We start from the raw sequence: 228886 nt of genomic DNA, 5'->3' as shown, positions 1-228886 counted from the left end.
CGCCGATTGACCAAGGGTTCCTGGGTCAAGCTGATCTGCCCAGGGTAAGTCGGGACCTAAGGCGAGGCCGACAGGCGTAGTCGATGGACAACGGGTTGATATTCCCGTACCCGCTTTGAAGCGCCAACGTCGAACCAGGTGATGCTAAGGCCGTGAAGCCGGCCCGGAGTCTTCGGACGATGGGACGTGGTGGAGCCGCCGGTCCGAGCCTGTAGTAGGTGAGCGATGGGGTGACGCAGGAAGGTAGTCCAGCCCGGGCGGTGGTAGTCCCGGGGTAAGGGTGTAGGACGTTGCGTAGGCAAATCCGCGCAGCACATAGTCTGAGACCTGATGCCGAGCCGATTGTGGTGAAGTGGATGATCCTATGCTGTCGAGAAAAGCCTCTAGCGAGTTTCATGGCGGCCCGTACCCCAAACCGACTCAGGTGGTCAGGTAGAGAATACCGAGGCGTTCGGGTGAACTGTGGTTAAGGAACTCGGCAAAATGCCCCCGTAACTTCGGGAGAAGGGGGGCCATTGCTGGTGACGGGATTTTCTCCCCGAGCTGGTGGTGGCCGCAGAGACCAGCGAGAAGCGACTGTTTACTAAAAACACAGGTCCGTGCGAAGCCGTAAGGCGATGTATACGGACTGACGCCTGCCCGGTGCTGGAACGTTAAGGGGACCGGTTAGTCCGACTTCGGTCGGGCGAAGCTGAGAACTTAAGCGCCAGTAAACGGCGGTGGTAACTATAACCATCCTAAGGTAGCGAAATTCCTTGTCGGGTAAGTTCCGACCTGCACGAATGGCGTAACGACTTCTCGACTGTCTCAACCACAGGCCCGGTGAAATTGCATTACGAGTAAAGATGCTCGTTTCGCGCAGCAGGACGGAAAGACCCCGGGACCTTTACTATAGCTTGATATTGGTGTTCGGTTCGGCTTGTGTAGGATAGGTGGGAGACTGTGAGACCCGGACGCCAGTTCGGGTGGAGTCGACGTTGAAATACCACTCTGGTCGTGCTGGATGTCTAACCTGGGTCCGTGATCCGGATCAGGGACAGTGTCTGGTGGGTAGTTTAACTGGGGCGGTTGCCTCCTAAAGGGTAACGGAGGCGCCCAAAGGTTCCCTCAGCCTGGTTGGCAATCAGGTGTTGAGTGTAAGTGCACAAGGGAGCTTGACTGTGAGACTGACGGGTCGAGCAGGTACGAAAGTAGGGACTAGTGATCCGGCGGTGGCTTGTGGAAGCGCCGTCGCTCAACGGATAAAAGGTACCCCGGGGATAACAGGCTGATCTTCCCCAAGAGTCCATATCGACGGGATGGTTTGGCACCTCGATGTCGGCTCGTCGCATCCTGGGGCTGGAGTAGGTCCCAAGGGTTGGGCTGTTCGCCCATTAAAGCGGTACGCGAGCTGGGTTTAGAACGTCGTGAGACAGTTCGGTCCCTATCCGCTGTGCGCGTAGGAGTGTTGAGAAGGGCTGTCCCTAGTACGAGAGGACCGGGACGGACGAACCTCTGGTGTGCCAGTTGTCCTGCCAAGGGCATGGCTGGTTGGCTACGTTCGGGAGGGATAACCGCTGAAAGCATCTAAGCGGGAAGCCTGCTTCGAGATGAGCACTCCCACCTCCTTGAGAGGGTAAGGCTCCCAGTAGACGACTGGGTTGATAGGCCGGATATGGAAGCCCTGTGAGGGGTGGAGTTGACCGGTACTAATAGGCCGAGGGCTTGTCCTCAGTTGCTCGCGTCCACTGTGTTGTTCTGAAACAACGACCCCCACCCCCGCTCCGGCGGGCGGGTGGGCGGCGACACGTTTCACCGTGTTTCGGTGGTCATAGCGTGAGGGAAACGCCCGGTTACATTCCGAACCCGGAAGCTAAGCCTCACAGCGCCGATGGTACTGCAGGGGGGACCCTGTGGGAGAGTAGGACGCCGCCGAACAATCATTGGGAGAAAGCCCCCTGACGGGAAGTCAGGGGGCTTTCTTGTTGTAGGGTCGGTCCCGCACATGTCGGTGGTTAGTACAGGAGGCTCCGCACCGTGGAGGTCCAGGAGACGCGCGTTCAGACTGACCGGGTCCTCACGATCCCGAACCTGCTGAGCATGGCTCGGCTGGTGGGCGTGCCGATCTTCCTGTGGTTGGTGCTGTGGCCGGTCTTCGGGGGGCCGACGCACGACGGGTGGGCGATCGTCGTGCTGATGCTGAGCGGGGTCAGCGACTACCTGGACGGGAAGCTGGCCCGGCGGTGGGGGCAGATCAGCCGGCTGGGGCAGTTGCTGGACCCGGCGGCGGACCGGCTGTACATCGTGTCGACGCTGGTGGGGCTGACCTGGCGGGAGATCCTGCCGTGGTGGCTGACGGCGCTGCTGGTGGCGCGGGAGGCGTTCGTCGGGGTGGTGCTGCTGCGGCTCAACCGGGCGGGTTACGGGCCGTTGAACGTGAGTTTCCTGGGGAAGGCGGCGACGTTCAATCTGATGTACGCGTTTCCGCTCCTGCTGCTGGGGGTGGGCAAGGGGTGGGTGCACCAGGTTGCGGGAGTGGTGAGTTGGGCGTTCATCTGGTGGGGGACGACGCTGTACTGGTGGGCCGGTGCCCTGTATGCGGTGCAGGCCCGGCAGATCCTCCAGGCGGAGCGTTCGGCTGCCGTTTGAGACCAGCATGAGATGTTTTACACGCCCTCCACGGTGAGTCGGACGTTTTCTTCCGGGTAGGGATGCGTCGGACCGGTTTGATGGACCCGCAGGGGTTCACCACCGCGAAGGAGGACGCACCCGTAATGAAAGCCGTTGTGATGGCGGGCGGGGAGGGCACTCGACTCCGCCCCATGACTTCCAGCATGCCCAAGCCGCTGCTGCCGGTGGCCAATAGGCCGATCATGGAGCACGTGCTGAGGTTGCTGAGGCGGCACGGCCTCAATGACACCGTGGTGACCGTGCAGTTCCTGGCCTCCCTGGTCAAGAACTACTTCGGTGACGGTGAGGAACTCGGCATGCACCTCACCTATGCCAACGAGGAAACCCCACTGGGGACGGCCGGCAGCGTGAAGAACGCCGAGGACGCACTCCGGGACGATTCGTTTCTGGTGATCTCCGGCGACGCGCTGACGGACTTCGACCTTTCCGATCTGATTGCCTTTCACCGGGAGAAGGGCGCACTGGTGACGGTGTGCCTGACCCGGGTACCGAACCCACTGGAATTCGGTATCACCATCACGGACGACGAGGGGAAGGTCGAGCGCTTCCTGGAGAAGCCGACCTGGGGGCAGGTGTTCTCGGACACCGTGAACACCGGCATCTACGTGATGGAGCCGGAGGTCTTCGACTACGTGGCGGCCGGCGAGTCGGTCGACTGGTCGAGCGACGTGTTCCCGCAGTTGCTCAAGGAGGGCAAGCCGGTGTTCGGCTACGTCGCCGAGGGCTACTGGGAGGACGTGGGCACGCACGAGAGCTACCTGAAGGCCCAGGCGGACGTCCTGGAGGGCAAGGTCCAGGTCGAGCTGGACGGGTTCGAGATCTCGCCCGGCGTGTGGGTGGCCGAGGGTGCGGAGGTGGACCCGGAGGCAGTGCTGCGGGGCCCCCTGTACATCGGTGACTACGCCAAGGTCGAGGCCGGCGTGGAGCTGCGCGAGCACACCGTGCTGGGGTCGAACGTGGTCGTGAAGAGCGGGGCGTTCCTGCACAAGGCCGTGGTGCACGACAACGTGTACGTGGGGTCGCAGAGCAACCTGCGCGGCTGCGTGGTCGGGAAGAACACCGACGTGATGCGGGCCGCCCGGATCGACGAGGGGGCGGTGATCGGTGACGAGTGCCTGATCGGCGAGGAGTCGATCATCGCGGGCAACGTCCGGGTCTACCCGTTCAAGACGATCGAGGCCGGCGCGTTCGTCAACACCTCGGTGATCTGGGAGTCCCGCGGCCAGGAGCACCTGTTCGGGGTGCGCGGCGTGTCGGGCATCCTGAACGTGGAGATCACGCCGGAGCTGGCCGTGCGGCTGGCCGGGGCGTACGCGACCACGTTGAAGAAGGGCGCGACGGTCACCATCGCGCGTGACCACTCGCGTGGTGCGCGGGCGCTGAAGCGGGCGATGATCTCGGCGCTGCAGACCAGCGCGATCGACGTCCGGGACCTGGAGAACGTGCCGATGCCGGTGGCCCGGCAGGCCACGGCGCGGGGGAGCGCGGGCGGGATCTTCCTGCGGACCACGCCGGGCGTGCCGGACTCGCTGGACATCCTGTTCTTCGACGAGCGCGGGGCCGACCTGTCGCAGGCCGGGCAGCGGAAGCTGGACCGGGTGTACTCGCGGCAGGAGTTCCGGCGGGCGTTCCCGGGCGAGATCGGCGACCTGCTGCACCCGGCGAGCGTGTTCGACTCGTACGCGACGAACCTGTTGCGGGCGGTGGACACCTCGGGGGTGCGGGAGGCCGGGCTGAAGGTCGTGGTGGACGCGGCGCACGGCAGTGCCGGGCTGGTGCTGCCGAGCATCCTGGGGCGGCTCGGGGTGGAGGCGCTGACGGTGGCCGGCGGCCTGGACGAGTCCCGGCCGACCGAGGGCGCGGACGAGCGGAAGGCGGCGCTGGCCAGGCTGGGCGAGCTGGTGGCGTCCTCGCAGGCCGCGTTCGGCGTGCGGTTCGACCCGGTGGGCGAGCGGGTGTCCTTCGTGGACGAGCTCGGCCGGGTGATCCAGGACGACCGGGCGCTGCTGGTGCTGCTGGACCTGGTGGCGGCCGAGCGCCGTTCCGGGCAGGTGGCGCTGCCGGTGACGACCACGCGGATCGCCGAGCAGGTGGCGGCGTACCACGGCACCCAGGTGACCTGGACGACGACCTCGCCGGACGACCTGGCGAAGGCCGCGGCCGCGGACGGCACGGTCTTCGGCGGCGACGGGCGCGGCGGCTTCGTGGTGCCCGAGTTCTCCGGGGTGCTGGACGGGGCGGCGGCGTTCGTGCGGCTGGTCGGCCTGGTGGCGCGGACGCAGCTGACGCTGAGCCAGATCGACGCGCGGATCCCGCAGGCGCACATCCAGAAGCGGGACATCGCGACGCCATGGGCCGCCAAGGGCATGGTGATGCGCTCGGTGGTGGAGGCGGCCGGCAACCGGAAGCTGGACACCACGGACGGCGTGCGGGTGGTCGAGCCGGACGGCCGGTGGACGCTGGTCCTGCCGGACCCGGCGGAGGCCGTCACGCACCTGTGGGCCGAGGGCCCGGACGACGAGGCGACCGAGCGGCTGCTCGACGAGTGGGCCGCGGTCGTGGACAGCGCCGGGAGGTAGTGCGGGGGAAATGAGGTGGGGGCGGGCCCGCGGGCCCGCCCCCACCCGGGTTTGTCACGATCCTGTGCCGAAACCGTCCTACGGGGCCCGGAGCTGGTCGTGGGGCACCTCGCGATCGTGAAACGATATCCCGCATGCCAGCAACGCCGACGCCGAGCGACCCGGAGGGGCGCTTCCGCCGCCCGGACGCCTCGATGTCCCTGCTGACCACCGTGATGGAGCACTCGCTCGACGACGGGTACGCGGAAGCGGCCCGGGCGCGCGGGGCGGAGGGCAGCTCGCGGCTGCCGGGGACGGCCAAGGGGCGGCTGGTGCTGGCCCTGGGGCTGGCGCTGGCGACCGTCGTGCTGACGGTCGGGGCGGTGAACACGCACGCCGCGGCGCCCGTCCTGGCGAAGGAGCGGGACGCCCTGGTCACCCGGGTCAACGACGCCAACGCGGCGGTGGACGCCCTGCAGCGGAAGGTCGAGGAGGACCGCGACCGGGTCGAGCAGGCCCAGGAAGCGGCGCTCCAGGCCGGGGACGACGGCGGGGCGGCGCTGCTGGCGGCGCGGACCGGGACCGGCGAGATGACCGGCCCCGGCGTGAAGCTGGTGATCGACGACGCGTCGGGGAGCGGTTCGGGCGGCAACGTCAGCGACCCGCGCAACGGCGGCGCCCACGGCAAGAACGGCCGGGTCAAGGACCACGACCTCCAGTACGCGGTGAACGGCCTGTGGCTGGCCGGCGCCGAGGGGGTGTCGGTGAACGGGCAGCGGCTGACCGCGCTGTCGGCGATCCGGGCGGCCGGTGACGCGATCCTGGTCGACAACCGGCCGCTGGTGCCGCCGTACACGGTGCTGGCGATCGGGGACGGGCCCCGGCTGTCGCAGGCCTTCCAGGACAACGAGGGCGGCCACTACCTGAAGATCATCGAGGACAGCTACGGCATCCGCTCGACGCTGTCGACGCAGAAGTCGCTGACGCTGCCGGCCGCGGTGGGCGTGACGCTCCGGGTGGCCGGGCCGGAGGCGTCCCCGGAGGCGTCTCCCGAGCCGCCCGCCGAGTCGAGCCCGTCGCCCTCGCCCTCGTCGTCCGGACCGCCGTCCGGTTCCCCGTCCGGATCGCCGTCCGTTTCGCCGAGCGCGGCGCGCGGCGGGGCCCCGTCGAAGTCCGCGCGGGCGACCGCGAAGTCCACTTCCACCACCTCCACCGGAACAGGAGCTGCTACACCGTGATTGCCGTACTGGGTCTGGTGATCGGCGTGATCGTCGGCGTGTTCGTGCAGCCCGAGGTGCCGAACGCGGTGGTGCCGTACCTGCCGATCGCGGTGGTGGCGGCGCTGGACGCGGTGTTCGGCGGGGTGCGGGCCATGCTGGACGGGATCTTCGACGACAAGGTCTTCGTGGTGTCGTTCCTGTCGAACGTCGTGGTGGCGGCGCTGATCGTCTTCCTCGGCGACCAGCTGGGCGTGGGGTCGCAGCTGTCCACCGGCGTGGTCGTGGTGCTGGGCATCCGGATCTTCTCGAACGCGGCGGCGATCCGCCGGCACGTGTTCAGGGCGTAGGGAGCGGCTGTGAGCGAGGAGAAGGAGCCGCGGGAGCGGGAAGAGGAGCCGGCCGTGCAGCCCCCGACCGCGGGGGAGCCCGTGGTCGAGCCCGGGCCCGCTGCGGAGCCGGAGGCCGCGGCCGCGGCGTCGGCCGGGCCGGAGGGGGCGGACGGCGGGGCCGCGGGGGCCGTCGCGTCGCGGGTGCCGGTGCCGGTGCCGCTGCCGTCGGACGGGCGGACGCGGCTGAAGGCGGCGCTGTGGCCGCCGCGGGTGTCGCGGGGCCAGCTGGTGGTGGCGCTGCTGCTGTTCGCGCTGGGGCTGGCGCTGGCGATCCAGGTGCGCTCGACCAACGACCACAGCGAGCTGCGCGGGGCCCGGCAGGAGGACCTGGTCCGCATCCTCGACGAACTGGACGGCAAGCAGCAGCGTCTCCAGTCGGAGAAGACGCAGCTGGAGCAGTCCCTGGCCCAGTTGGAGAACTCCTCCAACCAGGCCAAGGAGGCCCAGGAGCAGACCCGGAAGAAGGCGGCCGAGCTCGGCGTGCTGGCCGGGACGGAGAAGGCGACCGGCCCGGGGATCGTGCTGACGATCGATGATCCCCAAGGGCAGGTGAAGGCGGATATGCTGCTGGACACCCTGCAGGAACTCCGAGCGGCGGGGGCGGAGGCGATTCAGATCAACGACGTGCGCGTGGTGGCCGGTACCTACTTCACCGACAACTCGTCGGGCGGCGGCGTGCGGATCGACGGGAAGGACGTCTTGCAGCCGTTCCGCTTCACCGTGGTCGGCAACCCGCAGGACCTGACTCCGGCGCTGAACATCCCCGGCGGTGTGGTGCGCAGCCTGGAGAACCACCAGGCCCGGGCGACCATCGTCCAGCAGCAGAAGGTCCTGGTGGACGCGCTGGCCGCGCCGAAGCCGCTGCAGTACGGCAAGCCGGCGGCGAAGTGACGGGGCGCGCTCCGTACGGTTCGTCAGCCGCGGACGACCCCCGGTGGTGGGTTTGCGCGGCGGGTCGGCGACACTGGGTCTTACCGTTCGTCAGTCTCCGGTCCGATGCCGGTCCCACCGCCACACCGAGCCTTGAACCCTGCCCCGCGGGCGGTTCTGTCACACGCAAGGGGATTCGCCCGTGAGTTTTTTCTCGAAGCTTTTCGGCCGTAACAAGAAGGCGGTCGAGGCGCCGACCGCGCGCTACCGGCAGGAGGACGCCGGGGTGCCGTCGATGCGTCCGGCGCCGGAGGGGCAGCGTCCGATGTACCGGGACGACGTGACCCAGGGCGCGGGCATCCCGACCGGGCAGTTCGACGCGGCGTACGGCGCGTCGGTTGATTCGTCGGGCGGGCCGCGCATAGGTTTCGCGTCAGGACCCTCAACCTCCGGTGGAGGGTTTGCCCCGGACCCCTATGCCGGGCACGTCCAGTCGGGTGTGCCGCGCCAGGAGGCTGTGAACATGGCTGGCACCAGCCCGTGCCCGCGGTGCGGGAACCAGAACCCGGCACAGGCCCGTTTCTGCTCGAACTGCGGCACCCAGCTGCGTGGCGGCGGTGGCTTCCCGGAGGGCGCGGTGGAGACCACCTCGACCATCTCGATCTCCGGCATCGAGTCGTACGACCCGACCGCGACCTCGACGGGCGCCACGCCGGCGCTGTCGGCCGAGGTGATGGCGGCGATCGACGCGCTGCCGCCGGGCTCGGCGCTGCTGATCGTGCAGCGCGGCCCGAACTCGGGCAGCCGGTTCCTGCTGGACTCGGACGTGACCACGGCGGGGCGGCACCCGCAGGGTGACATCTTCCTGGACGACGTGACGGTGTCGCGTCGGCACGTGGAGTTCCGTCGGCAGCACGACGGCGGCTTCTCGGTCGCGGACGTGGGCAGCCTGAACGGCACCTACGTGAACCGGGAGCGGATCGACGAGGTGCTGCTCGGCAACGGCGACGAGGTGCAGATCGGGAAGTACCGGCTGGTGTTCTTCGCCAGCCACCACCGGGGGTACTGACCACTTCTCCGTTTGGAGCCCGAGTGACCCCACAGATTCCTACCCCGTCCCTCGGGTCCTCGCCCGTGCCGGCCTCGCGCCGCACGGGCGAGGCGCGCCGGCGGGGTGACGAGCTGCTGTCGATCGGCGCGGTGCTGGCCTTCCTGCGGGACGACTTCCCGGAGGTGACGATCTCCAAGATCCGCTTCCTGGAGGCGGAGGGCCTGGTCGAGCCGCAGCGCACCCCGTCCGGCTACCGGAAGTTCTCGGCGGCGGACGTGGAGCGCCTGGCGTACGTGCTGCGGATGCAGCGCGACCACTACCTGCCGCTGCGGGTGATCCGCGAGCACCTGGACGCGATCGAGCGCGGCGAGCAGCCCCCGGCGCTGCCGGGGGCGGAGTCCCGTCCGGGGCCGCTGGAGGAGGCGGACCGGGAGCTGGCGGCCGCGGCCGCGGCGCCCGGCGGGGTGCGGCTGGGCCGGGCCGAGCTGATCGCGGCGGCCGAGGCGCAGGAGCGCGAGCTCGTCGAGTGGGAGTCGTACGGCCTGGTGCAGCCGGGGCCGGACGGCGGGTACGACGGCGAGGCGCTGCAGATCGCGCGGCTGGTGGCGGAGTTGGGCCGGTTCGGCCTGGAGCCGCGGCACCTGCGGGCGATGAAGGCGGCGGCCGAGCGCGAGGTGGCTCTGGTGGAGCAGGTGGTGGCGCCGCTGCGGCGGCACCGCAACCCGCAGACCCGGGCGCACGCCGAGGCGACGGCACGGGAACTGGCCACCTTGTCGGTGCGGCTGCACGCGGCGATGGTGCAGGCGGGGCTGCGGGCCCGGTCCTGAACGGCCGGTGGCGGGCGGGCCGGCGGCGGTCCTGATCACGGCGGCCGCTGCCTGCTGCGCTTTCCTATCGGGGGCGCGCGCCATAGGGTTGCTGGTGTGAATGAGCTCGACGTCGTGGGTGTCCGGGTGGAGATGCCCTCAAACCAGCCGATCGTGCTGCTGCGGGAGGTCGGCGGTGACCGCTACCTGCCGATCTGGATCGGGCCGGGTGAGGCCACCGCGATCGCCTTCGCCCAGCAGGGCATGACCCCGGTGCGCCCGCTGACGCACGACCTGTTCAAGGACGTGCTCGGGGCGCTGGGGCAGCAGCTGACCGAGGTGCGCATCAACGACCTGCGGGACGGGGTGTTCTACGCGGACCTGGTGTTCGCCGGTGGTGTCGAGGTGAGCGCGCGCCCCTCGGACGCGATAGCGCTGGCGCTGCGCACCGGCACGCCCATCTACGGGAGCGAGGAGGTGCTGGCGGAGGCCGGCATCTCGATCCCGGACGAGCAGGAGGACGAGGTCGAGAAGTTCCGGGAGTTCCTGGACCAGGTCTCGCCGGAGGACTTCGGGGGCGGCCAGCAGTAGTCGCGGCGCGGTGCCGGGGCCGTCGGGGCCGGTGGCCCGCGGTGGCCGGACGGCCGGTCCGCCCGCTAGCCCGGTCGGCGGCGGGTCGCAACTCCGTTAAGCCGGGAATACCTCCGGCTACCCACACATGGGGCACGAATAACCACTCGATGGGGTGAAGTTTGTGGAAGCCCCCGGCGTGGCGATCGTTGACGGTGCTTTGGCGACTGCCTACCGTCAGGTGATGGCCCGCCGGACGGGCCACCCGCAGCCCGGGTCCCGGCGGGGCCCCTGCGGGGACCCGGGGGGCCTCGGGCGCAACGGACGGAGGTTGGCGATGAGCGGCACCGGCGACGAGACGCGTTCCGGAGCGCTGTGCGCGGTGCACGTGCCGCGGGCCGGCCGTGCGCTGATCGGGCGGCCCTGGCGGCCCGAACCCGAGGCCGAGGAACTGCCCCGGCTCGGCCGCTTCCCGGCCGTCCAGCCCGGGCAGCCCGCGATCGAGCGGCTCGCCCCGACGTCCGCGCTGGTCGGCTACCGCGGCCCGACGGCCTGCGCCGCCGCCGGCATCACCTACCGGCAGCTGGACTACTGGGCGCGCACCGGCCTGCTGGAGCCCTCGGTGCGCTCCGCGTACCCGGCCGGCGCGCAGCGGCTGTACAGCTTCCGGGACATCCTCCTGCTGAAGATCGTCAAGCGGCTGCTGGACGCCGGCGTGTCGCTGCAGAACATCCGGGTGGCCGTCACCCACCTGCAGTCCGCCGACCAGGAGGGCCTGACCGGGCTGACCCTGATGTGCGACGGCGCGACGGTCTACGAGTGCACCTCGCCGCAGCAGGTGGTCGACCTGCTCAACGGCGGCCAGGGCGTGTTCGGCATCGCGGTCGGCGCGGTCTGGCAGGAGCTGGAGACCGCGCTGGGCCGGCTGCACGGCGAGCGCACCGACACCGGCGAGACGCTGGTCGGCCACGACCCGGGCGACGAACTGGCGCAGCGCCGCAACCGCGCGGTCTGACCGCGGGGGCCCCGCGGGCCGCGCGGGGAACCGGCGGGCCCGTTCCGTTCGTCCTGGTCGGTGTGTCGACGATCTTGAGGTGCGCGGGACTGCGGGCGCGGTCGGTGTGGCGCGCGGTGCGGCCGGTGGACCGGCGGCGGCAGCGGCGCTGGTTCCAGGCGGTGGTGCTGTGCTCCGCGCTGGGGCTGGCGCCGATCACCTGGCTGTACCTGGCCGAGTCGGCGGAGGTCGGCACGGTGGCCAGCGCGCCCGAGGCCCCGGTCGCCGTGGTGTTCGGCGCCGGGCTGGTGGACGGCGAGCCCTCCCCGTACCTGGCGCACCGGCTGGACGCGGCGCTGGAGCTGTACCGGGCGCACAAGGTGCGGGTGATCCTGGTGACCGGCGACAACGGCACCGTCCAGTACGACGAGACCGACGCGATGCGCGCGTACCTGATCGCGCGCGGGGTGCCCTCGGTGCGGGTGGTGGGCGACTACGCGGGCTTCGACACCTGGGACTCGTGCAGCCGGGCGCACCGGCTCTTCGGCGTCGACCGGGCGGTGCTGGTCAGCCAGACCTTCCACGTCCGGCGGGCGCTGGCGCTGTGCGAGGCGGCCGGGATCGACGCGTACGCGGTCGGGGTGGACGAGCTGCACGACACCACCTGGAAGTACGGCGGGGTGCGGGAGATCGGCGGCGCGGTGAAGGCCGCGGCGAACGTGCTGCTGCGGCCGGACCCGACGCTGCTGGGGCCGCGCGAGGACGGGGTGGCGCGGGGGCTCGCGGACGCGGCGGCGCAGGAGGGCGCCGGGGGCTGAGCCGGATTGTCGGTGCCGCGCGGGATGATCGAGCCGTGCGGACCGTGCCGAGCATCATCCACCTCGACATGGACGCCTTCTTCGCCGCGGTGGAGCAGGCGTCCAAGCCGAGCCTGCGCGGCAAGCCCGTCATCGTCGGCGGCCTCGGCGGGCGCGGCGTGGTCTCCACCGCCTCCTACGAGGCCCGGAAGTTCGGCGTCCACTCGGCGATGCCGATGGCGCAGGCCCGCCGGCTGTGCCCGAACGCGGCGTTCCTGACCGGCCGCTTCGACGCGTACCGGGCCAACAGCGAGATCGTCATGGCCCTGCTGCGGGAGCGCTCCCCGCTGGTCGAGCCGCTCAGCCTGGACGAGGCGTTCGTCGACCTGGCGGCCGGGCCGTACGGGCCCGCGCTGGCCGCGGCGGCCACGCCCGCGGCGGGGGCGCAGCTGGTGCTGGCGCTGGCCGAGGACCTGCGGGCCGACATCGTGCAGCACACCGGGCTGACCGCGTCCGTCGGCGCGGCCGGCTCCAAGCTGATGGCCAAGATCGCCTCCGAGCGGGCCAAGCCGGACGGGCTGGTGCTGATCGAGCCCGGCTCCGAGCGGTCGGTGCTCGCCCCGATGCCGGTGCGCGCGCTGCCCGGGATCGGCCCCGCCACCGAACAGGCGCTGCGCCGGGCCGGGTTGACCACGGTGGCGGACCTGGCGGAGGCCGGGTTCGAGGAGCTGGTCGGGCTGCTCGGCAAGGCGCACGGCGCGGGCGTGTTCCAGATGGCGATCGGCTGGGACGAGCGGCCGGTGGTGCCGGACCGGGACGCCAAGTCGGTGTCGGTGGAGGACACCTTCGAGGTCGACCTCGCCGACCGGGACCGCATCCTGCGCGAGATCGAGCAGCTCGCCGCGCGGTGCGTGCGCCGGCTGCGGGCGGCCGGGCGCTCCGGGCGGACGGTGGTGCTGAAGGTCCGCCGCTTCGACTTCTCGACGCTGACCCGCTCCGAGACGCTGCGCGGCCCGACGGACGACGAGGAGGTGGTCGCGGCGACGGCCCGGCGGCTGGCGATGCAGGTCGACGTCACGGGCGGGGTGCGGCTGCTGGGCGTGGGCGTGGCCCAGCTCGCGGACTACACCCAGGAGGACCTGTTCGCCCAACTGGAGCGGGAGGAGCGCGAGTCGGGGACGGCGGCGGTGGCCGAGGAGCTGGTGGCGGAGGAGGTGGAGAGCGACCCGGCGGTCCGCCGGTGGTGGCCCGGGCAGGACGTGACGCACCGTGAGTTCGGGCCCGGCTGGGTGCAGGGCAGCGGGGTCGGCCGGGTCACGGTGCGCTTCGAGACGCCGTACTCGGCGGTCGGGCGGGTGCGGACGTTCGCGGTGGGGGACGGGGAGCTGGAGCCCTCGGGGGCGCTGCCGCTCAGGCCCCCGGCCGGGTGAGCGCGGGGGAGCCGGGCGGGCCGGGTGTACGTGGGAGCGCGGGGGAGCCGGGGAGCGCGGGGGAGGAACGGGAGCACCCCCCGCCGATGCCCTTGGCGGGGGGTGCTGCCGCTGCTCGCGTGTGTCCAGGACGCGAGGGTGACGCCGTCAGGCGTCGGTCTTGGTGAGCGCCGGGGCGGTCTGCTCGGCGGGGGTGGCGGCGGACTTGGCGGTGCGGATGGCGAACGGGACGGCCGCGGCGACCAGGCACATCGCACCGGCCACCCAGAAGGCGTTCTGGTAGGCGTTCTCGGTGGGGAGCTGCACGGGCACCGGCAGCTTGAGGGTGTCGCCGGTCAGGATCGCGCTCATCACGGCGGTGCCGACCGCGCCGCCGACGGTGCGCAGCACGGCGTTCATGCCGTTGGCGATGCCGGACTGCTCGGCCGGGACGGCGCCGTTGATGTAGGCGGGCATCGCGGCGTAGGCGAGGCCGACGCCGAGGCCGAAGACCGCGGAGGAGAAGTAGAGGTCGAACTCGGCGCCGTGGCGCAGCGCCAGGTAGGCCATCGAGACCGCGCCGAGGAAGCCGCCGAGGACCAGCGGGAGGCGGGGGCCGCGGCGGGCGATCAGCAGGGCGCCGAGCGGGGCGGCGACCATCGAGCCGATCGCGGAGGGCAGCAGCATGATGCCGGCGTGCAGGACGGTCGCGGTGAAGCCGTAGTGGGTGAGCTTCTCCGGGGTCTGCGCGAAGTTGCTGATCACCATGAACGAGCCGTACATGCCGAAGCCGATCAGCAGGCCGGAGAGGTTGGTGAAGGCGACGGCGGGGCGGGCCATCATCGACAGGTCGACCAGCGGGTGGGCGACCTTGGACTCGACCAGGAGCCAGAGCAGGGCGACCACGGCGGCGACGGCGAACAGGCCGAGGGTGCGGGTGGACGTCCAGCCCCAGTGGTTGCCCTGGCTGACGGCGATCAGCAGGGCGGAGAGCCAGCCGGCCAGGGTGAGCGCACCGAGTGGGTCGGCGCCGCCCTCCTTCTCGGTGACCGGGTCGGCGGGCACCCGCAGGACCACCAGCGCGACCGCGATCAGGCCGAAGACCAGGCCCATCCAGAAGATCGACTTGTAGCTCCAGTGCTCCAGCAGCAGGCCGGTGGCGACCAGGCCGAGGCCGGAGCCGACGCCCATCGAGGCGGAGATCGCGGCGACGCCGCCGGTGACCTTGTGCCGGGGCAGCTCGTCGCGGACGATGCTGATCGCCAGCGGCAGCACGCCGCCGCCCGCGCCCTGCAGCACCCGGGCCACCACCAGCCAGGTGAAGGAGTGGGTGGCCACCGCGAGGCCGGAGCCGAGCACCAGGCCGGCCAGCGAGACCAGCAGCATGGGCTTGCGTCCGCGCAGGTCGCCGAAGCGGCCCAGCAGCGGGGTGAGGACCGCCGCGGAGAGCAGGTTCGCGGTCATCAGCCAGGTGATGTTGGAGCCCGAGACGTTCAGCTCGCGGGCCAGGCCCGGCAGGATCGGGACGACCGCGGTCTGCACCACGCTGAACGCCAGCATGGCCAGGATCAGGGCGGGCAGGACCCGGGCACTGGTGGGCTGGGCGGCCGTGGGGGTGGGCTGTGGTGCCTCACGCACGGGGGACTCCTCCGTCATGTTGCTTCAGGCAGGCGATAGTGCAGGAACTGAAGCAACGATGTCGGGAGATGCTTCACTCTGTCAAATATCGATTGGTGAAGCTTTGGCAAAGCGCCGGCCCCGGACCGCCTGGGCGGACCGGGGCCGGACGGGCCGACGCGGCGTCAGGAGCGCAGCGGCTCCGGACGGGCGTGCTCCGGGCCGCCGTTCGCGCCCGACTGGGGCTTCGCCGCCGTCGGCGACTGCGGCTGCGCGTTCCACGGCTGGCGCTGCTGCCGCGCCTCGCCGTCCCCGCCGCCGCTGCCGGTGGTCGCGTCGTGCACCTCCACCTGCTCGCGGCGCAGCTCCTCGCGGACCACCTCCTCCTCGGTGTACCGCTCGACCACCAGGCGCACCCGCTCGATCGGCGCCAGGTACTTGCGCACCACCGGGCGCTCCTCGCGCAGGGTGACCTCCTCGACCGCCTCGGCGATCTCCTGCTCGCTCAGCGCCGCCCGCTCCGCGTCCGACACCGGGATGCGCTCCACCCGCACCCGCTCGCGGACCACCGGCACCCGGCGCTCCACCTGCTCGGTGGTCACGTACTTGCGCAGCCGGGTGGTGCCCACCTCGTGCCACTCGGTGCTGATGTCGATCCGCTCCTCGCGGCAGGTGATCTCCACCGGCGCGGTCGGGGCCGCCTGGCCCGGGGCCTGCCGGCCCTGGCTCTGCTGGTCCTGGCCCTGGCCCTGGCCCTGACTCTGTGCCTGCGTCTGGGCCTGGGGCTGCGCCTGGGCGTGCTGCTGGGGCGACGCGGGCCCGGACTTCGCCGCCGTGAAGGCGGCCGGGGCGGCGGCCGCGGCCTCGGCGGTGGGCGCGGGGGCGGGGGTCGGGGCGGGCGCGGGGTAGGGGGAGGAGGCGACGGTGCCGAAGTCGCGGTCCGCCGGGGGCTCCTGGCGTGGGTGCTCCTTCGCTCCCGCCTCGGCGGCCCCGGCCGTTCCGGCCGTTCCGGCCGCCGCCGTCTTCGCCGTCGGGCCCGAGCCGGTGTCGCCGCCGGTGTCCAGCCCGTAGTAGCGGTACAGCTGCAGCTCCTGGGCCGGCGAGAGGTGCTGGCCCACGCCGAAGTCCGGGGACTCCTTGATCAGCGACTTGTCGTACGGGACGCGCAGTTCGTCGCCCGAGAACTCGCTGGTGGTCAGCGGGACGAAGGCGTCCCGGCCGAAGATCCCGGTGCGGACGGCCGCCCACTCCGGTTCGCCGGTGGCGTCGTCCAGGTACACCTCGTCGACCGTGCCGATCTTGTCACCGTTCCGGTCGACCGCCTTGTGTCCGATCAGGTCGCGCGGATCGATATCGGTCTGCACGCTGTCCTCCAGTCCTGCTGCTCCTCAGGGACGTCCGGGCGGCGGCCGGAGGAGCGTGCCGGGCCGCCACTTCACACCAAACGGCACGTAACGGACGGCGGCACTCCGGACACCGCCGTCCGGGGCAGATCACAGGGCCGCACCGGTGATCCGAAGGGCCCGCGCTGGTAACCTCGGAGGCGACCGCCGAGCCCGCTCGGGAGAGTCCCGATCCCGCCGAACGGGGGATGCGGGACGCCGAAGGAGCAACCCCTCCCCGGAATCTCTCAGGCATCCGTACCGAGCGAGAACAGGTCACTCTGGAAAGCAGGGCAGGACCGTCGGCACCGGAGCCGGCCGGCCCCGCCCTCGCCGACGGTGCAAGCCGTCCGGGCCCGTGCGGTCCGGACGTGCGAAGCTCTCAGGTACCGATGACAGAGGGGGAGGCTGACGGGTTCGTACGCCCAGGCGCTCCCACGGCCGCCGACCGCGTGCGTACCACCGCCGGTCCGCGACCAGGAGGCCCGACCCCCATGAACGCCCAGCCGACGCTCAGCGACCTTGAGCAGGCCAGCCCCTTCGAGCACCGCCACATCGGCCCCGACAGCGACGCCCAGCAGAAGATGCTGGCCCAGGTCGGGTACGCCTCCCTGGACGAGCTGTCCGAGGCCGCCGTCCCCGACGCCATCCGCAGCCTCACCGCGCTCGGCCTGCCGGCCGGCCGCAGCGAGGCCCAGGTGCTCGCCGAGCTGCGCGAGCTGGCCGGCCGCAACCAGGTCCTCACCTCGATGATCGGCCTCGGCTACTACGGGACCTTCACCCCGCCGGTGATCCTGCGCAACGTGCTGGAGAACCCGGCCTGGTACACCGCCTACACCCCGTACCAGCCGGAGATCTCGCAGGGCCGGCTGGAGGCGCTGCTCAACTTCCAGACCGTGGTCGCCGACCTGACCGGCCTGGACACCTCCGGCTCCTCGCTGCTCGACGAGGGCACCGCCGCCGCCGAGGCGATGGCCCTGGCCCGGCGCGTCACCAAGAACAAGGCCGGCGTCTTCCTGGTCGACGCGGACACCCTGCCGCAGACCGTCGCCGTGATCGAGACCCGCGCCGAGCCGACCGGCGTCGAGGTCGTCACCGCCGACCTGTCCGCGGGCATCCCCGCCGAGGTCGCCGAGCGCGGCGTCTTCGGCGTGCTGCTCCAGTACCCGGGCGCCTCCGGGGCCGTCCGCGACATCAAGCCGGTCATCGACCGGGCCCACGAGCTCGGCGCGGTCGTCGCGGTCGCCGCCGACCTGCTCGCCCTCACCCTGCTGCGCTCGCCCGGCGAGCTCGGCGCCGACATCGCCTGCGGCACCTCGCAGCGCTTCGGCGTCCCGATGGGCTTCGGCGGCCCGCACGCCGGTTACCTGGCCGTGCGCGCCGAGTACGCCCGCAACCTGCCCGGCCGCCTGGTCGGCGTCTCCGTCGACGCCGACGGCAACCGCGCCTACCGGCTGGCCCTGCAGACCCGCGAGCAGCACATCCGCCGCGAGAAGGCCACCTCCAACATCTGCACCGCCCAGGTGCTGCTCGCCGTGATGGCCTCGATGTACGCCGTCTACCACGGCCCCGACGGCCTGGCCGACATCGCCCGCCGCACCCACCGCTACGCCGCCGCGCTCGCCGCCGGCCTGCGCGCGGGCGGCGTCGAGCTCGCCCACGAGGCCTTCTTCGACACCGTGACCGCCGTCGTCCCGGGCCGGGCCGACGCGGTCGTCGCCGCGGCGCTGGCCGGCGGCGTCAACGTGCACCGGGTCGACGGCGACCGGGTCTCGGTGTCCTGCGACGAGACCACCACCCGCGAGCACCTGGCGGCCGTGTTCGCCGCGTTCGGCGTCCCCGCGGAGATCGCCGAGGACGCGGACGCGCTGCCCGCCGGGCTGCTGCGCGAGGACGAGTACCTCACCCACCCGGTCTTCCACAGCCACCGCTCCGAGACCGCCATGCTGCGCTACCTGCGCCGGCTCTCCGACCGCGACTACGCGCTCGACCGCGGCATGATCCCGCTGGGCTCGTGCACCATGAAGCTCAACGCGACCACCGAGATGGAGCCGGTCACCTGGCCCGAGTTCGGGCAGCTGCACCCGTTCGCTCCGGTCGACCAGGCAGCGGGCTACCTGACCCTGATCCGCGGGCTGGAGCAGCAGCTGGTCGAGGTCACCGGCTACGACGCGGTGTCGATCCAGCCGAACGCGGGCTCGCAGGGCGAGCTGGCGGGCCTGCTCGCGGTGCGGGCGTACCACCGGGCGAACGGCGACACCCAGCGCGACGTCTGCCTGATCCCCTCCTCCGCGCACGGCACCAACGCGGCCTCGGCGGCGATGGCCGGCATGCGGGTCGTCGTGGTCAAGACGCTCACCGACGGCGACGTGGACGTCGAGGACCTCAAGGCCAAGATCGAGCAGCACCGCGAGCAGCTCTCCGTGCTGATGGTCACCTACCCCTCCACCCACGGCGTGTTCGAGACCGAGATCACCCGGATCTGCGCGCTCGTCCACGAGGCCGGCGGCCAGGTGTACGTCGACGGCGCCAACCTGAACGCGCTGGTCGGCCTGGCCAAGCCCGGCAAGTTCGGCGCGGACGTCTCGCACCTGAACCTGCACAAGACCTTCTGCATCCCGCACGGCGGCGGCGGCCCCGGCGTCGGCCCGGTCGCGGTGCGCGCGCACCTCGCGCCGTACCTGCCCAACCACCCGCTGCAGGCCGAGGCGGGCCCCGCGACCGGGGTCGGGCCGATCTCGGCCGCGCCCTGGGGCTCGGCGGCGATCCTGCCGATCTCCTGGTCGTACGTCCGCCTGATGGGCGGCGAGGGCCTCAAGCGCGCCACCCAGGTGGCCGTGCTCAACGCCAACTACATCGCCAAGCGGCTCGCCCCGCACTACCCCGTGCTCTACACCGGCCCCGGCGGGCTGGTCGCGCACGAGTGCATCATCGACCTGCGGCCGCTCAGCAAGGAGACCGGCGTCAGCGTCGACGACATCGCCAAGCGGCTCATCGACTACGGCTTCCACGCGCCGACCATGTCGTTCCCGGTCGCCGGGACGCTGATGATCGAGCCGACCGAGTCCGAGGACCTGCACGAGATCGACCGGTTCTGCGAGGCGATGATCGCCATCCGCGGCGAGATCGAGAAGGTCGGCGCGGGCGAGTGGGCGGCGGACGACAACCCGCTGCGCAACGCCCCGCACACCGCGTCGATGCTGGCCGGCGAGTGGGCGCACCCGTACACCCGCGAGGAGGCGGTCTTCCCGGCGGGCGTCAACCCGGCGGACAAGTACTGGCCGGCGGTGCGGCGGATCGACGGCGCGTACGGCGACCGGAACCTGGTGTGCTCGTGCCCGCCGCTGGAGGAGTACGACGCGTAGCGCACGACGGGAGCGGCCCGCCGGAAGGAGTCCTCCTTCCGGCGGGCCGCTCCCGTCGTGCGGGGGGTCAGGAGTACACGGGGCCGGTGAACTTCTCGCCGGGGCCGGAGCCGGGGGCGTCGGGGACGAGGGAGGCCTCGCGGAAGGCGAGCTGGAGGGAGCGCAGGCCGTCGCGGAGGGGGGCGGCGTGGAAGTTGGAGATCTCGGGGGCTCCGGCGGTGACCAGGCCGGCCAGGGCGGTGATGAGCTTGCGGGCCTCGTCGAGGTCCTTGTCGGCCTCGCCGCCCTCGGCCAGGCCGCACTTGACGGCGGCGGCGCTCATCAGGTGGACGGCGACGGTGGTGATCACCTCGACGGCGGGGACCTCGGCGATGTCGCGGGTCAGGTCGTCGAAGCCGAGGGCCTGCTCGGACTCGGACTCGTGCGCGTGGTCGGGCTGGCTGGTCAAGGTGTCACTCCGAGGGGTGCTGGTGCGAAAGCGCAGTACGGAGGGAGCGTACAAGGCGGGCGGCGGAGGGTCGGAATACCGGTCGGTGCCGGAACGCTGGTATGATTCGAGACTGACCGGCCAGGCGGCTGCCCAAGGCTGCCCGGCCAGCAAGTGGAGGCTCCACTCCAGGAGGCCCGAGAGGGCAACCGCGAAAGTCTCCCACCTGATCGGCCGAAGGGCCGACGGGTCCGGTCCGCCACGAGCGCCCGCGAGGGACTTGTTCGTCGGCAGTGGTGCCCGTCAGGGCGTCCCGGAACGTGTGGAGCCCCGCCTGTACCGTGCGGGGCTTTTTTCGTGCGCTCGGTGCCCTCGACGGGCAGCGGAGCATGAATGAAGCCCCGCCCAGTGGTCGAAACCACTACGTGCGACCGCCGCCCGACGGCCGCATCGGAAAAGGTGCAACCGAGGAGGCCCCATCAGCACCGAGCCCCGCATCAACGACCGGATTCGCGTCCCCGAGGTGCGACTCGTCGGTCCCAGCGGCGAGCAGGTCGGCATCGTCCCGCTCGCGAAGGCGCTGGAGCTTGCCCAGGAGTACGACCTGGATCTGGTCGAGGTCGCCGCCACGGCGCGCCCGCCGGTGTGCAAGCTCATGGACTACGGCAAGTTCAAGTACGAGTCGGCCATGAAGGCCCGTGAGGCGCGCAAGAACCAGGCGCACACGGTCATCAAGGAGATGAAGCTCCGGCCGAAGATCGACCCGCACGACTATGACACCAAGAAGGGTCACGTCGTCCGGTTCCTCAAGCAGGGTGACAAGGTCAAGATCACGATCATGTTCCGCGGTCGTGAGCAGTCCCGCCCCGAGCTGGGCTTCCGACTGCTGCAGCGGCTCGCGGACGACGTCCAGGACCTGGGCTTCGTGGAGTCCGCTCCGAAGCAGGACGGCCGAAACATGATCATGGTTCTCGGCCCGCACAAGAAGAAGACCGAGGCCATGGCCGAGGCCCGCGCCGCCGCCGACGCCCGCAAGGCGGAGCGGCTGGGCCGCGGACCGGCCGCCGACCAGGCGGACGACGCCGACGACGTCGACGGTGTCGAGGACGAGGTGGCCGAGGTCGAGGAGACCGAGGCCGACGACGTCGCCACCGAGGCGGCCGAGGTCGAGCAGCCCGCCGAGGCCGCCCAGGACGCCTGAGCCCCAGGGCTCGGGTGACCGGGAGGCCGAGGCACCCGGTTCCGGGGCGTCCCGCCCCGGAGACGAGATCCATCCAGTTCCGGCCCGCGCCGCACGGTGCGGGCCGGAACGGACCGACGAGGAGAAACGGCGACATGCCGAAGCAGAAGACGCACAGCGGCGCCAGCAAGCGCTTCAAGATCACTGGCTCCGGGAAGGTGCTGCGCGAGCGTGCCGGCCGTCGCCACCTGCTCGAGCACAAGCCCTCGACGCTGACCCGCAAGCTGGCCGGCAACGCCGAGATGGCCCCGGGCGACGCGAAGAAGATCAAGAAGCTTCTCGGCAAGTGATCGCCCGCCCGCGGCCGCGCCGCGGGCACCAGCTGATCCTTCCCGACCGAATCGAATAACGGACCGCCGGCACGACCCGAGGTCCGGAACCAAGGAGTAATGAAGTGGCACGCGTCAAGCGGGCAGTGAACGCCCACAAGAAGCGCCGGGTCATCCTCGAGCGGGCCTCCGGCTACCGCGGTCAGCGCTCGCGCCTGTACCGCAAGGCCAAGGAGCAGGTCACCCACTCGCTCGTCTACAACTTCAACGACCGCAAGAAGCGCAAGGGCGACTTCCGCCAGCTCTGGATCCAGCGCATCAACGCCGCTGCCCGTGCCAACGGCATCACCTACAACCGCTTCGTCCAGGGCCTCAAGGCCGCGGGCGTCGAGATCGACCGCAAGATGCTGGCCGACCTCGCGGTGAACGACTCCGTGGCGTTCCACGCCCTGGTCGAGGTCGCCCAGAAGGCGCTCCCGGCGGACGTCAACGCCCCCAAGGTCGCCGCCTGATCCAGGCCGTCGCCCTGAGAGCGTTCCCCGGACCCGCAGGCCGCCCGGCCTGCGGGTCCGTCGCGTACCGCGCCCCTGCCCTTCCGTGACGAAGATCGTGAGCATGAGCACCGAGACCCCCCTGCTGACCTCCCTGCGCTCCCCGCGCGTCGTCGCCGCCCGCCGCCTGGCCAAGCGCAACCAGCGCGGCAAGGAGCGGCGCTTCCTGGCCGAGGGCCCGCAGGCCGTGCGGGAGGCGGTGGCGTTCGGGCGGCTGCCGGACGGCGAGCACGCCGTGGTCGAGGTGTACGTGACGCCGGAGGCCGCCGGGCGGCACGCCGGGATCGTGGCCGCCGCGCGGGAGGCCGGGCTGCCGGTGCTGGGCGCCACCGAGGAGGTCGTCGCCGACATCTGCGACACCGTCACCCCGCAGGGCATCGTGGCGCTGTGCCGGTTCATCGACACCCCGTTCGACCAGGTGCTGGCGGCCCGGCCGAAGCTGGTCGCGGTGCTCGCGCACGTCCGCGACCCCGGGAACGCGGGCACCGTGCTGCGCACCGCCGACGCGGCCGGGGCGGACGCGGTGGTGCTGACCGACGCCTCGGTGGACCCGTACAACCCGAAGGCGGTGCGGGCGTCCGTCGGCAGCCTGTTCCACCTGCCGGTGGCGACCGGGGTGCCGGTCGAGGAGGCGGTGGCGCGGCTGCGGGAGGCCGGGGTGCGGGTGCTGGCCGCGGACGGGGCCGGGCAGCGCGACCTCGACCAGGAGCTGGACGAGGGCACCCTGCAGGGCCCGTGCGCCTGGGTGTTCGGCAACGAGGCCTGGGGCCTGCCGGAGGAGACCCGCGCACTGGCGGACGAGGTGGTGCGGGTGCCCATCCACGGGCACGCGGAGAGCCTGAACCTCGCGACGGCGGCCGCCGTGTGCCTGTACGCCTCCGCGCGCGCCCAGCGCTCCCACGGCGGGTGTCGCGCCGAGGCCCGCTCGCGCTAGGGTCGGTTCCTGGGCCTGCGAGGGGGCGGGCGGGGGAGGACACCCATGGGCGGCGTCAACTGGGCACCGGTCGAACCTGACGACCTGCCGGACGGACTGGTGGTCGCGGACGGGCAGGGCCGGGTGGTGGTCTTCAACCGGGCCGCGGAACGGATCACCGGGCGCTCCGCGCACTACGCGATCGGCGTCGAGCTGGAACGGGCGCTGCCGCTGGAGGACCTGGACGGCCGCCGCTGGTGGCGGCTGACCGACCCGTACGGCGGGCTCGCGGTGCGCACCGGGCAGCCCGAGCGGAACCTGCTGCTGGACGGGCGCGAGGTGCTGGTCTGCGCCAGGTACGTGCGCGACGCGCCCGGCGGGCCGGTGCGGCAGGTGGTGGTGACGCTGCGCGGCACCGAGGCGCGGCGGCGCACCGAGCGCTCGCACGCCGAGCTGATCGCCACCGTCGCGCACGAGCTGCGCTCCCCGCTGACCAGCGTCAAGGGCTTCACGGCGACGCTGCTGGCCAAGTGGGAGCGGTTCAACGACGGCCAGAAGCGGGTGATGCTGGAGACCGTCGACGCGGACGCCGACCGGGTGGTGCGGCTGATCGCCGAACTGCTGGACATCTCCCGGATCGACGCGGGCCGGCTGGAGATCCGCCGGCAGCGGATCGACCTGGCGGCGGCGGTGCACCGGCACGTGGCCGGGAAGGTCGCGGCCGGCATCCCCGCCGAGCGCTTCGACATCCGGGTGGCCGGGCCGCCGGCCGAGCAGTGGGGCGACCCGGACAAGATCGACCAGGTGCTGGGGAACCTGCTGGAGAACGCGGTCCGGCACGGCGAGGGCACCGTGACCATCGAGGTCGGCCCGGCCGAGGAGCTGGTGGAGGTGCCGGGCACCGAGCCGCGGGTGGTCCAGGGCACCGCGGTCACCGTCAGCGACCAGGGCGCGGGCATCCCCGAGGAGGCGATGCCGCGGGTGTTCACCCGGTTCTGGCGGGGCTCCAAGCGGGGCGGCACCGGCCTGGGCCTGTACATCGTCAAGGGCATCGTGGAGGCGCACGGCGGGGTGGTCCGGATCAGCCGGGCCGACGGCGGCGGCGCCAGGTTCCGGTTCGTGCTGCCCGCGGGCGTCCCCGACTTCATGCTCTGACCCGGCCCGCGGCGCGGTCCGCCGCCGTGGGGGGTCGCGGCCTGCGACTACACTCGACCCTTGGCGTTCCTGGACGCCCGGCGACGCAGCAGACCTGATCACGAGCAGGAGCACGGGAAAGATAGAGATGTCGGCACCCAACAAGTCGTACGACCCGGTCGAGGTCGAGGCCCTCAAGCCCGAGGTGGTGGAACAGGCCCGGGACGAGGCGATCGCCGCCTTCGCCGCCGCCGCCGACCTCGACGAGCTCAAGCAGGCGAAGGTCGCGCACACCGGCGACCGCTCCCCGCTGTCGCTCGCCAACCGCGAGATCGGAGCCCTGCCCCCGCAGGCCAAGGCCGCCGCGGGCAAGCTGATCGGCCAGGCCCGCGGAGCCGTCAACAAGGCCCTGGCCGAGCGCCAGGTCGAGCTGGAGGCGGAGCGCGACGCCCGGGTGCTGGTCGAGGAGGCGGTGGACGTCACCCTGCCGTACGGCCGGGTGCCGCGCGGCGCCCGGCACCCGCTGACCACGCTCGCCGAGCGCATCGAGGACACCTTCGTCGCGATGGGCTACCAGGTGGCGTCCGGCCCCGAGGTCGAGGCGGAGTGGCTGAACTTCGACGCCCTCAACCTGCACGCCGACCACCCGGCCCGCTCGATGCAGGACACCTTCTTCGTCGAGGCCCCCGACGGCACCGCCGACTCCGGCATGGTGCTGCGCACCCAGACCTCCCCGGTGCAGATCCGCGCGATGCTGGCCGGCGAGCCGCCGCTGTACGCGGTCAGCCCCGGCCGGGTCTACCGCACCGACGAGCTGGACGCCACGCACACCCCGGTGTTCCGCCAGGTCGAGGCGATCGCGGTGGACGAGGGCCTCACCTTCGGCCACCTCAAGGGCACCATCGAGGTGCTGGTGGAGAAGCTGATCGGCGGCGGCCTCGAACTGCGCTGGCGGCCCTCGTACTTCCCGTTCACCGAGCCCAGCGCCGAGATCGACCTGCAGTGCTTCGTGTGCCGCGGCGCCTCGGTGGGCAACCCCGACCGCCCGTGCCGCACCTGCTCCTCGGAGGGCTGGATCGAGCTGGGCGGCTGCGGCGTGGTCAACCCGCGGGTGCTGGTCGCCGCGGGCATCGACCCGAGCCGCTACAGCGGATTCGCCTTCGGCCTGGGCCTGGAGCGGATCCTGATGAACCGTCACAACGTCGCCGACATGCGCGACATGGTCGAGGGTGACGTCCGCTTCACCCTCCCGTTCGGGATGGAGATCTGATGCGCGTCCCGCTTTCCTGGCTGCGCGAGTACGTCGACCTGCCGGCGGGCGAGACCGGCCGCGACGTCGCGGCCCGGCTGGTCCGCGCGGGTCTCGAGGTGGAGACGGTCGAGCAGCTCGGCACCGACATCAAGGGCCCGCTGGTCGTCGGCGAGGTGCTCTCGATCGAGGAGCTGACCGGCTTCAAGAAGCCGATCCGGCACTGCTTCCTGAACGTCGGCAACGCCAACGGCACCGGCGAGCCGCAGGAGATCGTCTGCGGCGCCACCAACTTCCAGGTCGGCGACAAGGTCGTGGTGATCCTGCCCGGCGGCGTGCTGCCCGGCCCGTTCCCGATCTCCGCCCGGCAGACCTACGGCCACACCTCGGCCGGCATGATCTGCTCCGCCCGCGAGCTGGGCATGGGCGACGACCACAACGGCATCATCGTGCTGCCGCCCGAGTTCGAGGCCGGCACCGACGCCCTGGAACTGCTCCAGCTGGTCGACGAGGTGCTCGACATCGCGGTCACCCCCGACCGCGGCTACTGCCTGTCGATGCGCGGCGTGGCCCGCGAGGCCGCCGCCGCGTACGGCCTGCCGCTGGCCGACCCGGCGCTGCTGGACGTGCCGCCGGCCAACGCCTACGGCCACCCGGTGAAGGTCGCCGACCCGGTCGGCTGCGACCGCTTCGTGGCGCGCACCGTCACCGGCGTCGACCCGGGCGCGAAGTCGCCGATCTGGCTGCAGCGCCGCCTGCAGAAGGCCGGCATCCGCCCGATCTCGCTGGCCGTCGACATCACCAACTACGTGATGCTGGAGGTCGGCCAGCCGCTGCACGCCTACGACCGGAACAGGCTGGACGGGCCGTTCCAGGTCCGCCGGGCGGCGGCGGGCGAGGAGCTCACCACGCTGGACGGCGTCAAGCGCAAGCTGTCCGCCGAGGACCTGCTGATCTGCGACGACTCCGGCCCGATCGGCCTGGCCGGCGTCATGGGCGGCGCCACCACCGAGATCCTCGACCCGGTCGTCGACGCCGAGACCGGCCTGGTCACCGGCACCACCGACATCGTCATCGAGGCCGCGCACTTCGAGCCGGTCGCCATCGCCCGCGCCGCCAAGCGCCACAAGCTGCCCTCCGAGGCGTCCAAGCGCTTCGAGCGCGGCGTCGACCCGGAGGCCGCCCGGGCCGCCGCGCAGCGCGCCGTCGACCTGCTGGTGCTGATCGCCGGGGGCACCGCCGAGGCCGGTGTCACCGACATCGCCGCCCCGCACCCGGTGCGCACCATCCCGATCGACGCCGACCTGCCCGACCGGGTGGCCGGCGCCGAGTACGGCCGCGAGACGGTCACCCGCCGCCTGCAGGAGGTCGGCTGCGCGGTCGTCGGCACCGACGTCCTGGAGGTCACCCCGCCGTCCTGGCGGCCCGACCTGACCGACCCGTACGACCTCGCCGAGGAGGTCATCCGGCTGGAGGGCTACGACAACGTCCCGGCCCGGATGCCGGTCACCCCGCCCGGGCGCGGCCTGTCCGAGGCGCAGCGCTTCCACCGGCGGGTCGGCGTGGCGCTGGCCGGCGCGGGCTACGTGGAGATCAACGCGTACCCGTTCGTCGGCGAGGCCTCCTTCGACGGCCTCGGGCTGGACGCGGACGACGCCCGCCGGCGCACCGTCAAGCTGGTCAACCCGCTGAACGACGCCGAGCCGGCGCTGCGCACCACCCTGCTGCCGGGCCTGCTGGGCGCGCTGCGGCGCAACGTGGGGCGCGGCAACACCGACCTGGCGCTGTTCGAGACCGGCACGGTGTTCCTGCCCAAGGCCGAGCCGAAGGTCGCGCCGCGGCTGCCGGTGGACCGCCGCCCGACCGAGGAGCAGCTCGCCGAGCTGAACGCCGCCCTCCCGGACCAGCCGCGCCGGGTCGCCGTCGCGCTGACCGGCGAGCGGCTGCCGTCCGGCTGGTGGGGCAAGGGCGCGCCGTCCGGCTGGGCGGACGCGGTCGAGGCGGCCCGGGTGGTCGCCGCCGCCGCGGGCGTCGAGCTGACGGTCCGCCAGGCGCAGTACGCGCCGTGGCACCCGGGGCGCTGCGCCGAGCTGCTGGTGGGCGAGGAGGTCGTCGGCCACGCCGGCGAGCTGCACCCGCGGGTCGTCAAGGCGCTGCACCTGCCGGAGCGCACCAGCGCGATGGAGCTCGACCTGGACCTGCTGTTCGAGGACGGCCGCCGGGTCTCCGGCCCGCCGGTCTCCGCCTACCCGGTGGCGACCCAGGACGTGGCGCTGATCGTGGACGCGGGCGTGCACGCCGCGGACGTGGCGGCGGCGCTGCGCGAGGGCGCGGGCGAACTGCTGGAGTCGCTGCGGCTGTTCGACGTGTTCACCGGCGAGCAGGCGGGCGCGGGCAAGAAGTCGCTGGCGTACACGCTGCGCTTCCGCGCCGCGGACCGGACGCTGACGGCCGACGAGGCGTCGGCGGCCCGCGCGTCGGCGGTCGCGGTGGCCGGTGAGCGCACCGGCGCGGTGCTGCGCGGGGCCTGACGGCCCGGGCGGCCGGGCGGTTCCCGGCGTGACGGAGCCCCGTCGCACCCCCTCGGCGGGGGAGCGGCGGGGCTCCGCCGTGCGCGGGCGCGGCGCCGTTCGGGTGCGGTTCGGGGGTGTTGGGGTGTTCGGGGGCGCTCGGGGCGGCGGAAACCCGGGCGGGGGCGGGGCGTTGAGTGGTAGGTTCTCGTGGTCGGCCTTCGAACGCGCCCCCGCGGCAGCGTCGGAGGCTTTTTTCATGACTGATCACGGGTATCTGGCGCTGCTGCGGCAGCGGGAGTTCGCGGGGCTGTACGCAGGTTTCACGCTGCTGGCGGGGGCCGGGACGCTGTCCGGGTTCGCGCTGGGCACGCTGGTGCAGGCGCGCACGGGGTCGCCGTTCCTGACGGCGGTGAGCATGTACGGGTCGTCGTTCGCGGCGGTGCTGGGCGCGCTGACGCTGATGTCGGTCGCGGACGGGGCACGGCCGCGCCGGACGCTGGTGGCGCTGCACCTGCTGGCGCTGGCCGCGACGGCGGCGCAGGCGGTGCCGGGGCTGCCGCTGGCGGCGCGGTTCGGGCTGCTGCTGCTGGTCGGGTTCTTCCAGTCGCTGGGGACGGGGACGCGGATGGGCCTGCTGGCGGAGATCGTGCCGCCGGAGGGCTACGCGCGGGCCCGGTCGCTGATGAACGTCACCTCGGGCGGGGCGGCGGTGCTCGGCTTCGCGCTGGGCGGGGCGCTGCTGACGGTGCTGTCGCCGTACCGGCTGCTGGGCGCGGCGGCGGGGCTGACGGCGCTGGCGGCGGTGGTGGCGGCGACGGTGCGGGAGCGGTCGGTGCGGCCGCCGCGCCGGCCGGGGCTGCGCGAGACCTGGCGGGGCAACGTCGAGCTGCTGGGCCGGCCCGGGCGGCGGGCGCTGCTGCTGAACCTGTGGGTGCCCAACGGGCTGGTGGTGGGCTGCGAGGCGCTGTTCCTGCCGTACGCGCCGGGGGCCGCCGGGACGCTGCTGGCGGCCGGTTCGGCCGGGATGCTGGCGGGCGACCTGCTGGTGGGCCGGCTGCTGGACGAGGCGCGGCGGGCCCGGCTGGCGTACGGGCTGCGGCTGCTGCTGGCGGCCCCGTTCCTGCTGCTGGCGGCCGGGCCGCCGGTGTGGGCGGCGGCAGCGGCGGTGGGCGCGGCGGGCGTCGGGTTCGCGGCGACGCTGCCGTTGCAGGAGCGGCTGCTGGCGCTGACGCCGGCCGCCGGGCGCGGCCAGGTGCAGGGCGTGGAGTCGGCGGGCCGGATCGCCTGGCAGGGCGTCGGTGCGGCGCTGGCGGGCGGGTTGGCGCAGCTGGTGGAGGTGCGCTGGGCGATCGGCGCGCTGGCCGGGGCGTCGCTGCTGGTGACCGTCCTCTCCCGGCCGGCGGTGGTGCGGGAGGGGCGGGCGGCCGGTCGGTGGGCGGCTACAGGGGCCGGTGCATGACGTACAGGTCGACGTAGCCGAGGCGCGGGTGGCGGAAGCCCTCGGGGACGGTGCCGACCACCGCGAAGCCGAGCGAGCGGTACAGGCCGACGGCCGGGGCGTTCGCGGCCACCACGGCGTTGAACTGCATGGCGCGGAAGCCCCGGGCGCGGGCCCAGCGCAGCGCCTCCTCGGCCAGGGCGCGGCCGGTGCCGCGGCCCGCGTGGTCCGGGTCGACCATGAAGCTGGCGCTGGCGACGTGGGCGCCGTTGCCCGCCTGGTTGCGGTTCATCTTGGCGGTGCCGAGGACGGTGCCGCCGGCCTCGTCGACGGCGACCACGGTGCGGTCGGGGGCGGGCAGCATCCACCAGCCGCGGGCGGTGTCCGACGTCAGGTCGGCCGGGTAGGTGAACGTCTCGCCGGCGGCGACGATGCGGTGGAAGAACGGCCAGACGGCGGCCCAGTCCCCGGCGGTGGCTTCGCGGATCTCCATCCGGCCCAGCATGGCCGCCGCCCGGCCCGGCGGCCAGTCGTTTTCCCGGTGCGGTGCGGTGCGGTGCGGTGCGGTGCGGTGCGGTGCGGTGCGGGACGGTGCGGGACGGTGGCGGGGAAGTGGAGGTGCGGTGGCGGGGGAGTGACGGGGCGTCGGGTCGGATGGGCGGGTTGGGCCGGATGCCGTCGCATCCCTTGCGGAGGGCCGCCGCGGGGCGCTTCAATCTTGGTTAGGAAAGTTTCCTAACCCTCTCCTGCGGGCACCCCCATGTCCGCAGCCGGCAGACGGAGCGTCAATGCACCCCACTGAGCACCGCACCGCTCGCACCGCCCGCACCACCCGGGCCGCCCTCGCGATCCTGGTCGGCGCCCTCCCGCTGACCCTGGCCGCGGCCGGGACCGGACACGCCGCCGCCCCCGCGGCGAGCAGCACCAGTGCCGTCGCGGTGGCGGCCGTCGGGCTGGACGACCCGGCGAAGAAGGAGATCGCCATGGAGCTGGTCTCCTCGGCGGAGAACTCCTCGCTCGACTGGAAGGCCCAGTACAAGTACATCGAGGACATCGGCGACGGCCGCGGCTACACCGCGGGCATCATCGGCTTCTGCTCCGGCACCGGCGACATGCTGGAGCTCGTCCAGCACTACACCGACCTCAAGCCCGGCAACGTCCTGGCCAAGTACCTGCCCGCGCTGAAGAAGGTCAACGGCACCGAGTCGCACTCCGGCCTCGGCAGCGCCTTCGTCAACGACTGGAAGACCGCCGCCAAGGACACCGTCTTCCAGCAGGCCCAGAACGACGAGCGCGACCGGGTGTACTTCAACCCCTCGGTCCAGCAGGGCAAGGCCGACGGGCTGCGCGCGCTCGGGCAGTTCATCTACTACGACGCCATCGTGATGCACGGCCCCGGCAACAGCTCCGACAGCTTCGGCGGGATCCGCGCCGCCGCGATGAAGAAGGCCAAGACCCCGGCCCAGGGCGGCGACGAGACGGCCTACCTGAACGCCTTCATGGACGCCCGGAAGGTGATCATGAAGCAGGAGGAGGCGCACGCCGACACCAGCCGGGTCGACACCGAGCAGAAGGTGTTCCTGAACGCCAAGAACTTCGACCTCAACCCGCCGCTCAAGTGGAAGGTCTACGGCGACTCGTACCAGATCAACGGCTGACCCCTCCCCCCTCCGACCCGAACGGCCCGGCGCCCGCACGCGCCGGGCCGTTCGCCGTGCTGCCCGCCGCGCTGTCCGCCGGTCCGCTCACCGGGGCGGGGTTCCTTCGCTGACGCACCGTCAACACACTTGCTCCGCACGGTTATTACGGATCGGACACATTCCGGGCGGGCGGCTCGGGCGGCTCGTAGCGTCGGTCCCGACCCGTGTCCGGCCCGAGGGGAAACCATGCGCATCCGAGCGATCGTCACCGCCTGCCTGGTCGCCGCGCTGGCACTGTCGGCGACGGGCTGCGACCCGGACGAGGACGACCGGGCCCGGAACGCGCAGGACGCCGGCCCGGCCGCGGTCGGCGACGTCGAGGTGACCTCCTGCAAGGTGGACGACGAGCTGCAGTGGCCCTCCGCCACCGTCCGGATCACCAACCACACCGCCACCACCAGCAACTACGTGGTGCAGATCGCCTTCGAGGACCACGCCGGCCGCCAGGTCACCGAGGGCGTCGCCGCCGCCGGCCCGCTCCCGCCCGGCCAGGACGCGCTGGAGCACGCCCAGGGCACCGCCGACCCGCACGGCCCGGTCAGCTGCCGGGTCACCGACGTCGCCCGCTACGCCAGCCCCTGACGCCAGCCCCTGCCGCCCGGCCGTCGGTGCCGCCCGCCGACTGACGCCCGGTCAGGGCGCGTTGCCGGTGTGCGGGGTCGCGAGGGCGAGCATCCGGCGCATCACGGCCGCCGGGACCGCCGGGTTGCGGACGGCGTCCTCGGCCGCGGTGCGGTCCAGCAGCAGCGCCACCAGTTCCGGCACCGGCAGCGCGGGGTTGGCCCGGGCGCGGCGCCGCACGCCGGGGTCGGGGTCGGCGGTCAGCGCGGACACCGTCGCGGGGGAGAGGCGGCCGTCCGCGGCGGCGGCCCGGCGGACGGCCGGGTCCGGGTCGGCGGCGAGCCGCTCGGCGTGCGCGCCGGTGGCCTCCGGGTCGTCGAGCACCAGGGCGCGCAGCAGCGGGTTCGGGTCCGCGGCGAAGCGCAGCAGGCCCGCGCGCGGGAAGTTCGGGTGGGAGCGCGGGCAGTCGGGGAAGGAGAAGCTCCCGCTCCACCAGGAGGCGATCTCCAGCAGCATCCCGGCCGGGGCGTCCGCGCAGGACTCGGCCAGGAAGAGCCGCACCGCCCGGTCCTCGTCGCGGGCCAGCAGCGCCGCCACGTCCGCGGGCAGCCGTGGCGCCCGGGCCACGCTGCGGCGCACCAGCAGCTTGGGCGAGGCCGCCAGCAGGCGCATGGCCGCGCCGTCGCCGTGCAGGGCGCCCACCCACCACAGGGCGACCGTGCGGTCCGCCGGGCCGACGTCGGGCACCTCGGCGGCCATCGCCGCGATCCCGGCGGCGGTGGCGGGCGGTCGGGCGTCCGGGCCGGGCGGTGCCCCGACGCCGCGGCCCCGCCGCCGCGCCGCCACGCGGTGCGCGGCGAGTTCGGCGAACCGGTCGCGCAGCCCGGGCTCGGGGGTGGCCGCGATCAGCCGCTCCCACTGCTCCGGGGAGAGGCGGCCGACCTCTGCCGCCTCCCGCCGGACCCGGTGGTCCGGGTGGACGACGGCGGCGTCCGGCACGGCCGCGGGCAGGTCCCCGCGGTACAGGAAGCCGGTCTCGGCGAGGTCCAGCAGGGCGAGCAGCACGTCCACGGGCGCCGCCCGGTTGAAGCCGAGCCAGGACAGCCAGATCAGGCCGGTCCGGCGCTCGACCCCGGCAGTCGAGGCCAGCGCGTCCCAGCCGGGGGCGGGGGCGGGGGGTGTTCCGGTCACCGGGCGAGACTACGGCCCGCAGGAGCAGGCGGGACGGGTGGGCCGGTGGCTGGGCGGGCCGGTGCGCGTCCGGGCCCGGTGCCGACCGCTCGCGTCACGAAGTCGGAGCGGTCGGCGGGCCGGTGGAGGGACGCGGGTCAGGAAGCGGTGTAGTCGTAGAAGCCGCGGCCGGACTTGCGGCCGAGCAGGCCCGCGTCGACCATCCGGGACAGCAGCGGCGGGGCCGCGTACAGGGGCTCCTTGTACTCGTCGTACATGGATTCGGCGATCGAGACGATGGTGTCCAGGCCGATCAGGTCGCACAGGCGCAGCGGGCCCATCGGGTGGGCGCAGCCGGCCTCCATGCCCTTGTCGATGTCGGCGGCGGTGGCGACCCCGGACTCGAACATCCGGACGGCGGAGAGCAGGTAGGGGACCAGCAGGGCGTTGACCACGAAGCCGGCCCGGTCGCGGGCGCGGATCGGCTCCTTGCCGAGCACCTCGACGGTGAACTGCTCGGCGCGGGTGGTGGTCTCGGCGGAGGTGGTCAGGGTCGGGATGACCTCGACCAGCTTCTGCACCGGCGCCGGGTTGAAGAAGTGCAGGCCGATCACCTGCTCGGGGCGGCCGGTCGCGGCGGCGAGCTTCACGATCGGGATGGAGGAGGTGTTGGAGGCCAGGATGGCGTCCCGCCGGGTCACCGCCTGGTCGAGGGTCTGGAAGATCTTGACCTTGACGTCCTCGCGCTCGGCGACCGCCTCGACCACCAGGTCCCGGTCGTGGAAGTCGGCGAGGTCGGTGGTGAACGACAGCCGGGCCAGCGCCGCGTCCCGGTCCTCCTCGGAGAGCTTGCCGCGCCGCACCGCGGTCTCCAGCGAGTTGGTCAGCCGGGTGCGCCCCAGCTCCAGGGCCTCGCCGCTGGCCTCCGAGACCAGCACCTCCAGGCCGGAACGGGCGAAGACCTCGGCGATGCCGGATCCCATGAGGCCGCAGCCGACTACTCCGACGCGCGCGATATCGCTCACTCAAATGCCCTTCGGGACGGAGCCGGGGGTCACCCGGCCGGGGGTTTCGCGGGCGCCGTGGCCCGCCCGGACGACGGTACTACCTGCCTTAACGCCCGTTCACATCGGTGCGTGCCGTCGGCGGCGGCGCGCCGGGTGCTGGGCCGAACGGGTGGGCGTCGGCGGTGCGCTGCGCGCGCTCCCCCGTGCGCCCCCGGGCGGGGACCACAATGCGGAGGTCCAGCCGGAGGAGGGAGCAGGCAGATGGGGACGGGATCACTCACCGGGCAGGTCGGACTGGTCACCGGGGCGGGACGCGGCATCGGCCGGGAGATCGCCGTCGGGCTCGCCGCCGAGGGCATGGCCGTCGGCCTGATCGGCCGCACCCAGGACCGGCTGATCGCGACCCTGAAGGAGTGCGTGCGGCACGGCGCCCGCGGCGTCGCCGTCACCGCCGACGTCACCCGCCCCGGCGCCGTCCGGGAGGCCGTCCGGTCGATCGAGCGCGACCTCGGCCCCGTCGACCTGCTGGTCAACAACGCCGGGCAGGTCGACCGCGCCGAGGTGCCGATCTGGGAGACCGACCCCGCCCAGTGGTGGCAGGTCGTCGAGACCAACCTGCGCGGCCCCTACAACCTGCTGCGCAACGTCCTGCCCGGCATGGTGCAGCGCCGCAGCGGCCGGGTGATCAACCTGAACAGCGGCTTCGCCCTGCGCCCCGACGGCCACTACACCGCCTACGCCACCTCCAAGGGCGCGCTGCTCCAGCTCTCCGACAACATCGCCGACTCGGCCGGCCGGCACGGCGTCGTGGTGCTCGACATCAGCCCCGGCGCGGTCGACACCGAGATGACCGCCGGCATGGCGATGTTCCGGGACATGAAGGCCTGGGGCTCCATCCCGTACATGGTCGCCGTCACCGTCGACGCCGCCCGCGGCCGCTTCGACGGGCTGCACGGGCGCTTCCTGCACGCCGGACGGGACAACCTGGAGACCCTGGTCGCCTCCGCCCCGGCCATCCGCTCCGCCGACGCCCGCACGCTGCGGCTGCGCCCCTACGGGCCGGACGACCCGCTGGCGTGAGCGGCCCCGCCGGCGTGGAGTGGCCCCGCCGGCGTGGAGCGGCTCCGCCCGCAGGAGCGGGCGGCTCAGAGCTCCAGCAGGGCGGCCAGTTCGGCGTCGGGGAGGGAGCCGGCCGCCCGGCCCTCGCGGGCGAAGGCGGCGGCCAACCGCCCCAGGGCCGCGTTGAGCGGCGTCGGCACCCCGTGCAGGCGGCCCAGCAGGACGACCTCGCCGTTCAGGTGGTCGGCCTCGATGTCGCCGGTGCCGCGCACCAGCGACTGCCAGGATGAACCGCCGCCGCGCACCGCGCTCGCCAGCGGCACCGGCGTCACCCGGTCGCCGCGCCGGACCCGCTGCTCCTCCTCGGACGGGTGGGCGATCCCGGCGGCCGCCAGCACCGCCTCCCCCTCGGCCCGGGCCCGCCGCCACACCCGCATCCGCAGCTCGCCGTCGACCGGACCGGCCACCGCCTCCAGCGCGTTGCCCAGGTTGCTCAGCAGCTTCGCGTACTTCCAGGCCATCACGTCCCCGACGGCGTACGCGTCGAAGTGCGAATCCGCCAGGTCGGCGGCGATCCGGGCGGCCGCCTCGTCCGTGCCGTCCGGGTAGCGGCCCAGGTGCAGCACGCCCGAGCGGGGCGAGCCCGCCGCCGAGACCGCGCCCGGCTCCAGGTGGCTGGAGGGCAGCCACACGCACATGCCGTACACCCGGGCGAAGCGGCGCAGCGCCAGCCGCTCGTTCTCCACGCCGTTCTGCGCGCACACCAGCGGCAGCCGCTCGCCCGCCGTCCCGCCGCCCGCGACCGGGCGCGGCGCCCACTGGTCGAGCAGGGCCGCCGAGTGCTGGGTCTTCACCGCCAGCACCAGCACGTCGTCCGGGGTCAGCTCGACCTCCTCCGGGCCGCCGACCGCCGGGACCGGCAGCCGGTGGGTGCCGTCCGGGACGGTCAGACGCAGGCCGTCGGCGCGCAGCGCCGCCAGGTGCGGGCCGCGGGCGACCAGCAGGACGTCGCGGCCGCTCTGGTGCAGGCGTCCGCCGATGGTGCCGCCGACCGCGCCGGCGCCCAGGATGAGGTAGCGCATGGGACGAGCATGCCACGGCGGCGGCGGGGCTCAGGCGCAGAGCTCGGAAGCCGTCACCGCGTGCAGGCCCTGCTCCGCGAGGCCGTCCAGGATGGCCGGCAGCGCCGTCACCGTGCCCGGGTGGCCCATGTGCAGGGCGACCACCGAACCGGCCCTCGCCGACTTCAGCACCCGGCGGGTCACCGCGTCCGCGCCCGGGTCCGCGTAGTCGCGCGGATCGACGTCGAAGGACAGCACGTGCGCGTAACCCACCTGCTGCGCCTGCTCCTTGACCGTCCGGGTGGCGTACTGCGCGGCGGACGGCCGGAACCAGCGGCCGATCGAGCCGGTCAGGCGCTCCAGCCGCTGCGCGCACTGCGCTATCTCCTCGCGCGCCTGGTCGGCCGACATCGAGCAGATGTCCAGGTGGTTCTGGGTGTGGTTGCCCAACTCGTGGCCGCCGGACAGGATCCGCTGCGCGATCTGCGGCTGCTCGTCGAGCCAGCTGCCCACCGCCAGCACGGTCAGCCGGGCGCCGCGCTGCTCGGCGGTCTCCAGCAGCGCGGTGGCGATCGCCGGATCGCCCTGGCCGTGGAAGGTCAGCGCCAACTGCGGCCTGCTGTGCGGCCCGGTCACCACCTCCTGCGGGGTGTCCGGGGCGAGCGGGGGCAGCGCGAACGGGGTGGCGGTGGGGGACGGCGACGGCGACGGGGAGGCGCTCGGTGCGGGCGACTCGGTCAGGTGCACGGGCTGCGGACGGGCCGCCACCGAGGCGCCGTTCGCACCGCGGCCGTCGGAGGGGGCGCCGCACGCGGCGGCGAGGCCGCCGGCGGCGCTCAACGCGGCCAGGCGGGAGGCGGAACGCAGAACACTGCGGCGGTCGACTGTCATCGCGGCCAGCCTAAGCGGACGTTTCGGCGCGGCGGCAACGGTTGCCGCCCGGACGAGTGGCCGATCGGTGAAAGGGTGACGGTGCGTGAGGATTTCGCGGGTGCCGGGCGGTTTTCGGTCGGGTGCGGAGTGCGGGTACGGGGTGGTGGTGCTCGGGTGGTGGTGGCCGGGGGTGGGGTGGTGGCCGGGCGTCAGGGAGTGGTGGCGCCGAAGACGAGGGCGGCGGTGACCAGGGCCGCGCCGAGCAGTTGCGGCGCGGTCGGGGCGGTGCCGGTCAGGAGTGCGCCGGAGAACGTCGCGGTGAGCGGGACCAGGCCGCCGAACAGGCCCGCCCGGTCGGGCGGGAGCACCGTCAGCGCCGAGTACCAGAGCAGGAACGCGCCGCAGGTCAGCACCGGGCCCAGGTAGAGCAGCGCCAGCAGCTCGCCGCCGGTCGGCATCCGCAGCGCGGCCGGGGAGAACGCGGCCGTCACCGCGAACAGCGGCACCGCCAGCACCGTGGTGTACGCCGACACCCGGACCGGGCCGAGCCGCGGCAGCAGCGGGACGGCCAGCAGCGAGAAGGCCGCCTCGCACAGCAGGGTGCCGGTCGCCAGCAGCAGGCCGAGCCCGTCGCCGTGGCCGAAGCCCTGGGTGAGCGCCGCACCGCCCACCACCAGGGCCGCCGCCGCGAGCAGCCGGGCGGCCGGGCGGCGGCGGGCCAGCAGCGGGCCCGCGACGCCCAGCAGCAGCGGGGTGCAGCCGACCACGCTGCCGACCACCGCCGGGTCGGTGTGCCGCAGCGCGGCGACCAGCAGCAGGTTGAACCCGAACAGGCCGGTGCCCGACAGGGCCAGCAGCAGAACGAGTTCGCGCCCCGTCAGCCGGTGCGCCAGCCGCGGCCCGCGCCGGGCCAGCGGCAGCAGCACCGCCGCGGCCAGGGTGTAGCGCACGGCCTGGCCGCCGGCCAACGGGTACGCGGAGAAGGCGGCGGTCACGCCGGTGGAGGCGCCGAGCAGGGACATCGCCGCGGCGGCCCGCGAGGAGCCCGCCCGCAGGGAGCCGGGCGGCCCGGCGGGGGCGGTGGTGGAGGTGCTGGAGGTGGTGGTGGCCATGGCTGCCACGCTAGGAGCGGGGTGGTTCGGTTCCCAGGGCCACTTGGGGGGTGGGGGAGAGGACCAATCGAGGCGGGTAGGTTGGCGGGGGCTCGCTGTCACGGCACGCAGCGGCTCGGACGTGGCGACCCGCCGTCCCCCGGGCCCCTGGCGGAGCCTGCGGGCCGGTTCTGCGGGCGGGTGCTTTCGGGTGGGCGCTTTCGGCGAGCGGGAGGTGGGCGGGGTGCGGGAGTTGCTGGTCACGCGGGGGGGGGGCGGCGGCGAGCTGGCCGGGCGGCTGACCCGGGAGCTGCGGGCGGCGGTGCGGGACGGGCGGCTGGCGGCGGGCGAGCGGCTGCCCGCGAGCCGGGCGCTGGCCGCGCAGTTGGGCGTCTCGCGCGGGGTGGTGGTCGAGGCGTACGAGCAACTCGCCGCCGAGGGCTACCTGGTGGGGCGGCAGGGGTCGGGCACCCGGGTCGCGGAGGGGGTGGCCGCCGAGCAGCCCGCGGCGGGCGTCCGGGCATCGGCGGCGGAGCCGCGCTACGACCTGAAGCCGGGCTCGCCGGACCTGGGTGCGTTCCCGCGGGCGGCCTGGGCGGCGGCGGTGCGGCGGGCGTTGCAGGGGGCCGCCAACCGGGAGCTGGGGTACGGCGATCCGGCCGGACTGCCGCGGCTGCGCGGGGAGTTGGCCGCGTACCTGGGCCGGGTGCGGGCGGTGGCGGCCCGGCCGGAACGAGTGGCGGTGGTCAGCGGGGTCGGGCAGGGGCTGGCGCTGCTGACCGGGGTGCTGGCCGGGTACGGGCGGCGGCGGATCGCGCTGGAGGACCCGGGGTCGCCCGGCACGCTGGAGCTGCTGCGCTCCCACGGCGTCGACCCGGTCGGCGTCCCCGTCGACCAGGAGGGCCTGGTGGTACGGGAGTTGGCGGCGAGCGGGGCCGACACGGTGCTGGTCACGCCCGCCCACCAGTACCCGACCGGCGTCGCGCTGTCGGCCCGCCGCCGCGGTGAACTCGCCGCCTGGGCACGGGCCGGCGGGCTGGTGGTGGAGGACGACTACGACGCCGAGTTCCGCTACGACCGCGAACCGCTGGGCGCCGTCCAGGGGTTGGCGCCCGAGCGGACGGTCTACCTGGGCTCGCTCAGCAAGACCCTGGCGCCCGGGCTGCGGCTCGGCTGGGCGGTGCTGCCCTCCTGGCTGGCCGAGGACTTCCGGGAGGCCAAGCGGTACGCCGACCTCGGCACCGGCGCGGTGGACCAACTCGCCTTCGCAGCCCTGCTGGAGGGCGGCGGCTACGACCGCCACCTGCGCGCCGTCCGCCCCCGCTACCGGGCCCGCCGCGACGCGCTGGCCGACGCGCTGCGCACGCACCTCCCGCGGGCCGGGCTGCACGGCGTCGCCGCCGGACTGCACCTGTACGCCGAACTGCCCCCGGGCGTCGACGAGTCGGAGCTGGTGGCGGCGGCGCTGCGGCACGGGGTGCGGGTCGCGCCGGTCGCGCCCGGGCGGCTGGCGCCCGGCCCGGCGGCCGTCACGCTCGGCTACGCCGGGACGGCCGAGCAGCGGCTGCGCGAGGCGGCTGCGCTGCTCGGCGCGGCGTACCGGGAAGTTGCCTGACGGATCGTCAACCGGAGTACGGGGCCTGATCGGTGGCTATCGCGATCACTACGGCCACCACCGCGAGCACGGCCACCAGGTTGATGGACTGGACGAGTCCGCGCTGCTGCTTCGGCGCGTAGCCGAGGGCGGCCCCGGCGGCCAGGCCGGTGAGCAGGCCGCCCAGGTGGCCCTGCCAGGAGGCGAAGCCCGCCGAGAGCACCATCCACAGCACCAGGGTGACCATCATCTGGTTGCCGCCCAGCGGGTCGTAGCCCTGGCGGCGGCTGAGCACCCAGTACCCGCCGGCCAGGCCGAAGATCGCGCCGGAGGCGCCCACGGCCAGCGCGTGCGGGTCGATCCAGTAGATCATCGCGGAGGAGCCCAGCGCGGACAGCAGGTACAGCGCGAGGAAGCGCAGCACGCCGAGCCGGTCCTCGACCACCCGGCCCAGGTTCCACAGCCAGTACATGTTGAACACGATGTGCAGGATGCCCATCGGCCACTGGTCCGGCCCCAGGTGCAGGAACGCGCCGGTGATCAGCCGCTCCCACTCGCCGTGCGCGATGCCCGACAGGTGCGGCACGTACGTGTACGGGTCGGCGTCCGCGGGCGGCGGCAGGACGCCCGAGCCGAGCACCGCGAACCGGTCCACCGTCTCCGGCCGGACCAGCTCCACCAGGTACGCGGCCACGTTCAGCGCGAGCAGCACGATCGTCGCGTACGGGCGGCGGGTGATCCGGCCGCCGAACGCCGTCCGGGCCCGGCGGACGCTCTGGTGGCCGGACTTGACGCACTCCACGCACTGGTAGCCGACCGACGCCTCGCGCCGGCAGTCCGGGCAGACGTGGCGGTCGCAGCGGGTGCAGCGGACGTACGACTCCCGGTCGGCGTGCCGGAAACAGGTCGGTGACGGCGCCTCGGGAGCCGGAGCCCCCGAGGCGGACTGGGCGGTGTCCATGCGGTGCCTCCCCTGGGCGGTGGTGCTCGGCCGCGGAGGCGTCCACGGCGATGGTCCACAGCGAAACGGCGCTCACCCTAGAGCACGGCCCGGACGGTGCGCGCACCAGGGAGGGGAGGGCTCACCAGCGAGGGGAGGGGTGCGGCCCGGGCCGGAACTTCAGCGGCGGACGGCGCTCAGCACCGTGAACTTCGGACTGCCCGCCACGGTGCGGCAGTTGCCGAACAGGCGGCGCAGCTTCACGTGGTAGCCGAGGTGCCGGTTGCCGACCACGTGGAGTTCGCCGCCCGGGCGCAGGACGCGGCGGGCGCCGGTGAACATGCGGTGGGCGATGGTGTCGGTGGTGGCCTGGTGGGAGTGGAACGGGGGGTTCAGCAGGACCAGGTCGGCGGAGGCGGTCGGGACGTCGGCCAGGGCGTCGCCGACCAGGAACTCGGCACCGCGCCCGGGGCCGAGGTTGGTGCGGAAGGTCTCCTCGGCGGAGGCCACCGCCTGGAAGGACTCATCGACGAAGAGCAGCTCGGCGTGCGGGTCGGCGAGCGCGGCCGCGGTGCCCAGGACGCCGTTGCCGCAGCCCAGGTCGACGATCCGGCGCGGGGCGCCGGTCGGCCCGGGCAGGTGCTGGAGGAAGAACCGGGTGCCGATGTCGAGGCGGTCCGCGCAGAACACGCCCGCCTGGTTGGTGACCTGGCGGCCCGACAGGACGCCGATGCCCTCCGGGAGCCGGTAGCGCAGCGGCCACGGGTCGGCCGGGCGGACCAGGTCCGGCGCCGGGGCGGTGTGGATCAGGCGGGCCTTGCGGACGGCCAGCGAGGTGCGGGTCGGGCCGAGGATCCGCTCGAACAGCTCCAGGGTGGAGGTGTGGATCTCGGTGACCATGCCGGTGCCCGCGACGACGGTGCCCCCGTGCACGGCCGGGGCCAGGCGGTGCAGCTGGTCCTCCAGCAGCGCCAGGCTCTTCGGGACGCGCACCAGCAGCACGTCGATCCGCTCCGGCGGGGCGTCCTGGGTGCTGCGGACCTCCACGGCGGACGGCTCCAGGCCGTTGCGGGCCAGGTTCGCGGCGACCGCCCGGGAGGAGAGGTAGGAGTCGGTGACCGCGGTCGGCGCGGCCCCCCGCGCCGCCAGCGTGGTGGACAGCGCCCCCCAGCGGTCGCCCAGGACGGTCACCGCCCCGTCCAGCGGCACCGCCGCCTCGTGCAGGTGCCGCAGCAGGTACTCGTCGGCGGCGTCCCAGGCCCGCAACTGCTCGCGCGGGTGCTCCGGGAACCGGGCGAGTTCGTACTCGCCCCAGGCGGTGGTGAAACAGTTCATCGTGCCACCAGGCTATCCGAGGACGAAGAGGCCACCGGCCCCGGTGGCGGAAGGCGGGCGGACGCGGTGGAACGACGGGAACGGGTGGTCGGGGCGGTCCTCGGCTCGGCGGTGGGGGACGCGCTCGGCGCCCCCTTCGAGTTCGGGGCGGCCGGGACGTTCGGTGCGCGCTTCCCCGGCGCGGCCGCGATGTGCGGCGGCGGGGGCTGGGAGGTCGGCGAGGCCACCGACGACACCCAGATGGCCGTCCACCTCGGCGAATCGCTGCTCGCGGCGGGCGGACTCGACCTGCCCGACATGTTCGAGCGGTTCCGCGGCTGGGCGGCGGGCGACCCCAAGGACATCGGCATCCAGACCGAGACCGTGCTCGGCAGCGGACTGCCCTGGGACCTCGCCGCCGCCGTGCACTTCCAGAACGAGGGCCGGGCCGCCGGGAACGGCGCGCTGATGCGGGCCGTCACCGGGGCGGTCCGGTTCGCCCCGCAGGGACGCGGAGCGACGATGGACGCGGCGCGGCGGATCACCGCGCTCACCCACGGCGACGGCGCCGCCTGGGAGGGCACCGCGATCCTCCACGAGCTGCTCCGCGTCGCCCTGGACGGGGACGATCCGCTGCCGGCGGTGCCGCGCACGCTGGAGGCGGTGCGGGCGGAGCACCGCGACCGGTGGGCGCGCGTCCTGGACGGGCGGTGGCGGCCGGAACACGCGACGGAGAGCAACGGCGCGGTGTGGGCCTGCCTCGGCTCGGCCCTGTGGGCGCTCCGCACCACCGACGGCTTCCCGCAGGCGCTGCGGGCGGTCATCGACCTCGGCGGCGACACCGACACGACGGCCGCCGTCACCGGAGCCCTGGCGGGCGCGGTCCACGGGGCGGACGCGATCCCGGACGCCTGGCTGGAGCCGCTGCACGTCCCGCTGCCGCCGACCGGGCGGGTGCTGCGGGCGGCGGAACTGGCGGAGCTCGCCGTGCGGCTGGACGAGGGCGGGCGGGCGCGGGGCCGGGCGCGCTCCTAGGTTCTGTCCGGCCGTTCCCGGGCTGTGGGAGGATGCCGTCCATGACTTGTATCCGAAGGGGCCGTGCCTCGTAGAACACCAGCTTCGCTTCGGCCGCGGGAACGCGGCTGGGGTGCGCCCTGGGTGCGGTATCGCGATGTCCCAGGTCTGTCGGGAGCGGCGAACGCCGCTGTCCGCGTGCTCGAACGGGAGCGATTGTCCCCGGGCATCGTGGCGGTGGCGCTGAGCGTGTGGTCCGTGCGCGTCCACGGCACCAGGCGCCGGTGGAGGCAGTGGGAAGCTGAGTTCACCTGCCCCTGCTGCGGCGGGGGTTGGGCCCGGGACAAGCTGCAAGAGGCTCTGTTCATGCTTCCGCCGAGGGCCGCCGACGAACTCCGGGTGCAGGTCGAGCGCCTGGACGCGGTACTCCTCGGGCGAACGCATCACGAGCCGGCGGAAGACCCGGAGTTGGCGTGGTGGCATCGCAGATGCTGACCGTGCCCGTGCCGCCCGCCGGTTCGCCGGCTCTTGCGTGACCGGTCGGTGGGATCCGGCCGTCAGCAGCACGGACCCGCCGTTCCCCGGGCCACTGGGGGCGGGGCTCGCGGGGGTCAGGCCAGGGTGGTGAGGCAGAACGGGTGGCCGGCGGGGTCGAGGAGGACGCGCCAGCGGGTGGGGGCGGGCTGGGCGGCGGGTTCGGTGGCGCCGAGCTTGAGCATGCGGGTGGTGGCGGCGTCCAGGTCGTCGACGCCCAGTTCCAGGTGGGCGCGCTTCTCGTGGGCCGGGTCGGGCCAGGTGGGGGGACGGTGGCCGGCGAGGCGGGAGAAGGCGAGGCCGGGGGCGCCCTCGCGGCCGAGCAGGACGAAGTCCTCGCTGGAGTAGAGGGCGGGCAGGTCGAGCGCCTCGCCGTAGAAGCGGGCCAGTTCGGCCGGGTCGGGGCAGTCGAAGGTGACGGCGACGTAGCGGATCGCGGGCGTGGATTCCGTGGTGTTGTCCATGGCCACGATGCTAGGAGCCGACCAGGACGGGTTCGGTCCTGGTCGTGGGGGAGAATTCCGGGCGTGCTCACCACCTCCGCCCGCCTGCTGCGCCTGGTGTCCCTGCTGTCCTCGCGGCCGTCGTGGACCTGCGGCGAGCTCGCGGAGCGGATGGAGGTCACCGAGCGCACCGTGCGCCGGGACGTCGCGCGGCTGCGGGAGCTCGGCTACGGCGTCGAGTCGGAGCCCGGGCCCTGGGGCGGGTACCGGCTGGGCGGCGGGGTGCAGGCGCTGCCGCTGGTGCTGGACGACGAGGAGGCGCTGGCGGTGGCGGTGGCGCTGCGGGCGGCCGCGTTCAGCGGGGTGCTGGGCAGTGACCAGGCGGCGGTGTCGGCGCTGCTGAAGCTGCGGCAGTCCCTGCCGCGCCGGGTCGCCGAACGGCTCGCCGGGATGGACGACGCCTTCGTGCACACGCACCGTCCCGGCGAGCCGCAGATCGCCCCCGGTCTGCTGCTGGAGCTGGCGGGGGCGTGCCGGCGGGGCGGGCGGGTCCGGCTGTCGTACCGCGACGGCGAGGGCCGGGACAGCGTCCGGGAGGTCGACCCGTACCGGCTGGTGCACAACGGGCGGCGCTGGTACTTCGTCGCCCTGGACGTGGCGCGGGGCGAGTGGCGCACCTTCCGGGCGGACCGGGTGGGGCAGGTCCGGCCAACCGGGCAGCCGGTGGCGGCGCGGTTCGATCCGCCCGACCCGGCGCTGCTGGTCGCGCACAACACCGGGACCGGCCGGTACCCGGTGTACGCGTCGGTGCGCCTGCCGGTGCCGCTGGAGCAGGCGCTGCGGCTGGTCCCGGCCAGTGTCGGCACCCACCGCCCGGACGGGCCCGCGGCCTGCGTCGTCGAGATCGGCGGGCCCGACGCGGAGGGGCTCGCCCGGTACCTGCTGGGGCTGGGCACCCCGCTGCGGGTGTTGGGCCCGCCGGAGGTGCGGCGGGCGCTGCTGGGCCTGCTGCGCGGCCTGGCGGAGGAGAACGCGGGGGAGGGAACGGAGGAGAACGCGGAGTGAGCCCGTCGGCGGGGGTCAGGCGCGGGTGAGCACCAGGCTCGCGTTGTGGCCGCCGAAGCCGAAGGAGTTGGTGAGCGCGGCGGCGGCGGGGAGCGGGCCGGAGACGGTGACCAGGTCGAGCGGGACGGCCGGGTCGGGGTCGGTGAGGTTGCGGACGGCCGGGGCGTGCTGGTGGTGCAGCGAGTAGGCGGTGGCGAGGGCGGAGAGCGCCCCGGCGGCGCCGAAGAGGTGGCCGGTCATCGACTTGGTGGCGGTGACGGCGGGGCGGTGGGCGCCGAAGACGCGGGTGAGCGTCTCGGCCTCGGTCCGGTCGCCCAGCGGGGTGGAGGTGGCGTGGGCGTGGACCAGGCCGATCGCCCCGGGGGCCAGGCCGGCGTCGGCGAGGGCGCGCCGGACGGCGCGGGTCTGGCCGTCCGGGTGGCCGGCGGTGATGTGGTGGGCGTCCGAGGTGACGGCGGCGCCGGCCAGGGTGGCGTAGCGGCGGGCGTGCGGGCGCAGTGAGGCGCGTTCGAGGACGAGCATCGCGGCGCCCTCGGCGATGACGAAGCCGTCGCGTCCGGTGTCGAAGGGGCGGGAGGCGCCGGCGGGGTCGTCGTTGCGCAGGGAGTGGGCGCGGGCCTGGGCGAAGCCGGCCAGCGGGAGGGGGTGCAGGCAGGCCTCGGTGCCGCCGGCGAGGACGACGTCGGCCCGGCCGAGGCGGATCAGGTCGAGGCCGAGCGCGACGGCCTCGGCGCCGGAGGCGCACGCGCTGACGGGGGTGTGGGCACCGGCCCGGGCGCCGAGGTCGATGGAGACCCAGGCGGCGGGCCCGTTGGCCATCAGCATCGGGACGGTGTGCGGGGAGACCTTGCGGACGCCGGAGCGCTCCAGCACGTCGTCCTGGTCGAGCATGGTGACCGCGCCGCCGGTGCCGGTGCCGACGACCACGGCGAGCCGCTCGCCGTCGACGCCCGGGCGTCCGGCGTCGGCCCACGCCTCGCGGGCGGCGATCAGGGCGAGCTGCTCGCTGCGGTCGAGGCGGCGGGCCTCGATCCGGTCGAGGACCTCGGAGGGCTCGACGGCGAGCTGCCCGGCGATCCGGATCGGCAGGTCGGCGGCCCAGGGGCGGTCGAGCGGACGGATGCCGTTGTGCCCTTCGCACAGGGCCCGCCAGGTGTCGGGCGCGGTTCCGCCGAGCGGGGTGGTGGCCCCGAGGCCGGTGATGACGACGGTGTCGTGGGCGGTGCGCATGGGCGATACTCCCGTTGTGAAGGCAGCACAATGATCGGGCTCTCCGACGTTCGGCCGGTTGATCCGATGGGCCCCACTCTGCCAAGGGAAACGGGCGTGGAAGGCTGCCGGGCGTGACTGAGTCGCACCCGTCTGGTTTGTGGGTTCCCTATAGGTTTGGCTGACGGGTGGTCAGGGCAGCAGGGTGCGCGCCCGGGTCAGCAGGGCGGTGAGCGCGAGGTCGAACGCTGCCTCGCTGCGCCCCGGCCCGGCGGCGCGCAGCGCCTCGGCGAGGCGGGGGGTGTCGGCGTTCGGGTCCCAGACCGTCTCGGGGGCGGCGAGGTCGAGCACGGAGCCCAGCACCACGTTCTCCACGGCGGTCAGCAGCGGCATCACGGCGGGCGGCGGGAAGCCGCTGTCGAGCAGCAGGGCGACGGCCCGCTCGTACTGGTCGAGCACCTCGGGGGCGACCACCTGACTGGTGGTCAGCAGCAGGACGGTGCGCGGGTGGGCGGCGAACGCGGCCCGGTAGGAGCGGGCCCAGGCCTCCAGGGCGGCGTCCCAGGGGCGCAGGTCGAGCGTGTCGAGGTCGATCGCGGCGGAGACCTGGACGCGCAGCAGTTCGACGATCCCGGCCCGCCCGTCCACGTGGTGGTAGACGGAGGCGGTCTGCACGCCGAGCCGGCGGGCGATCTGCGGGACGCTGAAGTCGCCGACCTCGTCGACCAGGGCGAGCGCCGTGGCGCCGATCCGCTCGCGGTCGAGCAGGGCCTTGCTGGGCCGTCCCATCGCTGCCGTCCCCGTCGCGTGCTGTGCGGATGCCGCCGTGACCTCGGATCTCGGGTCTTCCCAGAGGGTAGTGCGCCGGGCTAGGGTGCCAAAACCATCAACCTTTAGGTTTATGGTCGTCCGCAGTCGGGACCACCAGCCGGACTCCCCACCCGGCCGCCAGAAGGGCACCCCCATGACCGGAACCCCCCACCCCGCCGCGGGCGGCGCCCCCACGCTGCGCCGCGGCAGCCTCGGCACCGCCGACATCGCCTTCTTCGTGGTCTCCGCCGCCGCCCCGCTCACCGTGATGGCCGGCGTCGCCCCGCTCGCCCTGCTGATCGGCGGCATCGGCGCCCCCGCCGGCTACCTCGCCGCCGGCATCACGCTGGCCGTCTTCGCGGTCGGCTTCACCACCATGAGCCGCCACGTCCGCAACGCCGGCGGCTTCTACGCGTACATCACCCAGGGCCTCGGCCGCCCCGCCGGGTTCGGCGCCGCGCTGCTCGCCCTGCTCGGCTACCTCGGCATGAACATCGGCGTCTTCGGCCTGCTCGGCTCCGCCACCAGCGACACCGTCCAGGCGCTCACCGGCCACCGGATCCCCTGGCTGCCGCCCGCCCTGATCGGCCTGGCGGTGATCTGGTACGGCGGCTTCCGTTCCATCGACTTCGGCGCCAAGCTGCTCGGCGTCCTGCTGCTCGCCGAGACCGGCATCCTGGTGCTGCTCGCCGCCGCCGTGCTGCTCAAGGGCGGCGCGCACGGCCTGAGCCTGCACTCCTTCGCCCCCGGCAACGTCCTCACCGGCGGCATGCCCGGCGTCCTGGCGATGGCCTTCGCCGCGTTCACCGGCTTCGAGTCCACCGTCATCTACCGCCGCGAGGCCCGCGACCCCGACCGCACCGTCCCGCGCGCCACCTACCTGGCCGTCGCCTTCCTCGGCCTGTTCTACGCCTTCGTGGTGTGGACGGTCATCCAGGCGTACGGCGACACCGAGGTCGTCGCGGCCGCCGCCCAGGACCCGGGCGGGCTGTTCTTCACCGCCATCGACCGGTACGTCGGCGGCTGGGCCGCCGACCTGATGCACGTCCTGATCGTCACCAGCATCCTGGCCTCGCTGCTCGCCTTCCACAACGCCACCAGCCGCTACGGACTCGCCCTCGCCGAGGAGGGCCTGCTGCCCCGCGCGCTCGGCCGCATCCACCCCCGGCACCGCTCCCCGTACGTCTCCGGGCTCGCCCAGAGCCTGCTCGCCCTGGCCGTGGTGGCGGTGTTCGCCGCCGCCGGGGCCGACCCGTACACCCAGCTGCTGCTGTGGGTGAACACCCCCGGCATGCTCGCCCTGGTCGCGCTGCAACTGCTCGCCGCCGTCGCCGTGCCCTGCTGGTTCCGCCGCCGCAGCCACGGCGAGGGGGTGCTGCGCACCGTCGTGGCGCCCGCCGTCGCCGCCGTGCTGCTCACCGGCGCGCTCTGGCTGGTGGTCGACCACATCGACCTGCTGACCGGCGCCTCCGCGACCGTCAACCGCGTCCTGGTCCTGATCGTCCCCGCCGTCTTCGCCGTCGGCGTGCTGTACGCGCTGCGCACCCGGGCCCGTCGGCCCGGGGTGTACGCCGCGTTCGGCGCCGAGCCTGCCGAGCCGGGCGCGTTGGGCGCGTCGGGCGGGCCGGGCGGGGGCGCGCCGTCGGAGGCCGGGTCCCCGGCGGTCGGCGCGGTCTGATCCACACTCGGCCCCACCGGGCCGCTCCGGCCTCCGAACCACCCCCGTACCACCAGGAGTTCACCGTGTCGCCCGACACCATCGTCCTCGCCCGCACCGTCCGCACCCTCGACGACGCCACCCCCGGCGCCACCGCCGTCACCGCCGTCGCCGTCACGGACGGGCTGATCACCGCCGTCGGCAGCGCCGCCGACGCCCGCGACTGGCGCGGCCCCGGCACCGAACTGATCGACCTCGGCGACGCCACCCTGGTGCCCGGGCTGGTCGACGGCCACAGTCACCCCGCGCTCGGCCTCGAACTCTCCACCGGCGCCGACCTGTCCGCCGTCCGGGACCTCGACGGCCTGCGCGCCGCCCTCGCCGGGGCCGCACGGCTCGACGGCTGGGTGCTCGCCTGGAACCTCGACCACAACGCGTTCGGCGACCACCCCGTCCACCGCTCGGTGATCGAGGACGTGCTCGGCCCCGACACCCCCGCCTTCGTCCGGCTCTACGACGGCCACTCCGCGCTCGCCACCGGCCCCGCCCTGCGCGCCGCAGGCGTCACCGGCCCGCGCACCTTCGCCCAGCGCGCCACCGTGGTCTGCGACCCCGACGGCACCCCCACCGGCCACCTGATCGAGCACGCCGCGATGGACCTGGTCACCGCCGTCATGCCCAGCCTCCCGCTGGCCCGGCGCCGGGACGCGCTGGACGACCTGCTGCGGCGGATGGCCGCCGGCGGCCTCGCCGGGGCGCACGTGATGGACGCCGGCGGCGACATCCTGGACCTCGTCCGCGCCATCGAGGACACCCGCCACCTGCCGCTGCGCCTGCGCATCGCCCCCTGGTGCATGCCCGGCACCGGCGCCGAGGGCCTGCGCGAACTCGCCTCCCTCCAGGGCGAGTCCGGGCGCAACTGGCTGGTCGGCGGCGTCAAGCTGTTCGTCGACGGCACCGTCGAGGGCGGCTCCGCCTGGCTGGAACGCCCCGACTGCCACGGCGAGGGCACCGCCGCGCTCTGGCTCGACCCCGCCGAATACACCGACGTGGTACGCCAGTTGGACGCGTACGGGGTGCGCACCGCCACCCACGCGATCGGCGACGCGGGCGTCCGGCACGTCCTGGACACCGTCGCCGCGCTGCCCGGCCGGGGCCGCGGCCGGCACCGGATCGAGCACATCGAGACGCTCGGCGACGAACAGGCCCGCCGCTTCGCCGAGTTGGGCGTCCCCGCGTCCATGCAGCCCACCCACTCCGCGTACACCCGGGCCGACCACACCGACGCCTGGTCCACCCGCCTCGGCATCGAACGCGCCGAACGCGCCTGGATCTGCCGCACCCTGCGCGACACCGGCGCCACCCTCGCCCTCGGCTCCGACTGGCCGATCGCCCACCACGACCCGCGCGGCGTCCTCGCCTACGCCCGGCTGCGCCGCCACGCCGGCACCGACACCGCACCCGTCAACCCCGGCCAGGCCCTCACCGCGCTGATGGCCCTGGAGGGCTACACCACCCACGCGGCCCGCGCCGCGGGCGAGTCCGAGCACACCGGACGGATCGCCCCCGGGCTGCGCGCCGACCTCACCGCCTTCGCCCTCGACCCGCTCACCGCCGACCCGGACGCCTTCGCCACCGCTGCGGTGCCGCTCACCATGTCCAACGGCGTGGTCACCAACCGGGGCGCCGCCTGAGGGAGTTCACCGGTCGGCGGCATCGGTCCGGCGGATCCCCACCGCCGGCCCGGGCGGATCGGACCGGCCCGCGCCCTTCCGGAGCGCCCGGTCGGCTCCGCGGTCAGGCCGGGTGGTCCAGGTAGGCGTGCAGGGCGGCCGAGCCGGCGAGCAGGGCGCGGCCGCGGGTGGTCAGGCGGTCCTGCCAGGCGGTCAGGGTCGGGCGGAGGGCCTCCGGCGAGCCGGCCGTGCGCAGGCGGTCCAGGATTTCGGCGGTGCGGGCCAACCCGTGTCCGCCGCGCCGGAGTTGTTCGGCGAGCAACAGTTCGCGGACCTGGGCGGGCGGGTACACCCGGTACCCGGTGCGGGTGTCCCGGGGCGGGGTGACCAGGCCCGCGCGCTCCCAGGTGCGGAGGGTGGCCGGGCGCAGGCCCAGGCGGTGGGCGAGCGGACCGATGTGGGTTCCGGCGGCCGGTTCCGCGGCCGTCCCGGCGGGCAGGTGGTCGAGCGCGGTGCGGACCGCCTCCAGGGTGCGGCGGTCCTCCGCGAGCAGGGCGTGGCCCTCGTCGACCAGGCGCAGCGCCTCCGGCAGGTCGCCCGCGTTGACGGCGCGCAGGATCGCGGCGGCGGCCGGGTGGCCGTGCCCCGGGAGCAGCGCGAGGAAGGCGCGCAGCGCGGCCGCGTGGCGCTCGCCGTAGTGCCGGTACCCGTGCGCGGAACGGGCGGCGGGCGGCAGGATGCCCGCCTCCTCGTAGTTGCGCACCGCCTGGGCGGACAGGCCGTGCGGGCGGGCCAGGTCGATCGGACGCAGTGGCATGGGTTTGAAGGTTTTCTGCTCGAATCCCGGGCTGAGAGCAGAAAAGCCTACACCGAGACTTCAACGATACGTTGGAAGCCATGACCGCAGCCTCGCTCGGGGACGCCGCCCGTCCCTTCTCCGCCGCCGCCCTCGCCGCCCTCGTCCCCGCCGGCACCCGGCTGCTGGCCCTCGGCGAACCCACCCACGGCGCCGAGGAGTTCCTCGACCTCCGCAACGAGCTCTTCCGCCACCTGGTCACCGCGCACGGCTACCGCTCGATCGCGGTCGAGAGCGACTGCCTGGCCGCCCGCACCGTCGACGCGTACGTGCGCGGCGCGGACGGCGAGCTGGACGCCGTGCTCCGGGAGGGGTTCGGCCACGGCTTCGGGGAGTACGCCGGGAACCGCGAACTCGTGCGCTGGATCAGGGAGTTCAACGCAGGCGCGGCGCCGGGCGAGCAGGTCGGCTTCTACGGGGCGGACGGCCCGCTGGAGTACACCGGGGCCGCCGCGCCCGGCCCCGCGCTGCTCCGGCTGCACGCCTTCCTGGCCGACCGGCTCCCCGCCGAACTGCTCCCCGAACGAAGCGAGTTGCTCCGCCTGCACGGGCCGGACGACCGCTGGACCGAACCCGCCGCCGCCCTCGACCCCACCCGCTCGATCGGCCGCACCGAGGACGCCGTCCGACTGCGGCTGCTCGCCGACGGGTTGGGCCTCCTGCTGGCCGCGCACCGGCCGCAGTTCCACGAGGAGGAGGACGCGCTCTGGCAGGCCGAACTCGACGCCCGCACCGCCACCGGGCTGCTCCGCTACCACGCGGCGACCGCCGGGGGCGGGCCCGACCGGCTCAACTCCCTGATGCGGCAACGGGATCTGATGATGGCCGACAACGTCGAGGCGATCCTGCACCGCGAGGCCCGCCGCGGCCCGACCCTGCTCTTCGCCCACAACCGGCACCTCCAGCGCGAGGCCGCCCGCATCCCGCTCGGCGCCCACCTGCTCCAGTGGTGGAGCGCCGGATCCCTCCTCGCCTCCCGCCTCGGCGACGGCTACGCCTTCCTCGCCACCACCTTCGGCCACCGCGCCCCCGACGACCACCCCGCCCCCGACACCCTCGAAGGACTCCTCGCCACCCTCCCGTCCCCGCGCAGCGTCCTCGACCCGAAGCAACTCGCCGCGGCGGTAAGGGAACCGGGCCGGGTGAAGGCGCGGGTGCCGGCCGACCACACCTACTTCGGGCTGGACCCGGAGGAACTCGGGCAGCTGGACGGGGTGGTGTTCATCCGGGAGATCGCCCGCCAGCAGGGGCTGTTCGGCGGCAGGAGCGGGAAGGAGGACGCGTGAGCGGGCTCAGCAGAACGTCTCGACGAAGAGCAGCACCCGGCCGTCCTCCGCCGTGAACTCGTACGCCAGGTAGGACGGCAGGCCGTCGACGGCGTACCCCGCCCGGGCTTCGAGCCAGGCGCCCGGACGCTCGGCCTCCGGCAGGAAGCGGGGGATCCACCGGTCGGCCGACTCGTCGTAGTGGACGCCCATCGACATCACGTCCGCCTCGACGGCCAGCCGCTTGGCCCGGCGCGGATCCAGCGGGCCGCGGGCGAGCCGCCAGCGGCGGCCGTCGACATCGGCGAACCCGCGGGCGGCCACGGGCGGCAGGACGTACGAGCCGCGGTCGGCCTCCAACGGTTCGGCGGGCAGCTTGGCGGGCTTCCGGCGCTTCGGCATCCGCCCAGCATGCCGGACACCGAGCACCGGGCGCCGGACACCGGGCACCGGCGGGGGCATCGAGCGGCGGTCGGACGAGGGCCACCGGAAATTCCGGGCGCGGGGCGGGGCGGGCGGGAGAGGATGCCCGGATGCATCGGGTGTGGGAAGGGCTGGCCGGGAACCCCGCGCTGCCCGCGGAGGCGGTCGAGCGGCTGGTCCGGCTGACGGAACCGGACCTCTCGCTGGAACTGGTCCAGCGGACCGACCTGACCGACCGGCAGGTCGAGGTGCTGGCGGAACGCGGGATCGCGGCGGCCGGGCACCTGGTGGAGACCGGCCGGGTGACGCCGGACGGGGTCGACCCCCGGCGGCGGCCGTTCGCCGCGCTGGCGCTGCTGCGGGTCGGGCGGGCACCCGCCGGATGGGCCGAACTGCTGGCCGAACAGCGGGAGCTGTGGCCGGAGTTGGCGTCCAGCGCGCGGCTGCCCACCGGGGTCGCCCGGCGGCTGCTCGCCGAGGCCGACGCGCACGTGCTGATCGAACTCGCCGAGGCGCAGCCCGCCCCGGACGTCCTCGCCGCCCTCGCCGCGCACCCCTCGGAGCACGTCCGCGAGGCCGTCGCACGGAACCCGGCCGCGCCGCCCGGCATCCTCGCCGACCTGCTCGCCGACCGTCCACCACTGCCGGGCTGCGACGTCTGCCGCCGCCACCCCGTCCCCTGGACGCACCCGCCGGACTGCCCCGACCCGGACTGCCGCCTGCCCGGCGGGGCCGCCTGCGACGGCAGCCACCAGTACGCCCGGCACAGCATCGTGCAGGCCGCCCTCGCCCACCCCGCCGCGCCCGCCGCCGACGCCCTGCGCCACCTGCACGACGCCTCCGCGTTCCTGCGCGCCCGACTCGCCGAACGCACCGACCTCGGCCCGGACGCGTACCGGCGACTCGCCACCGACCCGCTGCCGATGGTGCTCGCCCCGCTCGCCGAGAACCCGGCGATCGGCGAGCGGCTGATCCGCCAACTCGCCACCGTCCCCAGCGAGATGGTGCGCCGGGCCGTCGTCTGCAACCCCGCCGTGCCGCTGGACGTCCTCGACCGGGCCTGGGAGGGCGTCGCCCTCAAGTTCGGTACGACGCTGCCGCCCCGGATCGCCGCCGCCGACCCCGCCGAGACCGAACGGCTCGCGGCCTGCGCCACCCCCGAACTGCGCCGCCTGCTCGCCCTGCGGCACGACCTGCCCCCGCACGTCCGCGACCGCCTCGCCGAAGACCCGGACGCCAGGGTCGTCAATGCCGTCGCCGCCCACCCCGGCCTGGAAGAGCGGCAGTTGACCGCCCTGCACCGGCGCCACGGCCGCCTCGTCGGCCCCGGCATCGCCGCCAACCCCGACACCCCCACCGCCCTGCTGCGCGCCCTCGTCAGCGGCGAGCACAACGTGGCCACCCTGCGTGCCCTCGCCCGCCACCCCGCCGCCGACGGCCCCGCCCTCACCGCCTGCCTGCGCGACCGGCGGGCCCGCAAGGACGCCGCCGCGCACCCGGCCCTGCCGCTCGACCGGATCCGCGAGCTGCTCGCCGACCCCGAGACCGCCCCCCACGCCGCCGCGAACCCGTCCCTCCCGGTCGCGGACCTGCTGCGCCTGCTGCCGCCGGAGCAGTAGCGGGCCCGCGACCGGGGCGACGGCTCAGCGGTCGTGCCGGTGCACGGGCGGGGTGAGCAGCCGGGCGGTCAGCGCGCGGGCGGCGGCACTGCCGTCGGCCCGGGGGAACGGGCCGCGCGGGCCGCGCAGGTGGCGCTCGGTGAAGGAACCGGACCGGACGTCGGTCCAGTCGGCGCGGTGCAGCACGGCGGTGTGGGCCGCGGTGTGCGCGGCCTCGTCCCCGTCGTCGTCGGGCGGGGCGAGGTGCAGTTGCAGCCGGTGCCGGTCCAGCCAGCGGAGGGCGAGCACCTGGCGGTCGGTGCGCGCGGCGAACAGCCCGCGCGGGCGCCGGGCGGGGCGACGAGGTCGGAGGCGGACAAGGGAGCGGTCCTTTCGCGGAGGCAGGTTGCGAAGGCGGGTCGCGGGGTCGGGTCGCAGGTCAGGTGGCGCAGTCGAGGACCCGGCCGTCGGCGGTGCCGACCAGCAGCCGTCCGCGCCCGAGGGTGAGCGGGGCGCGGTGGCGGACGGTGCGGAGCGAGCCGTTCACGGGTGTGATCGTCGCAGACCGCGGGCGAGCCGGTCGCCGGCCCTCCGCCCTCCGCCCGGACGCGCCGGTGCGGGCCGCCCCGGGGGAGGGCGGCCCGCACCGGCGGGCGTTCAGCGGGTGGTCTCCTCGCGGCTCTCGACCAGGACGGCCGGCTCCAGCGGCGAGGCGATCTCCTGCGGCTTGCTGCGCGAGGCCCAGTCCCGGATGCCGAGCACCACCATGACGAAGAAGATCGAGTACACGATGCCGGAGAAGTACAGCTCCGAGTGCACCGCCAGCGGCACGCCGACCAGGTCGACCGCCAGCCAGACGAACCAGAACTCGATGTAGCGGCGGGCCTGGCTGTACATCGCGAGGATCGAGCCGACGAAGATCCAGGCGTCCGCGCTCACCATCCACATCGGCGCGCCCGGGTAGAACGAGGCGTCCTGCCACCGCAGCACCGCGGCGAACGCGATCGTGCCGAACACCATCGCGGCGATCAGCACCGCGCGCTCGCTCCAGTTCGCCCAGCGGACGTTGATGGTGCCCTCCTGCTCGCGGTTGCGCTTCCAGGTCGCCCAGCCCCAGGACGCCGAGACGATGATCACGACCTGCCGGGCGGCGTTGCCGCCGAGGTCCACGTTCAGGCTGGCGACCAGCAGGAAGACCGAGCCGAGGATCTGCACCGGCCAGGCCACCAGCGAGCGGCGCAGGGCCAGCCAGACGGTGGCGAGCGCCAGGACGTTGCCCAGGAAGTCGGACCAGTAGACGGGGAGGCCGAAGAAGCTGAACTGCTCGTTCAACCAGTGGAACGCGCTCATGACTCACACCTTTGTTCGTACGGAGCGAGGTGGTGGGGGAAGAGGGTCGACCCCCGCAGGGGGAGGGGAGGCCGGCCGGGCACGCGGGCATCGGGCGCAGCGACGGGCGGTGGGGGCGGGGGTGCGTGCCGGAAGGGGGGGGTGGGGGACGGTCGGCCCCGCCGGGAAGCGGGGGAGAGACGGGGCCGACCGGGCTCAGGGGGTGGGGGTGCTGGGGACGCCGGGCCGGGGCGCGGCGGCCAGCAGGGCGTCCGAGCGGCGGACGTCCTCCCGGGCGGCGGCCAGCAGTTCGTCGACGCCGGCGAACTTCTCGGTGTCGCGCAGCCGGGCGACGAACCACAGCTCGACCCGTTCGCCGTACAGGTCGTCCGAGGTGTCGTGGCAGTGCACCTCGACGTGCACCTCGGCGCAGTCGCCGAACGTCGGATTGGTCCCGATGCTGACGGTCGCCCGGTGCACGCCCCCGGTCGCCGGGCGGGCCAGCCAGCCGCTGTAGATCGCGGGTGGCGGGACGGCCGTGCCGGGTACGGGGGAGAGGTTGGCGGTGGGGAAGCCGAGTCCCTTCCCCCGGCCGGCGCCGTGGACGACCGTGCCGACCAGGGGAGTTGGCGGGAACTCAGGCATGCGGGCTGAGCTCGCGGAACTGGCTGGTGTGGAAGACCAGCGGCTCCACGCCCGGGAACAGCTCCGCGGAGCGCAGTTCCAGCAGGACGATCTCGTGGTCCCCGCCGTCGTACACCGGGCCGACCCGGGCGGTCAGCCACAGCGCCGCGTCGTGGATCAGCACCGCGCCGTCGGTGGTGGCCTGCCAGGGCGTGCCGTCGAACCGGTCGCCCGCCCGGGAGGCGAGCCGGCGGCACAGCGCGCCCTGCCCGTGGCTGAGCACGCTCAGGCCGAGCACCGGGGCCTCGGCCAGCCGGGGCCAGGTGGTGGAGGTGCGGGCCACGCTGACCGCGACCATCGGCGGCTCCAGCGAGATCGACACGAAGGAGCTGGCCGCGAACCCGACCGGCTCGCCGTCGCGCAGCGCGCCGATCGCGACCACGCCGGTGGGGTAGGCGCCGAACGCCCGCCGCAGCGCGCCCGCGTCCAGTGCTGAGGGGTGGTGAACGGGAGTGGCCATGGCCGGTGCCGTCCTCTCGTGGTGCCGGAAGTGGGTACGGGTGGGGCGGGTCAGTGCCGGTGCCGCGCGGCCGGGTGGCTGGCGGGCAGCGCCCGGTCGCCCGAGCCGGTCAGCCGCTCGCGCAGCGACTCGCCGTCCGCGTACTCGCCGCGGAACACGCCGCGCTCGCGCAGGATCGGCAGCACCGACTCGACGAACTCGACCGTGGAGGCGGGCTGCACGGTCGGCGAGAGCAGGAAGCCGTCCAGGTCGGCGCCCTCCGCCAGGGCGCAGATCTCGTCGGCGATCTCCTCGGCGGTGCCGACCACCGGACGGGCGCCCACGCCGTGGGTGTGCCAGTCGGCCAGCACGTCGCCGACCGTCTTCCCGGCGAACCGGGCGACCTGGGTCTGCGACATCTCGGTGGACAGCTCGGTCATCGGGGTGTCCGGCGCGTACGAGGACAGGTCCAGGCCGGTGAACATCGCGTACGAGGCGACGGTGACCTCCGGGCGCTGCGCGTCCAGGACCCGCTGCCAGCGGCGCTCGGCGTCCGAGGTGGTCGCGCCGACCACGCAGGAGAACGCCGACATCACCTTGACCTCGTCGGCCTTCCGCCCGGCGTTCACGGCCTCCGCGCGGATCGCCCCGGTGTGGCCGGCCAGCTGCTCGACGCTGCCGCTGCCGACGAACATGCACTCGCCGTGCCGCCCGCCGACCCGGCGGCCCGCCGGGGACGCGCCGGCCTGGAACAGCACCGGGGTGCCCTGCGGGGAGCGGGCGGTGTTGCCGTAGCCGTGCGAGCGGAAGTACGGGCCCTCGTGCGCGACCTGGTGCACCTTCGCCGGGTCGGCGAACCGGCCGGCCTTGTCCTTCTCCAGCGCGTCCTGCTCCCAGGCGCCCTCCCAGTACTTGTAGACCAGGTCGAGGAAGTCCTCGGCCATCGCGTACCGGTCGTCGTGCGCGACCATGTCCATCCCGAACGCCTTCACCGCGGTGTCGGCGGTGCCGGTGGTGACCACGTTCCAGCCCAGGCGGCCGCCGGAGAGCTGGTCCAGGGTGGCCAGGCGGCGGGCGAACGCGTACGGCGGCTCGACCAGCACCGAGCCGGTCACCACCAGGCCCAGGTCGGTGGTGGAGGCCAGCAGCGCGGAGGCGATCACGAACGGGTCCAGCCGCGGCAGGTCGAGGGTCTCCTCGGTGGCGATCGGCGGGCGCACCCCGTCGATCTCCGACCAGCCCCAGGCGTCGGCCAGGAACAGGAAGTCCAGCTTGGCGTCCTCGCACAGCCGGGCCACCTCCTGCCAGTAGCCGAGCGTGTCGAACAGGTGGCGGCGGCTGTCGGGGTGCCGCCAGGTGGCGGTGCCGCTGGCGTTGGTCTGGGCGTTCTCGAACAGGCCGAGCTTGAGGCTGCGCATGGGTGTTCTCCGTTGAACAGGCGGTGCGGGGGAGCGGGTGGTGCGGGGGAACCGGCGGTGCGGGGGGAACCGGCGGTGTGTGGGGCGGGGGACGGGTGGTGCGGGGGACGGGCTGGTCGGTCAGGGGGCGGGGTCGAGCTGCGCCGCGTACGGCATCGAGGACTGGGCGCCGAGCCCGGTGACGGCCAGCGCGGCCGCCCGGACGGCGCGGGCCGCGGCCGCGGGCAGGTCGGCGCCGCGGGCGAGCGCGTCGGCGAGGGCGCCGCAGAAGGTGTCGCCGGCGCCGACGGTGTCGACGGCGTCCACCACCGGGGCGGGCAGGTGGACGCCCGGGCGGCCCGGCTGCTTGATCAGCGCCCCGTCCGCGCCGAGCGTGACCACCACGGCCCCGCACGGCAGTTCGGCGCGCTCCAGCAGTTCGCCCGCGGCGGCCGGGCCGGAGACCGGCTCGGTGCCGAGCAGCGCGGCCAGCTCGCCCAGGTTGGGCACCAGGACGTCGACGGCGGCCAGCACCTCGGCGGCGAGCGGACGGGCCGGGGCCGGGTTGAGGACGACCGTGCCGCCCTGCTCCCGGGCCCGCAGCACCGCGGCCGCCACCACCTCGGCGGCCACCTCGTGCTGGACCAGCACCACCTCGCCGGGCGTGCGGGCCAGCCACTGCGGCAGGTCCTCGACCGAGAGGACGGCGTTGGCGCCGGGGTTGACCACGATGGTGTTCTCGCCCGCCCGGTCGACCACCACCGAGGCGATCCCGGTACCGGCGTCCGGCGCGGTCAGCACCGCGTCGAGGTCGATGCCCTCGGCGGCCAGCACCCGCCGGATCGGCGCGGCGTCCGCCCCGACCCGGGCCACCAGGCGCACCCGCGAGCCCAGCCGGGCGGCGGCGACGGCCTGGTTGGCGCCCTTGCCGCCGACGCCCTCGACGAAGCCCCGGGCGAGCACGGTCTCGCCGGGCCGCGGCAGGTCCTCGACGGTCAGGACGAGGTCGCGGTTGACCGAACCGACGACGGTGATGGACGGCATCCGGCACTCCTCGAGAGCCTTGGGAGATCGATCTCCCACACTCTGGACCAGCACTCACGAAGCGTCAAGTACCCTCGTGCTGCGCATTGCGCCAGCTCAGACCCGCCAGGGCGCCGACCGCCGGAACGAGGCCCGGCCGTCACTGCTCCGAGACCGGGAACGCGCCGCGCAGCCCGCGCACCGTTTCCGAGACCGCCGCCCAGACCGCGCCCGCAACCGCTCCGACCGGGGAGGACCCCACGTGACAGCGCCCCGACTCCTCGACGTGGCCGCCGCCGCCGGCGTCTCCCGGGCCACCGCCTCGCGCGTCCTGGCCGGCACCCCGCGCAACGTCGACCCCGACCTCGCCCGGCGCGTCGAGGAGGCCGCCCAGCGGCTCGGCTACCGCACCAACCACTCCGCGCGGGCGCTGCGCACCGGCACCACCGGCACCGTCGGCGTGGTCGTCCCCTCGCTCGCCAACCCCTACTTCGTCCAGCTCGCCGACGCCATCGCCCAGCAGGTCCGGGCGGCCGGCGGACAGCTGGTCGTCTCCGACGCGGCGAACTCGCCCGCCATCGAGGCCGAGCAGATCGAGACCCTGCTCGGCGGACGGGTGGACGGGCTGCTGGTCGTCCCGGTCTCCGCCGCCGCCTCCGGAGCCGCGGTCCGGGCCGCCGCCGGACGCGCCCCCGTGGTGCTGTTCGACCGCTGGGCGCACGGCTCCGGCACCGTCGCCGTCACGCTCGACAACGCCGCCGCGATGGGCCTGCTCCTCGACCACCTGGACGGCCTCGGCCGCCGCCGGATCGCCCTGGTCGCCGCCGACCAGGGCTCCTCCTCCGGCGCCGAACGACTCGCCGCGTTCACCGCCGCCCGCGGCGCCGACGCCGCCACCGTCCTGCTGCCCAGCTTCACCACCGACGCCGGCCGCACCGCCGGCCGCCGGATCGCCGAACGCCGCGCCGAGGTCGACGCCGTCGTCTGCGGCGCGGACGTCCTCGCCGTCGGCCTGGTGAGCACCCTGCAGCGCTCGGCGGTCTCCGTCCCCGGCGAGATCGCGGTCACCGGCTTCGACGACACCGAGCTGCTCGAACTCCTCGACCCCCCGATCACCTCCATCCGCCACCCGCTCACCGACATGGCCGAACGCGCCCTCACCCTGCTCCAGGGCCCGGCCGCCGACCGCGCCGAGAACGTCGAACGCTTCGCCCCGCAACTCGTCGTCCGCGCCTCCACGGACGCGGACGCGGGCGCCTGACGGGACGCCGACTCACCAGTGCGGGTCGGGACTCCAGCCCTCGAATCCCTCCTCGTCCTCCCCCGGCGCGGCCTGCGCGGGTCGGAAGCGGACCGGCGGCGGCCCCCCGGCGTACGCGCTCGGGCGGCGGCCGGTGAACAGCCGGAACAGGTACTGGCCGGCCGGGCCACCCGGCCGCCGGTACGGCCAGTTGCGCCGCGTTCCGCTCCAGGTCCAGCAGCGGGTCCGGCGCCTCCGGCACCAGCAGCGCGAGGTCCTCGAACGACCCTGCCCCGAAGCGCTCCACCAGCAGCCGGTAGCCGTGCGGCAGCCGCGTCCCCAGCCGGGCCTCCGCCCCCGCCCAGTCGACCTCGACGCCCTCGGCCCCGGCACCGACCGCTACCGCCGCCTCGCGCTGCCCACCACCCTGCTGGAGGGCGCCACCAGCCCCCGGCACCTCCGGCACACCCTCGCCGCCCCCGCCACCGCCCTCCCCGGCCAGGGCCGCACCGCCCACGTCACCGGCCCCCGCCTGCTCGCCGCCGCGATCCGCGCCGCCGCGCCTTCATCCGACTTTGCGTCAACTCGCCTTCACCGCAGGGCAGTCGGCTCACACCACCGACGGGCGGCGCGGGTCCAGCGGGTCGATCCCGGGTTCGTCGAAGAGCCGCTCCAGCGCCTCGTGGCCGTGCGTGCGCCGGAACGCCGCTTCGGCGGCCGTGATGGGGAGCAGCCACAGGACGCGGGCGTGCCCGCCGTCCGGCAGCGGGCAGTGTTCCAGCTCCGGGCCGTGCAGGTAGGGCAGGCTGACCAGCAGGTGGTCGCAGGCGGAGCCGGGCAGCCACGGTTCGCCGATCGGCAAACTGTGCTCGACGTCCAGGCGGTGGGTGGCGTGGTAGCCCGCCACCGCGCCGAGGAGTTCGGCGAACCGCGGGTCGTCCGCCGTCCCGCACAGCACGAACTCCACCGCCCCGCACCCGGCCGTCACGTACGACCACCCCGCGCCGCGCGGCCCCGGTCCGGCGGTGAGGATCCGGAGTCCGGAGCCAGGGACGGGGGTGGTGGAGCGGACGGGGTGGCCGGCGAAGAAGGCGCGGACGTGCGACTCCACGGCCGCGGCGGAGGTGCTGGCAGGCATGCCCGCGATGTTCGCACACGGCCGGGCCGGGGGCCGTCCGGGTGCTCGTCAGTCGGCGTGCTGCGCGGAGAACCGGTTCATGTGGGCTTGGAGTCGGAGCCAGGTGGGGTCGGCGGGGGAGGCGTCGGTGACCTCGGCCAGTTTCGCCCGGTCCCAGTCGTGCGTGCCGTCGGTGAAGTCCAGGTGGCCGTCGAGCTCGCCGTCGGCGGGGACGTCCCCGGTGCCGGCCAGGAACGCCGCCGCGTCCGCGTCCGCCGTGGCGGCCGGGGCCGAGGGCTCGTTCCCGGTGGGCACGGTCAGCAGGGCGAGGGTGCCGCCCGCCCGGGCGACCAGCAGTTCGCCGCCGGCGGTCGCGGTCAGCGCGGTGACCGCCGCCCCGCTCGGGTCCCCGTGCTCGACGGCTTCCCGGGCCTCCAGGTCCAGTTCGACCAGGGTGCCGCCGGGGGTGCCGATCCACAGCACGCCGGGTTGCGGGCCGAAGGCGAGGTTGTGGCGGGGCCACTGCTCGTCGCGGGCGAGGACGGTGTGCAGGACCTCGCGCAGGGAGGGGAAGGCGAAGACGTCCAGCGTCTCGACGTAGGCGTTGCCGCGCAGGACGAGGTGGCGCCCGTCGGGGCTGAACAGCGGGGCGCCGTAGCCGTCGACGTCGAGGATCAGGGCGCGCCGCTGCTGCCGCATCGCCCCGTCCGGGCCGCCGGGGCGGGCGAACAGGACGAAGGTGGCGCCCTGGTCGCTGCACAGGGTGGCGACCAGCTCGCCGGAGGGGTGCGTGCCGACGCCGGTGTCCCACCAGCGGGCGGGGGCGGTGGCGCCGGTGGCGGGGTCGAGGACCGTCGAGGTGTCGTCGCCGTCGCTCGTCGCGGCCCACAGGTGGCGGCCGTCCGGGCTGTGGGCGAGCGCCTCGCACCAGCCGGGGGCGGGCAGCGGCGCGGCCGGGCCGTCCGGGGTCCAGCGGCGCAGCAGGGCTTCGTCGGCGACGGTCAGCACGGGTTCGTGCGGGTGCCAGACGGCCGGTGGCAGCTGGCGGTCGCCCATGTTGCCGGAGAAGATCGCGACGTCGAAGGCGTCGAGTGCGCGCAGCCGCCCGCCGGAGTAGTCCCAGACCCGGACGAGCGAGCGGTCGGCCTCCTCGTCGGTGCTGATCCCGGCGGCCAGCGGGAGGCGGGGGTGGCAGGTCGGCAGTTCCACCGGGAGGCCGTCCCCGGTCAACAGGTGCGCCACGACGGCGAGATCGGTCACGGCGGCACTCTAGGAGGCAGGAGCGACAGCGTCCGGGCCGACCGCATCCTTGCATGATTTTGCTAGCCTGCGTATATTCATGCTGGGCTCCAGGAGGGAATGCCATGGTATTGCGAGTTGCCGTCGCCGGAGCGAGCGGGTACGCGGGCGGTGAGGTGCTGCGGCTGCTGCAGGCGCACCCGGAGGTGGAGATCGGGGCGCTGACCGGCGGTTCCAACGCGGGGCAGCGCTTCGGCGCGCTGCAGCCGCACCTGATCGGTCTGGCCGACCGGGTGCTGGAGCCGACCAACCCCCAGACGCTGGCGGGGCACGACATCGTCTTCCTCGGCCTGCCGCACGGCCAGTCCGCGGAGGTCGCCGCCCAGCTCGGCGAGGACGTCCTGGTGGTCGACCTGGGCGCCGACCACCGGCTGAAGTCGTCGGCCGACTGGGAGCAGTTCTACGGCTCCCCGCACGCCGGGACGTGGCCCTACGGCCTGCCCGAACTGCCCGGCCACCGCGAGGCGCTGCGCGGCAGCAAGCGGATCGCCGTGCCCGGCTGCTACCCGACCGCCGTCACGCTCGCCATGTACCCGGTGTTCGCCGCGGGCCTGGCCGAGCCGGAGGCGGTGATCACCGCCGCGTCCGGCACCTCCGGCGCGGGCAAGGCCGCCAAGGCGCACCTGCTGGGCAGCGAGGTGATGGGCTCGATGAGCCCGTACGGCGTCGGCGGCGGCCACCGGCACACCCCGGAGATGGCGCAGAACCTGACCCCGCTCGCGGGCGAGCCGGTCACCGTCTCCTTCACGCCCACCCTGGCGCCGATGCCGCGCGGCATCCTCGCCACCTGCTCGGCCAAGGCGAAGCCCGGCACCACCGGCGCCGAGCTGCGCGCCGCGTACGAGAAGGCGTACGCCGACGAGCCGTTCGTCCACCTGCTGCCCGAGGGCCAGTGGCCGCACACCTCGTCGGTGTACGGCTCGAACGCGGCCGTGCTCCAGGTCGTGCTGGACGAGCACGCCGGGCGGATCATCGCGATCAGCGCGATCGACAACCTGGTGAAGGGCACCGCCGGCGGCGCGGTGCAGAGCATGAACATCGCCCTCGGCCTCCCCGAGGAGCTCGGCCTCCCGCTGAACGGAGTCGCACCGTGACCACCCAGGACCAGAACACCGGCAGCACCGGCGGCACCGGCAACGTCGGCGTCACCGCGGCCAAGGGCTTCCGCGCGGCGGGCGTCACCGCGGGCCTCAAGGCGTCCGGCAACCCGGACCTCGCGCTGGTCGTCAACGACGGCCCGCAGCACGCCGCCGCCGGCGTGTTCACCTCCAACCGGGTGCACGCCGCGCCGGTCAAGTGGTCGCGCCAGGTGCTGAACGACGGCGAACTGGCCGCCGTGATCCTCAACTCCGGCGGCGCCAACGCCTGCACCGGCCCCGAGGGCTTCCAGGACACCCACGCCACCGCCGAGAAGGTCGCCGCCGAACTCGGCATCGGCGCCATCGAGGTCGCGGTCTGCTCCACCGGCCTGATCGGCGTCCGGCTGCCGATGGACAAGCTGCTGCCCGGCGTCGAACTGGCCGTCGGGGCGCTCAGCGACACCGGCGGCGAGAGCGCCGCGATCGCCATCAAGACCACCGACACCGTGCACAAGACCGCCCAGGTCACCGCCCCCGCGGGCTGGACGGTCGGCGGCATGGCCAAGGGCGCGGGCATGCTCGCCCCCGGCCTGGCCACCATGCTGGTCGTGGTCACCACCGACGCCGCGGTCGACTCCGCCGGCCTGGACGCCGCGCTGCGCGAGGCCACCCGCACCACCTTCGACCGGGTCGACTCCGACGGCTGCATGTCCACCAACGACACCGTGCTGCTGCTCGCCTCCGGCGCCTCCGAAGTCACCCCGGAGCAGGCCGAGTTCGCCGAGGCCGTGCGCACCGTCTGCGCCGACCTGGCCCGCCAGCTGATCGGCGACGCCGAGGGCGCCTCCAAGGACATCCGGATCGAGGTGGTCAACGCGGCCACCGAGGACGAGGCCGTCGAGGTCGCCCGCACCGTCTCCCGCAGCAACCTGCTCAAGTGCGCCATCCACGGCGAGGACCCCAACTGGGGCCGGGTGCTGTCCGCGATCGGCACCACCTCCGCCGCCTTCGACCCGGACCGGCTGGACGTCGCCATCAACGGCGTCTGGGTCTGCCGGGACGGCGGCGTCGGCGAGGACCGCGACCTGGTCTCGATGAAGGACCGCGAGGTCGTCATCACCGCCGACCTGAAGGCCGGTCGGGCCACGGCCACGGTCTGGACCAACGACCTGACCGCCGAGTACGTGCACGAGAACAGCGCCTACTCCAGCTGACCCGAGGGGGGTCGTCCCACCGCCATGCAGATCGCACCCAAGGGCGAACAGGCCCGCAGCAACGCCGCCCTGCCCAAGGCCCGCACCCTGATCGAGGCGCTGCCCTGGCTGGAGCGCTTCCACGGCAAGACCGTGGTCATCAAGTTCGGCGGCAACGCCATGGTCGACGAGGACCTCAAGGCCGCGTTCGCCCAGGACGTCGTCTTCCTCCGGTTCGCCGGCCTGCACCCCGTCGTCGTGCACGGCGGCGGCCCGCAGATCAGCGCCCAGCTCGACCGGCTCGGCCTGGAGTCCTCCTTCACCGCCGGCCTGCGCGTCACCACCCCCGAGACCATGGACGTGGTCCGGATGGTGCTCGCCGGGCAGGTCCAGCGCGAACTGGTCGGCCTGCTCAACACGCACGGCCCGTTCGCCGTCGGCATGACCGGCGAGGACGCCCACACCATGACCGCCGCCAAGCGCTACGCCGTGGTCGACGGCGAGCAGGTCGACATCGGCCTGGTCGGCGACATCGTCAACATCGAGGCCGGCGCCGTGAAGGCGCTGATCGCCGACGGCCGCATCCCGGTGATCTCCTCGATCGCCCGCGGCACCGACGGCCACGTCTACAACATCAACGCCGACACCGCCGCCGCCGCGATGGCGGTCGCGCTCGGCGCCGAGATGCTGGTCGTGCTCACCGACGTCGAGGGCCTCTACAAGGACTGGCCGGACTCCGACGACGTGATCAGCCAGCTGAACGCCAGCGAGCTGGAGGAGATGCTCCCCACCCTGGCCTCCGGCATGCTCCCCAAGATGGAGGGCTGCCTGCGCGCCGTCCGCTCCGGCGTGGGCACCGCCCGCGTCCTGGACGGCCGCGTCCAGCACAGCCTGCTGCTGGAGATCTTCACCGACGAGGGCATCGGCACCATGGTCGTGCCGGACGACGAGAGCACCGTACTGGGGGGCCTGGCATGAGCAACGACGCCATCATCGAGCGGTACAAGCACAGCCTGATGAACAACTACGGCACCCCGCGGATCCCGCTGGTGCGCGGTGAGGGCTCGCTGCTGTGGGACGCCGACGGCAAGCAGTACCTCGACCTGGTCGGCGGCATCGCGGTCAACGCGCTGGGCACCGCCCACCCCGCGATCGTCGCGGCGGTCACGGAGCAGCTCACCACCCTGGGCCACGTCTCCAACCTGTTCACGGCCGAGCCGACGATCGAACTCGCTGAGAAGCTGATCGAGCTGGCCGGCCGCCCGGGCAAGGTCTTCTTCTGCAACTCCGGCACCGAGGCCAACGAGGCCGCCTTCAAGATCTCCCGGCTGACCGGCCGCACCCACCTGGTCTCGCTCCAGGGCGCCTTCCACGGCCGGACCATGGGCGCCCTCGCGCTCACCGCCCAGCCCGGCAAGCAGGAACCGTTCAAGCCGCTGCCCGGCGACGTCAGCTACGTCCCGTTCGGCGACGTCGAGGCCCTGCGCGCCGCCGTCACCACCGACACCGCCGCCGTCTTCCTGGAGCCGATCCAGGGCGAGAACGGCGCGATCCCGCTCCCCGACGGCTACCTGCGGGCCGCCCGCGAGATCACCCGGGCCACCGGCACCCTGCTGGTCCTGGACGAGATCCAGACCGGCACCGGCCGCACCGGCCACTGGTTCGCCCACCAGGCGTACGAGGGCGTCGACCCCGACGTCGTCACCCTCGCCAAGGGCCTCGGCGGCGGCCTGCCGATCGGCGCCGTGCTCGCCTTCGGCCCGGCCGCCGACCTGCTCGGCCCCGGCCACCACGGCACCACCTTCGGCGGCAACCCGGTGGTCGCCTCGGCCGGCCTCGCCGTGCTGCGCACCATCGAGGAGCAGGGCCTGCTGGAGCACGCCGCCAAGCTCGGCGAGCGGCTGCGCACCGGCATCGAGGCGATCGGCGACCCGCTGGTCGACCACGTCCGGGGCAAGGGCCTGCTGCTGGGCATCGTGCTCACCGAGCCGGTCGCCGGGCAGGTCCAGGCCGCCGCGCAGGAGGCGGGCTTCCTGGTCAACGCCGCCGTCGCGGACGCCGTCCGGCTGGTCCCGCCGCTGGTGCTGACCGAGGAGCAGGCCGACGGCTTCCTCGCCGCACTGCCCGAGATCCTCCGGACGGTCCGCGAAGCCGCCCCCGGCGCGACCAGCTGAGCGTCCTTCAGGAGAATCATCAGTTATGACCGAACGCCCCGAGCCCACGACCCCCGCCACCGGCCCCACGCCGCAGGTCCCGCAGACCCGCACCGCGCGCCACCGGCGGATCGTGGACCTGCTGACCCGTCAGCCCGTCCGCTCGCAGAGCCAGCTCGCCAAGCTGCTCGCCGACGACGGACTCGTGGTCACCCAGGCCACCCTCTCCCGGGACCTGGACGAGCTCGGAGCGGTGAAGATCCGCAACCGGGACGGCGCGCTCATCTACGCCGTCCCGGCCGAGGGCGGCGACCGCACCCCCCGGGCGCCCATGGGCGAGTCCGCCAGCGAGGCCCGGATGGCCCGGCTGGCGGGCGAGCTGATGGTCTCCGCCACCGCCTCCGGCAACCTGGTGGTGCTGCGCACCCCGCCGGGCGCGGCCCAGTTCCTGGCCTCGGCGATCGACACCGCCGAGGTGTTCGAGATCCTCGGCACCATCGCGGGCGACGACACCGTGCTGCTGATCAGCCGCGACGCGGCCGGCGGGCAGGCGCTCGCCGACCACCTGATGCAACTCGCCCAGGCCAAGTCGCAGTAGTTCCCGGCCGTTCTAAACCCGCCGTGCGGTACTGGTTTGTGAACTCATACGCGGTGGTGCATACTTATGCCTAACGCCGCATGGAACCTGTGTTTGTGAATGGAGATAGCCGTGACTGAGCGCGTCGTACTCGCCTACTCGGGCGGTCTGGACACGTCCGTCTGCATCGGCTGGATCGCCGAGGAGACCGGCGCCGAGGTCATCGCCGTCGCCGTCGACGTCGGCCAGGGCGGCGAGGACCTGGAGGTCATCCGCCAGCGCGCGCTCGACTGCGGCGCCGTCGAGGCCGAGGTCGCCGACGCCCGCGACGAGTTCGCCGACGAGTACTGCCTGCCGGCCCTCAAGGCCAACGCCCTGTACCAGGGCCAGTACCCGCTGGTCTCCGCGCTCTCCCGCCCGGTGATCGTCAAGCACCTGGTCGCCGCCGCCCAGAAGCACGGCGCCACCACCGTCGCCCACGGCTGCACCGGCAAGGGCAACGACCAGGTCCGCTTCGAGGTCGGCATCCAGTCGCTGGCCCCGAGCCTGAAGTGCATCGCCCCGGTCCGCGACTACGCGATGACCCGCGACAAGGCGATCGCCTTCGCCGAGGCCAAGAACCTCCCGATCGTCACCACCAAGAAGAACCCGTACTCGATCGACCAGAACGTCTTCGGCCGCGCCGTCGAGACCGGCTTCCTGGAAGACATCTGGAACGCCCCGATCGAGGACGTCTACGAGTACACCCAGGACCCGGCCGCCGCGCGCGAGGCCGACGAGGTCGTCATCACCTTCGAGGCCGGCGTCCCGGTCGCGATCGACGGCCGCAAGGTCACCGTGCTCCAGGCCATCGAGGAGCTGAACAAGCGGGCCGGCGCCCAGGGCATCGGCCGCCTCGACATGGTCGAGGACCGCCTGGTCGGCATCAAGTCCCGCGAGATCTACGAGGCCCCCGGCGCGATCGCCCTGATCACCGCCCACCAGGCCCTGGAGAACGTCACCGTCGAGCGCGAACTCGCCCGCTACAAGCGGCAGGTCGAGCAGCGCTGGGCCGAGCTGGTCTACGACGGCCTGTGGTTCTCCCCGCTCAAGCGCGCCCTGGACGGCTTCGTCAACGAGGCCAACCAGCACGTCTCCGGCGAGATCCGGATGGTCCTGCACGGCGGCCGCGCGGTGGTCAACGGCCGCAAGTCGGACCGGTCGCTGTACGACTTCAACCTCGCCACCTACGACACCGGCGACACCTTCGACCAGTCCATGTCCAAGGGCTTCATCGAGATCTTCGGCATGTCCTCGAAGATCGCCGCCCGCCGCGACCTGGCCTGATCCACCGTCAGTACCGCTGCCCCGGCACCCCGTCGACGTACGGGTGGCCGGGGCGGCGCCGCACCCAGACCCGCCTCCGAAGGAGCCCACGCGATGACCGCCGACCAGCCCGCAGACGTCCGCCTCTGGGGCGCGCGCTTCGCCGACGGCCCCTCCGAGGCCCTGGCCAAGCTCTCCGCCTCCGTCCACTTCGACTGGCGGCTCGCCCCCTACGACATCGCCGGCTCCAAGGCGCACGCCCGCGTCCTGCACAAGGCCGGGCTGCTCAGCGCCGCCGAGCTCGACGGCATGCTGGCCGGCCTCGACCAGCTGCTCGCCGACGTCGAGTCCGGCGCCTTCACCGGCACCGTCGCCGACGAGGACGTGCACACCGCCCTGGAGCGCGGCCTGCTGGAGCGCCTGGGCCCCGACCTCGGGGGCAAGCTCCGCGCCGGGCGCTCGCGCAACGACCAGATCGCCACCCTGTTCCGGATGTACCTGCGCGACCACGGCAAGGCCATCGGCGCCCTGCTGCTCGACCTCCAGCACGCCCTGGTCGGCCTCGCCGAGGCCCACCCGGACACCGCGATGCCCGGCCGCACCCACCTCCAGCACGCCCAGCCGGTGCTCTTCGCCCACCACGTCCTCGCCCACGTCCAGGCCCTCGGCCGGGACGCCGAGCGGCTGCGCCAGTGGGACACCCGCACCGCCGTCTCCCCGTACGGCTCCGGCGCGCTGGCCGGCTCCTCGCTCGGCCTCGACCCGCAGGCCGTCGCCGCGGACCTCGGCTTCGAGCGCGGCTCGGTGGGCAACTCGATCGACGGCACCGCCTCGCGCGACTTCGTCGCCGAGTTCGCCTTCGTCACCGCGATGATCGGCATCAACCTCTCGCGGATCGCGGAGGAGATCATCATCTGGAACACCAAGGAGTTCGGCTTCATCACGCTGCACGACGCCTTCTCCACCGGATCGTCGATCATGCCGCAGAAGAAGAACCCCGACATCGCGGAGCTGGCCCGCGGCAAGTCCGGCCGCCTGATCGGCAACCTGACCGGCCTGCTCGCCACCCTCAAGGCGCTGCCGCTCGCCTACAACCGCGACCTCCAGGAGGACAAGGAGCCGGTCTTCGACTCCTGCGACACCCTGGAGGTCCTGCTCCCCGCCTTCACCGGCATGATCGCCACCCTGACGGTGCACCGCGAGCGCCTGGAGGAGCTGGCCCCGGCCGGCTTCTCGCTGGCCACCGACATCGCCGAGTGGCTGGTCAAGCAGGGCGTCCCGTTCCGGGTCGCGCACGAGGTGGCCGGCGCCTGCGTCAAGGTCTGCGAGGCCGAGGGCATCGAGCTCTCCGACCTGACGGACGCCCAGTTCGCCGGGATCTCCCCGCACCTCACCCCCGAGGTCCGCTCCGTCCTGTCGGTCCACGGCGCGATCGCCTCCCGCGACGGCCGCGGCGGCACCGCCCCCTCGGCGGTCGCCGTCCAGCTCGCCGAGATCAAGGAGGACCTCGCGGCCCAGCAGTCCTGGCTGGCCTGAGCAGAGCCCCGTCAGGGGCTCGGCTGAGAACGGCGAAGAGAGAGCACCGCCAGGGGCTCGGGGAACGGCGAGCCCGGGTCTGCTGACGGTGCACTGCCGTGGCGCGCATCTGCTTCTGGTTCCTGTTACGGCACGCAGCAGCACGGACACTCCGATGGGCTCCGGCCACCAGCAGCACGGCCCCGCCGTTCCCCGGGCCCCTAGTGGTGCATGCCCGTCCGCCGACAGTTCCCCGGCCCCCTGGTGGTGCATGCCCGTCCGCCGACAGTTCCCCGGGCCCCCTGGTGGTGCATGCCCGTCCGCCGGCAGTTCCCCGGGCCCCCGCCCGCCTTCCGGCCTACGCTGGATCCATGTCCAAAGCAGCCGCCGCGCTGGCCGAGGGGTTCCGGGGCGAGGTCGTGGTGCCCGGGGACGAGGAGTACGACGCGGCCCGGGCGGTGTGGAACGGCGCGGTGGACCGGCGCCCCGAGGTGATCGCCCGGTGCACCGGCGTCGCCGACGTGCTGCAGGCCGTCGCGGTGGCCCGGGAGCACGGCCTGTTCGCGGGGGTCCGCGGCGCGGGCCACGGCCTGGCCGGGCTCGGCACCTGCGACGGCGGCCTGCTGATCGACCTGTCCCGGCTGCGCGGCGTCCGGGTGGACCCGGCCCGCCGGCTCGCGCGGGCGCAGCCGGGGGTGACCTGGGGGGCGTTCGACCACGAGACGCAGGCGTTCGACCTGGCGACGCCGGGCGCGCCGTACTCGGGGGCGGGCATCGCGGGCGTGACGCTCGGTGGGGGAGTGGGCTGGCTGGCCCGGGCGTACGGGCTGACCTGCGACAATCTGCTGGAGGCGGACGTGGTGACCGCCGAGGGGCGGTTGCTGACGGCGAGCGCGGCCGCGCACCCGGAGCTGTTCGCGGGGCTGCGCGGCGGCGGCGGCAACTTCGGGGTGGTGACCTCGTTCACCTACCGGCTGCACCGGGTGGGCCCGCACGTGCTGTGCGGGGCGCTGTACCTGCCGGTGGAGCTGCTGGCGCAGACCCTCGCCGAGGTGCGGGACTTCATGGCGGCGGCGCCGGACGGCCTGACGGTGGGGGTGGAGTTCGGCCGCCCGCACGGGGTGCCGCAGCTGCCCGACCGGACGGTGCTGCGGATCGGCCTGTGCTGGTCCGGCCGGGCCGACCGGGGCCGGGAGGCGGTGGCGCCGCTGCGCGCCCTGCCGGGGGTGCTGGTGGACACCGTGCAGACCCGGCCGTACGCGCTGTGGCAGAAGGCGCTGGACGCGGGCCGGGGGCCGGGGGCGGCGAACTTCGGCCGTTCGGAGTTCCTGTCGGTGCTGGACGGGGCGGCGATCGGCCGGCTGGCCGAGCAGGTCGAGGCGATGCCGGGCCCGGGCGCGCACGTGCAACTGGCGTTCCTGGGCGGGGCGGTGGCCCGGGTGGGGCCGGAGGACACCGCGTACACCCACCGGGCGGCGCCGTACCTGCTGAACGCGGCGAGCCGGTGGACCGAGGGCCCGGCGGAGCCGCACACGGCGTGGGTGCGGGGGTGCTGGGAGGCGATGCGCCCGTTCTCCTCGGGCGGGGCGTACGTGAACCTGATGGGCCGGGAGGGGCAGGCCCGGGTGGTGGAGGCGTACGGGCTGGCGAAGTACGAGCGGCTGGTGGCGCTGAAGGACCGGTACGACCCGGCGAACCTGTTCCGGGTCAACCAGAACATCCGGCCGAGCGGGTGACGGCGCGGCCCGCGGGGGCGTGACGCTCGCCACGTCGGGCGTCGGGGAGGTTGAGAACGGCTGGCGTCTGGGTAGAGCGGTGGCGAACGTCTCTCTTGACGGTCGCCCGACTGCCCGGATACTGAGCGTGAGCGCGTCAGTCCCGGCTGTCCGGACCACCGTCCGGCGGGGCGCGTCGCGCTTTTCCCGGGCCGGGCCGATCCCCGTCCGGGCACACCTCGGACAGGAACCGGTGCAGGACCCTCACTCGCACGCGCCGGGCACTTAACGATGGAGGCCCCCGCACATGGGCATGAGTGTGATCATCGCAGCGGCACGACCGGAAGAGGCGGAGCAGATCCTCAAGCTCCAGTACCTCGGTTACCAGAGCGAAGCAGAACTGTACGGCGACTGGACGCTGGAACCGCTGACCCAGAGCCTGGAGAGCCTGAAGGCCGAGATGTCCGAGCACCGGGTGCTGGTGGCCCGGCTCGGCGACGAGGTCGTGGGCAGCGTCCGCGGCTGGGTGGACGGCAACGGCGTGGGCCAGATCGGCCGGCTGGTGGTGCACCCGCGGATGCAGCGGCACGGCCTGGGCCGCCGCCTGCTGGAGGCGCTGGAGACGCAGCTGGCCGCCGACGGCGCGGTGGGCGGCTTCGAGCTGTTCACCGGCCACCGCAGCCTGGGCAACCTGCGGCTGTACCGCAGGCTCGGCTACCGGGAGACCGAGGTGCGCGAGGTGTCCCGCCGGCTGTCGATCGTGACGCTGTCCAAGCCGGTCGCGACCACGCTGGCGGCCTGAAGACCGAGCGCCCGAGAGCCGCAGCGCGGCGCCCGACCCGCACGAGGGGTCGGGCGCCGCGGTGTTCCCGGCGCCGCATCCCTTGCGCGGCAAGGGTCGTGTCCGCATTGCGGACGGCATGTCCCGAGAATTGGGACGTGGACCAATTGTCTGATTTACTGGGTTCCATGACCACGACGACGACATGCATCCCCACCGGCGCGACGCCGGCAGGTGAGTCGCGCATGTGCGGCCGTCGAATGTGTCGCAGCTGAGGGCCTCCGCCCGGCGCCCGCCGACGCCCCGCCGCCGATGACTCGTTAGGGCCACGCCCACGGGCGGCCCGCCCGACCGGCGGCCATGATCGAAACGACGTCGGCACCCACCTTCCCAGGCACCCGCGTGCCCATCCCGCCATTGGCGCGGACGCCCCCGCGGCCGTCCGCTGACGAACAACGGAAGCAGCTGTGATCACCACCAAGGGCCTGACCAAGGTGTACCGCTCCCAGGGCCGCGAGGTCCGGGCGCTGGACGACGTCGACCTGCACGTGCGGCAGGGCGAGGTGTTCGGGGTCGTCGGCACCAGCGGCGCCGGCAAGTCCACCCTGATCCGGTGCGTCAACCTGCTGGAGCGGCCCACCTCCGGCACCGTCACCGTCGACGGCGTGGAACTGACCGCGCTGTCCGGCAGCGAGCGGCGGGCCGGACGCGAGCTGCGCGAAGCCCGCCGCCGGATCGGCATGGTGTTCCAGCACTTCAACCTGCTGTCCTCGCGCACCGTCCAGCAGAACGTCGAACTGCCGCTGGAGATCACCGGCCTGGACCGGCGCGAACGCCGCCGCAAGGCCGCCGAACTGCTCGACCTGGTCGGCCTCGCCGACAAGGCCCGCAGCTACCCCGGCCAGCTGTCCGGCGGCCAGAAGCAGCGCGTCGGCATCGCCCGCGCCCTGGCCGGCGACCCCAAGGTGCTGCTCTCCGACGAGGCCACCAGCGCGCTCGACCCGGAGACCACCCGCTCGATCCTCCAGCTGCTGCGCGAGCTCAACCAGCGGCTCGGCCTGACCGTCCTGCTGATCACCCACGAGATGGACGTCATCAAGTCGGTCTGCGACTCGGCGGCCCTGATGCGCGGCGGCAAGGTCGTCGAGACCGGACGGCTCACCGACCTGCTCGCCGACGGCCACTCGCGGATCGCCCGGGACCTCTTCCCGCTCGGCGACTTCGGCACCGGGGGGCCGGAACGCACCGTCCTGGAGATCACCTTCCAGGGCGACGCGCCCGCCCAGCCGTTCGTCTCCCAGCTGGCCCGCACCTACCAGATCGACATCAACATCCTCGGCGCGGCCGTCGAGACCATCGCCGGCCGCCTGGTCGGCCGGATGCGGGTCGAACTGCCCGGCAGCCACACCGACAACGTGGTGCCGATCGGCTACCTGCGCCAACAGGGCCTCCAGGTGGACGTCCTCGACCTGTCGAACGGAGCGGCGGCATGACCTGGGACCAGATGCAGGAACTGATGTGGCCCGCCACCTGGGAGACCTTCGGCATGGTCGGCATCTCCGGCCTCGCCAGCCTGCTGATCGGCCTGCCGATCGGGCTGCTGCTGGTGCTCACCGACAAGGGCGGCCTGCTGCAGAACCTGGCGGTCAGCCGGGTGCTCGGCGCTGTCGTCAACGTCGGGCGCTCCATCCCGTTCGTCATCCTGATCGTCGCGGTGATCCCGCTCACCCGGGCGATCGCGGGCACCACGCTCGGCTGGCAGGCCGCCAGCGTCCCGCTCGCGATCGGCGCGATCCCGTTCTTCGCCCGCCTGGTGGAGACCTCGATCCGCGAGGTCGACGGCGGCCTGGTCGAGGCGCTCAAGTCGATGGGCGCCGGCACCGGCGCCATCGTCCGCAAGACCCTGCTGCCCGAGGCGCTGCCCTCGCTGGTCGCCTCCGCCACCACCACGGTGATCGCCCTGATCGGCTACTCCGCGATGGCCGGCGCGGTCGGCGGCGGCGGCCTCGGCGACCTCGCCATCCGCTACGGCTACCAGCGCTTCGAGACCGGCTTCATGTGGGTCATCGTCGCCGAACTGGTCGTCATCGTCACCGTGGTCCAGCTGCTCGGCGACTTCGCCGCCCGCCGGCTCTCGCACCGCGGCGACTACCGCAGCCCGCTCGGCTTCTTCCGCTCCGCCACGGCGAAGCCGGACGACACCGAGGAAGACCTGCTCTCCTCCCCCTGACTCCCCGTCCCGCACCACCGGACGGGCACCCCGGCCCCACCAGGGCCGTTCGCATCCCGCAGAAAGGCACTTTTCGTGCGTAACGTCCTGAAGACCACCGCCCTCACCGCCACCGCCGCCGGCCTCGCGCTCACCCTCGCGGCCTGCTCCTCGGGCTCCTCCGACTCCGGCGCCTCCGCCGACCCGAACAAGGCCCTGGTGGTCGCCGCCAGCCCCACCCCGCACGCGCAGATCCTCAAGTTCGTGCAGGACAACCTGGCGGCCAAGGCCGGCCTCAAGCTGGACATCAAGGAGGTCAGCGACTACGTGACCCCCAACACCTCGGTCCAGGACGGCTCCGCGGACGCGAACTACTTCCAGCACCAGCCCTACCTGGACGACTTCAACAAGAAGAACGGCACGAACATCGTGTCGGTCGAGACCGTCCACCTGGAGCCGCTCGGCGTCTACTCCAAGAAGGTCAAGAGCGTCGGCGAGCTCAAGGACGGCGCCCAGGTCGCCGTCCCCAGCGACGCCACCAACGAGGGCCGGGCGCTCAAGCTGCTCTCCGACAACGGCGTGATCACCCTCAAGGACGGCGCCGGCACCACCGCCACCGTCCAGGACATCACCGCCAACCCGAAGAACCTCAAGTTCAAGGAGCTGGAGGCGGCCCAGCTGCCGCGCTCCCTCGACGACGTCGACGCCGCCGTCATCAACGGCAACTACGCCCTGGGCGCCAACCTCAAGCCGTCCACCGACGCCCTGGTGCTGGAGAAGGCGGAGGGCAACCCCTACGCCAACATCCTCGCCGTCAAGAAGGGCCACGAGAACGACCCGCGGGTCCAGAAGCTCGCCGAGCTGCTGCACTCCGACGAGGTGAAGAAGTACATCGACGACAACTTCCAGGGCGCCGTCATCCCGGCGTTCTGACCCGACCGTCGCCCCCTCGGTGCCCCCGGCCTCCCCGCCGGGGGCACCGTGCTGACGAGCCGTGAGGTGCGGAGCGGGTACGCTGGCACGCCCGACGAAGGGCGGGGCGTACGGTGTGTCCACGACCCGGCGAGGAGAGACGGCATGGTTGCGAACTTCCCCGAGACAGCCATCAGCACCGAACGGCTGCTGCTGCGCGCCCTTGAGGAGCAGGACGCCCCCGGGCTGGCCGCCATGCTCGGCGACGAACTCGTCCAGACCTGGACCGGCCACCCCCGCCCCTACCGCCAGGACGACGCCCACGAGCTGATCGCCCGGCACGCCCCCGAACGGCGCGCCCGGGGGCGCGGAATCGTTTTCGCCGTCACCGAGCACCTCACCCAGCGGCTGGTCGGCCTGCTCGAACTCGACCGCACCGACTGGCACCTGCGCGCCACCGAGGTCCGCTTCGTCACCGCCCCCTGGGCCCGCGGCGAGGGCTACGCGCCCGAGGCCGTCCTCGGCACCGCCCAGTGGCTGTTCGAGGACCGCGGCTTCCAGCGCCTCGAACTGCGCACCGCCGCCGGCAACACCGCCGCCCAGCAGGTCGCCCAGAAGACCGGTGCGATCAGCGAGGGCGTGCTGCGCAACGCCGGCATAGTCCGCGGCGGCGAGTGGGGGCCGGGCCCCGAGGAGCACACCGACCTGATCGTGTGGAGCCTGCTCCCCGAGGACCTCGACCCGCCCGAACCCGTCCACCCCGACGACCGCTACCACGCCCTGCCGCGCTGAGCCCGGGCCCGCCACCGCACCTTTTCCCGGCCGCGCCCCCGCCGCGCCCCCGCCGCGCCCCGGCCGTGCCCCGGTTGTTCACGCCCCCGGCGCGCGCCACGGGCCCGCACCACCCCGGCCAGGCGGTAGCCTCTGCCCAGGGAGCGTCCACGACGCACCCCACCAGGGGCGGAACGACGGCGTAGGGAGAACAGCCGCAGATGGCTGACCGGATCACGGTCATCGGGTGGGACGGCACCCCTCTGACCCAGGCCGCCGTCGGCGCGCTCGCCGGAGCCACCCTGGTCGCCGGAGCGGCCTACCAACTCGCCGCGCTCCCCGTTCCCGACCGCGCCGAACGCATCGGCCTCGCCGACCTGCGGGCCGCCGCCCGGAAGATCGCCGACCACCGCGGCGCCGCCGTCGTCGTCGCCGAGGGCGACCCCGGCTTCTTCGGCGTCGTGCGCACCCTGCGCCGCCCCGAGTACGGCCTCGAACTCGAAGTCCTGCCCGCCGTCTCCTCGGTGGCCACCGCCTTCGCCCGGGCCGGCATGGCCTGGGAGGACGCCCAGGTGGTCTCCGCCCACGGCGGCCGCCTGCGCCGCGCCGCCAACGTCTGCCGGGCCCACCCCAAGGTCGCGGTCCTCACCACCGGCGGCGCCGGGCCCAGCGAACTCGCCCTGATGCTCCGCGGCGTCCCCCGCACCTTCGTGGTCTGCGAGGGGCTCGGCACCCCCGACGAGGACGTCACCGTCCTCACCTCCGAGCGCGTGCCCGACCACGACTGGCGCGACCCCTCGATCGTCCTGGTCATCGGCAACGTCCCGCCCGCCGAGGCCGCCTCCGGCTGGCTGGCCGGCAAACCGCTCGACCACCCCGGCGCCCAGCGCGGCTGGGCGCTCCCCGGCCGGGCGTACGCCGGAGCGGACGCCGAGGGCAGGCGCCCCCGCGCACTCCCGCCGCACGTCCGCGCGCTGGCCCTGGCCCGGCTCGCGCCCGCCCCCGGCGACCTGCTGTGGACCGTCGGCGCCGGGGACGGCGCGCTCGCCGTCGAAGCCGCCCGGTTCGGTGCCGCCGTGGTCGCCGTCGAGGCCGAACCCGCCGACTGCGCCCGGATCTCGGCCAACGCCCGCCGGTGCGGCGTCGAGGTCGAGACCGCCGCGGGCTCCGGCCCCGAGGTCCTCGGCGCCCTCCCCGAACCCGACGCCGTCGCCGTCGAACAGGGCGGCCCCGCCATGGTCCGCGCCGTCGCCGCCCGCAAACCCGAACGCGTCGTCGCCGTCGCCGGCAGCCTCGCCGAAGCCACCGAGACCCGCCGCATCCTGGACGGCGCCGGCTACCGCACCGACGGCCTGCTGCTCCAGTCCGCACCCCTGCGCGCCGAGGCCGACGGGGGCGCCGGCCCCTCCTTCGGACGGGGCGACTACACCCTGCTGATCTGGGGAGAACCGTACGACTGATCTCCGTTTGCGACCCCGCCGGACCGTCCGACCCGGGCGGTACGGTGATCCCCGTCGCATCCGGACACGGTTTCGAGATCGGCCCGGCCGCGGCCGGTAGGGTTTCCCCGGGGGACCATCCCGTCGATGCAGCACCGTGTCCGATCCGGCACGGTTGCCACCCATTTGACGCGTTGCAACCCGAACGGCCCGCTTCGCGGGCATTCGACGTGGTGCGCACCCGCCCGGAAGAATGCCGTGAGGGTCCGGAGCGGCCGCGCCGTCGTGCCGGTTGCCCGGGGCCGTCGTTGTTTCTGATGGCACGCCACCCGTGCGGGTGACGGCCGATGGAGTAAGGGACGGGTCGGTGCGGTTCCGTTCCGGCGAAGTGGGCGGGGCCTTCGGGGACCTCGCCGAGGACGCGCAAGCGGCCTGGAAGGAGCATTGACATGACCGACGGCGGCCACGCCCCCAGTGCCGGTCCCCTCGCGCCCGAACCCGGGCCCGGCGGACCCGTCCCGGAGCCCCACCTCGGCGCGCCCCTCCAGCCCGCCGCGCCCGCCGGGCCCTGGCACGGCGACCAGCGGCCCGCGTACACCTTCCTCGACCAGCCCGACGGCGAGGAGGAGGACGACGTCCTGCTGATGCCCGGCCCGCAGACCGCCTGGGGCGACGCCGCGCAGGGCACCGAGGCCGTCGCCGGTGAACAGCCGCCCGGCACGCCCGTCGCGCCGTCCTGGCCGCCGCTCGCACCCCCCGTCCTCACCGTCGCCGTGCCCGCCGAGCCCGTGCCGCTGGTGCCCGCCGCGGCCGCCCCGGCGGAAGGCGCTCCGGCCGAGGCCGCCCCGGTGGCCGCCCCGGTGGAGGCCGTTCCGGTCGAGGCCGCGCCGGGCGCGCCCGCCGACGGCGCGGAGGTCGGCGGCACCCTGCACCTCGGTGCCTCGCAGGCGCAGCCCGCCCCCGCCGCCGTCCAGCAGCCCGTACCGGCCCAGCCGCGCCGCCCGCTGCACGCCGGACCGCCGATCCCCGACCCGTCCCTGATGACCGGTCACGTCCCCGTCCGCTCCCTCGCCGACCGCGGCCCGTCCGCCCCCGGCGGCACGCCCGCGTACGGGGTGCCGGTGCCGACCGCCGAGACGGTGCAGCAGGCGCAGCCGCTCCAGGCCCCGGCGCAGCAGGTGCCGGCGCCGGTCGCGGTGCAGACCCCGGTCGTCCAGGTGCCCGCGCCGGTGCAGCCGCAGGTGGTCGAGGCCGCCGCGGCCGCGGCCGTCGCCGAGGCGGTGGCGGCGGAGCCCGTCGTCGAACCGGTCGTCGAGCCGGTCGCCGCGCCCGTGGTGGAGCCGGTGGCGGAGGCCGTGGCGGCTCCGGCGATCGTGGCCGAGGCCGTGGCCGCCGCCGTGGCCGAACCGGTCGCCGTGCCCGCCGCGAACCTGGCCCCGGTGTTCGTCGAGCCGGCCGGGCCCGCCGAGCCGGTCGCGCAGCAGGCCGCCGCTCCGGTGGTCGAGGCCGTCGCCGTCGAGGTGCCGGCGGCCGTCGAGGCCCCGGCTGCCGTCGAGGTGCCGGTGGCCGAGCAGGCCGCGCCCGCCGAGGCGGAGGCCGTTCAGCCCGAGGCCGAGGCCGCTCAGGTCCAGCCCGAGGCCGTGGACGCGGAGACGGTGAGCGGCGAGGCCGCCGCGGAGCCGATCCCCGCGCAGGCCGCCAAGCCGTCCGGCCGGGGCGCGCACCGGCGCATCTCCGCCTTCCTGGCCGCCCCCGCCGGCCTGCCGCTGCTGGAGCCCGCTGCGGAGAACCCCGAGGCTGCCGTCGAGGCCCCGGCGGCCGTCGAGGTGCCGGTGGTCGAGCAGGCCGCGCCCGCCGAGGCGGAGGCCGTTCAGCCCGAGGCCGAGGCCGCTCAGGTCCAGCCCGAAGCGGTCGCCGTCGAGCCCGCCGAGGCTCCGGCCGCCGAGCCCGCGGAGGAGACCCCGGCCGTCGAGGTCGAGGCCGTGGCCGAGCCGGTCACCGAGTCGAAGCCGGAGCCGGAGCCGGAGCCGGAGGCGACCGAGCAGCCCGAGGCCGTCGCCGTCGAGCCCGCCGAGGCCCCGGCGGCCGCCGAGACCGCGGCCGAAGCCACCGAGACCGAAGCCCTCGAGGCCGAAGCCGAGCCCGAGCCCGCCGTCGAGCCCCAGCCCGAGGCCGCCCCCGCCGCCGAAGCCCCGGTGGCCGCCGCCGAGACCGAGCCCGCCGTCGAGGCCGACGACCCCGCCGCCGAGCCCGTCGCCGAGGAGGAGCGCCCGCCCGCCGCGCCCGGCTACGACGAGGCCGGCCGGGAGGCCGTCCACCAGGTGATCCGCGAGCGCCGCGACGTCCGCAACGGCTTCCGGCCGGACGCGATCCCGCACGAGGTGCTGATCCGGGTGCTGGAAGCGGCGCACACCGCGCCGAGCGTCGGCTACTCGCAGCCGTGGGACTTCGTGGTGATCCGCTCCGCGAAGACCCGCCGGAAGATGCACGAACTGGCCGAGCGCCAGCGCGAGGCGTACGCGGACTCGCTGCCCAAGGGCCGGGCCAAGCAGTTCAAGGAAATCAAGATCGAGGCGATCCTGGAGACGCCGGTCAACATCGTGGTGACCGCCGACCGCACCCGCGGCGGCCGGCACACCCTGGGTCGGCACACCCAGCCGCAGATGGCCCCGTACTCGGCCGCGCTCGCGGTGGAGAACCTGTGGCTGGCGGCCCGCGCCGAGGGCCTGGGCGTCGGCTGGGTGAGCTTCTTCGACGAGGAGGAGCTGGTCCGCGAACTCGGCCTGCCCGAGCACCTGGAGGTCGTCGCCTACCTGTGCGTCGGCTACGTGGACGCGTTCCCGGACGAGCCGGAGCTGCAGCAGCAGGGCTGGGCGAAGAAGCGCCCGCTGTCCTGGGTGGTGCACGAGGAGCAGTACGGCAACCGCGCGCTGCCCGGCGAGGAGCCGCACGACCTGCTGTCCGACACCCTGCGCGGCATCCGCCCGCTGGACGCCAAGGCGCTCGGCGAGGCGTGGGACCGGCAGAAGCGGATGACCAAGCCGGCCGGCTCGCTCGGCGTGCTGGAGGTGATCGCGGCCCAGCTGTCCGGCCTGGCCCGGCAGTGCCCGCCGCCGATCCCGGAGCCCGGCTGCGTGGCGATCTTCGCCGGTGACCACGGCGTGCACGCCCAGGGCGTCACCCCGTGGCCGCAGGAGGTCACCGCCCAGATGGTCGGCAACTTCCTGGCCGGCGGCGCGGTGGTCAACGCGTTCGCCGCGCAGGTCGGCACCGAGGTGTGCGTGGTCGACGTCGGCGTGGCCGCCGAACTGCCGGACGCGATCCAGCAGGGCCGCACCACCGGCCTGCTGCCGCGCAAGGTCAAGCCCGGCACCGACGACATGACGCAGGGCCCGGCGATGAGCCGGGACGAGGCGCTGCGCGCGATCGAGGTCGGCATCGAGACCGCCCGGGACCTGGTCGCGGCCGGCAACAAGGTGCTGATCACCGGCGACATGGGCATCGCCAACACCACCGCCTCCGCCGCGCTGATCTCGGTGTTCACCGAGACCGACCCGGCCGAGGTCACCGGCCGCGGCACCGGCATCGACGACGAGACCCACGCCCGCAAGGTCGAGGTCGTCCGGCAGGCCCTCGACCTGCACAAGCCGGACCCGGCCGACCCGATCGGCGTGCTGTCGGCCGTCGGCGGCCTGGAGCACGCGGCGATCGCCGGCTTCCTGCTCGGCGCGGCCTCGCTGCGCGTCCCGGTGATCCTGGACGGCGTGATCGCCGGTTCGGCCGCCCTGGTCGCCAAGGCGATCGCCCCCGAGGTGCTGGCGGCCTGCATCGCGGGCCACCGCTCCGCCGAGCCCGGCCACCAGACCGCGCTGGCCAAGCTCGGCCTGCGCCCGCTGATCGACCTCGACCTGCGGCTCGGCGAGGGCACCGGTGCCCTGCTGGCCCTCCCGCTGGTGCAGAGCGCGGCCCGGGCGATGCACGATGTAGCCACCTTCGACTCCGCCGGAGTCACCGAGAAGGCCTGACCCGCCGGCGCCGGCCGCCCCCGCAGTGCGAGGGGGCGGCCGTCCCCGCCGAACCCGTACCGGCTCAAGGGCGCGCCGGCACAGGGCTCCCCCCAGCACCGCCGCCCACCCAGGAGCTCCCCCTCATGACCGCGCCCACGCCCCACCCCCACCCGTCCACCCAGGGCCTCACCCCGTACCCGGTCGGGCTGCTGCTCGCCGGCCGCCGGGTCGTCGTCATCGGTGGCGGACAGGTCGCCCAGCGCCGGCTGCCCGCGCTGATCGCCTCCGGCGCCGACATCCACCTGATATCCCCGGCCACCACCCCCGCCGTCTCCGCGATGGCCGACGCCGGTGAACTCACCTGGCACCGGCGCTCCTACGCGGACGGCGACCTCGCCGACACCTGGTACGCCCTGGTCGCCACCGACGACCCCGCCGTCAACACCGCCGTCTCCGCCGAGGCCGAGCGGCTGCGGGTGTTCTGCTCCCGCAGCGACGACGCCGCCGCCGCCACCGCCTGGACGCCCGCCTCCGGCCACGACTCCGGCGCGACCGTCGCCGTCCTCACCGGCGACCCCCGGCACTCCGCCGCCCTGCGCGACTCCATCGTGGCCGGCCTGCGCGACGGCTCCCTGGCCGCCCGCCAGTACCGGGCCCGGGACGCCGGCGTCGCCCTGGTCGGCGGCGGGCCGGGCGACCCCGACCTGATCACCGTCCGCGGCCGCCGCCTGCTCGCCGACGCCGACGTGGTCGTCGCCGACCGCCTGGCCCCGCGCGAGCTGCTGGCCGAGCTGCCCCCGCACGTCGAGGTGATCGACGCCTCCAAGATCCCCTACGGCCGCTACATGGCCCAGGAGGCGATCAACCACACGCTCATCGAGCACGCCAAGGCGGGCAAGTTCGTGGTCCGCCTCAAGGGCGGCGACCCGTACGTCTTCGGCCGCGGCGGCGAGGAGCTGCTCGCCTGCGTCGAGGCGGGCGTCCCGGTCACCGTCGTTCCCGGCATCTCCTCCTCGATCAGCGTCCCCGCGGCCGCCGGCATCCCCGTCACCCACCGCGGCCTCACCCACGAGTTCACCGTCATCTCCGGCCACGTCGGCCCCGGCGACCGCTCCCTCACCAACTGGGAGGCCGTCGCGGGGATGACCGGCACCCTGGTGCTGCTGATGGCCGTCGACAAGATCGGCGCGATCGCCGCCGAACTCGTCGCCCACGGCCGCCCCGCGGACACCCCCGTCGCCGTCGTCCAGGAGGGCACCACCGCCACCCAGCGCCGGGTCGACGCGACCCTCGCCACCATCGGCGAGACGGTCACCGCGGCGGGGATCAAGCCCCCGGCGGTCATCGTGATCGGCGAGGTGGTCGGCGTCCTGGGCGGCTGACCGGCGGGGCGAACGAGCACGACGAAGGGGAACGGCCGTCCGGAGCGACGGTCGTTCCCCTTCGTCGTGTCGTCGTGTCGTGTGCCTTGGTGCCGTCGTGCCGTGGTGGGCGGGCCGCCGTGCTCAGGCGGTCACCCGGGAGGGCCGGGAGGACTCGGCGGTGCGGGCGGCGCGGCGCAGGTCCCGGACGGCCAGGGCGATCATGACGGCGGGGACCAGGACGTCGGTGGCCAGGATGCCGCCGGTGTTCCCGGCCGCGTGGTCACCGTGGGCGAACCACTGGTAGAGGTGGCCGGCCGCCGCGCCCCACAGGAAGGCGGCCGCCGCGAGCCCGCCGGTGAGGCGCTCGCGGGGGGAGGCCGACCGGGCGCGGAAGCCCAGCAGGGCCATGCCGAGATTGGCGCAGGCGATCTCGAACTGGAACGGCGAGCGGGCGAACCCGATGGCGTCGGCCATGGCCCCCGGGGCGGCCAGGAAGGAGACCGCGACCCAGAGGCTGCCGGCGCCCAGCGCCCCGACGGCCCACCAGCGCTGCCAGGTCTCCGCGGCCGGACGGTCCGGGTGGCGGCGGCAGCTCAGCAGGGCCCCGAGGGCGGGCACCAGCAGGAAGAGCAGCGGGAACGAGGTGCGGACGGCGTACGGGAGAGTGTCCATGCCTTCGAGTGTTGCATGGTTAATATTAACCATGCAAGCGTCGGGTAGGATGAACCCCATGGACGAAGGACTGGCAGAACTCCTCTACCGCGTGGTCATGCTGATGGGGGACGCCGCCCGGCGCCGCTCCGGCCCCGACCAGCGGCTCTCGACCAGCCAACTGCGCCTGCTGGGCACCCTGGAGGAGATCCAGCCCGCCACCCAGCACCGGCTCGCCGAGGCCCTGGCCCTGTCCGACCCCGCCGTCAGCCGGGCCCTGCGCCCGCTGGAGGCCGAGGGGTACGTGGCGGTCGCCGTCGACCCGGCCCACCGCCGCCGCCGCCTGGTCACCCTCACCCCCGCCGGCCAGGCCGCCTTCCTGGCCGAGGGCAAGCCGCTGGAGGAGGAGTTCCGCACCGCCCTGCTGGCCGCCGGCTTCCCCTACGAGCGCTACCTCGCGGACACCCACCGGCTCGCCGCGCTGCTCACCCCCGCACCATCGGGCCGCCCGGCCCGCGAACCGGAGTGACCGGGAGCCGGGGCGCCGGGCCCCGCCCCCCGACGTGCGAAAATCGTCCGGTGTCCGAGCCTCTCACCGTCACCGACGCCGCCGACCCCCGGCTGAGCGACTACACCGACCTGACCGACGTCGAACTGCGGCGCCGCCGGGAGCCCGCCGAGGGGCTGTTCATCGCCGAGGGGGAGAAGGTGATCCGGCGGGCGCTCGCCGCCGGGTTCCGGATGCGGTCGATGCTGCTGACCGCGAAGTGGCTGGGCGTGATGGCGGACGTGATCGCGGACGCCGACGCGCCCGTCCACCTGGTCGAGCCCGCGCTCGCCGAGCGGGTCACCGGCTACCACGTGCACCGCGGCGCGCTCGCCTCGATGGAGCGCAAGCCGCTGCCCACCGCGCCGCAGGTGCTCGCCGGGGCCCGCCGGGTGGCCGTCCTGGAGGGCCTGGTCGACCACACCAACCTGGGGGCGATCTTCCGCTCCGCCGCCGCGCTCGGCATGGACGCGGTGCTGCTCTCCCCGGACTGCGCCGACCCGCTGTACCGGCGGGCCGTCAAGACCTCGATGGGCGCCGTCTTCTCGGTGCCCTACGCCCGCCTCGACCCCTGGCCGGACGCGCTCGGCGCCGTCCGGGAGGCCGGGTTCGACCTGCTGGCGCTGACCCCCTCCGGTGCGGAGGACTTCACCACGGCCCGCCCGCACCTGCTCCCCAAGGCCGCGCTGATGCTCGGCGCCGAGGGCGACGGCCTGACCCCGAAGGCACTGGCCGCCGCCGACCAGCGGGTGCGCATCCCGATGGCGCACGGCATCGACTCGCTGAACGTCGGCGCGGCCGCCGCCATCGCCTTCTACGCCGTCAACCACGGCTGACGGCGGGCCCCGTGCGCGCGGGGCCCGTGCGTCCGGGGCCCGCGCTCAGGGGCGGGTGAACGCCGCCGCGTCCGCGTCGTCCAGCACGAAGCCGTTGTCGAACCGGACCCGGACCGAGCTGCGCGGGCCCGCCGCGCCGAACTCCCGCCAGTGCGGCTCCAGTTCGGCGAGCTGCGCCTCCAGCCGGCGCAGGCTCTCCGCGGGCATGGTGTGCCCGTAGTCCTCGAACAGGGCCCGCAGCCGCTCGTACTCGCGGACCTCCTCGGGCGGCGGCAGCTCCCCGGTCACCCGGACCACGGTGCCCTCGACACCCGCGCCGAGCAGCAGGAAGCCCACCAGCGGGCCGTCCTCCCCGGCGGACGCCCCGCCCAGCGCCAGGTCCTCGACCAGCCTGACGCGCTCTCCCTCCACCAGGGCCACCGCTCCCGCCACCTCTCCCGCCTCGCTCCGCACCGCCGCCGGACCGGCGCACGGCACCGCCATTATCCGCGGGCCGACCGGCCGTCGGCCTTCCGCCCGCACCGGACCCTCCGGTAGACAGTGCGGTGTGATCATCGACCTGCGGCGCCGCTTCGTCGCCCCGGCCCGCCGCCTCGCCCTGCGCCACGGCTACCGGGCCCCGCTCGCCGTGGCGGCCCTGCTCGCCCTGCTGTCGTGCACGCCGCACGGCACGGTGCACGGCGCACTGACGGTGGCGTTCGTCCTCGGCGGCTTCCTCTGGACCCTCCTGGACGTGCTCTTCCTCCCGGTCACCGTCCCGCTGCTGGTGATCGTCGGCCTGCCGGCCGCGCTCCTGGCGATCCGCCACCGCAAGCACCTCAGGCGGCCCGCCCGCCCCGGCAACAGCGCCCTGCTCTGCTGCGCCCTCGGCGTCGCGGCCGTCCTGCTGGGCGCGAGCGTGCCCGGCCAGGACGCCGGGCTGCTCGGCCTCGGCGCGCTCACCCTGCTCGGGCTCCCGGTCGGCCGGCTGCTCTGGCAGCAGACCCCGTGGGCGCACCGCACCCCGCACCGCACCCCGAGCCGCACTCCGCACCGCAGCCCGAGCCGCACTCCGCGCCGCGCCCCCGGCCCGCTCGGCCGCTGGCGCTGGGCCGCCGCACCGCTGCTGCTCGCCACCGGCGCCCTGCTGGTCCACTACGACGTCCCGGCCGGCGCCCGCTTCGCGGCCACCCGCCCCACCCTCACCGCCCACGCCGAACACGCCCTCGCCACCGGCGACACCGCCCCCGCCCGGGTGGCCGGCTACCGCCTGGAACGCACCGAACTCGTCGGCGGCGGCGTCACCTTCACCGTCGCGGGCACCGGCGTCTTCGCCCCGCACGGCTACGCCTACTTCCCGCACGGCACCCCCGTCGGCGAGTCCGTCACCTCCTACGACGCGCTCGGCGACGGCTGGTACAGCTGGTCGGGCACCGACCACTTCTGACCCGGCACCGCTCAGGCCGCCCGGCGCGCCCCCGGGGGCCGGATCGGCTGCGGCGCCGGCCGCCGCGGGTCGTGGTGGCGGCGGCCCGTCAGGTCGCCGACCCGGAGCACCAGGTCCGGCGCCGGGGGAGCGGGCCACACCGCCAACCGGTGCTCCTCCACCGGCCGGGCCGCGGTGTCGGCCTCCCGCCCCCGGTCCCGCCCGCGGGTCTGCACCCGCACCCGGTACCAGCCCGGCCCGGCGTGCGCCAGGTTCCCCGGCCCGTCGACGTCCACCCCGTCCCAGGCGCGCAGCCGCAGCTCACCACTGCTGTGCAGCGACAGCTCCACCACGCTCTCCCACTCCGGCCCCGGCTCCGGCGGCCGCCCCGCGCAGCGCTCCACCGTCAGCCGGACCAGCCCGGTGTGCGTGCCGCACAGCACCGTCAGGTGGTCCGGACAGCCCGCGGCCACCCCGTTCCCGTGGAACAGCCGGTCCAGCGCGTGCGCGTCCCAACCGTCCGGCAACTCCGGCCCGTACAGGAAGTACTGGCAGTACGCGACGTGCATCGCGTCGGTCGTCCACATCATGCGCACATGCTGCCGCCCCGTACTGACAAGCCGTCAACGCCGCCCGAGCGCCCTCCGGTAGCGTCCCGGCCATGCCGACCGCGCCGACCCCCGTCGTCCCGGAGGGCCGCCGGGTGCGGCTCGAACCGCTCACCCCGCGCACGTCCCGGCCCGCCTCGCCGACGCCGCCCGCGCGAGCGGCGCCGCAGACCTGCACGGCCGGGACGTCCGCACCGGCGCCGACCGCGAGGCCGAGGTCCGCCGCGGATCGACGCCGCCGACACCCGCTCCCGTAGGGCCGTCACCCGCCTCGCCGCCCGCCCCGCCGACCCGCCGCGCGGCCTGCTCGACCATACGATGACCGCCACCGACCGGCCCGCCGCCCGCGCCCGCCGCACCCGCCGCTGAAGGAGACCCCGCCCGCATGCCCGACGTTCCCCACGAGTTGCTGGCCGGTCTGGCCGAGAACCCGGCCCTGCCCGCCGACCTGGTCGACCGCCTGGTCGCCGCCCCGCACCGCCCCTTCGAACTCGCCTGCCGCCCCGACCTGTCCGGGCCGCAGCTCGACGCGCTGATCGCCCGCGACGCGCACGGCGTCGCGCTCAGCCGCCACCTGCCGCCGCAGGTCCGCCACCGCCTCGCCGCCCACCCCGACCCGAGCGTCCGGGTCGCCCTGGTCATCTCCGCCACCCCCGACGAACGCGACCTGTTCGAACGGTTCACCGCCGACCCGGCGCCCGAGGTGCGCGAGCAGCTCGCCCAGTGCGACCACACCCCCGCCGACCTGCGCGCCCGCCTCGCCCACGACCCCGCCCCGGGCGTCCGCGCCGCCCTCGGCCAGTACTGGACCGCCGCCCCCGAGCCCGTCCGCCGCGTCCTGCTCACCGACCCGGAGGACGGCGTCCGCGCCGCCGCCTGCGCCACCTACTTCCGCCGCCTGCCGCACCCCGTCCCGCCCGCCGACCTCGTCCCCGCCCTGCTCGCCGACCCGCTCACCCGGGCCGGCGCCGCCCCGCACTGCGACCCGGACACCACCGACCTCGCAGGCCTCGCCGCCGACCCCGACCCGGAGGTCCGCCGCGCCCTCGCCACCCACCCCGGCCTGCCCGCCGCGATCCGCGACCGCCTCGCCGCCGACCCCCGCGCCCTGGTCCGCCTCGCCGTCCTCGCCCGCCCCGACACCCCCGCCGCAGCCCGCGCCGCCCTCCACGACTCGGTCACCGGTCCGTGGGAACCGCCCGGCGAGGACGTCGACGAGGAGACCGCCATCGAGATCGAGATCGACCGCTTCGGGGCCGGCGCCGAACTCCGGATGCTCCGCCTGCCCTGGGTCACCGCCGACCCGCTGCCACACCTCGACTCGCCCCACCCGGTCTTCCGCCGCGCCGCCGCCGCCTCGACCGACCTGCCCGCCGAGGCCCGCGCCCGGCTGCTCGCCGACCCCGACAACGAGGTCGCGCTCGCCGCCGCCCGCAGCAGCTCCGACCCGATCGACCCCGTCACCGCCGAACGCCTCGACCGCGGGCACCGCCCGTTCAAGCGGATGCGCTGGCGGCCCGCCGACGCGTTCCCGCTGCCCGTGCAGACCCTGCGCCGGCTCGCCGCCGACCCCGCCCCCCGGATGCGGCTGCTCGCCCTGCGCGACCCCGACCTGCCCGCCGCCCTGCTGGAGCGCCTCGCCGCCGACCCGGAGGAGCGCGTCCGCCGCGCTGCCGCGAGCCACCCCGCCCACACCCCGGCCGCCTTCCGGGCCCTGCTCGACGACCCGTCGCCGTCCGTCCACCGGGCCGCCGCCGCCAACCCGGCCCTGCCGGTCGAGGAGATGCGCGCCCGCCTGGACGCCGCCGGGCTGTGAACCCGGGCGGGGGGTCAGTCCGTCGAGCCCGAGACGCCCGTGCCCGGCCAGGACTCCTCCAGGCCGCCGTCCGCCCGGACGGTGTACCGGGTGGAGGAGACCGCGCCCGTCCGGTCCACCCGCTCCTCGCGGATCAGCGCGCCGTTCTCCACCCGCCACACCGCGCCCGCCTCCGGGTTGGCGGCCGAGGCCCGGTCCGCCAGCAGCACGGGCGAGCCGCCGGTGAAGCCGTACAGCTGGACCAGGTCGACCGGGACCGCGCCCTCCAGGCGGCGCAGCACCACCAGCGCGGCCTGCGCGTCCCGGTAGCGGGCGGGCAGCACCGCGGCGAGCGAGATCGGCGGGCCGTTCTCGGTGGAGTGCCCGTCGTGCAGCCGGATCGCCGGGCCGCCGGACGGGTCGGGGTAGCTCAGGTTGGGCCAGTCGACCTGCGGCGGGACGCCGAAGGACGGGGCCAGCCCGGTGTCGCCGTGCCCGGCGGCGTTCGCGCCGTCCACCGACAGCGTCGTCCCGGTGGCCGGCTCGGCCGGCGCGCTCGCCACCCCGGCGGGCAGCGGGCCCGCGCCCTGCGCGTCCCGGTTCTCGCAGCCCTGCGCCACCGCGATGGCCAGCGCCACGCCCACGGTGACNGTCACGAACACCACCAGCCGCTGCCGCAGCAGCCGCTGCCGGGCGTCGGCCGCCCGCCCAGCGTGTGCGGGCGCGCGGCGGGGAGTGCGGTCCCGGCCGGGCACCGGGTGCGCTCCCGCCCGGGCGCGGGCGCCGCTCCCGGACGGTGTCCCCGTCCGGGCCGGCTGCCGCCCGCCGGGCCGCCGGGCGGCCGTCCGCCCGCGCCGCGTCCTGCCGGGGCATCGCCGGCGCGGCCACCGCCGGACGCCCGCCGGCCCCGGCCGCACCCTCCGCCTTCGGCACCGGGCGCCCGCCCGCCGCCGGACGCCCGCCCGTCGTCGCCCGCCCGCCCGCCGCCGCGTCCGGCCGCGGGCCCGCCGCCGCGCCGCGCACCGCGCCCGGCCGGGCCGCCGGACGCGGCTCCGCGCCGTGCGCCTCCTCGACGGCGCCGCCGCGGCCCGCGCCTCGTCCGTCCGCGNGGCCGCCGCCCGACCGGCCCGGCCGCCGCCCCCGCGCGCCGCCAGCTCGCTCAGCCGCTCGTGCAGCGCCGCCGCCGGCGGCCGCTCGGAGGGCTCCTTGGCCAGGCAGGCGCGCACCAGCGGCGCCAGCACCGGCGGGATGCCGGTCAGGTCCGGCTCCTCGTGCACCACCCGGTACAGCATCACCTCGGACGAGGCGCCCGACCCGAACGGCGACTCCCCGGTCAGCGTGAACGCCAGCGTCGCCCCGAACGCGAACACGTCGGTGGCGGGCGTGACGGCCGCGCCGCGCACCTGCTCGGGCGCCAGGAAGCCGGGCGAGCCGACCGCCGTGCCGACGTGGGTGAGCGTGGAGGCGCCGCGCGACCAGGCGATGCCGAAGTCGATGATCCGCGGGCCCTTGGGGGAGAGCAGGATGTTCGACGGCTTCAGGTCCCGGTGCACCACCCCGGCCTCGTGCACCTTCACCAGGCCGTCGGCCAGCGCCGAGCCGATCCGCGCCGCGTCCGGCCAGGCCAGCGGCCCCTCCTCGGAGACCTGCTTGTACAGCGAGGGCCCGGGCACGTACGCGGTGGCCAGCCAGGGCCGCTCGGTCTCGATGTCGGAGCCCACTACCCGGGCCGTGCAGCCGCCGCGGATCCGGGAGGCGGCGGCGATCTCCCGGGCGAACCGGGTGCGGAACTCGGCGTCCTCGGCCAGCTCGGCCCGGATCAGCTTCAGCGCGACCCGCTGCCCCTTGCGGTCGGAGCCCAGGTACACCACGCCCATCCCGCCGGCGCCCAGCCGCCGGTGCAGCCGGTACGGGCCGACGATGCGGGGGTCCTCACGCCTCAGCCGCATCATTGCCATCCGCCCGTACCCGTTTCCGTTCCGTCAGCCCGTGGGGTGAGGCCCCGTCCGATGTGGGGGGCCGTCAGACAACCGTCTCGGGACAGCTTACGGACAGGTACCGGCCCCGCGTCGACACGCAACACGCGAACCGCCGGTCGGATTGTCCGACCGGGGTCCGGCGCCCGGGTCCCGGACGCCCCGCAGCCCGCCCCCGCCCGCGGCGATCCGCACCCGAACCGACCCGCCCGTTCCCGACCCCCCGTCAGAAGCCCGTCCCCGCCCCGCCGTCGGAAGCCCGTCCCCGCCCCGCCGCCCCGCCCGGTTCCGGCGCCGCTCGACCCGCCCCCCAGGGGCGACCCCCAGGGTGGTTCAGGGGCGCTCCCGCCCCCGTCTCCGCCTCCAGGAGTACGCCGCCGCGCCGCTCCTCATCCCAGCGGAGGCGATCGGAACGGTACGCGGGCATGACGACCCCGACAGTCTCCCCGCATACGGTTGTTCACAGCGAGGGCGGCCCCGCTCGTCCCCGAGAAACCGCCCCCGCGCCAACCTCCGTCCCACCCCACCCGGCCCGACCCGCAGCACCAGCCCGGCAGGAGCACAGCACACCATGGCACCGCTCAGCAGAGCCCTCCGCCGCCGCCACCTCCCCGCCACGGAGACCCGGCACCCGGTCGTCGCACTCGCCATCGTCCTGCCCTGCGCCGTCCTGCTGCTGGCCCTGTTCGGGGCGTGGGACCAACTGGCGACCCAGACCAAAGCGGTCGCCGACCTGATCGGGCGCTGACCCCCTGATGGGGTAGGGGTCTTCGCCGGCCGGAGCCGCCCTCACCGTCGTGGACGGACAGCGTGAGTGGCACAGGCTGCAGCTCCGGCCCACCGGATGGCCGGGAACGACACGTCGGTGAGGGCGTGCCGTTCCCGGCCACCACCGTTCCCGCGCTTCCGGCCGAACCCCCTCGGAAACGCCGAGAGCCGCGGTCCGAAGTGGACCGCGGCTCTCAACCGTGGTGCGCGATACTGGGATTGAACCAGTGACCCCTACCGTGTCAAGGTAGTGCTCTCCCGCTGAGCTAATCGCGCGGGTCGATCCTGAGGAGGATCCGAAGCCAGTGCGCGATACTGGGATTGAACCAGTGACCCCTACCGTGTCAAGGTAGTGCTCTCCCGCTGAGCTAATCGCGCGGGTCGATCCTGAGGACCGGGATCCGAAGACCAGTGCGCGATACTGGGATTGAACCAGTGACCCCTACCGTGTCAAGGTAGTGCTCTCCCGCTGAGCTAATCGCGCGGGGAGGGTCTCCGGCCGGAACCGGAAGGACCCCCTTGGAGGTGGAGACGGGATTTGAACCCGTGTACACGGCTTTGCAGGCCGTTGCCTCGCCTCTCGGCCACTCCACCAGGCAACTTCTGAACCACTGGAGAACGATCTTACCCGTTCCCCGTCGAGCGGACGACGAGATTCGAACTCGCGACCCTCACCTTGGCAAGGTGATGCTCTACCAACTGAGCCACGTCCGCCTGTCTGCCCGGTCGGCCTCCGGTTTTCCCGGCTGCGCTCCCTGGCGACGTGTTGAACTCTAGCGGATTCCCGGCCCAGCTGAAAAATCCGTTCCCGCAGCGTGGCGCGGGGGTGGCCGCCGGACACCGAACCGCCCCGCCCGGCCCGGGCGTTCCGACGGGCCGCCGACCTAGACTTTCCGGTACCGGGGCGATCCCCCGGGGCCCGCCCCCGCGCCCGCGCGCGACCGGCACCCGAACCCGGCACCGGCAGCGGGCAGCACCGAACATCCGCGCAGGAGAACCGTGTCCGGCCGCACCCCGCACCCCAGCCCCCACCAGCCGATGGCCCGCTTCGCCGGCCGCCTCGCCACCGGGCTGCGCGAAGTCACCCACGACCCGGCCGCCCTCGAACACGGCGGCCTCTGGGCCGTCGTCCACGACTTCGAGGGCCGCCTCACCTGCGCCCGGTTCGCCGACGTCCGCCCCGACCCGGCCCCGCCCGCCACCGACCGCTGGCACGGCCCCGCCGCCGACTCCTGGCGCAGCTCCCTCGACGCCGACGCCTACCGCGCCGGAGTCCGCCGCATCCGCGAGCACATCGCCGCCGGCGAGGTCTACCAGGCCAACCTCTGCCGGGTGCTGAGCGCACCCCTGCCCGACCCCGACCGCACCGACATCGACGCCCTCACCGGCCTGCTCGCCGCCCACAACCCCGCCCCGTACGCAGGAACGATCCGGCTGCCCGAGCACGGCGTCGAGATCGCCACCGCCTCCCCGGAGCTCTACCTCGCCCGCCGCGGCCGCACCGTCCGCTCCGGCCCGATCAAGGGCACCGGCCGCACCGAGCACGACCTGCTCGACAAGGACCACGCCGAGAACGTGATGATCGTCGACCTGGTCCGCAACGACCTCGGCCGGGTCTGCCGGACCGGCACCGTCACCGTCCCCGACCTGTGCGCCGTCGAGAAGCACCCCGGCCTGGTCCACCTCGTCTCCACCGTCGAGGGCACCCTGCGCCCCGGCGCCGGCTGGAGCGACCTCCTCGCCGCCACCTTCCCGCCCGGCTCCGTCACCGGCGCCCCCAAGGGCAGCGCCCTGCGCATCATCCGCGAGCTGGAGACCGCCCCCCGCGGCCCCTACTGCGGCGCCGTCGGCTGGGTCGACGCCGACCGCGGCGAAGCCGAACTCGCCGTCGGCATCCGGACCTTCTGGATCGAACGCCCGCCCACCGGCGCCCCCGTCCTGAAGTTCGGCACCGGCGCCGGGATCACCTGGGACTCCGACCCCGACCGCGAATGGCGGGAGACCGAGCTCAAGGCCGCCCGGCTGGTGGCGATAGCCTCCACGGGCACCCCCGAAACACCCGAAGGAGCACCCCGCCGATGATCTGGGTCAACGGAACGCTCACCACCGAGGACGACGCCGCACTCTCCGTCCTGGACCACGGACTCACCGTCGGCGACGGCGTCTTCGAAACGGTCAAGACCGAGCACGGCGAACCCTTCGCCCTCACCCGCCACCTCGACCGCCTCACCCGCTCCGCCCGCGGCCTCGGCCTCCCCGACCCCGACCACGACCTGGTCCGCGCGGCCTGCGCGGCCGTCCTCGCCGCCAAGCCGCTGCCGCTCGGCCGCCTGCGCATCACCTACACCGGCGGCACCTCCCCGCTCGGCTCCGAACGCGGCACCGCCGGCCCCAGCCTGATCGCCGCCCTCGGCACCGCGAGCCCCCGCCCCGACACCACCGCGGTCGTCACCGTCCCCTGGCGCCGCAACGAGCACTCCGCCGTCACCGGCCTCAAGACCACCTCCTACGCCGAGAACGTCATCGCCCTCGCCGCCGCCCACCGCGCCGGCGCCAGCGAGGCGCTCCTCGCCAACACCGCCGGACTGCTCTGCGAGGGCACCGGCTCCAACGTCTTCCTCGTCCTCGACGGCCGCCTGCTCACCCCCACCCTCGCCTCCGGCTGCCTGGCCGGGATCACCCGCCGCCTCGTCCTCGACTGGACCGGCGCCGAGGAGGCCGACCTCCCGCTCGAGGCGCTCGCCGACGCCGAGGAGGTCTTCCTCACCTCCACCCTCCGCGACGTGCAGGCCGTCACCCGGATCGACGACCGCGAACTCCCCGGCCCGGGCCCGGTGACCCGCAAGGCGATGGAGGTCTTCGCGGAGCGCGCCGCCGAGGACCGCGACCCGGTCCGCAAGGGATAGGCCGGAGGGGATAGAAGGGCGCCCCGGGCGGGAAGGGGAGACGGCATGACCACCACGTTGCGGCCCGACGGGCCCGAGGAGGCGGGCGTCGGCGGCGGGCGGACGCAGCGCTGGCACATCATGGTGAACGGGCGCCGGGTCGGCGGCCTGCGCACCCACGGGTGGGCCCGCACCGGGCGGTACCCCGGCGAGATCTGCGAGCTGGAGGTCGCCGAACCGGACCGCCGCCGCGGCCGCGCCACCGTCGCGGTGCTGGCCGCCGAGGAGGTGCTCCGCTACTGGGGGTGCGCCCGGGCCCAGGTCACCGTCCCGGTCGAGGCCCCCGTCGCGCTCCGCCTCGCCCGCTCCCTCGGCTACACCGAGCAGATGCGCAACCTCGGCAAGCGCCTCGACCACCTCCCGACCCGGCCCGACGGACTGCCCGACGGCCTCACCGACCGCCCGGTCACCCCCGAGGAGTACCCGCTCTGGCAGCGGGCCGCCGTCGCCGGCTACCGCGAGGAGCTGATCGGCGCCGGCCTCGGCCCCGACGAGGCCGCCGCCCGGGCCGAGAACGACCACCGCCGCGCCCTCCCCGTCGGCCTCTCCACCGTCGGCACCGTGCTGCGCCGCCTGCTGGACGCCGACGGCAACGTGCTCGGCACGATCTGGGTCACCCTCCACCAGGACCGGCTGCCCGACGGCAGCCCGCTCGCCTGGGTCATGCTGGTCGAGGTCGCCCCCGAACACCGCGGCCGGGGCCACGGCCGCACCCTGATGCGGATCGCCGAACGCGAGTGCCTGCGGGCCGGCGTCCGCCACCTCGGCCTGAACGTGTTCCGCGACAACGCGGTGGCGATCGGCCTGTACGAGTCGCTCGGCTACCGGACCACCCGGCACCTGCTCGGCAAACCGCTCTGACCCCGCCGACCCGGCCCGCGACCCGGCCCGCCACCCCGTCCGCGCCGGGGGCGGCTCAGCCGTTCAGCAGCTCGACGATCCGCTCCCGCAGCCCGTCCTGCGACTTCCCGCCGTCCAGCCGCTTCCCCGCCACCACGTACGTCGGCGTGCCGGTCACCCCGATCGCCCGCCCCTCGGCCACGTCCGCGTCCACCCACAGCATGTGCCGCCCGTCGACCAGCGCGGTGTCCACCTCGTCCGCGTCGACGCCCACCGCGGCGGCGATCTCCACCAGCACCGGCGCCCCGCCCCGCTCGACGTCCTCCAGCCGGGCCAGCACCGCCTCCGCGAACTCCCAGCCGCGCCCCTGCTCGAACGCCTCCGCCGCCGCCTCGGCCGCCGGGTACGCGTGCTTGTGCTTCTCCAGCGGGAAGTGCCGCAGCTCGACGGTCAGCGCGTCGCCGAACCGCTCCCGCAGCGCCCGGACGTCGTCCAGCGCGGTACGGCAGTCGGGGCACAGCAGGTCGCACCAGAACTCGACACGGGGCAGCGAGGAATCACTCATGCCGCCAAGTCTCCCAGGTCGGCGGCGCCCCGCCGACGGCCCGCGGCCCGGCGCCCCGCCTCAGCGGCCCGGGGCCGGCACCGCCTCCGCCGAGCGCTGCCGGGCCCGGTACGCGGCGACGTGCAGCCGGTTGCCGCAGGTGCGGCTGTCGCAGTAGCGGCGCGAACGGTTGCGCGACAGGTCGACGAACACCCGGGCGCAGCCCGGCGCCTCGCAGCGGCGCAGCCGCTCCAGCTCACCGGCCATCACGATGAACGCCAGCGCCATGCCGAGCTCGGCGGCCAGGTGGCGGCCGATCGCGGCGTGCGGGGCGAAGTAGTGGATGTGCCAGCCGTGGTGGTCGTGGTTGGTCAGCCGGGGCGTGGTGCCGGCCTCCGCGACCACCGCGTTCACCAGCTCCGCGGCCCGCTCGACCGACCCGGCCGAGAACACCTCGCGCAGCCGGGTGCGCAGCTCGTGCACCGCGGCCAGGTCCGCCGGACCGAGCGAGTCGATCTCGCTGATCTCCTGCCGGACCACGAACGCGCTCAGCGCCGCCACGTCGGGCAGCAGCTCGCTGCCGCACGCCCCCGGCGCCGTGTTCAGCAGCTCCACCAGGATGCTCAGCGCGCACTCGGTGTCATGGGTGATCAGCACGTGGGGGCTCCTCACGCGGCGCCGGCCCGGGGCCGGCGCGTCGGTCATCGCGCGCCGACTCTACCGGCCGGGGCCGGGAAGCGGGCGCGGCCCGGGCCCGGACGCCGCCCGGGAGCGCACCGGGACACGACTGAGCCCCGGGCGTCCACTCCGGTCGGGAGCGGATGCCCGGGGCGGGACCCCGAGGCCGCCGAGGCGGCTGTGAGCTGCGACCGTGCCCCCGAGTAGGACGGTGCGCATCGAGGCGTTCCCGCCGCCGCGCGACGGCGGGCGTACTCGTACGGGGCTCAGTTCTCGGCGAGGATGTGGGACAGCTCCCGGTCGAGGTCGAAGTGACGGTGTTCGGTGCCGGGGGGCACCGCGGCGTCCGTCCGCTTGAGGAAGGACTCAAGCGCCCGGGCCGGGGCCTCCAGCAGGGCCTCTCCTTCCGGAGAGCTCAGGGCGATGCAAACCACGCCTTGACCGTGGCTGCGGGACGGCCACACCCGGACGTCGCCGGTACCGGTCGGTCGGTGCAGCCCCTCCGCGAGGAGGTCGCGGGCGAACACCCACTCCACGGTCTCGTCTGCTCCGGTGTGGAACGTCGCGTGCACGGCATAGGGGTCGGCAGTGTCGTAGCGCAGGCCCGCGGGGACGGGCAGTGACGACTCGCTGGACACGATGAGGCGCAGGTGCAGCTCGCAGCTGACCGTGGTGTTCATAAGCGCCAGGGCCTTTCGCTCAGTGTGCGCTCGGGGAATCGCACGTCGGCGAACGGACCATCCCACCTGAAAGCCCGGTGTAAACCCGTCTGTCCCGATTCCGGTGCGAGTCGTACCCCTTCCGGCGCATTGCGGAATCCCCCGGCGGCTCCGGCCGCCGGGACGGCGGGCCGGTAACGGCAGGGCATTACCGGCGGTCGCACCGGGGCGGGCCGCGGCGGACTGGAGGAACCCACGAACCTGGCCCGCCCGGTGCCCGGCGGACCCCCGGCGCCCTCGGCCCGAGGGCCGCCCCGACCGGGGGCGTCACCCGCCGTGGTCGGTCGCCGCCGCTGGTCGGGGCCGCTGCCGGGGGAGGGCCGCCGGGGCGCCGGGCCGGCGGCGGGGCCACCGGCGCCGAGGGTGGTCGGAGCACCCGTGCGGATGGGGTAATGTTTTCCCTGCACCCGGGCGATTAGCTCAGCGGGAGAGCACTTCGTTCACACCGAAGGGGTCACTGGTTCGATCCCAGTATCGCCCACCGGAATGCACAGGCGTAGGGCTCCGACTTGTTTATCAGGTCGGAGCCCTACGCCTTTTCCGCGTGCTCCGGACCGAGTTCTGACGAACATTCAACGTGCCCTCCCGGAACGGGAACTGGGGGACCGTCCGTGGAACGGATTGTGAACCGGGGCCCAAGTGGTGCTACAGTTCTTCTCGTTGCCCGGGCGATTAGCTCAGCGGGAGAGCACTTCGTTCACACCGAAGGGGTCACTGGTTCGATCCCAGTATCGCCCACCGAGCACACCGCAGGCCCCGACCACGCCGTCGGGGCCTGCGGCGTTTTCCGCACCCGGCGCCCCCGACGGGGCGTCAGGCCGCCAACTCGCAGGCGTGGCCCGGCTCCAGGCGCTCGCCGCAGCGGCACCGGGCCGGACGCATCGGCCAGGCCGTGTCCACCCGCTCCGGCGCCCCCGAACGCTCGAACCACCGCTCCAGGCCGCGGGCCTGCGCCGCGTGCCACACCGCCTGCCGCAGGTGCAGCTCGGCCGGGGACAGCGCGCCCAGGCGCTCGTGCCGGGCCGCCACCGCCCGCACCAGCTCCATCGAGGCCAGCGCGTCCGCCGCCGCGTCGTGCGCGCCCACCAGCTCGACGCCGTAGTGCGCGCACAGGTCGGTCAGGGTGCGCCGGCCCTTGCGGTAGCGGTCGAACTGCTTGTCCAGCACCCGCGGATCGAGCACCAGCAGCTCCGCGCCGTCCAGCACCTCCGCCAGCGAACCCGCCCCGTGCCGGCGCAACTCCCGGTCCAGCAGCGTCAGGTCGTACGGGGCGTTCATCACCACCAGCGGCACGCCCGCCCGGGACTGCTCGGCCAGCGCCCGGGCCACCTCCACCGCGACCGCGCGCGGCGGCCGCCCGTGCGCCCGCACTTGCTCGTCCGAGATGCCGTGCACCGCCCGGGCCGGCTCCGGGATCGGCACCCCCGGATCGGCCAGCCACGTCCGCACCGAGACCGCCCCGCCCGGTGCGGGCTGCACCACCAGGGCGGCCGAAACGATTCTGTCCCGCTCGACGTCGACACCGGTCGTCTCGGTGTCGAAGGACGCCAGCGGACCGTGATACCAGGAACCCAGCTGCTGCATGACGCCCCCTCAGACGCCGCACGGTCCTTGCCGGGCGCCGCTGCCACCGAGGACCGGTGCAGCGGCCGCACCGTGCTGAAGTGATACCGCACTCGGAGGCCCGTCAACCGTCCCGGTGACCGGATCGTGGCGGAACGTGACCGCACCGCCCGTCCGGGTGCGCGGCCTCGGCGACGGGGACGCGGCCCGGCTCGGTACCATGCACGGTGCAGCGGTTCTGCTGCACCACGGTAGCCAGAACGTCAGGAGAGACCGGTGACGGACGTCCGGATCATCATCAACCGCGAACCCGATCGGGAAGAGCGCGTGGTGACCACGGGCACTACGGCCGCCGAGCTCTTCGCCGACGACCGCGCCGTGATCGCCGCCCGGGTCGGCGGCCAGCTCAAGGACCTCGCCCACGTCGTCCAGGACGGCGACGAGGTCGCCCCCGTCGTGATCTCCAGCCCCGACGGCCTCGACATCCTGCGGCACTCCACCGCCCACGTGATGGCCCAGGCGGTCCAGCAGGTCTTCCCCGAGGCCAAGCTCGGCATCGGCCCGCCCGTCCGGGACGGCTTCTACTACGACTTCGACGTCGAGCGGCCGTTCCAGCCGGACGACCTCAAGGTCATCGAGAAGAAGATGCAGGAGATCATCAAGCGGGGCCAGAAGTTCTCCCGCCGCGTGGTCACCGACGAGGCCGCCCGCGAGGAGCTCGCCAAGGAGCCCTACAAGCTCGAACTGATCGGCCTCAAGGGCTCCGCCGCCACCGCCGGCGAGGGCGCGGACGTCGAGGTCGGCGCGGGCGAGCTGACCATCTACGACAACCTCGACCCGAAGACCGGCGAGCTCTGCTGGGGCGACCTCTGCCGCGGCCCGCACCTGCCCAGCACCCGGCACATCCCGGCCTTCAAGCTGATGCGCTCCGCCGCCGCGTACTGGCGCGGCAGCGAGAAGAACCCCATGCTGCAGCGCCTCTACGGCACCGCGTGGCCCACCAAGGACGAGCTCAAGGCCCACCTCGACTTCCTGGAGGAGGCCGCCAAGCGCGACCACCGCAAGCTCGGCAACGAACTCGACCTGTTCTCGATCCCCGAGCAGATCGGCTCCGGCCTCGCCGTCTTCCACCCCAAGGGCGGCATCATCCGCCGCACCATGGAGGACTACTCGCGCAAGCGGCACGAGGAGGAGGGCTACGAGTTCGTCTACACCCCGCACGCCACCAAGGGGAAGCTGTTCGAGACCAGCGGCCACCTCGACTGGTACGCCGACGGCATGTACCCCCCCATGCAGCTGGACGAGGGCGTCGACTACTACCTCAAGCCGATGAACTGCCCGATGCACAACCTGATCTTCGACGCGCGCGGCCGCTCCTACCGCGAACTGCCGCTGCGCCTGTTCGAGTTCGGGACGGTCTACCGCTACGAGAAGTCCGGCGTGGTGCACGGACTGACCCGCGCCCGCGGCTTCACCCAGGACGACGCGCACATCTACTGCACCCGCGAGCAGATGGCCGACGAGCTGGACCGCACGCTGACCTTCGTGCTGGACCTGCTGCGCGACTACGGCCTGAACGACTTCTACCTGGAGCTGTCCACCAAGGACGAGACCAAGTTCGTCGGGACGGACGAGGACTGGGAGGAGGCCACCGCGGTCCTCGCCGGCGTGGCCGAGAAGCAGGGCCTGCCGCTGGTGCCGGACCCGGGCGGTGCGGCCTTCTACGGCCCGAAGATCTCCGTCCAGGCCCGCGACGCGATCGGCCGGACCTGGCAGATGTCGACCGTGCAGCTCGACTTCAACCTGCCGGAGCGCTTCGACCTCGAGTACACCGCGGCGGACGGTTCGCGGCAGCGGCCGGTCATGATCCACCGGGCGCTGTTCGGCTCGATCGAGCGCTTCTTCGCGGTGCTGCTGGAGCACTACGCGGGCGCGATGCCGCCGTGGCTGGCCCCGGTCACCGTCACCGGCATCCCGATCACCGACGAGCACGTGCCGTACCTGCTCGACGTGGCGGCCGAGCTGAAGAAGCACGGGATCCGGGTCGAGGTCGACACCTCGGACGACCGGATGCAGAAGAAGATCCGCAACGCCCAGCGCTCGAAGACCCCGTTCATGCTGATCGCGGGGAACGACGACGTCGAGGCGGGCGCGGTGTCGTTCCGCTACCGCAGCGGCGAGCAGAAGAACGGCGTGCCGAAGGCCGAGGCGATCGCCGAGATCGTCGAGGCGGTGCGCAGCCGGGTGCAGGTCTGATCCCGGCGGGACGGACCTGAGCGAGGTGCGGGGCGGGCTCCAGCGGGAGTCCGCCCCGCACTGCTCTGTTCGTGGGCCGCGGCGCTTATGCTGGCGGGCATGACGAGCGAGCCGGAACTGCAGCGGGGCGTGGGGGAGCCGGACGGCTTCCGTCGCCTGTGGACACCTCATCGGATGGCGTACATCCAGGGCGAGAACAAGCCCACCGGCCCGGCTCCCGACGACGGTTGTCCGTTCTGCTCGATCCCCCTGCTCAGCGACGAGGAGGGGCTGATCGTGCAGCGCGGGGAGTCGGTCTTCGCGGTGCTGAACCTGTACCCGTACAACGGCGGGCACTTGATGGTGGTGCCGTACCGGCACGTCGCGGACTACACCGAGCTGGACGGGCCGGAGACGGCGGAGCTGGGGGAGTTCACCAAGAAGGCGATGACGGCGCTGCGGGCGGCCTCGGGGGCGCACGGGTTCAACATCGGGATGAACCAGGGGGCGGCCGCGGGGGCGGGGATCGCCGCGCACCTGCACCAGCACGTGGTGCCGCGCTGGGGCGGGGACACCAACTTCATGCCGGTGGTGGGCCACACCAAGGTGCTGCCGCAACTGCTGGCCGACACCCGGAAGATGCTGGCCGAGGTGTGGCCGGCCTGAGCCGGGCCGGGGGAAAAGCGCCCAGGGGCGTACGGGAGGTCTCCCGTACGCCCCTGGTGTTCGTCCGGCGGGCCCGGTCCGGTCAGCCGGCGTCGTACTTGTCGGCGCGGAACGGGCGGGAGCCCTGCATTTCGCTGCGCAGCATGTTGGAGCGGTTGGCGATGCGGTCGGTGGCGACGTCGTGCTCGTCGAGGAACTCGACGACGGCGGCGTGGATGACGCCGATGACCGGGCTGGGCAGGTAGATGGTGTCGTCCGACTTGTAGCGGCTGTTCCAGGTCGGGTCGGCCCAGGCCTGGCGCAGGCAGAGCGGCTCGGGGAAGGAGATGCCGCCGCCGAGCCACTTCTGCAGGCCGGGGACCTTGTGGAAGGGGGCGCGGACGGCCTGGCGGACCACCTCGTCGTCGGTGACGACCGCGAGCTGGACGGTGCGGGTCTCCCAGAAGCGGAAGGTCTTGGCGACGTCCTTCTCGGGGGTCTTCGGCTTGGAGGTGAAGTAGCCGTTGATCGGGCCGAGGGTGTGCGGGGTGACGTGGATCTGCAGGTTCTGCGCCAGGACCATCACGTTGACGATGATGGTGGAGACCAGCTGGCCCTTGTGCAGGACGAACTGGACCGCGATCCGGTGCCGGGTGTCGGCGCCGAGGCTCTGCTTGCTGGCGAGTTCCTGGACGGCGAAGTCGCGCATCCGGTCGCCGTCCATCTCGGGGCCGGAGGGGCGGCCGATCTCGTCGGCCCCCTCGCCGGTGTCGAGCACCACCCAGTGGCTGATCTGCGGCCGGGGCAGGCCGCCGTTGGGGACGTCGCTGCTGGTCAGGCCGGAGAGGCGGTCGGCGATCCGGCGGGTCAGGTCGGCGACGTGGAAGGTGCGGAAGTCGTCGTGGCCCTCGGCGGGGCGGAGGTCCTCGCGCAGGGACCACTCGGCCCAGCGGGCGCCGATGCCGAGGATGCCCTTGGGGCCGGCGTAGTGCTGGATGTTGGTGTTCTGCTCGGTGCTGATGCGGTCCAGGCCGGCCTTGAGGGTGTTGGCCTTCTTGTCCAGGTGGTCCTTGGGGACGGCCTTGGGGACGACGGCGGCGACCGCGCTGCCGCCGACCAGGTCTCCCCAGCGGGCCCGCTGCTCCATGACGCTGCCGACCACGGTGCGCTTGGCGAGGTACCAGCCGACGGCCGGGCCGATCATGACCACCCGGAAGTAGAGGCCGAGCAGGCCGCCGAACGGCGGGCGGATCAGCAGCAGCAGGGCCAGGCCGAAGGCGAGCAGCAGGGCCAGGGTGCCGATGAAGCCGTCCCGGGCGGCGGACTTCTTGCTGCCGAGCCAGGCGCGGGCCTGGTAGGCGGCGAGCCAGACCAGGGTGCCGGGCAGGAAGAGCACGCCGAAGAGCAGGCTGAGGCCGGCCAGTCTGCGGTCCCGGGCCTCGCGCAGGTCCTGGGCGGCGAGGCAGTGCTCGACGACCATCCGGACGTCGGTGCCGTGCGAGGGGACCAGCGGTTTGCGGCCGCCGCCGAGGGTGCGGTCGATCAGGGCGCGGCTGAAGGCCTCTCCCGCGCTGGGCCGGAAGAGCTCGAACTTGCCGCCCTTGACCCCGACGCCGGTGAGGGCCTCCAGTTCCTTGACGTCACCGGTGCGGTAGGCGGCGGAGGAGAACGCCTGCGTGACCGCGGTCTGGTTCCCGACGTCCGTGCGCGGTACCTGGGCGCCCGGCGTCATGTCGAGCTGAGTCACCTGTGCAGCTCCTTCTCCCCTGATCGATCTGCGGCAGGTTACCGCGCGGGGGCCGGGCCGTGCGGATCATCGGCTGATCCGGGGTCACATATCGGCCGCGCTCGGCGTTTTCGGGGTGATGCTGCCCCGTGCGGGCGGGTTCGACGCCCCCGGTTTGTCGGTGGGTGCCGCCGGGGTGGAGGATCTCGGGCATGACGAGTGCGTACGCACCGGGACCGGTGCTGGTTTTCGACGGTGATTGCGCGTTCTGCTCCAGTTGTGTGCGGTGGGCGGAGCGGTACCCGCGGCAGAGCCTGTCCTCGGCGGGCTGGGAGGCGGTGGCGTTCCAGTTCGCGGACATGGCGGCGCTGGAGGAGTTCACCGGCGGGGAGGTGACGGCGGAGCGGGCCTCGCGGGAGGTGCTGTGGGTGACGCCGGACCGCCGGGTGTACGGCGGGGCGCAGGCGGTGGCGCGGCTGCTGATGCGTTCGGGCGGGCTGTGGGCGTGGGCCGGCGGGGTGCTGGCGCTGGCGCCGGTGCGGCCGGTGGCGGACGTGGTCTACCGCTGGGTGGCGAAGAACCGGGACCGGATGCCGGGCGGCACGCCGGCGTGCGCGCTGCCGCGGCGTTCGTAGCGGGGGTTCAGCCGCCGGTGTGCCGGGCGGCGAGGTGGGCGGGCATCGGGGCGTGCCGCAGGTAGCGGCGGGTGAACCGGCCGGTTCCGTGCGACAGCGAGCGCAGGTCGAGCGGGTAGCGGGTGAGTTCCAGCTCGGGCACCTCGGCGCGGACCAGGCTGAGGCCGGGTCCGCCGATCTCGGTGCCCAGGACGTGGCCGCGGCGGGCGGAGAGGTCGGTGAGGACGGCCCCCTGGTACTCGTCGGGGAGCAGGACGCGGACCTCGTCGACGGGTTCGAGGACCTCGACCGAGGCGTGGTCGGCGGCCTCCTTGAGGGCGAGCGAGGCGGCGGTCTGGAAGGCGGCGTCGGAGGAGTCGACGGAGTGCGCCCTGCCGTCGGTGAGGGTGACCTTGACGTCGGTCATCGGGTGGCCGCGCAGGCCCTGGGCGAGTTGGGCGCGGACGCCCTTCTCGACGGAGGGCACGAAGTGGCGGGGGACGGCGCCGCCGACGACGCGGTCGACGAACTCGAAGCCGCCGCCGGGCAGGGGTTCGACGGTGAGGTCGCAGACGGCGTACTGGCCGTGGCCGCCGGACTGCTTGACGTGTCGGCCGTGGCCGTCGGCGGGGGCGGCGAAGGTCTCCCGGAGGGCGACCTCGTAGGGGACGGTGTCGACGTGGACGCCGTGGCGGTGGGTGAGGCGGTCGAGGGTGACGGCGAGGTGGGCCTCGCCGGTGCACCACAGGACGAGCTGGCCGGTGTCGGGGTTCTGTTCGACGCGCAGGGCCGGGTCCTGGGCGGAGAGCCGGCCGAGGGCCTGGGAGAGCCGGTCGTCGTCGGCCTTGGAGCGGGCCCGGACGGCGGTGGGGAGCAGCGCTTCGGGCAGTGGCCAGGGCGGCAGGACGGTGCGGTCGGTGCCGAGGGTGTCGCCGGTGCGGGCGGCGGTGAGCTTGGTGACGGTGGCGAGGTCGCCGGCGACGGCGTGCGGGACGGGGCGCAGTTGGTGGCCGAGCGGGCTGTGCGGGGCGGTGAGGCGCTCCTCGGTGCCGTCGGGGAGGTGGGCGGTGGTGTCGGGGCGCAGGGTGCCGGCGAAGACCTTGAGCAGGCTGAGGCGGCCGAGGTAGGGGTCCTCGCCGGTGTGGACGACCTGGGCGGTGAGCGGGGCGTCGGGGTCGGCGGCGGGCAGGTCGTCGGTGCGGTCGGCGGGGGAGGGGAAGGCGTCGGCGAGCAGGTCGAGCAGGGCGTCGCAGCCGGTGCCGTCGGGGGTGGTGGCGAGGACGGGGTGCAGGGTGCCGGCCAGGACCTCGCGGCGCAGTCCGGCGGTGAGGGCGGCGGTGTCGAGGGGGGCGCCGTCGAGGTAGCGGGCGAGCAGGGTGTCGTCCTCGCCGGCGAGGGCCTCGACCAGGCGGGCGCGTTCGGCGTCGAGGTCGGGGGCGTCGCCGGGGGTTCCGTACACCCGGCCGGTGAGCAGGTCGGTGAGGCCGTGCAGGTGTCCGTCGCGCAGGTCGACGTGGTGCAGCGGGCGGACGGTGTCGGGGGTGCCGAGGGTGTCCTGGAGCATCCGCAGCACGTCGTCGAGGCGGACGCGGGCGGTGCTCAGGTGGGTGAGGACGACCGCGCGGGGCAGCCGGGCGTCCGCGCAGCGCTGCCACAGGTCGCGGACGGGGCGGGGGACGTCGGGGTCGGCGGCGGAGTGGACGAAGAGGGCGGCCTCGGCGGCGCGCAGGGCGGCCTGGAGCTCGCCGGCGAAGTCGGCGTAGCCGGGGGCGTCCAGCAGGTTGATCTTGAGGTCGCGCCAGGGGAGGGGGAGGAGCGCGAGCTGGACGGAGCGCTGCTGCCGGTGCTCGATGTCCTCCCAGTCGGCGGTGGTGGTGCCGTCGGGGACGGTTCCGGGTCTGGTCAGGACGCCGGCGGTGTGGGCGAGTGCTTCGGCGAGGGTGGTCTTCCCGGCTCCGCCGGCGCCGACCAGGGCCACGTTGCGGAGCCGGTCGGGGCGGTCGGCGGGCGGGGCGGGGGTGTGGGCCGTCCGGTCCGGCATGGCTGGCCTCCTGCCGCTCGATCAGCGTGGATACCATTGTCCAGCCGGGCGGGTCCATTCGCGCGGCCGCCCGGCGGGCATGCGGCTCGCGGGTGCCAATCCGAGGAGCGGAGCGGACCGGAAGGCCATGCTCAACAAGTACGCGCGTGCCTTCTTCACACGTGTCCTCACCCCGTTCGCCGCGATGCTGCTGCGGTGGGGTGTCAGTCCGGACGCCGTCACGCTGATCGGCACGGCCGGGTCGGTGGCCGGTGCCCTGGTGTTCTTCCCGCGCGGGGAGTTCTTCTGGGGCGTCATCACGGTGACCCTGTTCATCTTCTCCGACCTGGTGGACGGCAACATGGCCCGCCAGGCGGGCCGTTCCAGCAAGTGGGGGGCGTTCCTGGACTCGACGCTGGACCGGGTCGCCGACGCGGCGATCTTCGGCGGTCTGGCGATGTGGTACGCGGGGGGCGGGAACAACGACCTGCTGTGCGCGGTGTCGGTCTTCTGCCTGGCCAGCGGCCAGGTGGTGTCGTACACCAAGGCGCGTGGCGAGGCGCTGGGCTTCCCGGTGGACGTCTCGGGCCTGGTCGAGCGGGCCGAGCGGCTGGTGATCAGCCTGACCGCGGCCGGGTTCGCGGGCCTGCACAAGTTCGGGGTGCCGTACATCGAGTGGCTGCTGCCGATCGCCCTGTGGGTGGTCGCGGCGGGCAGCCTGGTGACGGTGGCGCAGCGGATGCTGACCGTGCGCCGGGAGTCGGCGGAACTGGAGGCGGCGGCCGCCGCCGAGGGGGTCAAGTGAGGGAACGGTTGGTCGACGCCGCCTACGCGGCCGGTTGGGCGGGGCTGCGGCACCTGCCCGAGCCGGTGGCCCGCGGCCTGTTCGACACCATCGCCGACGTGGCGTGGCGGCGGCAGGGCAAGGGGGTGCGGCAGCTGGAGGCCAACCTGTCGCGGGTCCGCCCGGACGCGGACGGGGCCCGGCTGCGGGAGCTGTCGCGGGCCGGGATGCGCTCGTACATGCGGTACTGGATGGAGTCGTTCCGGCTGCCGACCTGGAGCCGGGAGCGGATCGCCGGTGCGATAACGGTCAAGGGCCTGGAGCAGCTGAACGAGGCGATGGCGGCCGGGCGGGGCGCGGTGCTGGCGCTGCCGCACATGGCGAACTGGGACCTGGCGGGGGCGTGGATCGCCTCGGCGGGCGGGTTCCCGTTCACCACGGTCGCCGAGCGGCTGAAGCCGGAGTCGCTGTTCGACCGGTTCGTGGCGTACCGGGAGGGGCTGGGCATGGAGGTGCTGGCGCTGACCGGCTCCGACGTGTCGGTGATCGGGACGCTGGCCCGGCGGCTGCGCGAGGGGAAGCTGGTCTGCCTGGTCGGCGACCGGGACCTGTCGGCGGCGGGCCTGCCGGTGGACTTCTTCGGCGAGCAGACCCGGATGCCGGCCGGCCCGGCGGCGCTGGCCCAGCGGACCGGCGCGGCGCTGTTCCCGGTGTCGCTCTGGTACGACGGGCCGGTGCTGCGGGCCGAGGTCCACCCCGAGGTGGTGCCGTCCGGCGAGGGCACCCGGCAGGAGCAGACCCTCGCGATGACCCAGGCGATGGCCGACGTCTGGGCCGGGGCGATCCGCGAGCACCCGGAGGACTGGCACATGCTGCAGAAGCTCTGGCTGGCCGACCTGACGCCCCGTCGGGAGGCGTCGTGAGGATCGGCGTGGTGTGCCCGTACGACTGGGACGTGCCCGGCGGGGTGCAGTTCCACATCCGGGACCTGGCGGAGCACCTGATCCGGCTCGGGCACGAGGTGTCGGTGCTGGCGCCGGCGGAGGACGAGGAGGCGCTGCCGCCGTACGTGGTCTCGGCGGGGCGGGCGGTGGCGGTGCCGTACAACGGGTCGGTGGCGCGGCTGAGCTTCGGCATCCTGTCGGCGGCCCGGGTGCGGCGCTGGCTGCGCGAGGGCCGGTTCGACGTGCTGCACGTGCACGAGCCGAACTCGCCGTCGCTGTCGATGCTGGCGGCGTGGGCGGCGTCCGGCCCGATGGTGGGGACGTTTCACACCTCGAACCCGCGCTCGCGGGCGATGATCGCGGCCTCGCCGATCCTGCAGCCCGGCCTGGAGAAGATGTCCGGCCGGATCGCGGTGTCGGAGTACGCCCGGCGCACCCTGGTGGAGCACCTGGGCGGCGACGCGGTGGTGATCCCGAACGGCGTGGACGTGCGGTTCTTCGCGGACGCCGAGCCGGACCCGAGGTGGCAGGGCGGCGCGGGCGAGGGCGGGCCGGGCACCATCGGCTTCATCGGCCGGATCAACGAGCCGCGCAAGGGGCTGCCGACGCTGCTGGCCGCGCTGCCGCGCATCCTGGCCGAGCGCCCGGGCGTGCGGCTGCTGGTGGCCGGCAAGGGCGACGAGGAGGAGGCGGTGGCCGGCCTGGCGCCCGAGGTGCGGGCCCGGGTGGAGTTCCTCGGGATGGTCTCGGACCGGGACAAGGCCCGGCTGCTGCGCTCGGTGGACCTGTACGTGGCGCCGAACACCGGCGGCGAGTCCTTCGGCATCATCCTGGTCGAGGCGATGTCGGCGGGCGCGCCGGTGCTGGCCAGCGACCTGGACGCGTTCCGGCAGGTGCTGGACGGCGGTGCGGCCGGCGAGCTGTTCCCGGTGGAGGACGCCGACGCGCTGGCCGCCTCGGCGGTGAAGCTGCTGGGCAGCCCCGAGCGGCTGCTGGCGCTGCGCGAGGCGGCGTCCCGGCACGTGCGGCGCTTCGACTGGGAGACGGTCGGCGCCGAGGTGCTGTCGGTGTACGAGACGGTCACCGACGGGCGGCCGCCGGTGGCCGAGGTCGAACCGTCCGACCGCCGTCCGCGTCCGAGTCGTTGAGCCCGCGTCGCCGGGCCCGTCGCCGCACCCGTTCCGAGAGGTGGTTCCCGTGCCGCTGATCACCGTCGACTACACCGACCGGCTCGCCGAGTCCTTCGACCGGCGGGGCTTCGGCCTGGCCCTGAACCGGCTGGCGGTGAAGCTGCTGGACGCCCGGCCGACCGGCTGCAAGACCCGGTTCCGGCGGACCGAGGAGGCGGTGGTCGGGGCGGACGCCGAGACCTTCGCGCTGGTCGTGATCGAGTTCCGGGTCTTCCCCGGGCGCAGCGCGGCGGCCAAGGCGGCGCTGAGCGAGGCGGTGCTGGCGGCGCTGCCGGAGTACCTGGGGGCGTACGCCGGGCCGGTGCAGGCGACCGTCGCGGTGGGGGAGCTGGACAGCGCCGCCTACCGCTCGGCGACCCTGGGCGGCTGAGCCGGTACCGTAGCGGCCCGTGGCTACCTGGATCTGGGCCGTTGCGGCCGTCGTACTGTTCGCCGTCTACCTGAGCTGGACGGCGGGCAGGCTGGACCGGCTGCACGCCCGGATCGACGCCGCCCGGGCCTCGCTGGACGCCCAACTGCTGCGCCGGTCCTCGGTGGCGGTGGAGCTGGCCACCTCCTCGCTGCTGGACCCGGCCGCGTCGATCCTGCTGCTGGAGGCCGCGCACGCGGCCCGGCAGGCCGAGTCCGAGCAGCGCGAGGTGGCCGAGAGCGAGCTGAGCCTGGCGCTGCGGGCGGTGCTGGACGAGCCGGAGCAGGTCACCGCGGTGCGCGCGGCGCCGGGCGGCGAGGAGGCGGTGCGCGACCTGGTCGAGGCGGTGCGCCGGGTGCCGATGGCGCGGCGCTTCCACAACGACGCGGTGCGGGCGGCGCGGGCGGTGCGCGAGCACCGGCTGGTGCGGTACTTCCGGCTGGCGGGCCGGGCGCCGTTCCCGATGGCCTTCGAGATGGACGACGAGCCCCCGGTGGCGCTCACGCCCGAGGGCGCGCCCGCGTAGGCTGGCCCCGTTTCCTGTTGAACACCGTTCCTGCCGCAGCCGGGTCGCTGGCCTGATTGTCGTATGCCGGGGACGGCCCTGGACCATGTGGCGTATGGGTCGCGGGGTCCCCGGGCCTACGATAGATCGATAGCACCGGTTCATCCCTGAGTGAGGTCTTACGTGTCCACCACCCCCACTTCCGCTGAGCAGCCCCAGGTCGGCACCGCCCGGGTCAAGCGCGGCATGGCCGAGCAGCTCAAGGGCGGCGTGATCATGGACGTGGTCAACGCCGAGCAGGCGAAGATCGCCGAGGACGCCGGTGCGGTCGCGGTCATGGCGCTGGAGCGGGTTCCCGCCGACATCCGCAAGGACGGCGGCGTGGCCCGGATGTCCGACCCGAACATGATCGAGGAGATCATCGCCGCGGTCTCCATCCCGGTGATGGCCAAGTCCCGGATCGGCCACTTCGTCGAGGCCCAGGTGCTGCAGTCGCTCGGCGTCGACTACATCGACGAGTCCGAGGTCCTCACCCCGGCCGACGAGGTCAACCACTCCGACAAGTGGGCCTTCACCACCCCCTTCGTCTGCGGCGCCACCAACCTCGGCGAGGCGCTGCGCCGGATCGCCGAGGGCGCGGCCATGATCCGCTCCAAGGGCGAGGCCGGCACCGGCAACGTGGTGGAGGCCGTCCGCCACCTGCGCCAGATCAAGAACGAGATCGCCAAGCTGCGCGGCTTCGACAACAACGAGCTGTACGCGGCCGCCAAGGAGCTGCGCGCCCCGTACGAGCTGGTCCGCGAGGTCGCCGAGCTCGGCAAGCTGCCGGTCGTGCTGTTCTCGGCGGGCGGCGTGGCCACCCCGGCCGACGCCGCGCTGATGCGCCAGCTCGGCGCCGAGGGCGTCTTCGTCGGCTCCGGCATCTTCAAGTCGGGCGACCCGGCCAAGCGCGCCGCCGCCATCGTCAAGGCCACCACCTTCTTCGACGACCCGAAGATCATCGCGGACGCCTCCCGCAACCTGGGCGAGGCCATGGTCGGCATCAACTGCGACACCCTCCCGGAGACCGAGCGCTACGCCAACCGCGGCTGGTAAGCGCCCCCGCGTCCGGCCCGCCGTGCGAGTTCCCGGTACGGCGGGCCGCTGCGCGGCGTCCGGGCCCTGTAGTTCGAGAGCGAAGAGGTAGTGAGACCGTGAGCACCCCCACCATCGGCGTCCTGGCCCTGCAGGGCGACGTCCGCGAGCACCTGGTGGCGCTGGCCGCCGCCGACGCGCTGGCCCGGCCGGTCCGCCGCCCGGAGGAGCTGGCCGAGGTCGACGCCCTGGTGATGCCCGGTGGCGAGTCCACCACCATCTCCAAGCTGGCCGTGCTGTTCGGCCTGATGGACCCGCTGCGCGAGCGGGTCGCGGCCGGCATGCCGGTGTACGGCACCTGCGCGGGCATGATCCTGCTGGCCGACAAGATCCTGGACGGCCGGGACGACCAGGAGACCGTCGGCGGCATCGACATGACGGTGCGCCGCAACGCCTTCGGCCGGCAGAACGAGTCCTTCGAGACCGCCATCCCGTTCGCGGGCCTGCCCGGCGACCCGGTCACCGGCGTGTTCATCCGCGCCCCCTGGGTCGAGGCGGTCGGCGCGGGCGTCGAGGTGCTCGCCGAGGTGCCGGCCGCGGACGGCCCGGACGCCCGGATCGTCGCGGTCCGCCAGGGGAACCTGCTGGCCACCTCCTTCCACCCGGAGCTGACCGGGGACCACCGCGTCCACGAGTACTTCGTCCGGATGGTCGAGGCCGCCGACCGCTGAGCGCCCCGTGCGGCGTGGTGACCGTGTGCCACCCGGCGGTGCGGCACCGGTAAGATCTCCCCTGTTCATTTCCCATTGGCGACGAAAAGGAGCTGGCGATGTCCGGCCACTCTAAGTGGGCTACCACCAAGCACAAGAAGGCCGCGATCGACGCCAAGCGCGGCAAGCTCTTCGCCAAGATGATCAAGAACATCGAGGTGGCGGCCCGCACCGGCGGCGGCGACCCGGCCGGCAACCCGACGCTCTACGACGCCATCCAGAAGGCGAAGAAGAGCTCCGTCCCGATCGACAACATCAACCGGGCCGTCAAGCGCGGCTCCGGTGCGGAGGCCGGCGGCGCCGACTACTCGACGATCATGTACGAGGGCTACGGCCCCAACGGCGTGGCCGTCCTGATCGAGTGCCTCACCGACAACCGCAACCGCGCCGCCTCCGACGTGCGCGTCGCGATGACCCGCAACGGCGGCAACATGGCCGACCCGGGCTCGGTCTCCTACCTGTTCAACCGCAAGGGCGTCGTCATCGTCCCCAAGGCCGACGGCGTGGACGAGGACCGCATCCTGGACGTCGTGCTGGACGCCGGCGCCGAGGAGGTCAACGACCTGGGCGAGGCCTTCGAGGTGATGTCCGAGGCCACCGACATGGTCGCGGTCCGCACCGCCCTGGTCGACGCGGGCATCGACTACGACTCCGCCGACGCCAACTTCGTCCCCAGCATGCAGGTCGAGCTGGACGCCGACGGCGCCCGCAAGATCTTCAAGCTGATCGACGCGCTGGAGGACAGCGACGACGTGCAGAACGTCTTCGCCAACTTCGACGTCTCCGACGAGATCATGGCCGAGCTGGACGCCTGATCCCGGTCCTTCCCCCGCCCGGTGGCCCGCTCGCGGCCGCCGGGCGGAGGCGTGTCCGGGACGGGTTGTCGGTGGCCGGGGGTAACCTGCGCAGACCGGAGAGAGGCGGGGCCGTGCGAGTGCTGGGTGTGGACCCTGGGCTGACCAGGTGCGGCGTCGGGGTGGTCGAGGGACTGCCCGGGCGGCCGTTGGCGATGCTCGGGGTCGGCGTGGTGCGCACCCCCGCCGAGGACGAGATCGGCCCCCGGCTGCTCGCCATCGAACAGGGCCTGGAGTCCTGGCTCGACCGGTACTCGCCCGAACTCGTCGCCGTGGAGCGGGTGTTCGCCCAGCACAACGTCCGCACCGTGATGGGCACCGCGCAGGCCTCCGCCGTCGCCGTGCTGTGCGCGACCCGCCGCGGCATCCCCGTCACGCTGCACACCCCCAGCGAGGTCAAGGCCGCCGTCACCGGCTCCGGCCGGGCCGACAAGGCCCAGGTCACCGCCATGGTCACCCGCATCCTGCGGCTGGACGCCCCGCCCAGGCCCGCCGACGCGGCGGACGCCCTCGCCCTGGCCATCTGCCACATCTGGCGCGGCGGCACCACCAACCGGCTGACCGCCGCGATCAAGGCCCACGCCACGGGCGGGGGTTCCTGGCACGGGGCCGGGGCGCCGGGCCGCTCGCGCAGTTCCCCGCGCCCCTGACGGGCCCGGGACGTACCAAGCATCGGAACCATCGAGAGGAACGACTTCACCATGATCGCCTTTGTGCAGGGGCCGGTTGCGGTGGTGGGGGCCGGGGTGGCCGTGGTAGAGGTCGGCGGGGTGGGGATGGCGGTGCAGTGCACGCCGGCCACGCTGGCCACGCTGCGGGTGGGGGAGCCGGCCCGGCTGGCGACCTCGCTGGTGGTCCGGGAGGACTCGCTGACGCTGTTCGGGTTCGCCGACGACGACGAGCGGGCGACGTTCGAGGTGTTGCAGGCCGCGCCCGGCGTCGGGCCGAAGCTGGCCCAGGCGATCCTCGGGGTGCACTCGCCGGAGGCGCTGCGGGTGGCGGTGGCGGGCGGCGACGAGAAGGCGCTGATCGCGGTGCCCGGCATCGGCAAGGCGAAGGCGGCCAAGCTGCTGCTGGAGTACAAGGACAAGCTCGGCGCCCCGCACGGCACCGTCCCGGCGCAGAAGCCGGTCGCGTCCGGCCCGGCGCCCTGGCACGAGCAGCTGCACGCGGCCCTGGTGGGCCTGGGCTACGCTCCGCGGGAGGCGGACGAGGCGGTGGCCCGGGTCGCGCCGGAGGCCGAGGCGCAGTCCGTGCCGGACGTCGGCACCCTGCTCCGGCTCGCCCTGCGCGGCCTGAACCGGGCCCGCTGAGCGGCCCGGTGCGGCCCGGCGCCGAAGCAATAGGACGATCCGTCTCCAAGTCGACATGGGGAGCAGTTTTCCGATGAGCCCGTACGAGTCCGAGCCCGTTGACCGCCTGGTGGCGGCGTCCGCCGACGGCGAGGACCAGGCGGTGGAGGCCGCGCTGCGGCCCCGGCTGCTGGAGGAGTTCATCGGGCAGGAGCGGGTGCGCGAGCAGCTCTCGCTGGTCCTCCAGGCGGCCCGCAAGCGCGGCGCGGCGCCGGACCACGTGCTGCTGAGCGGCCCGCCCGGGCTGGGCAAGACCACCCTGTCGATGATCATCGCGGCCGAGCTGAACGCCCCGATCCGGATCACCTCGGGCCCGGCGATCCAGCACGCCGGGGACCTGGCGGCGATCCTGTCCTCGCTGACCGAGGGCGAGGTGCTGTTCCTCGACGAGATCCACCGGATGTCCCGGCCCGCCGAGGAGATGCTCTACATGGCGATGGAGGACTTCCGGGTCGACGTGATCGTCGGCAAGGGCCCCGGCGCCACCGCGATCCCGCTGGAGCTGCCGCCGTTCACGCTGGTCGGCGCGACCACCCGGGCGGGCCTGCTGCCGCCGCCGCTGCGCGACCGCTTCGGCTTCACCGGCCACATGGAGTTCTACGCCCCGGCCGAGCTGGAGCGGGTGGTGCACCGCTCGGCGGGCCTGCTGGACGTGGAGATCGACCCGGCGGGCGCGGCCGAGATCGCCGGCCGCTCGCGCGGCACGCCCCGGATCGCCAACCGGCTGCTGCGCCGGGTGCGGGACTTCGCGCAGGTCCGGCACGACGGCCTGGTCAGCCGGGAGATCGCCGCCCGGGCGCTGGAGGTCTACGAGGTCGACGCGCGCGGCCTGGACCGGCTGGACCGGGCGGTGCTGGAGGCGCTGCTGAAGCTGTTCGGCGGCGGCCCGGTGGGCCTGTCCACGCTGGCGGTGGCGGTCGGCGAGGAGGCGGAGACGGTCGAGGAGGTGGCCGAGCCCTTCCTCGTTCGGGAGGGCCTGCTGGCGCGCACCCCGCGCGGGCGGATCGCCACCGCGGCGGCCTGGCACCACCTGGGGCTGACCCCGCCGCAGGCCCAGGGAGCGCCGAAGGGAGCGCGGGGCGGCCAGCAGGGCGGCCTCTGGGGCGACGGCCAGGCATAACTCCGGCGCCTTATCGCGAGTTTATGTGCATGCCAAGGCTCGCCACTTTCGGCGGCACACTGGCATGCTTGGCGTTGTCCGTTGAGTGCGGGTCGCCTAGACTCCGCCGGACCGCCCCTCTCACCCGACGGGCCGACGTATACGCACTGGTCGCCGCGCGCGGCCGCAAAGGACCCTGGCCGTGAATCTGATCATCCTCATCCTCCCGCTCCTCGCGATCTTCCTGATGTTCCGCTCGCAGAAGAAGCGGCAGGCGCAGGCGCAGAGCATGCAGTCCGCGCTGCAGCCGGGGTCGGGCGTGCGCACCATCGGCGGCATGTACGCCCTGGTGAAGGCGGTCAACGACGAGACCGTCGAGCTGGAGGTCGCCCCCGGCGTGGTGGCCCACTACACCAAGGGCGCGATCGCGGCCGTCCTGGAGCCGCTGGAGTACGACGCGATCATCAACGGCCGCCCCGCCGAGGACGAGTCCGTCGAGGACGCCGAGGCCGTCGAGGCCGTGGCGGACGCGGACGCCGACGAGAAGCCGCTGAGCCTGTCCAAGGACGAGGCGAAGGCCGACGCCGAGGCTCCCGAGAGCAAGTAGTACGGTCGGGGCACCCTCGACCAGCGGCATCCGCCGCAAGCCCAACAAGACTCTTGGGCCGTCGTGCGTCCGCCGCCTTCCGGCACCCCGCCCAGCGCGGGGCCGGAGGCCGGCCGCCGGGCGGCATGGACAGGGAGAAACGAGCAAGGTGGCAACACCCAAGTCGCGGTCGCGCGACGGATACCCGGGACGGGCGCTGGCGCTCATCCTGGTGGTCACCGTCGGCCTTGTGGCCCTCATGTTCGGGACGGGCAACACCAAGCCGCGTCTCGGTATCGACCTCGCCGGTGGCACCAGCGTCACGCTGACCGCTAAGTCCGATGATCCTTCCGCGGTCAACAAGACCAACCTGGACACCGCGGTCAGCATCATCCAGAAGCGCGTCAACGGCATGGGCGTCTCCGAGGCGGAGGTCCAGACCCAGGGCAACGCGAACATCATCGTCAACATCCCCGACGGTGGTAACACGCAGCAGTCCATCGACAAGGTCGGTGACACCGCCAAGCTCTACTTCCGCCCGGTGCTGGTCGCCGAGCCGTCCGGCGCGGCCGCCCAGCAGCCCGACCCGTCGGCCTCCGCCTCCGCGGGCGCCGAGGCCTCGGCGGCCCCGAGCGCGGGCGCCTCCGCGAGCGCCGGCAGCGGCGCCTCCGCCTCGGCCTCCTCCTCCGCGAGTGCCTCCGCGAGCGCCTCCGCGTCCGCCACCAAGGCCGGCCGCGCCCTCTCCGGCGCGCTGCAGGCCGACCCGTCGGCCTCCGCGAGCGCCTCCGCCTCCGGCTCCGCCGCGGCCCAGCCGAGCGCCTCCGCCGGCGCCTCGGCCCCCGCGGCCGACCCGAGCGCCGCGGCCACCCCGGACCCGGAGACCGCCGCGCTCCAGCAGAAGTACGCCGCGCTGGACTGCACCGACAAGGCGCAGCGCCTCAACTACCAGACCAGCGACCCGACCAAGCCGGCCATCGCCTGCTCGTACGACGCGGAGCAGGGCCTCTGGTACAAGTTCGTGCTCGGCGGCGTCGCCGTGAACGGCCAGGACGTCACCAAGGCGCAGGCCGTCTACGACAACCAGACCGGCAAGGGCTGGATGGTCGACCTGTCGTTCAACGACACCGGCTCCAAGGCCTTCGCCGACACCACCGGCCAGCTGGCCACCCAGACCAGCCCGGCCAACCAGTTCGCGATCGTGCTGGACGGCCAGGTCGTCTCCCACCCGTACGTGTCGGAGTCGATCAGCGGCGGCACCGCCGTCATCAGCGGCACCTTCACCTCGGAGGACGCCAAGTCGCTGGCGAACGTGCTGAGCTACGGCGCGCTCCCGCTGGACTTCGTCAAGAGCGACGTCACCACCGTCTCCCCGCAGCTCGGCTCCGAGCAGCTGAAGGCGGGCCTGATCGCCGGTCTGATCGGCATGGTCCTGGTGGTCGCGTACTCGCTGGTCTACTACCGCGGCCTGGGCCTGATCTCGATCGCCGGCCTGGTCGTCTCGGCGGTCCTGACCTGGTCGATCATGAGCCTGCTGGGCGCGGGCATCGGCTTCGCGCTGAACCTGCCCGCGGTCTGCGGCGCGATCGTCGCGATCGGCATCACCGCCGACTCGTTCATCGTGTACTTCGAGCGCATCCGCGACGAGGTCCGCGAGGGCGCCCAGCTGCGGGCCGCCGTGCAGCGCGCCTGGCCGCGGGCCCGGCGCACCATCCTGGTCTCGGACTTCGTGTCCTTCCTGTGTGCCGCGGTGCTCTACCTGGTGTCGGTCGGCAAGGTGCAGGGCTTCGCCTTCACGCTGGGCCTGACCACCCTGCTCGACGTCGTGGTGATCTTCCTGTTCACCAAGCCGCTGATCACCCTGCTCGCCCGCACCAAGTTCTTCGCCGGCGGCCACCCGTGGTCCGGCCTGGACCCGAAGCGGCTCGGCGCCCGTCCGCCGCTGCGCGGCTCCCGCCGCCGTCCCACCACCACCCAGGAGGTCTGACCCATGTCGCTCCGCAACATCGGTCACCGCCTCTACCAGGGCGAGGTCTCCTTCGACTTCGTCGGCCGGCGGAAGATCTGGTACTCGATCTCCGCGGTGATCGTCCTGGTGGCCGGCATCGGCCTGGCCCTGGGCCTGCACCTGGGCATCGAGTTCAAGGGCGGCTCGGTCTACACCGTGCACAAGCCCGGCCTGTCCGCCTCGCAGGCGAAGGACACCGCCGACAAGATCATCGGCTCGCACACCGCGCTGGTGCAGACCACGGACAAGGGCGACGTCCGGATCCAGGTCAGCGCCGAGGAGTCGATCCCCGCGACCACCTTCACCAAGGAGTTCTCGCAGGCGATCGGCGTCCAGGAGCAGGACATCAACGCCCAGGTGATCGGCCCCTCCTGGGGTGCCGACATCTCCAAGAAGGCGCTGACCGGCCTGATCGTCTTCATGGTCCTGGTCACCGTCTACATGGCGATCGCCTTCGAGTGGCGGATGGCGGTGGCCGCCCTGGTCGCCCTGATCCACGACCTCCTGATCACCATCGGCGTCTACGCCCTGGTCGGCTTCGAGGTCACCCCGGGCACCGTGATCGGCTTCCTGACCATCCTCGGCTACTCGCTCTACGACACGGTCGTCGTCTTCGACACCGTGAAGGAGAACACCAAGGGCATCACCAAGCAGTCCCGCCGCACCTACAGCGAGGCCGCCAACCACGGCCTCAACCAGACCCTGGTGCGCTCCATCAACACCACGGTCGTCGCCCTGCTCCCGGTCTCGGCGCTGCTGTTCATCGGCGGCGGCTTCCTGGGCGCGGGCACCCTGAACGACATCTCGCTGGCCCTGTTCATCGGCCTCGCGGCCGGTGCCTACTCCTCCATCTGCGTGGCCACCCCGCTGCTCGCGCAGCTCAAGGAGCAGGCCCCGGAGATGAAGGCGCTGGCCAAGCGGGTCGCCCAGCGGCGCGCCTCGGAGGCCAAGGCCGCGGCCGAGGCCGAAGCCCGCGGCGAGAGCGCCGACAGCGAGGACGGCGACGAGGAGCAGGTCGCGGCCGGTATGGTCGGACAGCGTAACCAGCCGGTCGGCCGCGCCCGCGGCAAGGGACGGCCGTCCGGCAAGCACTGACCCTCCGCGAAGGAACCCCCGTGACCTCCACCACCGACCCCGCCCTGTCCGAGCTGCTCAACAGCCGGATCCGGGACGTGCAGGACTACCCCAAGCCGGGGGTCCTGTTCAAGGACATCGCCCCCCTGCTGGCCGACGCCGAGGCGTTCGGCGTGCTGACCCGGGCGCTGGCCTCGCGGGCGAAGGAGCTCGGCGCCACCAAGGTGGTCGGGCTGGAGGCGCGGGGGTTCGTCCTCGCCGCGCCGGCCGCGTTCGCGGCCGGGCTCGGGTTCGTCCCGATCCGCAAGAAGGGCAAGCTGCCCGGCGAGGTGTTCTCCCGCTCGTACGACCTGGAGTACGGGTCGGCGACGCTGGAGGTCCAGTGCGACGCGTTCGAGCCGGGCGAGCGGGTCCTGGTGGTCGACGACGTGCTGGCCACCGGCGGGACGATCTCGGCCTCGCTGGACCTGGTCCAGGAGGCCGGGGCCGAGCTGGTCGGCGTGGTGGTGCTGATGGAGCTCGGCTTCCTGACGGGGCGCGCGAAGCTCGCCCCGCACCTGCACGGCGCCCCGCTGGAGACGCTCGTCGTGGTGTGACACCGCGCTGTTCGAGGGCCGCCCGGGAACACGACCGTTCCCGGGCGGTTCTCCGTTCGAGGCGGGCGCGCCGCCGCAGGGGGGCGCGCTGTCGGTACGATGAAGGTTGATCCGACGTAGGAGTGTCCTTGCCCGACGAGGTTGTGCCCACGGCCGCTGCCGCCAGTTCCCGTCCCTCACCGGGCGGGATGCGGGCTCGGCTTGCGCGGCTGGGCGGTCAGCGCAGTTCGATGGTCAACCCGGTGCTGGAGCCGCTGTTCCGGACGATCCGGGCCAACGACCCCAAGGCCGACCCGGGGCTGCTGAAGGACATCGAGCGGGCGTACGCCGTCGCGGAGAAGTGGCACCGCGGGCAGAAGCGCAAGAGCGGCGACCCGTACATCACCCACCCGCTGGCGGTGGCGACCATCCTGGCCGAGCTGGGGATGGACGCGCCGACGCTGATGGCCGGGCTGCTGCACGACACCGTCGAGGACACCGACTACGGCCTGGAGACGCTCCGGCAGGACTTCGGCGACTCGGTGGCGCTGCTGGTCGACGGCGTGACCAAGCTGGACCGGGTCAAGTTCGGCGAGGCCGCGCAGGCGGAGACCGTCCGCAAGATGGTCGTGGCGATGGCCAAGGACCCGCGGGTGCTGGTGATCAAGCTCGCCGACCGGCTGCACAACATGCGCACGATGCGCTACCTGAAGCGGGAGAAGCAGGAGAAGAAGGCCCGCGAGACGCTGGAGATCTACGCCCCGCTGGCGCACCGGCTGGGCATGAACACCATCAAGTGGGAGCTGGAGGACCTGGCCTTCGCCATCCTCTACCCCAAGATGTACGACGAGATCGTCCGGCTGGTGGCCGAGCGCGCCCCCAAGCGGGACGAGTACCTGGCCACCGTGATCGACCAGGTGCAGGGCGACCTGCGCGGGGCCCGGATCACCGCGCAGGTGACCGGCCGTCCCAAGCACTACTACTCGGTCTACCAGAAGATGATCGTCCGGGGCCGGGACTTCGCCGAGATCTACGACCTGGTGGGCATCCGGGTCCTGGTCGACACCGTCCGCGACTGCTACGCGGCGCTGGGCACCATCCACGCGCGGTGGAACCCGGTGCCGGGGCGGTTCAAGGACTACATCGCGATGCCCAAGTTCAACATGTACCAGTCGCTGCACACCACGGTGATCGGCCCCGGGGGCAAGCCCGTCGAGCTGCAGATCCGCACCTTCGACATGCACCGCCGCGCCGAGTACGGCATCGCCGCGCACTGGAAGTACAAGCAGCGGGCGGTGGCCGGCGCCTCCAAGGTGCGCACCGACACGCCCACCCACGGGCGGCAGCACGACAAGGCCGACGCGGTCAACGAGATGGCCTGGCTGCGGCAGCTGCTGGACTGGCAGAAGGAGACCGAGGACCCGAGCGAGTTCCTCGAGTCGCTGCGCTTCGACCTGTCCAGCAACGAGGTGTTCGTCTTCACCCCGAAGGGTGACGTGATAGCGCTGCCCGCGCAGGCCACCCCGGTGGACTTCGCGTTCGCGGTGCACACCGAGGTCGGCTGCCGGTGCATCGGCGCCCGGGTCAACGGCCGGCTGGTGCCGCTGGAGTCGACGCTGGAGAACGGCGACACCGTCGAGGTGTTCACCTCCAAGGCGGAGAACGCCGGACCGTCCCGGGACTGGCTGAGCTTCGTCAAGTCGCCCCGGGCCCGGAACAAGATCCGCGCCTGGTTCTCCAAGGAGCGCCGCGAGGAGGCGATCGAGCAGGGCAAGGAGTCGATCGCCCGGGCGATGCGCAAGCAGGGCCTGCCGATCCAGCGCATCCTCACCGGGGACTCGCTGGTCACGCTGGCCCACGAGATGCGCTACCCGGACATCTCCTCGCTGTACGCGGCGATCGGCGAGGGCCACGTGGCCGCGCAGGCCATCGTGCAGAAGCTGGTCCAGGCGATGGGCGGCGAGGAGGGCGCGGTCGAGGACCTCGCCGAGACCGCCACCCCCTCGCACCAGCCGCGCGCGATGCGCCGCCGGGCCAAGGGCGACCCGGGCGTCATCGTCAAGGGCGTGGACGACGTGTGGGTGAAGCTGGCGCGCTGCTGCACGCCGGTGCCCGGCGACCCGATCGTCGGCTTCATCACCCGCGGCAACGGCGTCTCGGTGCACCGCGCGGACTGCGTCAACGTGGAGTCCCTCCAGCAGCAGCCCGAACGGATGATCGAGGTCGAGTGGGCGGCCACCCAGTCCTCGGTCTTCCTGGTCGCCATCCAGGTGGAGGCGCTGGACCGCTCCCGGCTGCTCTCCGACGTCACCCGGGTGCTCTCCGACCAGCACGTCAACATCCTGTCGGCGGCCGTCCAGACCTCCCGCGACCGGGTCGCGATGAGCCGGTTCACCTTCGAGATGGGCGACCCCAAGCACCTCGGGCACGTGCTCAAGGCGGTGCGCGGCGTCGAGGGCGTGTACGACGTCTACCGGGTCACCTCGGCCCGCAAGTAGGCGCGGCCCGCAAGCGCAGGAGCCCCGCACGGCGCTCCGGTCGCCGCCCGCCCCCGCCCCGCCGACACTGGCCGGGTGGGGGCGGTCGGCTTTCCGGGAGGCAGCGTGCACGGCATACGGCTCAGGACGGCGGCGGTCGGCGCGGTGGCGGCCGCGGCACTGGCGGCCGGGTGCGGCAGCGGTTCGGGCGGCTCCGGCGGCCCGGCGGCGAGCGGCACCGGCAGCGCGGTGACGGCCGCCCGGCGGCGGCCTCCGCGGCCGGGGACAACGGCCTCGCGGCGCTCCCGGCCGACCAGGCCCTCCAGCGGGCGGTGCAGGGCCTCCGGGACGCGGGCACGGTCCGGACGGCCGGCACGCTGAGCACCCAGGGCGCGCAGGTCCGGGTGGACCTGCGGCTGAACACCGCCGGGGACTGCACCGGCACGCTCGGCCAGCTCGGCGTCGGCAGCTTCGAGGTGGTCAAGGCCGGGACGCAGCTGTGGGTGAAGCCGGACCAGGAGTTCTGGCAGACCCACGGCGGTTCGGCGCTGTCCGACCTGGTCGGCGACCGCTACCTGCGGACCAGCAGCGACAATCCGGACTTCGGCGAGATCACCGAGCTGTGCGACCTGGGCGCGCTGGCCGACCGGCTCGGCAGCGCGGGGAGCGGCGTGACCCGGGGCGAACCGGCCACCGTGCAGGACCGCCCCGCCCTCGCGCTGAGCGGCGCCTCCGGCACCGGCACCCTGTACGTGGCCACCACCGGCGCGGCGGTGCCGCTGGAGCTGGAGCAGGACACCGGGAAGGTCGATTTCAGCGAGTTCGGCACCCCCGTCCCCAGCGCCACCCCCGGGCCCGACCAGAGCCTGGACCTGGACCAGCTGCAGTCGCCGGCCGCCACGCCCTCGGTGGTGTGACCCCGTACCCGAAGGGCCCCCGTCCGGTGCGGACGGGGGCCCTTCGGGTACGGAGCCGGGTCAGGAGCTGAACTCCTGCAGCGACTTCTGCGCCTGGTCGAGCAGCGCCTGGCGGCCCTCCAGCTCGGCCTCCAGCTTGGCGGCCCGGGAGGTGTTGCCCGCCGCGCGGGCCTTGTCCAGGTCGGCGCGGAGCTTGTCCACGGCGGCCTGGAGCAGGGCGGTCATGCCGGTGGCGCGGGCCCGGGCCTCCGGGTTGGAGCGCTGCCACTCGGCCTCCTCGGCCTCGCGGACGGCGCGCTCCACCGCGGACAGCCGGCCGTCCAGCTTCGGACGGGCGTCGCGCGGGACGTGGCCGATGGCCTCCCAGCGCTCGGAGACCTCGCGCAGCGCGGCCTTGGCGGCCTTCAGGTCGGTGATCGGCAGGATCGCCTCGGCCTCGACCAGCAGCGCCTCCTTGGCCTTCTGGTTCTCGCCCTGCTCGGCGTCGCGCTCGGAGAACGCGGAGGACCGGGCCTGGAAGAAGACGTCCTGGGCGCCGCGGAAGCGGGCCCACAGCTCCTCCTCCGCGTCCCGCTGGGCGCGGCCGGCGGCCTTCCACTGCGTCATCAGGTCGCGGTAGGCGGCGGCGGTGGGGCCCCACTCGGTGGAGCCGGAGAGCGCCTCGGCCTGGGCGACCAGCCGCTCCTTCACCGCGCGGGCCGACTCGCGCTCCGAGTCGAGCGCCGCGAAGTGCGCCTTGCGGTGCTTGGAGAAGACCGAGCGGGCGTGCGAGAAGCGGTGCCACAGCTCGTCGTCGCTCTTGCGGTCCAGCCGCGGCAGCGCCTTCCAGTTGTCGACCAGGGCGCGCAGCCGGTCGCCGGCCTCCCGCCACTGGTTGGACTCGGCGAGCTGCTCGGCCTCGGCGACCAGCGCCTCCTTGGCGGCGCGGGTCTCCTCCTGGGCCTTCGCCCGGGCGGCCTTGCGCTCGCCCTGCCGGGCCTCGATCTCGCCGGCCAGGGCGTCCAGGCGGGCGGCCAGCGCGGCCAGGTCGCCGACCGCGTGCGCCTCGGTGACCTGCGCGCGCAGGTGGTCCAGCGCGGTCTGCGCCTCCTTGGCGGCCAGGTCGGTCTTGCGCACCCGGTGCTCCAGGAGGGCGGTCTCCGCCTCCAGGCCCTGGAACTTGCGCTCGAAGTAGGCGAGGGCCTCCTCCGGGGAGCCGGCCTGCCAGGAGCCGACCTGGCGTTCGCCGTCGGCCGTCCTCACGTAGACGTTCCCCTGCTCGTCGACACGGCCCCACGGGTCGCTGCTCACAGCGCCTCCTCCACATGACGCCACGCCCACGGGCGGGAGCGTCGTCCACAGTTGATGTGCGGCGGACCGATGGAGTCCGCCGTCCCGAGCCGTCGTTGGGTTGCGCCGAGGGTGACGGCCGACGGTCAGGGCACCCTATACAACAGCAACATAGGCGACCAGCGCCGGTGCTGTCCGCATCCGGCGCCGGTCGATTTTCGCGGCGGGTCAGCCCTTCGCGGTGGTGATGGCGGTGATGTTGACCGGAGTCTTGGGCGCGCCGTCGCCGGTGTCGCCCTCAGTGCCGGCCGCGGCGATCTTCTGCAGCACGTCCAGGCCGCCGGTGATGGTGCCGAACGGGGTGTAGCTGGGCGGCAGTTGGGTGTCCTTGTAGACCAGGAAGAACTGGCTGCCGTTGGTGTTCGCACCGGAGTTGGCCATCGCCACGGTGCCCGCCGGGTAGGTCGCCCCCTCGAGGTTCTCGTCGGCGAACTGGTAGCCCGGGCCGCCCCGGCCGGTGCCGGTCGGGTCGCCGCACTGCAGGACGAAGATGCCCTCCGTGGTCAGGCGGTGGCACTTGGTGTTGTCCCAGAACTGCTGACCCGCCAGGAACACGAAGGAGTTGACGGTGTGCGGCGCCTTCGCGGCGTTCAGCGCGAGGGTGACCTCGCCCTGCGAGGTCTCGATCTTGGCCGTGTACTTGGCCGCGGTGTCGATCGACATGGCCGGCTCGGCGGCCCACTGCTTGCCGGAGACGGAGGAGGAGGGCGTCGGCGCCGCGGAGGCGGCCTTGTCGTCCTTCTTCTTGTCCGAGTCGAACACGCCGCCCGCGACGGTCGCGACGCCGGCCACCACCACCACGGCCAGGACCGCGGCGACGATCACGTTGCGCCGCCTGCGCTTGGCGACCGCCTCGGCGCGCGCCTGCATCTGGCGCTCGTACTTCTCACGGGCGAGCTGCCGCCGCCGCTGTTCGCTGCTGACCACCGGACGTGTCTCCTGCCGGACTGTGGGGAACGGGGACCTGTTCTGTTGTCGCGTGCGGATCATCGCACCCGACGGCGGCCCAGTGTAAGGACCCGGCACGTCAGGACGGGATCAGCCCAGGATGAGAAAGCCCTGAACGCACCGGACAACCGGTTCGCCCGCGGCCCGGTGCCGCCGGTAGGCTGCGGGGGAAAAGCACACCGCCACCGCCATGAAACGTAAGGACTCGCGTGTTCGTCGCCGGATTCCCCGCCGGGGCCTGGGGCACCAACTGCTACCTGGTCGCACCCGCCGCCGGCGAGGAGTGCGTGATCGTCGACCCGGGCCACGAAGCGGCGGGCGGCGTCGAGGAGTTGATCCGCGAGCACCGGCTCAAGCCGGTCGCGGTGCTGCTCACCCACGGGCACATCGACCACGTCGCCTCGGTCGTCCCGGTCTGCGGCGCGCGGGGCGTGCCGGCCTGGATCCACCCCGAGGACCGCTACATGCTGGCCGACCCGGAGAAGGCGCTCGGGCGCTCGCTCGGGCAGCAGCTGATGGGCTCGATCACCGTCGGCGAGCCGGACGACGTCCGCGAGTTGACCGACGGCGGCGTGCTGGAACTCGCCGGGCTGCGGCTCACCGTCGACCACGCCCCCGGCCATACCAAGGGGTCGGTGACGTTCAGGACGCCCGCCTCGCAGGACATCCCCCCGGTCCTGTTCTCGGGCGACCTGCTGTTCGCCGGCTCCATCGGGCGTACCGACCTCCCGGGCGGGGACAGCGCGGCGATCATGCGCTCGCTGGCCCGGGTGTGCCTGCCCCTCGACGACGCGACCGTGGTGCTCTCCGGCCACGGCTCCCAGACCACCATCGGCCGTGAGCGCGCCACCAACCCCTACCTCCAGCAGGCGGGCGGTGCGCAGGGCGCACCGGCCTTCCCGCGACGAGGAATGTGACGGAAGAGAAGTTGAGCACCTTCACCGCCCCCAAGGGCACCTACGACCTGCTGCCGCCCACCTCGGCGGCCTTCCTGGCGGTCCGCGAGGCGATCTCCGCCCCCGCGCGCCGAGCCGGGTACGGCTACATCGAGACCCCGGTCTTCGAGGACGTGAAGCTCTTCTCCCGCGGTGTCGGGGAGTCCACCGACATCGTCACCAAGGAGATGTACCAGCTGACCACCCGGGGCGGTGACGAACTCGCGCTGCGGCCCGAGGGCACCGCCTCGGTGCTGCGCGCCGCGCTCCAGGCGAACCTGCACAAGCAGGGCAACCTGCCGGTCAAGCTCTGGTACTCCGGCAACTACTACCGCTACGAGCGGATGCAGAAGGGCCGCTACCGGCAGTTCTCCCAGGTCGGCGCGGAGGCCATCGGCGCCGAGGACCCGGCGCTGGACGCCGAGTTGATCATCCTGGCCGACGACGCCTTCCGCGCGCTCGGCCTGTCGGACTACTCGCTGCTGCTCAACAGCCTCGGCGACCGGCAGTGCCGCCCGGTCTACCGCGCCGCGCTGGTCGAGTTCCTGGCCGGGCTCGACCTCGACGAGGAGACCCGCCGCCGCGCGGAGATCAACCCGCTGCGCGTGCTGGACGACAAGCGCGAGTCCGTCCAGGCCCAGCTGGTGGACGCGCCCCGGCTGCGCGACCACCTCTGCGAGGACTGCAAGGCGTACGACGAGAAGGTCCGCGAGCTGCTCACCGCCGCGGGCGTCGGGTTCGTCGACGACCCCAAGCTGGTGCGCGGCCTGGACTACTACACCCGCACCACCTTCGAGTTCGTGCACAACGGCCTCGGCGCCCAGTCCGCGATCGGCGGCGGCGGCCGCTACGACGGCCTGTCCGAGATGATCGGCGGCCCGGCGCTGCCCTCGGTCGGCTGGGCGCTGGGCGTGGACCGCACCTACCTCGCGCTGGAGGCCGAGGGCGTCGTCCTCGACCTGCCCGCCACCACCGCGGTGTACGCCGTCGCGCTCAGCGAGGAGGCGAAGACCGTCCTGTTCGCCAAGACCGTCGAGCTGCGCCGCCTCGGGGTGGCCACCGATCTCGCGTTCGGTGTCAAGGGCATCAAGAACGCCATGAAGTCGGCGGACCGATCCGGCGCCCGGTTCGCCGTGATCGCCGGCGACCGGGACCTCGCCGAGGGCGTGGTCCAGCTCAAGGACATGGAGTCCGGCGAGCAGACCCCCGTCGCCCTTGCGGCGCTCGTCACCACCCTGAAGGAGAAGCAGCTGTGATCCGCACGCACGACGCGGGCACGCTCCGCGCGGAGCACGCCGGCACCACCGTCACCCTGGCCGGCTGGGTGGCCCGCCGCCGCGACCACGGCGGCGTGGCCTTCATCGACCTGCGCGACGCCTCGGGCACCGTGCAGGTCGTGGTCCGCGACCTGGAGTCGGTGCACGGGCTGCGCTCCGAGTACTGCGTGAAGGTGGTCGGCGAGGTCCGGGTCCGCCCGGAGGGCAACGAGAACCCGGACATCCCGACCGGCGCGGTCGAGGTCGTCGTCGAGTCCATCGAGGTGCTGTCCGAGGCCGCGCCGCTGCCGTTCCAGGTCGCCGAGTACGAGCCCGGCTCGGTCAACGAGGAGGTGCGGCTGCGCTACCGCTACCTCGACCTGCGCCGCGAGGGCCCGGCCCGCGCGCTGCGGCTGCGCTCGAAGGTCAACCACATCATCCGCACGGTGATGGAGGAGAACGACTACCTCGACATCGAGACCCCGTACCTGACCCGCTCCACCCCCGAGGGCGCCCGCGACTTCCTCGTCCCGGTCCGCCTCCAGCCGGGCCACTGGTACGCCCTGCCGCAGTCCCCGCAGCTGTTCAAGCAGCTGCTGATGGTGGCCGGCATGGAGCGCTACTACCAGATCGCCCGCTGCTTCCGCGACGAGGACTTCCGCGCCGACCGGCAGCCGGAGTTCACCCAGCTCGACATCGAGGCGTCCTTCGTCGACCAGGAGGACGTCCTGGCGCTCGGCGAGAAGGTCGTCGCCCGGATCTGGAAGGAGGTGCACGGGTACGAGATCCCCAACCCGCTGCCCCGCCTGACCTACGCCGACGCGATGTCCCGCTACGGCTCCGACAAGCCGGACGTCCGCTTCGGCCAGGAGCTCACCGACCTCACCGAGTACTTCGCGGGCACCGGGTTCCGGGTCTTCCAGGCCCCGTACGTCGGCGCGGTCGTGATGCCCGGCGGCGCCTCGCAGCCCCGCAAGCAGCTCGACGCCTGGCAGGACTGGGCGAAGGCCCGCGGCGCCCGCGGCCTCGCGTACGTCCTGGTGGACGCCGAGACCGGCGAGCTGCGCGGCCCGGTCGCCAAGAACCTGTCCGAGGAGCACCTGTCCGGCCTGGCCGCCGCCGCCGGCGCCAAGCCCGGCGACGCGGTGTTCTTCGCGGCCGGCAAGAAGACCGCCTCGCAGGAGCTGCTCGGCGCCGCCCGCCTGGAGATCGGCCGCCGCTGCCAGCTGATCGACGAGTCCCAGTGGGCCTTCCTGTGGGTCGTGGACTTCCCGATGTTCGAGCCGATCGAGGACGACAAGGGCGAGTTCCAGGGCTGGCACGCGGTGCACCACCCCTTCACCGCGCCGACCGCCGAGTCGCTCGCCACCTTCGACACCGACCCGGGCAGCGCGCTCTCCAACGCGTACGACCTGGTGCTCAACGGCTCGGAGCTGGGCGGCGGTTCGATCCGCATCCACCAGCGCGAGGTGCAGAAGCGGGCGTTCGACGCGATCGGCCTGTCCGAGGAGGAGGCGGCCGCGCAGTTCGGCTTCCTGCTGGACGCCTTCAACTACGGCCCGCCGCCGCACGGCGGCATCGCGCTCGGCCTGGACCGCGTGGTCACCCTGCTGGGCGGCTACGACACCATCCGGGACGTCATCGCCTTCCCGAAGACCTCCACCGGCGGCGACCCGCTGACCGGCGCCCCCACCGCCATCACCCCGGCCCAGCGCCGCGAGGCGGGCGTGGACGCCCGGCCCAAGGCCAAGGAGAACGCCAAGGAGGGCAAGGACGGCGCCAAGGCCGAGGCCGGGCCGACCGCCTGACGAGCCGTCAGCGCCCGTCCGGCCCCGGCGGATGCTGACGGTGCATCACGGAGATCACGATTTGTTCCGGCCCCGGCCGGTGCGCGCCCACCAGGAGTAGGCTGCCACCGCCCGGGGCCGGAACGCTGCACAACGGGGTGCAGGGCGCAAGAAGGGTCAAGGATGACCGTACGAACCAGAGTCGAACTCCCCACCGACACCGCCGAGACCCGGCGGGTGCACATGGCGGCCTTCCCAGGCCCCGAAGAGGCGGACCTGGTGGACGCGCTGCGCCGCGACGCCGCCTGGCTGCCCGCACTGTCCCTGGTGGCGGTGGACGACCGCGAGGTCGTCATCGGCCACGCCCTGCTCACCCGGCTGAGGATCGGCAACGGGAAGGGCCTCGCGCTGGCGCCCGTCGCGGTCGCCCCGGAGTGGCAGCGCAAGGGCGTCGGCACCGCCGTGGTGCGGGCCGCGCTGGCCGCCGCCGCCGAGGCGGGCGAGCGCGTCGTGGTGGTGCTGGGCGACCCCGGCTACTACGCCAGGTTCGGCTTCACGCCCGCCGCCGACCACCGGATCACCGGGCCCTTCGACGTCCCCGACGGGTACTTCCAGGCCCTGCCGCTGCCCGGCGCCGACGGCGTCCCGCACGGCGTGTGCCGCTACCCCGCGCCCTTCGCGGAGGTCTGAGCGCCGCTCCCCGCGGGTGACCGGCCGCCACCGGTCGCCCGGTACTGCACCTCCAGGTGCAGCCGGCAGGACTCCGCGAACGCCTCCATGGCCGGCGTGGCCGCCCGGCCGGGCAGCCGGAACAGCCCCACCAGGCTCGGGCTCAGCCCGCGCACCGGCAGGCAGCGCACGTCCGGACGGCGCGCCCAGCGGTCCACCGAGCGCGGCGCGAACCCCACCCCCTGCCCGCAGGCCACCGCGGCCATCCACTCGTCCGCGTTGTGCGCCACCGCGCCGACCCGCACCGGCCGCTCGCCGCGCTCCGGGCCGCCCAGCCAGTAGTCGCGCCACACCCCGGCCTGCTCCGGGATCGCCACGAACGGCTCCTCCCACAGCTCCGCCAGGTCCACCGCGTCCCGGTCCGCCAGCCGGTGGTCGGCCGCCAGCACCACCCAGCGCTCCTCGGTGCCCAGCAGCGCGTGCGCGTACCGCTCGGCCATCGACGCCGGGGCGTGCCACAGCGCCAGGTCCAGTTCGCCCGAGGCCAGGCCGGAGGTCTCGTCGAACCAGTCGTTCTGCCGCATCCGCACCCGCCAGCCGGGCATCCGGCGGGCGAAGTCCTCCACCGCCTCCCGGCCCAGCAGGTTGATCGTCGCCCCCTCGAAGCCGACCCGCAGCTCCCCGCCGGTCTCCGCCGCCGCCCGCCGGGCCGCCCGCAGCGCCTCCTCCCAGCCGGCCAGCAGCCCGGTGGCGCGCGCCAGCAGCTCGGCGCCCGCCGCCGTGGGCACCATCCCGGCCCGCGAGCGCAGGAACAGCTCCACCCCCAACTGCCGCTCCAGCGCCCGCACCTGCTTGGTCAGCGTCGGCTGGCTCACCCCCAGCCGGGCCGCGGCCGCGGTCAGCTGGCCCTCCTCGCCGACCACCGTCAAGTAGCGCAACATCCGGGTGTCCACGTCCATGCCCCCAGGTTATGGAGCAATGCATTGGACCGGGAACCCCGGGGTGTCGCACAGTTGTCCGGCCTTCCCCGGCGCGAGCGGCACCGGCGGCACGGGGGACCGCCGGTGCCCTGCCGGGAGGGTGCGCCGAACTGCGCCCGGGCCCGTCCCGCCCTAGCCTGAGAGATCGTCAACGGCGCGGTGAGCGGAGGCACACAGTGGCGACACCCAAGGCATCCAAGGCATCCAAGGCATCCAAGGCGGCCAAAGCGGCCAAGGCACCCAAGCCGGCCAAGGCACCCAAGCCGACCAAGCAGGCCGGGTCGGGCAAGGCCGGGAAGAAGCCCGGCCGCCGGGCCGAGCGGATGCCCAAGAAGCTCTACGAGGACGAGCTGCTGCGCCTCCAGCGCGAACTGGTCAAGCTCCAGGAGTGGGTCCGGGTCGAGGGCGTCCGGATGGTGATCGTCTTCGAGGGCCGCGACGCGGCCGGCAAGGGCGGCGCCATCAAGCGCGTCACCGAGTACCTCAACCCCCGGATCGCCCGGATCGCCGCCCTGCCCGCCCCCACCGAGCGCCAGCGCGGCCAGTGGTACTTCCAGCGCTACGTCGAACAGCTCCCGGCGGCCGGCGAGATGGTCCTGTTCGACCGCTCCTGGTACAACCGGGCCGGCGTCGAGAAGGTGATGGGCTTCTGCACCGACGAGGAGTACTGGCAGTTCCTGCACCAGTGCCCCACCTTCGAACGGATGCTGGTCGAGGCCGGCATCCTGCTGCGCAAGTACTGGTTCTCGGTCAGCGACGTCGAGCAGGAGCGCCGCTTCCGCGACCGGCTCGACGACCCGATGCGGCAGTGGAAGCTCTCCCCGATGGACGTCGAGTCCATCACCCGTTGGGAGGACTACTCGCGGGCCAAGGACGAGATGTTCGTCTACACCGACCTCCCCGAGTCGCCCTGGAACGTCGTCGACAGCGACGACAAGCGCCGGTCCCGGATCAACATGGTCGCCCACCTGCTGTCCACCGTCCCGTACCGCGAGGTGGCCAAGCCCGTCGTCACCCTGCCGCCGCGCCCCGAGCCGCGCGGCTACCAGCGGCCGCCGCGCGACCTCCAGAAGTACGTCTTCGACCACGCCGCGACGGTGCTGGCGCGGGCCGGGCAGTAGGGTCGAGCAATGGCGAAGTACTTCGACGTGCACCCCGAGACGCCCCAGCCCCGCACCGTCTCCACCGTGGTGGCGAGCATCCGCGACGGCGCCCTGATCGCGTACCCCACCGACTCCTGTTTCGCCCTCGGCTGCCGGCTGGACAACCGCGAGGCACTGGACCGGATCCGCACCATCCGCAAGCTCGACGAGCGCCACCACTTCACCCTGATGTGCGAGGACTTCGCCCAGCTGGGGAAGTTCGTCCAGCTCGACAACAACGTCTTCCGCGCGGTCAAGGCGGCCACCCCCGGCAGCTACACCTTCATCCTCCCGGCCACCAAGGAGGTGCCGCGCCGGCTGCTGCACCCCAAGAAGAAGACGGTCGGCGTCCGCATCCCCGACCACCCCGTCACCCGCGCCCTGCTCGCCGAACTCGGCGAGCCGCTGGTCTCCAGCACCCTGCTGCTGCCCGGCGAGGAGGAGCCGATGACCCAGGGCTGGGAGATCAAGGAGCGGCTCGACCACGTGGTGGACGCGGTGGTCGACTCCGGCGAGTGCGGGACGGTGCCCACCACCGTCGTCGACTTCTCCGGCGGCGAGGCGGAGATCGTCCGCTACGGCGCCGGGGACCCGGAGCGCTTCGAGTGAGGCGGCGGCCGGGGGCGCCGGGCGGCCGCGCGCCCCTGGCGTCCCGGTCTGTCGGAGCCCTCGCATAGGCTCGGGGCGTGGACGAGCCCGACCTTTTCACGCACGCTGCCGAAGAACGCCAGAGCGCCGAGCCGGGCCGCGCCCCGCTCGCGGTGCGGATGCGGCCGCGGACGCTGGACGAGGTGGCCGGGCAGCGGCAGCTGCTCAAGGACGGCTCGCCGCTGCGGCGCCTGGTCTCCGGGGCCAAGGGCCCGGCGGCCACCAGCTCGGTGATCCTGTGGGGGCCGCCCGGGACGGGCAAGACCACGCTGGCGCACGTGATCAGCCGGGCGGTGGAGGGTCGGTTCGTCGAGCTCTCGGCGATCACGCACGGCGTCAAGGAAGTCCGGGCGGTGATCGACGGCGCCCGGCGCGCGGTCGGGATGACCGGCCGGGAGACGGTGCTGTTCCTGGACGAGATCCACCGCTTCTCCAAGGCCCAGCAGGACTCGCTGCTGCCCGCCGTGGAGAACCGCTGGGTCACCCTGATCGCCGCGACCACCGAGAACCCGTACTTCTCGGTGATCTCCCCGCTGCTCTCGCGCAGCCTGCTGCTCACCCTGGAGTCCCTCACCGACGAGGACGTCCGCGCCCTGCTGCGCCGCGCCACCGCCGACGAGCGGGGCCTGGGCGGCAGCGTGGAGCTGAGCGCGGAGGCCGAGGACCACCTGGTGCGCCTCGCCGGGGGCGACGCGCGGCGGGCGCTGACCACGCTGGAGGCGGCGGCCGGGGCGGCGCTGGAGCAGGGCGAGACGGTGCTGACCCTGGCGGCGACCGAGACGGCGGTCAACCAGGCCGCGGTGCGCTACGACCGGGACGGCGACCAGCACTACGACGTGGCGAGCGCGCTGATCAAGTCGATCCGCGGCAGCGACGTGGACGCCACGCTGCACTACCTGGCCCGGATGATCGAGGCGGGGGAGGACCCGCGCTTCATCGCCCGCCGCCTGATGATCTCCGCCAGCGAGGACGTCGGCCTGGCCGACCCGACCGCGCTGCCCACCGCCGTCGCCGCCGCCCAGGCGGTCGCCCTGATCGGCTTCCCGGAGGCCCGGATCATCCTGTCCCAGGCGGCCATCGCGCTCGCCCTGGCGCCCAAGTCGAACGCCGCCTACCTGGCCATCGACGCCGCCCTGGCGGACGTCCGGCAGGGCCTGGCCGGCGCGGTGCCGCCGCACCTGCGGGACGCGCACTACGGCGGGGCGAAGAAGCTCGGCCACGGCGGGGGCTACCGGTACCCGCACGACCTGCCGGAGGGCATCGCCGCCCAGCAGTACGCGCCGGACGAGGTGCACGGCAAGGAGTACTACCGGCCGACCCGGCGGGGCGGCGAGGCCAGGTACGCGGAGATCGCCGAGTGGACCAGGGCCCGGCTCAAGGGGGAGTAGCCGTCCCGTATAGTAGGGGGGTGTGTCCCGGGCCCGGGGTTCCGCGAGGAGCGACCGGCCGCACCAGCGGGGCATCGAACGGGGGCCTCCCACGAGGGAGTTCCCCCAGGAGCGGCGCGCACCGGTCTTCGGTGTCGCGGACGGCCCACCACCCTTCCCGGTCGTGGGCCTGCCGTGTGCAAGCACGTAGTGCCCGGTCGCGGAGAGCGGCTGACCGTCCGGCAACGGGCGGTTTTTCTCCGGACCGCGAGGAGCGTCCTCCGTCAACACCTGGTGACAGCCGTATCTGAACAGGAAAAGGAAACATGGCGAACCAGAAGCGCCCCAAGGTCAAGATCGCCCGTGCTCTCGGCGTTCCGCTGACCCCGAAGTCCGTCAAGTACTTCGAGGCCCGTCCGTACCCGCCCGGCCAGCACGGCCGCGGCCGCAAGCAGAACTCCGACTACAAGGTCCGGCTGACCGAGAAGCAGCGTCTGCGCGCGCAGTACGACCTCAGCGAGAAGCAGATGGCGCGTGCCTTCGAGGCCGCCAAGAAGGTCGAGGGCAAGACGGGCGAGGCCCTGGTCGGCCTGCTCGAGGTCCGCCTCGACTCCCTGGTGCTGCGTTCGGGCATCGCCCGCACCATCTACCAGGCCCGCCAGATGGTCGTGCACGGTCACATCGAGGTCAACGGCTCGAAGGTCAACAAGCCGTCGTTCCAGCTGAAGCCGGGCTACGTCGTCACGGTGAAGGAAAAGTCCAAGGAGAAGGTCCCCTTCCAGGTGGCTCGCGAGGGCGGCAACGCCGGCGAGGGCCAGACCCCGAAGTACCTCGAGGTCAACCTGAAGGCCCTGGCCTTCCGCCTGGACCGCGCGCCGCAGCGCCGCGAGGTTCCGGTCGTCTGCGACGAGCAGCTCGTCGTCGAGTACTACTCGCGCTGACCCGCGAGCGGAACGCCCCCCCGGTCCTCGGACCGCGGGGGCGTTTCCCGTTCCCGCGGGGAGCCGCCGCCGAGCGCACGGCGGACCGCGGCGTCCAGGTCGAGCCGGGAGCCGAGCCGGAAGGCCGCCGCGCACTCCTGCTCGGTCAGGCCGTCGCGGGCGCGCCGCTCGCACTCCAGGTGCGGGCCGTTGAACGAGCGGGAGCCGAAGAACGGGGTGCCGACGGCCCGCCAGATCCGGTGCGCGGCGCCCTGCAGCACCCGGGCCTCGCCCAGGTCGGCGTCCGGGCCCTCGGTGGCCAGCAGCGCCAGCAGGTCCATCGCCAGCACGATCCCCAGCAGGTCGCGGAACAGGTGGTGGAGCCGCATCGACTCGCGGGCGAGGGCCCGGGCGGGGCCCAGGTCGCCGCCCTGCCGCCGGGCGAAGGCCATCGCGTACAGGCAGTACCCGTACGCCCACTGCTCGCCGTGCTCCTCGCAGGTCTCCCGGAGCCGCTCGATCCAGGCCCGGCCGTCCTCCTCGTGGCCCTGGAAGAAGTGCGCCAGGGCGAGTTCGAACATGGCCATCAGGACGTGGGAGTTGAGCTCGCCGAGCGCGTCGTAGTGCCACAGCGCCTCCTCGAACAGCTCGGCGGCGCGGACCGGCTCGTCGCCGATCAGGGCGGCGCAGCCCTGCCGGTGGACGGCATAGGCCAGCGCCCGGTCGTCGCCGGTGTCCAGGGCCTGGCGGCGGCACTCCTCCAGGGCGGGCCGGGCCCGGTCCAGGTCGCCCTGCAGGGTGGCCAGGTAGCCGGTGACCCAGAGCGCCTTGGCCCGGGCCTCGGTGGGCTCGGGGGCGAGCGCCAGCGCCCGGTCGAGCCAGTGCCGGCCCTCGCCGAGGTGGCCGGTGCAGACCCAGAAGTACCAGAGGGTGCCGGCCAGGACGAGGGCGAGCTGCTCCTCGCCGGGCTCGGCGAGCGAGAACTCCAGCGCGGCGCGCAGGTTGGGGTGGGCGAGCCGGGTGCGCTCGGCGGTCCGGGCCTGCCGGGGGCCGAACCACTCGACCTCGCCCCAGGTGGCGAGGCCCAGGTACCAGTCCCGGTGGCGGCGCAGCAGCCGCGGCCGGTCGCCGCCGGCCCGCAGCCAGCCCGCGCCGTACTCGCGCAGCGTGTCGAGCATCCGGAAGCGGACGGCGCCGTCGCCGTCGAGCCGGTCCAGGACGGACTTGTCGACCAGCGAGTCGACGAGTTCCAGCACCTCGTCGGCGGCCAGGCCGTGCCCGGCGCAGACGTACTCGACGGCCTCCAGGTCGAAGCCGCCGGCGAAGACCGAGAGGCGGGCCCAGAGTAAACGTTCCTGCATCGTGCAGAGTTCGTGGCTCCAGCCGATCGCGGTGCGCAGCGTCCGGTGCCGGGCCGGTGCCGTCCGGTCGCCGCCGGTGAGCAGCCGGAAGCGGTCCTCCAGCCGGGCGGCCAGCTGTTCCACGGAGAGCGTGCGCAGCCGGCCGGCGGCCAGTTCGAGGGCCAGCGGGACGCCGTCCAGCCGGCGGCAGAGCAGTGCCACGCCGTTCCGGTTGCGGTGGTCCAGCCGGAAGCCGGGCAGCACGGCGGCGGCGCGGTCGGCGAACAGCAGCGCCGCCTCCGGGTCGGCCCCGCCGCCGACCGGCTCGCAGGCCAGCGGGGCCAGCGGCAGCAGGTGCTCGCCCGCGGTGCGCAGCGACTGCCGGGAGGTGGCGACCACCCGCAGGCCGGGGGCGGCGCGCAGCAGCGCGTCCACCAGCTCGGCGCAGGCGGCCACCAGGTGCTCGCAGCCGTCCAGCACCAACAGGGCCTCGCGGTCGGCCAGTTGCTCGACCAGCACGTCCAGCGGCGGGCGGGCGGTGTGGTCGGTCAGCCGCAGCGCCTCCAGCACCGCGTGGCCCAGCAGCAGCGGGTCCCGCACGGGGGCGACCTCGGCCAGGTGCGCGCCGTCCGGGAAGCCGTCGGCCAGCAGCGCGGCGGCGCGCAGGGCCAGCCGGGACTTGCCGACCCCGCCCGGGCCGGTCACCGTGACCAGCCGGGCCCGGCCCACCAGACCGGCCAGCGCGTCGAGTTCGGCGGCCCGGCCGACGAAGCTGGTGACCTCCGCGGGGAGCCTGCCCGCCCCCGACGTGCTGCCCATGGACGCCCCCGCCGCTAGGAGAACCGGAACCCGCCGGCCCGCGCTCCGCGAGCCAAACCCCCAACGAGGTGACCTGACGGTAGGTTACGCGCGGTGTTCGCACATCCGGCCGGGCCGGGCGGGCCCACCGGCGGATATACCGGTCGGGGAACGAGCCGCCGTCGCGATAGGGTTCAGGGGGCCGTGTGTAAATGTGGCAGAGGTGCGTAAGCGTCACAGGCGCGGCCCGTGTGTAATTTGGCCAAACACAGCGAGGGAGCGCGCGAAGGTGTCCGTGGGAGAGCTGGCCGGGCTGCTGGTGGCCGTCTTCTGGGCGGTCCTGGTCACCCTGCTCGCCGTGGTGCTGGTGCGGCTGTCCAAGGTGCTCCGGGAGGCGACCGTGCTGGTCGCCGCCGTCACCGAGCAGGCCGTGCCGCTGCTGCGGGACGCGAACGCCGCCGTCCGCAGCGCGCACGAGCAGCTGGAGCGGGTCGACGAGATCACCGCCAACGTGCAGGACGCGGCGGCCGACGCCAAGGCGCTGTCGTCCACCGTGGCCGCGACGCTGGGCGGGCCGCTGGTGAAGGTGGCCGCGTTCAGCCACGGCGTGCGCAAGGCGGTCGCCCGGCAGCGGGCCGGGGCGGTCGCGGTGCCCCAGCAGGCCGGTGAGCGCGAGGAGTTGGCCCGGATGATCCGGGCCGAGGTGCGGGCCCAGGCGGCGCCGCGCCGCGGGCTGCTGTCCAAGGTCCGCCGGGCCGTGAGGGGCTGACCGCGATGGTGCGCAGGATCTTCTGGATGGCCGTCGGCGCGGGCGCCACGGTCTGGGCCATGAACAAGGCCAACGAGGCGGTGCACCGCCTCACCCCCGACTCGCTGTCCGGCACCGCCGCCCGCGGCGCCCTCCGGTTCGGCGACGCCGCCCGGCGCTTCGCGCTGGACGTCCGCGCCGGCATGGACGAGCGCGAGCGCGAGCTGCGCGCCGACCTCGGCCTGGACGGCACCGCGGTCGTCGAGCCGCCGCGCCGCCGGGCGCTGAGCGGCGCGGCCGCCGACGACGGGGCCCGAGCTATCTCGGCGGCCCCGGGCTCCCCGGCCGCCGCCCTGCCCCCGTCCGCGCGCACCGAGCGCCGCACCACCCCCCAGACCATCGTTGCCAAGCCCCGACAGCGCGAGTTGCCGGGCCGCACGACCGATCGGAAGGACCCCCACTGATGGAGTCGGCAGAGATCCGCCGCCGCTGGCTGCGCTTCTTCGAGGAGCGCGGCCACACCGTCGTACCGTCGGCCTCGCTGGTCGCCGACGACCCCACCCTGCTGCTGGTCAACGCCGGCATGGTGCCCTTCAAGCCGTACTTCCTGGGCGAGATCAAGCCGCAGTTCTCGCGCGCCACCAGCGTGCAGAAGTGCGTGCGCACCCTGGACATCGAGGAGGTCGGGAAGACCACCCGGCACGGCTCGTTCTTCCAGATGTGCGGCAACTTCTCGTTCGGCGACTACTTCAAGGAAGGCGCCATCACCTTCGCCTGGGAGCTGCTGACCAGCCCGGTGGCGGACGGCGGCTACGGCCTGGAGCCGGAGAAGCTCTGGATCACCGTCTACCAGGACGACGACGAGGCCGAGCAGATCTGGCGCGACAAGATCGGCGTCCCGGCCGAGCGGATCCAGCGCCTGGGCATGAAGGACAACTTCTGGTCGATGGGCGTCCCCGGCCCGTGCGGCCCGTGCTCGGAGATCAACTACGACCGCGGCCCCGCGTACGGCGAGGAGGGCGGCCCGGCGGTCAACGGCGAGCGCTACCTGGAGATCTGGAACCTGGTCTTCATGCAGTACGAGCGCGGCCACGGCGACGGCAAGGACGGGTTCGAGATCCTCGGCGACCTGCCGAGCAAGAACATCGACACCGGCCTCGGCCTGGAGCGCCTCGCCGCCGTCCTCCAGGGCGTCGACAACCTCTTCGAGATCGACACCTCGCGGATGATCCTCGACCGCGCCGCCGAGCTCACCGGCCACACCTACGGCGCCGAGCACAAGTCGGACGTCTCGCTGCGCGTGGTCACCGACCACTTCCGCACCGCGCTGATGCTGGTCGGCGACGGCGTCACCCCCGGCAACGAGGGCCGCGGCTACGTGCTGCGCCGCATCCTGCGCCGGGCGATCCGCAACATGCGGCTGCTGGGCGCCACCGAGCCGGTCGCCAAGGACCTGATCGACGTCTCGATCAAGGCGATGGCCCCGCAGTACCCGGAACTGGAGGCCGACCGCAAGCGCATCGAGACGGTCGTCGTCGCCGAGGAGAACGCCTTCCTGCAGACCCTGCGCTCCGGCACCAGCCTGCTGGACGCCGCGGTCACCGAGACCAAGCAGTCCGGCGGCGCGGTGCTCTCCGGCGAGCAGGCGTTCAAGCTGCACGACACCTACGGTTTCCCGATCGACCTGACCCTGGAGATGGCCGAGGAGCAGGGCCTCCAGGTCGACGAGGCCGGCTTCCGCCGCCTCATGCAGGAGCAGCGCGACCGCGCCAAGGCCGACGCCCGGGCGAAGAAGATGGGCCACGCCGACGTCGCCGCGTACCGCGAGGTCGCCGACCGGGCCGGCGCGTCCGTCTTCACCGGCTACGCCAACACCGAGGGCGAGGCCACCGTGGTCGGCCTGCTGGTGGACGGCGTCCCGTCGCCCGCGGCCACCGAGGGCGACGAGGTCGAGCTGATCCTCGACCGCACCCCGTTCTACGCCGAGGGCGGCGGCCAGCTCGCCGACCACGGCCGGATCCGCCTCGACTCCGGCGCGGTCGTCGAGGTCCGGGACGTCCAGCAGCCGGTGCCCGGCGTGATCGTGCACTCCGGCGGGGTGCTGTTCGGCGAGGTGGTGCTCGGCGCGTCCGCGTACGCCACCATCGACACCGACCGCCGCCGGGCCGTCTCGCGCGCCCACTCGGCCACCCACCTGACCCACCAGGCGCTGCGCGACGCGCTCGGCCCGACCGCCGCCCAGGCCGGTTCGGAGAACGCGCCGGGCCGCTTCCGGTTCGACTTCGGCTCGCCCGCCGCCGTCCCCGGCTCGGTGCTGACCGACGTCGAGCAGAAGATCAACGAGGTGCTGGTCCGCGAGCTCGACGTCACCGCCGAGGTGATGACGATGGACCAGGCCCGCAAGCAGGGCGCCATCGCGATGTTCGGCGAGAAGTACGGCGACTCGGTGCGCGTGGTCACCATCGGCGACTTCTCCAAGGAGCTGTGCGGCGGCACGCACGTCGGCAACACCGCCCAGCTGGGCCTGGTGAAGCTGCTCGGCGAGTCCTCGATCGGCTCCGGCGTGCGCCGGGTCGAGGCGCTGGTCGGCGTCGACGCGTACAAGTTCCTGGCCCGCGAGCACACCGTGGTCTCCCAGCTGACCGAGCTGGTCAAGGGCCGCCCGGAGGAGCTGCCGGAGAAGATCTCCGGGATGCTCGCCAAGCTCAAGGACGCCGAGAAGGAGATCGAGAAGTTCCGCGCGGAGAAGGTCCTCCAGGCCGCCGCGGGCCTCGCCGAGGGCGCCGAGGACGTCCGGGGCGTGGCCCTGGTCGCAGCCCGGGTCGGTGACGGCACCGGCGCGGACGAGCTGCGCAAGCTGGTGCTGGACGTCCGGGCCCGGCTCGGCTCCCGCCCGGCCGTGGTCGCCGCGTTCACCGTCGCGAACGACCGCCCGCTGACCGTGATCGCCACCAACGAGGACGCCCGCGGCCGCGGCATCAAGGCCGGCGAGCTGGTCCGCGCCGCGGCCAAGACCCTCGGCGGCGGCGGTGGCGGCAAGGACGACGTGGCGCAGGGCGGCGGCACCGACCCGGCCGCCGTCGCGGCCGCCATCGAGGCCGTGCGGGCACTGGTGGCCGAGCGCGCGTGAGCGGGCAACCCATCGAGGAGAAGGTCTTCCGGCGCGGCCGGCGGATCGCCGTCGACGTGGGCGACGCCCGGATCGGGGTCGCGGTCTGCGACCCCGACGGGCTGATCGCCACGCCGGTGGAGACCGTCCCCGCCGGGGGCCGCTCGCAGGCCCGGCTGAAGGCGATCACCGAGGAGTACGACGCGATCGAGGTGGTGGTCGGCCTGCCGCGCTCGCTGAACGGCAAGGAGGGCCCGGCCGCCGCCAAGGTCCGCGAGTACGCGGGCCGGCTGGCCGGCCTGCTGTACCCCGTCGGGGTGCGGCTGGTGGACGAGCGGATGACCACCGTCACCGCCGCCGCCGGGCTGCGGGCCTCCGGGCGGTCCGCGAAGAAGGGCCGCTCGGTGATCGACCAGGCCGCGGCCGTGGTGATCCTGCAGTCGGCCCTTGAGACCGAACGGGTGAGCGGTCGGGCGCCCGGTGAGAGTGTCGAGCCGGTCGTCTGATCGGCGCGGGCTAGCTTCCCGGTAGAGGGGCCCGTGCGGGCGCGCGTCCGCACGGGCCCCTCTCTCCCTGCCCGCAGCCGGAAGGGCCCCCGTGACCGACCCGTACACCGCGCCCGGACTCACCCCCGGCCACCTCGGTGCCCCCGTCGTCGAGCCCGAGGGCGCCCCGCCCGGCCTGCCGTACGGCATCGAACCGCCGGACCCGCAGCAGGTCCGCACCGGCGCCGCGTGCTGCCTGAGCGTGGCGGGGCTGCTGGGCGTGGTGATGGCGGCCGCGCTCGCGCTGTTCGTGCTCTGGCCCGAGGGCAAGAAGCCCGCCGCCGACTACCCCGGCGGCGGCACCGGCCAGGTGCAGGTGTCGGTGGCGCAGGGCGCCAGCCTCACCCAGATCGGCAAGGTGCTGACCGCCAAGCACGTGGTCGCCTCCACCCGGGCCTTCACCGAGGCCGCGGCCCAGAGCCCGGCCGGCAGCAACATCCACCCCGGCACGTACACCCTCAAGGAGCGGATGTCGGCGGTCTCGGCGCTCAACGTGCTGCTCGACCCGGCCAACGCCAACGCCCTGACCATCCCCGAGGGCTGGCGCTCCACCCAGGTGTTCGCCGCTATCGACACCCGGCTCGGCCTGAAGGCCGGCACCACCAAGGCCGCCGCCGAACAGCACCTCGCCGACCTGGGCCTGCCCGCCGACGCCGCCGGGCACCTGGAGGGCTACCTCTACCCCGCGACCTACCCGGTCACCGGCGACAGCACCCCGCTGACGCTGCTCCAGGACATGGTCAAGGAGGCCGACGGCAACCTCGGCGGCCCCGCCGTCGCCGACGCCGCCACCGCCAACGGCGTCACCCCCTACGGCCTGCTGGCCGTCGCCAGCCTCGCCCAGGCCGAGGCCGACAACCCCGAGGACATGGCCAAGGTCGCCCGGGTCGTCTACAACCGGCTCGCCAAGAAGATGCCGCTCCAGCTGGACTCCACCATCAACTACGCGCTCGGCCGCTCCACCCTCACCACCACCCAGGACGACACCCGGCTCGACTCCCCGTTCAACACCTACGCCCACCCCGGCCTGCCGCCCACCCCCATCGGCAACCCCGGCCGGGACGCGCTGCGCGCCGCCGTCCACCCCGCCGACGGTGACTGGCTGTACTTCGTCACCGTCCAGCCCGGGGACACCCGCTTCACCGACAGCGAGGAGCAGCAGCGCAAGAACGTCGAGGAGTTCAACGCCTACCGCGCCCAGCACGCCTCGCCCCAGCCCTCCGCCACCGCCTCCCCGTGAACGGTGGACCACCCGGCTTCGGACGATTTGGCTACGCTGCGGTACGGTAACGTCTCCCATCACGTGCTGCGCCGGTAGCACGTCGGTTCGACGGGCACCCTGGACGCGGTAAGGGGATCGATGACTGATCAGAGCGGGCGCTACGGCTCCCAGGGCGACCAGCCGTGGTACCCCGGCGAACAACCCCAGGACCCGTACGGGCAGCAGCAGTTCGTCCAGCAGCAGCAGCAACAACAGCAGCCGGTGCAGCAGCAGGGCATGCAGGGCTACCCGCAGCAGCAGGGCGGCCCGTACGCCGGCCAGCAGCAGTTCGTCCAGCAGCAGCCGGGCATGCAGGGGTACCCGCAGCAGCAGATGCCGCAGCCGGGCGGCTCGTACGGCGGGCAGCAGCAGTTCGTCCAGCAGCAGCAGCCGGTGCAGCAGCAGGGCATGCAGGGGTACCCGCAGCAGCAGGGCGGCCCGTCGTACGGCGGCCAGCAGCAGTTCGTCCAGCAGCAGGGCGTGCCGCAGGGCTTCCCGCCCGGCCAGCAGATGGCGATGGGGCAGGGCCAGCCGCAGCAGGGCGGTTCGTACGGCGGGCAGCAGCAGTTCGTCCAGCAGCAGCAACAGCCGATGCAGGGCCAGGGCCAGGGCACGCCGCCGCAGGGCTTCCCGGCCGCCGGTCAGGCGCAGCCGCAGGCCCCGCAGCAGCCGGTGCGGCAGCGGCCCGCGCCGCAGGCGGAGCAGGCCGGCGGCCCCGGGCCGGACGGGATCGACTGGGAGGCGGAGGCCGCGGCCCTCGACGCCGGGCCGTCCGCCGCGCGCCGGGCCGCGGAGGCCGACCGGCGGGCCGACGAGGACGAGGACTGGGCCGAGGACGAGTACCTCGACGAGGAGGGGGACGGCGACAGGTCGTTCTTCTCCGAGCAGGACGACTCCCGCGAGGCCGAGCGCAAGCGCAAGGAGAAGGGCAAGAAGTCGGGCCGCCGCAACAGCGGCGCCTGCCTGGTGGTCGCCCTGGTGCTGCTCGGCGGCGTGGGCGGCGCCGGCTGGTGGGGCTACGGCTTCTACCAGGACCACTTCGGCCCGCCGCCGGACTTCAAGGGCGACGGCAGCGGCTCGGTCAACATCACCGTCAAGGACGGCGCCGGCGGCGACGCGATCGGCAAGGCGCTGCTGGACGCCGGCGTGGTCAAGAGCGTCAAGGCGTTCAGCGCCGAGTACGAGAAGGACCCGCGCGGCCGCAGCATCCAGCCGGGCATCTACACCATGAAGCACCAGATGTCCGCGGCCGCGGCCTTCAAGGAGCTGGTGGAGTCCAACGGCGGCAACGCGCTGATCATCCCCGAGGGCCTGAAGGCCGCCGACATCTACAAGCGGATCGACGGGAAGCTCAAGCTCCAGGCGGGCACCACCGCCCAGGTCGCCAAGGACCAGGCGGGCAGCCTGGGCTTGCCCGACTACGCCAACAACAACCCGGAGGGCTTCCTCTGGCCGACCCGCTACTCGGTCGCCGACGGCATGAAGCCCGAGGACCTGCTCAAGCAGATGGTGGCCAACGCCGTCCAGAAGTACGGCGACCTGAAGCTGGACGAGGCGGCGCAGAAGCTCGGCCTGAAGAACGCGTACGAGGTGGTGACCGAGGCCAGCATCCTGCAGGCGGAGGGCAACAACTCCGAGGACTTCGGCAAGATGGCCCGGGCCATGTACAACCGGCTGACCACCAACGTCACCGGGCACAAGCTCGGAGTGGACACCACGCTGCAGTACTCGCTGGGCCGCACCAAGCTGACCGACGCGGAGATCAACGACGGGTCGAACAAGTACAACTCGTACATCAACCCCGGTCTGCCGCCGACCCCGATCGGCAACCCCGGTGAGGAGGCGCTCGACGCCGTCCTCAACCCGACGCCGGGCAACTGGGCCTACTGGCTGGCCGTTTCGCCGACGGAGACCAAGTTCGCGGCGACGGACGCCGAGCACGCCAAGAACACCCAGGACTGGTGCATCTCCCGCGGGATGAAGTACGACGCCAAGCACGTGGTCTGCACGTCCTGACCTGAGCACGGCGGGCCGTCCGGTGGCCGATACGGCTTTGCGGGGCGGCCGGGTGGGGCGGGTAGCGTGATCCGGATGGAGACACCGGAGAACGCGCCGCACCTGCCCGAGCCCGCCCTGCTGGAGGCCGCCCACGTCGACGTGGTGCGGGGTGGGCAGTACCTGTTGCGTGACGTGTCACTGACCGTCCGGGCCGGGGAGCACTGGGCGGTGCTCGGGGCCAACGGCGCGGGCAAGAGCACCCTGCTGTCGCTGCTCGGCGCCGTCGAGCACCCCACCGCCGGCACCGTGAAGGTGCTGGGACGGCAGCTCGGCCGGGTCGACGTCCGGGAGCTGCGCGCGCACCTCGGGCACGTCAACCCGCGCCACCCGCTGCGCTCCCCGCTGACGGTCCGCCAGGTCGTGCTGACCGGCACCACCCAGACCATCGAGCCCGACCTGTGGCACAAGCCCACCGCCGAACAGCTCGACCACGCCGAGGAGCTGATCCGCACCCTGGGCATCGCGCACCGCGCCGAGAACCCCTGGACCACGCTCTCCCAGGGCGAGCGCGGCCGCGTCCTGATCGCCCGCGCGCTGATGCCCGAACCCCGGCTGCTGCTACTCGACGAGCCCGCCACCGGGCTCGACCTCACCGCCCGCGAACAGCTCCTGGAGAGCCTGGACGAACTGCGCGCCCGCTACCCCGAGGTGGCGTCCGTGCTGGTCACCCACCACCTGGAGGAGCTCCCCGAGACCACCAGCCACGCCCTGCTGCTGCGCGACGGCCTGACCACCGCGGCCGGCCCCGCCACCGAGGTGCTGACCACCGAGCTGGTCTCCGAGTGCTTCCGCCACCCCATCCGGATCGCCCACAGCGAGGGCCGCTGGTCCGCCCGCACCCGCCGGGGCACCGAGTGACCACCGCCCCCGCCTGGACGCTGCGCCCCGCCACCGCCGCCGACCTGGAACCGCTGGTCGAGCTGCGGGCCCGGGCGATGCGCCCCGACCTGGAACGCCTCGGCCGCTACGACGAGCACCGCGTCCGGCAGCGGATGCGCGACGCGTACCGGCCCGAGCACACCCGGGTGGTCGAGCTGGCCGGGCCGCCGTCGCCCGCGCCGGCCGGCTGCCTGGCGCTCGCCCCCGACGAGCGGCCCGGCACCCTGCTGCTGGAGCACTTCTACCTCGACCCGGCGCTGCACGGCCGCGGCCTGGGCACCGCCGTGCTGCGCCGGGCGCTGGCCCGGGCGGACGCCGAGGGCCTGGCCGTCCGGTTGAACGTGCTGCGGGGCAGCCCGGCCCGGCGGCTGTACGAGCGGCACGGCTTCGCGCTGGAGGCCGAGGACCAGGTAGACATCTACCTGCACCGCACCGCCCGCACCACCCGAAAGGCCTTCACGTGACCACCCCGCACCGGGCCGCCGTGCTCGGCTCGCCGATCGCGCACTCGCTCTCCCCGGTCCTGCACGAGGCCGGCTACGCCGCACTCGGGCTCACCGACTGGCGGTACGGCCGGTACGAGATCGACGAATCGACACTGGCGGAATTCGTCACCGGGCTCGACCCCGCGCAGTGGGCCGGTCTGTCGCTGACCATGCCGCTCAAGCGGGCGATCCGCCCGCTGCTGGACACCGTCAGCGACGCCGCCCGCGCGGTGGACGCCGTCAACACCGTGGTGATCGACCGCGACGGGCGGCGGCACGGCGACAACACCGACGTCCCCGGCCTGGTCAACGCGCTGCGCGAGCGCGGCGTCGAGCGGGTCGGGTCGGCCGCGGTGCTCGGTGCCGGGGCCACCGCCTCCTCCGCGCTGGCCGCGCTGGCCCAGATCTGCGACGGCGAGGTGACCGCGTACGTGCGCAGCGCCGCGCGGGCCGCCGAGATGCGGGAGCTGGGGGAGCGGCTGGGCGTGGCGGTGCGCACCGCGGACTGGGCGGACGGCGCGCGGGCGCTGGACGGGCCGCTGACCGTCTCCACCACGCCGGTCGGGGCGACCGACGACTTCGCGGACCGGCTGACGGCGGCGCCCGGCGTGCTGTTCGACGTGCTGTACCACCCGTGGCCGACCAGGCTGGCCGCGGTCTGCCAGGAGCGCGGCGGCACCGTGCTGGGCGGGCTCGACCTGCTGGTGCACCAGGCGGTGCTGCAGTTCGAGCGGTTCACCGGCGTGCGGCGAGGCCCGCTGGCGAGGATGCGGACCGCCGGGGAGGCGGCGCTCGCGCACTGACGCGGCCGCCCGTTCCCGGTGCCCGCCTCCGCCGTCCCCACCGGGTGTCCACTTCCGGACGTTCGCTGTCCGCCAAGCGGACCGGGGCCCCGGTGACCTGTGGGACGTGAAAGGATCGGAGTTCGACCCGCCGCGCTCCCGCGGCCGGGCAGGACGAGACGCCGGGCCGGCCGCCGTTCACGGCGCGGGCCGCTGACGAAGGAGCTTTCGGTGGGTAGCTTGCGCTGGCTCACGGCGGGGGAGTCGCACGGCCCCGCTCTGGTCGCGACGCTGGAGGGCCTGCCGGCCGGGGTGCCGGTCACCACCGCCATGGTGGCCGACGCGCTGGCCCGCCGGCGGCTCGGCTACGGCCGTGGCGCGCGGATGAAGTTCGAGCAGGACGAGGTGACCTTCCTCGGCGGTGTCCGGCACGGCGAGACCATGGGCTCCCCGGTGGCGGTCATGGTCGGCAACACCGAGTGGCCGAAGTGGGAGCAGGTCATGTCGGCCGACCCGGTCGACCCCGAGGTGCTCGCGGGCCTGGCCCGCAACGAGGCGCTGACCCGTCCGCGCCCCGGCCACGCCGACCTGGCGGGCATGCAGAAGTACTCGATCGAGGAGGCCCGGCCGATCCTGGAGCGCGCCAGCGCCCGGGAGACCGCGGCCCGGGTCGCGCTCGGTGCGGTCGCCCGCTCCTACCTCAAGGAGACCTGCGGCATCGAGATCGTCAGCCACGTGGTCGAGCTGGCCGCCGCCAAGGCCCCGGCCGGCGTGCTGCCGCTGCCCGCCGACGAGGCCCGCCTGGACGAGGACCCGGTGCGCTGCCTGGACGCCGACGCGTCCAAGGCGATGGTGGCCGAGATCGACCAGGCCCACAAGGACGGCGACACCCTCGGCGGCGTGGTCGAGGTGCTGGCGTACGGGGTGCCGGTCGGCCTCGGCTCGCACGTGCACTGGGACCGCCGCCTGGACGCCCGCCTCGCGGCCGCGCTGATGGGCATCCAGGCGATCAAGGGCGTCGAGGTCGGCGACGGCTTCGAGCTGGCCCGGGTGCCCGGCTCCCAGGCGCACGACGAGATCGTCCCGACGCCGGAGGGCGTCAAGCGCACCTCCGGCCGCTCCGGCGGCACCGAGGGCGGCCTGTCCACCGGCGAGCTGCTGCGGGTGCGCGCCGCGATGAAGCCGATCGCGACCGTCCCGCGCGCCCTGCAGACCCTGGACGTGCGCACCGGCGAGCCCGCCAAGGCGCACCACCAGCGCTCCGACGTGTGCGCCGTCCCGGCGGCCGGCATCGTCGCCGAGGCGATGGTGGCGCTGGTCCTGGCGGACGCGGTGGCGGAGAAGTTCGGCGGCGACAACGTCTCCGAGACCCGCCGCAACGTCGAGTCCTACCTCGAGAACCTGATCATCCGATGAGCCTGCCGGTGAGTGGGCCGGCCGTCGTGCTGGTCGGCCCGCCCGGCAGTGGCAAGTCCACCGTCGGGCGGGTCCTCGCCGAACGACTCGGCCTGCCGTTCCGCGACACCGACACCGACATCGAGCGGACCGCCGGCAAGCCCATCCCGGAGATCTTCGTCGACGAGGGCGAGCCGCACTTCCGGCAGCTGGAGCGGGACGCCGTCCGGGCCGCCGCCACCGGGTACGCCGGCGTGCTGGCGCTCGGCGGCGGCGCCGTGCTGGCCGAGGAGACCCGCGCGCTGCTCGCCCCGCTGCCCGTGGTCTTCCTGGAGGTGGCGCTCGGCGACGCGGTCAAGCGGGTCGGCCTGGACGCCCCCCGCCCGCTGCTCGCGGTCAACCCCCGGGCCCGCTGGCGCGAGCTGATGGACGCCCGCCGCCCGCTCTACCTGGAGGTCGCCACCGCCGTGGTCGACACCCAGGACCGCACGCCCGAGCAGGTCGCCGACGCCGTACTCGAAGCACTGGAGTGGAAGAACCCCCATGTCTGATTCGGACATCGTCAGGATCCAGGTCGCGGGCAGCGACGGCCACGCCCCCTACGAGGTGCTGATCGGCCACCGACTGCTCGGCGAACTCGCCCCGCTGATCGGCCCGAAGGCCAAGCGGGTCGCCGTCATCCACCCGGAGGCCCTGGAGGCCACCGGCGAGGCGATCCGCGAGGACCTCGCCGCCCAGGGCTACGAGGCCATCGCGCTACAGGTCCCGAACGCCGAGGACGCCAAGAGCGCCGAGGTCGCCGCGTACTGCTGGTCGGTGCTCGGCCAGACCGGCTTCACCCGCAGCGACGTGGTCGTCGGCCTCGGCGGCGGCTCCACCACCGACCTGGCCGGCTTCGTCGCCGCCAGCTGGCTGCGCGGGGTGCGCTGGATCTCGGTGCCCACCACGCTGCTCGGCATGGTCGACGCGGCCGTCGGCGGCAAGACCGGCATCAACATCGCCGAGGGCAAGAACATGGTCGGCGCCTTCCACCCGCCCGCGGGCGTGCTGGCCGACCTCGGCACCCTGGAGACGCTCGGCAAGCACGACTACGTCTCCGGCCTGGCCGAGGTGATCAAGGCCGGGTTCATCGCCGACCCGGTCATCCTCGACCTGATCGAGGCCGACCCCGAGGCCGCCACCACCCCGGCCGGCCCGCACACCCTGGAGCTGATCCGCCGGGCCATCCAGGTCAAGGCCGACGTGGTCTCCGGCGACCTGAAGGAATCCGGCCGCCGGGAGATCCTCAACTACGGCCACACCCTGGGCCACGCCATCGAGCGCAACGAGCGCTACAAGTGGCGGCACGGCGCGGCGATCTCCATCGGCATGGTGTTCGCCGCCGAACTCGGCCGCCTGGCCGGGCGGTTGGACGACGCCACGGCCGACCGCCACCGGGCTGTGCTGGCCTCCGTCGGCCTGCCGCTGACGTACCGGGCGGACGCCTGGCCCAAGCTGCTCGACGCCATGAAGATCGACAAGAAGTCGCGCGGCGACCTGCTCCGCTTCGTCGTCCTGGACGGCCTGGCCAAGACCTCCATCCTGGAGGGCCCGGACCCGTCCGTGCTGGTCGCCGCCTACGGGGAGGTCTCCGGATGAGCACCCGCGTCCTGGTCCTGAACGGCCCCAACCTGGGCCGGCTCGGCTCCCGCGAACCCGACGTGTACGGCTCCACCTCGTACGCCGGACTGGTCGAGCGCTGCACGGAGCTCGGCGCCGAGCTCGGCCTGGCGGTGGAGGTCCGCGAGACCAACTCCGAGGCGGAGATGGTCGGCTGGCTGCACGAGGCGGCGGACGCCCGGACCCCCGTGGTGATCAACCCCGGCGCGTTCACGCACTACTCGTACGCCATGCGCGACGCCGCGGCCCAGCGCACCGCGCCGCTCGTCGAGGTGCACATCTCCAACCCGTACACCCGCGAGACCTTCCGCCACAATTCGGTCATCGCCGCCGTCGCCTCCGGCACCATCGCCGGCTTCGGCCTCGGCTCGTACGAACTGGCCCTGCGCGCCCTGGCCGAGCAGCTCACCGCCCGCTGACGGCGCCCGGCCCGGTGGCGGACTTGTGCCCGCCACCGGGCCCACGTGTACATTCGGCGCAGGGAGGTGACGGTGAGCCAGTACGCGCAGCACCAGCACGCGGGGGGCCAGGTGCCGCCCCGTCCGGCTGTCGCCCCGCATCCGACGGGCCACCAGCCGCCGTACCCCGGGTCCCTCCAGGCGATGCCGACGCTCGGACCGGCCGGGTCCGGGCCCGACCGGCCCACCGTCCCGCTCAAGGCCGTCCCCCCGGTCGCCCCCGGCGGCACCGGGCACTTCCTGCTCCCCACCGGGACGACCGTCCAACTGCCCGCCCCGCCGCCGCAGCCCGCGCTCCCCGCGCCGCTGCCGGTCGGCCCGATCGCCGTGCTGCTGATCGGCGCGGCCGGCGCCGGGAAGACCACCGTCGCCCGCTACTGGGCCGAGCGCCGTCCCACCCCCACCGCGCACATCAGCCTCGACGACGTCCGCGAGTGGGTCCAGTCCGGCTTCGCCAACCCGCAGTCCGGCTGGAACACCGACTCCGAGGCCCAGTACCGGCTGGCCCGCCGCACCTGCGGCTTCGCCTGCCGCAACTACCTCGCCAACGGCATCTCCTGCATCATCGACGACGCGGTCTTCCCCGACCGCCCCGCCATCGGCCTCGGCGGCTGGAAGCGCCACATCGGCCCCGGCATGATCCCGGTCGTCCTGCTCCCCGGCCTCGACCGCGTCCTGAGCCGCAACGCCGAACGCTCCGGCAACCGCCGCCTCTCCGACGACGAGGTGGCCCGCATCCACGGCCGGATGGCCGGCTGGCGCACCTCGGGGCTGCCGATCATCGACAACTCCAACCTGAGCGTGCCGGAGACGGCGGCGGCCCTGGACCAGGCGATCCTGAGCCGGCTGCAGGCACGCTGAGGCGCCGCCGCCGGGCCGACGGGGGTCAGTCCTCGGTGAAGTAGTGGTCCTGGTCGAGGTCGTCGAGCAGGCCCGGGTGCGCGGGCCGCCAGTCGAGCAGGGCGCGGGTCGCCTCGGCGGAGGCGGGCATGTCGAGCGGGACGAGGAAGGACAGGAAGCCGAAGTGCTCGGCGGCGCGGTCCTCCTCGACGGGGGCGGTGGGGAGGCCGAGCCGGATGCCGATGCGTTCGGCGATCTCGCGGAAGGGCACGCCCTCGTCGTCGACGGCGTGCAGGCGGGTGCCGGCCGGGGCGTGTTCGAGGGCGAGCCGGTAGAGGCGGGCGGCGTCCAGGGTGTGGACGGCGGGCCAGCGGTTGGTGCCCTCGCCCAGGTAACCCGAGGTGCCGGTGGTGCGGGCGATCCGGATCAGGGTGGGGACGAAGCCGTGCCGGTCGAGCGGGCTGTGCACCACCGGGGGGAGCCGGACGACGCTGGAGCGCACCCCGTCGGCGGCCGCGTCGACGATCACCCGCTCGGCCTCGGTGCGCGGTGCGCCCGGGGTGACCCGGCTCTCCACGGAGACCACGCCGGGCGCCCCGCCGACGCCCGCCCCGCCGGTGCCGACCAGCGGCTTGTCGGTGCCGGCCAGCGCCTCGGTCAGCGCCCGGACGGCCTTCAGGTCGTCGGCCATCGCGCCGGCGTAGTCGCCGCCGAGCATCGCCTCGTGCTTGAAGGCCAGGTGCACCACGCCGTCGGCGGCCGCGGCGGCGGCCCGCAGGCCGTCCAGGTCGTCGAGGTCGCCGCGCCGGACCTCCGCGCCGAGGGCGGTGAGCGCGGCGGCGGAGGCGTCGGAGCGGGCCAGGCCGGTGACCCGGTGGCCGGCGGCGAGCAGGTCGGGGACGAGGGCGGAGCCGAGGTGGCCGCTGGCTCCGGTGACGAAGACGTGCATGGGAGGGACCTCCGAGTGATGAGACCTTGTCCCATCACGATAGCCCGCCGGGCCCGGTGATGCGACCATGTCCCGTCACGTAGAATCCGGATCATGGCCAGATGGGACCCGAACGCCCGCGGACGGCTGGAGCGCGCCGCGCTGGAGCTCTTCGTCCGGCAGGGCTACGACCGCACCACCGTCGCCGAGATCGCCGAGCGCGCGGGCCTGGCCAAGAGCACCTTCTTCCGGCACTTCGCGGACAAGCGCGAGGTGCTCTCCGGCGGCGACGCCCTGGCCCGGCTGCTCACCGGCGCGGTGGCCGCCGCCCCGCCCGGGGCGGGCCCGCGGCGGGCCGCCGAGGCCGCCCTGGCCGCCGCCGGCGCGCAGGCCTTCACCGCCGAGCGCCACGGGACGGTCCGCGAGCGCCAGCAGGTGGTCGCCGCCAACCCCGAGCTGACCGAGCGCGAACTGCTCAAGCGGGAGGCCCTCGCCACCGCCCTCACCGGCGCCCTGCGCGAGCGCGGCGTGCCCGAGCAGGCCGCCGTCCTCACCGCCGAACTCACCCTGCTCGCCCTGCGCACCGCCCTCGCCCGCTGGACCGCCCGCCCCGGCCAGGACTTCACCGCCCTGGCGCTGACCGAGCTGGCCGCCCTGTGCGAGGCCGCCACCGCCCTCTGAGCCGGGCCGTCCCGGTTGTCCGAGCGCCCTGGGAGAATGGACTCCTCGCGACCATCACGATCGAGGAGCTGACGCCGGTGCCCGAGGGGCATGTGATCCACCGCCTGGCCGGGCGGCACGACGAGCTGTTCGGGGGGCGCCCGGTGCGGGTGTCCAGCCCGCAGGGCCGCTTCGCGGAGGGGGCCGCGCTGATCGACGGGCGGGTGCTGGACGAGGCGCAGGCGCACGGCAAGCACCTGTTCCTGGGCTTCGGCGAGCAGTGGCTGCACGTGCACCTGGGGCTGTACGGGACGTACCGGTTCGGCGCGGGGGCCGCCCCGGACCCGGTCGGCCAGGTCCGGCTGCGGATGGTGAACGACACCGGCTACGCCGAGCTGCGCGGTCCGACCGCCTGCGAACTGCTCACCCCCGAGGAGAAGGCCGCCGTCCACCGCCGCCTCGGGCCGGACCCGCTGCGCCCGGGCGACGCGGGCGACGCGGCCTGGCGGCGGATCTCCCGCAGCGGCAGCACGGTCGCCGCCCTGCTGATGGACCAGAAGGTGCTGGCCGGCGTCGGCAACGTGTACCGCGCCGAGGTGCTGTTCCGGCTCGGCATCAGCCCGCACCGCCCCGGCCGCGACCTCTCCCGCCCCGAGTGGGACGCGATCTGGACGGACCTGGTCGCCCTGATGCGCGACGGCGTGGCCGCCGGCCGGATCGACACCGTCCGCCCCGAGCACACCCCCGAGGCGATGGGCCGCCCGCCCCGGGTGGACGACCACGGCGGCGAGGTGTACGTCTACCGGCGGCACGACCAGCCCTGCCTGGTCTGCGCGACCCCGGTCCGCACCGAGGAGCTGGCCGCCCGGAACCTGTTCTGGTGCCCGCGCTGCCAGCGGTCCTGACGCTCCGTCACCGGGCGGCCGCCGGCCCGCCGCCGGGCAAGCCTTGACGCAAGGTTGACCACGTCTTGGGCGAGGCCCCGAAGCGCCGCTCCTATTGTCGGGTCCATGCCCGTGCAACCGTTCCAGGGCCCGCGCCCCACCCCGGCGCTCCCGGTCCTGCCGTACCGCAAGCCCACCAGGGGACGCGACTACTGGGTGCTGGACGACGTCCTGCCGGACCCGGACGCGGTGCGCGCCCGGCACCTGGCGCGCACCGACTGGGACGAGGGCTACCCGCACCGCCCCGAGTCCTGGCCCGGCCTGCGCGCGATGCCCGGGCTGGAGCCGGACGAACTCGCGCACGTCGAGGACCTGGTCCGCCGGTCCACCGGGGCCGAGCGGATCTGGGCGCTGGACGAGGCCGCGGGCGGCACCTTCAACCACAACTGCGTGCAGGTGGTCGGCGCGGGGGAGTGCGAGCCGCGCCCGCACACCGACTCGCGCTCGCTGTGCCGCTACGCCGCCGTGCTGTACCTCAACCCGGCGGTCCCCAAGCACTGCGGCACCAGCTTCCACCGGCAGAGCTTCCCCGGCGGCCGGCTCGGCGGCAACAGCGTGGTCGCCCCGCACGACAACCTGGTGGACGCGCTGGGCACCCGCTTCGTCCCGCCGGACTCCTTCACCGAGGACCTGGTCGTCCCGCACCGCTACAACCGGCTGCTGCTCTACACCGCCAACCTGATCCACACCGCGACCGCCTACCACGGCGCCGCGCTGGAGGAGAAGCGGATGACCTGCGTGTTCTTCTGGATGGCCTGAGCGGCCGTCAGGACCGCGCTGACCTGGCGTGATCTGCGCCACCCGGGCCCGGGTGCGCCCTTGCCGCCGGGCCCGCGCCGGGCCTACGGTGGGCGGGCCGTGGTGCTCGGGAAGCCGGTGCGCCGCGGCGGGCGCGGGAGCGTCCGCCGCGGGAGTCCGGAGCGGCCCTCGCCACTGTGATCGGGGAGTCGTCGGCTCCCACCCCGTGCCACTGGCCGCCCGCGGCCGGGAAGGCCGGGAGCCGGCGCGCAACACCCCGTCAGCCAGGAGACCGGCCGCGGCATCTCACGAAGTGATCCACGAGGTGCTGGAGCGTGATCCGCGGATGACCGCGTCCGAATCGACCCTGCCCGGGAACGCCCCGGGCTCCCCGCTGCCCGCCTTCCGCTGGCGGCGCGAGGACACCCTGCGCACGGCCGGTCTGATGGCGGTCATCCTGGCCCTGCACGCGGTGGCGTTCGGGACGCTGCTGTTCCTGGTCGCGCCGCACGGGTACCGGGTCGGCACCCAGGTGTTCGGCGTCGGCCTGGGCGTCACCGCCTACACCCTGGGCATGCGGCACGCCTTCGACGCCGACCACATCGCGGTGATCGACAACACCACCCGCAAGCTGATGGCGGACGGCCGCCGCCCGGTCTCGGTGGGCTTCTGGTTCGCCCTCGGCCACTCCTCGATGGTGGTGCTGATGGCCGGCCTGGTGGCCGGCGGGGCGGCCCTGGCGGGCACCCTGATGGACGAGGAGTCCACCACCCACCGGGTGCTGGGCACCATCGGCACCACCGCGTCCGGCGCCTTCCTCTACCTGATCGCGGCACTCAACCTGGTGGCCCTGCTGGGCATCTGGCGGGTGTTCCGGGCGATGCGGGCCGGGCAGTACGACGAGGCCGAGCTGGAGAAGCAGCTGAACGCCCGCGGCCTGCTGGCCCGGCTGCTGAACCGGGCCACCCGCTCGATCAGCCGCCCCGGCCAGATGTTCCCGGTCGGCATGGTGCTCGGCCTGGGCTTCGACACCGCCACCGAGGTCACCCTGATGGTGATGGCGGGCTCCGGCGCGGCCTCCGGGCTGCCCTGGTACGCGGTGGTCTGCCTGCCGCTGCTGTTCGCCGCCGGGATGAGCCTGTTCGACACCCTGGACGGCACGTTCATGAACTTCGCCTACCAGTGGGCGTTCTCCCACCCGGTCCGCAAGGTGTACTACAACCTGACCATCACCGGGCTGTCGATCGCGGTGGCCTTCGTGATCGGCACCGTCGAACTGGTCGCGGTGCTGCACGAGAAGTTCGACCTGGCGGACCCGGTCACCGGCTGGATCGCCGGGCTCAGCCTGGACAACGTCGGCTTCGTGATCGTCGGCCTGTTCGTGGTGGTCTGGGCCGCCGCGATCGGCTACTGGCGGATCGCCAGGCGCTCCCGGACGTTCGCGGGGGCGGGCGCGTCCTGACCCGGGCTCCCCGCCGGGGGCGTCCTGACGGGGGCGTCCTGGCGGTGCGTCAGCCGGCGGCCAGGATCAGCGTCCCGGCCACCGCGAGGCCCGCGCCCACCACCTGCACCCGCAGCAGCCGCTCCTTCAGCAGGCCGCGCGCCATCAGCGCGGTGACCACCGGGTAGAGCGAGGCCAGCACGGCCGCCACCGCCACCGAGCCCAGGTGCGAGGCGGCCGCGTACAGGCCGTTCGCGGCCACGTCGGCGACCCCGACGGCGGTCAGCGCGGGCAGTTCGCGCAGACCCGCCCGCAGCCCGAGCGGCCGGCGGCGGGCCGCGGCGGCCAGCATCCCGGCGCCGACCACCGCGTTGGTCAGCCGCTGCACGCACAGCGTCAGCAGCAGGGCGCCGCCCCCGCTGGCCTGCGCGACCAGGGTCAGCACCGCGCCGAAGGCGAAGGCCGCGCCCAGGGTCAGCGCCAGTGCCCGCGGCTGCACCGCGGCCCCGCCGCGCCGCGGGCCGCCGGCCAGGGCGACCCCGGCGACGGCCACCGCGATGCCCAGGCCCTGGACGGCGCCCGGCCGCTCGCCGAGGAACAGGCCGACCCCGATCGGGACCAGCACGCCGACGGTGGCCAGCGGCGACACCACGCCCATCGGCCCGAGCGCCAGCGCCCGGTAGAAGGCCAGCAGGGCGAACGGCCCGATCACGCCCGCCGCCACCGCGCACCAGAGGGCGGGAGAGGCCCCCGGCCAGCCGCCGGTGGCGGTCACCGCGACCGCGAGCACCGCGGCGGCGGCGGTCTGCGAGAGCACCACCACCGTCAGCGCGGGCATCCGCCGGGTGATCGCCCCGCCGCCGTAGTCGGCGACGCCCCAGAGCAGGCTGGCGAGCAGCGCGAACGCGGCGCTCACCGGAGGAACCGGTCGGCGGACAGCATGGTGGACCCCGCAGTACAGTCGGTGGATCTGTCGATGCCGCCGCAGCATAGTTCAACCTGCTGCACCCTCCCAACCAGAATATTGGACTGCCCGTGCCGGACGCCGATCTCGTCACCCAGGCCCTCGCCCGCAACCTCAAGCGCCTGCGCCTCGACCGCGGCCACACCCTGGACGCCCTGGCCGCCCGTTCCGGGGTCAGCCGCGGCATGGTGGTCCAGATCGAACAGGCCCGCACCAACCCCAGCATCGGCACCGTGGTCCGGCTCGCCGACGCGCTCGGCGTCTCGATCGCCCGGCTGCTCGACTACGACGCCGCCTCGGCCGTCCGGATCGTCCCCGCCGAGGACGCCGTCCGGCTGTGGAACGGCCCCGACGGCGGCAGCGGCACCCTGCTCGGCGGCGCCGAGGCCCCCGGCCCGCTGGAGCTGTGGGCCTGGCACCTGCACCCCGGCGAGTCGCACGCCTCCGACCCGCACCCGCCCGGCACCGTCGAGATCGCCCGGGTCGACGAGGGCGTCCTCACCCTCGTCCTGGACGGCCGCGACCACCGCGTCCCGGCCGGTTCCACCGCCTCCTACGAGGCCGCCGCCGCCCACGGCTACCGCAACGACGGCGAGGTGCCGTGCCGGGTCACCATGGTGGTCTCCGTCCCCCCGCCCGCGGCCTGAACGTCCGCGGCCTGAACGTCCGCGGCCTGAACGGGCGAAGGGCCCCGGGGTGACCCGGGGCCCTTCGCCGCGCGTGCCGTCAGCCGCCGTACCGGCGCCGGTACAGCTCCACCCGGCCCTCGGTGTCCAGCAGCCTGGCCCGGCCGGTGTAGAACGGGTGGCTCGCCGAGGAGGTCTCGACGTCCACCACCGGGTAGGTGCGACCGTCCGCCCACTCGACCGTCCGCCCGCTCGTGGCGGTGGAGCGGGTCAGGAACGACAGGCCCCCGGTCTTGTCCCGGAACACCACCGGACGGTACTCGGGGTGAATTCCCTGCTGCATGTCTCCTCCTCCTACGAGTCGTGCGAGTCGTGCGAGAAACGATCGGATGCGAACGGCCGCCGCGGTCAGCGGGCCTCGCGGAACTCCACGTGCCGCCCGGCCACCGGGTCGAACTTCCTCAGCGCCATCCGGTCCGGGTCGTTGCGGCGGTTCTTGCGGGTCACGTAGGTGAAGCCCGTCCCCGCCGTCGACCGGAGCGTGACCACCGGTCGCAGTTCGCTGCGCGCCATCGTCTCGGCCTCCTTCTTCCGGCAACGATTGCCGTTTTCACCACGTCACAACACGGGTGCCCGCACCGGCATTCCCCACCCGCCCAGCCGGTCCCGACAGGCGCCCCACCGGCCCCGTTCGTACGCTCGGACCATGTCAGACGCGCACTCCGCCCGACGAGAACGCCTCCGTGAGCACTGCAGCGCCTCCGGGGCCGATGCCGCGCTGATCACGCGCCCGGCCAACGTCCGCTACCTCACCGGCTGCCCGCCGGTCGGCGCCGCGCTGCTGCTCACCCGCGAGCGCGCGGTGCTCGCGGTGCCCGAGGGCGCCGAGCCCGGCGACGGCGGCCTCGGCGGCGGCGAACGGCCGGCCGACCCGGAGGTCACCCGTCTGCCGGTGCCCGCCGAGGCCGACGCCGCGTCCGTCGCCGCCGAGGCCGCCGCCCGGCTGCGGGTGGGCGACCTCGCCGTCGAGGAGCACGACCTCACCGTCACCCGGCACCGGGCCGTCGCCCGGATCGCCGGGGCGGCCCGGCTGCTCGACCTGGACCGGGCGGTGGAGCGGCTGCGGGTGGTCAAGGACGAGTACGAGATCGCCGACCTGCGGATCGCCGCCGAGATCGCCGACCAGGCCCTCGGCGAACTGCTGGAGTCCATCCTGGTCGGCCGCACCGAGCGGCACTTGGCGATGGAGCTGGAGCGCCGGATGATCGACCACGGCGCCGACCGGGCCGCCTTCCCGGTCTCCGTCGGCACCGGCAGCCACTCCGGCCTGGAGCACCACCAGCCCACCGACCGCCGGGTCGAGGAGGGCGACTTCCTCACCGTCGCGCTCGGCGCCCGCTACCGCGGCTACGGCATCTCCACCGCCCGCACCTTCGTGATCGGCGCCGCCCCCGCCGCCTGGCAGGTCGAGCTGCACCGCCTGGTCTTCCACGCCCAGCGGGCCGGCCGGGAGGCCCTCGGGCCGGGCGTCGAGCAGCACGTCCCGGACGACGCGGCCCGCTCGATCCTCCAGGCCGCGGGCCACGCCGAGCGGTCCGTCCACGCCCTGGGGCACGGCATCGGCCTGGAGATCCGGGAGGCTCCGCGCCTGGGGCCCGCCGACATGGGTAAACTGGACAATCGCGTGCCGGTCACCGTCGGTCCCGGGGTCCATCTCCCGGGTCGGGGCGGCGTCCGGATCGAGGACACGCTCGTGGTGCGGCCTCCCGAGGAGGGCGGGCCCGAGTTGCTCACCATCACCACCAAGGAGCTCCTCGCGCTGTGACCGACCCCGGTCGCGGTGGCGCGCGGCTTGGTGTTCCTTGACAGCGGACATATCAGGAGTAAGTGCGCCCGTGGCTACCACGAACGATCTCAAGAACGGCATGGTCCTCAAGCTGGACGGCGGCAAGCTCTGGACCGTCGTCGAGTTCCAGCACGTCAAGCCCGGCAAGGGCCCGGCCTTCGTGCGCACCAAGCTGAAGGAGGTCCTCTCCGGCAAGGTCGTCGAGAAGACCTTCAACGCGGGCATCAAGGTCGAGACCGCCAACGTCGACAAGCGGACCATGCAGTACTCGTACCGCGACGGCGACGCGTTCATCTTCATGGACATGGACACCTACGACCAGGTCCCGGTCGACTCCGCCACCGTCGGCGACGCCGCCAAGTACCTGCTGGAGGGCTTCGAGGCCCTGGTCGCCCAGAACGAGGGCGCCCCGCTGTACGTCGAGCTCCCCGCCGCGGTCGAGCTGGTCATCGCCGAGACCGAGCCGGGCGTCCAGGGCGACCGCTCCACCGGCGGCACCAAGCCCGCCACCCTGGAGACCGGCGCCGAGATCCAGGTGCCGCTGTTCGTCACCACCGGCGAGAAGGTCAAGGTCGACACCCGCGACGGCAGCTACCTCGGCCGGGTCAAGTAACCGTGGCCGCTGCACGTAGCAAGGCCCGCACCCGGGCCTTCCAGATCCTGTTCGAGGCGGACCACCGAGGCGTGTCCCCCGAACGGGTGCTCGCCGACTGGATCGCGCGGGCGCGCGACCCCCGTCCGGACGAGGGCATTCCGCAGGTCGCGGAGTACACGATGCAGCTGGTCGAGGGCTACGCGCAGCACGCGCGCACCATCGACGACCTGATCTCCACCTACGCGGTGGGCTGGACGCTGGACCGGATGCCGATCGCCGACCGCAACGTGCTCCGGCTCGGCGCGTACGAGCTGATCTGGGAGGACGGGACGCCCGACGCGGTGGTCCTGGACGAGTCCGTGGAGATCGCCAAGGAGTTCTCCACCGACGAGTCGCCGGCCTTCGTGAACGGCCTGCTCGCCCGTTTCATGGAGCTCAAGCCGAGCATCCGGCGCTGAGCGCCGCACGCCCCGGAGGCCGCCGGACCTGTTGGTCCGGCGGCCTCCGCGCGTAAGCTACCGGCAAGTAGTTCTTTGCCCCGCCGCGCAGAAGGGCCGCGAAGCCATGCCGGAAGCCACGCCGGAAACCACCCCCGCCTTCGAGTTCGACCAGGGGATCGCGCTCACCGCGCACCCCGACGAGCCCGGCCGCTACGACGGCGAACTCGGCGACGGCTGGCAGATCGGCGGCGGCGTCAACGGCGGCCTGCTGCTCGCCTTCGCCGCGCACGCGCTCGCCCGGGAGGCCGGAGCGGCGCACCCGCACCCGCTCACCGTCAGCGGCACCTACATATCCGCCTCCCGGCCCGGCCCGGCCACCGTCCGCACCGAGATCGTCCGGCGCGGCCGCAGCCTCGCCACCGGCAGCGCCGTCCTCTCCCAGGACGGCCGGGAGCGGCTGCGGGTCACCGCCTCCTTCACCGACCTCGCCGCGCTCGACGGGGAGGTCGCCACCACCGCGCTCCCGCCGCAGCTGCCCGCGCCCGAGCAGTGCGTGGGCGTCGAGCACGCCCCGCGCGAACTCCTCGCCGAGGCCGCCCTGCTGGAGCGCCTCGACCTGCGGCTCGACCCGGCCACCATCGGCTGGGCGGTCGGCCGGCCCTCGAAGCAGGGCCGGATCCAGGGCTGGTTCCGGCTCGCCGACAAGCGCCCCGCCGACGCGCTCTCGCTGCTCCTCGCCGCCGACGCCCTCCCCCCGGTCACCTTCGACCTCGGCCGCCCCGGCTGGGCCCCCACCATCGAACTCACCGTGCACGTCCGGGCGCTGCCCGCCGACGGCTGGCTCCGGGTCTCGCACGCCACCCGCAACGTGGCCGGCGGGTACTTCGAGGAGGACTGCGAGGTCTGGGACGAGAACGGCCGACTGGTCGCCCAGTCCCGGCAGTTGGCCATGGCGCCCAGGTGAGGGATGTTCAGCGGCCCTTCTCCTGACGGTCAGTTGCAGAGTTGTGACAGGCCGTGCGTGTGGGACGGGTGTGGGCGGGGAGGACTGGGGCAGCAGTTGCTCGACCGAGATCCCCGGGAGCCACCGATGTCCAGGAACAGCCGCCGGCCGCGCCGTTGCAGTGCAGAGCCCTCGCGACGGGGCGAGGAGGCGTTCGTGACGGGGATCCTCGCCGGGGAGGCGGACTTCGAGCGGGTCCGGTCCTGGGGGGTGACGGACGCGCCGGACTACCCGACGTACCTGCGGGAGGCCGGGGAGCTGCTGGCCGAGGCGGTCGAGGAGTACGGCACGGTCCGGGCCCGGCTGTTCCACCCGGAGGACTTCGCGGACTACTGCCTGCTGCACGGGCTGGACGTGCGGGAGCAGGCCGCCCGGGACGGCTACCTGGTCAACCCGCCGCTCCAGACCCAGCTGGTCACCTACCGCGGCGAGGACCTGGCGGACTTCCTGCCCCGGCTGGTCCGGGCCCGCGAGGGCGGCCTCGCGCTGCGCTACGCGGACCTGCTGATGGACGGCGCGCTGTGCGGCGCCGAGGGCGCCTCGGCCGACCCGCGGGTGCGGTGGACGTACCAGCAGGCGTCCGAGGTGTTCCGGCGGGTCCTGGTGGGCGCCGGCTGCGGGGCCTACGAGTTCCGGGTGGTGGTGGACGCGCCGGGCGGGCCGCTGGAGGCCCGGGCCCGGGTGCTGCACTGGGAGGACGGCGCGGTCCGGATCAACGACGAGGACCTCGACCTGGTCACCGCCGTGCTGTGCGCCGGGCTGTACTGCGAGCTGCCGGGCGCCGCGGTGCTGCACGGCACCCAGGGCTCCGGCGCGCTGTGCGGCGAGTACCGGCAGGTCGCCTGGGCCTGGCGGAGCACCGGCTACGAGTGGTCGCCGGCCGAGCTGGCGGTGGCCGGGGTGGCCGCGGGCCCCGGCTTCAGCCTCGGCACGGTGGTCTGAGCGGGTGCGCCGACGGGGCGGAACCGGTCGCACCGGACTCCGCCCCGCCGTGACGTTTCTTCAAGCAGGGAGCCGACCGCGGGTCAGCTCCCGTCCTCCTCGCGGACGGCGCGCCGCGCGTCCGGGTTCAGCACGCCCCAGCTGATCAGCTGCTCGGTGAGGATCGAGGGGGACTGGTCGTAGATGACGGCCAGCGTGCGCAGGTCGTCCTGGCGGATCGAGAGCACCTTGCCGTTGTAGTCGCCGCGCTGCGACTGGATGGTCGCGGCGTAGCGCTGCAGCGGGCCGGCCTTCTCGGACGGGACCTGGGTGAGCCGCTCCAGGTCGAGGACCAGGCGCGGCGGCGGCTCGGCGGCGCCGCCCGGGGTGCCGCCGGGCAGCAGCTCCTGGACCGGTACGCCGTAGAACTCGGCCAGCTCGGCGAGGCGCTGGACGGTGACCGCGCGGTCGCCGCGCTCGTAGGAGCCGACGACCACAGCCTTCCAGCGACCCTGGGACTTCTCCTCGACGCCGTGCAGGGAGAGCCCCTGCTGAGTGCGGATCGCCCGGAGCTTGGCTCCGAGCTGCTTCGCGTAGTCGCTGGACATGGATCTCCCCGGACGAGATTGCTTCGCGTGCGCTGAAATGTGAGCGACGAGGCTCCCTGGGGAGGACCTTCGTAACTCACTGTGAGGTTACGTAGAGTGAGGGTTGCGCGTCAAGCCGAATGGGGCACTCGTGCGAACGGGCGGCGAACGGGCTCCGATCAGCACGCTGCTACCATGGGCGAGGCTCCGGCTGCGGCCGGAAACCATTCCAGACATCCTTTAAGACCCGTCCCGTGAGGCGGGGAAGGAGGTCCGCTTCGGCATGACCACACCCAGTTCGACCCCCCGCGCCCCGCACCAGGTGCTGGACGCCACCGACATCGCCCGGGTCGTCACCCGGATCGCCCACGAGATCGTGGAACGCGCCAAGGGCGCGGAGGACGTGGTGCTGCTCGGCATCCACACCCGCGGTGTCCACCTCGCCCGCCGGCTGCAGGCCAGGCTGACCCAGATCACCGGCCGGGACATCCCGTTCGGCACGCTGGACATCACCATGTACCGGGACGACCTGCGGCTGAAGCCCGCCCGGGCCCTGGAGCACACCGAGATCCCCGCCGAGGGCATCGACGGCAAGCTGGTCATCCTCGTCGACGACGTGCTGTTCTCCGGCCGCACCATCCGGGCCGCGCTCGACGCGCTCAGCGACATCGGCCGCCCGCGCGCCGTCCGCCTCGCCGTGCTGGTCGACCGCGGGCACCGCGAGCTCCCGATCCGCGCCGACTACGTGGGCAAGAACCTGCCCACCTCGCTGCGCGAGGCCGTGCAGGTCCGGCTGGCCGAGTCCGACGGCCTGGACGCCGTCCTGCTGGGCGACCGCGACTACGCCGCCCGCTCCTCCCAGGCCCTGGCCGCCGACCCCGAACTCCCGGAGTAGAACCGCGTGAAGCGCCACCTCGTCTCCACCGCCGACCTCGGCCGCGACGACGCCCTGCTGATCCTGGACACCGCCGAGGAGCTCTCCCAGTTCTCCGGGCGGGCCGTCAAGAAGCTGCCCACGCTGCGCGGCCGCACCGTGGTCAACCTGTTCTTCGAGGACTCCACCCGCACCAAGACCTCCTTCGAGGTCGCCGAGAAGCGGCTGTCCGCGGACGTCATCAACTTCTCCGCCAAGGGCTCCTCGGTCTCCAAGGGCGAGAGCCTCAAGGACACCGCGCTGACCCTGCAGGCGATGGGCGCCGACGCCGTGGTCATCCGGCACCACGCCTCCGGCGCGCCCGCCCGGCTGGCCGGCTCGGACTGGCTGCACGGCTCGGTGATCAACGCCGGCGACGGCACCCACGAGCACCCCACCCAGGCCCTGCTGGACGCCTTCACCCTGCGCCGCCACCTCAACCCCGGCCCCGGCCGCGACCTGGCCGGCCGCCGGGTCGCCATCGTCGGCGACATCCTGCACAGCCGGGTCGCCCGCTCCAACGTGCACCTGCTGACCACGCTCGGCGCCGAGGTGGTCTTCGTCGCCCCGCCGACCCTGCTGCCGATCGGCATCGAGACCTGGCCCTGCCAGGTCTCCTACGACCTCGACAGCGTGCTGCCCAAGGTCGACGCCGTGATGATGCTCCGCGTCCAGCGCGAGCGGATGAACGCGGCCTTCTTCCCCACCGAGCGCGAGTACTCCCGCCGCTACGGCCTCGACGGCGCCCGGCTGGCCCGGCTGCCCGAGCACGCCGTCGTGATGCACCCCGGCCCGATGGTCCGCGGCATGGAGATCACCGCCGAGGTCGCCGACTCCCCGCGCTGCACCGTGGTCGAGCAGGTCGCCAACGGCGTCTCGGTCCGGATGGCCGTGCTCTACCTGCTGCTCGGCGGCGCCGTCTTCGCCGACGCCCCCGCCGACGCCCCCCGCACCACCGAACTCCCGGAGGCCGCCCAGTGACCACCTACCTGATCCGCAACGCCCAGATCCTCGGCGGCGCCCCCCAGGACATCCACATCGTCGACGGCGTCTTCGCCGCGATCGGCGAGGGCCTCGACGTCCGGGCCGACATCGACATCGACGCGCACGGCCTGATCGCCCTGCCCGGCCTGGTCGACCTGCACACCCACCTGCGCGAGCCCGGCCGCGAGGACGCCGAGACCGTGCTCACCGGCACCCGGGCCGCCGCCATGGGCGGCTACACCGCCGTGCACGCGATGGCCAACACCTTCCCGGTCGCCGACAGCGCCGGCGTGGTCGAGCAGGTCTGGCGGCTGGGCCGCGAGTCCGGCTACTGCGACGTGCAGCCGGTCGGCGCCGTCACCGTCGGCCTGGAGGGCAAGCAGCTCGCCGAGCTCGGCGCGATGCACGACTCCGCCGCCGGGGTGCGGGTCTTCTCCGACGACGGCAAGTGCGTGGACGACGCGGTGATCATGCGCCGCGCGCTGGAGTACGTGAAGGCCTTCGACGGCGTCGTCGCCCAGCACGCCCAGGAGCCCCGGCTGACCGCCGGCGCCCAGATGAACGAGGGCCCGGTCTCCGGCGAGCTGGGCCTGGGCGGCTGGCCCGCCGTCGCCGAGGAGTCGATCATCGCCCGGGACGTGCTGCTCGCCGCGCACGTCGGCTCCCGGGTGCACATCTGCCACCTGTCCACCGCCGGGTCGGTCGAGATCGTCCGCTGGGCCAAGGGCAAGGGCTGGGACGTCACCGCCGAGGTCACCCCGCACCACCTGCTGCTCACCGACGAGCTGGTCCGCAGCTACGACCCGGTGTACAAGGTCAACCCGCCGCTGCGCACCGCCGCGGACGTCGAGGCGCTGCGCCGGGCGCTGGCCGACGGCACCATCGACGCCGTCGCCACCGACCACGCCCCGCACCCCGCGGAGGACAAGGACTGCGAGTGGGCGGTCGCCGCGATGGGCATGGTCGGCCTGGAGACCGCGCTGTCGGTCGTGCAGCAGACCATGGTCGACACCGGCCTGCTGAACTGGGAGGGCGTCGCGGACCGGATGTCGCACCGCCCGGCCCGGATCGGCCGGCTCGCCGGGCACGGACGCCCCGTCTCGGTGGGCGAGCCCGCCAACCTGGTGCTGTTCGATCCCGCGTACCGTGGAGTGGTGAACCCCGACACCTTCGCGACCCGCTCCCGCAACAGCCCGTACCGGGGCATGGACCTGCCCGGGCGGGTGCACGCCACCTTCCTGCGCGGCGAGGCCACCGTGCTCGCCGGCGAACTGGTCGAGCGCTGATGCCGCTCGCCACCGACAGGGGCCACGTCACCGACTGGCCCGGGTACATCGGCGCGACGGTCGGGCTGCTGATCCTGGTCGCGCTGGTGTACTGGCTGATGCGGCAGGGCTGGAACTGGCGGCGCACCCTCCAGTCCGACCTGCCCGAGCTCCCCGCGGTGCCGGCCGGGCCCGGCCCGGCGCTGCTGGCGGCCCCCGGCCGCTACCACGGCTCCACCACCGCCGGGAACTGGCTGGACCGGGTCGTCGCGCACGGCCTGGGAACGCGCAGCCTCGCCGAACTGACCCTCACCGAGCGGGGCCTGCTGGCCCGCCGCCCCGGCGAGGCCGACCTGTGGATCCCCGCCGAGGCGCTCACCGGCGCCCGCACCGACTCCGGCATCGCCGGCAAGGTCGTGCCGAGCGGACTGCTGGTGGTCGGCTGGACGCACGGTGACCGCGCGCTGGAGAGCGGCTTCCGGCTGGACGCCGCCGACGCGCACGAGGACTGGGTCGAGGCCGTCGAGGCACTAGTGACACGTACGAAGACGATGAAGACGGAAGAGGCCGCCACATGACCGCACCTGCCCCCACCACGCAGCGCACCAGGCGGGAGCGAGTGCCCGCCGTGCTCGTCCTGGAGGACGGCCGGACCTTCCGCGGCCAGGCGTACGGCGCGGTCGGCGAGACCTTCGGCGAGGCGGTCTTCAACACCGGCATGTCCGGCTACCAGGAGACCCTGACCGACCCGTCCTACCACCGCCAGGTGGTCGTGATGACCGCTCCGCAGATCGGCAACACCGGCTGGAACGACGAGGACGACGAGTCGCAGCAGATCTGGGTGTCCGGCTACGTGGTCCGCGACCCCTCCCGGGTCGCCTCCAACTGGCGCTCGAAGCGCTCCCTCGACGAGGAGCTGGAGCGCCAGGGCGTGGTCGGCATCAGCGGGATCGACACCCGCGCGCTCACCCGCCACCTGCGCGAGCGCGGTGCCATGCGGGTCGGCATCTTCTCCGGCCCGGCCGTCGCCGACCAGGCCGAGCTGCTGGCCAAGGTGCAGCGGGCCCCCGAGATGAAGGGCGCCGACCTGTGCGCCGAGGTCGCCACCAAGGAGACCTACGTCGTCCCGGCGGTCGGCACGAAGAAGTTCACCGTCGCCGCCCTCGACCTCGGCATCAAGGGCATGACCCCGCAGCGGATGGCCGAGCGCGGCATCGAGGTGCACGTGCTGCCCGCGAACTCCACCGTCGAGGACATCTACGCCGTGCGGCCCGACGGCGTGTTCTTCTCCAACGGCCCCGGCGACCCGGCCACCGCCGACCGGCAGGTCGAGGTGCTGCGCGGCGTGCTGGCGAAGAAGACCCCGTTCTTCGGCATCTGCTTCGGCAACCAGCTCCTGGGCCGGGCCCTCGGCTTCGGCACCTACAAGCTCAAGTACGGCCACCGCGGCATCAACCAGCCGGTGCAGGACCGCACCACCGGCAAGGTCGAGGTGACCGCCCACAACCACGGCTTCGCCGTGGACGCGCCGCTGGACCAGGTGAGCGACACCCCCTTCGGGCGGGTCGAGGTCTCCCACGTCTGCCTCAACGACGACGTGGTCGAGGGCCTCCAGGCGCTCGACGTCCCCGCGTTCAGCGTGCAGTACCACCCCGAAGCGGCAGCCGGCCCGCACGACGCCGCCTACCTCTTCGACCGCTTCGTCTCGCTCATGGAGGGCCAGCGTGCCTAAGCGCACCGACATCAAGTCCGTCCTGGTGATCGGCTCCGGTCCGATCGTCATCGGCCAGGCGGCGGAGTTCGACTACTCGGGCACGCAGGCCTGCCGGGTCCTCAAGGCGGAGGGCCTGCGGGTCATCCTGGTCAACTCCAACCCGGCGACCATCATGACCGACCCGGAGATCGCCGACGCCACCTACGTCGAGCCGATCACCCCGGCGTTCGTCGAGAAGATCATCGCCAAGGAGCGCCCCGACGCGCTGCTGCCGACCCTCGGCGGCCAGACCGCGCTGAACACCGCGATCTCCCTGCACAAGGCCGGCACGCTGGAGAAGTACGACGTCGAGCTGATCGGCGCCGACGTCGAGGCGATCAACAAGGGCGAGGACCGCGAGCTCTTCAAGGGCGTCGTCGAGGCCGTCAACGCCAAGATCGGGTACGGCGAGTCCGCCCGCTCGGTGATCTGCCACTCGATGGAGGACGTCCTCGCCGGCGTCGAGACCCTCGGCGGCTACCCGGTCGTGGTCCGCCCCTCCTTCACCATGGGCGGCGCCGGCTCCGGCTTCGCGCACGACGAGGAGGACCTGCGCCGGATCGCCGGACAGGGCCTGGCCCTCTCGCCGACCACCGAGGTGCTCCTGGAGGAGTCCATCCTCGGCTGGAAGGAGTACGAGCTGGAGCTGATGCGCGACAAGCACGACAACGTCGTGGTCGTCTGCTCCATCGAGAACTTCGACCCGATGGGCGTGCACACCGGCGACTCGATCACCGTCGCCCCGGCGATGACGCTCACCGACCGCGAGTACCAGGTCCTGCGCGACATCGGCATCGCCGTGATCCGCGAGGTCGGCGTCGACACCGGCGGCTGCAACATCCAGTTCGCGGTCAACCCCGAGGACGGCCGGGTCATCGTCATCGAGATGAACCCGCGCGTCTCGCGCTCCTCCGCGCTGGCCTCCAAGGCCACCGGCTTCCCGATCGCCAAGATCGCCGCGAAGCTCGCCGTCGGCTACACGCTGGACGAGATCCCCAACGACATCACCGAGCAGACCCCGGCCTCCTTCGAGCCGAGCCTCGACTACGTCGTCGTCAAGGTGCCCCGGTTCGCGTTCGAGAAGTTCCCGTCCGCCGACGCCACGCTGACCACCACCATGAAGTCGGTCGGCGAGGCCATGGCGATGGGCCGCAACTTCCCCGAGGCGCTGAACAAGGCGCTGCGCTCGCTGGAGAAGAAGGGCTCCCAGTTCAGCTGGGTCGGCGAGACCGGCGACAAGTCCGAACTGCTGACGAAGGCCGAGGTCCCCACCGACGGCCGGATCAACACCGTCATGCAGGCGATCCGGGCCGGCGCCACCCCGGAGGAGGTGTTCGAGCACACCCGGATCGACCCGTGGTTCGTCGACCAGCTCTTCCTGATCAACGAGATCGCCGTCGAGCTGGGCGAGGGCGAGAAGCTCGACCCCGAGCTGCTGCGCCACGCCAAGCGGCACGGCTTCTCCGACCAGCAGATCGGCGAGATCCGCGGCCTGAAGGCCGACGTGGTCCGCGAGGTGCGGCACGCGCTGGGCATCCGCCCGGTGTTCAAGACCGTCGACACCTGCGCCGCCGAGTTCGCCGCCAGGACCCCGTACTTCTACTCGTCCTACGACGAGGAGAGCGAGGTCGCCCCGCGCACCAAGCCCGCCGTGATCATCCTGGGCTCCGGCCCCAACCGGATCGGCCAGGGCATCGAGTTCGACTACTCCTGCGTGCACGCCTCCTTCGCGCTCGCCGACGCCGGGTACGAGACCGTCATGGTCAACTGCAACCCGGAGACCGTCTCCACCGACTACGACACCTCCGACCGGCTCTACTTCGAGCCGCTCACCCTGGAGGACGTGCTGGAGATCGTCCACGCCGAGCAGCAGGCCGGACCGCTGGCCGGCGTGATCGTCCAGCTCGGCGGCCAGACCCCGCTCGGCCTGGCCCAGGCGCTCAAGGACAACGGCGTGCCGATCGTCGGCACCTCGCCGGAGGCGATCCACCTCGCCGAGGAGCGCGGCGCGTTCGGCCGGGTGCTGCGCGACGCCGGCCTGCCGGCCCCCAAGCACGGCACCGCGTTCTCCTTCGAGGAGGCCAAGGCGATCGCCGACGAGATCGGCTACCCCGTGCTCGCCCGCCCGTCCTACGTGCTCGGCGGCCGCGGCATGGAGATCGTCTACGACGAGCCCTCGCTCGCCTCCTACCTGGAGCGGCACGCCGGCCTGATCTCCGAGCACCCCGTGCTGATCGACCGCTTCCTCGACGACGCGGTGGAGATCGACGTCGACGCCCTCTACGACGGCGAGGAGCTGTACCTCGGCGGCGTCATGGAGCACATCGAGGAGGCCGGCATCCACTCCGGCGACTCCGCCTGCGCGCTGCCCCCGATCACCCTCGGCGGGTACGACGTCAAGCGGCTGCGCTCGGCCACCGAGGCCATCGCCAAGGGCGTCGGCGTGCGCGGCCTGATCAACATCCAGTTCGCGCTGTCCGGCGACATCCTGTACGTGCTGGAGGCCAACCCGCGCGCCTCCCGCACCGTGCCGTTCACCTCCAAGGCCACCGCCGTGCCGCTGGCCAAGGCCGCCGCCCGGATCTCGCTGGGCGCCACCGTCGCCGAACTGCGCGCCGAGGGCCTGCTGCCCGCCGACGGCGACGGCGGCACCCTGCCCGCCGACGCGCCGATCTCGGTCAAGGAGGCCGTCATGCCGTGGTCGCGCTTCCGCGACGTGCACGGCCGCGGCGTGGACACCGTGCTCGGCCCCGAGATGCGCTCCACCGGCGAGGTCATGGGCATCGACCGGGTCTTCGGCACCGCCTACGCGAAGTCCCAGACCGGCGCGTACGGCGCCCTGCCCACCACGGGCAAGGTGTTCGTCTCGGTCGCCAACCGCGACAAGCGCAACCTGGTCTTCCCGGCCCGCGCGCTGGTCGAGCTCGGCTTCGAACTGCTCGCCACCACCGGCACCGCCGAGGTGCTCCAGCGCGGCGGCATCCCCGCCACCGTGGTGCGCAAGCACTCCGACGGCGAGGGCCCGAACGGCGAGCAGACCATCGTCCAGCTGATCCACGAGGGCGCGGTCGACCTGATCATCAACACCCCGTACGGCACCGGCGGCCGCCTCGACGGCTACGAGATCCGCACCGCCGCGGTCTCCCGGGGCGTGCCCTGCCTGACCACCGTGCAGGCGATGGGCGCGGCCGTCCAGGGCATCGCCGAGCTGCGGCGCGGCGAGGCCGGCGTGATGTCGCTGCAGGAGCACGCGGCGCTGATCAACTCCGGCCGCAACTAGGTCGAAACCGTGGGGGGCACGCCGGTCCGGTCGCCGGCTGCCCCCCACGTCCATGTCCCGGCCCCGTTCGGCTGATGGAGGTCCAACCCGCGATGTACAAGCTCCTGTTCAACCTGGTGTTCAAGAAGATGGACCCGGAGAAGGCCCACCACCTGGCGTTCTTCTGGATCCGGCTGGCCCGCTCGGTGCCCGGCCTGCGCTCGCTGGTGCGCGCCGTGCTCGCCCCCCGCGACCCCCGGCTGCGCACCACCGCCCTCGGCCTCGACCTGCCCGGCCCGTTCGGCCTCGGCGCGGGCTTCGACAAGAACGGCATCGGCATCGACGGCCTGTCCATGCTCGGCTTCGACTACGTCGAGATCGGCACCGTCACCGGCGAGCCGCAGCCCGGCAACCCCGCCCCCCGGCTGTTCCGCCTGGTCGAGGACCGCGCGCTGATCAACCGGATGGGCTTCAACAACCAGGGCTCCGCCCGGGTCGCCACCCGCCTCGCCGCCCGCCCGCACACCAGCAACACCCCCGTCATCGGCGTCAACATCGGCAAGACCAAGGCCGTGCCCGAGGACGAGGCGACCGCCGACTACCTGAAGAGCGCCAGGGCGCTGGCGCCCTACGCCGACTACCTGGTCGTCAACGTCTCCTCGCCGAACACCCCCGGACTGCGCAACCTCCAGGCCGTCCAGGTGCTCGGCCCGCTGCTGTGGGACGTCCGCAAGGCCGCCGACGAGGTCACCAACCACCACGTGCCGCTGCTGGTGAAGATCGCCCCCGACCTCGCCGACGAGGACATCGACGAGATCGCCGACATGGCCCTGCACCTCGGCCTCGACGGCATCATCGCCACCAACACCACCATCGGCCGCGAGGGCCTGCGCACCCCCGCCGACCGGATCGAGGAGATCGGCATGGGCGGCCTCTCCGGCGCCCCGCTCAAGGAGCGCTCGCTGGAGGTGCTGGAACGCCTGCGCAAGCGCACCGACGGCCGGCTCACCCTCGTCTCCGTCGGCGGCATCGAGACCGCGGAGGACGCCTGGCAGCGCATCCTGGCCGGTGCCGACCTGGTCCAGGGCTACTCCGCCTTCATCTACGAGGGCCCGTTCTGGATGCGCAAGGTCCACCGGGGCCTGTCGGCCCGGCTGCGCGCCGCCGGGTACGCCACCATCGGCGAAGCGGTGGGCAAGGGCAACCGCTGAGCGGCGGCTGCTGACCGGCGGCTGCCGATCGCTGCGGCGGCAGGCGCGGAGGAGAGGAAGGGAACGGCGGGGATGGCCAATCCGGTGGTGGTCCGGGCCGAGGTGGTCGGCACCCGGGCCGACGGGCCCGCCCGACGGGTCACCGTGCGCTGCGCGACGGCCGCGGCCCGGTTCCGGCCCGGGCACTTCGCCGCCCTCGCCGCCCCTGACGGCAGCGTCGACGTCCTGCGCCGCGCCGTCCCCGTCCTGCGCGCCGACGGCGACACCCTCGACCTGCTGCTGCCCGCCGACCCGCCGCCGCTGCTCGACCTGATCGCCCCGCTCGGCACCGGCGCCCGGGTGCGCTGGAACGGCCTGGACACCGTGCCGACGGACGTGGAAGGAGCGGGGGAGTGAAGGCACCGCGCGAGAACGGAGAACGGGCCGGGCGGGATCGGGCTGTCGGGCGCCGGGTGCGACGGGGTGCGGGAGTGCCTGTGGCGGCCGGGTGGTTCTGCGGGTGCCGCGTGCGGATCGGGGCCGGGTGGGCGGGTGCTGGGTCGGGCGGGTGTGTCGGGCGGGGTCGGGCTGTCGGGCGCTTGGCGCGGTGGATCGCGGCCGGAGTGCCCGGGGCGGCCGGGCGGAGCTGTGGGCGGCGGGTGCGGCGGGGTGTGGGCGTGGTGGTCGGGGTGGTCTGGTGACGGGGCGTCAGGAGGTGGACCTCACGGCGCCGTTGGGGGGTGGGACGGTGCCCAATCCGCTGTCGACCGCCGCCGGGTGTGCCGGGTACGGGCGGGAGCTGGCGCGGTTCACGCCGCTGGACCAGCTGGGGACGCTGACCACCCGGACCGTGCTGCCGCGGGCCGGGGCGGGGCTGCCCGGGCCGCGGATCGTGCCGGTGCCGGCCGGGCTGCTGAACGCGGTCGGCGGCCAGAACCCCGGCATCGACGGCTTCCTGCGGCGCGAGCTGCCCTGGCTGGCCGAGCGCGGCGTGCGCACCGTGGTGTCGATCGGCGGGCACCGGCTGGAGGACTTCGCCGACCTGGCCGCCCGGCTGTCCGGCCGGGACGGGGTGCGGGCCCTGGAACTGAACCTGTCCGCGCCCGGCGCCGCCGACCGCGGCCTGCTGTTCGCCGCCAACCCGGCGGTCAGCTACGACGTGGTCGCCGCCGTGAAGGCCGCCGCGCCCGACCTGCCCGTCTACGCCAAGCTCGCCCCCGACACCGGCACCGTCACCGAGGTCGCCGCCGCCTGCGCGGCGGCCGGCGCCGACGGCCTGTCCATGGTCAACACCGCCCGCGGCATGGCCATCGACCTGGACGCCCGCCGCCCCGCGCTGGGCGGCCCCGGCGGCCTCGGCGGCCTGTCCGGGCCCGCGCTGCGCCCGATCGCCGTGCACTGCGTGTTCCAGGTGCACGCCGCGATGCGGGCCGGGCGGATGCCCGCGGTGCCGATCCTCGCCATGGGCGGGGTCCGCACCGGCCGGGACGCCCTCGAACTCACCCTGGCCGGCGCGTCCGGCGTCGCCGTCGGCTCCGAGCTGCTGCGCGACCCGACCGCGCCGCTGCGCATCCTCGACGAACTGCGCGCGGAACTCACCGCCCGCGGCTTCGCCGCCTACACCGACGCGGTGGGGCTCGCCCACCGCACCACCTCGACGAAAGACAGCGATGACTGACACCACGCCCTTCGGCACCCGGCTGCGGACCGCCCTCGACACCCGGGGCCAGCTCTGCGTCGGCATCGACCCGCACGCCTCGCTGCTCACCGCCTGGGGGCTGAACGACGACCTGGCGGGCCTGGAGACCTTCTCCCGCACGGTGGTGGAGGCGCTGGCGGACCGGGTCGCGGTGCTCAAGCCGCAGGCCGCGTTCTTCGAGCGCTTCGGCAGCCGCGGCGTCGCCGTCCTGGAGCGCTCGGTGGCCGAGGCCCGGGAGGCCGGGGCGCTGGTGCTGATGGACGCCAAGCGCGGCGACATCGGCTCGACCATGGCCGCGTACGCGGAGGCGTTCCTCTCCCCGGACAGCCCGCTGTTCTCCGACGCGCTGACCGTCAGCCCGTACCTGGGCTTCGGCTCGCTGCAGCCGGCCGTCGACCTGGCGCACGCCAACGGCTGCGGGCTGTTCGCGCTGGCGCTGACCTCGAACCCGGAGGGGCACGAGGTGCAGCGCGCCGTCGGCGCGGACGGGCGCAGCGTGGCCCAGGCCGTGCTGGCGCGGCTGGCGGCGGAGAACGCGGGCGCCGAGCCGCTGGGCTCGTTCGGCGCGGTGGTCGGCGCGACGCTCGCCGACGCGGGCGTCGACCTGGCGATCAACGGCCCGCTGCTGGCCCCCGGGGTGGGCGCGCAGGGCGCCAGCGCGGCCGACCTGCCCCGGGTCTTCGGCGACCAGGTGCGCAACGTGGTGCCCTCGGTGAGCCGCGACGTGCTCAGGCACGGACCCTCCGTGACGGCGCTCCGGCAGGCCGCGCAGACCTTCGTCGACGATGTGAGGGCCGTCACAAACGCATGAGTTATCGGCCGTCAACTCGGTTGATTTGACCGGAAAACTCCCAGGTCGGCCCCTGCTGACCTGGACTTTTCGTGTTCTTTTCCTGACGCGGCGGCCCAAGTTGGGTAGTGTCCGGCGGTAGGACGCCAGTTGGCGGTGGTCACGGCCACCTCCGCAGGTCAGAGACCTGTGGCGTCCGGGCACCACCAAGTCATGGCTCATCCCTTCCATCCACACCTGAGGTGAACGGCGTGGCTCTTCCGCCCCTTACTCCCGAACAGCGCACCGCCGCGCTCGCCAAGGCCGCCGAGGCTCGCCGGAAGCGTGCCGACGTCAAGAACCGGCTGAAGCACTCGGGCGCCTCGCTGCACGACGTCATCAAGGCCGGCAAGTCCGACGACGAGGTCATCGGCAAGATGAAGGTCTCCGCCCTGCTGGAGTCCCTGCCGGGTGTCGGCAAGGTGCGCGCCAAGCAGATCATGGAGCGCCTCGGCATCTCCGAGAGCCGTCGCGTGCGCGGCCTCGGCACGAACCAGATCGCCTCCCTGGAGCGGGAGTTCGGCGGCGCGGCCTCCTGACCGGAGGCCGGTGTCGGCGGAACGTCCGCGATCCGGGATAATCGGTACATGAGTGAGCGTCCGCGGCTGACCGTGCTCTCCGGCCCCTCCGGGGTCGGCAAGAGCACGGTCGTCGCTCATATGAGGAAGCAGTTCCCCGAGGTGTGGCTCTCGGTGTCGGCGACGACCCGGCACCCGCGTCCCGGTGAGCGCGACGGCGTGCAGTACCACTTCGTCGACCACGAGCAGTTCGACAAGCTGGTGGCCAACGGCGAACTGCTGGAGTGGGCGGTCTTCGCCGGGAACCGGTACGGGACGCCGCGGCAGGCGGTGCTCGACAAGCTCGACAAGGGCGAGCCGGTGCTGCTGGAGATCGACCTCCAGGGCGCCCGGCAGGTCAAGGAGTCGATGCCCGAGGCCCAGCTGGTGTTCCTGGCCCCGCCGAGCTGGGAGGAGCTGGTGCGCCGGCTCACCGGCCGCGGCACCGAGCCCCAGGACGTGATCGACGAGCGGCTCGCGGTGGCCAAGGTCGAACTGGCGGCCGAGGCGGAGTTCGACACGACCCTTGTCAACACCTCCGTCGAGCAGGTAGCGGCCGAACTGCTAGCCTTGCTCGGTGTAGCCTGACCGGATCGGCTGCATCCAGCCGGTCCTGACAAAACCACTTCGGAAGGTTCAGCGTGTCCTCTTCGATGACCGCGCCCGAGGGCATCATCAACCCGCCGATCGACGAGCTGCTCGAGGCCACCGACTCCAAGTACAGCCTGGTGATCTACGCGGCCAAGCGCGCCCGCCAGATCAACGCGTACTACTCGCAGCTGGGCGAGGGCCTGCTGGAGTACGTCGGCCCGCTGGTCGACACCCACGTGCACGAGAAGCCGCTGTCGATCGCGCTGCGCGAGATCAACGCCGGCCTGCTCACCGCCGAGGCGGTCGAGGGCGCCTGAGCCCCGAGAGCTTCCGCAGGGCCCGTTCCGATGCCGTCCGGCACCGGGGCGGGCCCTGCGGCGCGTGTGCCCGGTGACACGTCGCAGCCGCGCGCCGAGGGGTCGTAAGGTGGGCGCGGGCCCGTCGCCGCGGGTGTCGCAGCGTCGCAGCAAGGAGAGCCGACCGTCATGAACGCGTCCCGTGTGGTCCTCGGGGTGAGCGGCGGGATCGCCGCCTACAAGGCCTGTGAGCTGCTGCGGAGGTTCAGCGAGTCCGGGCACGAGGTGACGGTGGTGCCGACCGCGGCGGCGCTGCACTTCGTCGGCGAGGCGACCTGGGCGGCGCTGTCCGGGCGGCCGGCGGCCACCGAGACCTGGGAGCGGGTGCACGAGGTCCCGCACGTGCGGATCGGCCAGCAGGCGGACCTGGTGGTGGTCGCCCCGGCCACCGCGGACCTGCTGGCGAAGGCCGCCCACGGCCTGGCCGACGACCTGCTGACCAACACCCTGCTGACCGCGCGCTGCCCGGTGGTGTTCGCGCCCGCCATGCACACCGAGATGTGGGAGCACCCCGCCACCCAGGAGAACGTCGCCACGCTGCGGCGGCGCGGCGCGATCGTGGTCGAGCCCGCGGTGGGCCGGCTCACCGGCGTCGACACCGGCAAGGGCCGGCTGCCCGACCCGGCGGAGATCTTCGCGCTCTGCCGGCACGTGCTGCGCCGCGGCGGCCTGGCGCCCGGCGCCCCGGAGCGCGACCTGGCGGGCCGTCACGTGGTCGTCTCGGCGGGCGGCACCCGCGAGCCGCTCGACCCGGTGCGCTTCCTCGGCAACCGCTCCTCCGGCAAGCAGGGCCACGCGCTGGCCGCCACCGCGGTGGCCCGCGGCGCCCGGGTCACCCTGGTCGCCGCGAACACCGCGCTGCCCGACCCGGCCGGGGCGGACGTGGTCCGGGTCGGCACCGCGCTGCAGCTGCGCGAGGCGGTGCTGCGGGCCGCCGAGGACGCCGATGCGGTGGTGATGGCCGCCGCGGTCGCCGACTTCCGGCCCGCCGAGTACGCCACCGGCAAGATCAAGAAGGTGGACGGGGTCGAGCCCGCGCCGATCGCGCTGGTCCGCAACCCGGACGTGCTGGCCGAGGTCTCGGCCGACCGGGCCCGCGACGGGCAGGTGGTGGTCGGCTTCGCCGCCGAGACCGACGACGTGCTGGCGCACGGCCGGGCCAAGCTCGCCCGCAAGGGCTGCGACCTGCTGGTGGTCAACGAGGTCGGCGACGGCAAGGCGTTCGGCCAGGACACCAACAGCGCCGTCCTGCTGGGCGCGGACGGCTCCGAAGTCCACATCGCGGACAGTCCGAAGGAGATCCTGGCCGACGCGATCTGGGACCAGGTCGTCGCCCGGCTGCCCCGCGCGGAGCCGGAGACCGGGCGCTGATCGGGCAACGTCCCTGGTCGTCCGGGTAGTTGGATCCCCCCGGCCGGTCGGTTCGACCGCGACCCGTCCTGACCGGCGGAGATCCTTCCGGTGTGATTCACGCCCCGGACACGACAGACCTTCGCAGGGATCACCCACGATCGGTAGCCGACCGTTACACTCCACTCCAGGAATCAAGTCTTTCCGGATGCCTCGGGACTTCCGAGCGCATTCAGTCAGCAGCCGCTGCAACCCCAGGGAGCGCTGTGTCTCGCCGCCTGTTCACCTCGGAGTCCGTTACCGAGGGACACCCCGACAAGATCGCTGACCAGATCAGCGACACCATCCTGGACGCCCTCCTCAAGGACGACCCGACCTCCCGCGTCGCCGTGGAGACCCTGATCACCACCGGCCTGGTGCACATCGCCGGCGAGGTCACCACCAAGGCGTACGCGCCGATCGCGCAGCTGGTCCGGGAGAAGATCCTGGAGATCGGCTACGACTCGTCCAAGAAGGGCTTCGACGGCGCCTCCTGCGGCGTGTCGGTGTCCATCGGTGCGCAGTCCCCCGACATCGCGCAGGGCGTCGACACCGCCCACGAGCACCGCGTCGAGGGCGACGTCGAGGACGAGCTCGACCGGCAGGGCGCCGGCGACCAGGGCCTGATGTTCGGTTACGCCTGCGACGACACCCCCGAGCTGATGCCGCTGCCGATCACGCTGGCGCACCGGCTCTCGCGCCGCCTGACCGAGGTCCGCAAGAACGGGACCATCCCGTACCTGCGGCCCGACGGCAAGACCCAGGTCACCATCGAGTACGACGGCGACCGCGCCGTGCGCCTGGACACCGTCGTGGTCTCCTCGCAGCACGCCAGCGACATCGACCTGGAGTCGCTGCTCACCCCGGACATCCGCGAGTTCGTGGTGGAGCCGGAGCTCAAGGCGCTCGCCGACCAGGGCATCAAGCTGGTCACCGAGGGCTACCGCCTGCTGGTCAACCCGACCGGGCGCTTCGAGATCGGCGGCCCGATGGGCGACGCCGGCCTCACCGGCCGCAAGATCATCATCGACACCTACGGCGGCATGGCCCGCCACGGCGGCGGTGCCTTCTCCGGCAAGGACCCGTCCAAGGTCGACCGCTCCGCCGCGTACGCGATGCGCTGGGTCGCCAAGAACATCGTCGCCGCGGGCCTGGCCCGCCGCGCCGAGGTGCAGGTCGCGTACGCGATCGGCAAGGCCGAGCCCGTCGGCCTGTTCGTGGAGACCTTCGGCACCGAGACCGTCCCGGTCACCCGGATCCAGGAAGCCGTCACCCGGGTCTTCGACCTGCGTCCGGCCGCCATCATCCGCGACCTGGACCTGCTGCGCCCGATCTACCAGCAGACCGCCGCGTACGGCCACTTCGGCCGTGAGCTGCCGGACTTCACCTGGGAGCGCACCGACCGCGTCGAGGCGCTGAAGGCCGCCGCCACCAGCTGAGCACCACCGCTTCGCAGCCGCCCGTCGGGGAACCTTCCCGGCGGGCGGCTGCGTCGTGCGGTGCTTGTCGTCGCGCTGTCTTCGTTGTGGTGCCGCCGATGTCGTCGTGCCGCCGGTGTCGTCGTGCCGCCCGGGCTGTCGGCGGGTTCCGCTAGGTTGGGGGCGTGAGCAGCGCGGACGGCACCGGGGAGCAGCTGGCGTTCATCCGGGAGACGGTGCGCCGGGCCAAGCCGCGGGCCGCGCGCGGGGTGGTGCTCGCCGAACGGCGGCCGGTGGCCCGGGTGCTGGTCGACAAGGGCGTGCTGAGCCTCGACCAGTACTTCGACTACGCGGTGCCCGAGGCGATGTCCGAGGACGCCCAGCCCGGCGTCCGGGTCCGGGTCCGCTTCGGCGGGCGGGTCGGCGCGCACGGGCGGCGCGAGGGCGGCGCCCTGCACGACGGCTTCGTCGTCGAACGCCGGGACGACTCCGACTACGCGGGCCCGCTGGCCCCGCTGGCCCGCGTCCTGTCGCCCGAGCGGGTGCTCTCCCCGGCGCTGCTGCGGCTGTGCCGCGCCGTCGCCGACCGCTACGCGGGCACCCTGGCCGACGTGCTGCAACTGGCCGTCCCGCCGCGGCACGCCGGGGCCGAGTCCGAGCCGTCGCCCGCCCGCTGCCGCCGCCCGCCGCCCCGAGCTGGGCAGCTGGCAGCGGTACGTGCACGGGCCGGAGTTCCTCGGCTCGCTGGCCGGCGGCCACGCGCCGCGCGCGGTGTGGACGGCGCTGCCGGGCCCCGAGTGGCCCGTCGAGATCGCCCGGGCGGTCGCCGCGACCCTGGCCGCCGGGGGCGGCGCGCTGGTGGTGCTGCCGGACGGGCGCGCGGTCGCCCGGGTCGACGAGGCGCTGCGGGGCGTGCTGGGGGAGGGCCGGCACGTGGTGCTGGCCGCCGAGGCGGGCCCGCAGGAGCGCTACCGGCGCTGGCTGTCGGTCAGCCGGGGCGCGGTGCGCGCCGCGATCGGCACCCGGGCGGCGGTCTTCGCACCGGTGCGCGAACTCGGCCTGCTGGTGGTCTGGTCGGACGGCGACAGCAGCCACGGCGACCCCAACGCCCCCTACCCGCACGTGCGGGAGGTGGCGCTGCTGCGGGCCGCCGAGGAGGGTGCGGCGGTGCTGCTCGGCGGCGTGTCGATGACGGTCGAGGCCGCGCAGCTGCTGCGCTCCGGCTGGGCCCGCCCGCTGGCCGCGCCGCGCGAGACGGTCCGGCGGACCGCGCCCCGGGTGCGCACCGTCACCGAGTACGACCAGGCGCGGGACGGCGCGGCGCAGGCGGCCCGGCTGCCGTCGGTCGCCTGGGAGACCGCGCACGAGGCGCTGACCCGGGGCCCGGTGCTGATCCAGGTGCCCCGGCGGGGCTACGCGCCCCGGCTGGCCTGCGCGCGCTGCCGGGAGACGGCTCGCTGCCGGGCCTGCGGCGGGCCGCTGGAGTCGCCGGCGGCGGGCGCCGCCCTGGTGTGCGCCTGGTGCGGCACCGAGGAGCACGACTGGCACTGCGTCGAGTGCGGCTCGTTCCGGCTGCGGGCCGCGGTGGTGGGCGTCCGGCGGACGGCCGAGGAGCTCGGCAAGGCGTTCCCGCGGATTCCCGTGCGCACCTCCGGGCGGGACGCGGTGCTGGCGACGGTGCCGGGCGCGCCCGCGCTGGTGCTGGCCACCCCCGGCGCCGAGCCGGTCGCCGAGGGCTCCGGCTACGCGGCGGCGCTGCTGCTCGACGGCTGGGCGCTGCTCAACCGGCCCGACCTGCGGGCCGGCGAGGAGGCGGTGCGGCGCTGGCTGACGGCCGCCGCGCTGGTCCGCCCGGCGGACGAGGGCGGCACCGTCGTGGTCGTCGCGGAGGCGGCGGCGCGGGCGGTGCAGGCCCTGGTCCGGTGGGACCCGGCCGGGCACGCGGGGACGGAGCTCGACGAGCGGGAGGAGCTGCGCTTCCCGCCGGTCTCCCGGATGGCCTCGGTGACCGGACCGGCGCAGGCGGTCGCGGACCTGCTCGGGCTGCTGCGGCTCCCGGAGGGGGCGGACGTGCTGGGGCCGGTGCCGGTCTTCGGCGGGGCCGGGAGCGGTGCAGGGAGTGGGAGCGGTGCGGGGAGCGGTGCAGGGGGCAGGGGTGGCGCGGGGGGAGCGCGGGAGGACGGTGTGGAGCGTGCGCTGGTGCGGGTCGCGCCGGGGCAGGGGGCCGCGCTGGCGTCCGCGCTGAAGGCGGCGCAGATCGCGCGGCTGGCGCTGCGGGGGGCGGAGACGGTGCGGATCCGGGTGGATCCGACGGACATCGGCTGAGAGCCGCTGCGCGGGGCGGTCGGTGGCGGTGGGGGCTGCCGCGTCGGGTGGTGTGGGTGGCGGGTCGCGGGGTGGCGTGGGTGGCGTGGGTGGCGGCTTGTGGGTTGGTGCGGGTCGCGGGGTGGTGGGCCGGGGTGGGACGCGGCGAAACCGGGGGCGCGGGGATCTGCGCAGGGGCACCTCCCAGCCCCCCTCGGGGCCGGGGGAGGGAGTCGGGCGTCAGCGAGGTCGCGGGATGGTGCGGGCCGTCGGCCTGCGTCGCGATCCGGCTGTGCGTGCTCGGTCGGCCGCGCGGTTCTCCGTGCCCCTGGTTGCGCTTCCGGTTTCACGCTCGCCGGTTTCGCGCTCTCCGGTTTCGTGTTCCCCGGTTCCGTCCGGGCGTCAGCGGGTGCGCTGGGGCATCAGCGGGCTGGCCTGGCGGGCCTGCGGGATCGGGGGGCGGGCCGTGGCGGCGGCGGCGTGTTCGGCCGGGGCGGCGGGCGGCGGGGCGGTGGGGGCGTCGGTCTCGCGCGGCGCCGGGAGCAGTTCGCCGGTGGGGCGGCGCATGCCGTAGCGGCGGTGGACGGCCTGCTTGGTGACGCCGAGCGCGGAGCCGACGGAGTCCCAGGAGAAGCCCAGGGCGCGGTCGAACTCGACGGCGGCGGCGACCAGGGTCTCCACGCTCTCGCGCAGCTCCTGGGCGAGGCGGACGGTCGGGGCGGGGGCGCGGCCGTAGACCACGAAGCCGGCGGAGGTGCTGGGGCGGCGGGGACGGTAGACGTTGCCCAGTTGGGCGGTGAGCGTGCGCAGGGCGTCGACCTGGCGTCGGACCCGTTCGATGTCCCGCACCAGCAGGTGCAGGGACGCCCGGGCCCGGGCGTCGTGATTGATCTGCTCGGCCATGGCCTCGTTGCCACCTCTCGGTCGGGTCGCGTGCTCGGGGCGCTCGCGCGTCCCGGTCAATTCGCATTGACCAACGCACGGCGGGTCATTGGGTCACGCGCGAAGTGCGACTCGGGATATGCCAGTGGCCGCTCCGAACCGGGGGCGGGGATTGCATAGACTTCCCGGAGGCCGCCGTTTCCCGGCGGCCGTGTCGGGTGCAGAGGGAGTCGCGGTCTTGTCAGTTCAGCCGATCCGGATCTTCGGCGACCCGGTGCTGCGGGCGACCGCGAAGCCGGTGACCGTCTTCGACAAGGAGCTGCGGAGACTGGTGAAGGACCTCACCGACACCATGCTGGAGGCCCCCGGGGCCGGGCTGGCGGCGCCGCAACTCGGCGTGTCGCTGCGGGTGTTCACGTACAACGTGGACGGCGTGGTGGGCCACCTGATCAACCCGGACCTGTCGCTCAGCGAGGAGGAGCAGGACGGCCCCGAGGGGTGCCTGTCGCTGCCGGGCCTGCGCTTCGACACCAAGCGGGCGTACGGCGTGGTCGCCAGGGGCGTCAACATGTACGGGGACCCGGTGACGGTGGAGGGCACCCGGCTGATGGCGCGGTGCATCCAGCACGAGACGGACCACCTGGACGGGATCATCTTCATCGACCGGCTGGACCGGGAGACCCGGAAGGCGGCGATGAAGGCGATCCGGGAGGCGGACTGGGGCGGCGCCCCCGCGCCGACGGTGCGGATCTCGCCGCACTCCACGTTCGGGCCGATCCGCTGACGGCTCCGCCGATCCGCTGACGGCTCCGCCGTTCCGACCGTCCGATGTTCCGACCGCTCGAACCCAGTGAAAGGTCCAGCCCGTGCGTCTCGTCTTCGCCGGCACCCCCGAGGTCGCCGTTCCCGCCCTGGACGCCCTGCTGGCCTCCCGGCACGAGGTGGTCGCCGTGGTGACCCGCCCCGACGCGCCGGCCGGGCGCGGGCGCAGGCTGGTGGCCAGCCCGGTCGCCCAGCGCGCCGAGGAGGCGGGCATCGAGGTGCTCAAGCCGGCCCGGCCCAGCGAGCCGGAGTTCATGGCCCGGCTCGCCGAGATCGCCCCCGACTGCTGCCCCGTGGTGGCGTACGGCGCGTTGATCCGGCCCGGCGCGCTGGAGATCCCGGTGCACGGCTGGGTCAACCTGCACTTCTCGCTGCTGCCCGCGTGGCGCGGCGCCGCGCCCGTGCAGCACGCCGTGCTGGCGGGCGACGAGGTGACCGGCGCGTCCACCTTCCGGATCGAGGAGGGCCTGGACTCCGGGCCGGTGTTCGGCGTCCTCACCGAGACCGTCAAGCCCACCGACACCAGTGGCGAGCTGCTCGGCCGGCTCGCGCACGCGGGCGCCGAGCTGCTGGTGCGCACCATGGACGCGATCGAGGACGGGCAGGCCCGCCCCGAGCCGCAGCCGCTCTCCGGGGTCACGCTGGCGCCCAAGATCACCGTCGAGGACGCCCGGATCGAGTGGACCCACCCCGCGCTGCGGGTCGACCGGGTGGTGCGCGGCTGCGCGCCCGCGCCCGGCGCGTGGACCACCTTCCGCGGCGAGCGGCTCAAGGTCACCGGCCCGGTGCGCCTGCTGCCGGGCGAGAGCGCCCTGGCACCGGGCGAGTTGGCCGTCGCCAAGAACAGCGTCCGGGTCGGCACCGGCAGCCACGAGGTGGAGCTCGGCGAGGTCCGTCCGCAGGGCAAGAAGGCGATGCCCGCCGCGGACTGGGCGCGCGGCGCCCGGATCGAGACCGGGGAGCGCTTCGAGGGCTGAGGCCCGCCGGGGCCTCCGGGGGCCTTCCCGGGGCCTCCCGGGCCTCCAAGGGCTCTGGCGTTCGGGGGCTTCCCGGGCGTTCGGGGACGGGGCGCGCGGCGGGTTCGGCCTAGACTTGGGGGCGAGGCCCCTCGGCGGGCCGGACCTGATCCGCAGCACCTTTTGTTTCGAGGCATTCGTTTTGAGCACCCCCGCCGGCGCGAAGCGCGCCCCCCGCCCGCACCGCCGCCCCAAGAAGGACCCCGCCCGGATCGTCGCGTTCCGCGCGCTGCGGGCCGTCGACGAGCGCGACGCGTACGCCAACCTGATCCTGCCGTCGCTGCTGCGCGAGGCCGAGCGCAAGGGCATGGAGCGCCGCGACGCCGCGCTCGCCACCGAGCTGGTGTACGGCACGCTGCGCGGCCAGGGCACCTACGACGCGATCATCGCCGCCTGCGTGGACCGCCCGCTGCGCGAGGTCGACCCGCCGGTGCTGGACGTCCTCTCGCTGGGTGCCCACCAGCTGCTCGGCACCCGCATCCCCAGCCACGCCGCGGTCTCCGCGACCGTCGAGCTGGCCCGGGCGGTGCTCGGCGACGGCCGCGCCAAGTTCGTCAACGCCGTGCTGCGCAAGATCAGCGCCCAGGACCTGGCGGGCTGGGTCGCCCAGGTCGCCCCGCCGTACGAGGACGACGCCGAGGACCACCTGGCCGTCGTCCACTCCCACCCGCGCTGGGTGGTCTCCTCGCTCTGGGACGCGCTCGGCCGCTGGCAGCCGGACGCGAGCGGGCGGCAGGCGATGGAGCAGCTGCTGGACGCCGACAACGCCCGCCCCGAGGTGACGCTGGTGGCCCGCCCCGGCCGCTCCTCGGTCGCCGAACTGCGCGACGCGCTGCCCGAGGTCGAGGACGGCCGCTGGTCGCCGTACGCGCTGCGGCTCACCGACGGCGGCGACCCGGCCGGGGTGGACGCCGTCCGGGAGAACCGGGCCGGCGTGCAGGACGAGGGCAGCCAGCTGGTCGCGATCGCCCTCGCCAACGCCCCGCTGGACGGCCCCGACCGGCTCTGGCTGGACGGCTGCGCCGGCCCCGGCGGCAAGGCCGCGCTGCTCGGCGCGGTCGCCGCGGAGCGCGGCGCGGCGCTGGTCGCCTCCGAGAAGCAGCCGCACCGCGCCCGGCTGGTCGCCCGCGCGCTGGACGGCAACCCCGGCCCGTACGCCGTCATCACCGCCGACGGGACGCGCGGCGCCTGGGAGCGCGGGGCGTTCGACCGCGTCCTGGTCGACGTGCCGTGCTCGGGCCTGGGCGCGCTGCGCCGCCGCCCGGAGGCGCGCTGGCGTCGGCGCCCCGAGGACATCGCCGGATTCGGGCCGCTGCAAAGGGAGTTGCTGCGTTCGGCGCTGGACGCGGCCCGGGTCGGCGGCGTGGTCGGCTACGCGACCTGCTCGCCGCACCTGGCCGAGACCCGGGCCGTGGTCGACGACGTGCTGCGCGGCCGGGAGGACGTCGAGTGGATCGACGCCCGCCCGCTGCTGCCCGGCGTCCCCGACCTGGGCGAGGGCCCGGACGTCCAGCTCTGGCCGCACCTGCACGGGACGGACGCGATGTACCTGGCGCTGCTGCGGCGGACCGCCTGACGGGGAAGTGCCTGAGGGTGAACTGTCGGACGGCGGACTGCCTGACGGCGAACTCCCCTGCCCGGCAGGGGGATCGGGGGAGTGGTGTCGGAGGACCCGGAGTTCACGGTGCTGGTCACCTCGGTCGGTGAGCGTCGGATCGAGGTGTACCAGGTGGCGCGCGCTGCGGTCCGGTGGAGCCTGTGGGAGTCGAGCCGGCGGTTCGCGCAGCCGCCGGTCAACCTGCCCGGGGAGGTGCCGTTCCGCGAGGCGGCGCGGACGGTGGCCGCGTTGCGGGCCGCCGGGGCGACCGCCGGGCTGCGGTGCGGCTGGTGCGCGCGGGCGGTGGACCCCGAGGTGCCGGTGGACCCCGGGCCGTGCCGGGAGCAGCGCTCGTTCTACGGGCGGCCCTGTCCGGCGTCCGGCTGACGCACTTCGGCGGGTGGTTGTCCAACGACGCGGTGTCGGTGCCGAGTTCGGCCGCGGTCTTGGGCGCGGTGACCGCGTCCGGCCCCGCGTGGTCGGCGATCTCCGGCGCGGCCCGGGCGAGCGGCCTCCGGCTGCGCCCGAAGTGCTCCGGCCGCGTTTGCGGTCGGCGGACAGCCGGATCGGGTTCCTGCACGCGCGCGATCACTTCGGCGGTCGGTCCAGGTGCCCGAGGGGCGGGCGGTGGCACGGGCGGTAGGGTGCCGCGGATCGGGTGGTCCGGGGAGGGGAGCGGCGGATGAGCAGGTGGGGTACGGGGCGGCCGACCACGGCGCGGCTGCGCGGGGAGCTGGGGCGGGCGGCGCGGGTGGTGGTCGTGCAGGCGGCCCCGTACGAGGCGAACGAACCGGAGGCGCCCCGGCTGGAGCTGACCGGCGCCGGGATCGCCGAACTGGCCGGGCTGCTGGCGATCGTGGACGGCGGCACGGGGGACGTCTGCCGGTGCGCGGGGTGGCCGACGATCCTCCTGTACGGGGCGGACGGGGTGCGGTTCGCGACGTGGACCCTGCACCACGGGACGGACATCCGGGCGGTCGGCGACTGCGACGCCCAACTGCTGGGCGGCGCGGCGCTCGACGACTGGCTCGCCGAGCGCGGGCTGACCGGCCCGCGTGAGGCCCGGGCCGAGCTGGCGGCCGAGGAGGCACGCCAGGAGCGGCGCAGGCGGCGCTGGTTGGCCGCGGCCCCGCCGGAGCTGGCCGCGGCGGCGGCCGAGGTGGCCCGGACGCCGGGGGACGAGTACCAGGCGTGGTCGGAGCGGCAGCGGCACGCCCGGATCGGCCTGGCCGGGATGGCCCGCTGGCACTGGCCGGACCGGGCCGAGCGGATTCGCGCGCTGCTGGCTTGGCTCGCCCTCGGCGCCCGGGAGGAGGGCGGCGGGCTGACGTGGTACGACCTGGCCCTGCAGGGCCAACTCCTGGCGGAGGAACCGGAGTCGGTGCTCGCCGCGCTCACCGCCCGGCCCTGCACACCGGCCCACCTGGACGGAGCCGCCCAGCTGTTCGCCGCCCCGGAGTGGACCGGCGCCCGGGGGCGGGGGCTGCCCGAGCCGCTGCGGTCGGTGCTGCTCGCGCACATCGAGGCGCACGGCACCGGCCCGATGCGGATTCGGGCGGGCCGGGGCTACTACGGCGGTGGCGGCGGCGGGAGCGCCTGAGGGGCGGGGTGCCGGGCCGGGCATTTCGGGTCGAGCGTTTCGGGCTGGCGTTTCGGGCGGGTGAACGTGTCCGGGGTGAACGTCTCCCCGGTGGGCCGGTGCTGGACAAGCGGGCCGGTGCGGCAGAGGGTGGGGCTCATGGAGTACACCCACCTCGGCCGCACCGGCCTGTCCGTCTCCCCGCTCTGCCTCGGCACCATGAACTTCGGCCCGCACACCGTGGAGGCCGACGCGCACCGGATCATGGACGCCGCGCACGAACACGGCATCAACTTCTTCGACACCGCCAACGTCTACGGCTGGGGCGAGAACCGGGGCCTCACCGAGACCATCATCGGCAACTGGTTCGCCAAGGGCGGCGGGCGGCGCGAGAAGACCGTGATCGCCACCAAGCTGTACGGAGACATGGGCGACTGGCCCAACGAGGGCAAGCTCTCCGCGCTCAACATCCGCCGCGCCGTGGACGCCAGCCTGCACCGCCTGCAGACCGACCACATCGACCTCTACCAGATGCACCACGTCGACCGGGACACCCCCTGGGACGAGATCTGGCAGGCGATGGAGGTGCTCACCCTCCAGGGCAAGATCATCTACGTCGGCTCCTCCAACTTCGCCGGCTGGCACCTCGCCCAGGCCCAGGAGGCCGCCAAGGCACGCAACTTCCTCGGCCTCACCAGCGAGCAGTCGCTGTACAACCTGATCGAGCGCAGCGTCGAACTGGAGGTGGCCCCCGCCGCCCAGCACTACGGCCTCGGCCTGATCCCGTGGTCCCCGCTGCACGGCGGCCTGCTCGGCGGCGTCCTGCGCAAGGAGCGCGAGGGCGTCCGCCGCGCCTCGGGCCGGGCCCTGGAGACCCTGAACGAGCACCGCGAGCAGATCCAGTCCTACGAGGACCTGTGCGCGGAGCTCGGCCACGAGCCCGGCGACGTCGCGCTCGCCTGGCTGCGCACCCGCCCGGCCGTCACCGCCCCGATCATCGGCCCCCGCACCGAGGAGCAACTCGCCGCCGCGGTCCGCTCGTTGGACGTGCAGCTGGACGCCAAGACGCTGGAGCGGCTGGACGAGATCTTCCCCGGCTACCGCACCGCGCCGGAGCACTACGCCTGGTGACCCCGCCCTCCGGCGGGCCGTCCGCCCCGCGAGACCTCTCGGGCGGACGGCCCGCCGGTCGGACGTTTCGCTGACCGAACGGCCTGTCGGCGGGCTAGAAGTACACGGCGCAGCCGCGCCGTTCGAGGGCGTCGACCAGGTGCCGGGCGGGCGGTTCCGGAGTCCAGCGCAGGTCCAGCTTCTCCAGCGAGGGGAGTTCGGCCAGCCAGGCCGGGGCCTCGGCCAACGGGTTGCCGCGCAGGTCGAGTTCGCGCAGCAGCGGCAGCGCGGCCAGGGCGCGGGGCAGGCGCGCCAGCCGGTTGTCGCGCAGTTCCAGGCAGCGCAGTTCACGCAGGCCGGACAGCGAATCGGGCAGTTCGGCCAGGGAGTTGCCGCGCAGCCGCAGCTCGCGCAGCCGGGTCAGGGCGCCGATCCGGTCCGGCAGCCGAGCCAACCGGCAGTCCTGCGCCCGCAGTTCGAGCAGCTGGGCCAAGTCGCAGATTTCGCCCGGGAGTTCGGTGAGCGGATTCTCGCCGACGTTGAGGTAGCGCAGCCGGTGCAGGCGGCCGAGCGCGGCCGGCAGCGCGGTCAGCCGGTTGTCGTGCAGGTAGAGGAAGTCGGACAGTCCGGTCAGGTCGCCGATCCGGTCGGGGACGGCGGTGAGCGCGTTGTGCCCCAGGTCGAGCGTCCGCAGCCGGGTGAACTCGCCGATGCCGTCCGGGATTTCGGTCAGCCGGTTCTCCGCCAGGATCAGCACCTCGGCGTCCGTGCGGCTCCACACCTCCTGCGGTACGGCGTCCGGACCCACCCGCCACAGGTTCACCACCGGCCCCGTCACAGCGCCTTCTCCAGCCAGTGCGCGGCGTACGGGTTGGTGTTGTACGGCGGGATGTCCGCGTAGCCGGCGGCCGTGTACAGGGCGCGCGCCTCGGCGAGTTCGGCCATGGTGTCCAGCCGCAGCCGGGTGTGCCCGAGCGCGCGGGCGGCGTCCTCCGCGGCGGCGAGCAGGAGCCGCCCCAGACCGTGCCCGCGGGCGGACGGCCGGACGTACAGGCGCTTCAGTTCACCGGTGCCCGGGCCGGTGCCGAGAGCCCGCACCCCCGCACAGCCGGCCGGACGCCCGTCCAGCCGGGCGAGCAGGAACACCCCGTGCGGCGCGGCGAGTTCGGAATCGGCCGGAGCCCCGGCGGGCATCGCTTCGGCGGGCGGCGGGCCGCTCCAGCGGCGGTACACCTCGGCCTGGTACTCCGTCAGCAGCAGCCGGGCGCCCGGGGACTCGACGGGTTCGGGGCGGATGGCGGCCAAGGCTGCTCCGTTCGCTGAGGGGGTGAGGTCGGGTGGTCGGGGCGGGAGGGATCGTGCCTGCGGGGGCGGGTACGGGTACGGACGATACTGCGGAAACCGGCCTGCGTCCGGGTACCCGGTGCAGGGCGTCTCAGCGGGCGGTGGGGGAAGCGGAGGGCGCGGTGCCGGCGGGGCGGGCGAGGACGTTCGTGTTGCCCGAGTCCGGGTCGCCGTAGAAGAAGAACAGAACGAGCTTCTTCGCCCTGTCGCGCTTCAGCTCGAACCGCCAGCGGTAGGAACGGCGGGACGGCCCGGGGCTGCCGGTAGGAGCGGTCGTCGCGCCCGGGCGGGTGTCGGAGGACGTCTGCGTGGTGAGGTCCAGAACGAGCTGCTGGCCGGACTCCCGGTCGTCGAACTGCCAGGCGCCGGTGCCGGAGAGGCGCCAACCCTCGTCGAAGTCGAACTCGAGGCCGTCGAGGTGCTCGATCAGGGCGGTGCCGTCCTCGCGCAGGGTCAACCGGGTGTCGTCCGCCCCCACCCACTCGCCGACCGCCTCGGCCGTTGTCACGCCGTGCGTCCCGCTGCCCGCGTAGTACTGGTTCGGCCCTGCGCAGGCGCACAGCAGTGCCAGCAGCAGGGACACCGCCAGGGTGGCGGCGACGCGGCTGCGGGCTCGCTCGGTCGGGACGGGTGTGGTCCGGGCACGCATGGTTCGGGTCCTCCCGATGCTTCCGATCTTGGGACGAGCCCACCATGCCAGAGGAACTGAACGTGTTCAAGTTTGCTGTCGGGTGAGGCTTCCCACAGGTGGGGAGGGGTGGGTGGGGATTTCCGGTGTCGGTTCCCGGTGTCGGTTCCCGGTGTCGCGGACGGTGCTCCGGGGGATCCGGCCGAAAGTGCGCCAGGATGACCGGGTGAAGCCGATCAGCCATCAGGTGCCCTACTACTCCCAGTGGGAGTCGCCCGAACTCGTGCCCGACATCCTGGACGGCACGCTGCGGGCCGCCGACGACCCGCTGTGGGAGCGCTCCGGCGCCGCCGACGAGGACGAGTACGAGTACTGGTCGTGGCGGCTGTGCGGGATGGCCTGCCTGCGGATGGTGCTCGACCACTGGTGGGGCGTCGCCCCCGCGGCCGTCCACCTCGCCGAGGAGTGCCGACAGGCCGGCGCGTACGTCCGGTACCCCGACGGGCGGCTGGACGGCCTGATCCACGTCCCGTTCGCCGAGTACGCCCGTACCCGCTGGGGCCTGCAGGCCGAGGCCGTCGCCCAACTGCCCGCCGAACGGATCGTCGCCGAACTCGCCCAGGACCGGCTCCCGATGCTCTCCGTCCACCCCGGCATCCGCACCCTCGCCCCCGAAGTCCCGCGCACCGGCGGGCACTTGGTGCTCGCCGTCGGCGCCGACGACGAGGCGCTGCTGATCCACAACCCGTCCGGTTTCCCCGACGGCTCCCAGCGCGCCGCCCGCGTCCCCTGGGTCGACCTCGACCGCTTCTACTCCGGCCGCGGCATCGTCCTCGGTCCGCCGTCCGTGCTGTCGTCGCGCTGAGGGCGTTCCGGCGTCGTGCCGGTGTTGTCCCTGCTGTTGGGGCCGTCGGCTGCGAAGGCCTCCGCGGGGTGAGCGGCCTCGTCACCGCGTTCGACGCCCGGTGAGGGCGGAGGGGGCGGAGGGGGCCGGAGGGGGTAGTGACGGCGGAGGGGGTGGTGGCGGCGGAGGGGCGGGAGGGCGGCCCGTGGTGCGGGAGGGCTGACGGTGGTGCGGCCGGCCTCCGGGTGGGTTCGGTTCCGGGCGGTCGGCCGCGCGTCGTTCGCCGGGCGTCAGGCCGCGTTGGGGAGGCCGATCGGGGTGCTCGGGGGGAGGTCGGCGCGGCAGGCGGCCGAGATCGGGTGCAGGGCGGTGAGGAGTTCGTCCAGCTCGGAGCGGTGGAAGTGGGTCCAGACCCGGGAGGCGGCGAGGTCGGTGGCGGCCTCCAGGGCGAGGTGGCGGCGACGGCCCTGGAGGGTCAGCGAGCCGTCCGGGGTGAGCCACTGGCGGTCGATCAGGCGGGCGGTGGCCTCGTCCCACTCGGTGTCGCTCCAGCCGCGCTGCGGCTGCAGGGTCTCGCGGCGGGTGTCCAGGGCGCAGCGGACCACCAGGGCCTCGCAGCCGTCGAGGCCCTCGGCGACCAGGGCGGCGACGTGGCCGTCGCCCCGGTGCTCGCGCAGCACGGTGGTGGCCTGCCACAGGCGGGCCAGGCGGTCGTTCGGGCGGGGGAGGTCGGCGTTCGCGGCGGCCAGCACGCGCCCACAACAGTCCAGTCCGTCGACGGCCCGTTCCAGCAGCTCCACCGAACGGTCGATCAGATCCGGCTTCACGTCCGCCAGGACGCGCTGCAACGCCCCCGTCGCCCCCGCGACCCGGGCCTCCAGCGCCCGTTCCGGACTCGCCAGGGTCCAGACCTCCGGCAGCGCCCGCTCGACCATCTGCGGCGCGAAGTTGAAGAACGCGGCCACCACCGGCGCCGAGTCCACCGCCCCCAGCGGCGCCGAACGCCCGCCGAAGTAGCCGCGCCAGTACCCGCGAAGCCCCGCCGCCTCGTACGCGGCGCGGGCCTCCGGGGAGAAGTAGGTGAGTGCGTGGACGGGTTCGAACAGCCACCAGAGGGCACGCGCGGGGTGGACGACCTGGGTCATCGGGACGCCTTTCGGTGAGGGTCGAGCAGCGTGGTTCCGCTTGCTCTGGGAGCCTGCCAGAGCGGGACGACACCGGGAAGGGCAAGTGTTTCGGGAGTGTGAACACTTCCAGGGGGCGGACACCGGGGGCTGCGGAGCGGACGTCCGACCGGTACGGGACGGATGGTCGCGGGGTGGGGTGGGGCGCGGGTGACGAGTGCACGGTGAGCGTGCGGCGGGTGGGACGGGCGCGTGGGCCGGGTGGGTGGCGAGCGCGCGGCGAGCGGGGGCGGGGCGCGGGTGGCGAGTGCACGGTGAGCGTGCGGCGGGTGGGTGGCGAGCGCGGTGGAGAGCGCGGTGGCGGACGTGGGACGGGGGTCCGGAGGGGCTGCCGGGCGTACGGGGGATGATGGTCGCGAGCGGCCGCACCGGCCACCCGCACCGAGTCGTGAAGGTACCCTCGCCATGGCGCAGATCAACCCCAGCATCCTGTCCGCGGACTTCGCCCGCCTCGCCGACGAGGCCGAGGCGGTGCGCGGCGCGGACTGGCTGCACGTCGACGTGATGGACAACCACTTCGTCCCCAACCTCACGCTGGGCGTGCCGATCGTCGAGTCGCTGGCCCGCGCCACCGACACCCCCCTCGACTGCCACCTGATGATCGAACAGCCCGACCGCTGGGCCCCGCAGTACGTCGAAGCCGGTGCCGGTTCCGTCACCTTCCACGTCGAGGCTGCCGCCGCGCCCGTCCGCCTCGCCCGCGAGATCCGCGCCAAGGGCGCCCGCGCCTCGATGGCCCTGCGCCCCGCCACCCCGATCGAGCCGTACGAGGACCTGCTGCCCGAGCTCGACATGGTGCTGATCATGACGGTCGAACCCGGCTTCGGCGGCCAGGCGTTCCTCGACATCATGCTCCCCAAGATCCGCCGCACCCGGCAGCTGATCGACAAGCACGGCCTCGACCTGTGGCTCCAGGTCGACGGCGGTGTCGCCCCCACCACCATCGAGGCCTGCGCCGAGGCCGGCGCGGACGTGTTCGTGGCCGGTTCGGCGGTCTACGGCGCGGCCGACCCCGTGGAGGCCGTCCGGGCGCTGCGGGCGCAGGCGGAGGCGGCGAGCGCCGAGGCCTGGTGGGCGTGCAAGCACTGACGGCGTGACGGTGGTGCGGGGGTGGTGTTGGGGCGGTGGTGCTGGTCGTGGTGCCGGGGCATCGATGTCGAGACATTGGTGCGCCGACATCGGTGTCCAAGCATTGATGTTGGGGCGTCGGTGTTGGGACATCGATGTCGGCACACCGGTGTTGGGACATCGATGTCGGTACACCGGTGTCGGGGCATTGATGTGTGCGCACTCATGTCGAGATATCGATGTCCCGACAGGCTGGCGACACACCCGCGTCCACCGCCGTGGGGCTTACCAGGAGCGGAACACGGTCGGGCGGTGCATCAACCGCCGGAAGCGTGCCCGACATGTGTCCTCCAGTTCGCCCTGACACTGGTGGAGAACCAGACGTTCAACATGCTGGTCGCCGGTGTCAGCCGGCGGAGCGCCGGCTGGGCGTACGCCGCGGCCAGCAACGCATGCGTGCGTAGGTTCCGGTCGTCCGGCGGAAAGTGGATGCGGTCCAACTGGAGGTGCCACTCCAACTCGACCCCGTCCAACGGCTCCCGCTCGTGCACGAGGGCCCAGGGCCGGAATTCGATGCACGGGGCCTGCGCCTTGGTCTCCTCGAGCCCCGCTCCGCCGGTCCAGGCCGCCACCGTCCTGACCGCCTCGGCCGGATCGGCGGTCCACCCGCCGGCCAGGCGCGGGGAGTTGCTCGGAAGGTCGCTTCCGAGGACCACCCGGAAGGCCCGGCGCTGCTCGTAGGGCGGATACACCGTCACCCGCCGACCCGACCCCGCGCCGACGTACTTCGCGAAAGACCCCTACTCGTCCTCCGACTCGTGGAGGACGACCCCGACCCCCTCCGCGGTCTGCCTCAGCAACTCCCGCAGTACCCCGCGACCCCAGTTGCTCCTGCCGGACCCCGCCCCGAAGTTCATCCGCCCAGTATGCCGTCGAGCGTGTCAACGGACCGCCCACCGCAGCAACCTCTTGCACGGTTCTGAGCGAGTCCGGGCCCTTCCGGAAGGCCACGCCAGGGCGAGCACGTGCGGTACTTCCGCACGATCGCCCCGGCGCGCGCCGATGGTCGGCCCACCGCCACCCCGGACCGGACAGGCCGGCACCAACGGCCCGATCCGGTCTCACACCGCATCGCAGACCACCGGCAGGACAGAAACGCCCGGTCAACTGCTCAGTCCATCAAAGAGACACGCCTTGGCGCGGGTGTGGGCGCGGCGCCCCGTACGGTGCGCTGAACCGGGGCCGCCTCGACGTCCAGCAGCTGTCCGGCCGATCAAGCAGTGGAATGATCGCCGGCATGGAAACAGGGTTCTGGACGGGCGATGCGGATGGCCCGGTGGGTGAGGTACTTCGGCTGGTGTCCACTCAGGTGCCTGAGTTGGTGATCAGGTGCCTGAGTAGCAGCAGCGGTAGAGCAGGCTTCTCGATTCGACTCGAAGACAGCCTCGAAGCCGTTGAAATCGAGTACCAGGCAGTCGGCGAGTCGCCGTTCATCGTCTCGGACGAGTACTCGTGGGTGCAGGTAGACGATCCGGCCGCGGCCGCAGAGGCCGTCCTGGGCCTGTTGCGCGCGTGAACTGCGTCCAGCACGGGTTGGTGGTGCTCACGACCGCAGCCACACGGCCGGTGCTGCCACCATGACGGCGCCGAGGAAGAGGTAGCCGTGCTTGTCATGGCGGGTCGCGAACGCCCGGGCCGTCCGCGTCGGTGAAACGCAACTGGGTACCGGGGTGCGGCCGTTCCTCACGGACAACCAGCCGCATGCCCGTCGGCCAGCCCTTCAGGACGTCGCCCAACCTCGGTGACCCAGACGCCGTCGCGTATCTCGCTGTCCGGCTCGATCGCGGGCGTCCGGGCCGGCTCCGGGACCAGGAGAACGGCTCGGTGCACGGCGTCGGTGACCGTCATGCCGACCGAGTAGGACAGCCACCGTCCGCGCCGGATGAACCGATCCAGGAAGTCGTGGGTGCCACCGGCCGAATCGGTACGGATCGGTGTCCGCCGCCCGCGCCGGAGCCGGGCCGGCAACTGGGCCGGCAACTGGGCCGGCACCTGCCGGGTGACGGTGACGTGATCGGCAGCGGTATCGCTGCCCGTGTTCCCGGGCCGAAGCAGGCCCGCGACCGGCTCGTCCGAGCCTCTGCGGCCGTGGCCGACGAACGCGACCAGTGGGTGGTGACCGAAGGTCTTCTTCCACGTCGCGGCGGCGTCCTGCTTCTCGGAATGGGCCAGGACCAGCACGCCGTCGATGTCCACGATCATCTCGCCGCTCGCGTCCGGCAACGCAGCGTCGGCCGACTTCCGGACCCTCTGCCGGACTTCGGACCGCGCCTGCCGGATGGCCGCCAGCGCGCGGGAACCAGCCCCGGCAAGGGCGTCGACCAGCCGGGACACCGTCGGGTCGCAGGCCACCGGGCCGAACACCGTCGGCTCGGCCCTCAGCACGCCTATGTCCGACAGGTGGTCGCCGCCGAGCGCGGCGGCCAGGACGACGTCCAGGATGCAACCCACTACGCTTGCCCACCTGGAGAATGCTTCTTTCCTCGCAGCTGACAGGACCCTCGACAAGTCCCATCGTTGCAGGGCGGCAGCGCTCTCCACCTCGACCTTCAGACAGCGACCGAGAGAGGCTGCTGCTGTGCCACGATGTCCGGCATGGAGCACTTGACGGTCCGCGGACTGGCCTTGCCGGCACAGTTCGTGTCCCTGCTCGCCCAGGGCCGGTGGCGCCATCCGGGCTCGGCCACGATAGCGGGGGTCATTCCATGGTTCGAGGACCCGCTCGTCTTTCTGGGCAGCACGGCGGAGATGGAGCGGGAGTCCCGTTCGATGGACATGTTCGCCGATGACCCGTCCTACGCCTTCTTCCGGGAGGTACGGGGCAGCGCCCTGGATACGCCGGTGGAGCTGCCCTGGCTCGACGTCGAACAGGCAGTCCTCATCGCCGTGAACCGCATGCCCGGTGACGATGTCGCTCTGGCACTGGACTACCGGACCGACCCGCTGGACCCCCGCGTCGTAGGCAGTGACTTCTGGACGAACCCGCGTCTGTGCAACTGGCGCGTAGTGGCACCCGCCTTCTCCGTCTTCGCCGCCAACCTGGGCCTCTAGCCTCCACAGGAGATCCGCCACCGACACGGACCGCACCCACCAGGTGAAGGGTGCGAACGACTATCGTCGCGAAGCAGGAGTACGACCTGCCAGCTGCAGCCAGGCGCACCACCTACTGGCAGCCCCAAGCACTCGTGAAAGCCCGAGGCTGGGCTGGCCTTCTTCCGGAAGGGGTGTCCGTGACGATGATGACTCGTGCAGCGGCCGTTGTGTTGGTGCAGAAGATCATGGATATGGACTATGCCGAGGATGCCGAGGCGTACGGTGTTCTGGAGGCTTTGGACAGGGCCCTCGGCTGTCCGACCGGCTACGTAAGCGACTTGATCTTCTGGCCGAAGGGTCCGGAGCCGACAGCCGCAGAGGTTGTCGACCAGGCTCTGGAGTACCGGCCCTTCGCCGGGTGAGAGGGCCTCTAGCCCGCAGCCAGACGGCCCGGGAAGCCGTCGTGCGAGCGGCCCAGTTCCTCGCCTCCTGCATCACCTCCACCAGCCGGCCGGCGAGGCTCTGCCACGGAGTTTCGTCCTGGTGTTCCCACACCTGGCCCCCCTTTGGGGCGGCGAGTGCCGGCGGCGGGTCGGTGCGGGCGCCGGCCGGGTGCTGGTGGGCGCGCACGATGGTGGAGTCCACCGAGATGTCCCAGCCGATGGCGCCGACTGCGTCGGCCGCGGCCTGGACCCGCTGCAGGATTCCGTCGATCACCTGCCGATGGTTCCGCCACCGGCCACGACGTCCGTTGCTGACCGGCAAGAACGGCCGAAGCCGTTCCTACTCGGCATCCGTCAGATCACCCCGCCCCATGCCCGAATCAACGACCAGGACAAGCGGCAGTCTCATGGTCGGCCGGACGATTCGGGGGTACTGGTGGTGGTGCGGACGCCGGTTACGACGCCCCGCGCATCGCAACCGCCGTCGCCCGGGCCCGGGACCGGCTCCGCCCGGGCCCGCCCCGCCGGGCCGCGTGGCTGGGGCAGGACGACCAGCTGCCGATCCTCGAAGGCGCGGTGATCCGATTCGCCGTCGAGAAGCTGCCCGGCGGCGGGGTGAACCGGCCGGTCCGGCTCTGGTGGTCGCGCACCGGGCCGGTGCCGAGGACGTCGACCGCTGGGCCTGGCTGGTCAGCGCCCCGCCGCCCGCTACGAGGTCGGCAGGGCCCTGGCCACCGGCGAGGCATGCGCCCGGCCCGTCCATCACAAGGAGGGCGCCAAACCCCGATGAACCACTACAAGCGGTTGAACGGCGAGCTCAGTGTTAGTTGGTGAAGGTGGCGGTGACGGCTTGGGAGTCGGTGCCGCCGGCGGGTTCGGCCCAGGAGTTCCAGATGCCGGTGGTGTAGTTGGCGTCCATTTCGACCAGGCGGTTGGCGGCGTTGACTGCGAAGATGTGGTTGATGTTGAGTGCGGTCGATGTGGCGGAGGTGATTCGCTTGAGGCCGGTGCCGTTGTGTCCGGTCCAGCCGGTCCAGGTGCCTGCGGCGAAGTCGCCGTCGTTGTTGAAGAGTTGGCCGTTGTTGTCGAGGGCGGTCAGGTGGACGGTGCGGCCGTAGGCGGATGCGGCGACGTCCTTGCCGGTGAAGCCGCCTGCGGCTGCGCCCCATGAGCCCCACTGGCCGGTGGCGTAGTTCGCGTCGATCTCGCGCAGTTGCTGGTTCGAGTCGAGGACGAAGACGTGGTTGACGTTGTCGGAGGTTGTTGCGGAGGCGATGCGCTTCAGGTTGGTGCCGCCGTGTGCGGTCCAGCCGTTCCAGTTTCCGGCGGTGTAGTCGCCGTCGGAGTTGTGCATCTGTCCGTCGGTGCCGATTGCGGTCAGGTGCACGGTGTTGCCGTAGGAGGATGCCGAGATCGCGGTGACGGTCGGGCTGTTCTGGAGGGGGAACCAGCTCGCGCTCCACTGGCCGGTCGCGAAGTTGCCGTCCTTCTCGTAGATCCGGTTGTCGCTGCCGATCGCGAACACCCGCAGTGTCGAGCCGGTTGCGGCGCTGGTCACCTCCGAAACCCCGGTGGTGCCCATGTCGGACCAGGAACCCCACTGTCCCGACGAGAAGTTCCCGTCCACGTTCCGCACACCGCCGTCCACCTTCACGTTCACCAACCGCACCGTGTTCCCGGTGACGGGGTCGTCGGCGATGTTGTTGTAGCGGAGGCCGAAGTAGTTGGCGAAGGTGCCGCTGCCGACGGTGCCGGTGCCCTTCTGCATGTCGTCGGCGGTGTTGGCCTCGGCGATGTAGGCGAAGGTGCCGGCGGACTTGTTGACCCAGTGGTCGAACAGGACGATGTGGCCGTTGCCGGCGATGTTGCCGTCCCCGGGGTCGTTGTCGAGGGCGTCGCCCGGCTGCAGGTCGGTCAGCGCGACGCGGCTGGTCAGCGAGCGGACGTCGAGGCTGTCGGTGTTCTCGCTGCTTCCCAGGTGCCAGGCCATCGAGACGAAGCCGGAGCAGTCGCTGCGGTAGGAGCGGCCGCCGACGTCGGTGGCCGAAGCGCCCTGGTTGTAGGGGATGTTGCGGTTGTACCAGTCGTTGGCCCGGGAGAGGACCTCGCTGCGGGTGATCTGGCCGCCGACCGACGAGGCGGCCTGGGCGGTGGTGGCGGTGGCGATGGTGACGGCGGTGGTGGCGATGGCGCCGGAGGCGGCGATCGCGGTGGCCAGGGCCAGGCTGGCGAGCTTGGAGCGGCGGGAAGAAGGCATGGCGGAGTTCCCCTTGTTACGGGTTCGAAGGACGTGGGGCGGGGTGCCGGCCGCAGGTGGCCGTTGGGCGGGATGACGGCGGACGGCTGTCCTGCAGGAACAGCCGGAGCTCGAACGCCGGGCACGGTGCGGTCGGCAGGCGGGATCGGTGCGGGCCGGTGGGCGGAGGGGCCCGTGCCGGCGGGCCGGCCGTGTTCGGTGCCGGAGGGCAGTGGTGAAGCGTGGAGGGTGGGGCCTACGGGGTGCGGAGCGGAGATCCGGTGTGCAGTGGCGGGATCGGCGGCCGGTAGCGTCGGCGCAGCATCGGCGATGCCCGGTGGCTGCGGGTGATCAGGTCGTACGCGACGGTCGGCGAGTCCTTCGCCGTCGTCCGCGGCGGGCCCGGGAGCGCCGGGCCGCGGGGGGCGGGTTCGGCGGTGGCGGGGCGGCTCAGCAGGTAGAGCAGCAGGTCGACCTGTTCCGGCGTGCAGCGGACGGTGATGTGCTGGAGGGCGTCGGTGGGTGTGGCGTGCGCCCACAGGGCGGCCTGGACTTCTTCGGCTTCCCCGTCGTGGGGTTGCTCGGGGGCGTCCTTGCGGCGCAGCGAGGCGTGGACGATGTCCATTCGGGCTCAGCCGCCCCAGCCGAGGCTGTCGGTGGTGACGGTGGTGACGGTGGTGGCGGTGGGAAGGGGGGTGGGGGTGGTGGAGACCGTGGTCGTGTCGGCGGCGGCGGCCGTGGTGGCGGCGGAGGCCAGGAGCAGGGCGCCGAGGGAGAGGGTGAGGACCGCGGCGGCCTTGGCGATACGGGTGTTGGTCATGGTGGGTTTCCTTCGAACGTGACGGGGGCGGTTGGTAGGTCCGGTGGAGGAGTCCCGCGGTTGACCCTCTTCCGGTTGCCGCCCGGTTTCCGTTCTCTCCGGCGGCGATCTCTACTTTCGCCGTTCCGGAACCCCCTCGGAAGGGGTTGCGGGTGGCGCCAGCCGGACTGTCCGACACCAGACAACCTGTCATGAGCCCATCAAGAATTGAGGCCGGACGCCCTTCGGGCATAGGCCTGCGAATGCCCCGAAGCGCCCAGAATCGATCTTGTGATCGAACGTGTCGGTCTGTAAGGATGCGTGAGGCTTCGTGCACGACTGCACACGACACCACCTACGAACCACCACATGAGGGGGCTCCGTGCTGGAGGCGCTGGGACTCACGGCCACGGCCGGCCGGGTCTACCGGGCACTGCTCGACCGACCCGCCGACAGCCTCGACGAGATCGCCGCCCACTGCGCGCTCGGCACCACCCAGGTCCACGACAGCCTGGACGAACTCGGCCACCTCATGCTGGTGCGCGCCTCCGCCGAACACCCCGGCCGGATGCGCGCCGTCGACCCCGCCATCGGCCTCGCCGACCTGCTCGCCCGACAGGAAGCCGAACTCGCCGAACGCCAGGCCACCCTGGCCGCCTCCCGCGCCGCCGTCACCCGCATGGTCGCCGACCGGGCCGAGCACCGCTCCGAACACGGCGAACGACTGCTCGGCATGGACGCCATCCTGCACCGCCTCGAACGCATGGGCCGCGACACCACCCGCGAAGTCGTCAGCATCCAACCCGGCAACCAGCGCCCCGAGGACCTCGACGCCTCCCGCCCCGCCGACGCCCAGGTCCTCGCCCGCGGCATCACCATCCGCACCCTCTACCAGGACTCCACCCGCCACCAGCCGCACACCGTCACCTACGCCCACTGGCTGCGCAGCCAGGGCGGCGAAGTCCGCACCTCCCCCACCGTCCCCCAGCGGATCGTCCTCGTCGACCGCCGCGAGGCCCTGGTCCCCGTCGACCCCGAGGACAATCGCAAGGGCGCCCTGTACGTCACCGAGCCCGGCATCCTCAGCGCCCTGATCGACCTGTTCGAGCAGGCCTGGAACACCGCCGTCCCCCTCGGATCCACCACCCCCGAAGACCCTGCCACCGGCCTCACCCCCACCGAACGCGAACTGCTGCGCCTCCTGGGAAGCGGCCTCACCGACGACGCCGCAGGACAGCGCCTGGGTTTCTCCTCCCGCACCGTCGGCCGTCACATGGCCTCCATCATGGAACGCCTCAACGCCAGCAGCCGCTTCGAGGCGGGCATCAAGGCCGCCCAGCGCGGTTGGCTCTGACCCCGCGCAAACGCCGCCGGGGCGTGCGCCGGTTCGGCAAGACGGTCGACGGCCGACCGCGGGTGGGCTCCGCGGGCGCTGCGCCGGAGGGCCTCGCGGGAGGGGGCGTGTTCCTCCGGCGGTGCGCGGGGTGGGGGAGGATGGCGGGGACCGGGCCCCTCGGGGCCGTGGATCGTGGACCGTCCGGGAGCCGTCGCCATGGCAGTCGTCCTCACCCGTGACGGGGCGGTGCGCGGGGAGCGCCGTCCCGGTGGTGGTGTCCGTTTCCTCGGGATTCCGTACGCCCGGCCGCCGGTCGGGGAGTTGCGGTTCGCCGCGCCGGTGCCGCCGGAGCCGTGGGGCGGGGTGCGGGACGCCACCGCGTACGGGCCCACGGCGCAGCGGCGGCCGTTCGGGGCGGTGACGACCATTCCCGAGCCGAGTGTTCCGGGGGCGGACGTGCTCAACCTGAACGTCTTCACGCCCGAGCCCGGGCCCGCAGGGGTCGGGGCGGGGCTGCCGGTGCTGGTGTGGATCCACGGGGGCGGGTACGTGGCGGGGAGCGCGGCCAGCCCCTGGTACGACGGGGCCGCGTTCAACCGGGACGGGGTGGTGCTGGTCAGTGTCGGCTACCGGCTCGGCGTGGAGGGGTTCCTGCACCTGCCCGACGCGCCGGACAACCGGGGCGTGCGGGACTGGGTCGCCGCGCTGGAGTGGGTCCGGGACAACGTGGCGGCCTTCGGCGGCGATCCCGGCCGGGTCACCGTGGCCGGGCAGTCGGCGGGCGGTGGTGCCGTGCAGAGCCTGCTGGGGGTGCCCGCGGCACGGGGGCTGTTCCGGGCGGTGCTCTCGGTCTCCGGTGCGGTCCTGGAGCCGGACGCCCCGGCCGTCGCCGCGGGGCTGGCCGCGCGCACCGGGGCGGTGCTCACCGCCGCCGCGCTGCGGGACGCGTCGGACGCCGAACTCCTGGCGTTGCAGGACGCGTTGGCCGCCGAGGGTGACCCGTTGAAGTGCCTGGCCCCGTACCCGGACGGCTCGTGGGTGACCCGGCCGGTGCGCGAGGCGGTCGCCGCGGCGGAGGTGCCGCTGCTGCTGGGCTTCACCGCGCACGAGTTCGCGGCGCCGGCCGGGTCGGAGCCGGAGGACGGCGTCGGCGGGTGGCTCGCCGCGTTCGGGCTGGACGGGGAGCGGGCGGCCCGGTTCACGGCGGACCACCCCGGGGCCGGGCTCGGCGACGTGCTCACCGACTGGCTGTTCCGGGCCCCGGCGCTGGCCCGCGCCGAGGCCCGGGCGGAGCGCGGACTGCCCACCTGGCTCTACCAGTTCGACTGGTCGGGCGACGCGCCCGGCCGGGCCGGGCAGGCCTACCACTGCACCGACCTACCGTTCGCCTTCGACCTGCTGCACGCCGAGGGCGTCACCGCCGCGCTGGGCGGGCGGCCTCCGCAGGCCCTCGCGGATGCCGTGCACGGGGCCTGGGTGGCCTTCGTTCGGGACGGTGATCCGGGTGCCGGGTGGCCGCCCTACGGGGACGGTCGGGCTGTCATGCGGTGGGACGTGCCGCTGCGGGTGGAGTCTGACCCGCTGCGGTGCGTTCGGGAGGTCTGGGGGGACTGACGCCGTGTCAGTGGCGGCGGGTGGCGAGCAGGGTGGACAGGTCGGGGGCGAGGCGGACCTCGGTGGTGAGCAGGGCCGGGTGGTCGTACCAGGCGGTGCGGCCGGTGTCGGGGGCGCCCCGGTAGGTCGGTGGCCAGGTGGTGAGGGGGGTGAGGTCGTCGACCACCAGGGTGCCGCCGGGGGTGAGCAGGCGGAGCGGGTCGGCGGGCGCGGTTTGCTTGCCGTTGCCGCCGCCGTCCAGCGCCAGCAGGTCGAACGGGCCGTGCTCGTGGATCGCGGTCCAGTCGCCGTGCACCACCTCCAGGTCGGGTACGTCGGCGAACAACTCCCGTACCGCGTGCACGAGTTCCGCCTCCCGCTCGACGCTCACCACCCGGACGCCCGGGCGGCGGCCGGCCAGCAGCCAGCCCAGGCCGACGCCGGAGCCGGTACCGGTCTCGCCGATGCCCCCGGCCGGGGTCGCGCCCGCCGCGAGGGCCTGCAGCAGCCGTCCGTGCTCCGGGCGGCAGGACTGGGCGAAGCCCAGCCGGACCGCCAACTCGACGGCCCGGGCGACGGGTTCGGGCAGCGCGACGGTGTCGGCGTAGGAGGAGGTACCGAGGGTCGACATGGCGTCACCCTAGCGTGGCGCAGGGTGACGCCGTGGAGCGGAGGGCGGGACGGGTGGCGGCGGGGGTCAGTGCCGGCGGCGACGGGAGTGCAGCAGCGCTCCGGCGCCCAGGGCGCACAGGCCCAGCGCGGCGGCGCCCAGGGCGAGGGTGTCGTCGTCGGCCCCGGTGTCCGGCAGCGGGACGGGCGCCGGGCTGGTGGGCGTCGGCTCCGGGCTCGGGGGCGGAGTGGGGGTGGGAGTGGGCGTGGGAGTCGGGGAGGGGGTGGGGGACGGTGAGGGCGAGGGGGAAGGCGAAGGCGAAGGGGAGGGAGAGGGGGAGGGAGAGGGCGAAGGGGACGGCGAGGGGCTGGAGTTGGGGCAGTTCACCTGGACTTCGCCGAGGCGGGCGCTGGTCACCGCGCCGGTGTACAGCTGCTGCCCCCGCAGGTTGTTGAAGGTGCCCGCGATGTCGATGTCCAGCCAGGCGTCCGCGGTGTACTGGCGGCTCTGCACGGCCGGGTCGGCGTGCTCGACCACCGTGACGTCCAGCGTGGACGGCCCGATGGTGGCGGGCAGGCCGAGGTCCGCGCCGGTGATCTGCAACCGGGTGGTGCCGACGCCGACCCGCTGCCCGAGGACGGTCACCTGGTCGCCGTCGGTGTGGTTGTACGCCAGCGCGAACGGGCCGACGGGCGGCGGGACGCACTCGGCGTAGGAGTCCAGGGACGCCACCGAACCGACCTCGACCGGGCCGTAGTGGATCAGCTGGTTGGAGTTGAACCACACGACCAGGTCGGTGAGTTGGGCCTGCGCGAAGTACTTGGACGGGTCGGTGGAGGTGGTGGTGGTCTTGGTGGCGATGCTGATCCGGGACAGCATCCCGTCCGGGTCGGAGGAGAAGTCCGCCACGTCGGTGTCGGGCACCGTGGTGGAGCGCGCGGTGCCGTACGCACCGTGGTACGCCGACAGGCCGATCGCCGGGACGTCCTGGTTGGTGAGCTGCACCAGTGTCGCGCTCGCCAAGTCCCCCGGCGCGGCGGACGCGGAGCGCGCGGTGGGCAGCAGGGCGGCCGCCGCGACGGCGCCGGTGGCGGCGAGGACGGCGGTGGCGGCGCGCAGCCGGGGCGCGCGGTTGATGAGGGGCATCGACCAGACATAACAGGGCGAAGGCTGGCAAACCGGCGCGGCGCGCCCGCCGGGGCCCCGGTGGCGGGACGCACCGGGTCCGGACGGCGCACCGGGTTCGTGTGCGACACTTCTGGGCGTTCCGGACGCACCGCCCGACCCCCCGGCGGTGACGCGCGACCGGGGGACGAGCAGGGGAGCAGGGCGTGGACCAGCAGGACTTCGAGGCCCCGGGCGCGCGCAGCCGCGTCCTGGCCGCCCTCGCCGAACGGCGGCGCACCGGCAGCCGCCCCGGCCGACGCACCGACGGCCTGCGGATCGCCCTCGCCGTCGAGGGCGGCGGCATGCGCGGCATCATCTCCGGCGGCATGGCGCTCGCCCTGCACGAGGCCGGGCTCACCGGCGCGTTCGACGCCGTCTACGGCGCCTCCGCCGGTGCGCTCACCGGGGCGTGGCTGCTCAGCGGCGACGCCGGACAGCTCGCCGGCTGGGCCGACGCCGAGTACGCCAGGGCGATGGTCCGCCCCGGCAACCCGCTGCGCGGCCGCCCCGTCGTCGACCTGCACCACCTGGTCGAGCACCTCTACGCGCACGTCGCCCGGATGGACTTCGACGCGATCCTGGCCAACCCCACCACCCTGCACCCGCTCGCCACCCACACCGGCACCGGCCTCGCCACCGACCTCCACCCGCTGCTCACCGACCCCGCCCGGCTCCGCCTCGCCCTGCGCGCCAGCGCCGCCCTGCCGCTGCTCGCCGGGCCGCCGGTCGAACTGGCCGGCAGCCACTACTACGACGCCGGGCTCGCCGAGTCCATCCCGTTCCGCACGGCGCTCGCCCAGGGCGCCACGCACGTCCTGGTGCTGCGCTCGCGCGGCTCGGGGACGGGGGCTGGGGCTGGGGCTGGGGCTGGGGCTGGAACGAGGATTGGGACGGGGGTCGGTGGAGCGGCGGTGGTGGCCGGGCCCTCGCGCGGCTCCCGGATGATCGCCCGGACGGTGCTGCGCCGCTACCCCGCGCCGCTGCGCGACTCCTACCTGGGGCGGGCCGAACGGCTGCGCGCGGACGAGGAGTTGCTCGGCCGCCACGACCTCGATCCGCCCGCGGACGGGCCCGCCGTGCTCTCCGTCCGCCCCGGCCCGGACGCCCCGAAGGTCGGGCGGCTGGCCCGGGACAGCGTGCTGCTGCGGGCCGCGCTGGAGGCCGGGCAGGCGGCGATGGACGAGGTGATCGCCCGACTGCCCCGCCCCCGGCTGCCCTGACCCCGGCCATCCCGGCGTCGGTGCCCCCGGCTTTGGCGGCCCGGGCCTCTTCCAGGCTGCGATGCCCCGGCTTTGGCGGTCCTGGCTCCGGCCGCTCCGGCGTCGGCGCCCCGCCCGGCCCGGACGCCCCGAAGGTCGGGCGGCTGGCCCGGGACAGCGTGCTGCTGCGGGCTGCGCTGGAGGCCGGGCGGGCGGCGATGGACGAGGTGATCGCCCGACTGCCCCAACCCCGGCCATCCCGGCGTCGGTGCCCCGACCTTGGCTGCCCTGATCCCGGCCTCCGGCGTCGGTGCCCCTGCTCCGGTAGTCCTGGCTCCGGCGGTCCGGGCTCCAGACGCCCCGGCGTCGGCGCCCCCGGCTTCGGTCGCCCCGGTTCCAGCGGCCCCTACTCCGGCTCCCTGGCCCTGGCCGTCCCGGCTGCGGCGGTCCGGGCTCCGGACGCCCGGGCCCCGGCCGTCCCGGCGTCGGTGGTCCTGGCTCCGGCGGCCCCGGCTTCGAGGTGCGTGGCGCGTGGTGGGTGCGTTCGGGTCAGCCGGCTCGGCGGAGTAGGATGCCGCGGCTGCCCGGGGCGAGGGTGCGGTGGGCGGGGTGCGGGGCGGCGAGGTCGATCTCCTCGACCAGGAGCCAGCCCTGTTGTGCGGACAGCCACGGGCGCAGCCGCCCGTCCAGTGCGGACGGGGCCAGGGCGACGAAGAGCAGGTCGGTGGGGAGGGCGTGCAGCAGTTCCAGGTCCTGGCCGGCCTGCAGGGTGTCGATCAGCAGCACCGCGCCGAAGCGGCGGCGCACCGGGGGCGGGGCGGCGAGGTCGGCCCCGCTCAGCCGTAGCCTGGCCCGGCCGCGCAGCCGGTTCCACAGGCGGGCCCGCAGGGCCGGGTCGGGCTCGGCGGCGTGCACGGTGTACCCGGCGCGCAGCAGTCGTCCGGTCAGGGCGCCTTCGCCGGCGCCGAGTTCGGCCAGTGCTCCGCTGCCGGGCGGCCGGTGGCGGCTGACCCAGGCGGCGGTGGCGTCCAAGCGCTCGGCCTCGTACTCGGGGGCCAGCAGGGTCTCGGCCACGGCCACGTCCCGTCGCAGGTGTCCAAACGGCCGCGAGCGCGAACCGTTACGACCCTAGCCACCTGTTTCGTTCGTGGTCCATACCACCACCCGGAAAAGTTTACGGTTCACGGTCAATTCACAGAGTGGGGGCGGCCGGTGGAAGCACCTCGCCCCCGGCCGGGCGGCCGGGGGCGAGGGGTGGCGGCGGGCGCCGGGGTCACTCCGCGGCTTCGAAGCCGTTCACGCCGTCGATGTCCTCGATCTGGTCGAGGTCCAGGTCGAAGTCGTCGTCGTAGCGGTCGTCGTGGTGGCCGTGCTCGTCGGACGGGGACTGGCGGTGCGGGGAGACCCGGCCGAGCTGGAGGGCCGGGTACATCGCGGTCGGGTCGTCGCCGATCAGGCCGCTGCCGCTCTGGCCGTCGTCGACCGGGTTCTCGCCGGTGGCGGCGCGGCCGCCGCGCCGCTGGGAGCCGCGCAGGCCCGAGCCGCCGACCGGGCCGTAGCCGCCGCCGTGGGCCATCGCCATGCCGCCCATCATGCCGCCCGGGGGCACCGAGCGGTTGACCGAGTTGGTCGCGGTGGAGGGCGAGGATCCGCCGGAGCCGGAGCCGGAGCCGGAACCGCCGGCGCCCTCGGCGGACTTCTGGGTCTCGATCCGGGTGCTGCTCCGGGAGCCGCCGGTGCCGCCGCTGCTGCCGGTCGGCACGCCGAGCCGGGTGGAGAAGCCGACGCCGCCGGCCTGGCCGCCCGGGCCGCCGGTGCCACCGCCGCCGGACCCGGAGCCCGAACCCGAGCCCGAGCCCGAGCCCGAGCCGCCGGACCCGCCGCCGTGCGAACCACCGGGCAGGATCGGGTCCTTGAGGCCGAGCGTGTTGACGCCCGCGCCGCCGCCGGACCCGCCGCCGGACCCGCCGCCCAGCCGGGAGCCGATCGGGCCGAGCTTGGGCATCAGCGAGGCGAACGAGGCCAGCCCGGCGTCCCCGCCGCCCAGCCGCGGGCTGCTCGACGAGGCCGAGGAGAGCGTGCCGGTGGACGGCGCGTTGGGGCTGAGCGGGTTGGCGGCGAAGGAGGTGAGGCTGTTCAGCGCGGTGCGGTTGCTGTCCTCGTTCTCGTTGAGGTTGCCCGCGAGCTTGTCCATCTTGTCGGCGGTGTCGCGGAACGAGGCGAGGATCCGCTTGAGCACGTCCTCGGCGATGGTCTGCAGCACCTTCTCGGCCGCCTCGATCACCAACTTGCCGAACTTGTCGCCGGATTCGCCCATCTTCAGGCTCTGCACGATCCGCTTGAAGTTGAGGCCGTGCGACTCGATGTCGTCCGCGCCGTGGCGCAGGCCGGCCGCGCACTCGGCGAGCTGGGCGAGGTCGATGGAGAAGCCCTGGCCGTTGGAGTTGCTGGCCGGGGTGGGCGCGATCTTCTGCGCCGCCTTCACGATCATGTCCTCGATCGGCCGGGCGATGGTCTGCGCGAGCTTGCTGACCGCCGCCTCCAGCAGCTGGTTCATGATCTCGCGGCCCAGCCGCAGCACCGCCGCCGCGCTCCACGGGCCGGTGGACGAGGCCGCCGCCAACTGGGCCTGAATTGAGAAGAGTTGGGTGATCGACTGGGTCTTGGCCAGCTCGACCACCACGGCCGCGGCGCGCAGCACCTTGGCCACCGTGTGGCAGATCTCGGTGACCGACTTGGAGTACTTGGTGATGGTGCTCCACAGCTCGGACAGCCGGTCCGCCGAGTCGCCCTGGTAGACCTCGTGCAGCAGGGCGAGCGCCTTGTCCGCCGTCATCTGGGCGCTGTCCAGCGCCCCGGCGAACTTCTCCAGTTGGTCGGCCAGTTGGTTGAGCTCGTCCTCGTTGGCCCCCGGGAAGCGCACCCCGAGCAAGCCGATGAGGTGGTTGAGCCCCGCTGGTATTTGCACCGCCATTGCCGCCCCCCAGCTGCCGTCCGCGGTAAGTCCCTGTAAGTCCCTGGTCGCGCAGTGCGACGATACACATAGCGACCGTCATCGACCACCTGGCGGACCTCCGCGCGACCACATTGTGGGTGAACCTGCACGGCGTTACGGTGTGCGCCATGGCATGGGGATCATGGTGGCGCGGCCGGTCCGCGACCGGCGCGGACGCGCCCGGCAGGAGTGCGCAACGGCCTTCCGCACAGGCGGTGTTGGGTGCGGTGGCGGACGAACTGTCCGCGCTGCACGGGGAACGGTGGCAGGTCGAGGGCGAAGAGGTGCGCGGGCCCGGCGCGTTGGCGGTGCGGCTGGGCGAACCGCCGGACGGCGACCCGCACCGGCTGGACCTGGTGTTCCTGGTCGACCGGGACCGCCCGGAGACCGCCGTCCCGGACCGGATCACCGGCGTCGACGGCGGTGGCAGCGGCGGCAGTGGTGACGGCGTCGGTGACGGCAGCGGGGACGGCGACCGGGATCCGGTGCGCCGGGGCGTCGAGGTGTGGGCGTCCACCGCGGGCGCCGCGCTGATCGAACTCGTCGCCCACAACGGCAGGTTCGCCGGTCACCTGGACCCGTCCGACCCGGACGGCATGCCCGGCTGGCACGCCGTCCACGGCGGCGTGGTCGGCTGGGGCACCGGCAAGCGCTTCCACGACGTGCAGGACTGGCTGGTCCGCAACCCGGTGCTGCCCGCGCTCGCACCCGCCCTCGGCGGGGACCTCGGACGGGACCAACTCGTCGGCGTGCAGGTGTCGTTCGGCAGCGGACCGGACGGGCGGACGGCCGAGGTGCTGGTGCACGGCGAGGTGCACGCCGCCGCCTCCGCGGCGCTCGCCGCGCTGGACTGGCCGCGGGTCGCCGAGGGCGAGTCGTACGCCCGGACCTTCGTCCTGCTGGTCCGCCGGGCCGGGGCCAGGCCGCCGGCCGACGTCGGGCTCCGGGCGGCGGGGCGGGCGTAGCGCCCGCCCGCGCGAACAGCCGCCCGGCCGCCCGTTCGTACGGGCGGCCGGACGGCCGGGGCGGGGTCGGTCAGGACACCGTCGAGGTGTCGAGCTCGACGTTGTAGTCGGCGAGCTGGGCGATCCTCCAGTCGCTCAGGGCGCCCTGGAAGACCCAGATGTCGTCCAACTCGCCCTCGAAGTACTCCGTCCAGGCGCCGCCCGACCGGGCCCGGCCGATCTGGAGGCCGCCGGTGGCGTCGTACGCGGGGGCGGCGGTGTCTGAGGTGGAGACGTACTCGCGGCAGTCGGGGTCGCCGGGCTCGCAGACCTGGCGCTCCAGGTTGCCGTCGACGTAGAGCGTGAAGCGGCTCGCGTCGGCGTCGTAGCTGACGGCGAGGTGCGTCCAGTGCTCCATGACGGAGTACCAGTCGCTGTGGTTGACCCGGGTGGTGACGCTCCCGGTGCCGTCGGCGTCGCGCAGTTCGGCCTGCCACTCGCCGATCGGGCCCGCGACGGGGTCGGTGCGCAGGTAGTGCCAGCGGACGGTCACCGCGCTGTCGTCGGCGCCGGCGAAGGAGAAGACCGTCATGTCCTTGGTCGGGTTGCCGACCGGGTTGGCCCAGCCGGCCAGGGTGAAGCTCCGGTCGGTGTGCAGCGGCAGACCGGTGGCCTCCGCGTAGCCGTCGACGCCGTCCAGCCGCATGATGCCGGGGGCCGGGATCAGGTGCTCGGTGCCGTCGATCTCGGCCCCGCCGCCGAGCCGGAGGCCCGCCCCGCTGGACCCCTCGCCGGGGCTGACCTGCGGCGTTCCGGTGGCGGTGGCGAGCTTCCAGCGGGCGACGGCCGGTATCGGCCCCTCGGTCGCCGCCGCCTGGCCGGGCAGGCTCAACCCGCCCGCGGCCACCGCCGCGAGCACCGCGACCGCCTTCCAGCCCCGTACCCGGTGCGCCCGGACCCGCCGAACCGCCGTTGCGTCCATGCCGTGCCTCGTCTCCCCTGAAGTCAGGACCGGTCAGGTCCAGTTAGGACCAGTCCGGTCCGGATCTTGGCGGGGTTCCTGAAAGGATGTCAACGAAGTTTCGGGGGCAAACGGCGGAGAACGCCGGCCGCCGGTCGGGAGCCGTCGGTGGGGTCAGGACGCGGCCAGGCCCGCCGCCGTCGCCACGGTGATCAGTAGGCACGCGCCGCCCAGCAGGACGTAGGCGATCGACCAGGTCGTGCGCAGCTTCCGGTTCCGCATCGTCCGCCCGCTCGTCATCGTCCGCCCCTCGTCGCAGTGCGCCCCCCCTCGTCGCAGTGCGCGGTAGTCGCCGGGCCGTCAGGAGGGCTGCGGGGGCGCCGGGTAGCGCCAGGTGCCGCCGGGGGCGCGGTAGGCCGGCAGCCAGGCCGACAGGACCTGTGCGGACGGGTAGAACATCGGCTCGGGGAGCGCGTCCACCGCGACGCGCTCCCAGCCGGCGCACGCGTGCGGCTCGGTCACCAGCGCCTCGGCCAGGCTCGGCGGGGCCAGCACCGCGGCCGTCACCCTGGTCCGGCCCAGCTCGTGGTCGAGCAGCACCGCCAGCACCCGCATCTCCCCGGCGGGCAGCACGATGCCGGTCTCCTCGGCCAACTCCCGGGCGGCCGCCGCCTCGAAGGACTCCCCGGGGTGGTCCACCTTGCCGCCCGGCAGGCTCCAGGTCGGCTGCTCACCGGCGGTGGTGCGCCGCCCGATCAGCACCCGCCCGTCCCCGGTCGGCACGATCACGCCCGCGCCGACCAGCGGCGGCACCGGGTGCACCCCGGAGGGGAGTCGGGAGTCCGTCACCACTTGCCCTTCTGGTAGTCCTTCAGGAAGCAGCCGTACAGGTCCTCGCCCAGCTCGCCGCGGACGATCGGGTCGTACACCCGGGCCGCGCCGTCCACCAGGTCGAGCGGGGCGTGGAAGCCCTCCTCGTGCAGGCGCATCTTCTCCGGGTGCGGGCGCTCGTCGGTGATCCAGCCGGTGTCCACCGCGGTCATCAGGATGCCGTCGGTGTCGAACATCTCCTGCGCGCTGGTGCGGGTCAGCATGTTCAGCGCGGCCTTGGCCATGTTGGTGTGCGGGTGGCCCGAGCCCTTGTAGCCGCGCTCGAAGACGCCCTCCATCGCCGAGACGTTGACCACGTACTTGCGGCGCGCCGAGGACGCGGCGAGCGCCGGGCGCAGCTGCGAGATCAGGATGAACGGGGCGGTGGAGTTGCACAGTTGCACCTCCAGCAGCTCGATCGGGCCGACCTCGGAGACGGTCTGCACCCAGCTGTTGGTGGGCGCCAGGTCCGGCACCAGGCCGCCCGCGTCGATCGCGGTGCCCGCCGCGATCCGCTCCGGCGAGGCCGAGCCCGTCACCAGTGCCAGCGCGGTGACCTCCTCGGCGCTCACCGCGGGCCGCTCGCCGCGGCTCTGCCCCGGCAGCGCGGGCACGTCCACCGCGCCCGAGCCGAACCGGCCGATCACCGTGGAGGCGGGCAGCGCCCCGGCGGGCAGCGGCGCCGACTCGGCCGCCACCAGCTCGCGGTACGCCTCGGGGGAGCGGCGCACGGTCTGCGCCGCGTTGTTGATCAGGATGTCCAGCGGGCCGTCCGCGGCGACCTCGTCCGCCAGCGCCATCACCTGCGCCGGGTCGCGCAGGTCGATGCCGACGACCTTGAGGCGGTGGATCCACTCGGCGCTGTCCGGCATCGCGGTGAAGCGGCGGATCGCGTCGTTCGGGAAGCGGGTGGTGATGGTGGTGTGCGCGCCGTCGCGCAGCAGGCACAGCGCGATGTACATGCCGATCTTGGCGCGGCCGCCGGTCAGCAGCGCGCGCTTGCCGGTCAGGTCGGCCCGGGCGTGCCGGCGCGAGCGGTTCAGCGCCGCGCAGTCGCGGCACAGCTGGTGGTAGAAGGCGTCCACCTCGACGTACCGCTGCTTGCAGGTGTAGCAGGAGCGCGGACGCTCCAGGATGCCGGCCAGCTCGGTGGTGGTCTCGGTGCTCAGCCCGAAGGCGCCCGCCGTCTCGTCGTCGATCCGGCCCGGCGCGCCGGTCGCGGTCTTCGCGGTCACCGCCCGGTCGTTCGCGGTCTTGCGGGCCCGGGTCTCCTGCCGGCGGCGCTGCTTGAGGGTGCGGAACAGGCCACCCACCGCCAGCCGGACCCGGATCGCGTCCGGGTGGTCGACGTGGATCTCGTCCAGCTCGGCGAGCACGCTCAGGCACAGCTCCAGGCGTTCGGGGTCGATGCCCTTGCCGTAGTCGGTGTCGTCCTCGACCGGGGCGCTGCCCGGGCCGCTCTGCTGGTTCGTCACTGCCGATGCTTCCTCGTCGCCCCATCCGTACCGCCGAACTCTACGGGAGCGGCCCCCGCCGGGGCGAAGCCTGTGACCTGCCGCACTCCCCGGGCGGTCGGCCCGGCCGTTCGGGCTCAACCGCCGCCCAGTGACCAGGCGGCGACCGACAGCGTCAGCATCGACAGCACCGTCGAGACCAGCACCGCCGAGCGGGCCAGCACCGGCGCCGCCCCGTACAGCCGCGCGTACACGTACACGTTCTGCGCGGTCGGCAGCGCCGACAGCAGCACCGCCGCCCGCAGCTGCGGGCCCGGCAGGTGCAGCAGCAGGGCGCCGGCGGCCAGCGCGGCCAGCGGCTGCCCGACCGCCTTGACCAGCACCGCGACGGCCAGCTCGCCCCGCTCGGGGCGCTGCGGCGCGATGCCGCGCGGGGTGCCGGGCGCGATGCCGGGCGGGGTGCCGGACGGGGTGCCGAGCGGGGTGTGCAGCGACAGGCCGAGGGTGACCAGCGCGGCCGGGACGGCGGCCGCGCCCAGCAGGTCCGCCGAGTGCGCCAGCGGGCCGGGCAGCTGCCAGTCCGCTGCCGAGAACAGCGCACCCAGGCCCGCGCCGAGGATCACCGGGTTGCGCAGCGGCAGCAGCGCCAGCCGCCGCAGCCGCTCGCCGGGGGAGGGCGGGGCGGCGCCGGTGGTGGCGTCCAGCACGGCCAGCACCACCGGGGTGACCAGCAGCACCTGGAACAGCAGCACCGGCGCGACGAACGAGGCGTCGCCGAGCACCTGCGCGGCGACCGGGATGCCGAGGTTGCCCGAGTTCACGTAGCCCGCCGCCATCACCGCGACCGTCCGCTCGGCGGCGGTGCGGCCCGTCCGCCGCCCGGCCAGCAGGCCCAGCAGGGACGCGACCGCCGTCCCGGCGACGAACGCCAGCACCCAGGTGTCGGCGAAGGACGCCAGGTCGGTGCGCGCCACCACGGTGAACAGCGCGGCGGGCATCGCCACGTGGAAGACGAACCGGCTGAGCACCCCCTCCGCGTCCGCCCCCAGCAGCCCCGTCCGCCCGGCCAGCCACCCGACCGCCGTCAGCACCCAGATCGGCGCGAACGCCGCGACCAACGCCCCCACCCCGGCCTCCCGCCCTCCGCCCCCTGCCTCCCGCCGCCCGCGGCCCGTCCTCCGCCGCCCCGGCCCGCCGCCCGGCGTTCGGCGGTAGCCGCAGTCAACCAGGTGGGCCCGAACGGACGGTCGGCGGTCCCCCTCGGGGCGGGACGGGCGGGGGGACTGACGGGGCGTGAGCCGGGTCACGGGAGGCGAGTGAGCCGGGTCACGGGCGGGGCGGTCCGGGTGGCCGGGCGGCTGCGGTGCGTGGTCGGGGGGAGAGCGGCGTCACAGCGGCCGGCGGTGGCCGGGGTCACACGGCCGCGACGGCCCGGAGGGCGGCCGAGGGGCCCGGAGCCCTTGGCAGCACTGGCCCCGGCCCCAAGGGCCCCCGGGCGGGGGGAGGTTGGGCACCCCTGTGGCCTTCTTCACAGGCGGGTCGGAATACGGGGGGTCCGGAGGGGTGAATTCCCTTGCGGCGCAAGGGAAGCAGAGATGTGAAGGAGTTGTGCAGGGCTCATTTCAAGATGTTTGCCGAGCCGTTGGGGCTCCGGCAGTCTCGTGGTTGTGCCCCGAGCCGTTCCGAGTGCTCACGGGGCTGACACGGCGCAGCGGACCGCGAGACCAGCGCGGCGCACGCGTCCCCCGGTGAGCACGGAGCCGCCGGGCCGGCCGTCCCGGGCCGAGGAACCCGCACCGAGCGGGAGTCCCGCATGTCCACCCGGGCTCGGCGTGACCTGGAACGACTCTCGGAGGTACTCGACATGCGACGCATCAAGCACAACCTCGGCCGACTCCCGCAGGTGCGGATGGGCCACCACCGCATGCCCGACGCGGTGCTCGGCATCGGTCTGGCCGGCGCCATCGCCGTGGGCACCCTGCTGCCCGTCTCGCAGGCGATCGCCTCCCCGTCGTCCCACCGCGCCGACGCCGCCGCGGTCACGACCGCCGACGCCCAGGACGCCGGGCGCGACGGCGACCAGGCCGCCTCCCGCAGCGAGAACCGCGAGCCCGTCCAGCAGGACCAGCCGCAGGACCAGGGCCAGCAGGACCAGGCCCAGCAGGACCAGCAGGCCGAGCAGGACAAGCAGGCGGCCGAGCAGAAGGCCGAGCAGGACAAGCAGGCCGCGGAGCAGAAGGCCGAGCAGGACAAGCAGGCGGCCGAGCAGAAGGCCCAGCAGGAGAAGCAGGCCGCCGAGGAGCAGGCGAAGGCCGAGCAGGCCGCCGCCCCCGCGAAGAAGACCTACCCGAACAACCTGGACGGCTGGATCGAGGAGGCCCGCGACGTGCTGGCCGCCAACGGCAAGCACGTGCCGTCCGCGCGGGCGATGCACGCCGCGGCGATCGCCGAGTCCGGCGGCAACCCGAACGCCCAGAACAACTGGGACTCGAACGCCAAGAAGGGCACCCCGTCGATCGGCCTGACCCAGGTGATCATGCCGACCTTCAAGGTGTACGCGCTGCCCGGCCACACGGACATCCGCAACCCCGTCGACAACCTGATCGCCAGCTCGCGCTACTGCGACGCCCGCTACGGCAACATGGACAACATGGCCGCCGCCCGCGGCTACGGCTCCCACTGGCGCGGCTACTAAGCAGCCCGGCACCCGGAACCGCCCGCTCGGCCCCCTCGGCACACCCGTGCCGCAGGGGGCCGCGGCGCGTCCGGGCCCGGCGCCCCGCCTTGTCGCCCCCCGCCCGGCCGCCCGCCGCCCGGCCCTTGCCGCGCGGCCCGGTGGTCCGGAACGCTGGGGCTCCGGGGCCGACGGCCGCCCCCGGGGACAGGAGGGGGGAGCCGATGCGCGGGCGCGTGTTCGCCGGACGCTACGAGCTGGCCGAGATCGTCGGTCGCGGCGGCATGGGGGAGGTCTGGCGGGCCCACGACCGCCGGCTCGGCCGGACGGTCGCCCTCAAACTGCTCGCCGCCGGGCTCGCCGCCGACCCGCGGTCCGCCGTCCGGTTCCGCCGCGAGGCCGAGGCGGTGTCCGCCCTCACCCACCCCGGCATCGCGGCGCTGTACGACGCCGACGTGGAGGCGGACCGGCCGGGCGAGGTGCCGTTCCTGGTGATGGAGTACGTCGACGGCCGTTCCCTGGAGAGCTGGCTGCGCGAGGGCCCGTTCGACCCGTACCGGGCCGCCGCGATCGTCGACGCGGTCGCCGAGGCCCTGGCGTACTGCCACGGGCGCGGACTGGTCCACCGCGACATCAAGCCGTCCAACGTGATGCTGACCCACGACGGCGCGGTCAAGGTGCTCGACTTCGGCATCGCCAAGGACGGCGCCGACGCCGTGCTGACCGAGCCCGGCATCGGCGTCGGCACCCGGGGCTACGCGGCCCCCGAGCAGTGCGCGGGCCGGCCCGAGCCCCGCTCGGACCAGTACGCGCTCGGCTGCCTCTTCCACCTGCTGCTCACCGGCCGCCTCCCGGTCGACGCCCACGTCCTGCGGCTGCCGGAGCGGGTGCTGCCCGGGCCGTCCCTGCTCCGGCCCCAACTCCCGGCGGTCTTCGACGGGACGGTGCTCCGGGCGATCGCCTACCGGGCCGAGGACCGGTTCCCCTCGATCGACCACTTCCGGGCGGCGCTGGCCCGGGCGGTCGCCGGACGCCCGGGGCCCGCGCCGGAGCCAGTGCCCGAGCCGGTTCCCGAGTCGACGCCGGTTCCCGAGCCGACGCCGGTTCCCGAGCCGACGCCGGTTCCCGAACCGGAGCCGGAGCCGGAGCCGACCGTCGTCGACGGGACGGCCGCGGCCGAGGGGAGCCGGGACCTGCGGCGGGCGGAGGACGGCGTCCCGCCGCGCGGCCCGTTCCTGCTGATCCTCCGGGACTGCGGCCTCGCCCTGGAGGTGGACGCCGAGGCGGGCCCCGGCTCCCGCCCCTACCTCGGCCGGGTCGACGGCAACCCGCGCCAGTGGTGGCACCTGCGCCCCGTCGGGGAGGACGGCGAGGTCGTGATCGCCTCTGCCGCGGGCGGCCTGGTGCTGGACGCCGCCCTGGACACCGACGACCGCCGGATCTGCCTCTGGCCCGAGCACGGCGAGCCCTGGCAGCGCTGGCGGCTGCCGCCGGCCCCGGACGGGCGGGGGCGCCTCCTGCGGGAGTCCCACCGCGGCGAGTACGCCGTCTGCTCCGGGGCCGCCGTCCCCGGCTGGCTGCCCTGGTTCGCCCCCGAGCCCGGCGCCGGGCTGCACTGGCTGCTGACCGGCCCGCAGCACTGAGTTCGGAGGATCGTACAAGCGGGTTCCGGAATCCGGGTGCACCGGTTGTGGTGATCTTCAGGATTCCGGCGTGGGCTGGCTCGGAACGGGGGATTGAACGAGAATCGAACGTTGGGTGTGTGCGGCTCGGCCGCGCCGCGCCGTAACGTTTCTCCCCAGCCAGAGAGCCCCTTCATGCGCTTCCTGAACGACCTCAAGCCCGCGTACGACTTGACGTACGACGACGTCTTCATGGTCCCCAGCCGTTCCGCGGTGGGCTCCCGGCAGGGTGTCGATCTGTCCTCCAACGACGGGACGGGCACCACCATCCCGCTGGTGGTGGCGAACATGACCGCCATCGCCGGACGGCGGATGGCGGAGACGGTGGCCCGGCGCGGCGGACTGGTCGCGATCCCGCAGGACATCCCGATCGAGGTCGTCTCCGAGGTGATCGGCTGGGTCAAGCAGCGCCACCTGGTGCACGACACCGCGCTGACCCTCAGCCCGGGCGACACCGTCGCCGACGCGCTGTCGCTGCTGCCCAAGCGGGCGCACGGCGCGCTGGTCGTGGTCGAGGGCGGCAAGCCCGTCGGCGTGGTCACCGAGGGCGACTGCCAGGGCGTGGACCGGTTCACCAGCCTGTCCGAGGTGATGTCGCGCGACCTGCTGCTGCTCGACGAGGGCATCGACCCGCGCACCGCCTTCGACCGCCTCAACGAGGCGCACCGCAAGCTCGCCCCGGTGGTCGCCGCCGACGGCACCCTGGTCGGCCTCCTGACCCGGAAGAACGCGCTGCGCGCCACCCTCTACACCCCCGCCGTCGACGCGCGCGGCAGTCTGCGGATCGCCGCCACCGTCGGCATCAACGGCGACGTGGCCGGCCGCGCCAAGTCGCTGCTGGAGGCCGGCGCCGACGTGCTGGTGGTGGACACCGCGCACGGCCACCAGGAGTCGATGATCAGCGCGCTGCGCGCGGTGCGCGGCCTCGACCCGCAGGTGCCGATCGTCGCGGGCAACGTGGTCTCCGCCGACGGCGTGCGCGACCTGGTCGAGGCGGGCGCGGACATCCTCAAGGTCGGCGTCGGCCCCGGCGCGATGTGCACCACCCGGATGATGACCGGCGTCGGCCGCCCGCAGTTCTCCGCCGTGCTGGAGTGCGCCGCCGAGGCGCGCCGCCTCGGCAAGCACGTCTGGGCCGACGGCGGCGTCCGCCACCCGCGCGACGTGGCGATGGCGCTGGCCGCCGGCGCCTCCAACGTGATGGTCGGCTCCTGGTTCGCGGGCACCCTGGAGTCGCCCGGCGACCTCCAGACCACCGCCGACGGCCGCCAGTACAAGGAGAGCTTCGGCATGGCCTCGGCCCGCGCCGTGCGCAACCGCACCTCCGACGAGTCGGCCTACGACCGGGCCCGCAAGGGCCTGTTCGAGGAGGGCATCTCCACCTCCCGGATGTTCATCGACCCGGCCCGCCCCGGCGTCGAGGACCTGATCGACTCGATCGTCGCGGGCGTCCGCTCCTCCTGCACCTACGCGGGCGCGGCCAGCCTGGAGGAGTTCCACGACAAGGCGATCGTCGGCATCCAGAGCGCGGCGGGCTACGCCGAGGGCAAGCCGCTGCACTCCAGCTGGGCCTGACACGCCGGGGGGGAAGGGGCCGGGTCAGCGGACCGGCGGGGGTTCCTGGGCGACCGTGACGGTGCTGACCGCGGTCCCGTCGGCGCAGTGCACGTGGATCCAGCCCTCCGCGAACTCGCGCAGGTCGTCCCGCTCGCCGCGTTCGCGGGGCAGCCCGAACGGGACGTCCCCGCGGGCGGGTTCGGCGGGCATCCCGTCCACGAAGGCCGCCAGGCGCTCGGCCCGGTGGCCGCGGTCGCCGACCACCACCTGCGCGACCAGGCCGCGGCGCACCGCCAGCCGCACCCCCGGCAGCGCGCGCACCCGCTCGACCAGCGGGTGCGACTCCGGGCGGCCCAGGACGTCCAGGAACAGGGTGAACTCGCCGGAGCGCCAGCGGTACGGGTCGCGCGCGACGCTCACCCCGCGCGGCACCGCCGTCACCGTGACCGGCGCCGCCCCCGGGCGCGCGGAGTCGAACTCGGGGCCGTAGGCGACCAGCAGGTCGCGGGAGCCGTAGCGGTGCAGGTCGGTGCCCGCGTGGGTCGCCGACGGCGCGCCGAGCACCCGGTGCACCTCGGTCCGGGAGCCGGGGAGCAGGCCGAGCGGGCCGGGGGCGGGCAGCCGGACGCTCAGCACCCGGCCGTCCTCGACCTGCGCCTGCCCGCCGCCGTCGAACGCCAGCAGCCGCCGGGAGAGCCCGGACGAGGACGCCCAGCGCCGGTGCGCACCGCCCGCCAGCCGGGCCGCCGCCCGGAAGGCCGGGCCGCCCTCCGGCTCGCCGAGCACGGCGAGCAGCGCCCGGACCGGCCCCTCCGGGAGCCGCTGCGGGGCCGGGCGCTCCAGGGCGATGGTGGCCAGGGCGCCGTCCAGGTAGCCCAGCCGGACGCGGTCGCCCTCGACGGCGTGCACGTCGCCGCCCTCCTCGACCGGCTCGCCCAGCACCGCCCGGGCCCGGGCGCGGTCGCTGCCCGGGCCGAGACCGCCGATCAGCGCGGCGGGCCGCGGGTACGCGCCCTCGCCGGTCAGCCGGAACACCGCCCGGTCCGTCCCGGCGGCCAGCCGACGGGCGGCCGTGGCCTCGGGGCTGTCCGCCGGTGCGTCCAACGCGTCGACGTGCCACCAGAGTTCGCCCTCGAAGCGGGGCGGCAGCATCCGGTCCCGGGCCGGGTACCAGCGCTCCGGGGACCAGGACCCGCTGCCCGGGTGGAACAGCAGCAGGTCGTCGTGCCCGCCCCGCCAGCACTCGCCCTCGAACGACCCCAGCCCCTCGCCCGCCAGCGCCGCCGCGTACTGCTGCTCCGTCAGCGCGAACAGGGCGTCCGCGGAGCCGTGGCCCACCTGCTGGTCGACGCCCGCCCAGGCCCGGCCGGTCGACACCTCGACGCCGAGGCTCGGCCGCCGGACCACCTGCACGAAGCAGCTCGCGTCCGGCCTGCGGCGCTCGCCGCCCTTCCTGCGCTTCGCCATGCCCGTCCCGTCCCGTTCCGTGCCCGCCCGGTGCCGGTGCGCCGGTGGCACCCATCATCGGGGACGCTCCCGCCCGGCCCGGCACCCGCACCGGCGTTCAGCGCGGGCCGTCCGGCGGCCCGTCCGGGGCCGCGGCGCTCAGCCGGGCGACCAGCTCCCGTTTGAGCACCTTGCCGCTGGCGCCGAGCGGGAAGGCGTCGACGAACTCGACCCGGCGCGGGTACTTGTACGGGGCCATCCGCTCCCGGCTCCAGGCGACGATCTCGGCGCCGAGGGCCGGGCCCGGCGTGCTGCCGGGCCGGGCCCGCACCACCGCGCAGACCTCCTCGCCGTGCACGGGGTGGGGGAGGCCGACGACGGCGGCCTGGGCGATCGCCGGGTGGCGGGCCAGCACGTCCTCCACCTCGCGCGGGTAGACGTTGTAGCCACCGCGCAGCACCACGTCCTTCTTGCGGTCGACGACGGACAGGTAGCCCTCGTGGTCCTTGACGCCGAGGTCGCCCGAGCGGAACCAGCCGTCCACGATGGCCTCGGCGGTCGCCTCCGGCCGGTTCAGGTAGCCGGCCATCACGTTGTGGCCCCGGACGACGATCTCGCCGGTCTCGCCGGCGGGCAGCAGCTCGATCCGGTCCGCCACCTCCGCCCGGGCGATCTCGACCTCGACGCCCCAGATCGGCCGGCCCACCGTGCCGGGCCTGAGCGGCCACGCCTTCTGGTTGTAGGCCACCACGGGGGACGTCTCGGTCAGCCCGTACCCCTCCAGGACCGGGCAGCCGAACGTCTCCCGGAACGCGTCCAGGACCGCCACCGGCAGTGCGGCGCCGCCGGAGAACGCGCGGTCGAGCGCGGGTCGGCGCGGGTCGGCGCGGGCCGCGTCGAGGAGCGCCGTGTACATCGTCGGCACCCCCATGAACACGGTGCAGCCCTCCCGCACCATCAGCTCCAGCGCGCCCGGCCCGTCGAACCGCGGCATCAGCACCATGGTCGCCCCCGCCCGGAAGCAGGTGTTCATGCCGCAGATCTGGCCGAAGGCGTGGAACAGGGGCAGGCACCCGAGCAGGACGTCGTCCGGCGTGAAGTCGAACGGCGACAGCATGGTCGTGTCGACGTTCATCACCACGTTGAGGTGGGTGAGCAGGGCGCCCTTGGGCCGGCCGGTGGTGCCGGAGGTGTAGAGGACCAGCGCGACGTCCCCGGGTGCGCGCGGCACCGGGCGGTCGATCGGGGCGCTCCGCGCCGCGAGCGCGTCCAGCCGCGGCGCGGAGCACCCCCCGTCCCCTTCCGCCATGACGGTGAGCAGGGGCGTGCCGACCGCCTCCGCCGCCCGCCCGCCCTCGGCCAGCAGCGGGGCGGCGCAGATCAGCGCCGCCGCCCCGGAGTCCCGCAGGACGTACGCGATCTCGTCCGCCCGGAGCAGGGCGTGCACCGGGACCGCGACCGCGCCGAGCGCGAGCACGCCGAAGTAGGCCAGGGCGAAGTGCGGGGTGCTGGGCAGCAGCAGCGCCACCTTGTCGTCGGGGCCGATGCCCCGCGCGCGCAGCACCGCCGCGTACCTCCGCGCCCCGTCCCACAGCTCGCGGTAGGTGCTCCTCCGGGTGCCGGAGACGAGCGCCGGGTGCTCGGGCCGGCGCAGCGCGGACTCGGCGAGGATGGCCGCCACGGAGAGGGTCACGGGGCCCTCACCCGCCCGCTTCCGCGGCCAGCCGGGCCTTGTCCGGCTTGCCGACGCCGGTGAGCGGCAGCGCGGCGCGGACGCTGATCCGGGCGGGGACGTGCTTGGGCGAGACGGCGGCCCGGACGTGCTCCGCCAGTTCGCCGGGGCCGGCCGTGCCCGCCTCGCGCAGCACCACGGCGGCGTGCAGGTACTCGATCCGGTCCCGGTCCTTGACGCAGAAGGCGGCGGCCTGCACCACGTCCGGGTGGGCCAGCAGGGCGTTCTCCACCGTCACCGGGTGGATCTTGATGCCGTTGGTCTTGACCACCTCGCCGATCCGCCCGCGCAGGTGGAGGTAGCCGTCGGGGTCGAGGAAGCCGAGATCGCCGGTGTGCACCCAGCCGTCCCGCACCGTCCGGGCGGTGAGTTCGGGCTCGCCCACGTACGCGCTCATCGTGAACGGCGACCGGACGCAGACCTCGCCGGTCTCGCCGGGCGGCAGGTCGTGGTGGTCGTCCGGGTCGGTGATCCGGACCCAGTCGGGGATCGGGCGGCCGACCGTGGCCCGCAGCCGGGGGTCGAGGTGCTCGGCGGGCGAGAGCATGCTGACGAAGCCCGCCTCGCTGGTCGCGTACACCTGGAGCAGCACGTCGCCGAAGACCTTGACCGCCTCGGCCAGCCGCTCGGGGGACGCGGGCGAGCCCAGGTAGGTGACCATCTGCAGGCTGGACAGGTCGGTCGGGCCGACCTCCGGGTGGTCCATCAGCAGGTACAGCTGGGGCGGGGAGAGCAGCATCCGGGTGATCCGGTGCCGCGCGACCGAGCGCAGCACGTCGCCCGGCTCGAAGCCGTCGCGCAGCACCACCGAGCCGCCGGACGCGAGCGAGTCGTCGGCCGTCGCGCCGCTGGAGTGGCTGAGCGGGAGGCAGGCCAGGTAGACGGACCGCCAGCCCATCTGCAGCCCGGCGGAGATGAAGCCGTTGCGGGCCCGGAAGTCGAAGGCGATGCCCTTGGGCTCGCCGGTCGTCCCGCTCGTGTAGGTCACCACCGCGGGCCGGTCGGGCGCGATCTCGATGCCGGCCGGGTCGAGCGCGTCCGGGTCCCCGGTGGTCAGGTCCAGCACGTCGGGGCCGAGGTCGCCGAGGGCGACGAGGGCGAGCGGGGCCCCCAGCCGCTCGCGCAGTTCGCGGGCGGTCGCGAGGTTCTCCGCGTCGACGGCCAGGTGCGTCGCACCGGTCTCCCGGAGGATCTTGAGCTTGGCGTCGGCGGCCAGGTGGTCCGCCGGGTCGACCGCGTTGGTGGTGTGCAGGTGGACCACCGTGGCCCCGACCAGGTTCGCGGCGTACCGCAGGACCAGGGTCGGGGCGGTGTTGGTGACGGTCAGCACGGCGACCACGGCGCCGCCGCCGTCCCCGCCGGTCCGCCGGTGCAGGGCCTGGGCGGCCGACCGGACCAGGGCGGTCAGCTCCGCCGCGGTCAGCGTCCGGTCGCGCCAGGACAGGACCACCTTCTCCGGTTCCGCGGAGATCACCCCGAGGATCCGGCTGACGTACGTTTCGTCCGACGGCATGGGAAACTCCAGTCGTGCCGTTCCGAGGAATTTCCGCACAGCCTATAACCCGCAATGCGGAACCGCCAGGGGCGTGAATCGGAAATGCGGATGAATGGCCGACCGCCAATTGTCGCACTCCGCGCCATCGAAGTGATATTCCGCTCTGGGACAATTCCCTCTACCGGTCCGGGCCCCCGCGCGGGCGCAGTCTGTCGGAGAAAAGGGTCGTCATGAACCAATACCTGGAGCTTTTTTCGAGGCGCATGAACGAGGGCGGCTCACCGAAGGCGGAACGGGAGTTCCTGGAAGTCGGCCGACTCGCCGGGAAATTCCCGGCGGCCCGGACCCGGCGGGACGGCGTCGCCGCCGAGATCAGCGTCTGGTGCAGCAACGACTACCTGGGAATGGGCCAGCACCCGCTGGTCCTGGCGGCGACCCGGGAAGCCCTCGACGAGTACGGCGCGGGCGCGGGCGGCTCCCGGAACATCGCCGGGACCAACCACTACCACGTGCTGCTGGAACGCGAACTGGCGGATCTGCACGGCAAGGCCGACGCCCTCCTGTTCACCTCCGGCTACACCGCCAACGACGGGGCCCTCACCGTCCTGGCCGGCCGGTTGGGGGACTGCCTGGTCTTCTCCGACGAGATGAACCACGCCTCGATCATCGACGGCCTCCGCCACAGCGGCGCGGAGAAGCACATATTCCGCCACAACGACACGGCGCACCTGGAGGAGCTGATATCCGCCGCCGACCCCGACCGGCCGAAGATGGTCGTCCTGGAGTCGGTCTACTCGATGGGCGGCGACGTCGCCCCGCTCGCCGAGATCGCCCGGATCGCCCGCGAGCACGGCGCGATGACCTTCCTGGACGAGGTCCACGCGGTCGGGATGTACGGGCCCCAGGGCGCCGGCATCGCCGCGAGCCTGGGCCTCGCCGACCAGTTCACCGTCATCATGGGGACGCTCGCCAAGGGGTTCGGCACCACCGGCGGCTACATCGCCGGCCCCGCCGAACTGGTCGACGCGGTGCGCGGCCTCTCCCGCTCCTTCATCTTCACCACCGCCCTGCCCCCGGCGGTGGTGGCGGGCGCGCTCGCCGCCGTCCGGCACCTGCGCGGTTCGGAGGAGGAGCGCGACCGGCTGCACGCGAACGCCCGGCTGACCCACCGGCTGCTCACCGAGCACGGCATCCCCTTCGTCTCGGACGGCTCCCACATCGTCTCGATCTTCGTCGGGGACGACGCGCTGGCCCAGCGGATCTCCGCCCTGCTGCTGGAGCGCCACGGCATCTACGTGCAGGCGATCAACGCGCCGAGCGTCCGCGCGGGGCAGGAGATCCTCCGCAGCGCGCCCGGCGCCGTCCACCAGCCCGCGCAGGTCGAGGGGTTCGTCGCGGCGCTGGACGGGATCTGGCGGGAACTGGACGTGCCGCGCGCCCGGGGCCCGCGACAGTCCGGCTGAACGGACGGCCGAACCCGCTCCACGGGGTGCGCACGCGGCCCGCCCGCCGCCGCGCACCCCGCCCTGCCGTGCCCGCCCGCCGCGCCGTGTCGGCACCGGGCCCGACCGCACCCGTGCCGTGTCGCGGCCTGCGCTATCGGGCCGCTATCCGGCGCGGGAAAGATCGACGTCGCGGGTCGGCCGACGGTACGCGCCGACCTGACGAAGGCGTGCCGGTCGGCGCGCGACCCGCGAGAGCGGGCGCCCGCCACGGTCCGGCGACTGGTGGTCCCGCTCGCCGCGAAGGAGTCCGAAGACACGATGGCGCACCCCGACGGTACGGAAGCACCGCTGCTGTGGACACTGGCCGGCCGCGGCAGGCAGTCGCTGGCGGCCGGAGCCCGCGGCCTGCACGGGTACCTGGCCGGTCGTGACGACTGGAGCCCCCGGGACCTCGCGCCCGTCCTCGCGCGCACCGCCGCCGAAGGGGACCGGCGGGCCGCGCTGGTGGCCGACGACCGGGACGGGTTCCTGCGCCGGCTGGACGCGCTCGCCGACGGCCGGAGCACGCCCGGTCTGGCGGAGGGCCCCGCGACGCCGGGCCGCCGGGTCGCCTTCGTGTTCCCCGGCCAGGGCGCCCAGTGGCCCCGGATGGCGGTGGACCTGTTGGACGCCTCCGCGGTGTTCCGCGACCGGATGGACGCCTGCGCGCAGGCCCTGGAACCGTTCGTCGACTGGTCGCCGATCGACGTGCTCCGCGACCCGGACGCGCCCGGCGCGCCCGCCGGGGACCGGGCCGACGTGGTGCAGCCCCTGCTGTTCGCCGTGACGGTGTCGCTCGCCGAACTGTGGCGCTCCCACGGCGTGCAACCGGCCGCCGTGCTCGGGCACAGCGTCGGCGAGATCACCGCCGCCGCGGTCGGCGGCGCGCTGTCCCTGGACGACGCCGCGCGGGTGGTCGCCCGCTGGAGCCAGGCCCAGGCCACCCTGGCCGGGCGGGGCGACATGGTCTCCGTGATGGCCCCGGCCGGGGAGGTCGAGCCCCGGCTGCGCCGCTGGGACGGCCGCCTGGTCGTCGCCGCGCACAACGGCCCCCGGTCCGTGATCGTCTCCGGCGACCGTGACGCCGCGGCCGAACTCCTCGCCGACCTGGCCTCGGCCGGGGTGCACGCGCGGCGGATCGCGGTGGGCCTGGCCGCCCACTCCCCGCACATCGACGCGATCGTCCCCCGGATGCGCGCCGACCTCGCCCCGGTCCGGCCCCGCCCGGCGCAACTGCCCTACTACTCCGGCCTGACCGGGGAACGGCTGGACGCCCCGGTCCTGGACGCCGACTACTGGTGCCGCAACCTGCGCAACCCGGTCAGGTTCCACCAGGCGGCCGGGGCCCTGCTGCGGGACGGGTACGACGTCCTGCTGGAGGTCAGCCCGCACCCCGTGCTGACCTCCGCCCTCACCGACTGCGCGGAGGAACGCGGCGCGCGGGCCGCCGTCCTCGGCACGCTGCACCGGAACCAGGGCGGTCCGCGCCGCTTCCTGACCTCGCTCGGCGACCTGTACGTGCACGGCGTCACCCCGGAACCCCAGGCGCAGGCGGAGGCGGAGCCGGACGCGGAGCCCGTCGAGCGGCCCGCCCGGCTCCGGGAGCTGCCGGTTGCCGTCCTGGCGGCGTTCGCGGCCCCCGCCCCGGCGGGCGCGGACGGGCCCGCCGACGCGGACGGCGACGCGGACGGCGGCCGGGACGCCGGTCGCGCGTTCCGCGCGCGGCTGGCCGCTCTGGACGCGACGGAGCGCCGCGCCGCCCTGGTACGGCTGGTGGACGAGGAGATCGCCGCCCTGACCGGCCGGTCCGAACCGGTCCCCGCCGACCTGGCCTTCCTCGACCTGGGGTTCGACTCCGTCACCGCCGTGGAGCTGCGCAACCGGCTGAGCGCGGCGACGGCGCTGCGCATCCCGGCGACGGCGATCTTCGACTGCCCGACCCCGTCGGCGCTGGCCGACCACCTCTGCGACCGGATCGGCGGCGACCGGCCCGACCGGAGCACGGCCCCGGCCCGGCCGGTGCGACGGGCCGCGGCCGACGACCCCGTGGTGATCGTCGGCATGGGCTGCCGCTACCCCGGCGGCGTCGACAGCCCCGACGGACTCTGGGACCTGGTGTCGGCGGGCGCCGACGCCGTCTCCGCGCTGCCCGGCGACCGCGGCTGGGACACCGCCGGACGGTACGACCCCGCACCGGGCACCCCGGGCCGCTACTACCAGCGGGAGGCGGGTTCGCTCGCCGGAGCGGCCGAGTTCGACGCCGAGTTCTTCGGGATCTCGCCGCGCGAGGCGCTCGCCATGGACCCGCAGCAGCGGCTGCTGCTGGAGACCACCTGGGAGGCGCTGGAACGGGCCGGGATCGACCCGTCCACCCTGCGGCGGACCCCGACGGGCGTCTACGTCGGGGCGATGACCATGGACTACGGCCCCGCCCTCGAACAGGGCGCCGACGAGGGCGGCCACCTGCTGACCGGCAACACCGGGAGCGTCGCGTCGGGCCGCCTGGCCTACACCCTCGGCCTGGAGGGGGCCGCGGTGACCGTGGACACGGCCTGCTCGTCCTCGCTGGTGGCCCTGCACCTCGCGGTCCGGGCGCTGTGTTCCGGCGAGTGCTCGCTCGCGCTGGCCGGCGGCGCGACCGTGATGTCCACGGTCGGCATGCTGGTGGAGTTCAGCCGGCAGGGCGGACTCGCCCCGGACGGCCGCTGCAAGGCGTTCGCGGCCGCCGCCGACGGCTTCGGCCTGGCCGAGGGCGTGGGCATGCTGCTGCTGGAGCGGCTGTCGGACGCGCGGCGCCACGGGCACCCGGTGCTGGCGGTGGTGCGCGGTTCGGCGGTGAACCAGGACGGCGCGAGCAACGGTCTGACGGCGCCGAAC

Annotated in this window: 203 protein-coding genes, 7 tRNA genes, 2 rRNA genes, 5 pseudogenes and 2 riboswitches (2 of these 219 cut by a window edge); of the genes and pseudogenes, 147 read left to right on the top strand and 70 right to left on the bottom strand. The window is 74.0% G+C overall.

Annotated elements, in window-relative coordinates; translation table 11 throughout:
- The 13 genes from HUT16_RS06440 to HUT16_RS06380 form a co-directional block, all read left to right on the top strand.
- A 23S ribosomal RNA gene (locus HUT16_RS06440) occupies positions 1-1712 on the top strand (it extends 1394 nt beyond the left edge of the window).
- A gap of 88 nt (positions 1713-1800) precedes the next feature.
- Positions 1801-1917, top strand: a 5S ribosomal RNA gene (gene rrf / locus HUT16_RS06435).
- 99 nt (positions 1918-2016) lie between these two features.
- Positions 2017-2628, top strand: coding sequence for a CDP-alcohol phosphatidyltransferase family protein (locus tag HUT16_RS06430; RefSeq protein WP_176186296.1), 612 nt, complete (start codon positions 2017-2019; stop codon positions 2626-2628).
- A 125-nt stretch (positions 2629-2753) separates the two neighbouring features.
- Positions 2754-5249, top strand: a complete 2496-nt coding sequence (locus HUT16_RS06425; protein WP_176186294.1) for a mannose-1-phosphate guanyltransferase — start codon at positions 2754-2756, stop codon at positions 5247-5249.
- Positions 5250-5383: 134 nt separating this feature from the next.
- Positions 5384-6466: a DUF881 domain-containing protein gene (locus HUT16_RS39115; RefSeq protein ID WP_176186292.1), complete on the top strand. Its 1083-nt coding sequence runs from the start codon at positions 5384-5386 to the stop codon at positions 6464-6466.
- Positions 6463-6795, top strand: coding sequence for a small basic family protein (locus HUT16_RS06415; protein WP_030463668.1), 333 nt, complete (start codon positions 6463-6465; stop codon positions 6793-6795). Before HUT16_RS39115 ends, HUT16_RS06415 begins: the two co-directional genes overlap by 4 nt.
- 9 nt (positions 6796-6804) lie before the next feature.
- Positions 6805-7728 (top strand): DUF881 domain-containing protein, encoded by a 924-nt coding sequence (locus tag HUT16_RS06410; protein ID WP_254897664.1) that lies wholly within the window; start codon positions 6805-6807, stop codon positions 7726-7728.
- Between the two features lie 181 nt (positions 7729-7909).
- Positions 7910-8776 carry an FHA domain-containing protein gene (locus HUT16_RS06405; RefSeq protein WP_176186291.1) on the top strand — a complete coding sequence of 289 codons (867 nt, stop codon included), beginning with the start codon at positions 7910-7912 and terminating at the stop codon, positions 8774-8776.
- Positions 8777-8841: 65 nt separating this feature from the next.
- Positions 8842-9585, top strand: a complete 744-nt coding sequence (locus HUT16_RS06400) for a MerR family transcriptional regulator (protein ID WP_176186289.1) — start codon at positions 8842-8844, stop codon at positions 9583-9585.
- A 96-nt stretch (positions 9586-9681) separates the two neighbouring features.
- Complete coding sequence (locus HUT16_RS06395) at positions 9682-10155, top strand: bifunctional nuclease family protein (protein WP_176186287.1); 474 nt, start codon at positions 9682-9684, stop codon at positions 10153-10155.
- 316 nt (positions 10156-10471) lie between these two features.
- Entirely contained in the window at positions 10472-11149 is a 678-nt protein-coding gene (locus tag HUT16_RS06390; RefSeq protein ID WP_176186285.1) for a MerR family transcriptional regulator, read from the top strand.
- A gap of 62 nt (positions 11150-11211) precedes the next feature.
- On the top strand, positions 11212-11946 hold the full coding sequence (locus HUT16_RS06385) for a vancomycin high temperature exclusion protein (RefSeq protein WP_176186283.1): 735 nt from the start codon (positions 11212-11214) through the stop codon (positions 11944-11946).
- Positions 11947-11981: 35 nt separating this feature from the next.
- The gene (locus HUT16_RS06380) at positions 11982-13355 is read left to right on the top strand and encodes a DNA polymerase IV (RefSeq protein WP_176186281.1); all 1374 of its coding nucleotides are present in this window, start codon (positions 11982-11984) and stop codon (positions 13353-13355) included.
- A gap of 147 nt (positions 13356-13502) precedes the next feature.
- Here the strand turns inward: HUT16_RS06380 and HUT16_RS06375 are convergent, their stop codons facing one another.
- Entirely contained in the window at positions 13503-14972 is a 1470-nt protein-coding gene (locus HUT16_RS06375; RefSeq protein WP_176186279.1) for an MFS transporter, read from the bottom strand.
- Between the two features lie 164 nt (positions 14973-15136).
- A complete protein-coding gene (locus HUT16_RS06370) occupies positions 15137-16315 on the bottom strand; it encodes a PRC and DUF2382 domain-containing protein (RefSeq protein WP_176186277.1) in 1179 nt (392 codons plus the stop codon).
- A 187-nt stretch (positions 16316-16502) separates the two neighbouring features.
- A riboswitch (glycine riboswitch) is annotated at positions 16503-16607 on the top strand.
- A 220-nt stretch (positions 16608-16827) separates the two neighbouring features.
- Here HUT16_RS06370 and gcvP point away from each other — a divergent pair.
- A complete protein-coding gene (gene gcvP / locus HUT16_RS06365) occupies positions 16828-19698 on the top strand; it encodes an aminomethyl-transferring glycine dehydrogenase (protein WP_176186275.1) in 2871 nt (956 codons plus the stop codon).
- A 67-nt stretch (positions 19699-19765) separates the two neighbouring features.
- On the opposite strand, the gene HUT16_RS06360 is transcribed toward gcvP, so the two are convergent.
- Positions 19766-20146 carry a DUF1844 domain-containing protein gene (locus HUT16_RS06360; RefSeq protein ID WP_176186273.1) on the bottom strand — a complete coding sequence of 127 codons (381 nt, stop codon included), beginning with the start codon at positions 20144-20146 and terminating at the stop codon, positions 19766-19768.
- A gap of 457 nt (positions 20147-20603) precedes the next feature.
- Here HUT16_RS06360 and infC point away from each other — a divergent pair, with 457 nt between their 5' ends.
- The 8 genes from infC (at position 20604) to HUT16_RS06320 (ending at position 29453) form a co-directional block, all read left to right on the top strand.
- Positions 20604-21326 (top strand): translation initiation factor IF-3, encoded by a 723-nt coding sequence (infC, locus tag HUT16_RS06355; RefSeq protein WP_176192519.1) that lies wholly within the window; start codon positions 20604-20606, stop codon positions 21324-21326.
- A gap of 134 nt (positions 21327-21460) precedes the next feature.
- Positions 21461-21655: a 50S ribosomal protein L35 gene (gene rpmI / locus HUT16_RS06350; RefSeq protein WP_030268653.1), complete on the top strand. Its 195-nt coding sequence runs from the start codon at positions 21461-21463 to the stop codon at positions 21653-21655.
- A gap of 104 nt (positions 21656-21759) precedes the next feature.
- On the top strand, positions 21760-22146 hold the full coding sequence (rplT, locus tag HUT16_RS06345; RefSeq protein ID WP_030921387.1) for a 50S ribosomal protein L20: 387 nt from the start codon (positions 21760-21762) through the stop codon (positions 22144-22146).
- Between the two features lie 103 nt (positions 22147-22249).
- The gene (locus HUT16_RS06340; RefSeq protein ID WP_176186271.1) at positions 22250-23119 is read left to right on the top strand and encodes an RNA methyltransferase; all 870 of its coding nucleotides are present in this window, start codon (positions 22250-22252) and stop codon (positions 23117-23119) included.
- A gap of 45 nt (positions 23120-23164) precedes the next feature.
- Complete coding sequence (locus HUT16_RS06335; protein ID WP_176186269.1) at positions 23165-24253, top strand: ATP-binding protein; 1089 nt, start codon at positions 23165-23167, stop codon at positions 24251-24253.
- A 127-nt stretch (positions 24254-24380) separates the two neighbouring features.
- Positions 24381-25502: a phenylalanine--tRNA ligase subunit alpha gene (gene pheS / locus HUT16_RS06330; RefSeq protein ID WP_176186267.1), complete on the top strand. Its 1122-nt coding sequence runs from the start codon at positions 24381-24383 to the stop codon at positions 25500-25502.
- Positions 25502-28012 (top strand): phenylalanine--tRNA ligase subunit beta, encoded by a 2511-nt coding sequence (pheT, locus tag HUT16_RS06325; RefSeq protein WP_176186265.1) that lies wholly within the window; start codon positions 25502-25504, stop codon positions 28010-28012. Before pheS ends, pheT begins: the two co-directional genes overlap by 1 nt.
- Positions 28013-28250: 238 nt before the next feature.
- Positions 28251-29453 (top strand): MFS transporter, encoded by a 1203-nt coding sequence (locus tag HUT16_RS06320; protein WP_176186263.1) that lies wholly within the window; start codon positions 28251-28253, stop codon positions 29451-29453.
- Here the strand turns inward: HUT16_RS06320 and HUT16_RS06315 are convergent.
- Positions 29434-29925 carry a GNAT family N-acetyltransferase gene (locus HUT16_RS06315; protein ID WP_176186261.1) on the bottom strand — a complete coding sequence of 164 codons (492 nt, stop codon included), beginning with the start codon at positions 29923-29925 and terminating at the stop codon, positions 29434-29436. The genes HUT16_RS06320 and HUT16_RS06315 overlap by 20 nt on opposite strands.
- Positions 29926-30220: 295 nt before the next feature.
- Here HUT16_RS06315 and HUT16_RS06310 point away from each other — a divergent pair, with 295 nt between their 5' ends.
- On the top strand, positions 30221-31090 hold the full coding sequence (locus HUT16_RS06310; protein WP_176186259.1) for a chitosanase: 870 nt from the start codon (positions 30221-30223) through the stop codon (positions 31088-31090).
- A 228-nt stretch (positions 31091-31318) separates the two neighbouring features.
- Positions 31319-31714, top strand: a complete 396-nt coding sequence (locus tag HUT16_RS06305) for a hypothetical protein (RefSeq protein WP_176186257.1) — start codon at positions 31319-31321, stop codon at positions 31712-31714.
- 51 nt (positions 31715-31765) lie between these two features.
- Here HUT16_RS06305 and HUT16_RS06300 read toward each other — a convergent pair whose 3' ends face one another.
- Complete coding sequence (locus HUT16_RS06300) at positions 31766-32884, bottom strand: hypothetical protein (protein WP_176186255.1); 1119 nt, start codon at positions 32882-32884, stop codon at positions 31766-31768.
- Positions 32885-33021: 137 nt separating this feature from the next.
- Positions 33022-33888, bottom strand: a complete 867-nt coding sequence (locus HUT16_RS06295; RefSeq protein ID WP_176186253.1) for a 3-hydroxybutyryl-CoA dehydrogenase — start codon at positions 33886-33888, stop codon at positions 33022-33024.
- A 243-nt stretch (positions 33889-34131) separates the two neighbouring features.
- Here HUT16_RS06295 and HUT16_RS06290 point away from each other — a divergent pair, with 243 nt between their 5' ends.
- Positions 34132-34950: an SDR family NAD(P)-dependent oxidoreductase gene (locus HUT16_RS06290; RefSeq protein WP_176186251.1), complete on the top strand. Its 819-nt coding sequence runs from the start codon at positions 34132-34134 to the stop codon at positions 34948-34950.
- A 65-nt stretch (positions 34951-35015) separates the two neighbouring features.
- On the opposite strand, the gene HUT16_RS06285 is transcribed toward HUT16_RS06290, so the two are convergent.
- From HUT16_RS06285 to HUT16_RS06275, 3 genes are all read right to left on the bottom strand, one after another.
- A complete protein-coding gene (locus tag HUT16_RS06285) occupies positions 35016-36011 on the bottom strand; it encodes a ketopantoate reductase family protein (RefSeq protein WP_176186249.1) in 996 nt (331 codons plus the stop codon).
- A 30-nt stretch (positions 36012-36041) separates the two neighbouring features.
- Positions 36042-36881 carry a polysaccharide deacetylase family protein gene (locus HUT16_RS06280; protein WP_176186247.1) on the bottom strand — a complete coding sequence of 280 codons (840 nt, stop codon included), beginning with the start codon at positions 36879-36881 and terminating at the stop codon, positions 36042-36044.
- Between the two features lie 191 nt (positions 36882-37072).
- Positions 37073-37975: a DMT family transporter gene (locus HUT16_RS06275; RefSeq protein WP_176186245.1), complete on the bottom strand. Its 903-nt coding sequence runs from the start codon at positions 37973-37975 to the stop codon at positions 37073-37075.
- A gap of 190 nt (positions 37976-38165) precedes the next feature.
- Between HUT16_RS06275 and HUT16_RS06270 the strand changes: the two genes are divergently transcribed.
- Positions 38166-39569: a PLP-dependent aminotransferase family protein gene (locus HUT16_RS06270; protein WP_254897663.1), complete on the top strand. Its 1404-nt coding sequence runs from the start codon at positions 38166-38168 to the stop codon at positions 39567-39569.
- Positions 39570-39576: 7 nt separating this feature from the next.
- On the opposite strand, the gene HUT16_RS06265 is transcribed toward HUT16_RS06270, so the two are convergent.
- Together HUT16_RS06265 and HUT16_RS06260 are read right to left on the bottom strand one after the other, a co-directional pair.
- Positions 39577-40509, bottom strand: a complete 933-nt coding sequence (locus HUT16_RS06265) for a rhomboid family intramembrane serine protease (RefSeq protein ID WP_176186243.1) — start codon at positions 40507-40509, stop codon at positions 39577-39579.
- 159 nt (positions 40510-40668) lie between these two features.
- A complete protein-coding gene (locus HUT16_RS06260) occupies positions 40669-41823 on the bottom strand; it encodes a methyltransferase (protein ID WP_176186241.1) in 1155 nt (384 codons plus the stop codon).
- Positions 41824-41889: 66 nt separating this feature from the next.
- Here HUT16_RS06260 and HUT16_RS06255 point away from each other — a divergent pair, with 66 nt between their 5' ends.
- Positions 41890-42837, top strand: a complete 948-nt coding sequence (locus HUT16_RS06255; RefSeq protein ID WP_176186239.1) for an ADP-ribosylglycohydrolase family protein — start codon at positions 41890-41892, stop codon at positions 42835-42837.
- A gap of 590 nt (positions 42838-43427) precedes the next feature.
- Here HUT16_RS06255 and HUT16_RS06250 read toward each other — a convergent pair.
- Positions 43428-43814, bottom strand: coding sequence for a VOC family protein (locus tag HUT16_RS06250; RefSeq protein WP_176186237.1), 387 nt, complete (start codon positions 43812-43814; stop codon positions 43428-43430).
- 63 nt (positions 43815-43877) lie between these two features.
- Here HUT16_RS06250 and HUT16_RS06245 point away from each other — a divergent pair, with 63 nt between their 5' ends.
- Positions 43878-44858 (top strand): YafY family protein, encoded by a 981-nt coding sequence (locus tag HUT16_RS06245; RefSeq protein ID WP_176186235.1) that lies wholly within the window; start codon positions 43878-43880, stop codon positions 44856-44858.
- Between the two features lie 15 nt (positions 44859-44873).
- On the opposite strand, the gene HUT16_RS06240 is transcribed toward HUT16_RS06245, so the two are convergent.
- Both HUT16_RS06240 and HUT16_RS06235 read right to left on the bottom strand, forming a co-directional pair.
- On the bottom strand, positions 44874-46088 hold the full coding sequence (locus HUT16_RS06240) for a beta-ketoacyl synthase (RefSeq protein WP_176186233.1): 1215 nt from the start codon (positions 46086-46088) through the stop codon (positions 44874-44876).
- 171 nt (positions 46089-46259) lie between these two features.
- Positions 46260-46856 carry a TetR/AcrR family transcriptional regulator gene (locus tag HUT16_RS06235; RefSeq protein WP_176186231.1) on the bottom strand — a complete coding sequence of 199 codons (597 nt, stop codon included), beginning with the start codon at positions 46854-46856 and terminating at the stop codon, positions 46260-46262.
- A 175-nt stretch (positions 46857-47031) separates the two neighbouring features.
- Between HUT16_RS06235 and HUT16_RS06230 the strand changes: the two genes are divergently transcribed.
- Both HUT16_RS06230 and HUT16_RS06225 read left to right on the top strand, forming a co-directional pair.
- On the top strand, positions 47032-48555 hold the full coding sequence (locus tag HUT16_RS06230) for an APC family permease (protein ID WP_176186229.1): 1524 nt from the start codon (positions 47032-47034) through the stop codon (positions 48553-48555).
- A 65-nt stretch (positions 48556-48620) separates the two neighbouring features.
- Positions 48621-50228: an amidohydrolase gene (locus HUT16_RS06225; protein WP_176186227.1), complete on the top strand. Its 1608-nt coding sequence runs from the start codon at positions 48621-48623 to the stop codon at positions 50226-50228.
- Positions 50229-50331: 103 nt separating this feature from the next.
- Here the strand turns inward: HUT16_RS06225 and HUT16_RS06220 are convergent, their stop codons facing one another.
- The gene (locus tag HUT16_RS06220; RefSeq protein WP_176186225.1) at positions 50332-51024 is read right to left on the bottom strand and encodes a MerR family transcriptional regulator; all 693 of its coding nucleotides are present in this window, start codon (positions 51022-51024) and stop codon (positions 50332-50334) included.
- 80 nt (positions 51025-51104) lie between these two features.
- Between HUT16_RS06220 and HUT16_RS06215 the strand changes: the two genes are divergently transcribed.
- Positions 51105-52349, top strand: coding sequence for an erythromycin esterase family protein (locus tag HUT16_RS06215; RefSeq protein WP_176186223.1), 1245 nt, complete (start codon positions 51105-51107; stop codon positions 52347-52349).
- 6 nt (positions 52350-52355) lie between these two features.
- Here HUT16_RS06215 and HUT16_RS06210 read toward each other — a convergent pair whose 3' ends face one another.
- The gene (locus tag HUT16_RS06210) at positions 52356-52730 is read right to left on the bottom strand and encodes a hypothetical protein (protein WP_176186221.1); all 375 of its coding nucleotides are present in this window, start codon (positions 52728-52730) and stop codon (positions 52356-52358) included.
- A gap of 131 nt (positions 52731-52861) precedes the next feature.
- Here HUT16_RS06210 and HUT16_RS06205 point away from each other — a divergent pair, with 131 nt between their 5' ends.
- A complete protein-coding gene (locus HUT16_RS06205; protein WP_176186219.1) occupies positions 52862-54370 on the top strand; it encodes a hypothetical protein in 1509 nt (502 codons plus the stop codon).
- Positions 54371-54394: 24 nt separating this feature from the next.
- On the opposite strand, the gene HUT16_RS06200 is transcribed toward HUT16_RS06205, so the two are convergent.
- From HUT16_RS06200 to HUT16_RS06175, 6 genes are all read right to left on the bottom strand, one after another.
- Entirely contained in the window at positions 54395-54658 is a 264-nt protein-coding gene (locus tag HUT16_RS06200) for a hypothetical protein (protein ID WP_176186217.1), read from the bottom strand.
- A 348-nt stretch (positions 54659-55006) separates the two neighbouring features.
- Positions 55007-55699, bottom strand: a complete 693-nt coding sequence (locus HUT16_RS06195) for a nicotinamide mononucleotide transporter family protein (protein ID WP_176186215.1) — start codon at positions 55697-55699, stop codon at positions 55007-55009.
- 195 nt (positions 55700-55894) lie between these two features.
- On the bottom strand, positions 55895-56323 hold the full coding sequence (locus HUT16_RS06190) for a riboflavin kinase (RefSeq protein ID WP_176186213.1): 429 nt from the start codon (positions 56321-56323) through the stop codon (positions 55895-55897).
- A complete protein-coding gene (locus HUT16_RS06185) occupies positions 56316-56822 on the bottom strand; it encodes a flavin reductase family protein (RefSeq protein ID WP_176186212.1) in 507 nt (168 codons plus the stop codon). The genes HUT16_RS06190 and HUT16_RS06185 overlap by 8 nt, the downstream gene beginning before the upstream one ends.
- Positions 56823-56872: 50 nt before the next feature.
- Positions 56873-58219, bottom strand: coding sequence for an NtaA/DmoA family FMN-dependent monooxygenase (locus HUT16_RS06180; RefSeq protein ID WP_176186210.1), 1347 nt, complete (start codon positions 58217-58219; stop codon positions 56873-56875).
- Between the two features lie 120 nt (positions 58220-58339).
- On the bottom strand, positions 58340-59242 hold the full coding sequence (locus tag HUT16_RS06175) for a ribokinase (RefSeq protein ID WP_176186208.1): 903 nt from the start codon (positions 59240-59242) through the stop codon (positions 58340-58342).
- A gap of 241 nt (positions 59243-59483) precedes the next feature.
- Between HUT16_RS06175 and HUT16_RS06170 the strand changes: the two genes are divergently transcribed.
- On the top strand, positions 59484-60482 hold the full coding sequence (locus tag HUT16_RS06170; RefSeq protein WP_176186206.1) for a LacI family DNA-binding transcriptional regulator: 999 nt from the start codon (positions 59484-59486) through the stop codon (positions 60480-60482).
- Positions 60483-61071: 589 nt separating this feature from the next.
- Here the strand turns inward: HUT16_RS06170 and HUT16_RS06165 are convergent.
- Together HUT16_RS06165 and HUT16_RS06160 are read right to left on the bottom strand one after the other, a co-directional pair.
- The gene (locus HUT16_RS06165; RefSeq protein WP_176186204.1) at positions 61072-61599 is read right to left on the bottom strand and encodes a suppressor of fused domain protein; all 528 of its coding nucleotides are present in this window, start codon (positions 61597-61599) and stop codon (positions 61072-61074) included.
- A 48-nt stretch (positions 61600-61647) separates the two neighbouring features.
- Positions 61648-62838: a hypothetical protein gene (locus HUT16_RS06160; RefSeq protein ID WP_254897662.1), complete on the bottom strand. Its 1191-nt coding sequence runs from the start codon at positions 62836-62838 to the stop codon at positions 61648-61650.
- A gap of 104 nt (positions 62839-62942) precedes the next feature.
- Between HUT16_RS06160 and argC the strand changes: the two genes are divergently transcribed.
- The 16 genes from argC to cobA all read left to right on the top strand — a co-directional run bounded on the left by argC (position 62943) and on the right by cobA (position 83915).
- Complete coding sequence (gene argC, locus HUT16_RS06155) at positions 62943-63971, top strand: N-acetyl-gamma-glutamyl-phosphate reductase (protein ID WP_176186202.1); 1029 nt, start codon at positions 62943-62945, stop codon at positions 63969-63971.
- Positions 63968-65170, top strand: a complete 1203-nt coding sequence (argJ, locus tag HUT16_RS06150; RefSeq protein ID WP_176186200.1) for a bifunctional glutamate N-acetyltransferase/amino-acid acetyltransferase ArgJ — start codon at positions 63968-63970, stop codon at positions 65168-65170. The genes argC and argJ overlap by 4 nt, the downstream gene beginning before the upstream one ends.
- Positions 65171-65194: 24 nt before the next feature.
- A complete protein-coding gene (gene argB / locus HUT16_RS06145) occupies positions 65195-66127 on the top strand; it encodes an acetylglutamate kinase (protein WP_176186198.1) in 933 nt (310 codons plus the stop codon).
- Positions 66124-67323, top strand: coding sequence for an acetylornithine transaminase (locus tag HUT16_RS06140; RefSeq protein WP_176186196.1), 1200 nt, complete (start codon positions 66124-66126; stop codon positions 67321-67323). Before argB ends, HUT16_RS06140 begins: the two co-directional genes overlap by 4 nt.
- Positions 67324-67348: 25 nt before the next feature.
- Complete coding sequence (locus HUT16_RS06135; RefSeq protein WP_176186194.1) at positions 67349-67900, top strand: arginine repressor; 552 nt, start codon at positions 67349-67351, stop codon at positions 67898-67900.
- Positions 67901-68011: 111 nt separating this feature from the next.
- Positions 68012-69205: an argininosuccinate synthase gene (locus HUT16_RS06130; RefSeq protein WP_176186192.1), complete on the top strand. Its 1194-nt coding sequence runs from the start codon at positions 68012-68014 to the stop codon at positions 69203-69205.
- A 93-nt stretch (positions 69206-69298) separates the two neighbouring features.
- Positions 69299-70720, top strand: a complete 1422-nt coding sequence (gene argH, locus HUT16_RS06125) for an argininosuccinate lyase (protein WP_176186190.1) — start codon at positions 69299-69301, stop codon at positions 70718-70720.
- 350 nt (positions 70721-71070) lie between these two features.
- Complete coding sequence (locus HUT16_RS06120) at positions 71071-72435, top strand: FAD-binding oxidoreductase (protein ID WP_176186188.1); 1365 nt, start codon at positions 71071-71073, stop codon at positions 72433-72435.
- Between the two features lie 286 nt (positions 72436-72721).
- Positions 72722-73216: a GNAT family N-acetyltransferase gene (locus tag HUT16_RS06115; protein ID WP_176186186.1), complete on the top strand. Its 495-nt coding sequence runs from the start codon at positions 72722-72724 to the stop codon at positions 73214-73216.
- Between the two features lie 446 nt (positions 73217-73662).
- The gene (locus HUT16_RS06110) at positions 73663-74688 is read left to right on the top strand and encodes a methionine ABC transporter ATP-binding protein (protein ID WP_176186184.1); all 1026 of its coding nucleotides are present in this window, start codon (positions 73663-73665) and stop codon (positions 74686-74688) included.
- Positions 74685-75425 carry a methionine ABC transporter permease gene (locus tag HUT16_RS06105; protein WP_176186182.1) on the top strand — a complete coding sequence of 247 codons (741 nt, stop codon included), beginning with the start codon at positions 74685-74687 and terminating at the stop codon, positions 75423-75425. Before HUT16_RS06110 ends, HUT16_RS06105 begins: the two co-directional genes overlap by 4 nt.
- Positions 75426-75500: 75 nt before the next feature.
- Positions 75501-76337 (top strand): MetQ/NlpA family ABC transporter substrate-binding protein, encoded by an 837-nt coding sequence (locus tag HUT16_RS06100; protein ID WP_176186180.1) that lies wholly within the window; start codon positions 75501-75503, stop codon positions 76335-76337.
- Between the two features lie 144 nt (positions 76338-76481).
- On the top strand, positions 76482-77108 hold the full coding sequence (locus HUT16_RS06095) for a GNAT family N-acetyltransferase (protein WP_176186178.1): 627 nt from the start codon (positions 76482-76484) through the stop codon (positions 77106-77108).
- Positions 77109-77308: 200 nt separating this feature from the next.
- On the top strand, positions 77309-78547 hold the full coding sequence (gene cbiE / locus HUT16_RS06090; RefSeq protein WP_176186176.1) for a precorrin-6y C5,15-methyltransferase (decarboxylating) subunit CbiE: 1239 nt from the start codon (positions 77309-77311) through the stop codon (positions 78545-78547).
- Between the two features lie 428 nt (positions 78548-78975).
- Positions 78976-82551, top strand: coding sequence for a nicotinate-nucleotide--dimethylbenzimidazole phosphoribosyltransferase (gene cobT, locus HUT16_RS06085; RefSeq protein WP_176186174.1), 3576 nt, complete (start codon positions 78976-78978; stop codon positions 82549-82551).
- Positions 82552-82676: 125 nt separating this feature from the next.
- Positions 82677-83915, top strand: a complete 1239-nt coding sequence (cobA, locus tag HUT16_RS06080) for a uroporphyrinogen-III C-methyltransferase (RefSeq protein WP_176186172.1) — start codon at positions 82677-82679, stop codon at positions 83913-83915.
- Positions 83916-84038: 123 nt separating this feature from the next.
- Here cobA and HUT16_RS06075 read toward each other — a convergent pair whose 3' ends face one another.
- Positions 84039-84569: a DUF6790 family protein gene (locus HUT16_RS06075; RefSeq protein ID WP_176186170.1), complete on the bottom strand. Its 531-nt coding sequence runs from the start codon at positions 84567-84569 to the stop codon at positions 84039-84041.
- Positions 84570-84627: 58 nt separating this feature from the next.
- Between HUT16_RS06075 and HUT16_RS06070 the strand changes: the two genes are divergently transcribed.
- Both HUT16_RS06070 and HUT16_RS06065 read left to right on the top strand, forming a co-directional pair.
- Positions 84628-85077: a MarR family winged helix-turn-helix transcriptional regulator gene (locus tag HUT16_RS06070; protein ID WP_176186168.1), complete on the top strand. Its 450-nt coding sequence runs from the start codon at positions 84628-84630 to the stop codon at positions 85075-85077.
- A gap of 50 nt (positions 85078-85127) precedes the next feature.
- Positions 85128-85931, top strand: coding sequence for an RNA methyltransferase (locus tag HUT16_RS06065; RefSeq protein ID WP_176186166.1), 804 nt, complete (start codon positions 85128-85130; stop codon positions 85929-85931).
- Positions 85932-85976: 45 nt separating this feature from the next.
- Here the strand turns inward: HUT16_RS06065 and HUT16_RS06060 are convergent, their stop codons facing one another.
- Entirely contained in the window at positions 85977-86363 is a 387-nt protein-coding gene (locus tag HUT16_RS06060) for a hypothetical protein (RefSeq protein WP_254897661.1), read from the bottom strand.
- Between the two features lie 115 nt (positions 86364-86478).
- On the opposite strand from HUT16_RS06060, the gene HUT16_RS06055 reads away from it, so the two are divergent.
- Positions 86479-87357, top strand: a complete 879-nt coding sequence (locus HUT16_RS06055) for a hypothetical protein (RefSeq protein ID WP_176186164.1) — start codon at positions 86479-86481, stop codon at positions 87355-87357.
- Between the two features lie 11 nt (positions 87358-87368).
- On the opposite strand, the gene HUT16_RS06050 is transcribed toward HUT16_RS06055, so the two are convergent.
- Entirely contained in the window at positions 87369-87926 is a 558-nt protein-coding gene (locus tag HUT16_RS06050) for a hypothetical protein (protein ID WP_176186162.1), read from the bottom strand.
- Between the two features lie 403 nt (positions 87927-88329).
- Between HUT16_RS06050 and HUT16_RS06045 the strand changes: the two genes are divergently transcribed.
- Positions 88330-89760 (top strand): hypothetical protein, encoded by a 1431-nt coding sequence (locus tag HUT16_RS06045; protein WP_176186160.1) that lies wholly within the window; start codon positions 88330-88332, stop codon positions 89758-89760.
- Between the two features lie 560 nt (positions 89761-90320).
- Here the strand turns inward: HUT16_RS06045 and HUT16_RS06040 are convergent.
- Positions 90321-91697: pseudogene (locus HUT16_RS06040) on the bottom strand (serine/threonine-protein kinase); the annotation flags it as partial.
- Between the two features lie 589 nt (positions 91698-92286).
- Here HUT16_RS06040 and HUT16_RS06035 point away from each other — a divergent pair.
- Positions 92287-92463: a hypothetical protein gene (locus tag HUT16_RS06035; protein WP_014134612.1), complete on the top strand. Its 177-nt coding sequence runs from the start codon at positions 92287-92289 to the stop codon at positions 92461-92463.
- 221 nt (positions 92464-92684) lie between these two features.
- Here the strand turns inward: HUT16_RS06035 and HUT16_RS06030 are convergent.
- The 5 genes from HUT16_RS06030 to HUT16_RS06010 form a co-directional block, all read right to left on the bottom strand.
- Positions 92685-92759, bottom strand: a tRNA-Val gene (locus HUT16_RS06030).
- Between the two features lie 30 nt (positions 92760-92789).
- Positions 92790-92861, bottom strand: a tRNA-Val gene (locus HUT16_RS06025).
- A 34-nt stretch (positions 92862-92895) separates the two neighbouring features.
- A tRNA-Val gene (locus HUT16_RS06020) sits at positions 92896-92967 on the bottom strand.
- A gap of 36 nt (positions 92968-93003) precedes the next feature.
- Positions 93004-93077: transfer RNA gene (locus HUT16_RS06015), tRNA-Cys, on the bottom strand.
- Positions 93078-93124: 47 nt separating this feature from the next.
- A tRNA-Gly gene (locus HUT16_RS06010) sits at positions 93125-93197 on the bottom strand.
- Positions 93198-93521: 324 nt separating this feature from the next.
- Here HUT16_RS06010 and HUT16_RS06005 point away from each other — a divergent pair.
- The 3 genes from HUT16_RS06005 to HUT16_RS05995 are packed head-to-tail and all read left to right on the top strand — an operon-like array spanning position 93522 to position 96289.
- Positions 93522-94565 (top strand): chorismate-binding protein, encoded by a 1044-nt coding sequence (locus HUT16_RS06005; RefSeq protein ID WP_176192515.1) that lies wholly within the window; start codon positions 93522-93524, stop codon positions 94563-94565.
- Positions 94562-95389, top strand: coding sequence for an aminotransferase class IV (locus HUT16_RS06000; protein ID WP_176186156.1), 828 nt, complete (start codon positions 94562-94564; stop codon positions 95387-95389). Before HUT16_RS06005 ends, HUT16_RS06000 begins: the two co-directional genes overlap by 4 nt.
- A gap of 45 nt (positions 95390-95434) precedes the next feature.
- Positions 95435-96289: a GNAT family N-acetyltransferase gene (locus HUT16_RS05995; protein WP_176186154.1), complete on the top strand. Its 855-nt coding sequence runs from the start codon at positions 95435-95437 to the stop codon at positions 96287-96289.
- Positions 96290-96344: 55 nt separating this feature from the next.
- On the opposite strand, the gene HUT16_RS05990 is transcribed toward HUT16_RS05995, so the two are convergent.
- From HUT16_RS05990 to HUT16_RS05980, 3 genes are all read right to left on the bottom strand, one after another.
- Positions 96345-96833 carry a DsbA family protein gene (locus HUT16_RS05990; RefSeq protein WP_176186152.1) on the bottom strand — a complete coding sequence of 163 codons (489 nt, stop codon included), beginning with the start codon at positions 96831-96833 and terminating at the stop codon, positions 96345-96347.
- 60 nt (positions 96834-96893) lie between these two features.
- Positions 96894-97469, bottom strand: a complete 576-nt coding sequence (locus tag HUT16_RS05985; protein WP_176186150.1) for a CGNR zinc finger domain-containing protein — start codon at positions 97467-97469, stop codon at positions 96894-96896.
- A gap of 287 nt (positions 97470-97756) precedes the next feature.
- Positions 97757-98170: an SsgA family sporulation/cell division regulator gene (locus HUT16_RS05980; RefSeq protein ID WP_030459107.1), complete on the bottom strand. Its 414-nt coding sequence runs from the start codon at positions 98168-98170 to the stop codon at positions 97757-97759.
- 448 nt (positions 98171-98618) lie between these two features.
- Here HUT16_RS05980 and HUT16_RS05975 point away from each other — a divergent pair.
- Positions 98619-98690, top strand: a tRNA-Val gene (locus HUT16_RS05975).
- A 185-nt stretch (positions 98691-98875) separates the two neighbouring features.
- Positions 98876-98947, top strand: a tRNA-Val gene (locus HUT16_RS05970).
- Positions 98948-99022: 75 nt separating this feature from the next.
- Here the strand turns inward: HUT16_RS05970 and HUT16_RS05965 are convergent.
- Positions 99023-99784, bottom strand: coding sequence for a 3'-5' exonuclease (locus HUT16_RS05965; protein WP_176192514.1), 762 nt, complete (start codon positions 99782-99784; stop codon positions 99023-99025).
- Between the two features lie 264 nt (positions 99785-100048).
- On the opposite strand from HUT16_RS05965, the gene thrS reads away from it, so the two are divergent.
- Entirely contained in the window at positions 100049-102028 is a 1980-nt protein-coding gene (gene thrS / locus HUT16_RS05960) for a threonine--tRNA ligase (protein WP_176186148.1), read from the top strand.
- Positions 102029-102115: 87 nt separating this feature from the next.
- Positions 102116-102673 carry an HIT domain-containing protein gene (locus HUT16_RS05955; protein ID WP_176186146.1) on the top strand — a complete coding sequence of 186 codons (558 nt, stop codon included), beginning with the start codon at positions 102116-102118 and terminating at the stop codon, positions 102671-102673.
- Between the two features lie 82 nt (positions 102674-102755).
- Here the strand turns inward: HUT16_RS05955 and HUT16_RS05950 are convergent, their stop codons facing one another.
- A complete protein-coding gene (locus HUT16_RS05950; protein WP_176186144.1) occupies positions 102756-104399 on the bottom strand; it encodes a hypothetical protein in 1644 nt (547 codons plus the stop codon).
- Between the two features lie 191 nt (positions 104400-104590).
- Between HUT16_RS05950 and HUT16_RS05945 the strand changes: the two genes are divergently transcribed.
- Entirely contained in the window at positions 104591-105013 is a 423-nt protein-coding gene (locus HUT16_RS05945) for a thiol-disulfide oxidoreductase DCC family protein (protein ID WP_176186142.1), read from the top strand.
- 7 nt (positions 105014-105020) lie between these two features.
- On the opposite strand, the gene HUT16_RS05940 is transcribed toward HUT16_RS05945, so the two are convergent.
- A complete protein-coding gene (locus tag HUT16_RS05940) occupies positions 105021-107033 on the bottom strand; it encodes an elongation factor G (protein ID WP_176186140.1) in 2013 nt (670 codons plus the stop codon).
- Positions 107034-107160: 127 nt separating this feature from the next.
- On the opposite strand from HUT16_RS05940, the gene pgsA reads away from it, so the two are divergent.
- The 17 genes and pseudogenes from pgsA (at position 107161) to HUT16_RS05855 (ending at position 123627) form a co-directional block, all read left to right on the top strand.
- The gene (gene pgsA, locus HUT16_RS05935; protein ID WP_176186138.1) at positions 107161-107817 is read left to right on the top strand and encodes a phosphatidylinositol phosphate synthase; all 657 of its coding nucleotides are present in this window, start codon (positions 107161-107163) and stop codon (positions 107815-107817) included.
- A complete protein-coding gene (locus HUT16_RS05930; protein WP_254897660.1) occupies positions 107814-108719 on the top strand; it encodes a phosphatidylinositol mannoside acyltransferase in 906 nt (301 codons plus the stop codon). Before pgsA ends, HUT16_RS05930 begins: the two co-directional genes overlap by 4 nt.
- The gene (locus HUT16_RS05925; protein WP_176186136.1) at positions 108716-109888 is read left to right on the top strand and encodes a glycosyltransferase family 4 protein; all 1173 of its coding nucleotides are present in this window, start codon (positions 108716-108718) and stop codon (positions 109886-109888) included. The genes HUT16_RS05930 and HUT16_RS05925 overlap by 4 nt, the downstream gene beginning before the upstream one ends.
- Positions 109889-109937: 49 nt before the next feature.
- Positions 109938-110300, top strand: coding sequence for a 5-carboxymethyl-2-hydroxymuconate Delta-isomerase (locus HUT16_RS05920; RefSeq protein WP_176186134.1), 363 nt, complete (start codon positions 109938-109940; stop codon positions 110298-110300).
- 19 nt (positions 110301-110319) lie between these two features.
- Positions 110320-110865 (top strand): hypothetical protein, encoded by a 546-nt coding sequence (locus HUT16_RS05915; RefSeq protein ID WP_176186132.1) that lies wholly within the window; start codon positions 110320-110322, stop codon positions 110863-110865.
- Between the two features lie 162 nt (positions 110866-111027).
- The gene (gene pdxS / locus HUT16_RS05910) at positions 111028-111939 is read left to right on the top strand and encodes a pyridoxal 5'-phosphate synthase lyase subunit PdxS (RefSeq protein WP_030459119.1); all 912 of its coding nucleotides are present in this window, start codon (positions 111028-111030) and stop codon (positions 111937-111939) included.
- Between the two features lie 98 nt (positions 111940-112037).
- Positions 112038-112649, top strand: a complete 612-nt coding sequence (gene pdxT / locus HUT16_RS05905; RefSeq protein ID WP_176186130.1) for a pyridoxal 5'-phosphate synthase glutaminase subunit PdxT — start codon at positions 112038-112040, stop codon at positions 112647-112649.
- A gap of 98 nt (positions 112650-112747) precedes the next feature.
- A complete protein-coding gene (locus HUT16_RS05900; RefSeq protein WP_033252075.1) occupies positions 112748-113503 on the top strand; it encodes a YebC/PmpR family DNA-binding transcriptional regulator in 756 nt (251 codons plus the stop codon).
- 113 nt (positions 113504-113616) lie between these two features.
- The gene (gene ruvC, locus HUT16_RS05895) at positions 113617-114192 is read left to right on the top strand and encodes a crossover junction endodeoxyribonuclease RuvC (RefSeq protein ID WP_176186128.1); all 576 of its coding nucleotides are present in this window, start codon (positions 113617-113619) and stop codon (positions 114190-114192) included.
- 51 nt (positions 114193-114243) lie between these two features.
- Positions 114244-114855, top strand: a complete 612-nt coding sequence (gene ruvA, locus HUT16_RS05890) for a Holliday junction branch migration protein RuvA (RefSeq protein WP_176186126.1) — start codon at positions 114244-114246, stop codon at positions 114853-114855.
- A 73-nt stretch (positions 114856-114928) separates the two neighbouring features.
- Positions 114929-116014: a Holliday junction branch migration DNA helicase RuvB gene (ruvB, locus tag HUT16_RS05885; RefSeq protein WP_254897659.1), complete on the top strand. Its 1086-nt coding sequence runs from the start codon at positions 114929-114931 to the stop codon at positions 116012-116014.
- Between the two features lie 181 nt (positions 116015-116195).
- Positions 116196-116600, top strand: coding sequence for a preprotein translocase subunit YajC (yajC, locus tag HUT16_RS05880; protein ID WP_254897658.1), 405 nt, complete (start codon positions 116196-116198; stop codon positions 116598-116600).
- A 238-nt stretch (positions 116601-116838) separates the two neighbouring features.
- The gene (secD, locus tag HUT16_RS05875; protein ID WP_254898253.1) at positions 116839-118563 is read left to right on the top strand and encodes a protein translocase subunit SecD; all 1725 of its coding nucleotides are present in this window, start codon (positions 116839-116841) and stop codon (positions 118561-118563) included.
- A gap of 3 nt (positions 118564-118566) precedes the next feature.
- A complete protein-coding gene (secF, locus tag HUT16_RS05870) occupies positions 118567-119679 on the top strand; it encodes a protein translocase subunit SecF (RefSeq protein WP_176186120.1) in 1113 nt (370 codons plus the stop codon).
- A 20-nt stretch (positions 119680-119699) separates the two neighbouring features.
- The gene (locus HUT16_RS05865; RefSeq protein ID WP_176186118.1) at positions 119700-120254 is read left to right on the top strand and encodes an adenine phosphoribosyltransferase; all 555 of its coding nucleotides are present in this window, start codon (positions 119700-119702) and stop codon (positions 120252-120254) included.
- Positions 120255-120442: 188 nt separating this feature from the next.
- A pseudogene (locus HUT16_RS05860) lies at positions 120443-122731 on the top strand (bifunctional (p)ppGpp synthetase/guanosine-3',5'-bis(diphosphate) 3'-pyrophosphohydrolase); the annotation flags it as partial.
- A 170-nt stretch (positions 122732-122901) separates the two neighbouring features.
- On the top strand, positions 122902-123627 hold the full coding sequence (locus tag HUT16_RS05855) for a hypothetical protein (protein ID WP_176186114.1): 726 nt from the start codon (positions 122902-122904) through the stop codon (positions 123625-123627).
- Positions 123628-123687: 60 nt separating this feature from the next.
- Here the strand turns inward: HUT16_RS05855 and HUT16_RS05850 are convergent, their stop codons facing one another.
- Positions 123688-124917 carry a DUF349 domain-containing protein gene (locus HUT16_RS05850; protein ID WP_176186112.1) on the bottom strand — a complete coding sequence of 410 codons (1230 nt, stop codon included), beginning with the start codon at positions 124915-124917 and terminating at the stop codon, positions 123688-123690.
- A gap of 207 nt (positions 124918-125124) precedes the next feature.
- Positions 125125-125883 carry a peptidylprolyl isomerase gene (locus HUT16_RS05845; RefSeq protein ID WP_303392063.1) on the bottom strand — a complete coding sequence of 253 codons (759 nt, stop codon included), beginning with the start codon at positions 125881-125883 and terminating at the stop codon, positions 125125-125127.
- Positions 125884-126113: 230 nt separating this feature from the next.
- Between HUT16_RS05845 and HUT16_RS05840 the strand changes: the two genes are divergently transcribed.
- From HUT16_RS05840 to HUT16_RS05825, 4 genes are all read left to right on the top strand, one after another.
- Positions 126114-126821, top strand: coding sequence for an MBL fold metallo-hydrolase (locus tag HUT16_RS05840; RefSeq protein WP_176186108.1), 708 nt, complete (start codon positions 126114-126116; stop codon positions 126819-126821).
- A gap of 11 nt (positions 126822-126832) precedes the next feature.
- Positions 126833-128095 carry a histidine--tRNA ligase gene (hisS, locus tag HUT16_RS05835; RefSeq protein ID WP_176186106.1) on the top strand — a complete coding sequence of 421 codons (1263 nt, stop codon included), beginning with the start codon at positions 126833-126835 and terminating at the stop codon, positions 128093-128095.
- The gene (aspS, locus tag HUT16_RS05830) at positions 128092-129903 is read left to right on the top strand and encodes an aspartate--tRNA ligase (RefSeq protein ID WP_176186104.1); all 1812 of its coding nucleotides are present in this window, start codon (positions 128092-128094) and stop codon (positions 129901-129903) included. The genes hisS and aspS overlap by 4 nt, the downstream gene beginning before the upstream one ends.
- A 162-nt stretch (positions 129904-130065) precedes the next feature.
- Positions 130066-130572: a GNAT family N-acetyltransferase gene (locus tag HUT16_RS05825; protein ID WP_176186102.1), complete on the top strand. Its 507-nt coding sequence runs from the start codon at positions 130066-130068 to the stop codon at positions 130570-130572.
- Here the strand turns inward: HUT16_RS05825 and HUT16_RS05820 are convergent.
- Positions 130545-131510, bottom strand: a complete 966-nt coding sequence (locus HUT16_RS05820; RefSeq protein WP_176186100.1) for a LysR family transcriptional regulator — start codon at positions 131508-131510, stop codon at positions 130545-130547. The two genes, HUT16_RS05825 and HUT16_RS05820, sit on opposite strands and share 28 nt — an antisense overlap.
- 344 nt (positions 131511-131854) lie before the next feature.
- Here HUT16_RS05820 and ppk2 point away from each other — a divergent pair, with 344 nt between their 5' ends.
- From ppk2 to rpsD, 4 genes are all read left to right on the top strand, one after another.
- Positions 131855-132652, top strand: coding sequence for a polyphosphate kinase 2 (gene ppk2, locus HUT16_RS05815; RefSeq protein ID WP_176192511.1), 798 nt, complete (start codon positions 131855-131857; stop codon positions 132650-132652).
- A 9-nt stretch (positions 132653-132661) separates the two neighbouring features.
- A complete protein-coding gene (locus tag HUT16_RS05810) occupies positions 132662-133282 on the top strand; it encodes an L-threonylcarbamoyladenylate synthase (protein WP_176186098.1) in 621 nt (206 codons plus the stop codon).
- 77 nt (positions 133283-133359) lie between these two features.
- On the top strand, positions 133360-134709 hold the full coding sequence (locus HUT16_RS05805; protein ID WP_176186096.1) for a replication-associated recombination protein A: 1350 nt from the start codon (positions 133360-133362) through the stop codon (positions 134707-134709).
- Between the two features lie 305 nt (positions 134710-135014).
- A complete protein-coding gene (gene rpsD / locus HUT16_RS05800) occupies positions 135015-135629 on the top strand; it encodes a 30S ribosomal protein S4 (protein WP_176186094.1) in 615 nt (204 codons plus the stop codon).
- On the opposite strand, the gene HUT16_RS05795 is transcribed toward rpsD, so the two are convergent.
- Positions 135617-137767, bottom strand: coding sequence for a regulator (locus HUT16_RS05795; RefSeq protein ID WP_176186092.1), 2151 nt, complete (start codon positions 137765-137767; stop codon positions 135617-135619). The two genes, rpsD and HUT16_RS05795, sit on opposite strands and share 13 nt — an antisense overlap.
- Positions 137768-138035: 268 nt before the next feature.
- Between HUT16_RS05795 and HUT16_RS05790 the strand changes: the two genes are divergently transcribed.
- The 14 genes from HUT16_RS05790 to HUT16_RS05725 all read left to right on the top strand — a co-directional run bounded on the left by HUT16_RS05790 (position 138036) and on the right by HUT16_RS05725 (position 151986).
- The gene (locus tag HUT16_RS05790) at positions 138036-138515 is read left to right on the top strand and encodes a DUF948 domain-containing protein (protein WP_176186090.1); all 480 of its coding nucleotides are present in this window, start codon (positions 138036-138038) and stop codon (positions 138513-138515) included.
- A 5-nt stretch (positions 138516-138520) separates the two neighbouring features.
- On the top strand, positions 138521-138958 hold the full coding sequence (locus HUT16_RS05785) for a DUF6167 family protein (RefSeq protein WP_176186088.1): 438 nt from the start codon (positions 138521-138523) through the stop codon (positions 138956-138958).
- Positions 138958-141624 (top strand): alanine--tRNA ligase, encoded by a 2667-nt coding sequence (gene alaS, locus HUT16_RS05780; RefSeq protein WP_176186086.1) that lies wholly within the window; start codon positions 138958-138960, stop codon positions 141622-141624. Before HUT16_RS05785 ends, alaS begins: the two co-directional genes overlap by 1 nt.
- Positions 141621-142109, top strand: a complete 489-nt coding sequence (ruvX, locus tag HUT16_RS05775) for a Holliday junction resolvase RuvX (protein ID WP_254897657.1) — start codon at positions 141621-141623, stop codon at positions 142107-142109. The genes alaS and ruvX overlap by 4 nt, the downstream gene beginning before the upstream one ends.
- A 91-nt stretch (positions 142110-142200) precedes the next feature.
- Positions 142201-143388, top strand: coding sequence for an endolytic transglycosylase MltG (mltG, locus tag HUT16_RS05770; protein WP_254897656.1), 1188 nt, complete (start codon positions 142201-142203; stop codon positions 143386-143388).
- Positions 143389-143508: 120 nt separating this feature from the next.
- Positions 143509-145425, top strand: coding sequence for an endolytic transglycosylase MltG (gene mltG, locus HUT16_RS05765; RefSeq protein WP_176186084.1), 1917 nt, complete (start codon positions 143509-143511; stop codon positions 145423-145425).
- A 75-nt stretch (positions 145426-145500) separates the two neighbouring features.
- Positions 145501-146325, top strand: coding sequence for an ABC transporter ATP-binding protein (locus tag HUT16_RS05760; protein WP_176186082.1), 825 nt, complete (start codon positions 145501-145503; stop codon positions 146323-146325).
- Positions 146322-146810, top strand: a complete 489-nt coding sequence (locus HUT16_RS05755) for a GNAT family N-acetyltransferase (RefSeq protein ID WP_176186079.1) — start codon at positions 146322-146324, stop codon at positions 146808-146810. Before HUT16_RS05760 ends, HUT16_RS05755 begins: the two co-directional genes overlap by 4 nt.
- Complete coding sequence (locus HUT16_RS05750; RefSeq protein WP_176186077.1) at positions 146807-147634, top strand: shikimate dehydrogenase; 828 nt, start codon at positions 146807-146809, stop codon at positions 147632-147634. The genes HUT16_RS05755 and HUT16_RS05750 overlap by 4 nt, the downstream gene beginning before the upstream one ends.
- A gap of 210 nt (positions 147635-147844) precedes the next feature.
- A complete protein-coding gene (gene aroC / locus HUT16_RS05745) occupies positions 147845-149029 on the top strand; it encodes a chorismate synthase (RefSeq protein ID WP_176186074.1) in 1185 nt (394 codons plus the stop codon).
- A complete protein-coding gene (locus HUT16_RS05740) occupies positions 149026-149559 on the top strand; it encodes a shikimate kinase (RefSeq protein ID WP_176186072.1) in 534 nt (177 codons plus the stop codon). The genes aroC and HUT16_RS05740 overlap by 4 nt, the downstream gene beginning before the upstream one ends.
- Positions 149552-150646: a 3-dehydroquinate synthase gene (gene aroB, locus HUT16_RS05735; protein WP_176186070.1), complete on the top strand. Its 1095-nt coding sequence runs from the start codon at positions 149552-149554 to the stop codon at positions 150644-150646. Before HUT16_RS05740 ends, aroB begins: the two co-directional genes overlap by 8 nt.
- On the top strand, positions 150643-151086 hold the full coding sequence (gene aroQ, locus HUT16_RS05730; RefSeq protein ID WP_176186067.1) for a type II 3-dehydroquinate dehydratase: 444 nt from the start codon (positions 150643-150645) through the stop codon (positions 151084-151086). The genes aroB and aroQ overlap by 4 nt, the downstream gene beginning before the upstream one ends.
- Before the next feature lie 111 nt (positions 151087-151197).
- Entirely contained in the window at positions 151198-151986 is a 789-nt protein-coding gene (locus tag HUT16_RS05725) for an AAA family ATPase (RefSeq protein ID WP_254898251.1), read from the top strand.
- Between the two features lie 25 nt (positions 151987-152011).
- Here HUT16_RS05725 and HUT16_RS05720 read toward each other — a convergent pair whose 3' ends face one another.
- Positions 152012-152914: an SDR family oxidoreductase gene (locus HUT16_RS05720; RefSeq protein WP_176186065.1), complete on the bottom strand. Its 903-nt coding sequence runs from the start codon at positions 152912-152914 to the stop codon at positions 152012-152014.
- Positions 152915-153007: 93 nt separating this feature from the next.
- Between HUT16_RS05720 and HUT16_RS05715 the strand changes: the two genes are divergently transcribed.
- From HUT16_RS05715 to HUT16_RS05700, 4 genes are all read left to right on the top strand, one after another.
- Positions 153008-153574, top strand: a complete 567-nt coding sequence (locus tag HUT16_RS05715; RefSeq protein WP_176186063.1) for a helix-turn-helix domain-containing protein — start codon at positions 153008-153010, stop codon at positions 153572-153574.
- Between the two features lie 77 nt (positions 153575-153651).
- Entirely contained in the window at positions 153652-154458 is an 807-nt protein-coding gene (locus HUT16_RS05710) for an Fpg/Nei family DNA glycosylase (protein WP_176186060.1), read from the top strand.
- Positions 154459-154563: 105 nt separating this feature from the next.
- Complete coding sequence (locus HUT16_RS05705) at positions 154564-155256, top strand: DUF6445 family protein (protein ID WP_176186058.1); 693 nt, start codon at positions 154564-154566, stop codon at positions 155254-155256.
- Positions 155257-155339: 83 nt separating this feature from the next.
- Positions 155340-155551, top strand: a riboswitch (cobalamin riboswitch).
- A gap of 30 nt (positions 155552-155581) precedes the next feature.
- A complete protein-coding gene (locus HUT16_RS05700; protein ID WP_176186056.1) occupies positions 155582-156697 on the top strand; it encodes a HoxN/HupN/NixA family nickel/cobalt transporter in 1116 nt (371 codons plus the stop codon).
- 49 nt (positions 156698-156746) lie between these two features.
- Here the strand turns inward: HUT16_RS05700 and HUT16_RS05695 are convergent, their stop codons facing one another.
- Positions 156747-157592, bottom strand: coding sequence for a DMT family transporter (locus HUT16_RS05695; protein ID WP_176186054.1), 846 nt, complete (start codon positions 157590-157592; stop codon positions 156747-156749).
- Between the two features lie 119 nt (positions 157593-157711).
- Between HUT16_RS05695 and HUT16_RS05690 the strand changes: the two genes are divergently transcribed.
- Entirely contained in the window at positions 157712-158287 is a 576-nt protein-coding gene (locus HUT16_RS05690; RefSeq protein ID WP_176186052.1) for an XRE family transcriptional regulator, read from the top strand.
- A gap of 79 nt (positions 158288-158366) precedes the next feature.
- Here HUT16_RS05690 and HUT16_RS05685 read toward each other — a convergent pair whose 3' ends face one another.
- Positions 158367-158609 (bottom strand): type B 50S ribosomal protein L31, encoded by a 243-nt coding sequence (locus HUT16_RS05685; RefSeq protein ID WP_176186049.1) that lies wholly within the window; start codon positions 158607-158609, stop codon positions 158367-158369.
- 65 nt (positions 158610-158674) lie between these two features.
- On the bottom strand, positions 158675-158839 hold the full coding sequence (gene rpmG, locus HUT16_RS05680) for a 50S ribosomal protein L33 (protein ID WP_014134547.1): 165 nt from the start codon (positions 158837-158839) through the stop codon (positions 158675-158677).
- A 133-nt stretch (positions 158840-158972) separates the two neighbouring features.
- Between rpmG and HUT16_RS05675 the strand changes: the two genes are divergently transcribed.
- The 5 genes from HUT16_RS05675 (at position 158973) to HUT16_RS05655 (ending at position 163092) form a co-directional block, all read left to right on the top strand.
- Positions 158973-160091, top strand: coding sequence for an aminopeptidase P family protein (locus tag HUT16_RS05675; RefSeq protein WP_176186047.1), 1119 nt, complete (start codon positions 158973-158975; stop codon positions 160089-160091).
- Between the two features lie 70 nt (positions 160092-160161).
- A complete protein-coding gene (gene efp, locus HUT16_RS05670) occupies positions 160162-160725 on the top strand; it encodes an elongation factor P (protein ID WP_033252041.1) in 564 nt (187 codons plus the stop codon).
- Positions 160726-160727: 2 nt separating this feature from the next.
- Positions 160728-161165 carry a transcription antitermination factor NusB gene (nusB, locus tag HUT16_RS05665; protein WP_099897939.1) on the top strand — a complete coding sequence of 146 codons (438 nt, stop codon included), beginning with the start codon at positions 160728-160730 and terminating at the stop codon, positions 161163-161165.
- Positions 161166-161271: 106 nt separating this feature from the next.
- Positions 161272-162111 (top strand): thioesterase family protein, encoded by an 840-nt coding sequence (locus tag HUT16_RS05660; RefSeq protein WP_176186045.1) that lies wholly within the window; start codon positions 161272-161274, stop codon positions 162109-162111.
- Positions 162112-162306: 195 nt separating this feature from the next.
- Positions 162307-163092 (top strand): hypothetical protein, encoded by a 786-nt coding sequence (locus tag HUT16_RS05655; protein WP_176186042.1) that lies wholly within the window; start codon positions 162307-162309, stop codon positions 163090-163092.
- Between the two features lie 83 nt (positions 163093-163175).
- Here the strand turns inward: HUT16_RS05655 and HUT16_RS05650 are convergent, their stop codons facing one another.
- Entirely contained in the window at positions 163176-163679 is a 504-nt protein-coding gene (locus HUT16_RS05650; RefSeq protein WP_176186040.1) for a transcriptional regulator, read from the bottom strand.
- Positions 163680-163941: 262 nt separating this feature from the next.
- On the opposite strand from HUT16_RS05650, the gene pyrR reads away from it, so the two are divergent.
- From pyrR to metK, 15 genes are all read left to right on the top strand, one after another.
- Positions 163942-164553 (top strand): bifunctional pyr operon transcriptional regulator/uracil phosphoribosyltransferase PyrR, encoded by a 612-nt coding sequence (gene pyrR / locus HUT16_RS05645; protein WP_176186038.1) that lies wholly within the window; start codon positions 163942-163944, stop codon positions 164551-164553.
- A 6-nt stretch (positions 164554-164559) separates the two neighbouring features.
- Positions 164560-165552: an aspartate carbamoyltransferase catalytic subunit gene (locus HUT16_RS05640; RefSeq protein WP_176186035.1), complete on the top strand. Its 993-nt coding sequence runs from the start codon at positions 164560-164562 to the stop codon at positions 165550-165552.
- Positions 165549-166841: a dihydroorotase gene (locus HUT16_RS05635; protein WP_176186033.1), complete on the top strand. Its 1293-nt coding sequence runs from the start codon at positions 165549-165551 to the stop codon at positions 166839-166841. Before HUT16_RS05640 ends, HUT16_RS05635 begins: the two co-directional genes overlap by 4 nt.
- Positions 166841-167398, top strand: a complete 558-nt coding sequence (locus tag HUT16_RS05630) for a hypothetical protein (protein ID WP_176186030.1) — start codon at positions 166841-166843, stop codon at positions 167396-167398. Before HUT16_RS05635 ends, HUT16_RS05630 begins: the two co-directional genes overlap by 1 nt.
- Positions 167395-168552, top strand: coding sequence for a glutamine-hydrolyzing carbamoyl-phosphate synthase small subunit (gene carA / locus HUT16_RS05625; protein ID WP_176186028.1), 1158 nt, complete (start codon positions 167395-167397; stop codon positions 168550-168552). Before HUT16_RS05630 ends, carA begins: the two co-directional genes overlap by 4 nt.
- Positions 168545-171853: a carbamoyl-phosphate synthase large subunit gene (gene carB, locus HUT16_RS05620; RefSeq protein ID WP_176186026.1), complete on the top strand. Its 3309-nt coding sequence runs from the start codon at positions 168545-168547 to the stop codon at positions 171851-171853. The genes carA and carB overlap by 8 nt, the downstream gene beginning before the upstream one ends.
- Positions 171854-171945: 92 nt before the next feature.
- Complete coding sequence (locus tag HUT16_RS05615; protein WP_176192507.1) at positions 171946-173043, top strand: quinone-dependent dihydroorotate dehydrogenase; 1098 nt, start codon at positions 171946-171948, stop codon at positions 173041-173043.
- Positions 173044-173115: 72 nt separating this feature from the next.
- The gene (locus HUT16_RS05610; RefSeq protein WP_176186024.1) at positions 173116-173439 is read left to right on the top strand and encodes a hypothetical protein; all 324 of its coding nucleotides are present in this window, start codon (positions 173116-173118) and stop codon (positions 173437-173439) included.
- A 91-nt stretch (positions 173440-173530) separates the two neighbouring features.
- Entirely contained in the window at positions 173531-174700 is a 1170-nt protein-coding gene (locus HUT16_RS05605; RefSeq protein WP_368662673.1) for a dihydroorotate dehydrogenase, read from the top strand.
- On the top strand, positions 174693-175532 hold the full coding sequence (gene pyrF / locus HUT16_RS05600; protein ID WP_176186021.1) for an orotidine-5'-phosphate decarboxylase: 840 nt from the start codon (positions 174693-174695) through the stop codon (positions 175530-175532). The genes HUT16_RS05605 and pyrF overlap by 8 nt, the downstream gene beginning before the upstream one ends.
- 230 nt (positions 175533-175762) lie before the next feature.
- A complete protein-coding gene (gene mihF, locus HUT16_RS05595) occupies positions 175763-176089 on the top strand; it encodes an integration host factor, actinobacterial type (RefSeq protein WP_030459182.1) in 327 nt (108 codons plus the stop codon).
- 48 nt (positions 176090-176137) lie between these two features.
- On the top strand, positions 176138-176695 hold the full coding sequence (gmk, locus tag HUT16_RS05590) for a guanylate kinase (protein WP_081973581.1): 558 nt from the start codon (positions 176138-176140) through the stop codon (positions 176693-176695).
- 53 nt (positions 176696-176748) lie between these two features.
- Positions 176749-177015, top strand: coding sequence for a DNA-directed RNA polymerase subunit omega (gene rpoZ / locus HUT16_RS05585; RefSeq protein ID WP_030459184.1), 267 nt, complete (start codon positions 176749-176751; stop codon positions 177013-177015).
- A gap of 168 nt (positions 177016-177183) precedes the next feature.
- The gene (gene coaBC, locus HUT16_RS05580) at positions 177184-178425 is read left to right on the top strand and encodes a bifunctional phosphopantothenoylcysteine decarboxylase/phosphopantothenate--cysteine ligase CoaBC (RefSeq protein ID WP_176186019.1); all 1242 of its coding nucleotides are present in this window, start codon (positions 177184-177186) and stop codon (positions 178423-178425) included.
- A gap of 245 nt (positions 178426-178670) precedes the next feature.
- Entirely contained in the window at positions 178671-179882 is a 1212-nt protein-coding gene (metK, locus tag HUT16_RS05575; protein WP_176186017.1) for a methionine adenosyltransferase, read from the top strand.
- A 151-nt stretch (positions 179883-180033) separates the two neighbouring features.
- Here metK and HUT16_RS37925 read toward each other — a convergent pair whose 3' ends face one another.
- Positions 180034-180177: a hypothetical protein gene (locus HUT16_RS37925; RefSeq protein ID WP_254898435.1), complete on the bottom strand. Its 144-nt coding sequence runs from the start codon at positions 180175-180177 to the stop codon at positions 180034-180036.
- Between HUT16_RS37925 and HUT16_RS05570 the strand changes: the two are divergent.
- Positions 180131-182186: pseudogene (locus HUT16_RS05570) on the top strand (primosomal protein N'). The gene HUT16_RS37925 and the pseudogene HUT16_RS05570 sit on opposite strands and share 47 nt — an antisense overlap.
- Positions 182187-182567: 381 nt before the next feature.
- On the opposite strand, the gene HUT16_RS05565 reads toward HUT16_RS05570, so the two are convergent.
- On the bottom strand, positions 182568-183068 hold the full coding sequence (locus HUT16_RS05565) for a hypothetical protein (protein WP_176186015.1): 501 nt from the start codon (positions 183066-183068) through the stop codon (positions 182568-182570).
- A gap of 217 nt (positions 183069-183285) precedes the next feature.
- Here HUT16_RS05565 and def point away from each other — a divergent pair, with 217 nt between their 5' ends.
- From def to HUT16_RS05535, 6 genes are all read left to right on the top strand, one after another.
- Complete coding sequence (def, locus tag HUT16_RS05560; protein ID WP_176186013.1) at positions 183286-183831, top strand: peptide deformylase; 546 nt, start codon at positions 183286-183288, stop codon at positions 183829-183831.
- 82 nt (positions 183832-183913) lie between these two features.
- A complete protein-coding gene (gene fmt / locus HUT16_RS05555) occupies positions 183914-184846 on the top strand; it encodes a methionyl-tRNA formyltransferase (protein ID WP_176186011.1) in 933 nt (310 codons plus the stop codon).
- A 181-nt stretch (positions 184847-185027) separates the two neighbouring features.
- Complete coding sequence (locus HUT16_RS05550; protein ID WP_176186009.1) at positions 185028-186461, top strand: RsmB/NOP family class I SAM-dependent RNA methyltransferase; 1434 nt, start codon at positions 185028-185030, stop codon at positions 186459-186461.
- A gap of 84 nt (positions 186462-186545) precedes the next feature.
- On the top strand, positions 186546-186869 hold the full coding sequence (locus HUT16_RS05545; protein ID WP_176186007.1) for a hypothetical protein: 324 nt from the start codon (positions 186546-186548) through the stop codon (positions 186867-186869).
- Between the two features lie 295 nt (positions 186870-187164).
- Positions 187165-188082: a hypothetical protein gene (locus HUT16_RS05540; RefSeq protein WP_176186005.1), complete on the top strand. Its 918-nt coding sequence runs from the start codon at positions 187165-187167 to the stop codon at positions 188080-188082.
- Positions 188083-188220: 138 nt separating this feature from the next.
- Positions 188221-189192 carry an aldo/keto reductase gene (locus HUT16_RS05535; RefSeq protein ID WP_176186003.1) on the top strand — a complete coding sequence of 324 codons (972 nt, stop codon included), beginning with the start codon at positions 188221-188223 and terminating at the stop codon, positions 189190-189192.
- Positions 189193-189286: 94 nt separating this feature from the next.
- Here HUT16_RS05535 and HUT16_RS05530 read toward each other — a convergent pair whose 3' ends face one another.
- The 3 genes from HUT16_RS05530 to HUT16_RS05520 form a co-directional block, all read right to left on the bottom strand.
- Entirely contained in the window at positions 189287-190009 is a 723-nt protein-coding gene (locus HUT16_RS05530) for a leucine-rich repeat domain-containing protein (RefSeq protein ID WP_254897655.1), read from the bottom strand.
- Positions 190006-190476, bottom strand: a complete 471-nt coding sequence (locus HUT16_RS05525) for a GNAT family N-acetyltransferase (protein WP_217712026.1) — start codon at positions 190474-190476, stop codon at positions 190006-190008. The genes HUT16_RS05530 and HUT16_RS05525 overlap by 4 nt, the downstream gene beginning before the upstream one ends.
- Positions 190477-190606: 130 nt before the next feature.
- Positions 190607-191164 (bottom strand): hypothetical protein, encoded by a 558-nt coding sequence (locus HUT16_RS05520; RefSeq protein WP_176186001.1) that lies wholly within the window; start codon positions 191162-191164, stop codon positions 190607-190609.
- A gap of 205 nt (positions 191165-191369) precedes the next feature.
- On the opposite strand from HUT16_RS05520, the gene HUT16_RS05515 reads away from it, so the two are divergent.
- Positions 191370-192008, top strand: coding sequence for a C39 family peptidase (locus HUT16_RS05515; protein ID WP_254897654.1), 639 nt, complete (start codon positions 191370-191372; stop codon positions 192006-192008).
- A 269-nt stretch (positions 192009-192277) separates the two neighbouring features.
- Here HUT16_RS05515 and HUT16_RS05510 read toward each other — a convergent pair whose 3' ends face one another.
- Positions 192278-193132, bottom strand: a complete 855-nt coding sequence (locus HUT16_RS05510; protein ID WP_176185997.1) for a hypothetical protein — start codon at positions 193130-193132, stop codon at positions 192278-192280.
- A gap of 444 nt (positions 193133-193576) precedes the next feature.
- On the opposite strand from HUT16_RS05510, the gene rpe reads away from it, so the two are divergent.
- Positions 193577-194260, top strand: a complete 684-nt coding sequence (gene rpe, locus HUT16_RS05505) for a ribulose-phosphate 3-epimerase (RefSeq protein ID WP_176185995.1) — start codon at positions 193577-193579, stop codon at positions 194258-194260.
- A gap of 296 nt (positions 194261-194556) precedes the next feature.
- Here rpe and HUT16_RS05500 read toward each other — a convergent pair whose 3' ends face one another.
- Positions 194557-194997, bottom strand: coding sequence for a DUF6193 family natural product biosynthesis protein (locus tag HUT16_RS05500; protein WP_176185993.1), 441 nt, complete (start codon positions 194995-194997; stop codon positions 194557-194559).
- Between the two features lie 527 nt (positions 194998-195524).
- Here HUT16_RS05500 and HUT16_RS05495 point away from each other — a divergent pair.
- Entirely contained in the window at positions 195525-195815 is a 291-nt protein-coding gene (locus HUT16_RS05495) for a hypothetical protein (protein ID WP_176185991.1), read from the top strand.
- A 118-nt stretch (positions 195816-195933) separates the two neighbouring features.
- Here HUT16_RS05495 and HUT16_RS05490 read toward each other — a convergent pair.
- Positions 195934-196840 (bottom strand): annotated as a pseudogene (locus tag HUT16_RS05490) (transposase); the annotation flags it as partial.
- A gap of 54 nt (positions 196841-196894) precedes the next feature.
- On the opposite strand from HUT16_RS05490, the gene HUT16_RS05485 reads away from it, so the two are divergent.
- Both HUT16_RS05485 and HUT16_RS05480 read left to right on the top strand, forming a co-directional pair.
- Entirely contained in the window at positions 196895-197350 is a 456-nt protein-coding gene (locus HUT16_RS05485) for a hypothetical protein (protein WP_176184158.1), read from the top strand.
- A 188-nt stretch (positions 197351-197538) separates the two neighbouring features.
- Positions 197539-197754 carry an e9imm peptide gene (locus tag HUT16_RS05480; protein WP_176192503.1) on the top strand — a complete coding sequence of 72 codons (216 nt, stop codon included), beginning with the start codon at positions 197539-197541 and terminating at the stop codon, positions 197752-197754.
- 844 nt (positions 197755-198598) lie between these two features.
- Here the strand turns inward: HUT16_RS05480 and HUT16_RS39110 are convergent.
- The 3 genes from HUT16_RS39110 to HUT16_RS05465 all read right to left on the bottom strand — a co-directional run bounded on the left by HUT16_RS39110 (position 198599) and on the right by HUT16_RS05465 (position 200831).
- Entirely contained in the window at positions 198599-200032 is a 1434-nt protein-coding gene (locus HUT16_RS39110; RefSeq protein ID WP_176185989.1) for a hypothetical protein, read from the bottom strand.
- A gap of 235 nt (positions 200033-200267) precedes the next feature.
- Positions 200268-200636, bottom strand: coding sequence for a hypothetical protein (locus HUT16_RS05470; protein ID WP_176185987.1), 369 nt, complete (start codon positions 200634-200636; stop codon positions 200268-200270).
- A 6-nt stretch (positions 200637-200642) separates the two neighbouring features.
- A complete protein-coding gene (locus HUT16_RS05465; protein ID WP_176185985.1) occupies positions 200643-200831 on the bottom strand; it encodes a hypothetical protein in 189 nt (62 codons plus the stop codon).
- 361 nt (positions 200832-201192) lie between these two features.
- Between HUT16_RS05465 and HUT16_RS05460 the strand changes: the two genes are divergently transcribed.
- Entirely contained in the window at positions 201193-202164 is a 972-nt protein-coding gene (locus HUT16_RS05460) for a LuxR C-terminal-related transcriptional regulator (RefSeq protein ID WP_176185983.1), read from the top strand.
- 198 nt (positions 202165-202362) lie between these two features.
- Positions 202363-203760 carry a carboxylesterase/lipase family protein gene (locus HUT16_RS05455; protein WP_176185981.1) on the top strand — a complete coding sequence of 466 codons (1398 nt, stop codon included), beginning with the start codon at positions 202363-202365 and terminating at the stop codon, positions 203758-203760.
- Between the two features lie 7 nt (positions 203761-203767).
- On the opposite strand, the gene HUT16_RS05450 is transcribed toward HUT16_RS05455, so the two are convergent.
- Both HUT16_RS05450 and HUT16_RS05445 read right to left on the bottom strand, forming a co-directional pair.
- Positions 203768-204370 carry an O-methyltransferase gene (locus tag HUT16_RS05450; protein ID WP_176185979.1) on the bottom strand — a complete coding sequence of 201 codons (603 nt, stop codon included), beginning with the start codon at positions 204368-204370 and terminating at the stop codon, positions 203768-203770.
- Between the two features lie 66 nt (positions 204371-204436).
- Positions 204437-205495: an LPXTG cell wall anchor domain-containing protein gene (locus HUT16_RS05445; protein WP_176185977.1), complete on the bottom strand. Its 1059-nt coding sequence runs from the start codon at positions 205493-205495 to the stop codon at positions 204437-204439.
- 185 nt (positions 205496-205680) lie between these two features.
- On the opposite strand from HUT16_RS05445, the gene HUT16_RS05440 reads away from it, so the two are divergent.
- Positions 205681-206736: a patatin family protein gene (locus HUT16_RS05440; RefSeq protein WP_176185975.1), complete on the top strand. Its 1056-nt coding sequence runs from the start codon at positions 205681-205683 to the stop codon at positions 206734-206736.
- A gap of 528 nt (positions 206737-207264) precedes the next feature.
- Here HUT16_RS05440 and HUT16_RS05435 read toward each other — a convergent pair.
- Complete coding sequence (locus HUT16_RS05435) at positions 207265-207789, bottom strand: hypothetical protein (RefSeq protein WP_176185973.1); 525 nt, start codon at positions 207787-207789, stop codon at positions 207265-207267.
- Positions 207790-207988: 199 nt separating this feature from the next.
- Positions 207989-209683, bottom strand: coding sequence for a hypothetical protein (locus HUT16_RS37915; protein WP_176185971.1), 1695 nt, complete (start codon positions 209681-209683; stop codon positions 207989-207991).
- Between the two features lie 254 nt (positions 209684-209937).
- Here HUT16_RS37915 and HUT16_RS05425 point away from each other — a divergent pair, with 254 nt between their 5' ends.
- A complete protein-coding gene (locus tag HUT16_RS05425; RefSeq protein WP_176185969.1) occupies positions 209938-210675 on the top strand; it encodes a DUF6348 family protein in 738 nt (245 codons plus the stop codon).
- A gap of 70 nt (positions 210676-210745) precedes the next feature.
- Here HUT16_RS05425 and HUT16_RS05420 read toward each other — a convergent pair whose 3' ends face one another.
- The 4 genes from HUT16_RS05420 to HUT16_RS05405 form a co-directional block, all read right to left on the bottom strand.
- Positions 210746-211636, bottom strand: a complete 891-nt coding sequence (locus HUT16_RS05420; RefSeq protein ID WP_176185967.1) for a LamG domain-containing protein — start codon at positions 211634-211636, stop codon at positions 210746-210748.
- Positions 211637-211975: 339 nt separating this feature from the next.
- The gene (locus tag HUT16_RS05415) at positions 211976-212464 is read right to left on the bottom strand and encodes an NUDIX hydrolase (protein ID WP_176185965.1); all 489 of its coding nucleotides are present in this window, start codon (positions 212462-212464) and stop codon (positions 211976-211978) included.
- On the bottom strand, positions 212461-213960 hold the full coding sequence (locus tag HUT16_RS05410; RefSeq protein WP_176185963.1) for an SDR family NAD(P)-dependent oxidoreductase: 1500 nt from the start codon (positions 213958-213960) through the stop codon (positions 212461-212463). Before HUT16_RS05410 ends, HUT16_RS05415 begins: the two co-directional genes overlap by 4 nt.
- Before the next feature lie 116 nt (positions 213961-214076).
- Positions 214077-215066 carry an AEC family transporter gene (locus HUT16_RS05405; protein WP_176185961.1) on the bottom strand — a complete coding sequence of 330 codons (990 nt, stop codon included), beginning with the start codon at positions 215064-215066 and terminating at the stop codon, positions 214077-214079.
- Positions 215067-215803: 737 nt separating this feature from the next.
- Between HUT16_RS05405 and HUT16_RS05400 the strand changes: the two genes are divergently transcribed.
- From HUT16_RS05400 to HUT16_RS05390, 3 genes are all read left to right on the top strand, one after another.
- Positions 215804-216634, top strand: coding sequence for a transglycosylase SLT domain-containing protein (locus HUT16_RS05400; protein WP_176185960.1), 831 nt, complete (start codon positions 215804-215806; stop codon positions 216632-216634).
- Between the two features lie 203 nt (positions 216635-216837).
- Complete coding sequence (locus HUT16_RS05395) at positions 216838-218256, top strand: serine/threonine protein kinase (protein WP_176185958.1); 1419 nt, start codon at positions 216838-216840, stop codon at positions 218254-218256.
- Between the two features lie 174 nt (positions 218257-218430).
- On the top strand, positions 218431-219870 hold the full coding sequence (locus HUT16_RS05390) for a GuaB1 family IMP dehydrogenase-related protein (protein WP_176185956.1): 1440 nt from the start codon (positions 218431-218433) through the stop codon (positions 219868-219870).
- A gap of 24 nt (positions 219871-219894) precedes the next feature.
- Here the strand turns inward: HUT16_RS05390 and HUT16_RS05385 are convergent, their stop codons facing one another.
- From HUT16_RS05385 to HUT16_RS05375, 3 genes are all read right to left on the bottom strand, one after another.
- Positions 219895-221319 carry a hypothetical protein gene (locus HUT16_RS05385; protein WP_176185954.1) on the bottom strand — a complete coding sequence of 475 codons (1425 nt, stop codon included), beginning with the start codon at positions 221317-221319 and terminating at the stop codon, positions 219895-219897.
- Positions 221320-221416: 97 nt separating this feature from the next.
- Complete coding sequence (locus HUT16_RS05380; RefSeq protein ID WP_176185952.1) at positions 221417-222991, bottom strand: long-chain fatty acid--CoA ligase; 1575 nt, start codon at positions 222989-222991, stop codon at positions 221417-221419.
- 7 nt (positions 222992-222998) lie between these two features.
- A complete protein-coding gene (locus tag HUT16_RS05375) occupies positions 222999-224543 on the bottom strand; it encodes an AMP-binding protein (RefSeq protein WP_176185950.1) in 1545 nt (514 codons plus the stop codon).
- Between the two features lie 212 nt (positions 224544-224755).
- Here HUT16_RS05375 and hemA point away from each other — a divergent pair, with 212 nt between their 5' ends.
- The gene (gene hemA / locus HUT16_RS05370) at positions 224756-225988 is read left to right on the top strand and encodes a 5-aminolevulinate synthase (protein ID WP_176185948.1); all 1233 of its coding nucleotides are present in this window, start codon (positions 224756-224758) and stop codon (positions 225986-225988) included.
- Positions 225989-226288: 300 nt separating this feature from the next.
- Positions 226289-228886 (top strand): annotated as a pseudogene (locus HUT16_RS37910) (type I polyketide synthase) (its annotated part continues 6357 nt past the right edge of the window); the annotation flags it as partial.

It is taken from the genome of Kitasatospora sp. NA04385 (genome assembly GCF_013364235.1).
In the GTDB taxonomy this organism is placed as follows: Bacteria; Actinomycetota; Actinomycetes; order Streptomycetales; family Streptomycetaceae; genus Kitasatospora.
Note: the sequence above shows the minus strand (reverse complement) of the source record. Positions and strands in the feature narration are given on the sequence as shown.

Coding starts and splice junctions, on each gene's coding strand:
- HUT16_RS05820 (WP_176186100.1), bottom strand. CDS start 131,510: ATGGACGTGGACACCCGGATGTTGCGCTACTTGACGGTGGTCGGCGAG.
- HUT16_RS05390 (WP_176185956.1), top strand. CDS start 218,431: ATGCGCTTCCTGAACGACCTCAAGCCCGCGTACGACTTGACGTACGAC.
- HUT16_RS05675 (WP_176186047.1), top strand. CDS start 158,973: ATGTCAGACGCGCACTCCGCCCGACGAGAACGCCTCCGTGAGCACTGC.
- HUT16_RS06335 (WP_176186269.1), top strand. CDS start 23,165: ATGGGCGGCGTCAACTGGGCACCGGTCGAACCTGACGACCTGCCGGAC.
- HUT16_RS05535 (WP_176186003.1), top strand. CDS start 188,221: ATGGAGTACACCCACCTCGGCCGCACCGGCCTGTCCGTCTCCCCGCTC.
- HUT16_RS06215 (WP_176186223.1), top strand. CDS start 51,105: ATGACCGCAGCCTCGCTCGGGGACGCCGCCCGTCCCTTCTCCGCCGCC.
- alaS (WP_176186086.1), top strand. CDS start 138,958: ATGGAGTCGGCAGAGATCCGCCGCCGCTGGCTGCGCTTCTTCGAGGAG.
- HUT16_RS06195 (WP_176186215.1), bottom strand. CDS start 55,699: ATGAGCGCGTTCCACTGGTTGAACGAGCAGTTCAGCTTCTTCGGCCTC.
- HUT16_RS06425 (WP_176186294.1), top strand. CDS start 2,754: ATGAAAGCCGTTGTGATGGCGGGCGGGGAGGGCACTCGACTCCGCCCC.
- HUT16_RS05760 (WP_176186082.1), top strand. CDS start 145,501: ATGGAGACACCGGAGAACGCGCCGCACCTGCCCGAGCCCGCCCTGCTG.
- HUT16_RS05465 (WP_176185985.1), bottom strand. CDS start 200,831: ATGACCAACACCCGTATCGCCAAGGCCGCCGCGGTCCTCACCCTCTCC.
- HUT16_RS06045 (WP_176186160.1), top strand. CDS start 88,330: ATGCCCGACGTTCCCCACGAGTTGCTGGCCGGTCTGGCCGAGAACCCG.
- HUT16_RS05445 (WP_176185977.1), bottom strand. CDS start 205,495: ATGCCCCTCATCAACCGCGCGCCCCGGCTGCGCGCCGCCACCGCCGTC.
- HUT16_RS05540 (WP_176186005.1), top strand. CDS start 187,165: ATGAGCAGGTGGGGTACGGGGCGGCCGACCACGGCGCGGCTGCGCGGG.
- HUT16_RS06005 (WP_176192515.1), top strand. CDS start 93,522: ATGGCCCGCTTCGCCGGCCGCCTCGCCACCGGGCTGCGCGAAGTCACC.
- HUT16_RS06185 (WP_176186212.1), bottom strand. CDS start 56,822: ATGGCCACTCCCGTTCACCACCCCTCAGCACTGGACGCGGGCGCGCTG.
- HUT16_RS06035 (WP_014134612.1), top strand. CDS start 92,287: ATGGCACCGCTCAGCAGAGCCCTCCGCCGCCGCCACCTCCCCGCCACG.
- aroQ (WP_176186067.1), top strand. CDS start 150,643: ATGAGCACCCGCGTCCTGGTCCTGAACGGCCCCAACCTGGGCCGGCTC.
- HUT16_RS05940 (WP_176186140.1), bottom strand. CDS start 107,033: ATGCCGGACCGGACGGCCCACACCCCCGCCCCGCCCGCCGACCGCCCC.
- rpsD (WP_176186094.1), top strand. CDS start 135,015: ATGGCGAACCAGAAGCGCCCCAAGGTCAAGATCGCCCGTGCTCTCGGC.
- HUT16_RS06095 (WP_176186178.1), top strand. CDS start 76,482: ATGGTTGCGAACTTCCCCGAGACAGCCATCAGCACCGAACGGCTGCTG.
- HUT16_RS06190 (WP_176186213.1), bottom strand. CDS start 56,323: ATGCCTGAGTTCCCGCCAACTCCCCTGGTCGGCACGGTCGTCCACGGC.
- HUT16_RS05630 (WP_176186030.1), top strand. CDS start 166,841: ATGCCGCTCGCCACCGACAGGGGCCACGTCACCGACTGGCCCGGGTAC.
- HUT16_RS05945 (WP_176186142.1), top strand. CDS start 104,591: ATGACGAGTGCGTACGCACCGGGACCGGTGCTGGTTTTCGACGGTGAT.
- HUT16_RS05395 (WP_176185958.1), top strand. CDS start 216,838: ATGCGCGGGCGCGTGTTCGCCGGACGCTACGAGCTGGCCGAGATCGTC.
- mltG (WP_176186084.1), top strand. CDS start 143,509: ATGACTGATCAGAGCGGGCGCTACGGCTCCCAGGGCGACCAGCCGTGG.
- HUT16_RS06285 (WP_176186249.1), bottom strand. CDS start 36,011: ATGCGCTACCTCATCCTGGGCGCCGGCGCGGTCGGCGGCACCATCGGC.
- HUT16_RS05825 (WP_176186102.1), top strand. CDS start 130,066: ATGACCGTACGAACCAGAGTCGAACTCCCCACCGACACCGCCGAGACC.
- HUT16_RS06230 (WP_176186229.1), top strand. CDS start 47,032: ATGACCGGAACCCCCCACCCCGCCGCGGGCGGCGCCCCCACGCTGCGC.
- HUT16_RS06280 (WP_176186247.1), bottom strand. CDS start 36,881: ATGACAGTCGACCGCCGCAGTGTTCTGCGTTCCGCCTCCCGCCTGGCC.
- HUT16_RS06340 (WP_176186271.1), top strand. CDS start 22,250: ATGAGCACCGAGACCCCCCTGCTGACCTCCCTGCGCTCCCCGCGCGTC.
- HUT16_RS05420 (WP_176185967.1), bottom strand. CDS start 211,636: ATGGACGCAACGGCGGTTCGGCGGGTCCGGGCGCACCGGGTACGGGGC.
- hemA (WP_176185948.1), top strand. CDS start 224,756: ATGAACCAATACCTGGAGCTTTTTTCGAGGCGCATGAACGAGGGCGGC.
- HUT16_RS05610 (WP_176186024.1), top strand. CDS start 173,116: ATGGCCAATCCGGTGGTGGTCCGGGCCGAGGTGGTCGGCACCCGGGCC.
- HUT16_RS05720 (WP_176186065.1), bottom strand. CDS start 152,914: ATGCACGTCTTCGTCACCGGAGCCAGCGGCCACCTCGGCTCCGCCCTC.
- HUT16_RS06315 (WP_176186261.1), bottom strand. CDS start 29,925: ATGGAGATCCGCGAAGCCACCGCCGGGGACTGGGCCGCCGTCTGGCCG.
- HUT16_RS06075 (WP_176186170.1), bottom strand. CDS start 84,569: ATGGACACTCTCCCGTACGCCGTCCGCACCTCGTTCCCGCTGCTCTTC.
- HUT16_RS05685 (WP_176186049.1), bottom strand. CDS start 158,609: ATGCAGCAGGGAATTCACCCCGAGTACCGTCCGGTGGTGTTCCGGGAC.
- HUT16_RS06210 (WP_176186221.1), bottom strand. CDS start 52,730: ATGCCGAAGCGCCGGAAGCCCGCCAAGCTGCCCGCCGAACCGTTGGAG.
- HUT16_RS06275 (WP_176186245.1), bottom strand. CDS start 37,975: ATGGCCACCACCACCTCCAGCACCTCCACCACCGCCCCCGCCGGGCCG.
- HUT16_RS06310 (WP_176186259.1), top strand. CDS start 30,221: ATGCACCCCACTGAGCACCGCACCGCTCGCACCGCCCGCACCACCCGG.
- argB (WP_176186198.1), top strand. CDS start 65,195: ATGCAGATCGCACCCAAGGGCGAACAGGCCCGCAGCAACGCCGCCCTG.
- HUT16_RS05375 (WP_176185950.1), bottom strand. CDS start 224,543: ATGCCGTCGGACGAAACGTACGTCAGCCGGATCCTCGGGGTGATCTCC.
- HUT16_RS05615 (WP_176192507.1), top strand. CDS start 171,946: ATGTACAAGCTCCTGTTCAACCTGGTGTTCAAGAAGATGGACCCGGAG.
- carA (WP_176186028.1), top strand. CDS start 167,395: ATGACCGCACCTGCCCCCACCACGCAGCGCACCAGGCGGGAGCGAGTG.
- HUT16_RS06115 (WP_176186186.1), top strand. CDS start 72,722: ATGGGCATGAGTGTGATCATCGCAGCGGCACGACCGGAAGAGGCGGAG.
- HUT16_RS06235 (WP_176186231.1), bottom strand. CDS start 46,856: ATGGGACGGCCCAGCAAGGCCCTGCTCGACCGCGAGCGGATCGGCGCC.
- HUT16_RS06240 (WP_176186233.1), bottom strand. CDS start 46,088: ATGCGCACCGCCCACGACACCGTCGTCATCACCGGCCTCGGGGCCACC.
- gmk (WP_081973581.1), top strand. CDS start 176,138: ATGAGTGAGCGTCCGCGGCTGACCGTGCTCTCCGGCCCCTCCGGGGTC.
- cobT (WP_176186174.1), top strand. CDS start 78,976: ATGACCGACGGCGGCCACGCCCCCAGTGCCGGTCCCCTCGCGCCCGAA.
- HUT16_RS06105 (WP_176186182.1), top strand. CDS start 74,685: ATGACCTGGGACCAGATGCAGGAACTGATGTGGCCCGCCACCTGGGAG.
- cbiE (WP_176186176.1), top strand. CDS start 77,309: ATGGCTGACCGGATCACGGTCATCGGGTGGGACGGCACCCCTCTGACC.
- HUT16_RS05495 (WP_176185991.1), top strand. CDS start 195,525: ATGATCGCCGGCATGGAAACAGGGTTCTGGACGGGCGATGCGGATGGC.
- HUT16_RS06265 (WP_176186243.1), bottom strand. CDS start 40,509: ATGGACACCGCCCAGTCCGCCTCGGGGGCTCCGGCTCCCGAGGCGCCG.
- HUT16_RS39110 (WP_176185989.1), bottom strand. CDS start 200,032: ATGCCTTCTTCCCGCCGCTCCAAGCTCGCCAGCCTGGCCCTGGCCACC.
- HUT16_RS05520 (WP_176186001.1), bottom strand. CDS start 191,164: ATGCGTGCCCGGACCACACCCGTCCCGACCGAGCGAGCCCGCAGCCGC.
- rpe (WP_176185995.1), top strand. CDS start 193,577: ATGGCGCAGATCAACCCCAGCATCCTGTCCGCGGACTTCGCCCGCCTC.
- HUT16_RS05740 (WP_176186072.1), top strand. CDS start 149,026: ATGAGCCTGCCGGTGAGTGGGCCGGCCGTCGTGCTGGTCGGCCCGCCC.
- HUT16_RS06290 (WP_176186251.1), top strand. CDS start 34,132: ATGGGGACGGGATCACTCACCGGGCAGGTCGGACTGGTCACCGGGGCG.
- HUT16_RS05485 (WP_176184158.1), top strand. CDS start 196,895: ATGGAGCACTTGACGGTCCGCGGACTGGCCTTGCCGGCACAGTTCGTG.
- HUT16_RS06070 (WP_176186168.1), top strand. CDS start 84,628: ATGGACGAAGGACTGGCAGAACTCCTCTACCGCGTGGTCATGCTGATG.
- HUT16_RS06250 (WP_176186237.1), bottom strand. CDS start 43,814: ATGGACAACACCACGGAATCCACGCCCGCGATCCGCTACGTCGCCGTC.
- HUT16_RS05650 (WP_176186040.1), bottom strand. CDS start 163,679: ATGTCCAGCGACTACGCGAAGCAGCTCGGAGCCAAGCTCCGGGCGATC.
- ppk2 (WP_176192511.1), top strand. CDS start 131,855: ATGCCCAAGAAGCTCTACGAGGACGAGCTGCTGCGCCTCCAGCGCGAA.
- HUT16_RS05455 (WP_176185981.1), top strand. CDS start 202,363: ATGGCAGTCGTCCTCACCCGTGACGGGGCGGTGCGCGGGGAGCGCCGT.
- HUT16_RS06260 (WP_176186241.1), bottom strand. CDS start 41,823: ATGAACTGTTTCACCACCGCCTGGGGCGAGTACGAACTCGCCCGGTTC.
- HUT16_RS06205 (WP_176186219.1), top strand. CDS start 52,862: ATGCATCGGGTGTGGGAAGGGCTGGCCGGGAACCCCGCGCTGCCCGCG.
- HUT16_RS05470 (WP_176185987.1), bottom strand. CDS start 200,636: ATGGACATCGTCCACGCCTCGCTGCGCCGCAAGGACGCCCCCGAGCAA.
- cobA (WP_176186172.1), top strand. CDS start 82,677: ATGACCGCGCCCACGCCCCACCCCCACCCGTCCACCCAGGGCCTCACC.
- HUT16_RS05510 (WP_176185997.1), bottom strand. CDS start 193,132: ATGACCCAGGTCGTCCACCCCGCGCGTGCCCTCTGGTGGCTGTTCGAA.
- coaBC (WP_176186019.1), top strand. CDS start 177,184: ATGAACGCGTCCCGTGTGGTCCTCGGGGTGAGCGGCGGGATCGCCGCC.
- ruvA (WP_176186126.1), top strand. CDS start 114,244: ATGATCGCCTTTGTGCAGGGGCCGGTTGCGGTGGTGGGGGCCGGGGTG.
- HUT16_RS06220 (WP_176186225.1), bottom strand. CDS start 51,024: ATGCCACTGCGTCCGATCGACCTGGCCCGCCCGCACGGCCTGTCCGCC.
- HUT16_RS05715 (WP_176186063.1), top strand. CDS start 153,008: ATGGCCAGATGGGACCCGAACGCCCGCGGACGGCTGGAGCGCGCCGCG.
- ruvB (WP_254897659.1), top strand. CDS start 114,929: ATGAGCCCGTACGAGTCCGAGCCCGTTGACCGCCTGGTGGCGGCGTCC.
- HUT16_RS06320 (WP_176186263.1), top strand. CDS start 28,251: ATGACTGATCACGGGTATCTGGCGCTGCTGCGGCAGCGGGAGTTCGCG.
- secF (WP_176186120.1), top strand. CDS start 118,567: ATGTCGCTCCGCAACATCGGTCACCGCCTCTACCAGGGCGAGGTCTCC.
- HUT16_RS06135 (WP_176186194.1), top strand. CDS start 67,349: ATGACCGAACGCCCCGAGCCCACGACCCCCGCCACCGGCCCCACGCCG.
- pyrR (WP_176186038.1), top strand. CDS start 163,942: ATGACCACACCCAGTTCGACCCCCCGCGCCCCGCACCAGGTGCTGGAC.
- HUT16_RS06050 (WP_176186162.1), bottom strand. CDS start 87,926: ATGATGTGGACGACCGACGCGATGCACGTCGCGTACTGCCAGTACTTC.
- HUT16_RS05480 (WP_176192503.1), top strand. CDS start 197,539: ATGACTCGTGCAGCGGCCGTTGTGTTGGTGCAGAAGATCATGGATATG.
- HUT16_RS05955 (WP_176186146.1), top strand. CDS start 102,116: ATGCTGGCGGGCATGACGAGCGAGCCGGAACTGCAGCGGGGCGTGGGG.
- HUT16_RS05810 (WP_176186098.1), top strand. CDS start 132,662: ATGGCGAAGTACTTCGACGTGCACCCCGAGACGCCCCAGCCCCGCACC.
- HUT16_RS06120 (WP_176186188.1), top strand. CDS start 71,071: ATGTCCAAAGCAGCCGCCGCGCTGGCCGAGGGGTTCCGGGGCGAGGTC.
- rpmG (WP_014134547.1), bottom strand. CDS start 158,839: ATGGCGCGCAGCGAACTGCGACCGGTGGTCACGCTCCGGTCGACGGCG.
- rpmI (WP_030268653.1), top strand. CDS start 21,461: ATGCCGAAGCAGAAGACGCACAGCGGCGCCAGCAAGCGCTTCAAGATC.
- HUT16_RS39115 (WP_176186292.1), top strand. CDS start 5,384: ATGCCAGCAACGCCGACGCCGAGCGACCCGGAGGGGCGCTTCCGCCGC.
- HUT16_RS05660 (WP_176186045.1), top strand. CDS start 161,272: ATGCCGGAAGCCACGCCGGAAACCACCCCCGCCTTCGAGTTCGACCAG.
- HUT16_RS05385 (WP_176185954.1), bottom strand. CDS start 221,319: ATGGCGAAGCGCAGGAAGGGCGGCGAGCGCCGCAGGCCGGACGCGAGC.
- HUT16_RS06175 (WP_176186208.1), bottom strand. CDS start 59,242: ATGCCGTCCATCACCGTCGTCGGTTCGGTCAACCGCGACCTCGTCCTG.
- HUT16_RS05565 (WP_176186015.1), bottom strand. CDS start 183,068: ATGGCCGAGCAGATCAATCACGACGCCCGGGCCCGGGCGTCCCTGCAC.
- HUT16_RS06305 (WP_176186257.1), top strand. CDS start 31,319: ATGCGCATCCGAGCGATCGTCACCGCCTGCCTGGTCGCCGCGCTGGCA.
- HUT16_RS05700 (WP_176186056.1), top strand. CDS start 155,582: ATGACCGCGTCCGAATCGACCCTGCCCGGGAACGCCCCGGGCTCCCCG.
- HUT16_RS06000 (WP_176186156.1), top strand. CDS start 94,562: ATGATCTGGGTCAACGGAACGCTCACCACCGAGGACGACGCCGCACTC.
- HUT16_RS06180 (WP_176186210.1), bottom strand. CDS start 58,219: ATGCGCAGCCTCAAGCTCGGCCTGTTCGAGAACGCCCAGACCAACGCC.
- HUT16_RS05450 (WP_176185979.1), bottom strand. CDS start 204,370: ATGTCGACCCTCGGTACCTCCTCCTACGCCGACACCGTCGCGCTGCCC.
- pheT (WP_176186265.1), top strand. CDS start 25,502: ATGCGCGTCCCGCTTTCCTGGCTGCGCGAGTACGTCGACCTGCCGGCG.
- pgsA (WP_176186138.1), top strand. CDS start 107,161: ATGCTCAACAAGTACGCGCGTGCCTTCTTCACACGTGTCCTCACCCCG.
- argC (WP_176186202.1), top strand. CDS start 62,943: ATGGTATTGCGAGTTGCCGTCGCCGGAGCGAGCGGGTACGCGGGCGGT.
- pheS (WP_176186267.1), top strand. CDS start 24,381: ATGTCGGCACCCAACAAGTCGTACGACCCGGTCGAGGTCGAGGCCCTC.
- HUT16_RS05795 (WP_176186092.1), bottom strand. CDS start 137,767: ATGGGCAGCACGTCGGGGGCGGGCAGGCTCCCCGCGGAGGTCACCAGC.
- argH (WP_176186190.1), top strand. CDS start 69,299: ATGACCGCCGACCAGCCCGCAGACGTCCGCCTCTGGGGCGCGCGCTTC.
- HUT16_RS06390 (WP_176186285.1), top strand. CDS start 10,472: ATGAGCGGCACCGGCGACGAGACGCGTTCCGGAGCGCTGTGCGCGGTG.
- HUT16_RS05785 (WP_176186088.1), top strand. CDS start 138,521: ATGGTGCGCAGGATCTTCTGGATGGCCGTCGGCGCGGGCGCCACGGTC.
- HUT16_RS05400 (WP_176185960.1), top strand. CDS start 215,804: ATGCGACGCATCAAGCACAACCTCGGCCGACTCCCGCAGGTGCGGATG.
- HUT16_RS06140 (WP_176186196.1), top strand. CDS start 66,124: ATGAGCAACGACGCCATCATCGAGCGGTACAAGCACAGCCTGATGAAC.
- HUT16_RS05995 (WP_176186154.1), top strand. CDS start 95,435: ATGACCACCACGTTGCGGCCCGACGGGCCCGAGGAGGCGGGCGTCGGC.
- HUT16_RS06165 (WP_176186204.1), bottom strand. CDS start 61,599: ATGCCTGCCAGCACCTCCGCCGCGGCCGTGGAGTCGCACGTCCGCGCC.
- pyrF (WP_176186021.1), top strand. CDS start 174,693: ATGACTGACACCACGCCCTTCGGCACCCGGCTGCGGACCGCCCTCGAC.
- HUT16_RS05900 (WP_033252075.1), top strand. CDS start 112,748: ATGTCCGGCCACTCTAAGTGGGCTACCACCAAGCACAAGAAGGCCGCG.
- aroB (WP_176186070.1), top strand. CDS start 149,552: ATGTCTGATTCGGACATCGTCAGGATCCAGGTCGCGGGCAGCGACGGC.
- HUT16_RS05980 (WP_030459107.1), bottom strand. CDS start 98,170: ATGAACACCACGGTCAGCTGCGAGCTGCACCTGCGCCTCATCGTGTCC.
- gcvP (WP_176186275.1), top strand. CDS start 16,828: ATGAACGCCCAGCCGACGCTCAGCGACCTTGAGCAGGCCAGCCCCTTC.
- secD (WP_254898253.1), top strand. CDS start 116,839: ATGTTCGGGACGGGCAACACCAAGCCGCGTCTCGGTATCGACCTCGCC.
- HUT16_RS05990 (WP_176186152.1), bottom strand. CDS start 96,833: ATGAGTGATTCCTCGCTGCCCCGTGTCGAGTTCTGGTGCGACCTGCTG.
- HUT16_RS05705 (WP_176186058.1), top strand. CDS start 154,564: ATGCCCGTGCAACCGTTCCAGGGCCCGCGCCCCACCCCGGCGCTCCCG.